General features: G+C 49.5%; 202 protein-coding genes, 1 pseudogene and 2 other annotated features (2 of these 205 only partly in view). Of the genes and pseudogenes, 134 read left to right on the top strand and 69 right to left on the bottom strand.

Annotated elements, in window-relative coordinates:
* Positions 1-906, top strand: the 3' portion of a protein-coding gene (locus B1728_RS23285; protein WP_179136160.1) for an ABC transporter substrate-binding protein. 405 nt of this gene lie to the left of the window's left edge; 906 of the gene's 1,311 nt are visible here — the last part of the coding sequence; its start codon lies beyond the left edge, outside the window; it ends in the stop codon at positions 904-906.
* Positions 907-1,231: 325 nt separating this feature from the next.
* On the opposite strand, the gene B1728_RS23280 is transcribed toward B1728_RS23285, so the two are convergent.
* The gene (locus B1728_RS23280) at positions 1,232-1,855 is read right to left on the bottom strand and encodes an SGNH/GDSL hydrolase family protein (RefSeq protein WP_079912799.1); all 624 of its coding nucleotides are present in this window, start codon (positions 1,853-1,855) and stop codon (positions 1,232-1,234) included.
* A gap of 20 nt (positions 1,856-1,875) precedes the next feature.
* Positions 1,876-3,279 (bottom strand): FAD-dependent oxidoreductase, encoded by a 1,404-nt coding sequence (locus B1728_RS23275; RefSeq protein WP_079912798.1) that lies wholly within the window; start codon positions 3,277-3,279, stop codon positions 1,876-1,878.
* A gap of 145 nt (positions 3,280-3,424) precedes the next feature.
* Here B1728_RS23275 and B1728_RS23270 point away from each other — a divergent pair, with 145 nt between their 5' ends.
* From B1728_RS23270 to B1728_RS37365, 15 genes and pseudogenes are all read left to right on the top strand, one after another.
* Positions 3,425-4,477: a LacI family DNA-binding transcriptional regulator gene (locus tag B1728_RS23270; protein ID WP_179136159.1), complete on the top strand. Its 1,053-nt coding sequence runs from the start codon at positions 3,425-3,427 to the stop codon at positions 4,475-4,477.
* Positions 4,478-4,570: 93 nt separating this feature from the next.
* Positions 4,571-6,187, top strand: coding sequence for a response regulator (locus B1728_RS23265; protein ID WP_079912796.1), 1,617 nt, complete (start codon positions 4,571-4,573; stop codon positions 6,185-6,187).
* 15 nt (positions 6,188-6,202) lie between these two features.
* Positions 6,203-8,062: a sensor histidine kinase gene (locus B1728_RS23260; RefSeq protein ID WP_079912795.1), complete on the top strand. Its 1,860-nt coding sequence runs from the start codon at positions 6,203-6,205 to the stop codon at positions 8,060-8,062.
* A 611-nt stretch (positions 8,063-8,673) separates the two neighbouring features.
* Positions 8,674-9,630 carry an ABC transporter permease gene (locus B1728_RS23255; protein WP_079912794.1) on the top strand — a complete coding sequence of 319 codons (957 nt, stop codon included), beginning with the start codon at positions 8,674-8,676 and terminating at the stop codon, positions 9,628-9,630.
* Between the two features lie 14 nt (positions 9,631-9,644).
* Positions 9,645-10,517, top strand: coding sequence for a carbohydrate ABC transporter permease (locus tag B1728_RS23250; protein ID WP_079912793.1), 873 nt, complete (start codon positions 9,645-9,647; stop codon positions 10,515-10,517).
* A 66-nt stretch (positions 10,518-10,583) separates the two neighbouring features.
* Positions 10,584-12,131, top strand: coding sequence for an extracellular solute-binding protein (locus tag B1728_RS23245; protein ID WP_079912792.1), 1,548 nt, complete (start codon positions 10,584-10,586; stop codon positions 12,129-12,131).
* A gap of 52 nt (positions 12,132-12,183) precedes the next feature.
* Entirely contained in the window at positions 12,184-13,179 is a 996-nt protein-coding gene (locus tag B1728_RS23240; RefSeq protein WP_079912791.1) for a glycoside hydrolase family 130 protein, read from the top strand.
* Positions 13,180-13,647: 468 nt separating this feature from the next.
* The gene (locus tag B1728_RS23235; protein ID WP_079912790.1) at positions 13,648-14,034 is read left to right on the top strand and encodes a glycerophosphodiester phosphodiesterase; all 387 of its coding nucleotides are present in this window, start codon (positions 13,648-13,650) and stop codon (positions 14,032-14,034) included.
* 357 nt (positions 14,035-14,391) lie between these two features.
* Positions 14,392-16,365 carry an ABC transporter substrate-binding protein gene (locus B1728_RS23230; RefSeq protein ID WP_079912789.1) on the top strand — a complete coding sequence of 658 codons (1,974 nt, stop codon included), beginning with the start codon at positions 14,392-14,394 and terminating at the stop codon, positions 16,363-16,365.
* 60 nt (positions 16,366-16,425) lie between these two features.
* Complete coding sequence (locus tag B1728_RS23225; protein ID WP_079912788.1) at positions 16,426-17,424, top strand: ABC transporter permease; 999 nt, start codon at positions 16,426-16,428, stop codon at positions 17,422-17,424.
* Positions 17,425-17,427: 3 nt separating this feature from the next.
* A complete protein-coding gene (locus B1728_RS23220) occupies positions 17,428-18,573 on the top strand; it encodes an ABC transporter permease (protein WP_079912787.1) in 1,146 nt (381 codons plus the stop codon).
* Between the two features lie 18 nt (positions 18,574-18,591).
* Positions 18,592-19,653: an ABC transporter ATP-binding protein gene (locus B1728_RS23215; protein ID WP_079912786.1), complete on the top strand. Its 1,062-nt coding sequence runs from the start codon at positions 18,592-18,594 to the stop codon at positions 19,651-19,653.
* Positions 19,628-20,656 (top strand): ABC transporter ATP-binding protein, encoded by a 1,029-nt coding sequence (locus tag B1728_RS23210; RefSeq protein ID WP_079912785.1) that lies wholly within the window; start codon positions 19,628-19,630, stop codon positions 20,654-20,656. The genes B1728_RS23215 and B1728_RS23210 overlap by 26 nt, the downstream gene beginning before the upstream one ends.
* A 4-nt stretch (positions 20,657-20,660) precedes the next feature.
* Positions 20,661-21,224: an HAD family hydrolase gene (locus B1728_RS23205; RefSeq protein ID WP_079912784.1), complete on the top strand. Its 564-nt coding sequence runs from the start codon at positions 20,661-20,663 to the stop codon at positions 21,222-21,224.
* 33 nt (positions 21,225-21,257) lie between these two features.
* Positions 21,258-21,431 (top strand): annotated as a pseudogene (locus tag B1728_RS37365) (hypothetical protein); the annotation flags it as partial.
* Between the two features lie 383 nt (positions 21,432-21,814).
* On the opposite strand, the gene B1728_RS23200 reads toward B1728_RS37365, so the two are convergent.
* Positions 21,815-22,231, bottom strand: coding sequence for an RNA polymerase sigma factor (locus B1728_RS23200; protein ID WP_079912783.1), 417 nt, complete (start codon positions 22,229-22,231; stop codon positions 21,815-21,817).
* Positions 22,232-22,455: 224 nt separating this feature from the next.
* On the opposite strand from B1728_RS23200, the gene B1728_RS23195 reads away from it, so the two are divergent.
* From B1728_RS23195 to B1728_RS23180, 4 genes are all read left to right on the top strand, one after another.
* Positions 22,456-22,815, top strand: coding sequence for an MmcQ/YjbR family DNA-binding protein (locus B1728_RS23195; RefSeq protein WP_079912782.1), 360 nt, complete (start codon positions 22,456-22,458; stop codon positions 22,813-22,815).
* Positions 22,816-23,107: 292 nt separating this feature from the next.
* A complete protein-coding gene (locus B1728_RS23190) occupies positions 23,108-23,548 on the top strand; it encodes a VOC family protein (protein ID WP_079912781.1) in 441 nt (146 codons plus the stop codon).
* A gap of 163 nt (positions 23,549-23,711) precedes the next feature.
* Positions 23,712-25,724, top strand: coding sequence for a S9 family peptidase (locus tag B1728_RS23185; RefSeq protein WP_079912780.1), 2,013 nt, complete (start codon positions 23,712-23,714; stop codon positions 25,722-25,724).
* 39 nt (positions 25,725-25,763) lie between these two features.
* Positions 25,764-26,165: a DUF7674 family protein gene (locus B1728_RS23180; RefSeq protein ID WP_079912779.1), complete on the top strand. Its 402-nt coding sequence runs from the start codon at positions 25,764-25,766 to the stop codon at positions 26,163-26,165.
* A 99-nt stretch (positions 26,166-26,264) separates the two neighbouring features.
* On the opposite strand, the gene B1728_RS23175 is transcribed toward B1728_RS23180, so the two are convergent.
* Both B1728_RS23175 and B1728_RS23170 read right to left on the bottom strand, forming a co-directional pair.
* Complete coding sequence (locus tag B1728_RS23175) at positions 26,265-27,293, bottom strand: DJ-1/PfpI family protein (protein ID WP_079912778.1); 1,029 nt, start codon at positions 27,291-27,293, stop codon at positions 26,265-26,267.
* Positions 27,265-27,945: a DUF2306 domain-containing protein gene (locus B1728_RS23170; protein WP_079912777.1), complete on the bottom strand. Its 681-nt coding sequence runs from the start codon at positions 27,943-27,945 to the stop codon at positions 27,265-27,267. Before B1728_RS23170 ends, B1728_RS23175 begins: the two co-directional genes overlap by 29 nt.
* A 262-nt stretch (positions 27,946-28,207) precedes the next feature.
* Between B1728_RS23170 and B1728_RS23165 the strand changes: the two genes are divergently transcribed.
* From B1728_RS23165 to B1728_RS23090, 16 genes are all read left to right on the top strand, one after another.
* Positions 28,208-28,903 (top strand): response regulator transcription factor, encoded by a 696-nt coding sequence (locus B1728_RS23165; RefSeq protein ID WP_079912861.1) that lies wholly within the window; start codon positions 28,208-28,210, stop codon positions 28,901-28,903.
* Complete coding sequence (locus tag B1728_RS23160; RefSeq protein ID WP_079912776.1) at positions 28,900-29,997, top strand: sensor histidine kinase; 1,098 nt, start codon at positions 28,900-28,902, stop codon at positions 29,995-29,997. The genes B1728_RS23165 and B1728_RS23160 overlap by 4 nt, the downstream gene beginning before the upstream one ends.
* Before the next feature lie 208 nt (positions 29,998-30,205).
* A complete protein-coding gene (locus B1728_RS23155) occupies positions 30,206-32,590 on the top strand; it encodes a helix-turn-helix domain-containing protein (RefSeq protein WP_079912775.1) in 2,385 nt (794 codons plus the stop codon).
* 245 nt (positions 32,591-32,835) lie between these two features.
* On the top strand, positions 32,836-34,449 hold the full coding sequence (locus B1728_RS23150) for a type 2 periplasmic-binding domain-containing protein (protein WP_079912774.1): 1,614 nt from the start codon (positions 32,836-32,838) through the stop codon (positions 34,447-34,449).
* Positions 34,450-34,534: 85 nt separating this feature from the next.
* Positions 34,535-35,467, top strand: a complete 933-nt coding sequence (locus B1728_RS23145) for an ABC transporter permease (RefSeq protein ID WP_079912773.1) — start codon at positions 34,535-34,537, stop codon at positions 35,465-35,467.
* Positions 35,468-35,478: 11 nt separating this feature from the next.
* Positions 35,479-36,354, top strand: a complete 876-nt coding sequence (locus tag B1728_RS23140; RefSeq protein ID WP_079912772.1) for a carbohydrate ABC transporter permease — start codon at positions 35,479-35,481, stop codon at positions 36,352-36,354.
* A 12-nt stretch (positions 36,355-36,366) separates the two neighbouring features.
* Positions 36,367-39,486, top strand: a complete 3,120-nt coding sequence (locus B1728_RS23135; RefSeq protein ID WP_079912771.1) for a glycosyl hydrolase family 95 catalytic domain-containing protein — start codon at positions 36,367-36,369, stop codon at positions 39,484-39,486.
* A gap of 198 nt (positions 39,487-39,684) precedes the next feature.
* Complete coding sequence (locus B1728_RS23130; RefSeq protein ID WP_079912770.1) at positions 39,685-42,486, top strand: discoidin domain-containing protein; 2,802 nt, start codon at positions 39,685-39,687, stop codon at positions 42,484-42,486.
* 244 nt (positions 42,487-42,730) lie between these two features.
* Positions 42,731-43,537, top strand: coding sequence for an AraC family transcriptional regulator (locus tag B1728_RS23125; protein ID WP_079912769.1), 807 nt, complete (start codon positions 42,731-42,733; stop codon positions 43,535-43,537).
* An 82-nt stretch (positions 43,538-43,619) separates the two neighbouring features.
* On the top strand, positions 43,620-44,588 hold the full coding sequence (locus B1728_RS23120; protein WP_079912768.1) for a proline dehydrogenase family protein: 969 nt from the start codon (positions 43,620-43,622) through the stop codon (positions 44,586-44,588).
* Between the two features lie 118 nt (positions 44,589-44,706).
* Positions 44,707-45,195, top strand: coding sequence for an NUDIX hydrolase (locus B1728_RS23115; RefSeq protein ID WP_256865475.1), 489 nt, complete (start codon positions 44,707-44,709; stop codon positions 45,193-45,195).
* A gap of 12 nt (positions 45,196-45,207) precedes the next feature.
* The gene (locus tag B1728_RS23110) at positions 45,208-45,387 is read left to right on the top strand and encodes an ATP-binding protein (RefSeq protein ID WP_079912766.1); all 180 of its coding nucleotides are present in this window, start codon (positions 45,208-45,210) and stop codon (positions 45,385-45,387) included.
* A gap of 169 nt (positions 45,388-45,556) precedes the next feature.
* The gene (gene ant(6) / locus B1728_RS23105) at positions 45,557-46,411 is read left to right on the top strand and encodes an aminoglycoside 6-adenylyltransferase (protein WP_079912765.1); all 855 of its coding nucleotides are present in this window, start codon (positions 45,557-45,559) and stop codon (positions 46,409-46,411) included.
* Between the two features lie 139 nt (positions 46,412-46,550).
* The gene (locus B1728_RS23100) at positions 46,551-47,225 is read left to right on the top strand and encodes a response regulator transcription factor (RefSeq protein ID WP_079912860.1); all 675 of its coding nucleotides are present in this window, start codon (positions 46,551-46,553) and stop codon (positions 47,223-47,225) included.
* Positions 47,210-48,319, top strand: a complete 1,110-nt coding sequence (locus tag B1728_RS23095) for a HAMP domain-containing sensor histidine kinase (RefSeq protein WP_079912764.1) — start codon at positions 47,210-47,212, stop codon at positions 48,317-48,319. The genes B1728_RS23100 and B1728_RS23095 overlap by 16 nt, the downstream gene beginning before the upstream one ends.
* Before the next feature lie 45 nt (positions 48,320-48,364).
* Positions 48,365-49,828: a serine hydrolase domain-containing protein gene (locus B1728_RS23090; protein WP_079912763.1), complete on the top strand. Its 1,464-nt coding sequence runs from the start codon at positions 48,365-48,367 to the stop codon at positions 49,826-49,828.
* A gap of 340 nt (positions 49,829-50,168) precedes the next feature.
* Here B1728_RS23090 and B1728_RS23085 read toward each other — a convergent pair whose 3' ends face one another.
* Complete coding sequence (locus tag B1728_RS23085) at positions 50,169-50,612, bottom strand: hypothetical protein (protein ID WP_079912762.1); 444 nt, start codon at positions 50,610-50,612, stop codon at positions 50,169-50,171.
* 340 nt (positions 50,613-50,952) lie between these two features.
* Here B1728_RS23085 and B1728_RS23080 point away from each other — a divergent pair, with 340 nt between their 5' ends.
* The 7 genes from B1728_RS23080 (at position 50,953) to B1728_RS23050 (ending at position 60,064) form a co-directional block, all read left to right on the top strand.
* Positions 50,953-51,360 carry a P-loop NTPase family protein gene (locus tag B1728_RS23080; protein ID WP_144027968.1) on the top strand — a complete coding sequence of 136 codons (408 nt, stop codon included), beginning with the start codon at positions 50,953-50,955 and terminating at the stop codon, positions 51,358-51,360.
* A gap of 65 nt (positions 51,361-51,425) precedes the next feature.
* Positions 51,426-51,675 (top strand) — a binding site (T-box leader).
* A 52-nt stretch (positions 51,676-51,727) separates the two neighbouring features.
* Positions 51,728-52,987, top strand: a complete 1,260-nt coding sequence (gene tyrS / locus B1728_RS23075) for a tyrosine--tRNA ligase (protein ID WP_079912760.1) — start codon at positions 51,728-51,730, stop codon at positions 52,985-52,987.
* Positions 52,988-53,277: 290 nt separating this feature from the next.
* Positions 53,278-54,222: a carbohydrate ABC transporter permease gene (locus tag B1728_RS23070; RefSeq protein WP_079912759.1), complete on the top strand. Its 945-nt coding sequence runs from the start codon at positions 53,278-53,280 to the stop codon at positions 54,220-54,222.
* A 21-nt stretch (positions 54,223-54,243) separates the two neighbouring features.
* Entirely contained in the window at positions 54,244-55,074 is an 831-nt protein-coding gene (locus B1728_RS23065) for a carbohydrate ABC transporter permease (protein WP_079912758.1), read from the top strand.
* Between the two features lie 128 nt (positions 55,075-55,202).
* The gene (locus B1728_RS23060) at positions 55,203-56,552 is read left to right on the top strand and encodes an ABC transporter substrate-binding protein (protein ID WP_079912757.1); all 1,350 of its coding nucleotides are present in this window, start codon (positions 55,203-55,205) and stop codon (positions 56,550-56,552) included.
* A 66-nt stretch (positions 56,553-56,618) separates the two neighbouring features.
* A complete protein-coding gene (locus tag B1728_RS23055) occupies positions 56,619-58,445 on the top strand; it encodes a cache domain-containing sensor histidine kinase (protein WP_079912756.1) in 1,827 nt (608 codons plus the stop codon).
* On the top strand, positions 58,445-60,064 hold the full coding sequence (locus B1728_RS23050; protein WP_079912755.1) for a helix-turn-helix domain-containing protein: 1,620 nt from the start codon (positions 58,445-58,447) through the stop codon (positions 60,062-60,064). The genes B1728_RS23055 and B1728_RS23050 overlap by 1 nt, the downstream gene beginning before the upstream one ends.
* 22 nt (positions 60,065-60,086) lie before the next feature.
* Here B1728_RS23050 and B1728_RS23045 read toward each other — a convergent pair whose 3' ends face one another.
* Complete coding sequence (locus B1728_RS23045) at positions 60,087-60,905, bottom strand: helix-turn-helix transcriptional regulator (RefSeq protein ID WP_079912754.1); 819 nt, start codon at positions 60,903-60,905, stop codon at positions 60,087-60,089.
* A gap of 112 nt (positions 60,906-61,017) precedes the next feature.
* Here B1728_RS23045 and B1728_RS23040 point away from each other — a divergent pair, with 112 nt between their 5' ends.
* The 6 genes from B1728_RS23040 to B1728_RS23015 all read left to right on the top strand — a co-directional run bounded on the left by B1728_RS23040 (position 61,018) and on the right by B1728_RS23015 (position 65,886).
* Positions 61,018-62,724 carry a glycoside hydrolase family 2 protein gene (locus tag B1728_RS23040; RefSeq protein WP_079912753.1) on the top strand — a complete coding sequence of 569 codons (1,707 nt, stop codon included), beginning with the start codon at positions 61,018-61,020 and terminating at the stop codon, positions 62,722-62,724.
* Between the two features lie 197 nt (positions 62,725-62,921).
* Positions 62,922-63,749, top strand: coding sequence for a sugar phosphate isomerase/epimerase family protein (locus B1728_RS23035; RefSeq protein WP_079912752.1), 828 nt, complete (start codon positions 62,922-62,924; stop codon positions 63,747-63,749).
* A gap of 192 nt (positions 63,750-63,941) precedes the next feature.
* Entirely contained in the window at positions 63,942-64,286 is a 345-nt protein-coding gene (locus tag B1728_RS23030; RefSeq protein WP_079912751.1) for an ArsR/SmtB family transcription factor, read from the top strand.
* Complete coding sequence (locus B1728_RS23025) at positions 64,286-64,786, top strand: SRPBCC family protein (RefSeq protein ID WP_079912750.1); 501 nt, start codon at positions 64,286-64,288, stop codon at positions 64,784-64,786. The genes B1728_RS23030 and B1728_RS23025 overlap by 1 nt, the downstream gene beginning before the upstream one ends.
* 201 nt (positions 64,787-64,987) lie before the next feature.
* Positions 64,988-65,506 carry a nucleoside-triphosphatase gene (locus tag B1728_RS23020; RefSeq protein WP_079912749.1) on the top strand — a complete coding sequence of 173 codons (519 nt, stop codon included), beginning with the start codon at positions 64,988-64,990 and terminating at the stop codon, positions 65,504-65,506.
* A gap of 107 nt (positions 65,507-65,613) precedes the next feature.
* Positions 65,614-65,886, top strand: coding sequence for a hypothetical protein (locus B1728_RS23015; RefSeq protein WP_079912748.1), 273 nt, complete (start codon positions 65,614-65,616; stop codon positions 65,884-65,886).
* 54 nt (positions 65,887-65,940) lie between these two features.
* Here B1728_RS23015 and B1728_RS23010 read toward each other — a convergent pair whose 3' ends face one another.
* Positions 65,941-66,342, bottom strand: a complete 402-nt coding sequence (locus B1728_RS23010) for a VOC family protein (RefSeq protein ID WP_079912747.1) — start codon at positions 66,340-66,342, stop codon at positions 65,941-65,943.
* A gap of 124 nt (positions 66,343-66,466) precedes the next feature.
* Here B1728_RS23010 and B1728_RS23005 point away from each other — a divergent pair, with 124 nt between their 5' ends.
* Both B1728_RS23005 and B1728_RS23000 read left to right on the top strand, forming a co-directional pair.
* A complete protein-coding gene (locus tag B1728_RS23005) occupies positions 66,467-67,447 on the top strand; it encodes an ADP-ribosylglycohydrolase family protein (protein WP_079912746.1) in 981 nt (326 codons plus the stop codon).
* A 38-nt stretch (positions 67,448-67,485) separates the two neighbouring features.
* A complete protein-coding gene (locus B1728_RS23000; RefSeq protein ID WP_079912859.1) occupies positions 67,486-67,677 on the top strand; it encodes a hypothetical protein in 192 nt (63 codons plus the stop codon).
* Positions 67,678-67,817: 140 nt separating this feature from the next.
* On the opposite strand, the gene B1728_RS22995 is transcribed toward B1728_RS23000, so the two are convergent.
* Together B1728_RS22995 and B1728_RS22990 are read right to left on the bottom strand one after the other, a co-directional pair.
* Positions 67,818-68,264, bottom strand: coding sequence for a GNAT family N-acetyltransferase (locus B1728_RS22995; protein ID WP_079912745.1), 447 nt, complete (start codon positions 68,262-68,264; stop codon positions 67,818-67,820).
* A gap of 82 nt (positions 68,265-68,346) precedes the next feature.
* The gene (locus B1728_RS22990; RefSeq protein WP_079912744.1) at positions 68,347-69,522 is read right to left on the bottom strand and encodes an NADH-dependent flavin oxidoreductase; all 1,176 of its coding nucleotides are present in this window, start codon (positions 69,520-69,522) and stop codon (positions 68,347-68,349) included.
* A gap of 252 nt (positions 69,523-69,774) precedes the next feature.
* On the opposite strand from B1728_RS22990, the gene B1728_RS22985 reads away from it, so the two are divergent.
* On the top strand, positions 69,775-70,287 hold the full coding sequence (locus tag B1728_RS22985; RefSeq protein ID WP_144027967.1) for a MerR family transcriptional regulator: 513 nt from the start codon (positions 69,775-69,777) through the stop codon (positions 70,285-70,287).
* Between the two features lie 100 nt (positions 70,288-70,387).
* On the opposite strand, the gene B1728_RS22980 is transcribed toward B1728_RS22985, so the two are convergent.
* The 3 genes from B1728_RS22980 to B1728_RS22970 form a co-directional block, all read right to left on the bottom strand.
* Positions 70,388-71,245: an SDR family NAD(P)-dependent oxidoreductase gene (locus tag B1728_RS22980; RefSeq protein ID WP_079912743.1), complete on the bottom strand. Its 858-nt coding sequence runs from the start codon at positions 71,243-71,245 to the stop codon at positions 70,388-70,390.
* 161 nt (positions 71,246-71,406) lie between these two features.
* Entirely contained in the window at positions 71,407-72,198 is a 792-nt protein-coding gene (gene mreC / locus B1728_RS22975; RefSeq protein ID WP_179136158.1) for a rod shape-determining protein MreC, read from the bottom strand.
* Positions 72,199-72,489: 291 nt separating this feature from the next.
* Entirely contained in the window at positions 72,490-73,527 is a 1,038-nt protein-coding gene (locus B1728_RS22970; RefSeq protein ID WP_079912741.1) for a LacI family DNA-binding transcriptional regulator, read from the bottom strand.
* A gap of 527 nt (positions 73,528-74,054) precedes the next feature.
* On the opposite strand from B1728_RS22970, the gene B1728_RS22965 reads away from it, so the two are divergent.
* The 11 genes from B1728_RS22965 (at position 74,055) to B1728_RS22915 (ending at position 86,280) form a co-directional block, all read left to right on the top strand.
* Complete coding sequence (locus B1728_RS22965) at positions 74,055-74,972, top strand: ABC transporter permease (RefSeq protein WP_079912857.1); 918 nt, start codon at positions 74,055-74,057, stop codon at positions 74,970-74,972.
* 17 nt (positions 74,973-74,989) lie between these two features.
* A complete protein-coding gene (locus B1728_RS22960; RefSeq protein ID WP_079912740.1) occupies positions 74,990-75,871 on the top strand; it encodes a carbohydrate ABC transporter permease in 882 nt (293 codons plus the stop codon).
* Between the two features lie 61 nt (positions 75,872-75,932).
* A complete protein-coding gene (locus B1728_RS22955) occupies positions 75,933-77,543 on the top strand; it encodes an ABC transporter substrate-binding protein (protein ID WP_079912739.1) in 1,611 nt (536 codons plus the stop codon).
* A 74-nt stretch (positions 77,544-77,617) separates the two neighbouring features.
* The gene (locus tag B1728_RS22950; protein ID WP_079912738.1) at positions 77,618-79,099 is read left to right on the top strand and encodes a glycoside hydrolase family 32 protein; all 1,482 of its coding nucleotides are present in this window, start codon (positions 77,618-77,620) and stop codon (positions 79,097-79,099) included.
* A 20-nt stretch (positions 79,100-79,119) separates the two neighbouring features.
* Positions 79,120-80,004 carry an ROK family protein gene (locus tag B1728_RS22945; protein ID WP_079912737.1) on the top strand — a complete coding sequence of 295 codons (885 nt, stop codon included), beginning with the start codon at positions 79,120-79,122 and terminating at the stop codon, positions 80,002-80,004.
* A 980-nt stretch (positions 80,005-80,984) separates the two neighbouring features.
* Positions 80,985-81,626, top strand: a complete 642-nt coding sequence (locus B1728_RS22940; RefSeq protein WP_079912736.1) for a class I SAM-dependent methyltransferase — start codon at positions 80,985-80,987, stop codon at positions 81,624-81,626.
* Positions 81,627-81,702: 76 nt separating this feature from the next.
* On the top strand, positions 81,703-82,206 hold the full coding sequence (locus B1728_RS22935; RefSeq protein ID WP_079912735.1) for a GNAT family N-acetyltransferase: 504 nt from the start codon (positions 81,703-81,705) through the stop codon (positions 82,204-82,206).
* A gap of 246 nt (positions 82,207-82,452) precedes the next feature.
* Complete coding sequence (locus B1728_RS22930; RefSeq protein ID WP_079912734.1) at positions 82,453-83,361, top strand: GNAT family N-acetyltransferase; 909 nt, start codon at positions 82,453-82,455, stop codon at positions 83,359-83,361.
* Between the two features lie 12 nt (positions 83,362-83,373).
* The gene (locus B1728_RS22925) at positions 83,374-83,643 is read left to right on the top strand and encodes a CD3324 family protein (RefSeq protein ID WP_079912733.1); all 270 of its coding nucleotides are present in this window, start codon (positions 83,374-83,376) and stop codon (positions 83,641-83,643) included.
* Positions 83,644-83,976: 333 nt separating this feature from the next.
* Entirely contained in the window at positions 83,977-84,807 is an 831-nt protein-coding gene (locus B1728_RS22920) for a protein kinase family protein (RefSeq protein WP_079912732.1), read from the top strand.
* Between the two features lie 399 nt (positions 84,808-85,206).
* A complete protein-coding gene (locus tag B1728_RS22915) occupies positions 85,207-86,280 on the top strand; it encodes a phosphotransferase enzyme family protein (RefSeq protein WP_179136157.1) in 1,074 nt (357 codons plus the stop codon).
* Between the two features lie 69 nt (positions 86,281-86,349).
* On the opposite strand, the gene B1728_RS22910 is transcribed toward B1728_RS22915, so the two are convergent.
* Positions 86,350-86,997 (bottom strand): YczE/YyaS/YitT family protein, encoded by a 648-nt coding sequence (locus B1728_RS22910; protein WP_079912731.1) that lies wholly within the window; start codon positions 86,995-86,997, stop codon positions 86,350-86,352.
* 114 nt (positions 86,998-87,111) lie between these two features.
* Between B1728_RS22910 and B1728_RS22905 the strand changes: the two genes are divergently transcribed.
* The 4 genes from B1728_RS22905 to B1728_RS22890 all read left to right on the top strand — a co-directional run bounded on the left by B1728_RS22905 (position 87,112) and on the right by B1728_RS22890 (position 89,411).
* Positions 87,112-87,564, top strand: coding sequence for a MarR family winged helix-turn-helix transcriptional regulator (locus tag B1728_RS22905; protein WP_079912730.1), 453 nt, complete (start codon positions 87,112-87,114; stop codon positions 87,562-87,564).
* A 27-nt stretch (positions 87,565-87,591) separates the two neighbouring features.
* Positions 87,592-88,110 carry a spermidine/spermine N(1)-acetyltransferase gene (gene paiA / locus B1728_RS22900; RefSeq protein ID WP_079912855.1) on the top strand — a complete coding sequence of 173 codons (519 nt, stop codon included), beginning with the start codon at positions 87,592-87,594 and terminating at the stop codon, positions 88,108-88,110.
* A 132-nt stretch (positions 88,111-88,242) separates the two neighbouring features.
* Positions 88,243-88,860 (top strand): FMN-binding negative transcriptional regulator, encoded by a 618-nt coding sequence (locus B1728_RS22895; RefSeq protein ID WP_079912729.1) that lies wholly within the window; start codon positions 88,243-88,245, stop codon positions 88,858-88,860.
* Positions 88,861-88,967: 107 nt separating this feature from the next.
* On the top strand, positions 88,968-89,411 hold the full coding sequence (locus B1728_RS22890) for a cell wall hydrolase (RefSeq protein ID WP_079912728.1): 444 nt from the start codon (positions 88,968-88,970) through the stop codon (positions 89,409-89,411).
* A 100-nt stretch (positions 89,412-89,511) separates the two neighbouring features.
* Here B1728_RS22890 and B1728_RS22885 read toward each other — a convergent pair whose 3' ends face one another.
* From B1728_RS22885 to B1728_RS22870, 4 genes are read right to left on the bottom strand one after another with little or no spacing between them, the layout of a single operon-like run.
* Complete coding sequence (locus B1728_RS22885; protein WP_079912727.1) at positions 89,512-89,877, bottom strand: YxeA family protein; 366 nt, start codon at positions 89,875-89,877, stop codon at positions 89,512-89,514.
* A gap of 18 nt (positions 89,878-89,895) precedes the next feature.
* Positions 89,896-90,627, bottom strand: a complete 732-nt coding sequence (locus B1728_RS22880; protein WP_079912726.1) for an ABC transporter permease — start codon at positions 90,625-90,627, stop codon at positions 89,896-89,898.
* Between the two features lie 12 nt (positions 90,628-90,639).
* Entirely contained in the window at positions 90,640-91,392 is a 753-nt protein-coding gene (locus tag B1728_RS22875) for an ABC transporter permease (RefSeq protein WP_079912725.1), read from the bottom strand.
* On the bottom strand, positions 91,389-92,306 hold the full coding sequence (locus tag B1728_RS22870) for an ABC transporter ATP-binding protein (protein ID WP_079912854.1): 918 nt from the start codon (positions 92,304-92,306) through the stop codon (positions 91,389-91,391). The genes B1728_RS22875 and B1728_RS22870 overlap by 4 nt, the downstream gene beginning before the upstream one ends.
* 167 nt (positions 92,307-92,473) lie before the next feature.
* Between B1728_RS22870 and B1728_RS22865 the strand changes: the two genes are divergently transcribed.
* The 13 genes from B1728_RS22865 (at position 92,474) to B1728_RS22800 (ending at position 107,388) form a co-directional block, all read left to right on the top strand.
* Positions 92,474-93,187, top strand: a complete 714-nt coding sequence (locus B1728_RS22865; protein ID WP_079912724.1) for a response regulator transcription factor — start codon at positions 92,474-92,476, stop codon at positions 93,185-93,187.
* Positions 93,188-94,600: a sensor histidine kinase gene (locus B1728_RS22860; RefSeq protein ID WP_079912723.1), complete on the top strand. Its 1,413-nt coding sequence runs from the start codon at positions 93,188-93,190 to the stop codon at positions 94,598-94,600. It abuts the gene before it with no gap.
* A 230-nt stretch (positions 94,601-94,830) separates the two neighbouring features.
* Complete coding sequence (locus B1728_RS22855; RefSeq protein ID WP_079912722.1) at positions 94,831-95,280, top strand: RrF2 family transcriptional regulator; 450 nt, start codon at positions 94,831-94,833, stop codon at positions 95,278-95,280.
* Positions 95,281-95,554: 274 nt separating this feature from the next.
* Positions 95,555-96,214 (top strand): nitroreductase family protein, encoded by a 660-nt coding sequence (locus B1728_RS22850; protein WP_079912721.1) that lies wholly within the window; start codon positions 95,555-95,557, stop codon positions 96,212-96,214.
* Positions 96,215-96,472: 258 nt separating this feature from the next.
* Positions 96,473-96,991, top strand: coding sequence for a hemerythrin domain-containing protein (locus tag B1728_RS22845; protein ID WP_079912720.1), 519 nt, complete (start codon positions 96,473-96,475; stop codon positions 96,989-96,991).
* A 19-nt stretch (positions 96,992-97,010) separates the two neighbouring features.
* Entirely contained in the window at positions 97,011-97,799 is a 789-nt protein-coding gene (locus B1728_RS22840) for a formate/nitrite transporter family protein (protein ID WP_079912719.1), read from the top strand.
* Between the two features lie 376 nt (positions 97,800-98,175).
* On the top strand, positions 98,176-98,721 hold the full coding sequence (locus B1728_RS22835; protein WP_483310991.1) for a DoxX family protein: 546 nt from the start codon (positions 98,176-98,178) through the stop codon (positions 98,719-98,721).
* Between the two features lie 40 nt (positions 98,722-98,761).
* A complete protein-coding gene (locus B1728_RS22830; RefSeq protein ID WP_179136156.1) occupies positions 98,762-99,307 on the top strand; it encodes a hemerythrin domain-containing protein in 546 nt (181 codons plus the stop codon).
* A 21-nt stretch (positions 99,308-99,328) separates the two neighbouring features.
* Positions 99,329-101,944 (top strand): bifunctional acetaldehyde-CoA/alcohol dehydrogenase, encoded by a 2,616-nt coding sequence (adhE, locus tag B1728_RS22825; protein ID WP_079912716.1) that lies wholly within the window; start codon positions 99,329-99,331, stop codon positions 101,942-101,944.
* Positions 101,945-102,002: 58 nt separating this feature from the next.
* Positions 102,003-104,279 carry a formate C-acetyltransferase gene (gene pflB / locus B1728_RS22820; RefSeq protein WP_079912715.1) on the top strand — a complete coding sequence of 759 codons (2,277 nt, stop codon included), beginning with the start codon at positions 102,003-102,005 and terminating at the stop codon, positions 104,277-104,279.
* 38 nt (positions 104,280-104,317) lie between these two features.
* Positions 104,318-105,106, top strand: coding sequence for a pyruvate formate-lyase-activating protein (gene pflA / locus B1728_RS22815; RefSeq protein ID WP_079912714.1), 789 nt, complete (start codon positions 104,318-104,320; stop codon positions 105,104-105,106).
* Positions 105,107-105,356: 250 nt separating this feature from the next.
* Positions 105,357-106,340 carry a hypothetical protein gene (locus B1728_RS22810; RefSeq protein ID WP_079912713.1) on the top strand — a complete coding sequence of 328 codons (984 nt, stop codon included), beginning with the start codon at positions 105,357-105,359 and terminating at the stop codon, positions 106,338-106,340.
* Positions 106,341-106,752: 412 nt separating this feature from the next.
* A complete protein-coding gene (locus tag B1728_RS22800) occupies positions 106,753-107,388 on the top strand; it encodes a hypothetical protein (RefSeq protein WP_079912711.1) in 636 nt (211 codons plus the stop codon).
* Between the two features lie 228 nt (positions 107,389-107,616).
* On the opposite strand, the gene B1728_RS22795 is transcribed toward B1728_RS22800, so the two are convergent.
* A complete protein-coding gene (locus tag B1728_RS22795) occupies positions 107,617-108,543 on the bottom strand; it encodes an AraC family transcriptional regulator (protein ID WP_079912710.1) in 927 nt (308 codons plus the stop codon).
* Positions 108,544-108,730: 187 nt separating this feature from the next.
* Here B1728_RS22795 and B1728_RS22790 point away from each other — a divergent pair, with 187 nt between their 5' ends.
* A complete protein-coding gene (locus B1728_RS22790) occupies positions 108,731-109,468 on the top strand; it encodes an SDR family oxidoreductase (RefSeq protein ID WP_079912709.1) in 738 nt (245 codons plus the stop codon).
* Positions 109,469-109,601: 133 nt separating this feature from the next.
* Here the strand turns inward: B1728_RS22790 and B1728_RS22785 are convergent, their stop codons facing one another.
* Both B1728_RS22785 and B1728_RS22780 read right to left on the bottom strand, forming a co-directional pair.
* A complete protein-coding gene (locus B1728_RS22785; protein WP_079912708.1) occupies positions 109,602-111,137 on the bottom strand; it encodes a leucine-rich repeat domain-containing protein in 1,536 nt (511 codons plus the stop codon).
* A gap of 194 nt (positions 111,138-111,331) precedes the next feature.
* The gene (locus tag B1728_RS22780; protein WP_079912707.1) at positions 111,332-113,326 is read right to left on the bottom strand and encodes a beta-galactosidase; all 1,995 of its coding nucleotides are present in this window, start codon (positions 113,324-113,326) and stop codon (positions 111,332-111,334) included.
* Between the two features lie 446 nt (positions 113,327-113,772).
* Between B1728_RS22780 and B1728_RS22775 the strand changes: the two genes are divergently transcribed.
* The 5 genes from B1728_RS22775 to B1728_RS22755 all read left to right on the top strand — a co-directional run bounded on the left by B1728_RS22775 (position 113,773) and on the right by B1728_RS22755 (position 122,831).
* On the top strand, positions 113,773-115,197 hold the full coding sequence (locus B1728_RS22775) for an AraC family transcriptional regulator (protein ID WP_079912706.1): 1,425 nt from the start codon (positions 113,773-113,775) through the stop codon (positions 115,195-115,197).
* A gap of 162 nt (positions 115,198-115,359) precedes the next feature.
* Positions 115,360-116,730 (top strand): ABC transporter substrate-binding protein, encoded by a 1,371-nt coding sequence (locus tag B1728_RS22770; protein ID WP_079912705.1) that lies wholly within the window; start codon positions 115,360-115,362, stop codon positions 116,728-116,730.
* A 432-nt stretch (positions 116,731-117,162) separates the two neighbouring features.
* Positions 117,163-119,478, top strand: a complete 2,316-nt coding sequence (locus B1728_RS22765) for a helix-turn-helix domain-containing protein (RefSeq protein ID WP_079912704.1) — start codon at positions 117,163-117,165, stop codon at positions 119,476-119,478.
* Between the two features lie 293 nt (positions 119,479-119,771).
* The gene (locus B1728_RS22760) at positions 119,772-121,295 is read left to right on the top strand and encodes an extracellular solute-binding protein (protein ID WP_079912703.1); all 1,524 of its coding nucleotides are present in this window, start codon (positions 119,772-119,774) and stop codon (positions 121,293-121,295) included.
* A 27-nt stretch (positions 121,296-121,322) separates the two neighbouring features.
* Complete coding sequence (locus tag B1728_RS22755; protein ID WP_079912702.1) at positions 121,323-122,831, top strand: extracellular solute-binding protein; 1,509 nt, start codon at positions 121,323-121,325, stop codon at positions 122,829-122,831.
* A 121-nt stretch (positions 122,832-122,952) separates the two neighbouring features.
* Here the strand turns inward: B1728_RS22755 and speE are convergent, their stop codons facing one another.
* From speE to B1728_RS22740, 3 genes are all read right to left on the bottom strand, one after another.
* Positions 122,953-123,834: a polyamine aminopropyltransferase gene (gene speE / locus B1728_RS22750; RefSeq protein ID WP_079912701.1), complete on the bottom strand. Its 882-nt coding sequence runs from the start codon at positions 123,832-123,834 to the stop codon at positions 122,953-122,955.
* 18 nt (positions 123,835-123,852) lie between these two features.
* Positions 123,853-125,109 carry an S-adenosylmethionine decarboxylase related protein gene (locus tag B1728_RS22745; RefSeq protein WP_079912700.1) on the bottom strand — a complete coding sequence of 419 codons (1,257 nt, stop codon included), beginning with the start codon at positions 125,107-125,109 and terminating at the stop codon, positions 123,853-123,855.
* Positions 125,110-125,307: 198 nt separating this feature from the next.
* Positions 125,308-125,499, bottom strand: coding sequence for a hypothetical protein (locus B1728_RS22740; RefSeq protein ID WP_079912699.1), 192 nt, complete (start codon positions 125,497-125,499; stop codon positions 125,308-125,310).
* 417 nt (positions 125,500-125,916) lie between these two features.
* Here B1728_RS22740 and B1728_RS22735 point away from each other — a divergent pair, with 417 nt between their 5' ends.
* The 4 genes from B1728_RS22735 to yunB all read left to right on the top strand — a co-directional run bounded on the left by B1728_RS22735 (position 125,917) and on the right by yunB (position 130,647).
* The gene (locus B1728_RS22735) at positions 125,917-127,545 is read left to right on the top strand and encodes a hypothetical protein (protein WP_079912698.1); all 1,629 of its coding nucleotides are present in this window, start codon (positions 125,917-125,919) and stop codon (positions 127,543-127,545) included.
* 101 nt (positions 127,546-127,646) lie between these two features.
* Entirely contained in the window at positions 127,647-128,465 is an 819-nt protein-coding gene (locus B1728_RS22730) for a sugar phosphate isomerase/epimerase family protein (protein ID WP_079912697.1), read from the top strand.
* A 6-nt stretch (positions 128,466-128,471) separates the two neighbouring features.
* Positions 128,472-129,536: a dienelactone hydrolase family protein gene (locus B1728_RS22725; RefSeq protein WP_256865469.1), complete on the top strand. Its 1,065-nt coding sequence runs from the start codon at positions 128,472-128,474 to the stop codon at positions 129,534-129,536.
* Positions 129,537-129,861: 325 nt separating this feature from the next.
* Entirely contained in the window at positions 129,862-130,647 is a 786-nt protein-coding gene (gene yunB / locus B1728_RS22720; RefSeq protein WP_256865468.1) for a sporulation protein YunB, read from the top strand.
* A gap of 102 nt (positions 130,648-130,749) precedes the next feature.
* On the opposite strand, the gene B1728_RS22715 is transcribed toward yunB, so the two are convergent.
* On the bottom strand, positions 130,750-131,787 hold the full coding sequence (locus tag B1728_RS22715; protein ID WP_079912696.1) for a M23 family metallopeptidase: 1,038 nt from the start codon (positions 131,785-131,787) through the stop codon (positions 130,750-130,752).
* A gap of 193 nt (positions 131,788-131,980) precedes the next feature.
* Here B1728_RS22715 and larC2 point away from each other — a divergent pair, with 193 nt between their 5' ends.
* Positions 131,981-132,454, top strand: coding sequence for a nickel pincer cofactor biosynthesis protein LarC2 (larC2, locus tag B1728_RS22710; protein WP_079912851.1), 474 nt, complete (start codon positions 131,981-131,983; stop codon positions 132,452-132,454).
* Positions 132,455-132,496: 42 nt separating this feature from the next.
* Here larC2 and larC read toward each other — a convergent pair whose 3' ends face one another.
* Together larC and larB are read right to left on the bottom strand one after the other, a co-directional pair.
* On the bottom strand, positions 132,497-133,564 hold the full coding sequence (larC, locus tag B1728_RS22705; RefSeq protein ID WP_079912695.1) for a nickel pincer cofactor biosynthesis protein LarC: 1,068 nt from the start codon (positions 133,562-133,564) through the stop codon (positions 132,497-132,499).
* Between the two features lie 3 nt (positions 133,565-133,567).
* On the bottom strand, positions 133,568-134,356 hold the full coding sequence (gene larB / locus B1728_RS22700) for a nickel pincer cofactor biosynthesis protein LarB (RefSeq protein ID WP_079912694.1): 789 nt from the start codon (positions 134,354-134,356) through the stop codon (positions 133,568-133,570).
* Positions 134,357-134,482: 126 nt separating this feature from the next.
* On the opposite strand from larB, the gene lipA reads away from it, so the two are divergent.
* Positions 134,483-135,391, top strand: a complete 909-nt coding sequence (gene lipA / locus B1728_RS22695) for a lipoyl synthase (RefSeq protein WP_256865467.1) — start codon at positions 134,483-134,485, stop codon at positions 135,389-135,391.
* A gap of 132 nt (positions 135,392-135,523) precedes the next feature.
* Positions 135,524-136,099 carry a YutD family protein gene (locus B1728_RS22690; protein ID WP_079912692.1) on the top strand — a complete coding sequence of 192 codons (576 nt, stop codon included), beginning with the start codon at positions 135,524-135,526 and terminating at the stop codon, positions 136,097-136,099.
* A gap of 69 nt (positions 136,100-136,168) precedes the next feature.
* Here the strand turns inward: B1728_RS22690 and B1728_RS22685 are convergent, their stop codons facing one another.
* From B1728_RS22685 to ylbJ, 4 genes are all read right to left on the bottom strand, one after another.
* Entirely contained in the window at positions 136,169-136,996 is an 828-nt protein-coding gene (locus B1728_RS22685) for an NAD kinase (RefSeq protein WP_079912691.1), read from the bottom strand.
* A gap of 137 nt (positions 136,997-137,133) precedes the next feature.
* Positions 137,134-137,811, bottom strand: a complete 678-nt coding sequence (locus B1728_RS22680; RefSeq protein ID WP_079912690.1) for a flagellar brake protein — start codon at positions 137,809-137,811, stop codon at positions 137,134-137,136.
* Positions 137,812-137,951: 140 nt separating this feature from the next.
* A complete protein-coding gene (glgP, locus tag B1728_RS22675) occupies positions 137,952-140,501 on the bottom strand; it encodes an alpha-glucan family phosphorylase (protein WP_079912689.1) in 2,550 nt (849 codons plus the stop codon).
* 52 nt (positions 140,502-140,553) lie between these two features.
* A complete protein-coding gene (gene ylbJ / locus B1728_RS22670; protein ID WP_079912688.1) occupies positions 140,554-141,795 on the bottom strand; it encodes a sporulation integral membrane protein YlbJ in 1,242 nt (413 codons plus the stop codon).
* 523 nt (positions 141,796-142,318) lie between these two features.
* Between ylbJ and B1728_RS22665 the strand changes: the two genes are divergently transcribed.
* Both B1728_RS22665 and B1728_RS22660 read left to right on the top strand, forming a co-directional pair.
* Positions 142,319-142,708 (top strand): globin domain-containing protein, encoded by a 390-nt coding sequence (locus B1728_RS22665; protein ID WP_079912687.1) that lies wholly within the window; start codon positions 142,319-142,321, stop codon positions 142,706-142,708.
* A gap of 75 nt (positions 142,709-142,783) precedes the next feature.
* Positions 142,784-143,512: a DUF2225 domain-containing protein gene (locus B1728_RS22660; protein ID WP_179136166.1), complete on the top strand. Its 729-nt coding sequence runs from the start codon at positions 142,784-142,786 to the stop codon at positions 143,510-143,512.
* A gap of 66 nt (positions 143,513-143,578) precedes the next feature.
* On the opposite strand, the gene B1728_RS22655 is transcribed toward B1728_RS22660, so the two are convergent.
* Genes B1728_RS22655 through B1728_RS22645 form a run of 3 tightly spaced genes read right to left on the bottom strand, consistent with a single transcriptional unit; the run spans position 143,579 to position 145,145 of the window.
* Positions 143,579-144,670 (bottom strand): diguanylate cyclase, encoded by a 1,092-nt coding sequence (locus B1728_RS22655; protein WP_079912685.1) that lies wholly within the window; start codon positions 144,668-144,670, stop codon positions 143,579-143,581.
* Between the two features lie 52 nt (positions 144,671-144,722).
* A complete protein-coding gene (locus B1728_RS22650) occupies positions 144,723-144,962 on the bottom strand; it encodes a hypothetical protein (protein WP_079912684.1) in 240 nt (79 codons plus the stop codon).
* A 3-nt stretch (positions 144,963-144,965) separates the two neighbouring features.
* Complete coding sequence (locus tag B1728_RS22645; RefSeq protein WP_079912683.1) at positions 144,966-145,145, bottom strand: YycC family protein; 180 nt, start codon at positions 145,143-145,145, stop codon at positions 144,966-144,968.
* A gap of 158 nt (positions 145,146-145,303) precedes the next feature.
* Here B1728_RS22645 and B1728_RS22640 point away from each other — a divergent pair, with 158 nt between their 5' ends.
* Positions 145,304-147,091 carry a M3 family oligoendopeptidase gene (locus B1728_RS22640; protein ID WP_079912682.1) on the top strand — a complete coding sequence of 596 codons (1,788 nt, stop codon included), beginning with the start codon at positions 145,304-145,306 and terminating at the stop codon, positions 147,089-147,091.
* Between the two features lie 105 nt (positions 147,092-147,196).
* On the opposite strand, the gene B1728_RS22635 is transcribed toward B1728_RS22640, so the two are convergent.
* A complete protein-coding gene (locus tag B1728_RS22635; protein WP_144027965.1) occupies positions 147,197-148,456 on the bottom strand; it encodes a methyl-accepting chemotaxis protein in 1,260 nt (419 codons plus the stop codon).
* Between the two features lie 225 nt (positions 148,457-148,681).
* On the opposite strand from B1728_RS22635, the gene B1728_RS22630 reads away from it, so the two are divergent.
* Both B1728_RS22630 and B1728_RS22625 read left to right on the top strand, forming a co-directional pair.
* The gene (locus B1728_RS22630; protein WP_079912681.1) at positions 148,682-149,074 is read left to right on the top strand and encodes a VOC family protein; all 393 of its coding nucleotides are present in this window, start codon (positions 148,682-148,684) and stop codon (positions 149,072-149,074) included.
* Between the two features lie 234 nt (positions 149,075-149,308).
* The gene (locus B1728_RS22625) at positions 149,309-149,704 is read left to right on the top strand and encodes an O-methyltransferase (protein ID WP_079912680.1); all 396 of its coding nucleotides are present in this window, start codon (positions 149,309-149,311) and stop codon (positions 149,702-149,704) included.
* Positions 149,705-149,907: 203 nt separating this feature from the next.
* Here the strand turns inward: B1728_RS22625 and B1728_RS22620 are convergent, their stop codons facing one another.
* Positions 149,908-150,135, bottom strand: coding sequence for an alpha/beta-type small acid-soluble spore protein (locus tag B1728_RS22620; RefSeq protein WP_079912679.1), 228 nt, complete (start codon positions 150,133-150,135; stop codon positions 149,908-149,910).
* A 184-nt stretch (positions 150,136-150,319) separates the two neighbouring features.
* On the opposite strand from B1728_RS22620, the gene B1728_RS22615 reads away from it, so the two are divergent.
* The gene (locus tag B1728_RS22615; RefSeq protein WP_079912678.1) at positions 150,320-150,808 is read left to right on the top strand and encodes a hypothetical protein; all 489 of its coding nucleotides are present in this window, start codon (positions 150,320-150,322) and stop codon (positions 150,806-150,808) included.
* Between the two features lie 82 nt (positions 150,809-150,890).
* Here B1728_RS22615 and B1728_RS22610 read toward each other — a convergent pair whose 3' ends face one another.
* Both B1728_RS22610 and B1728_RS35845 read right to left on the bottom strand, forming a co-directional pair.
* A complete protein-coding gene (locus B1728_RS22610) occupies positions 150,891-151,736 on the bottom strand; it encodes a helix-turn-helix domain-containing protein (protein ID WP_079912677.1) in 846 nt (281 codons plus the stop codon).
* Between the two features lie 100 nt (positions 151,737-151,836).
* Complete coding sequence (locus tag B1728_RS35845) at positions 151,837-152,064, bottom strand: hypothetical protein (RefSeq protein ID WP_144027964.1); 228 nt, start codon at positions 152,062-152,064, stop codon at positions 151,837-151,839.
* Positions 152,065-152,318: 254 nt separating this feature from the next.
* On the opposite strand from B1728_RS35845, the gene B1728_RS22600 reads away from it, so the two are divergent.
* Both B1728_RS22600 and B1728_RS22595 read left to right on the top strand, forming a co-directional pair.
* Complete coding sequence (locus B1728_RS22600) at positions 152,319-154,199, top strand: rhamnogalacturonan lyase (protein ID WP_179136154.1); 1,881 nt, start codon at positions 152,319-152,321, stop codon at positions 154,197-154,199.
* A 394-nt stretch (positions 154,200-154,593) separates the two neighbouring features.
* Complete coding sequence (locus B1728_RS22595) at positions 154,594-155,793, top strand: MFS transporter (protein ID WP_079912675.1); 1,200 nt, start codon at positions 154,594-154,596, stop codon at positions 155,791-155,793.
* A 312-nt stretch (positions 155,794-156,105) separates the two neighbouring features.
* On the opposite strand, the gene B1728_RS22590 is transcribed toward B1728_RS22595, so the two are convergent.
* Positions 156,106-156,549, bottom strand: coding sequence for an Lrp/AsnC family transcriptional regulator (locus B1728_RS22590; RefSeq protein WP_079912674.1), 444 nt, complete (start codon positions 156,547-156,549; stop codon positions 156,106-156,108).
* A gap of 170 nt (positions 156,550-156,719) precedes the next feature.
* On the opposite strand from B1728_RS22590, the gene B1728_RS22585 reads away from it, so the two are divergent.
* Together B1728_RS22585 and B1728_RS22580 are read left to right on the top strand one after the other, a co-directional pair.
* Complete coding sequence (locus tag B1728_RS22585) at positions 156,720-157,886, top strand: serine hydrolase domain-containing protein (RefSeq protein ID WP_079912673.1); 1,167 nt, start codon at positions 156,720-156,722, stop codon at positions 157,884-157,886.
* 504 nt (positions 157,887-158,390) lie between these two features.
* A complete protein-coding gene (locus B1728_RS22580; protein ID WP_079912672.1) occupies positions 158,391-159,221 on the top strand; it encodes an alkaline phosphatase family protein in 831 nt (276 codons plus the stop codon).
* 81 nt (positions 159,222-159,302) lie between these two features.
* On the opposite strand, the gene B1728_RS22575 is transcribed toward B1728_RS22580, so the two are convergent.
* The gene (locus B1728_RS22575; protein ID WP_079912671.1) at positions 159,303-160,088 is read right to left on the bottom strand and encodes an AraC family transcriptional regulator; all 786 of its coding nucleotides are present in this window, start codon (positions 160,086-160,088) and stop codon (positions 159,303-159,305) included.
* A 170-nt stretch (positions 160,089-160,258) separates the two neighbouring features.
* Here B1728_RS22575 and B1728_RS22570 point away from each other — a divergent pair, with 170 nt between their 5' ends.
* The gene (locus tag B1728_RS22570) at positions 160,259-161,569 is read left to right on the top strand and encodes an ABC transporter substrate-binding protein (RefSeq protein ID WP_079912670.1); all 1,311 of its coding nucleotides are present in this window, start codon (positions 160,259-160,261) and stop codon (positions 161,567-161,569) included.
* Between the two features lie 125 nt (positions 161,570-161,694).
* Here B1728_RS22570 and B1728_RS22565 read toward each other — a convergent pair whose 3' ends face one another.
* The 3 genes from B1728_RS22565 to B1728_RS22555 all read right to left on the bottom strand — a co-directional run bounded on the left by B1728_RS22565 (position 161,695) and on the right by B1728_RS22555 (position 165,260).
* Complete coding sequence (locus B1728_RS22565; protein ID WP_079912669.1) at positions 161,695-162,642, bottom strand: aldose 1-epimerase; 948 nt, start codon at positions 162,640-162,642, stop codon at positions 161,695-161,697.
* Between the two features lie 494 nt (positions 162,643-163,136).
* The gene (locus B1728_RS22560) at positions 163,137-164,096 is read right to left on the bottom strand and encodes a TIGR03943 family putative permease subunit (protein WP_079912668.1); all 960 of its coding nucleotides are present in this window, start codon (positions 164,094-164,096) and stop codon (positions 163,137-163,139) included.
* A gap of 15 nt (positions 164,097-164,111) precedes the next feature.
* A complete protein-coding gene (locus B1728_RS22555) occupies positions 164,112-165,260 on the bottom strand; it encodes a permease (protein WP_144027963.1) in 1,149 nt (382 codons plus the stop codon).
* 181 nt (positions 165,261-165,441) lie between these two features.
* Positions 165,442-165,714, top strand: a binding site (T-box leader).
* Positions 165,715-165,777: 63 nt separating this feature from the next.
* On the opposite strand from B1728_RS22555, the gene trpS reads away from it, so the two are divergent.
* Positions 165,778-166,758, top strand: a complete 981-nt coding sequence (gene trpS, locus B1728_RS22550; RefSeq protein ID WP_079912667.1) for a tryptophan--tRNA ligase — start codon at positions 165,778-165,780, stop codon at positions 166,756-166,758.
* On the opposite strand, the gene B1728_RS22545 is transcribed toward trpS, so the two are convergent.
* Complete coding sequence (locus B1728_RS22545; RefSeq protein ID WP_079912666.1) at positions 166,755-166,940, bottom strand: DUF5325 family protein; 186 nt, start codon at positions 166,938-166,940, stop codon at positions 166,755-166,757. The genes trpS and B1728_RS22545 overlap by 4 nt on opposite strands.
* Positions 166,941-167,090: 150 nt before the next feature.
* Between B1728_RS22545 and B1728_RS22540 the strand changes: the two genes are divergently transcribed.
* Positions 167,091-167,315 carry an alpha/beta-type small acid-soluble spore protein gene (locus B1728_RS22540; protein ID WP_079912665.1) on the top strand — a complete coding sequence of 75 codons (225 nt, stop codon included), beginning with the start codon at positions 167,091-167,093 and terminating at the stop codon, positions 167,313-167,315.
* Between the two features lie 226 nt (positions 167,316-167,541).
* Here the strand turns inward: B1728_RS22540 and B1728_RS22535 are convergent, their stop codons facing one another.
* Positions 167,542-168,522, bottom strand: a complete 981-nt coding sequence (locus B1728_RS22535) for a metal-dependent hydrolase (RefSeq protein WP_079912664.1) — start codon at positions 168,520-168,522, stop codon at positions 167,542-167,544.
* A 325-nt stretch (positions 168,523-168,847) separates the two neighbouring features.
* On the opposite strand from B1728_RS22535, the gene B1728_RS22530 reads away from it, so the two are divergent.
* The 4 genes from B1728_RS22530 to B1728_RS22515 all read left to right on the top strand — a co-directional run bounded on the left by B1728_RS22530 (position 168,848) and on the right by B1728_RS22515 (position 174,153).
* Positions 168,848-169,174, top strand: a complete 327-nt coding sequence (locus B1728_RS22530) for a hypothetical protein (protein WP_079912663.1) — start codon at positions 168,848-168,850, stop codon at positions 169,172-169,174.
* Positions 169,175-169,307: 133 nt separating this feature from the next.
* Positions 169,308-171,119, top strand: coding sequence for an ABC transporter ATP-binding protein (locus B1728_RS22525; RefSeq protein ID WP_079912847.1), 1,812 nt, complete (start codon positions 169,308-169,310; stop codon positions 171,117-171,119).
* On the top strand, positions 171,116-173,227 hold the full coding sequence (locus B1728_RS22520) for an ABC transporter ATP-binding protein (RefSeq protein ID WP_079912662.1): 2,112 nt from the start codon (positions 171,116-171,118) through the stop codon (positions 173,225-173,227). Before B1728_RS22525 ends, B1728_RS22520 begins: the two co-directional genes overlap by 4 nt.
* Before the next feature lie 221 nt (positions 173,228-173,448).
* On the top strand, positions 173,449-174,153 hold the full coding sequence (locus tag B1728_RS22515) for a L,D-transpeptidase family protein (RefSeq protein WP_079912661.1): 705 nt from the start codon (positions 173,449-173,451) through the stop codon (positions 174,151-174,153).
* Positions 174,154-174,390: 237 nt separating this feature from the next.
* Here the strand turns inward: B1728_RS22515 and B1728_RS22510 are convergent, their stop codons facing one another.
* From B1728_RS22510 to B1728_RS22480, 7 genes are all read right to left on the bottom strand, one after another.
* Complete coding sequence (locus B1728_RS22510) at positions 174,391-175,410, bottom strand: extracellular solute-binding protein (protein WP_079912660.1); 1,020 nt, start codon at positions 175,408-175,410, stop codon at positions 174,391-174,393.
* A 132-nt stretch (positions 175,411-175,542) separates the two neighbouring features.
* Positions 175,543-176,631, bottom strand: coding sequence for an ABC transporter ATP-binding protein (locus B1728_RS22505; protein WP_079912659.1), 1,089 nt, complete (start codon positions 176,629-176,631; stop codon positions 175,543-175,545).
* Positions 176,632-176,650: 19 nt separating this feature from the next.
* Positions 176,651-178,309: an ABC transporter permease gene (locus tag B1728_RS22500; RefSeq protein ID WP_079912658.1), complete on the bottom strand. Its 1,659-nt coding sequence runs from the start codon at positions 178,307-178,309 to the stop codon at positions 176,651-176,653.
* 109 nt (positions 178,310-178,418) lie between these two features.
* Positions 178,419-179,453: an ABC transporter substrate-binding protein gene (locus tag B1728_RS22495; RefSeq protein ID WP_079912657.1), complete on the bottom strand. Its 1,035-nt coding sequence runs from the start codon at positions 179,451-179,453 to the stop codon at positions 178,419-178,421.
* A gap of 25 nt (positions 179,454-179,478) precedes the next feature.
* Complete coding sequence (locus B1728_RS22490; protein WP_079912656.1) at positions 179,479-180,264, bottom strand: DUF3919 family protein; 786 nt, start codon at positions 180,262-180,264, stop codon at positions 179,479-179,481.
* Between the two features lie 43 nt (positions 180,265-180,307).
* Positions 180,308-181,750 (bottom strand): HAMP domain-containing sensor histidine kinase, encoded by a 1,443-nt coding sequence (locus tag B1728_RS22485; protein ID WP_079912655.1) that lies wholly within the window; start codon positions 181,748-181,750, stop codon positions 180,308-180,310.
* 3 nt (positions 181,751-181,753) lie between these two features.
* A complete protein-coding gene (locus B1728_RS22480) occupies positions 181,754-182,425 on the bottom strand; it encodes a response regulator transcription factor (RefSeq protein WP_079912654.1) in 672 nt (223 codons plus the stop codon).
* 246 nt (positions 182,426-182,671) lie between these two features.
* Between B1728_RS22480 and B1728_RS22475 the strand changes: the two genes are divergently transcribed.
* Positions 182,672-183,406 carry an SDR family NAD(P)-dependent oxidoreductase gene (locus tag B1728_RS22475; RefSeq protein WP_079912653.1) on the top strand — a complete coding sequence of 245 codons (735 nt, stop codon included), beginning with the start codon at positions 182,672-182,674 and terminating at the stop codon, positions 183,404-183,406.
* A gap of 67 nt (positions 183,407-183,473) precedes the next feature.
* A complete protein-coding gene (locus B1728_RS22470; protein ID WP_079912652.1) occupies positions 183,474-183,893 on the top strand; it encodes a MarR family winged helix-turn-helix transcriptional regulator in 420 nt (139 codons plus the stop codon).
* Between the two features lie 78 nt (positions 183,894-183,971).
* Here the strand turns inward: B1728_RS22470 and B1728_RS22465 are convergent, their stop codons facing one another.
* Positions 183,972-185,375 carry an NAD-dependent malic enzyme gene (locus tag B1728_RS22465; protein ID WP_079912651.1) on the bottom strand — a complete coding sequence of 468 codons (1,404 nt, stop codon included), beginning with the start codon at positions 185,373-185,375 and terminating at the stop codon, positions 183,972-183,974.
* 239 nt (positions 185,376-185,614) lie between these two features.
* Positions 185,615-186,487 (bottom strand): helix-turn-helix domain-containing protein, encoded by an 873-nt coding sequence (locus B1728_RS22455; protein WP_079912649.1) that lies wholly within the window; start codon positions 186,485-186,487, stop codon positions 185,615-185,617.
* Positions 186,488-186,670: 183 nt separating this feature from the next.
* On the opposite strand from B1728_RS22455, the gene B1728_RS22450 reads away from it, so the two are divergent.
* The 4 genes from B1728_RS22450 to B1728_RS22435 all read left to right on the top strand — a co-directional run bounded on the left by B1728_RS22450 (position 186,671) and on the right by B1728_RS22435 (position 190,852).
* Entirely contained in the window at positions 186,671-188,011 is a 1,341-nt protein-coding gene (locus tag B1728_RS22450) for a sulfatase family protein (RefSeq protein ID WP_079912648.1), read from the top strand.
* A gap of 309 nt (positions 188,012-188,320) precedes the next feature.
* Positions 188,321-188,881 carry an RNA polymerase sigma factor gene (locus B1728_RS22445; protein WP_256865466.1) on the top strand — a complete coding sequence of 187 codons (561 nt, stop codon included), beginning with the start codon at positions 188,321-188,323 and terminating at the stop codon, positions 188,879-188,881.
* Positions 188,868-190,091 carry a hypothetical protein gene (locus B1728_RS22440; protein WP_079912647.1) on the top strand — a complete coding sequence of 408 codons (1,224 nt, stop codon included), beginning with the start codon at positions 188,868-188,870 and terminating at the stop codon, positions 190,089-190,091. The genes B1728_RS22445 and B1728_RS22440 overlap by 14 nt, the downstream gene beginning before the upstream one ends.
* A 62-nt stretch (positions 190,092-190,153) precedes the next feature.
* Positions 190,154-190,852, top strand: coding sequence for a response regulator transcription factor (locus B1728_RS22435; RefSeq protein WP_079912646.1), 699 nt, complete (start codon positions 190,154-190,156; stop codon positions 190,850-190,852).
* 109 nt (positions 190,853-190,961) lie between these two features.
* Here the strand turns inward: B1728_RS22435 and B1728_RS22430 are convergent, their stop codons facing one another.
* Positions 190,962-192,647: a ribonuclease J gene (locus B1728_RS22430; RefSeq protein WP_144027962.1), complete on the bottom strand. Its 1,686-nt coding sequence runs from the start codon at positions 192,645-192,647 to the stop codon at positions 190,962-190,964.
* 169 nt (positions 192,648-192,816) lie between these two features.
* Here B1728_RS22430 and B1728_RS22425 point away from each other — a divergent pair, with 169 nt between their 5' ends.
* Together B1728_RS22425 and B1728_RS22420 are read left to right on the top strand one after the other, a co-directional pair.
* The gene (locus tag B1728_RS22425) at positions 192,817-193,716 is read left to right on the top strand and encodes a M15 family metallopeptidase (protein WP_079912644.1); all 900 of its coding nucleotides are present in this window, start codon (positions 192,817-192,819) and stop codon (positions 193,714-193,716) included.
* Between the two features lie 20 nt (positions 193,717-193,736).
* Complete coding sequence (locus B1728_RS22420; RefSeq protein WP_079912643.1) at positions 193,737-194,315, top strand: VanZ family protein; 579 nt, start codon at positions 193,737-193,739, stop codon at positions 194,313-194,315.
* Positions 194,316-194,372: 57 nt separating this feature from the next.
* Here B1728_RS22420 and B1728_RS22415 read toward each other — a convergent pair whose 3' ends face one another.
* Positions 194,373-195,386, bottom strand: a complete 1,014-nt coding sequence (locus tag B1728_RS22415; protein WP_079912642.1) for a LacI family DNA-binding transcriptional regulator — start codon at positions 195,384-195,386, stop codon at positions 194,373-194,375.
* A 441-nt stretch (positions 195,387-195,827) separates the two neighbouring features.
* Here B1728_RS22415 and B1728_RS22410 point away from each other — a divergent pair, with 441 nt between their 5' ends.
* From B1728_RS22410 to B1728_RS22385, 6 genes are all read left to right on the top strand, one after another.
* Positions 195,828-197,147: an ABC transporter substrate-binding protein gene (locus tag B1728_RS22410; protein ID WP_179136153.1), complete on the top strand. Its 1,320-nt coding sequence runs from the start codon at positions 195,828-195,830 to the stop codon at positions 197,145-197,147.
* A gap of 297 nt (positions 197,148-197,444) precedes the next feature.
* Positions 197,445-198,332, top strand: coding sequence for an NAD(P)-dependent oxidoreductase (locus B1728_RS22405; protein WP_144027961.1), 888 nt, complete (start codon positions 197,445-197,447; stop codon positions 198,330-198,332).
* A gap of 78 nt (positions 198,333-198,410) precedes the next feature.
* Entirely contained in the window at positions 198,411-198,917 is a 507-nt protein-coding gene (locus B1728_RS22400; protein WP_079912640.1) for a GNAT family N-acetyltransferase, read from the top strand.
* Positions 198,918-199,160: 243 nt separating this feature from the next.
* Complete coding sequence (locus B1728_RS22395) at positions 199,161-200,213, top strand: aliphatic sulfonate ABC transporter substrate-binding protein (protein ID WP_079912639.1); 1,053 nt, start codon at positions 199,161-199,163, stop codon at positions 200,211-200,213.
* A 174-nt stretch (positions 200,214-200,387) separates the two neighbouring features.
* Positions 200,388-201,161 carry an ABC transporter ATP-binding protein gene (locus B1728_RS22390; protein ID WP_079912638.1) on the top strand — a complete coding sequence of 258 codons (774 nt, stop codon included), beginning with the start codon at positions 200,388-200,390 and terminating at the stop codon, positions 201,159-201,161.
* A gap of 30 nt (positions 201,162-201,191) precedes the next feature.
* Positions 201,192-202,058 (top strand): ABC transporter permease, encoded by an 867-nt coding sequence (locus B1728_RS22385; protein WP_079912844.1) that lies wholly within the window; start codon positions 201,192-201,194, stop codon positions 202,056-202,058.
* A 313-nt stretch (positions 202,059-202,371) separates the two neighbouring features.
* Here the strand turns inward: B1728_RS22385 and B1728_RS22380 are convergent, their stop codons facing one another.
* The 7 genes from B1728_RS22380 to ssuE form a co-directional block, all read right to left on the bottom strand.
* Positions 202,372-202,932: an SMI1/KNR4 family protein gene (locus B1728_RS22380; RefSeq protein WP_079912637.1), complete on the bottom strand. Its 561-nt coding sequence runs from the start codon at positions 202,930-202,932 to the stop codon at positions 202,372-202,374.
* 29 nt (positions 202,933-202,961) lie between these two features.
* Positions 202,962-203,498 carry a 3'-5' exonuclease gene (locus B1728_RS22375; RefSeq protein WP_079912636.1) on the bottom strand — a complete coding sequence of 179 codons (537 nt, stop codon included), beginning with the start codon at positions 203,496-203,498 and terminating at the stop codon, positions 202,962-202,964.
* 147 nt (positions 203,499-203,645) lie between these two features.
* Positions 203,646-204,695, bottom strand: coding sequence for an aliphatic sulfonate ABC transporter substrate-binding protein (locus B1728_RS22370; RefSeq protein WP_079912635.1), 1,050 nt, complete (start codon positions 204,693-204,695; stop codon positions 203,646-203,648).
* A gap of 34 nt (positions 204,696-204,729) precedes the next feature.
* Complete coding sequence (locus tag B1728_RS22365) at positions 204,730-206,088, bottom strand: LLM class flavin-dependent oxidoreductase (protein WP_079912634.1); 1,359 nt, start codon at positions 206,086-206,088, stop codon at positions 204,730-204,732.
* Positions 206,089-206,149: 61 nt separating this feature from the next.
* Positions 206,150-207,499: an LLM class flavin-dependent oxidoreductase gene (locus B1728_RS22360; protein ID WP_079912633.1), complete on the bottom strand. Its 1,350-nt coding sequence runs from the start codon at positions 207,497-207,499 to the stop codon at positions 206,150-206,152.
* Positions 207,500-207,533: 34 nt separating this feature from the next.
* Positions 207,534-208,877: an LLM class flavin-dependent oxidoreductase gene (locus tag B1728_RS22355; RefSeq protein WP_079912632.1), complete on the bottom strand. Its 1,344-nt coding sequence runs from the start codon at positions 208,875-208,877 to the stop codon at positions 207,534-207,536.
* 143 nt (positions 208,878-209,020) lie between these two features.
* Positions 209,021-209,575 (bottom strand): NADPH-dependent FMN reductase, encoded by a 555-nt coding sequence (ssuE, locus tag B1728_RS22350; RefSeq protein ID WP_079912631.1) that lies wholly within the window; start codon positions 209,573-209,575, stop codon positions 209,021-209,023.
* A 360-nt stretch (positions 209,576-209,935) separates the two neighbouring features.
* Between ssuE and B1728_RS22345 the strand changes: the two genes are divergently transcribed.
* A complete protein-coding gene (locus B1728_RS22345; protein ID WP_179136152.1) occupies positions 209,936-211,177 on the top strand; it encodes an MFS transporter in 1,242 nt (413 codons plus the stop codon).
* Positions 211,178-211,313: 136 nt separating this feature from the next.
* On the opposite strand, the gene B1728_RS22340 is transcribed toward B1728_RS22345, so the two are convergent.
* Entirely contained in the window at positions 211,314-214,652 is a 3,339-nt protein-coding gene (locus tag B1728_RS22340) for an S-layer homology domain-containing protein (RefSeq protein ID WP_079912629.1), read from the bottom strand.
* A 686-nt stretch (positions 214,653-215,338) separates the two neighbouring features.
* Here B1728_RS22340 and B1728_RS22335 point away from each other — a divergent pair.
* Positions 215,339-216,172 (top strand): AraC family transcriptional regulator, encoded by an 834-nt coding sequence (locus tag B1728_RS22335; RefSeq protein ID WP_079912628.1) that lies wholly within the window; start codon positions 215,339-215,341, stop codon positions 216,170-216,172.
* Positions 216,173-216,302: 130 nt separating this feature from the next.
* On the opposite strand, the gene B1728_RS22330 is transcribed toward B1728_RS22335, so the two are convergent.
* The gene (locus B1728_RS22330; protein ID WP_079912627.1) at positions 216,303-217,502 is read right to left on the bottom strand and encodes an MFS transporter; all 1,200 of its coding nucleotides are present in this window, start codon (positions 217,500-217,502) and stop codon (positions 216,303-216,305) included.
* A gap of 207 nt (positions 217,503-217,709) precedes the next feature.
* Between B1728_RS22330 and B1728_RS22325 the strand changes: the two genes are divergently transcribed.
* Complete coding sequence (locus tag B1728_RS22325; RefSeq protein WP_079912626.1) at positions 217,710-218,042, top strand: winged helix-turn-helix transcriptional regulator; 333 nt, start codon at positions 217,710-217,712, stop codon at positions 218,040-218,042.
* A gap of 139 nt (positions 218,043-218,181) precedes the next feature.
* On the opposite strand, the gene B1728_RS22320 is transcribed toward B1728_RS22325, so the two are convergent.
* Positions 218,182-219,372: an alpha/beta hydrolase family protein gene (locus tag B1728_RS22320; protein WP_079912625.1), complete on the bottom strand. Its 1,191-nt coding sequence runs from the start codon at positions 219,370-219,372 to the stop codon at positions 218,182-218,184.
* A gap of 133 nt (positions 219,373-219,505) precedes the next feature.
* Here B1728_RS22320 and B1728_RS22315 point away from each other — a divergent pair, with 133 nt between their 5' ends.
* The gene (locus tag B1728_RS22315; RefSeq protein ID WP_079912624.1) at positions 219,506-220,057 is read left to right on the top strand and encodes a PadR family transcriptional regulator; all 552 of its coding nucleotides are present in this window, start codon (positions 219,506-219,508) and stop codon (positions 220,055-220,057) included.
* Positions 220,058-220,165: 108 nt separating this feature from the next.
* On the opposite strand, the gene B1728_RS22310 is transcribed toward B1728_RS22315, so the two are convergent.
* Positions 220,166-220,858 carry a metal-dependent hydrolase gene (locus tag B1728_RS22310; RefSeq protein WP_079912623.1) on the bottom strand — a complete coding sequence of 231 codons (693 nt, stop codon included), beginning with the start codon at positions 220,856-220,858 and terminating at the stop codon, positions 220,166-220,168.
* Positions 220,859-221,036: 178 nt separating this feature from the next.
* On the opposite strand from B1728_RS22310, the gene B1728_RS36385 reads away from it, so the two are divergent.
* Positions 221,037-221,201 (top strand): hypothetical protein, encoded by a 165-nt coding sequence (locus tag B1728_RS36385; RefSeq protein ID WP_179136151.1) that lies wholly within the window; start codon positions 221,037-221,039, stop codon positions 221,199-221,201.
* Positions 221,202-221,283: 82 nt separating this feature from the next.
* Complete coding sequence (locus B1728_RS22305; RefSeq protein ID WP_079912622.1) at positions 221,284-221,943, top strand: MgtC/SapB family protein; 660 nt, start codon at positions 221,284-221,286, stop codon at positions 221,941-221,943.
* Between the two features lie 94 nt (positions 221,944-222,037).
* On the opposite strand, the gene B1728_RS22300 is transcribed toward B1728_RS22305, so the two are convergent.
* Positions 222,038-223,417, bottom strand: coding sequence for a dipeptidase (locus B1728_RS22300; RefSeq protein ID WP_079912621.1), 1,380 nt, complete (start codon positions 223,415-223,417; stop codon positions 222,038-222,040).
* A gap of 279 nt (positions 223,418-223,696) precedes the next feature.
* Between B1728_RS22300 and B1728_RS22295 the strand changes: the two genes are divergently transcribed.
* Together B1728_RS22295 and B1728_RS22290 are read left to right on the top strand one after the other, a co-directional pair.
* The gene (locus B1728_RS22295; RefSeq protein WP_144027960.1) at positions 223,697-225,172 is read left to right on the top strand and encodes a glycoside hydrolase family 28 protein; all 1,476 of its coding nucleotides are present in this window, start codon (positions 223,697-223,699) and stop codon (positions 225,170-225,172) included.
* Positions 225,173-225,197: 25 nt separating this feature from the next.
* Positions 225,198-226,763 carry a glycoside hydrolase family 43 protein gene (locus tag B1728_RS22290; RefSeq protein ID WP_079912619.1) on the top strand — a complete coding sequence of 522 codons (1,566 nt, stop codon included), beginning with the start codon at positions 225,198-225,200 and terminating at the stop codon, positions 226,761-226,763.
* Positions 226,764-226,838: 75 nt separating this feature from the next.
* On the opposite strand, the gene B1728_RS22285 is transcribed toward B1728_RS22290, so the two are convergent.
* Positions 226,839-227,681: an AraC family transcriptional regulator gene (locus B1728_RS22285; protein WP_079912618.1), complete on the bottom strand. Its 843-nt coding sequence runs from the start codon at positions 227,679-227,681 to the stop codon at positions 226,839-226,841.
* Positions 227,682-227,832: 151 nt separating this feature from the next.
* On the opposite strand from B1728_RS22285, the gene B1728_RS22280 reads away from it, so the two are divergent.
* Entirely contained in the window at positions 227,833-230,181 is a 2,349-nt protein-coding gene (locus tag B1728_RS22280; RefSeq protein ID WP_079912617.1) for a helix-turn-helix domain-containing protein, read from the top strand.
* A gap of 62 nt (positions 230,182-230,243) precedes the next feature.
* Positions 230,244-230,686 carry the beginning of a glycoside hydrolase family 88/105 protein gene (locus B1728_RS22275; RefSeq protein ID WP_256865465.1) on the top strand. 685 nt of this gene lie beyond the right edge of the window, so the window shows 443 of its 1,128 coding nt (coding positions 1-443); its start codon is at positions 230,244-230,246; its stop codon lies beyond the right edge, outside the window.

The raw sequence follows: 230,686 nt of genomic DNA, 5'->3' as shown, positions 1-230,686 counted from the left end.
CGGTTGGACCCGATCGCCGTAGAATCGGTAAAATCGGCAAGCCGGCAAAATAACTTAATCGGGCTTCCATGGACGATGCACTTCAGCGGTCTCTATTATAACAAAGATATATTCGACAAATTCGGTGTTCCATATCCGAAGGACGGCATGACTTGGGAGGAAGTCAGAGAGTTGGCCCAAAAAGTGACGCGCATCGACGGCGGCGTGCAGTATCGGGGCTTGGAGCCGGATAAATCGACCCGCATGGCTTCCGTGCTGTCATACGGCTTTGTCGATCCGGTAACAGAGAAGCCGACTGTGAACAATGATAACTGGAAAAAAATATTCGAATTACTGAAAAGCATCTATGATATTCCCGGAAATAATACACCTCGTTTGGCTGGCGCCGGTACGGATCAGTTTATGAAAGAACGAACGCTCGCTATGTTCACTTCCGTTAATATGCTTCCGAATTTGAAGGATGCGCAGGATTTGAATTGGGATTTGGCTCAGTACCCGTCATTCAAAGAACGCCCCAACACCGGCATGCAGGTGGATGAGTGGATTCTTCACGTCACGGCGCAGAGCAAGTATAAAGATCAAGCGTTTCAAGTCATTTCCACGATTCTATCTGATGAGGTGCAGACGGAAGTAGCCCGCAATGCACGGCTGCCGGTATTGAAGTCAAGCAGCATAGAGCAGGAGTTCGGCAAAAACCTGCCTTATTTGCAAGGCAAGAATGTGAAAGCTGCCTTTAAAAGCAGCCCTGCAAAAGCACTTCCGGTAAGCAAATACGATTCATTCGCGGAAGGTTATATGTCCAATGCCATCATTCCTGTCGTCAAAGGGGAGAAGGATATTAACACAGCACTGAGGGAGGCGGAAGAACAAATATCAAAGAATATTGAAGCGAACCGGCAAAAATAAAAGCTGGAAATGGGAGTGAGGAACTCATCTATGAGTGAGAGGTATTACAAAGAGCCTCAGATCCAATGAAATAAGTAAAGTGCAGACTGCTGCGCGATGCTTGGTTTACCTCCTGCGAACATAGAGATATTTCCTATGTTCACAGGAGATTCATAGACCCGTTGAACCTACTTACTATGATGATACACAAACTTTTTTGACACCATCCTAACACGAGCGGCCTCAAGCAAATAGAGCATCCGTGGTGCTAAATCGTCTCCTGCGTGTCCGCTGAGCCGAATATCGCCCTGTGGATGCTCTAAATCGTGCCGCCGCATGAAGCGGCCTACAAGCCTGCCAAAAAAGGAATCGCCAATTCGGCGATTCGCCGGTGGCCCGCCTCGTTCGGATGCAGTCCGTCCGAAGTAAAGTACGGCAGCGTCAGCCGGTTCAGCCCGCTCAATTCATACAAATTCAGCACGGGCAGCGCATACTGCCGCCCAATCGCCACCACCGCATCCGCGTAATCGACAAGCTGATGCCCAGCCGCATTCACATAAAAAATATCATACCCGTCCTTATCCCGCTGCAGCGGCGTCCATAAGCTCAACCGGCAGCGCGGATTTTTCATCAATATATCCTCGATCAGTGTTGTATAAGCCCCATAGAACGTATACACATCTGCCTTACCAAGCTCGCCCAGCGGCTTATCGAGCCGAAAATCGTTCACGCCCGCAAAGATCGTCACGCAATCGAGATCCGCAGCGATCGTCCGTCCGACATGCGTCGTCGCACCGTAATCGCGGTCTCCTCCGGCGGTCATCGGACACCCGCCCACCGCGTAGTTGAATACCTCCGTGAACCCCAGCGCCGACTGGACGTGCGGCTGATAGCCGCCTGCCGCTGTAATACTGTCGCCCAGCGTCCCCCACGTGGCACCAAGCCACTTGCCCTGCAATGGCCTCTCCATCACACGCTACCACTCCATCCTTAATTGCATTCCGTTTCAAAAGTAACCGCATCGACTTCCACGCCGTCATTCGCCTGTCCTGGGCGCTCACCGAGGTAAGCACCTTGCTCGATCAGCTTGCGCTGGAGCTCGGGGATAGACACCTCGCGGAAGCCAACGCCCGCGGAGCCGGCCATTGCTGCGGCAATACCGGCGGCCTCGCCCATGGCGAAGCAGTTCGGCATGACGCGCAGTGAGCCCTGCACTGGGCGGTCGGACGAGACCGAGCGTCCGGCGACGATCAGGTTCGACTTGCCCTGCGGCAGCATGCAGCGGTAAGGAACCCCGTGCGACTCTCCCTTCGGCAAATGCTTGATCGTCATCGTGCTGCTGGCGTTCGCCAGATGAATGTCGATGAAGTACGAGTTGCGGGCGATATCGTCCTCGAACGTCCGCATCGACAGAAAATCCTCCACGACAAGCGTGTAGTCCCCTTGAATCCGGCGCGTCTCGCGGATGCCGACCTGATCGCCGGAATGCACGAGATGAATGTGCTCGAAACCAGGCACATATTTGCGCAGGAAGCGGATCTGCGTATCGATCAGCTGGCGGCCTTCGATGGCGGCGCGGGTAAGATCCTCCGCCTTCGTCCCATCAATGCCGAAAATATGGCCGAAGTTGAACCCGACGATAGAGTCGGTAATCCATGCCATACCGGAAATCCGCTTGCGGCCATCCGGTAAATCGCCGTTCTTCTGCGCCTCCGTAACGGTCCGCTCAAGCTGCCCGCGCTCACCGGTCTCCTCCAGAAACTGCTTGAACCGCGCCCGGTCCGCCCCGGTCACCACATAGCACATCGTGCCCGGCTGAAGCTCGCCCTGATCGCCTCCGACCTGGAACGGCACGCCGGCCAGCGCCGCCAAATCCGCATCGCCGGATGCGTCGATGTACAGCTTCGCCTGCACAACCGACCGTCCCGACTTGTTGCTGATGACCAGCCCGCTGATCCGGTCTCCTTCCAGCAGCACTTGGTCTGCCACCGTGTGGAATAGGATTTTGGCTCCGCTTGCGAGCACCTCCCGATCATATACGCGCTTCAGCGTCTCCACATCAATCGGCACCCAGTCGAGCAGGTCCTTATACCGGCTCATAAAATCTTCCCCAGCCTCGATCTTCATCTTCTCCAGCAAATCCAGACCGATACCGCGAATAACCGGCTTCTGGCCGTCGGTATAAGGGCAGAAGGCCGGCACAAGCGCCGCAGTGCCCATGCCGCCAAGATAACCGCGCTGCTCGATCAGCAGGGTGCTCGCTCCATTGCGGGCAGCGGCAATCGCTGCAGCAACGCCGGAGGCACCGCCACCAATAACGACAACATCCGGGGTGTAGCTTACTTCAAGATTTTGCGACGGAACTGTAACCGTCTTCTTAACCGTATTTGACATCAATATGCTCCTCTCAGAGTCCAAAAATGTACTGCAATATGGCTCTTTGCTTCTCATTATAGATACTGGGAAGGGGGGAACTAGTTTAATTTTAGTTTAATTAAAAACGATGTCATGCTACGATAGACACATACAGAATGGAGGTGTGGACCCGTTGCCTATCCGCAAGGAAGTGACGCTTACTACCATCGCCAAGGAGCTCGGATTAACCGTCCAGACCGTATCGAAGGCGTTCAAGGGCAAGCCCGGCATGTCTGAGGCGACACGGCAGCGTATCTTTCAAACCGCCGAGAAGCTCGGCTACTGTACACTCGACCAGATCCGCAGCCTCCGGCTCGATCATATTACCCCTTACCCGAACGATCGGCGGCGCTTCGTGCTGGTGCAAACCCAGGAATCCGTCCCATATAATCGCCTGCTGTTGCAGGGGCTGCAGGACCGGTTTTTCTCCTTCGGGTATCAAATTGAGCTGCTGATGCTGCCCAGAGATCTGAGGGAGCGGCAAATGGCCCAGTGGATCGAGGCAAGCGGCATGACGTACGCGGACGGGATTTTCATCGCGCCAAGCATCGACTCGGAAGCGTGGGAAACGAACCTGTTCCGGCTTCAGGTGCCGAAGATTTTGCTTAATTTCCCTCCCCCCGGCGTAAAAATTGACAGTGTCATTTGGGACGTTTACGACGCAGCCTACCAGTCCGTTGCGTATCTGCACAACCTTGGACACCGCCGCATTATGTACGTTGGCGACATTCATAAGCAGCGAGGCTACATTCTGCGCTGGCAGGCGTTCTGCTATGCGATGGACCGTTTTGGGGGCAGGGTGGATCCGGCCTTCCATTCCATCGGCGAGAGAACCGGCCCTGAATGGCAGGAGCAGCTGATGGAACTGATGGTTCACCACGCGCCTACCGCGGTCATCTGCGGGATTAACGACGAGGTGCCGGTTGTCTACGATGCCTGCGGGCGGCTTGGGTGGCGTGTACCGGAGCGGATCTCGCTAATCGGCTTCCTGAACGAGCAGTCCGATGACTCGGAGTTACCCCCGTTCACGAGGCCGCTGCTGCCGATTCACGAAACCGGCTACCGCGCAGCCGACCGGATGCTGTGGCGCATCGCGAACCCGGCGCTGCCGTTCGAGCATATTCGGATTCATTGCGACCTGCATCTCGGCAGCACGTCTTCCGAGCCATACAACTAAGGATTCAACCAGAAATCATAAGAATCTCCTATGCCCAAGGCCTCTTGTTTAAGAGATAATAAAGATTATTGCTAAGGTGGGAGGCTGACATCGATGTTCAAGCTGGTCATCGTTGACGATGAGCCGACAGTTCGGCATGGATTGAAAAATTATTTTGATTGGAGCATCTACGAAATCGAAGTGGTGGACGAAGCGGAGAACGGACTGGCGGCGCTTCAGGTTATTGAGCGGATCAAGCCGGATTTGGTGCTGACCGACGTCTGCATGCCCAAGATGAATGGCATCCAGCTGTCGAATATACTTAGCGAGCGTTACCCGCAGTTGAAGATCGTCTTCATCAGCGGGCATAATGATGCGGATTATTTAAAATCGGCGCTGCAGGTGAAAGCGGTCGATTATATATTTAAGCCCGTCAATGTCCACGAGCTTACAGCGGTGATGGAGCGCGTCGTCGACACGCTGCGGACGGAGGAGCAGGAGCGCAGGCTCTTTGTGGACATGCAGGTGAAGCTTACCCAGGGCATGCCGCTGCTGCGCGAAAAGTTCCTCATGTCGCTCATTCGCGACGGAGTTGCTTCGCCTCTTCGCATACGGGATCGGATCGATTTTCTGGGACTTCACCTGCCGTTTGAGGCTCCTTACTGGGTCATTGTGATCCGTTTCGATAATTCGGCGGACGTCGTGGAGTCCCGCTCCGAGCGGGACAAGCAGCTGCTGTCCTACTCCGTGCTCAATATCGTACAGGAGCTGATCGACCGGGAGATCGGGGGCTACGTCTTCGAGAACCGCATGGTCGAATTCGTAGGCATCCTTCGAATGAACGAGGGGGATGACCAGGAGTCACTTCTCTTTAAATTGGCAGAGGATGTGCAGGGTGCGCTCTATCAGTATTTGAAAATTAGCGTGACCATTGGCGTCGGAGAGCAGATTGCAAGCCTAGCCTCTTTGCCGCGTTCCTACGCTCAAGCCAGAGAAGCCGCCGATCAGCGGTGGCACCTTGGGAAGAACCAGATCATCTCCATGGACAATCTGGAGCAGAGCGATGACGGTGTCTATCGGTTCGACCCGGCTCAGGACGAGCGGATGATCTCCTCGCTGAAAGCGGCGGATGAGGACAAGCTGCTGGTCGGTCTTCAGGAAATCTATGATGCGTTAGCCCGAAAGCGTAGGGAGGGCTTCCAATACGGGCGCAACATCAGCCTGCAGCTGCTGCTTCTGGCAGGTCGGGTCCAGCTGGAACTCGGCGTGTCCCGGAAGGATGCGGAGGAAAAGGAGAGCCAGCTGATGGTTCAAGTATTCCAGCAGGAGACTTTGGGTGATCTCAAGCAGCTTGTCGAGCAGTATTTGCTCGAGGTGTGTGGACGGATTCGTGAGAAGCGAAGCGGCAAGTCGAAGAATGTGATCGAGCGCGTCCGAGCGTTGATTGATAAGCGGTACGCGGAGAATCTGCAGGTCTCGGATATTGCGAAGGAAGTTTTTTTATCCACTACGTACTTGTGCCTGCTGTTCAAGCAAGAGACAGGCGAGACGATAAACGAGTACTTAACCAAGGTTCGTGTAGAGCAGGCGAAGGCACTGCTGCGGGACCCAGCCAACAAGTTCTATGAAGTTTGTTATGCAGTCGGGTATTCGGATCCCAGTTATTTCAGCAAGCTGTTCAAGAAATATACCGGATTCACCCCGAGCTCGTATCGGGATGATGTGTTGTAAAGGCGGTGGAAGCAGATGAGGCGGTTCCTGTCGCGAAGCTGGAGATATGTGCTGATGCTCACCAAAAGCGTGGTGGCAGCAAGACGTTGGCTGATCGCTTATGTGGTGCTGATTCTGCTGCCGGCTTCTGTGCTGCTGTACTGGTACACCCAGAAATCCTCGCAAATTCTGGATGAAGAAGTGACGCAGACGATGCTGCAGACGCTGAAGCAGGCAGAAATTAACCTGAACAGCCGGTTCGATTCCATACGCGACACGTCCAATGCCATCCTGATGAATCCGAAGCTGCATACGTACCTGCGGGAATCGTCGTCCTATGCCGCTCAGCTGGATGCGATGAAGGAACTGGGCTACCTGATCGATAACGCCCAAGCGAATCCTGCGGTGCTGCGCGTCCGGTTGTTCGTCGATAGTTCGAAATACTTTTCCAACGAGCGAGTGAACTTCTTCCCGTGGGACAGCTTGCTGAACCGTTCATGGTACCCGGAGGTGGCAAACGCAGGCGGCCGAATGATCTGGACGGGAGCGTATGAGGAAACATATATCGATAAGGGCGACATCTATGTAGTATCGAATGCTCGGGTTTTGCGCGACCCCGACAGGTACGATGCGTTCTCGGGCGTACTCGTCATCGATGTGACGGTCAAGACGCTTGAGGATATTCTGTCGACGATCCAGCTGAACAATCAACAGCATGTGTATATGCTCGCTCCTGACGGCACCATTGTGCTGGACAAGGACCGGTCACTGCTTGGAACGAGGCTGAAGTCTGACGGTGTGGTGCAAGCCATGGCAGGCAAAGGGGAGGGCGTATCCCCCATCGTCAGAGATAAGGACCAAAGCTATGTCGTCTTCACGACTATTCGTTCCACCGGCTGGAAGCTGGTGGTCGAGGTGCCAAAAGCGGAGATCAGCTCGCGCGCCGTTGCACTTAACCAAGTATCGGGCATTGTCACTTTGCTGGGAGCTACGCTCTTGTTCCTGCTGTTGGTTTTTATTCTGATGGCTCTTGTCGTTCGAGGGTTGAACAACCGAATGCAGACCGTCATTAGAATGATCAAGCGGGAAGGCATCGAACGGCTGGACGAGCGGTCCGGGGCGGCTGACGGGGGCGGGGATCTCAATCTGCTGGAAAAAAGCGTCGACAACCTCATCCACAAGGTACATGACTTGATGGAGGAGACGTTCCGGTCGAGAGTGCAGGAGCGGGAAGCACAGCTGCGGGCGCTGCAGGCACAAATCAATCCGCATTTCTTTTACAATATGCTGGATACGATCAACTGGGTCGCCATCGGGCATAAAGCTCCCGAGATCAGCCAAATGATTGGCGGGCTGGCCCGTTATTTTCGCTTGAGCTTAAATAAAGGCCAGGATGTCGTCAGCGTCACCGATGAGCTGGAGCTGGCGAAGGTGTACCTGGAGCTCCAGCAGAGCCGGTTCCCGCGGAGCTTCGTGTTCCATATTCAGGTGGAAGACCTGCTGGAGCTCTATGTGATGCCGAAGCTGACCTTGCAGCCGATCGTGGAAAATGCGCTGCTGCACGGGATTCGGGAGTCGGAGCGTGAGTCCGGAGAAATCATCATCCGTGCAAGAATGGAGGGGGAGGATCTGGTGCTATCGGTGCAAGATGATGGCATCGGCATGGCACCTGAGCTTGCGAATCGTTTGCTCATGGAGCCGCGGCCTGATATGAGGGCGGACGGCACTGGCAGCTCCTACGGGTTGTATAATGTGAACGAGCGGATCAAGCTGTTCGCCGGCGAGGAGTACGGTTTGACGGTTCAGTCGGAGCCGGGCGCAGGAACGACAGTGACCGTCAGGTCCAAGGGAGTACGACAAGACAAACAAGGCCCAGCTGCTTCTGCTAGACCTTGAGCGGGATCGTTCAATCGGTTTCCTTAATCCAGGTGCGGTTTATGAAATCACGTCCGCGAACAGTAACCCCGTCGGCATACACCTGCAGGTACAGCCCTTGCGAGGTCCAGCTCGGTACGCTGAAGTAATCAATACTGAGGAGGCATTCGGGATAAAACCCAATGCCTTTTTCTTATAGCAGTTGCCGATAAGCCTGTACCGACTTTCAATGACATATAAGCAGCTCAAAAACTTGCAAAAGAAGAAAAAACAGGTTGCTTCGAAAATTCGGATCATCATATAAAAAATAATCCAGAGAGTCTGCTCCTGCATATCGCCGAAGGATCGGTCGGGATCGTTAAGTACTTCGATATCACAACTGTCGGTTCAATAACTGAATGGTGTTTTCAGCCAGCAGCCGGGATGAATATCCTTTGGAGCTTTTGTGCTGCTGCTCACTCCGCACCAACCTCTACATACGCACCTCACTACCCATCGCGCACCAACGTCGGCACTGAAACATCTCCCGGCCAAGACCATAAGAAACTACCAGAAACAAAAATATCACCATCTACAGCCTTCCTGACATCCTCCTTATAATAAACACATAACAACTTGGAGGTGAGTCGACGATGAGCGTGACTGATGTAAGCTTGAAGCGCAGAAAAGTGCGTACCACAGTCAAGAGCGATCGATGGAGGCTGATCCGGTCCAACTTGGATCTTTACTTGATCCTGCTCCCGGGGCTGCTGTTCTTGCTATTGTTCAAATATACCCCGATGTACGGCATTGTCATTGCATTCATGGATTTCAACATCTTCGACGGCGTGTCCGGCAGCAAGTGGGTGGGGCTCGACCAGTTCAACAAGCTGTTCCATTCGGAGGAGTTCTACCACGTCTTTATTAACACACTGATCATCAGCCTGTACAAAATCGTCCTGCTCTTCCCGATCCCGATCCTGATCGCGCTGTTTCTGAACGAGGTGAGGAAGGTATGGTTCAAGCGGACGGTGCAGACGGTCATTTTCCTTCCGCATTTCTTATCCTGGGTCATCATTTCCGGGCTGTTCGTGACGATTCTGTCGCCAAGCGGAGGCATGGTCAACAACGTCATACAATATTTCGGTGGAACGCCCATCTCTTTCTTCCTTGACAACAACGTGTTCCGGAGTGTCCTCGTCTTCACCGCCGGCTGGAAGGAATCCGGCTGGAACGCCATCATTTTCATCGCTGCAATCGCCGGTATCGAGCAGGAGCAGTACGAGGCGGCCTCCATCGACGGAGCGGGACGCATCCGGCAAATGCTCTACATTACACTACCGGGCATCCTGCCGACGATCATTCTTGTGCTGGTGCTGCGCCTTGGACATTTGCTGGAAGCCGGTACCGAGCAAATTTTAACGATGTACAACTCGGTTGTCTATGAATCGGGCGACGTCATCGGCACGTTCGTATACCGGCAAGGTCTTGGCCAGCAGGATTACAGCTTCAGCACAGCGGTCGGGCTGTTTAATTCCGTCGTCGGCTTCATCTTAATCATCCTGGGCAATGAGCTCAGCAAGAAGCTCATCAAACGAAGCATCTGGTAGGAGTGGATCGAACTATGCGTAAAAAAACTTTAGGTGACTGGTCACTAGACGCTTTCATTTATATCTTGCTGTTGATCTGCGGACTCATCACGCTGCTCCCGCTCGTTAACGTGCTGTCCAAGGCGCTGAGCGAGGAATCGGCTGTCATCTCCGGCCAGGTCGGGCTAATTCCTGTCGGATTTCAGCTGGAGACGATGAAGTATGTCGTATCCTCGGCTCAATTCTTGCATTCGATCTCCGTCTCGCTGTTCATCACAATCGTTGGGACACTGCTCTCGATCCTGCTCACGGCAATCACGGCGTATCCTTTGTCGAAGAGACATCTGCCCGGTATTTCCCTAATCCTGATTCTGTTCATCTTCACCATGATGTTCAACGGCGGGATCATCCCGAATTACTTGCTTATAAAGCAGCTTCATCTGGTGAACAGCCTGTGGTCCATCATTCTCCCGGCACTGATAAGTGTGTTCAATATGCTTGTGATCAAAAGCTACTACGAATCTTTACCCGAAGCGCTCGAGGAATCGGCCAAAATGGATGGTGCCCGCAACCTGACGATTTTGTTCCGGATCGTGCTGCCTCTTAGCGGTCCCGTGCTGGCAACGATCGCGCTGTTCTACGCCGTATACTTCTGGAACGACTACTTCAACCCGATGCTCTACATCACGAGCCCGAGCTTGAAGCCGCTGCAGCTGTACCTTCGTGACATCGTGCTCGATGCAGACAGCTCCTCGATGAGCAAGACGGCGGACGAGTTGATGAACGCTTCACCGGAAGGCATTCGGGCGGCCACCGTCATCGCTTCTATCATTCCGATGCTGCTGGTGTATCCGTATTTGCAGAAGCATTTTGTCAAAGGCGTGCTCATCGGCTCTGTGAAAGGTTGAGTTTGCGTTAATGCCCAAACCATAGGGGCTTAATGATATGCTAACATTATTAGGGGAGGTTTACGTATGCAGAAGAAATACAGAAAACTGACATTCCTATCACTCACCGCCTGCTTGTCGGTCACAGCTTTGGCCGCTTGCGGCAATAACACGGGCACAGGAGCCGATACTGGCTCCAAATCGTCGGCAGCTCCGGGTGCATCCGCCGGCCCCAAGCCGGAATTGAAAGCTCTGCAAATTTGGCAGAAGGACGATTACAACACATATCCCGTAGCCAAATTTTTGGAGCAGGCCACCGGCTACAAGGTGCAGTACGATATGCTTCCGCAGGATAAGCCGCAGGATAAGCTGAACATTCTGATCGCATCTGGCGAGCCTTATGATGTGGTAACAACGGCGGGTTCCACCGATTTTAAGGCACTTTATTCCGATTATGCCAAGAAAGGCGCGCTTGTTGACCTCGGTCCGATTCTTGATAAATACGGTCCAAATATTAAAGCTGCGGTCGATCCAGAAGCGCTGGAAGCGGCCAAGGTGGACGGCAAGCTGTATGCCATTCCGACCAAAAGCCTCTTCACCGTCAACACCAACTTGTTTATTCGCCAGGACTGGCTGGACAAGGTCGGGATGAAAGCGCCGACGACACTGGATGAGCTGGTGGCTGTGCTGAAGGCTTTTAAAGAGAAGGATCCCGGCAGCAATGGGGATAAAAACATTCCACTGACGGTTAGCGGTGAAGCATCTTTCATCGCTAACATTGTAGGCGCTTTCGGTATGCCAAACTTCTGGAACGATGTGAATGGCAAGCTGACGCCACGCGTCATGGACCCGGCTTACAAGGACTATGTCGCATTCGTCACCGACTTGTTCAAGCAAGGGCTGCTGGATAAGGAATATGCCGCTAACAAGGACGCTACCGCAAAAGAAAAATTCACCAGCGGCCGGGCAGGCATGATTATGATGAACTGGTCCGACGTACCGGCGATTATGGATGCCCTGACGAAGAACGTGCCTGCGGCCAAGGGCGGGTTTATCCCAGCACTGACAGGAAAGAACGGGCAAGTCGGCTTGTCCGCGACCAAGGGCTTCGACCGCATTACGTTCATTCCGAAAGCCTCGAAGCATCCGGAGGATGTGGTCAAGTGGATGAACGCCAAGCTGGAAAAGGACACCTTCAAGACGATGGCTATTGGGGAGGAGAACAAACACTATACGTTTAAGGATGGCAATTATACGCCGATTAACCCGATTTTTACTGATGAACGGAACCAGGCGAACAACTTCTTGACCGGTACGGACGACAAGAACTACCCGATCTACTGGCAAGCCCGCGTGCGCAAAGATATGCGCCTGTTTGACGCTTGGAACTTTATGAACCGGGTGCAGCCGGAGACGACCAAGGTCGCCGACTTGTTAGGCTATGCGCCTTACATGCCGGAGTTCTCCAAGAGCTTCCAATCGCTCAACACGATGGCGGGTGACTACACAACCAAGCTCATCTTCGGAGCGGAGCAGATCGGTAATCTCGACGTCTTCTTGGCCAAGTACAAGGCGGCCGGCGGCGATGCGAGCTACAAGGAAGTTAATGATTGGTACGCTAAGGTGAAGAAGTAATAGTCCACTGTTAGCTGGTTTTTCATACATTTTATTATGGAGGCATCATATCATGTCTATCGTCGGCTCTCTTCAATCCAGTCCGATCATTACCCGTCATCCGAACAATCCGATTCTGACGGCGGCGGACGTTCCTTACAATCCTGCGCTTGTGTTCAACGCAGGTGTAACCAAATATGAAGGGCGCTATGTCATGTTGTTCCGCAACGATTACGGCAATGTGGAAGAGCAGACACTGCTGCCAAGCAACACGACGAACATCGGGCTGGCGTTCAGCGAAGACGGCATTCATTGGGATGTGCAGAGCAAGCCTTGCTTCGGCATTGAGAGCGAGGAGATCATCCGCACGTACGACCCGCGCCTGACGGTCATCGATGGACGCTGCTATCTCTGCTTCGCGGTGGATACGAAGCACGGCGTACGCGGCGGGGTGGCGGTGACGGACGACTTTGTCAGCTTCGAGGTGCTGAGCATGTCGGCGCCGGACAACCGCAACATGGTGCTCTTCCCGGAGAAAATCGGTGGTAAATACGTGCGTCTGGAGCGCCCGTTCCCGGTGTACGGCAAGGCCGGCAAGGATAGCTTCGACATCTGGATTTCCGACTCGCCGGATTTGAAATATTGGGGCAACACGGAGCTGCTGCTCGGTCTGGAGAAGGTGCCTTTCGCCAATGACAAGATTGGCCCGGGCGCACCGCCGATCAAGACGTCGAAGGGCTGGCTGACAACGTTTCACTCGGTGGACATCGATCCGTCCCGCGGCAAGAACGGCTGGGAGCCGTTCTGGAAGAAGCGCTACTGTGCCGGTATCATGCTGCTTGATCTGAACAATCCGTACAAGATCGTCGGCATGAGCAGCGAGCCGCTGCTGGCCCCGGAAACGTTCTATGAGCGGGAAGGCTTCCGCAATGACGTCATTTTCCCTGGGGGTATGATTCTCGAGGACGACGGCGAGGTGAAAATCTACTACGGAGGCGCTGATACGGTGGAATGCCTGGCTACCGCTCATGTGGACGATCTGGTGAATTTGTGCTTGAGCAGTAAGTAATCGACCGGCCTCATACGTCATATAGCAGCCTGCCGGAGCCCGATAAGGGTTCCGGCGGTCCCAGCCGTTTGCATACCATGCATCATAGTGCCATGCACGAAAAAAATCAAAGAAAAACGAGCCTCTGGAATCGATCCTAAGGCTCGTTTCTCGTTTAGGAGGTCATTTTGTTTGACCCCAAGGAATTTGATTGTTAAAAGTGCTGCTGTATGCTCGCACTTGTTATGATCACACCGCGGGAGAAGTAGGCGTTAGGCTGGCAGATCAGTTACTTGCTTGAGGAATGATTGACCGATCAGGTCGAGACTTTGTCGTTAACGAACAGGGGGATGAGCGATTTATGAAATTCGGCATAATGTGAAAAAAGAGCGGCGCCGTTTCGCCAGGCAATGTTTAGAGCCGCGAAAGCGAGAGGTTAGGCGCTTAACCTTAGAGAGAAGGACAGCGCTATCTAAATCGAAAGGAGATTTGAATACGTCATTATTTCCGATAATAACCGCACATAGCGGGTGTATGGGGACAATAGACAATACAATAGAGTCGGTGGTGACCGGTATCCGGCTTAGGGTGGACGTCATAGAGGAGGACATTCGGGTTACACGGGATGGAGTGCCCATACTTGCCCATGATGATCATGTACATTCAGTCGATGGTACATGGCATAGCCTCTCCGAATTGACTTATGAAGAAATACAGGCATTATCCGTGGCTGTAGAGTGTGGCGGGACAGTGACAGTTATGAAGATCCATCGGCTGGAGGACATCTTGCCGCTTATCGCTGCTTCGGGTGTAAGGATGAATCATGACCTGAAGGTGGATGAAAGTATTGTACCGATCGCTGACTTGATACGTTGACACGGATTGTCACAATCCGTATATTTTTCCGGTTGCGAGCGGGAGAGATATATTTTCAAAGAATAGCATTATTTCTGGAGGGAAGAATATAATAATTGAAAGTACAAGGCTCTAAAGTGGCAGGATTTGAGTAAGCGCTTACGCGAAGTATGTTTCCAATTTAAGTGTGAATAGCTTTGAATGTGGTCCTACACAAGAGGAGTCGTTTGTCGTTCATTAACCGGTTTCATAGCAAGGGGAGGAGGGGACACGGACCGGCCAACAATCCGGCTGATGGGATTATGTTTACGTAAGTCATGCAAGCTTTCATGAAAAGCAGGGCTTGATTGGGTTGGATCCTTTGAAGGGGGTATTTGCATGGTGAAGCGATTATCCGTTTATGTCCTTATGCTAATCTTCATTCTCTTTGCAGCCGCTTGTGACGACAGCAATGATACAGCGAAGGCGCCAGCCGACAAGCCGCAGGTCACGGAACCGGCTAAGACGCCGACCAAAACGCCAGTTCTTTCTGTAAGCGCTTTAACCGAGTCTCCGGTGCTGGAGCAAGCGGTGAAGTCAGGAAGCCTGCCTTCGATCGACAAACGAATTCCTGCAAAGGAAGATGTGATGGTGGAAGGCGTCGTTGAGGAAATCGGCAAATATGGCGGGGAATGGCGCATGCCGTGGAAAGGGCCGAACGACCGATGGGCTATCGGAAAGCCGACGGAGGAAGCGTTGTTTCGTTTTAAATCAGACGGCAGCGGCGTCGAACCGAACGTAGCCAAAAGCTATGAGGTGAATGCGGATTCCACGGAATTTACGATTCATCTGCGTAAAGGTATGAAATGGTCCGATGGAGCTCCGTTTACGGTGGACGACGTCATTTTCTACTGGGAGCACATGCTTAAGAAAGAAACGTTCGGCAAGAAAATTTACGATGCCTATTATTCGGTTGACCCAATCACAGGGGAGAAAGCCCTCGCGGAAGTGACGAAGGTGGATGATTACACCTTTAAAGTGAAGCATAAATATCCGAGCGTACTGTTCTTGGAACGGGTAGCTATTGACAATAAGTGGTTTTTCGCCCCCGCTCACTTCCACAAGACGATTCTTCCCGAGTTTGTAGGCGAGGAAAAGGCGCTTGAAATTGCGAAGCAGTGGGGCTTTAAGGATGTTAAATCGTTCCTTGTTGAAACAGGGTACTACTTCTGGATCTACCCGCAGATTCCAACCCTTAGAGCATGGCATGCCAAAAACGATCCGAACAGCGACGTTTTCGTTATGGAGCGCAACCCGTATTATTGGAAGGTTGACGAGCAAGGCAAACAGCTTCCTTACATCGACCGGATCAATTTGAAAAAAATACAGGATCCTAACCAATCCCTGCTTGACTCCTTGGCGGGTAATTACGATTTGAACCAATTTACGTTTAAAGATTTCACGGTACTGAAGGAAAATGAGAAGCGCGGCGACTACCGTGTACTGCAGTGGACGAATACCGCGTGGTCGAGCACCGGCATTCAATTGAATCAGACGACGGAGGATCCGAAGTACCGCACCTTGTTCCAGGATATCCGGTTCCGGGAAGCGTTGTCCGTCGCCGTCGATCGCAATGAAATTTCCGAGATTATCACCAGCGGACTCGGTAAGCCGCAGCAGGCATCGGTTCCGAAGGGCTTGGTTGGCTACCAGGAGGGCTGGGAGAAGCAATGGGCGACCTATGACGTAGCCCAGGCTAACAAGCTGCTTGATGAAATCGGCTTAACGAAGCGGGATAGCCAGAAGTTCCGATTGTTCGCGGACGGCTCAGATTTGGCACTCACCTTCTATACCGATACAACCACAAATGCGCCTTTCATGGAACTAATCAAGAAATATTTCGAGGCGGTAGGCATCAAGACCGACCTGAAAATCGTCGATCAGGGTACCTTACAGGATCTGAAATACGGCAACAAGGTGCCGGCCTTCCCGAATACGGTGAACCTGGTCAACGTAGCGTATCGTCCGGACGAACTGGTTCCGCTTCGGGTACTGACCCCTTGGCTCGGTCATTACGGACTGTATACCCAATCGCAAGGGAAGGAAGGCGTGAAGCCGGAAGGGGACGTAGCCAAAATCCTGGAGAACTGGGATAAAGTGAAGGCAGCCAAAAATCAGGAGGAAATTTTGAAATACAGCAATGAAATCATCAAGCTGCACCAGAAAAATCAATGGGTGATCGGTTATACCGGCCCTACGCCGTCGCTGACTGTGGTGAAGAATAACCTGAGGAACGTTCCGAAGGAGCTGGTGGATATCGACGAATTCCGCAATCTGGGCCATGCGCATCCAGCGCAGTTCTTTTTTAAGTAATCGTCAGTGACCCAAGAGGGGGAGTGACTTCCCCCTTTTCTAAGAAAAGAGGGAGAACGGATGCTGCGATATATCGTACGAAGATGCCTGCTCATGATTCCTGTCGTATTTGTGATCTCCGTGATCGTTTTTTACATCATACAGCTTCCTCCGGGCGACTTCGTCTCGACTTATGCCGCCAAAATGGCAGCGGCAGGAGATGTCATGACAACGGAGGATATGGCGCGAATGAGAGCGCAATATGGTCTGGACCAGCCCTGGTTTATTCAATACTTTTACTGGGCCAAAAATATTATTCTGCACTTTGACTTCGGGTACTCCTACAATTTCAACAAGCCGGTGACGGCGGTCATCGGACAATATTTGCCCCTGACATTGATCGTTTCCTTGGTTACCATGGCCTTCACTTATCTAATTGCAATCCCTGTAGGCATTTACAGTGCTATTAAGCAATACACCGTAGGAGATTACATCTTCACGGCCATTGGGTTTCTCGGAATGGCAACGCCCCACTTCTTGCTGGCGGTTATTTTGATGTACCTCTCCTATGTGTATCTAGGCGATCCGATGCTCGGACTCTTCTCAGAAGAACATGCCAACAGCGCCTGGTCGGTTGCGAAGGTGCTCGACCTGCTCAAGCATATGGTCATCCCGATCATCGTCATCGGCATGGCAAGTACCGCCGAGCTTATGCGTGTCATGAGAGGACAGATGCTGGAGGAGATCAATAAGCCCAACGTGGTAACGGCCCGAGCCAAAGGCTTGCCGGAGATGAAGATTATACTGAAATATCCGACCCGTGCTGCGATCAATCCCATTATCAGCACCATCGGCTGGTCATTGACCCATATCTTTACCGGATCCACCATCACGGCGATTGTACTGAACCTTCCGCTGCAAGGACCCGTTATGTATAACGCATTGCTTGCACAAGACATGTATTTGGCAGGGACATGGTTGTTTTTCATGGCCATTTTGACCGTGTTCGGAACATTGATTTCGGATATTCTGCTTGCTTGGCTTGATCCGAAAATCCGGACGGAATATCGAGGTGCGTAGCGAATGAAAACGATACTCAAACATCCGACCCCGCTTTTCGGCAGACGCAAGGCGAAGGCTGCGACCGAGGAATATTACAGCTCACAGTGGCGCTTAATGTACAAGAAATTCAAGAAGCATAAGCTGGCTCGCGTGAGCTTGGTCTTCCTGCTGGTATTATACGTCGTTGCCCTATTCGCCCCATTTATCGCCCCGCAGGGGCTCCTGAGCTATGACAGCCAGTATATTAATACGGCACCTATGGCGGTAAGGTGGATTGATGCGGAAGGGAAGTTTCATCTGCAGCCGTTTGTGTACGGGCTTAAATCGAGCAGGGATCCGGTCACCCTCCGCAAAATATATGTGGACGATACGCAAGTCAAATACCCCGTCAGGCTGTTCGTAGAGGGAGAGAGCTACAAGCTGTGGGGGTTCATTCCCACGAATAAACATCTGTTCGGGGTGGATCCGCCCGGAAAGCTGTTCCTGTTCGGCACGGACGGCATGGGACGTGACCTGTTCTCCAGAATTGTGCTCGGCAGCCAAATTTCATTAAGCATTCCGCTGGTCGGCGTAACCATCAGCTTCATCCTGGGCATTGTGATCGGCGGCATATCCGGATACTTCGGCGGCCTGCTCGACTCCATTATCCAGAGACTAATCGAGATCATCCGCTCCTTTCCGACGCTTCCGCTCTGGATGGCGCTCTCTGCCGCCATTCCGCCCAGAATCCCGGTCGTTCAAATGTATTTTTATATCACGATCATCCTCGCATTTATCGACTGGACGGGGCTAGCCCGGGTTGTACGAAGCAAATTCATTTCCTTAAAGATTGAAGATTATGTTATGGCGGCCAAAATCTCCGGGGTACGCAATATGAAAATTATCCGGGTGCACCTGGTACCGGGCTTCATCAGTTACCTGGTCGTAGCCGCTACGTTAGCGATCCCGTCCATGATTCTGGGCGAAACCGCGATGAGCTTTCTGGGTCTCGGCATCCGTTCACCGGCCACAAGCTGGGGCGTGCTGCTGCAGGAGGCACAGCAAATTGAGAATGTCGCCTTATACCCTTGGAAGCTGATCCCGCTCGGCACGGTCATCCTTACGGTGCTTGCCTACAATTTCGTGGGCGACGGCTTGCGCGATGCCGCCGATCCTTATAAGAAATAATGGAAGTGAGGGAAACCTATGACGGCACATCAGACGGACCCCGGGTCGCCTCTGCTCACCGTTCAAGATCTGAAGATTCACATCCGTATGGATGCCGGCACACTGGCTGCTGTTGACGGTGTGGACTTTGAAATCAAGAAGGGAAAAACGTTAGGCTTGGTCGGAGAGTCGGGCTGCGGCAAAAGCTTGACCAGCAGGGCGATTATTGCTATCAATCCGAAGGAGTGTGAAACTTCCGGCAGCATTGTGTTCCACGGGGGTGCGGCCCCTTCGGCGAAGCCGGTCGATCTGCTGCAGATGGATCCGAAGGGAAGGCAAATTCGAGCGATACGCGGCAAGCGGATTTCTATGATTTTTCAGGAGCCGATGACCGCCTTCTCTCCGATGTACACCATCGGCAATCAGATTATGGAGGCCATTCTGACGCACCGCACGAAGAATAAGCGTGAGGCCAAGCAGATTGCCCTGGAGATGCTGCGCAAGGTAGGCATATCCGACGAGGAGAAGCGATTCGAGCAGTTTCCTCATGAATTCTCAGGTGGTATGCGGCAGCGGGCGATGATTGCGATGTCGCTGTCCTGCAATCCGGAGCTGCTCATCGCCGACGAACCGACGACGGCCCTTGACGTTACGATTCAAGCCCAAGTGCTCGAATTAATGAAGGAGCTGCAGAAGGAGTTCGGCATGGCGATACTGCTCGTTACCCATGATCTCGGGATCATCGCAGAGATGTGTGACGAGGTGGCGGTCATGTATTTAGGCAAAATAGTGGAGCAGGCCCCAGTGAAGGAAATTTTCAATAATCCGAAGCATCCGTATACCAAAGGACTGCTGCATTCCATGCCGAAGCTTGGACGCAAAAATAAACGACTGGAGTCGATTGAAGGCACGGTGCCGCTTGCCCTGAATATGCCGCAGATGTGCGGATTTTATGACCGGTGCAAGGACCGGATACCCGGTTTATGCGACAAGAAGGCTGTACCGTTAACCCAAATCGATGCCGATCATACCGTCCGTTGTTTCCTATATAACGAGCAGGGGGGGGAGGTACGCTATGCCCAAGACGATACTGCAGGTTAATCGGCTTACGAAGCATTTTGAAGGGAAAAAGAGCTTGTTCGGCTTTCGCAAGCATGCCCCCGTACGCGTCGTGTCGGATATTTCTTTTGAGCTTCGGGAAGGCGAGACGTTCAGCATCGTCGGTGAATCCGGCTGCGGCAAAACGACGCTGGGCCGATGTATCGTCCGCGGCATCGATGCGACGTCCGGCGAGGTGATCTATTATCCCGAGCAAGGAACGAAGCGCGACTTCCTTAAGCTGAAGGGCGAGGAATATAATAACTACCGCAAGGACATTCAGATGATTTTTCAGGATCCGTACTCCTCATTAAGTCCGAGAATGAGCGTTTTTAATATTATCAGCGAGCCCTTAACGGCCGACGGGAAACTGAGCAAGGCGGAGGTAAGGGAACGGGTTACGGAAATTGCTGAAAAAACAGGCTTAAACGTCAGCTATCTGGAACGTTATCCCCATGCGTTCTCCGGAGGACAGCGGCAGAGAATCGCCATTGCCCGGGCACTCGCCAGCCGGCCTAGGTTGGTCGTTTGCGATGAAGCGGTATCGGCGCTCGACGTGTCCATCCAAGCGCAAATCATTAACCTGCTTAAGGACTTGCAGGAGCAATACAAAATTACTTACATCTTTATTTCCCACGACCTCAGTGTCGTCGAGCATATTTCGGACCGCGTCGCCGTGATGCATCTGGGAAAAATCGTCGAGCTGGCACCGGCCAATTCGATTTTTGCAAGCCCGGGGCATCCGTATACGGAAGCTTTACTATCCGCTGTTCCTTTACCGGATCCGAACATCCGCAAGGAACGGATTATTTTGGAGGGAGAAGTGCCGAACCCTGCCAAACCGCCGAGCGGCTGCCATTTTCACCCGAGATGTCCCTACAAAACGGAGAAATGCGTCACCGACGAACCGGTCGTACGCGAGATTGCGGATCAGCACTACGTGTCCTGTCATTATGCGGGAGAACTTGCATTGAAAGGCGTAAATACTTACGAGAAGGTGGATTAGAAGCATGGAGCCTAAAAAAATCATTGTATTTCTCGACAGCGGAGACACGATCATTGATGAGGGCACGGAAATCCGGGACGAACATGACGTCGTGATCCGGGCGAACGTAATCCCGGGGGCGGATCTCATGGTCAGAACGCTTGCCGAACGCGGATATACCTTGGCCCTGGTGGCGGACGGGCTGGCCCAATCGTTTAAGAACATGTTCATCCAGAACGGGATTTATGATGAGTTCACGACGATGATTTATTCGGAAACGATTAAAGCCTCCAAACCGAGCCCGAGAATGTTCAAGGCTGCCATGGGGGCACTTGATTTGCAGGAGAGGGACCGGTCACGGATCGTCATGGTGGGGAACAACCTTAGCCGTGACATCAAGGGCGCCAACCAAATGGGGTTCACGAGCGTGTTCCTGGATTGGACGCCGAGATATCCCAAGCAGCCTGCCGATGAGAGTGAGCGGCCTGATTACACGATCCATATGCCGATGGAATTGATCGATCTTGTCGAACGATTAAATGAGAAATATGTGGAAGCGGAGCAAGGGAGGGGAAGCAGTGAGCGATAAACCTCGGAAAGCGGGATCATCGGCTTGGGGAGAATGGCCAACGGTCACATTCGGAATTTACTGAGCATAAACGGTATCGGAAGTACGAAAATCTTAAAAAAATGCATCGAAGCGGGAAATCCGACCCTGTCGGAAAAGCCGTTTACCCGCACGATGGAAGAGGCGGAGGAGCTTTTTGCATTATACCGCGAACGCCGCGTACCGTGCATGATCGGGTTTACTGACGGCGCGGGACTTCCTGTGCGATATCTACGCCAACAACCAGATGATGAACGGAAATGTTTTCTATGAGTTGATTTTGCTTCTCCTGTCCCTTAAACTTCATGATAGAGCGACCTCCTGGATGGGCTTTTTGAGGCTTTTGACCTCGTGCGTAACCCCATCGTACTGAGGCGCTCGTTTTTCGTTTTACAGGAATTCAAACGGGTACGCTACTTTTATACAACATGACGGCAGCTGGCCTACAACGGATGCCACTTCGCATCTAAAGGTAGGAGTGTTCAACATCCCGAATAGTTAGACGAAAGCTAATAATGCCAATAAGGTGAAACTGCATGGACAAAGCGGAAAGAAAATTTAGAATCGAACAATTAAAGATTCAACTGGGTTTTTATATTTGTTTTCCATTGGTTATGAAGTTCCAGGGAAGAGCAAGAGAAGACACCTTTGAAGTCGTCTGGCGTTCTAATAATCTTATTAAGAACTTCTAATCCGTATTTTTGCAGGATAAACTCACACAGAAGGTAGGAGAACTGGAATCCCTTCATTTTTTCAAAATCCCATGAATCGGTTTCTAGCTCTAAAAATGTGGGGATTTCCCCTTGCTTAATCATAGGCGAAACTGACGAATCTCCCCGAAAAGTATGCCAATTTTCCATTGCCTTAACAAACGTTAACTGAGAGACGTCCTCGGCTGTCTGGATATCAACCTTCAGGGAGAGATACCTTACGATTTTTTTGTTATATTCCTCATAGATTTGATCGAAATTGTCATTGGGCCCAGACACATGTGAACCTCCTTTGTTTTCACATAGGATTAGACACCTAAAACTTACAAATAGCCACAATAAACAAAAAAATTATTAGCCCTGATATCCGTCATTTGCGAAAGTATTTGATCGATGAAAAAAAGTTGGAGTCCACCATCCATCCGCATTCAGGTGAGCCCGTGAAAAAGAGACGTTCCCTGCGTGCGTTAGGAAGTTGATTTTGGTAATATTCCATCGTGCCCATGAATCATGAACAAATCATTGAGATAGGACTCAGCTACTACGGTACAAGCCTGCGGTATCCCTTCGATCCGCACATGCCGGTTCTGTATGTTCGTAACAAAATGTTCGCTCTGCTTGGCAATCAACAGGGCAAGGAGAGCGTTAACCTGAAGACGTCACCAGAGGAAGCTTGGCTGCAGCGCGAAAGCTATCCCGGGTCGGTCATTCCCGGATACCACATGAACAAGAAGCATTGGAATACGGTCATCCTGGACGGCTCGGTTCCTGATGATGTCATTGTAACGATGCTTAGGGAATCTTACCAGCTCGTCGTCGCCAAGCTTCCGAACTCGGAACGGCAAGGACTTATCGGAATGTAGTTATAATTGAAACCATAGAGGAGGGGCTTGCTTCAAGCAAAGCTCCCTTTTTTTCTTTTATGTTTGACCTAATCCAAGCGAATCCTATTATGGTAAATGGGAACGCAGGTATTGCCATTGGGATTAGTAAGAAATCCCTAGTCCATCATTTGATTGTTTGAAGGCCCAAATAAAGGCTGAAGCTCAATGATACCGATATTAAAAAACGTAACATGATTTATTAAAGGAAAATATTGGGTGCCACTCGAATATTGATAGATGAGTCGATTCAAAAACCGAGAGGAGAATCAAAGTGAGTGAACAAACCGTTGAAAAAAGAACCCAGCCTTTCATTATGGATTTAATGACACTGTATCTTCCGGCAAAAAATCCATACCTTACTGCAAAATGGTACGTTGACGTTTTCGGATTCGACCCTAATGCCTCGAAGCATTCCCCCCTCCAACCCAATACGGATTTAGTCGTACTTCATACCGCAACTGGCTTAACGCTGTTTTTTATTCAGTCGGAAGATCAATTATCATTGAGCTTTAATAACAAAGATGGGTATAATCACGCGGTTCTCCTCTTTAGGGTCAAAAACTCAGAAATAGAAGACATTTATAGGCGAATGAAAGAACTCGGCGTAGAGATAGCTTCGGATGGAATTAACGATCGCGGCGGATGCGGCAGGGAAATAGCATTTTACGACCCGGATGGACGGAAAATAGAGCTAAACACGTATGGCACCTAAAAGTAATGCTAAGGGAAACGATAAATCAATAAGACGTAGCTCGGTTGCCGGCATGAATCAGCAGCCGCGTATTACTTTTACCGCTTATACGGTAGCCGCAATTTCCTTAACATTTTTCTTACTGAGTGTCGGATAGTGGACGCATAAAAGGGAGGTAGCTCTAGTGAATAACGAGGGCTTGTCATGGATAGATGGGCTTCTTACAATGCACTATTACCAATATCTCGAGCTTATTATTTCACCCTGCGATACGGAACTGCTTGTTGTCTTTGGGAATAGCGATATGCCGCATGAAGAGTACGCACTGGATGAGCGAAATCGATCCATATGGAAACTGGATTTACATGGCGAGGCTTATCAATTAACAGGGCATGAAGAGCAGGATTCACATAGCCCGTGTTACTCTCCGGACGGAAAAACCATTGCCTATCTTTCTAAGAAGTCTGGTAAGAAAGAAATATGGCTGATGGACAGACAGGGGGAGAACAAGCGTCAATTAACATGTTCCAATTTCGAAGGCCCGGATCCTTTTCATGGTACTATGTTGAGCTGGTCGCCGGATCATAGACATATATTGTATTCGGTTTTGCCGAATGGAAGCAGGTATGGTCAAAATGTCGTTCAACGACGAATGGGTTATAATCATGACAAGATTGAAGTTATTTCTGAACCGTCCGATGAAATAATCCTTTTGCAAAAGAGATTAAAAGATCTAGTATCGACCCTATATAGAGTAGATATAGAATCCGGCCAAACGGAGCCGATATTTACTTCAAAAGGCACTGCAAACAAGCTTCTTGGCTGGTTTGATGATAAGGTCATACTCATTAAGCACGGAAATGTTCTAAAGCAAGTTCACATTGAGAGTAAAGAGGTCAGTGAAGTATATTCGGGAAGAGCGGATCTTGTCAAATTACTAAATTCCGGTGGGCTCCTGTTTGCCAACCTATCTTCCGGGAATGAAGTTGAAATCGCGTCGTTACTTGATGGAAAGGTGATTCCAAAAGAGAAAGTAAGTCTGCCTGGCAATAGTAGACTTCATTGTTGGTCGCATGACGGATCAAAGCTTTATGTTTCCTCGCAGCAGGGCGTATCCAACATACTATACTCAGTGGATGTCGATGAGTTATCCATCTGCCCAATTACTGCCCAGAACCATGTTGTTTACAGTTATTACCATCCGTCGGGACCGGTAAGCTTAAACAATCAAATAGGTGTCGTGTTTCCCTATAGTGCTCCGAAAGAACCTGCTGAGCTTCATATTGCGGAAGCGGGTTCCATTCAGAAAATTAGTAATTTTAACGGGATCCATCTGCCTCTAAACCTCCCTGACGTTAGGGTTATCAAATATCCAAGTGAAGGCTGGGAAATAGAAGGCATTCTTGTTCTGCCGAGGGATTATCAGCCTGGACACAAATACCCGGCTTTAATTTATTTGCACGGAGGCCCGGAATTCTATGTAGAGGCAAGCTTTACAGAACTTCTTTCCGCGCGCGCTCAAAGTGCTGCCCACTTTCTGGCGGCTAACGGATATGCCGTTTTATTGCCTAATTTCCGCGGCAGTGAAGGATACGGGGATGAGTATAAAAATCAGCTTGGCAGCTACCAGATGATGAGAACTCCTTACCAAGATGTTATGGAGGCAGTAAAATACCTTATACAAGAAAATATCGCCGATCCTGACAAACTGGGTATTTACGGTACCAGCTTTGGTGCAAATCTAACTGCTTGGACGATATCCCAAACTAACTGTTTTAAAGGTGCAGTCAGCATTATCGGTGTCTATGATAATCTGCATCATGACCGCAGCAACGGCCAGGCCTTTCATGCCCATCCACGATATAAAAATCGATTGGGGAATGCGGATCCAAATGCCATGTGGACAACACCCGATGTATACAAAGAGTTAGACTCTATCGAGCATATCTCTTCCATAAAGACACCGTTATTGCTTATGGAAACAAGTGCGGAACGAAAATATGGTCAAAATGCAAAACTACTGTTTAACGGCTTGAGATTTTACGATGTAGAATCCTATTTGGTATACTATCCCCAAGCTTTCCATTCCGGCGGCTGGAACGATGAGTATAAGAAGGATTACATGCTTCGATTAGTTGCCTGGTTTGATTATTGTTTAAAGGGGATTTCTTTGCCAGAATGGTTTAAGAATAATTAATTTAGCCTGGTTCTTGCTGGTGAGTTGAGGAGTGAGCTTTTGAGCGTATGGAGAAAAAAAGCTGCCGAGTTATTCGATATTCCATTCGGGGCTAATCAACACCGAACCATTTATGATGTGTTTCAGACTCTTTTACAATTGGTAAAAGAAGCCCATCAGCTTGGTGATGAAGAACTGCTGAAGAAAATATATGAATATGCCGGGTGGTGTTCCGGTCAGCGAGCCAAACATTTATGGAATGCGGCTGGCGTATCCTTTTATGAGCATCTTGTAGATGATAAACTTACCTGCCAAGCAATTCCTTATCGGATAACGCCGGAGATCTTTTCAAAAGTGAAAAGCCTCTTTAAGTGGAGAATGAAGGACGATAAAGCTTATCAAGAATTAGTTGAAGAGTTTAATAGGGTAAATGGAACAAGCATTGAATATAAAGCTGAGTAATGCATTAGAATGAACCACACGGTATGGAACCACAATTATGATAAGCAATCAAGTATAAACAAAGAGCAGCGTGCCCGAGGCAGCTGCTCCTGCTTTTTTTCAATATGTCCTTCGAATCCCCTGAACCTTCGAAGAGGGCAGCATGCCGGCTTTGGCCAGCCCGGACAGTTGGTCCCCCTCTACGGTAACGTCAAATTTCAAATGAAGGCGCATCGGTTTTTTTATGCTAAGGGACCATGTCATATGGCTGTTCTGAATACGCAGGTCTGTCAGCTCCGTTAGTTCATCCCCTTGTTGAAACGTGCCTTGAACTGCTCCATTAACCTCGGTGAGTGTCATGACGATCGAAAATTTGCCGACAGGGGTGGAGATGGTCAAATCCCATGTTCCGGTAACGGTATCATCGGAGACGCTCTCCGCTGTATTTAACCTCACGGAGGGCGACTTTTCTTCTCCTGAATCGCTTGATTTCATGAAGTTCATCGGCTCCAGCCCTGCTTCGGTCCAAACCGTCCCTCTGCGTTCGTATTCGAACAGCTTCTCTACCGCGTGAGCGACACGCGGGCCCCATTCGCGCTCCACCAAATACAAAGCCACATCAAGGCCCGATGTAACCCCTCCGCCAGTGACGAGCCGCCCGTCGACGACGACCCGGGCAGGTACAGGCTTGGCCCCCATTGCACCGAACGCTTCCATCCCCAGAACATGGGTAACAGCGTAACGCCCCTCTAACAGTCCATCCATAGCGAGCAGCATAGCTCCCCCGCATACGGTAGAGACGGTCATGCTCTCATTGTTCATCGCTTGCCTAAGCAGCGGCATGAGCCCGCTCTCCTTGGCCTGAAGCAGCTGCGTCACAACCGCATCCGGACCCGCATCCTCCGGTCCAACCTTGCCCATGGCGCCTGGAACCAACAGGATACCGCCGCAATTCGGATCAATGAACCCACTAGCCGGCAGTCCGGGACCTTTCATGCCGCTTGGGACGATTCTGGCGCCTTCTGCGCTGACGAAGTTCACATTCAAATGACTCCCGCTAAGCATGCCTGCAGCCATGAACACTTCATATGGACCGATGGCATCCATGAGATCAAAGCCGTCAAACAAGACGATTTGGATATTCGGCATTCGTATTCTCTCCCTTGGTGATTGTAATGGAATTCTTCCCGTTGATTCTAATCACAGCTTCTGCTGCTGCCAGCAAAAGCAGGATGCTCGCCAAGACACTGCACGTATAGGCTTTCTCGTAGCCCCAACCAAGCCAATCGGAAAATACGATCAGGCACAGGTGGATGGAGAGGTTCGTAAAGCAAAAGGCGTAGCTTCGTATCATCCAATTGCGATGCTCGGCTATCCTTTTTCGTTTAATGGAGACAAAAGCCATCAGAGTGACGGCAAACCAAGCTATGTTCCACAGATTGAACATGACACTGACGGTTTTCCCGCCTGTAGAATAAGGTGCCATATAGCCGGAGGTCAGCAAGACGGCAAGCACGCTGAACAAATACATGTACCCCGTCCATCGATGTACCTTTCGGTAATGCCGAAGCAGCTGATTGGAGAAATTAAGGGCGCCTGCCAATAAAGCAGCGGAAGCGAACAGGATGTGGACATCCAATACTGTGAGCCACGCCGGCATAGGAACGGTGCGCTTGAGAACGCTCTTGTGTGAAAGGAATTCCGCCGCACCAGGATCCCATACAAATCGATTCAAGATGGCCCAGAGGATCGATGCGACGGCCATCGCGATCATAACTCGATAAATGCTTTTGCTATTCATTCAACTTCAGTCCCCTCTGCGGCAAGCGGCTATGACAAGTCATCTTCCCATGTGTCACATGAATCGTCCCCTTTGTATGCTGGATTTGCTGATGTCTGTAAGCATAACCCAAACCTGTTGCAAGACACGGGCTAAAACCATCACAAAACCATCACAAACCGGTCTCGAATGAATCATCACATGGGCTGCCGCAGGGGAAAGTGATATACTGTCAATGTGAAAAGGCTGCATTATGCCGAAAACCGAAAAGGTTGTGATTTCCATGAATCAGCAGAAAACCATTATGGTCGTTGACGATGATATCCGTATCGTGGAGCTTATGAGGGACTTTTTGATAAACGACGGGTTTCATGTTAAGACAGCAAAGGATGCGGATACCGCGCTGGCCTTATTCCATCGGCATCCGGCAGATTGCCTGATCGTGGACGTCATGATGCCTGGGCAGGATGGCTTCGAACTATGCAGGAAAATCCGCGAAACCAGCAATGTACCGATCCTGTTTCTAAGCGCACGTGACGACGATATCCATAAGATCCGGGGGCTCGGTATCGGCGGCGACGACTACATTGTGAAGACGGCCTCTCCCGTCGAAGTGATTGCGCGGGTCAAGGCGGTTTTGCGCCGGGCGGGCAATTCCGGGCAGGCCGCCGCCGAGAAGATTATTAATTACGGCAAGCTTCAGCTGAATTTGACTACCCGGGAGGTTTACGTGAGCGGAGACAAGGTATCTCTCACCCCCAAAGAATATGAAGTATTCCGTTTGTTTGCCGAGCATCCTAGACAAGTGTTTACATACGAACAGCTATTGGACCGGTTTTGGGACGGGATAGGGGATAAACATACCGTCCGGGTGCTTATGGCAAGATTACGTGAAAAAATTGAGGCTGAGCCCAACCAACCGCAGTATGTCACGAATGTGTGGGGAATCGGCTACCGGTTTGAGGGGAATCCGCTATGAAGGCGTTCAAGGTTCGTACGGTGTTGTTCTTTTCGTTGTTTATCATCTTAACCCTTGCCTGGCTTACTTACGTTATCGTTTATTTCGCCGAAACCAGGTCGATACAAATCGGTGCGGCGGATAGGGGACCAAGCCGGGTCGGGATTTGGATGGCGTCGTCTGTCGGCTTGCTGCTTGCGGCTTTAGTGTTCGGCTACGGATTTCGCCGCTGGATTATTAAACCGTTGGAATCGATGGGAAGGGCGGCAAGGCAAATTGCGGAGGGAGATTTGGATATCACGCTGCCGCCTTCGGGAGTTCGTGAGATTACTGAAGTCCGCCAAGGCTTTGACATCATGGTGGCCGGGCTGCGTGAATCCGTTCAACGGCAAACAGCTCTTGAGGAGGAAAGGCGGTTTTTCATCGGCGCTATTGCACATGACTTGCGAACACCGCTGTTCGCCCTCAAAGGGTATTTGGACGGATTGGAGCTGAACATCGCCTCGAGCCCGGAGCAAATGAACCATTATGTGAAGGTATGCAAGGAGAAATCCAATCAGCTGGATCGCCTGGTCTCCGATCTTCTCGCCTTTGCCAAAACGGAGTACATGGAAACCGTACAACAGGAAGAACCAATCGAGATCATCGATATTCTGCAGAAATCGGTTGATACCTTGCGTCATTTATCTGAGTCCAAAAGGATTTCCATTCAATTGGACCATCCGCCTGCAGGCTCAGGACAAGGAAGCTTTATTGGGGATGCTTATCTCCTGGAACGGGCCTTCAACAACCTGCTGGATAATGCGGTCAGGCATACGCCAAACCATGGTGTCATTTATGTGGGATGCTCTTATGATCGGGATAGAGCCACGATAACCATCCGGGATTCGGGCCCCGGGATTCCGGAAGCCGATCTAGGTCGTATATTCGATCCCTTGTACCGAGGCGAGTCGTCACGAAACCGGGAATCCGGCGGGACCGGTCTCGGGTTAACGATAGCGAAGCGCATCTTCAGGGCTCACGGCGGGGAGTTGATGGCAGGCAACCATCCGCAAGGGGGAGCGGTGGTTACAGGATGGATTCCCGCACAGCGGGATAGCTTGCACACAGCGTGAATTTGCATGATTGTTATCCCCAGAAAGTGCTGGTATAATTTGATTATTTCATATGGAGCATGAATCCAATGAAGAGGATCAATCACTTAGAAGCTAGAACAAATGATGGTAATTCAAGTGCGTTTAAGCGGCAGTTGACGGAGGTATTATTATCGCTGCCGCAGTCAGTCAAATAGCGGGACAATTTCAGGATTGGACGTGAACGGCTTTGAATCTACGGCTTCATTTACGTTTGTTCGGCAATCGCCGGAATGCGCTCAAGACACTCATCATCTCCAATCTTTTCATCCTTCTCATACCGATGGCCATGGGGCTGTTTCTATACGCCAAGGTCGAGCAAAGTCTCGAAAAGAGTACCAATCGATCCAACGAGGCGATGCTGGAGCAGCTCAGGCTTCTTCTGGATAATCAATGGTCCGAGGTGGACATTCTGACCCGCCAAGTCGTATTTGATCCTAAGCTGGATTATATGCTCAAAATTCCCGGCCAGGCGAGCATCGCGGACGAGTACCAGTTCGTAGAGTTTATGCGTGACAAAATGACTCGCTACCGCAGCATGACAAGCAGCTTTATTTTTGATTCCTTCGTCTATTTTGCGAGGAGCGATAAAATAGTCAAGGCGGACCTGCTCACCGATTCCTACACCTTTTATTCTACCAACTACACGTTTAAGGATCAGCCGTACGAGCAGTGGCGGCATGAGTTTCTGTCCAGCCAGCACAAGGTGTCCTACTTGCCGGTAACCTCTCTGGCCCGCGGACTGAACCCGCTGGCTAGTATCGATAATATCCCTAAAGACGTCATCGTATATGTGAAAACGCTTCCTGTCAGCTCGCCGTCCGATAATCTCGGGAATTTCGTAATTCTGATCGATGTCGATCAGATCAAGAAGATGTTCGCGCAGCTCGAATCGGCCAGTAACAGCATCATCTATATTATCGACAACGACGGCCGGACGATTATGAGCACTAGCGCGACGCCGCTGCCGGCCGAGCTGTTGAAGCGAATGGAGCATGCGGACGCTCCCTTCACCTACCGGATCGGGGGTGTAGATCAGATGGTATCGTTCGTCTCTTCACAGAAAGCGGATTTCCGCTATGTGTCGGTGACGCCAGCCGATGTGTTTATGCAGCAGGTTAACCAAATTCAGCAATGGTCTCTTGGTCTGTTCGTCTTTTGTCTGGCTGCAGGTCTGCTTGCCGTTTTCTCGGGGGTGTACCGAAGCTATAAGCCGCTGCAAAAAACAGTGAATGCGATCATAAGCGGCAAGCATTTAAGCGGGCGGCCTTCCTCCGACGAGTATGAGTTTATTCGCCAGGCTATCGAAGGGTCGATTCACGAAGAAAAGCATTTGCGAAACACGCTGACGAAGCAAACGCCGGTTATCCGTGCGAATTACTTATCCCGGCTAATGCACGGTTATATGGATGTGGACGTGTCTGCGGGGAATGAAGACTCGCTGCAGTTTATGGATCTGAAGTTTATCAGCGACCGGTTCGCTGTCGTGCTGGTTCAGATAGAGGACATTCCTCTGTCTTCGGAAGAGGATGAACAGCAATGGGCGCTGGCGAGGTTTATCGTATCCAATATCGCCGTTGATCTGATAGATTCTCCTCACAAAGGATTTCCCGTCGAGCTTGACCGGGACCGGATCGCCCTTCTCGTCAATCTGGAGACAGAGCGGGGGGAAAAGGCGGACACCGATATTCGCGATATCGTCCAGGCCCTCTACGAGCTGCTTGCGCAAAGGTTCCGAATCGGGATTACCGCTGCCGCAGGAGGGATTCATCAAGGACCCAAGGCGATTCGGGATTCTTTTCCGGAAGCGCTTGCAGCCCTGGATTACCGGCTGATCTTGGGCAAGAATGCGATTATCCACTTCCAGGATATTGCTGGAACAAAACAGCAGTATTATTATCCGCTTGAAATTGAAATCCAGCTGACCAACTTTGTGCGCAGCGGCGATACCGATAATGTCGGGAAGCTGCTCGATAAAATTTACTCGATGAACTTCGAATCAAGCCGCTTCACGCCGGAGCTGGGGAAATGCTTGTTTTTCAACGTCATAAGCACGCTGCTGAAAATAGTGAACTCGACGAATACGAATCAGCTGGAGGTGCTTGGTACTGATTTCGACCCGATCAAAGCGGTGTTCAGCCATTCGACAGCGGAAGGGATGCAGCTGGAAACGAAGGAGCTGTACGAAACGCTTACCCGCTCGTTCAACGTCGATCGATCCGATCACCGTACGCAGCTGCTGCAGGATATGGTCGACTTCGTCGATCGACATCTCAAAGACCCGAGCCTTGGACTTGCGATGGTTGCGGACCATTTTCGAATGACGCCTCAATACATGTCGACGTTCTTCAAGAAAAATCAGGGTCAAAATCTGCTCGACTACATTACGAACAAAAGAATCAAGGCCTCGAAGAGGCTGATGGAACAGAAGGACCTGACGATCGCGCAAATCGCGCAGATGGTTGGTTATAATAACGATGTCGTCTATATCCGCGCGTTCAAGAAGCTGGAAGGGGTTACGCCCGGGAAATACCGGGAAACCATTGCGACGGACATGACCGGCACAGAACCATAGGGGCAGTCTCAGGGAGACTGTCTTTTTTCATCCCGAAGCAGCAGGTCTAAGTACACTGACGATTTTTCATGCAGGACTGATTTGTTTTCACATACCTTGCTTTTCTTACGAAAATACAACGCAGGTGAAAAGGAGAAAGTAGGCAAACCCGGGCTTCCGAACTTACACTGGGAACCGGAAGCTGAAACGGCGAGTATTGGTTTCCGCCCGAATGAACCACGAACGAATCCAAGGGAGGCAAGAGAATGAACAAACAAATAAAACGGGCAAGCGCTGCCGTGGCGATTTCTGCAATGGCCATTTCGGCCGCCGCATGCAGCGGATCAAACGGGGCTCCTGCCGCAGCTCCACAGGACGGCAAAGATACGCAGCCGGCGAAGCTGACTCATTTGACCTATTGGGTAGCCAACCATCCTGCAGCTGCGGCGCAGATGAAGACGTATGCCGACATGGAGATGTATAAGGAGCTGGAGAAAGTAACCGGAGTAAAGGTCGAGTTCCAGCATCCGCCGCTCGATACCGCTCAGGCGAAGGAGCAGTTTAATCTGATGATTGCCTCGAATCAGCTGCCGGATGTCATCGAATATGGATGGAATGATTATCCGGGCGGACCCGAAAAGGCGATTCAGGATAACAAGATTATCAAGCTGAACGATCTGATCGATAAGTATGCGCCGAACCTGAAGAAGCTGCTTGCCGATCATCCGGATTGGAAGAAGCAGATCACGACGGATAACGGCAGCCTCTATGCGTTCCCGTTCCTTCGCGGAGACGATAAGGTCAGAGTCTTTTTCGGGCCTGCGATTCGCCAGGACTGGCTCGACAAGGTCGGAATGAAGATGCCAACGACGATCGATGAATGGTATACCGTTTTGAAAGCGTTTAAGGAGAAGGACCCGAACGGCAACGGGAAAGCCGACGAAATCCCCATTTACCTCGATAAAGACTTGTTTAACACCGATGCTCCTTTCCTCGGCGCATGGGGCATTAATAACAGCTTCTACCAGGATAACGGCAAAGTGAAGTTCGGCCCTATCCAGCCGGAATTTAAGGATTTTCTCATTACAATGAACAAATGGTATAAGGAAGGGCTGCTGGATAAAGATTTTGCGGCTCCGAACGCCAAACTGCTTGATAACAAGATGACAACGAACCTGCTCGGAGCAACGGCGGCCTTTAACGGCGGAGGCATCGGCAAGTATGCCGGTCTGATGAAGGATAAGGACCCGAGCTTTAATCTTGCCGCCGCTCCTTACCCGGTCTTGAAGGCCGGTGAGAAAGCGATTTGGGGGCAGAAGGATTTTGCCTTCAATGGTATCGGCGCAGCTATTACGACAAGCGATAAGAATCCGATCGAAACAGTAAAATGGCTGGATTATGCATACGGCGAAAAGGGCGAATTGCTGTTCAACTACGGTATTGATGGCCAGAGCTACACGATGCAAAACGGCAAAGCCGTATTAAAGCCGGAATTGCTGAACCCGACGAACGGCATCAGCTCTCAGCAAGCCATCGCCAAGTATACCCGTGCGACGTGGAGTGCGCCGTTCGTCCTGAACGATAATTTCCAATTGCAATATCTCGCGCTGCCGCAGCAGAAGGACGCGCTGTCTATCTGGTCGAAAGCGACCGCTGAGCGCAAGATGCCAATCGTCACCCCGACGCAGGACGAGAGCAGCAAGTTCGCCTCTATCATGACGGATATCAACACGTACAAGGATGAAATGCTGTTGAAATTCATTATGGGTGTGGAGCCTATCACGAATTTCGACCAGTATGTCAAAAAAATCCAAAGCATGGGCATCGATGACGCCACAAAAATTCAGCAAACGGCGCTGGAACGCTTCAATAAGCGCTAGACCGGGGACAGGTGTGGGGAGGGTCTATAATGACTGCTCCCCGAGCTCTATACAGCATCCCCGGATAGAAAGGTAGGGACAAACGATGTCGAGAAGCTCCGGCAGCCCGACTGCACTGCAAACGATACGCGCCGATTGGAGGCGGCATTGGACCATCTATTTGATGGCGCTTCCCGTCATCGCTTACTATGTCATATTTCATTATGGGCCGATGTACGGTCTGCAAATCGCCTTCAAGGACTTCCAGCCGGCAAAAGGAATATGGGGAAGCCCATGGGTCGGCTTTAAACATTTTGAAAGCTTCTTCAATGGAATCTACTTCGGCCGGTTGATCAAGAACACGATTCTGATCAACATCTATGAGCTGCTGTTCGGCTTTCCGGCGGCGATTGTGCTGGCTCTGCTGCTGAATGAAATCCGCAACAGCGTATTTAAGCGGTTCGTGCAAACGGTCTCCTATTTGCCCCACTTCATATCGATCGTTGTGGTGGCCGGGATGATGATTGATTTTCTAAGCCGCACCGGCCTTATTAACCAAATTCTTGGCACCTTCGGCATCGAGCCGGTCGACTTTCTGAAGGAAGCCGGCTGGTTCCGGTTTCTATTCGTGTCTTCCGGCATTTGGCAGGGCGTTGGCTGGGGCTCGATTATTTATCTGGCCGCTATCGCCGCCATTGACCCGACCCTATATGAAGCGGCACGGATGGACGGTGCGGGACGCTGGAAGCAGACGCTGCATGTGACGATTCCCGGCATTATGCCGACGATTGCCATCTTGTTTATTTTGCAGATGGGCAACATGCTGTCGGTCGGCAGTGAAAAGGTGCTGCTGCTCTATAACCCCCTCACATACTCGACGGCGGATGTCATATCGACGTATGTGTACCGCAAAGGGGTGCTGGAGGCGAGCTACAGCTTTACCGCAGCCGTCGGTCTGTTCAACTCGGTCGTCAGCTTCATTCTGATCGTGGCGGCCAACAGCGTCACCAAGCGGCTCAGCGAGAACAAACTTTGGTAAGGAGAACGCATATGAAACCAACTGCGGGGGAACGAGCCTTCGGCTATTTGAACACGCTCCTGATGCTCGGTCTGTGCATCGTTACGCTCTATCCGTTCTTATACGTGTTATTCGCCTCATTCAGCGAAGCGACGTCTTTTTTGCAAAATCGCGGGCTGCTGCTGGGTCCGGCAGGCTTCGATCTTGGGGCTTATAAAGCGGTGTTCAGCAACCCGATGATCATCAAGGGCTATGAAAACACGCTGCTATATGTGGTCATAGGAACGGCCATCAACCTTGTTATGACGGCGATCGGCGCCTATGTGCTGTCCAGGCCGGGCTTGTACTTCAAGCATATTCTCATGTTCTTCATCGTTGTAACGATGGTCTTTAACGGAGGTTTAATTCCGAGTTATTTGCTGGTCAATCAGCTCGGGATGATGAACACGATGTGGGCGCTTCTGATTCCCGGTGCCATCAACACGTTCAACATGATCATTATGCGAACCTCGTTCCAGGGCGTTCCGGTCAGTCTGGAGGAGTCGGCTCGAATGGACGGCGCCGGTGATTGGACGATTTTATTCCGCATCGTCATTCCGCTGTCGATGCCCGTCATCGCCGTGATGATTTTGTGGTATGCGGTGGGCCACTGGAACTCTTATTTCAGCGCGCTCGTTTATTTGCGGAATAGCGAGAAGTACCCGCTGCAGCTCGTGCTTCGCGATATCTTGATCGCCAACAGCACCGATTCGATGATGACCGGTTCGGCCAGCGACGATAAATATGCTATCGGGGAAACGATCAAATACGCGACGATCATCGTTTCGACGCTGCCGATCATTTGTTTGTATCCGTTCCTGCAAAAGTATTTCGTGAAAGGCGTCATGATCGGGGCGATCAAAGGGTAGGAGGAACCTAGTGTGACAACGGTTACGTTCGACAATGCGCCGAGCGGGTGGAACGAGGCTTTGCCTCTCGGCAACGGGCATTTTGGCGGCATGCTCTATTTCGAGGAGCAGCGGCTTACGATCGCGCTCAATCATTATGAGGTGTATTACCGTAAGCTCCATCGATACAGCAAGAAGTATTTGCAGGAGGAAGTCCCCGATTTTAGCCAGCAGTACGGCCGTACCTTCGACGAGCTCAAGCAGAGAGCGGAGGAAATGTACCGCAATCCGGATAAGGAACCGATGTATCTGTATGGCGACGCCTTGTCTGACAACAGCATGTACCGAAAATACGGCAAGCCGCCCGGTGGTACTTCCCATTATCCGACGGGGGAGCTCCATTTGCATCCGTCCATGGAGTTGGAGGAGCCGGATTCATACTCCTTGCAGCTCGATGTAGAGAGGGCGGCGGTGCACCTGCACATCGAGAAGGAAGGCCGAAGGCTTGACGCGAATACGATTGTGGCCCAGAGCGGGGATTATGTCGTGACGGAAATCAGGCAGACGTCCGGCTCCTTATTAGACTCGATCGTTTTGACAGTCCCGGCAAGACGCTATGTGGATATGGGTGTGACTTATCATCAGTTTGATGAGTCAATATTTTACTATATAGGCTCCTTTTACCCTGATGGGGAGGACAAGGAGCGGCATCGCCCGTTTTCGTTCATCGTCATGACGAAGCTGGTCGGAGCGAAGGGGAGTATGGAGGGGCCTTACGATGGCGCCCGCATACGGCTCCGCGATGCGGGGGAATGCCTGACGCTCCTTACGACGGTGGTGACGGAGCAGCAGACGGACGACCTGCTGCATACCGCTTTGCAGAGGCTGCATATGTCCGCCGATCAGGTTGCGGATATAACAGCGCATCATCGGGAGCATTGGCGAAGCTTTTGGCAGCGTTCATCTGTGACGCTGCCCGACAAGCTGCTTCAGGATTTATGGCATATCAATCTGTATGCCATCGCCTGCAGCAGCGGCAAGGAGGGCTTGATGCCCGAGCAAGCCTGCGGACTCAACGGCTTGTGGGACATCAAGCAGCCGGCCAAATGGGGCAGCATGTGGTACTGGGACGTCAACATTCAGGCGGCCTTCTGGCCGTTGTATACAGCGAATCATCTGGAGATTGCAGAAGTTTTCAACGAAGGGCTGCTTTCCTACGCCCATCAAGCCGAGAGGATGGCGGCGCAATTTTACGGACTGGACGGCATCGCCGGGGATTACCCGCACGCGCTGTATTTCAGTATTTGGCCGTGGTGTGCGCAGTTTGTGTGGGATTATTACCGGTTCGGCATGGATGAGGACTTTTTGCGGGAGAAGGCGTATCCGCTGCTGCAGCGGATTGCGCGGTTCTTCGAAGGATATTTGCAGTATGATGCCGGCAAAGGGCTGTATGAGGTGTATCCGGATATTTCACCGGAGCAGGGGCCGCTGACGCGAAACTCGACGTGCACGCTGGCATCGGTCAAGTATTTGCTTCAAATCGCCGCAGAGGCGAACGAACGGCTTGGCGAGGCTGAGGAGGATCGGAACCGATGGAAGGAGATCGTAAGCCGGCTCGCCCCATACCCATGCGGGGTGTCCGCACGTTACGGCGATGTGCTGCGCGATTCCGAATGGGCGCCGGTCGACCTCCATCTGAGGCATCCGTCGCTGTTGATGCCGATTTATCCGATCGGAGAACTCAATCGGCACAGTGAAGCCACTCTCCGGCAGAGGGCGGCAAACACGCTTCGCTATGCCGAGGAGCAAACGGAATTCGGCATGTTCCAGTTCGGCTGGCTGTCCTGTGCCGCCTCCCGGCTGGGTAAGGGAGATACGGCGCTGCGGCTGCTGTATGAGCAGGGTATCGACCTGTCGCTTCGATGCAACGGATTGTTCGCGGAAGAGACGGAGCGGTGGATGAATTACTGCAACATTACGAATGAGCCGCTGTACCATCCGCACATGATGGAGGCTTCCGGTGAGATCGTCGCCGCCGTGAACGAAATGCTGCTGCAAAGCTACGACGGCGTGATCGAGGTGTTTCCGGCGGTTCCGAAAGGAGAGATTGAGCCGGAGCGGACAGTTGGCTTGTACGATCACCATGCCGGAGAGAGAACGCGCCATTACGGGAAATGGAGCGATTGCGAGTTCCGGGGACTGCTTGCCGTAGGCGGGTTCGAAGTCAGCGCCAGGATGCAGGACGGCCGAACAGCCTGGATTGTCATTCGAAGCCGGGCAGGCGGCAGCGTTAGGCTTCGCAGCCCGTTCGCCAAGGAGGAGAACATCGTCGTCGCAAAGGCTGCCGGGACGAAGAGGATGGTAGTGGATCATGTCCATACAGACGGGCATCTGCATTTCGATACAGTACAAGGCGGCCAGTACATCATCTATTCACAGGCCGATGCATTCCCATCCGATTGGACAGCTTGGGTTATGAAGGTGACTGAGAATACCGACGATAGAGGCTGCCGTCCGCGAGTTCACGAAGCCCACACGCAGCGGAGAGTGTTTCTCGGCAAAGACCGGGACACCCATCACTACCGGCTGCTCGACCATTTCACGTTCGACTATTATGCCGGAAATCATCGGGAGTCGAGGCTGGCTGCCTATCGGCTCGATTTCGGAGTCGAGCCGGAGTCTCTGGCCAAAGACTATAACAGGGCGTTACCCCGCCAGGTTCATGTGGAGGGGGTACTCGGTCAAACGTTTCGCAAATTGACGCCGGATACCGTCTTTACGCCTCGCAGCGGAATAGGCTGGGAGAGCGCAGATAAGGTCACGGCGATAGACCAGGGAGAGCCGGACTTGCTTCGCCGGGATTTCGTCGGCGGGATGGAGGAAGCGGCATTGATCATCGAGCTGCCGAAGGGAACGTACGATCTGCTGATTGTGTCCGGGGACGCAGCGGCACCGTCTTGTACAGTACTTGAAATCCCGGGGCAATGGCTATGGAGGACGGAAAAAGTTCTGAAGGCTGGCGAATACGCGACGGATATCATTCCGCTCATTCAGAAAAAGGACGGGTACGTGACCTTCCGATTCCGAGCATGTGAGGGCTTCCCGTGGAGAGTGAACGTGATGGTGATTAATAAAAATTACACTTACTTGTAATTGGAGACATGGAAAGGGGGGATGTGGAGCTTCAAAGCGCCGGGGAATATCCGGTTTCATCCGTGAGCTTTTAAAAACAGAACAACCCGGACAACCAGAAGAACTTGCACATCAAGGAGGTGGCATTAAAGCAGACACCGAGAGTGGAACGGAAGGAAGCCAAGGGTTATCCCAAATCCTATATCAGGAGGTAATAGCATGCGCATGAATAAATCCGTGAAGCTGGCAGCTCGAATGGGAATTCCGGCACTTCTGATGGTTCAAGCATTGGGAGGGGGACCCGCTGCTTATGCCGGGACGGAAACATTCCCGACCTATGTGCAACATACGGCTGTTCCCAGTCTCACTTCAGGCAAGGCGGATATAGCCGGCTCTGCGTTCGTTGACCAGGACGGAGATTTTCATTGGATGTATTCGGTTTCCAACTATGAGCAGTCGGATAGCGGAGGCTCCTGGATCAAGTACAATACCAATACGGATTTAGGCACATTGAATACTAACTGGGGCAATGCCACCACTTATAATTCATACTGGAACAGGCCAGGGACCATCAATTACAAGATCGACCAAACCTACGGCATTCCAACGCCTTATCAGGATGATCACAACGATGGAATCGGCGTCTGGATTGATCCGGACACAGGGTACTGGTATGCTTTGACCAACGATGAATATCAATTTAATCCGTTTGCGGCGGGCAGCCCGACAAACAATGAAAGAATTGCCACAGGTGTCCATAACAACCGTATTCTGGCCACTTACTCTACAGATAAGGGAGCTACCTGGAAGCTGATTGGACAGGTTGCCACATCACCGTGGAACGACGCTAATGAAGCGGCTACCGCAAGTAATTTTCCGGGTTCGACTTGGTCTTATGGCGTCGCCGGCACCCGTTTTTTTGTTGACAATGTCAACGGATATTTCTATGTGCTTTACAACAATCACATCAACTGGAAACCGGGCTATTCCAACATCCTTACCTGGTTCAGCCTCGCCCGCTCGCCGATCAGCGCCAGGATGGCCGAAGGCTCATGGGATGTATGGTATAACGGGACATGGACCCGGTCTGCGCTGAAGGGCTATGCGGGATGGATCGGCAGTCCAATGGGCGCCGGGAGCGATCATAATCTCACGGTTAACTATACGCCCGCGACGGATAGTCTTACTTTGACCGGCACAGGAATGGACGGCTCCGCTTTAAGCATCAGCTATGAGAAAATTCCGGGCAGCGGGGACTTTACCTTCAAGGACGCTGCGGGCAGTACGTATACGGCGAACACGGTCAACGGTACGATAAAAAATGCTAGCGGTACTAGCGTTCCGTCGGTTTCTTATTCCGACCCGGCGCTGGATGCTACGATAACCGTGTATATCGATAACAGTCAGGTTTGGATCAAGCAAGAAAACAATTCAACCGGGTATTTGGCATCCGTTAAACCTGGCGGAGGTACCCCGATATTTAAAAATACAGCAACCCAAAGACTGTTTGTTCCGGTCAATACGCAATACGAAAATGCCTTTTCCTACAATGCCTACAGCGGCAAATATCGCTCCGTCGGCTATGATGGATACGTGTACGAGACCGATGATTTAGGAGCGCCGGACACCTTCAAGGTTGTAGGTAAACTGCCGGCGACCGTAGGCAGCTATTTGTCCCAAATCGATACGGGCAGTCTGACGAATCAGCAAGTTAGCGGTTATTCCTTCAGGACGATCTCTGATCTGTCCGGCAAACAAATCAATTATTCCACGGCCGACCCGGGTGCCGGACAAACTTCCTATTCGGCTTACAATCCGCCGAAGGATGCCAATGGAGCCGCTATTTCGCCGTCTGCAGCCTATACGATTTCCATTGGCGGAGCTGCGCTTAAGGACGGTACAGCGGATCAGTGGCTGTTCGTCCCTGTCCCCGATGAATTCGATTCTACCAAACCTAGCGGTTTTTACCGGATCCAGAATGCAGCTACCGGAAAGGTGCTTAAGGTGTTCGGAGCGACGCCAGCAGCAACGCGGGCTCTGGGAGCATCCGTGGTTACAGGAGCGGCAGATGCCAATGCGAATCCGAGCGCTAATGGCGGTAACGGAGCTGCGAGCGGCAGTGATCAATGGTATCTTTTGCCTGTCGGGAATGCTGCTCCGGCCTACCTTACTCCTTCCTCTTCTTCATCAACGATTGCCGCAGCAACGAACACAAGCTTAAGCAGAATTACCAAATATCGGCTGGTGAACAGAGCAAGCGCTCTGGGTGTTGAGTTCTCCTCAGGTCAAGCTGCTCTGCAGAGCATTAAGTTCGGCGCGAACAATCCTCAGGTTATGACGATTACCCCGGCGGCCTCGAATCCCAATCTGCCGTCAGTGCCAACCGGTTTGACCGCGGCAGCAACAGGCGCGTCTCAGATCAACGTCAGCTGGAACGGCTCTACAGGGGCAGCAGGCTATGACCTTTTGGTTGACGGCGTGACGGTAAGTAACGTAAACAGCCCTTATGCCCATACAGGACTTGCAGCCGGCTCAACCCACTCCTACCAGGTTAGGGCCAAAAACAGCCAGGGGTCGAGCTCATGGAGCTCGCCGGTGAGTGCGACGACTCCAACTGGCATTGTATCCCAAGGCAAGACCGTAACGGCAAGCTCGGTACAAACAGGAAATGACGCAAGCAACGCCAATGACGGGAATACGAGCTCGACCCGATGGGCGGCCGTCACGAACACTTATCCGCAATGGTGGAAGGTAGACCTCGGCAGCAGCATGAATCTAACCAGGCTCGAAAGCTACTGGTACAACAGCTCGACTTATCCTAGATACTATAAGTACAAGATTGAAGGCAGCAATGACGATGTAACGTATACGACCATTCTGGACAGGACGAATAATACGACGCAAGGCTTGACGACAGATACTTTTAACGCAACGTATAGATATATCCGGATTACCGTAACGGGATCTAGCTACACCGGGGGAAGCGCGTCCTGCTATGAATTCAAAGTATATGGATTATAAGAGGCGCAGCATGGTTTTGCAATTGTACTATCCCGTTTGATGTCAGGAATCTGATTTATAAAACAACGGCAGGCTAAGACGTTTTCCAGTCCTAGTCCGCCGTTATTTTCATTTTGCCTTCATTTTTCTTATCATAATTGAATATGAAGCTTACTGGAAGCAGCCATTATGATAGTATATTAGGATAAAAGATGCATGAGCCAAGAGCCCCGCTTTAAGGGTCATTTCAATTCGGAGGTTGTATATGACGGATGTGATTTTTTACCGGGATGAGGCGCTGCCTTTTGTGGAAGCGAAGCAATGCCGCAGGAGCGATCTGGCGTATCAGAAGCATTTTCACGAGGAGTATTCCATTGGTCTCATTGATGAAGGAGAAACGCAGGCATGGTGTGACGGCGTCTTGCGGCTTGTAGAGACAGGGAGAATGATCAGCTTTCCGCCCCACATGCTGCACGCCTGCCATCCGGCGGATGATACGACATGGAAATACAAGATGCTGTTTATAAAACCGGAATGGTTCGCTGCTCTGGAGCTGCCTGACGCGGATCTTCTTCAGTTCCCGTTCCTGCTAGAAGCCGGGAAGAATGAAATTTGCAGCAAGCTGCTTAATCGCGTGGTGGAGACAATGAGCCGAAGGGCTTCTCCGCTCGAGATCGAAGCGGCGTTAATCGAGCTGGTGTGCGCATTATTAGACAAGCACGCTTCCGATCTGACACACGAATCCTGCGGCATGCTGGAGCAGAAATACGTCAACCGGGCCAAGGAATATATTCAAGCGCATTATACGGATAAAATTACGCTTGAAATGCTGGAACGCGCAGCCGGGGTCAGCCGGTATCATCTTATTCGCTTGTTTAAGAAAAGCACTCACCTGCCACCGCATGCATACCAAAATCTGCTGCGTATCAATCACGCCAAGCGGGAATTGAAACATGGACGGCCCATTGCCGATATTGCCGCGGATACCGGCTTTTATGACCAGAGCCATTTTGGAAAGGCTTTTGCCAAAATCGTAGGTACGACACCCCAAGCCTATGCGGTGTCGTCCTAGATCGGCGCAATTTTTTACAATCCGCCCTTCTGTCTTGTCTGTACACTATTTCTGTATAACAAGACGAGGGAGTGTCTAGTAAATGACAACGACGAATTTGGAACAACAGTTTGCCGAAGCGATGAAATCCATTGCCCGCCGACACGATTTGAAGTCTTACGTCGAGAAAACGCCGGCTATTTACTGGCTGCTGCAGCGTGCGGCAGCAAAGTATGTAGCTGGGGAGAAGCGGGAGGAGGGGCTGGAGGCCGGACAACGGCTGATGGAAAAAGGATATGCCGTCTCGCTCGAATATATCGGTGAAAATACAGCAGATGTTCAAGCCTGCGAAGCGGCAGCACTCGAGCTGTCGCGGCTCATTCAATCATTGGAGGAGCGGAAGCTGCCGGCTCGTGTATCGTTCGATCTTTCCCACATTGGCTTGTCTATAGACAGCGAGCTAGCGTATAAGCAGCTGGTGACATTAGCCTCACAAGCTCAACAGGCCGGCATCGAACTGTTTATAAGCATGGAGGAATCGGGCAAGACCGATTCGATCCTGCAGATTTATGAAAAGGCGGCGGCCGTTCATGGCAATATCGGCATCACGCTTCAGGCGCAATTGAACCGGACGCCTCAGGACTTGATCGGGCTGCAGTCTATCCCTGGCCGGGTCCGTATCGTGAAGGGGGCGTACCAGGAGCCGGAACAGCTCTCGATCCCGCGTTCGTCCGCTCTCAACGAGCGATATTTGCTGCTTGTAGAGCAGGCTGTACGCCAAGGCCACCGCGTGTCGATTGCAACCCATGACGAGGCTGTCATAAAGGAGATCATGCTGCGGGAATGGCTTCATGAGCCGGGGGTTGAGTTCGAGATGCTATACGGCATTCGGCCGGATTTGAGCAGCCAACTGAAACAGGCAGGCTATCCTGTGCGTATTTATTTGACCTATGGTCATGAGTGGTATTTGTACCTATGTCATCGGATTGCCGAATATCCTCCCAATCTGTTTCAGGCGATTCTAGATATTACGGGTTCCGGTGAAATAGATTCTGCGAAGGATTATGAGTAAAACGTGAGAAAAAGTCTATATTTTCGTTTGGAATTTATTTACTATTAGATTACGTAGGAAAATATCAGAAAAACCAACTGTTTTTTCTCGAGAAAAGGAGTGAATGTTGTTGTTTTATGTGAACACCCGTGCCATAGTCGAGCGTGAACGCGATGGAAAAACCGAAATTCTAATCCAGACACGAAATAAGCCGAATGAACCGAAACAGCTGGAGCTGCCGGGAGGCAGGGTGGAAAAGTTTGAGCCGTTGTTAACCGCATTACGCCGGGAAGTGAAAGAAGAAACCGGTTTGGATGTCACTTGGATTGAAGGGGAAGATACGCGAATCGATACGGACGGAATCAATCCTGATATTGTGGTGGAATGTGTTAAGCCATTTGCTGCGTATCAAACGATTAAAGGAGGAATCGATTCGGTTGGTTATTACTTTATTTGTAAGGCTGAGGGCGAATTGCTCGAAGAAGGCGACCATGCGCAAAAAGCGAGATGGATCACAGTAGAGGAACTGGCCGAGCGGATCTACAACGATCCGCTTCAGTTTATTAACATCGATTGTGCGGCTATCGAATTCTATTTGAAACACCGTATGAATGTCCTGCCCAATTAGCATTGAGTCAAGATGATGAGGGCTGCATTAGGGATACAGCTCAGGCAAGTTCCCAGACCTCGTCCCAGCGGCGGGACCGGTCTCGGGCTTGCGATCGCGCGGCAAAACATCCTTGCACACGGGGGAAAGATTGAGGTGCAAAGCGTGGCAGGCAAGGGCTCGGTGTTTACCATTTACTTGCCGATGTGCTAGGCTGGATGGTTCATTTTTTGATAGAAAGAGGGAGGATATGACTTATGAAAATGCTGCTGGATAAATTATAACGTTTCCCATGGAGAACATCTGATGTCCTTCGAATTCGTGGACCGCCGTCCCGCATTTTTACATTTTGAACCCAAAAATAGGGGAGGTTTGATTCAAGATGAGAAGTGAGCAGGAAATGATGAAAATGCTTTTGGATTTTGCTATGAAGGATGATAGAATTCGATTGGTCACTTTGGAAGGATCACGTACCAACAAAAATATTCCCCCTGATCCATTTCAAGATTATGACATTTCTTACTTTGTAACCGAGATGGATTCCTTCAAAGAGAATGATCGGTGGCTCGATAGGTTTGGGAATCGTATCATGATGCAAAAGCCTGAGGATATGGAGCTTTTTCCATCAGAGCTGGGCAGTTGGTTTTCCTATTTAATTCATTTTGAAGACGGGAATAAAGTAGACCTGACCCTCATTCCAATCCACGAATGGGAGGATTATTTGACTAATAGCGACGGTTTGGTTGAGGTCTTGCTTGATAAGGATTATCGAATCCAGCAGGAAGTAATCGCCGATGACCGTCAATATTGGATTAAAAGGCCGACAGCAAGGGAATTTGATGATTGCTGCAATGAGTTCTGGATGGTATCCACTTACGTAGTAAAAGGGCTAGCGAGAAAGGAAATCCTTTTTGCCATTGATCATTTGCATGAGGTAGCCCGGCCTAATTTGTTGAGAATGATGGCTTGGCATATCGGATCGGAGTATGGCTATACTTTTAGCGTGGGGAAGAACTATAAATTTATAGACCGGTATCTTCCGAAGGAAGATTGGGACAGCCTCCTGTCAACCTATTCCGGGAATCGATATCAAGAAATGTGGAGGTCACTATTCACTTGTTACGAGTTATTCAGAAAATATTCCAAAGCAGTATCGGAAAGTCTCGGATATAAGTATCCGGATTACGATGAAGCTATTACTAAGTATACGGACAACATTTATTCCACATTGAAGTGAGCAATGCTTATGGACCGCCCTCTTAACGGGCGGTTTTTTTCTGGCGATCACGGCGCTTCCGCAGCATCTCTTGGGATACCCAACGATTTTTGATATGCTGGTTATAGATAATTTGGAAATGGGAAAGCAGGGAAGGGATATGAATAAGATTCTGATCATTGATGATGAGGCCGATCTTCGGAAGCTGCTGAAAGATTATTTTGAAATGAACGGGTATTTCGTGATGACGGCGAAGAACGGCAATGACGCGCTGCGGCAAATTGAAAATCAGCCGGACCTTGTTTTACTCGATATCCATATGCCTGAGCTTGACGGTCTTGAATTGTGCAGAAAAATCCGGCATTTTGTATCCTGTCCTATCTTATTTCTAACGGCCCGAGTGGAGGATGCGGATAAAATTGCAGGGTTCCAGGCCGGAGGGGACGATTATATTCTAAAGCCGTTCAGCATTATGGAGCTTGGCGCGAGAGTAGAAGCTCATTTACGCAGGGAAAGGCGAAGTCACAATAAAATGTCGATAAGGTTTAGTGAAGAGCTGGTCATCGATTATTCGGCACGAGCCCTGTACCTTCATGACCAAAAAATTCCTTTTGCCAAAAAGGAATTCGATATCATTGAGCTGCTTTCTTCCTATCCCGGTATGGTGTTTGATAAAGAACGCATCTATGAAAAGCTATGGGGTTTGAATGACGAAGGCGACAGCTCCGTGATAGCCGAGCATATCAGGCGAATACGTATGAAATTGAAAGAGCATGGCTGCGACAACATGATAGAAACCGTCTGGGGAGTAGGGTACAAATGGCGAAAATCCTGAGCTGGCTGCAGCTGAAGCGAATGACCTTATTGCAATCCTTCATCATGTTGTGCACGCTTATGCTTGTTATCGATATGGCCGTCATCGTATTGGAGTTTAAGTGGGCGGAAACCATACGGATGCAGCTTGCCGATGATGCTGCCGTGAACGATTGGGTACTGCCATCCCTCGTCGGGGTAGTGCTGTTAACTGTTGCGGCCTCTATTGTTCTAATGGCCAGTCTCTTTTATAGATTCAAACTGAAACGTCCGCTAGAGCTATTGATGAACGCTTCGGAGAAAATGTCGGCCAATGATTTAGGGTTTCATATTTCCTATGACGGTAAGGATGAGATGGGGGAGTTATGCCGTGTATTTGAAACCATGCGCGGACAATTGGAAACCAATTACAAAACGCTTTGGCGGTCCGTTGAGGAACGCAAGCAGCTTAACGCTATTTTTGCCCACGACTTGAGGACGCCCCTATCCGTGTTGAAAGGATATTCCGAATTCGTGACCACCTACCTGCCTCAAAATAAGATCCCCGAGGACAAGCTTCTGGACATGCTGCAAACCATGAAAGTCCATATTATGCGTCTAGAAAGCTACACGGAGGCGATGAATTCCATTCAGAAGCTTGAGGATATGCCGGTACATAGCCGTGTGATTGAAATGGATCATTTGGTATCCTTGCTGAATGGCAGCGCCAGACAAATTAGCGAACCATGCAATAAGATGTTTGACTCTTCTATGGCTGCGGATACGAACGAAATAGCTGTGGATGTCCATCTGGTGATGCAGGTTTTTGAGAATTTGGTGGCTAATGCAGCGCGTTATGCTTCGCGTAAGGTGAGCATTCATTATAGCCTTTGCAAGGGCTTTTTTACGATAACTGTTATGGATGACGGCCCCGGCTTCTCTGACGAAGCGCTTCAGAAGGCCATGCTCCCTTTTTACCGCGGTGAAGTATGGGATGCGAATGATCATCATGGACTGGGACTTTATATTTGTAAAGTACTGTGTGAAAAGCACGGAGGAGGTCTGCATATCGAAAACGGCTCCCATGGCGGCGGGGTCGTAAGAGCAAGTTTCTTTGCGGAATTGATAAATAGTTGAAAATTATCACATACCATTTCCTTATCAATGATAAGGAGTGTAACTATGATCATTACGTACAAGAAAATAGGTCTATGCTTGAGTTGTTTATTGCTGGTGCTGTCATTCCTGACTAAGCCTGTCTCCGCAATGGAAATCCGAAACAAAGCTGAAATACAGCAAGAAATGAACGACTTCGTCGTAAAAAATATGAAAGCCAATCATATTCAGGGTGCAGCTCTTGCCGTAGCCAATAATGATGAGGTGTTCTATGCCCAAGGTTACGGTACATTTTCAGATGGCCGCGAGATCACCGGCAATACCTCTTTTCCCATTGCTTCATTGAGTAAATCCTTTACTGCACTGGCTGTCCTGCAGCTGGCGGATAAAGGACTTATCGATCTTGATGCACCGTTCATCTCGTATTTTCCCGAGCTTTCACCAAGTGACGAACAGGTTCGTGATATGACGGTGCGACATTTGCTTAATCAAACAAGCGGTCTGAATGACAAAGTGAATCCGGACATGACGAATGTCCATCCCTATCGGTCGCTGCAAGACATTAAGCATTCGCTGAATACGGTTAAGCTTGCCCATGCTCCTGGAACTGCCTACAGCTACCACAACCCCAATTATCAATATTTGGCTCTTCTGGTGGAGAAAGTGAGCGGTCAGAGCTTCTCCGCTTATTTGAACAATCATCTATCTGAACCTCTGGGAATGAACCATACCTTCAACGTCAGCACGACACAACAAATCAATGAGAATCCCGCCATTCCTCGGGGACATTATCTTGTATTCGGCTATCCTGTAAGCCAAGCCGAGCCCTTATGGTTTGTTGACGGCCCCGCCGGTATGGTTTCAACTGCAGAAGATATGGCAAAATGGATGCTTGCTCAATACAGCGGCCGTCTTCTTTCCCCAGAGCTGTTGAAGCAATACCACGCAGCCGGACAGATCGGCCCTTACGGAATGGGATGGCTCGCAGAAGAGGATGAACACGGGGCCAGGACGATTTCCCATAGCGGAATTTTCTGGACCTATAAAGCGGAAGAAACCATATATTTGGACGAGCAGCTGGGCATCACGATGATGTTTGACTCCGGCTTAAACGCTTTTACCGATTATCACGCTTTTATCGATGGCATCGCAGCGATTGTGAAGGGCAAACAAGCGGAAGCCTCTCCTTTTAGCAGCGGGACCATGGAGGCGTTTATGATTTTTCTGGTGATTGCGACGATTCTGTGGGCCGTGTATAGACAATCCCGTATCCGCAGGAGCCGAAAGAGCATCACTACCGTAAGGCTGATTCTTTTATCCGTCGGAAGACTGTTCCCGATCTTCCTTCTATTGTTTCTGTCACCATTGACAACATTGATCGGTGCCGGGCGAGTTGTGCCTTGGTTTGGATTATGGACCACCATGTCATCTCTGATGATATGGCTTATTGTACTATCCCTGGCCAATGTAATGAGCATGATAGGCAGTTTAAGAATGTATTACCAAGCTAGGAAAAGAAGCAGCTATTAAGGGGGGCACGATGAAGCGTGGGTTTGTGGGGGGTTGACTGCCAACAAAACACACACTTCTGTGTACATGACTACAAGCAAAATCTGTTCAGAAACACAGAAAAGGCTCTAAAGTCCATTTTCTTTTTCTTTATCGACTAAACCCCCTTCGATAAAACAAGAAAAGTGGAAAATTAGTGCCTTTCTGTTTGTTAGACTGTGAACGATACTTCCCACAAAATATAGGAATTTGTATATATCACATTTATGAACCTCAGTCCCGGTCTAAGCTTTTGTCCATTGACACAAAATAGCCTTCAATGATTTATCTAAAAAGGCTTTCCTCAAACATAAATCATAGACTACGCTAATATACCCCTACGTTCCCAAATAGAACGTAGCCCTTTCAAAAGTCCCCCAATCACTACAGTGGATAATGGTAAGGACAGTACTGCATAAACGGGACCCCATGTTAAATAGCCTGCAATATTCACACTTGTCATACCGTTAATCATTGAACTGCTCCAAATAGCCCCGATCGTACCCATATACAATACATTAACAAAACCGATTATGGCGCATATCAACCAGAACTTGGCTCTGCCTACATTTTTAAAGGCCAAGAAATAGCCAGAAACGCCAAAAGTAACTGAAAAGGGAACCCATGTTGTTTTAAAAAACCAGGACCATCCACTAACCGAGCTTCCGCCAGCAAAAGAATTTGAAAAGAGCGCTATAAGGATGCTGCTAATAAAACTGAAGACAAAGCCATAAGTAAAGCCGATGAAAAAACAACGAGACCTCATAAATGTATCCCTCCCTTTGCTTCTTACCGATTTATATACTATATATTGATTAATCATATTATACAAATATGGGTTAATTATACTCTTGTTAAAAAATCCTTCTCACGCCCATTGGACTCCCACAGTCCAAGGCTTCCGCCGTTTTTATTAACAAGTAAGTCTAAAACGAGCTCTGTACATTAAATATAAGAACACCCATAATTACCCAATTATGGTATGATCATATCACACAACAAAGGAGGGGATTGGGATAAAAATACATATTATTGGCGGTGCAGGAAGCGGCAAATCCTATATATCGGCATTGCTAGGTCAAAAACTCCAGATACCGTATTACGAATTGGACGAAATCTATTGGGATAATGAAGCGGAGGTATATGGGGTAAAAGCTTCGGCAGAGGAGCGGGATCAAAAGCTAAGAGATATGGTCGCCCAAGACTCGTGGATCATAGAAGGGGCCTACAGATCATGGGTAGCCCCAAGCTTTTCAGCAGCGGATAAGATTGTTGTTCTTATGCCTCCTTTGTCGGTTCAAGAAGCAAGAATATGGAAGAGATATGAAGAACGTATCTCAGGGGCTGTTATAAGCAAAAAGCGTGAGACTCTCGAGGGTACGCTGAACCTTATCGAGTGGAACAAAGAATACAATCTAGTGAAGCTGCCCCATTTTATCGAGACATGTGAATACAAAGACAAGATCATTACTGTAAAAGACAACTTGGACGTTTTAGAGTTATTTTCAAAGTAGGAAGGATCAATATAACGATTGACATTATTGCCACTATATGGTTAAATGTAACAAATCGAATAGCAGATAAAGCAATGATGGATGGTTGAACACCTAGTAAGAAAGATGAACGAATGTCTACAGAGAGCCGGTGGATGGTGTGAACCGGTGCAGTTATCTTTCTGAATTACAATCCGGAGCTGGAATGGTGAAAATGATGGAATCATGAGTAAGCATTTCTCGGCATGTTGATGCCGTTATGTTAAATAAGTGAAAGAAGCTTATTCAGCTTCTTTAATTAGGGTGGTACCGCGAGACAGCCTTCTCGTCCCTTTTCGGGATATTGAGGGTTGTCTTTTTATTTTATTCATGGAATGGAGGAACATAGATGGAAACAATCCATCATCTTTCTGACGAACAAAAACAAGAGGTCGAACGACAGCTGAGCATTATACGAAGAGGAACAGTTGAAATCATACCGGAGGATGCTCTGATACAAAAAATTGCAAATTCAGTCCTTACAGGCAAGCCTCTTAAGGTGAAGCTAGGGCTGGATCCATCAGCACCGGATATACATATTGGCCATACCGTAGTACTACACAAACTGAGACAATTCCAGGATCTAGGCCATGAAGTGCAGCTGATTATAGGTGATTTTACTGGAAGAATCGGAGATCCTACGGGGAAATCTGAGACAAGAAAACAGCTGTCTGAGGAGGATGTAAAACGAAATGCAGCAACCTACGAAAAGCAAGTCTATAAAATACTTGATCCGCTAAAGACCAAATTTCATTTTAACTCATCGTGGCTCGGAAAAATGAATTTTCAAGAAGTACTGCAGGTAGCCGCTAAAGTTACTGTTGCACGAATGTTAGAACGCGATGACTTTGCAAAGCGATACTCCAATAACCAGCCCATTCATATCCACGAGTTCTTTTATCCACTCATGCAGGGGTGCGATTCGTTGTCACTTGAAAGCGATATTGAGATTGGCGGTACGGACCAAACCTTTAATATCTTGATGGGAAGAACGTTGCAAGGAGCTTTTGGTTTTAAAGATAGCCAAGTGGCCATCTTGATGCCTTTGCTGGAAGGAATCGATGGAGTGCAGAAAATGAGCAAAAGTCTTAGCAACTACATCGGAATAGACGATTCACCCAATGAAATGTTTGGTAAGACCATGTCAATCCCAGACGATATCATGATTAAATACTTTGAATTAAGTACAGGCATAACAAACGAGGAGCTTCTGAAGCTTCGGCAAGGGTTGAAAGATGGGGAAATACATCCTCGCGATGCTAAAGTTCGACTGGCTAGAGAATATGTTCGTTTGTATCACGGCGACCAAGAAGCCGACGAAGCGGAGCAGCATTTTATCACAGTATTTCAGAAGCGGTCCATTCCTGAAAATATAGATGAATTGTATTTGAGAAAAGATCAACTCCAGGATGGTAATATTTCAATTACCAAGCTGCTTGTTACGCTCGGACTTGCTTCCTCAAACAGCGAGGCAAGACGTAATGTTATTCAGGGGGCGGTAAAAATAAATGGAATTAAGCTGCTTGAACCTAGCGAACAAGTGGAGATTCATAGCGGCGACATCATTCAGGCAGGTAAAAGGAAATTCGTTAAAATTGTGGTCGGCTGATAGAGAATGAAGACGATAAGGCGGGAAAAGATGCACCCAGAACCGGATAGATGTCACTATCCACTTGGAAGATAAAGAATATGATACAAGAAGTATAATAAATAAATCATTGCCACAACGCGACTAACGGTCGCGCTGTGGTTTTTTTTGTTGGAGCCAATGTGTGGTTCAATTACCTCAGCTATCTGGACAGAGTGGTTAAATCTTTGCTTCAACAAGTTAATTTTGTTGCTTACGGTCCCTGTCCCTGCAAGGTAGACTATAGAAAAATACTACATGGGGTGAAATTCATGTCTACCGAAACACATACGCAATACGCCTCGAGCCCGCCGGTCAGCCATAGCAGGAGGAAACGTTCGACGCAGTGGCGGGAGGATTTGGCGGGGGTCGCTTTCGTCAGTCCGATGCTCATCGGGCTTTTCACACTGACACTGTTTCCGATTATTGCCTCGTTTTTTCTCAGCTTCACGAACTGGAATTTCGTTGCGGGCTTCTCCAAAATGAAGCTTGTCGGTTTCGATAATTTTATCAAGCTGTTCAAGGACAGTGTGTTCATCATGTCGCTTGAGAACAATCTGATTCTCATCATTGTCGTGCCGGTGACGCTCATCTGCTCGTTATTGCTCGCCGTTATTATTGATAAGAAGGTATTTTTCAAAGACCTGTTCAAAATCATTTATTTCATTCCGTACATTTCCAGTATCGTAGCCGTTGCCATCGTATTCCAGGTGCTGTTCCATCCAAGCTACGGTCCGATCAACCAAATGTTAATGTCCTTCGGCGTGGCCAATCCTCCCAAGTGGATCGCCGATCCCGACGTTGCGCTGTACTGCGTTATGGGGCTGATGGTATGGGTCAATATCGGCTATAACATGATTATTTTCCTGGCGGGCTTGCAATCAATTCCGAAGGATTTGTATGAAGCTGCCGATATCGACGGCGCCTCCAAATGGAAGCAATTTTACCGCATTACAGTCCCGCTGCTGTCGCCAACGACGTTTTTCCTGTTGGTAACCGGCATTATCGGGTCGTTCAAAGTTTTCGATATTATCGCTGTGCTGACGAATGGCGGACCTGCGAATTCCACTACCGTGGTCGTATACCGCTTGTACGAGGCAGCCTTCATCAACCTGCAGTCCGGTTACGCATCCGCAATGGCTATTGTTCTCCTGTTTTTTGTCCTCGTGGTGACATGGATACAATGGATCGGCCAGCGGAGATGGGTCAATTACTAATAGAAAAAGGACGGAAACGCAATGGATAAATGGAATACGGTTAAAAAAGCGATTTATACGGTACTCATGTTTGCCTTCGGATTGATGTTCATGTCACCCTTTCTCTGGATGATCTCTTCTTCCATGAAGCCGGAGCTGGATGTATTTACGTTCCCGATCGAGTGGATCCCCCGGCACTGGAATGCAATAGAAAATTATACGACCGTATGGACAACAACGAACTTCCCTTTGTATTATTGGAACTCGATAAAGGTTACTGTAACAACTACAGCTATATCCGTTCTGTTATCGTCCATGGCCGCTTATGCATTCAGCAAAATCAAATTTCGCGGCAGGCATGTCCTGTTTCTTATCGTGCTGGCTATCTATATGATCCCGAATCAGGCGATCCTGGTACCGCAATTTCTGCTGCTGCGTTCGTTGAACCTGTATGATACGCATTTGGGTCTCATTTTGCTCGGATCATTCAGCGTGCTTGGAACGTTCATGCTTCGCCAGTTTTATCTGGGGGTTCACGATGAATTTATCGAATCGGCCAAAATCGACGGCGCTGGCCATTTCCGTATCTTCTTCTCCGTATGTACGCCGCTCGTTCGCCCGGCCATCGCCACTTATGCGATTCTGCGCTTTATATGGACGTGGAATGATTATCAAAATCCGCTGATCTTTTTGAAAACAAAGGAATTGTTCACGATTCAGGTTGGAATACGCTCCTTCGCCACGCTGAACGGGGATCTGTACTCTCTCATTATGGCAGGTACGGTATCGGCGATTGTGCCGCTCTTGATCATCTTTATCTTCGGGCAAAAGCAGGTTATCGAGGGAATTGCCGTGGGCGGAGTCAAAGGATAGTACCCATCAGGTCAAAAAACGACTTGAATTGGTTAAAATATTGACTCAACGGAGCCGGGAGCATTTGATATGATCGGTCATGTAAAGGGTTACAATCACACAGATTCCACAATGGAGGGGTTCGCAATATGAAAAAATCTTTACTAGCGCTTAGCGGATTACTGCTGGCTACAACTGCGCTTGCCGGCTGCGGCGGCGGTCAGGAGAAGGCGACTGCACCTGCGGCGGAAGGCGATAAAGGAAAGGATGCCGCCAAAGCGCCCGTGACCATCAAGGTACAGGGCTGGTATACCGAAGCACAGGGCAACTGGAATAAAACAGTGGAGGCGTACAATAAAACGCATCCTAATGTGAAGGTCGTCTACGAAAGTATGTCTGAAAAAGGCGATTCCCAGGAAGGGATGAAAAAGCTCGACCTGCTGGCTGCTTCCGGCGATCAGATGGACGTTATCATGTATTCTAGCGCATCCGATTTTGCGCAGCGCGTCGGTGCGGGCATTTTGGAGCCGCTGGACGAATATTTGAAGAAGGGCAACGTCAACGTCAAGGAAGAATACAAGATTGATCCGGCTATTAACGGCAAATATTACGCGCTTCCGGGCAAAATGATTGAATGGTTCGTCATGCTGAACAAGGATAAGCTTGACGAAGCGAAGCTTCCGGTACCGACCGAGTGGACGTGGAATGATTACGCTGAATATGCGAAAAAGCTGACCAAGGGCGACGGCCCGTCCAAGCAGTACGGCTCCTACTTCCATAACTGGAAGGACTACGCGCAGCTCGCACAAAACAATGACGTGAATAACCCGTATATCGTCAAAGACGACGGCTCGGAAAACATCGACAATCCAAAGGTTCGTTTCTCCCTGGATTTGCGCAACCGGATGGAAAACATCGACAAAACCTCGGTACCTTACTTTGACGTCATCTCGCAAAAGCTGAACTACCGTGACGTATTCTATGCCGGAAAATCGGCCATGCTTGCTACCGGGAACTGGATGGTAGGCGAGCTTGCGCTGAACGGCAAATTCAAAACCGTCTTTGCACCTTATCCGAAGGCTGACGCCAAGGACCCGAATGGATATACCGAGGTTGGGGCGGACTTCATGGGCGTAGCGGCGAACTCCAAGCATAAGCAGGAAGCGTATGATTTCGTCAGATGGTATACGACCGAAGGCATTGGTATCCAAGGCCTGTTTTTCTCAGGCTGGAAAAAAGCGGATATCGCGCAAAATGTTGATGCGATTCTAAAAACCGGCAAGCCGGAGGTAGCTTCGCTGATCGATAAAGAATCGCTCTTGAACACGCTGAAGGTTAATAAGGCGACGAAGCTGGTCATCCCTCCTACTTACTCGCTTCAGCAGGAAAAAGAATTCTTATCGCAGGTTGAGCTCTATTTGACAGGCAAGCAGGATTTGGATAAGACGATCTCCACCGCGAAAGCGAAGATGGAAGAGATCAAAAAGAGCAATAAATAACTAGCTGGAAGCTAGTCGCAACTAGAGGAGACTGCGGTCTCCTTTTTTGCGACCCGGTGTGATATCATGAATCTTGCTTACAGTGCAGACGAAAGGCAGGGATGGCAGGTGCCAGGCTGGATACGCTCATTATCTCTTCGCAACAAGCTGGTGCTGACGATCTTGATTTGCCTCGTGCTGCCTTCGGTCGTTTCCATGAACGTATCGAACCTGCTGACGCGTGAAGTCGTCCGTAGCCAGGTGACCGATAATTCACAGGAAACGATGCGGCTGGTGAACCAGTTCGTATCGGCACAGCTAAAGAACATGCTGTACGTGATGAACTTCGTCCAGTTCGATGAAGAGCTTCAGGTGTCCGTGCGGGAGCTGGGCCGAAGCGAGGAGCACACACAGGGCGATGTTTTGGCTTATAAGCAAAAAATTTCGAAACGGCTGGATACGGTATTGAACTCGCTCGGGCACATGAATGTGACCGTCCTGCTGCCCAATAAACAATACGTTGCTTCCTACACGACCTTTACCTTTGATCCGAGCAGTTTGTTTTATAAAAGCTGGTTCGGTGAGTTGGACAAAGTATCCGGCTATAACGCGATGTGGGTCGGTGCAGAGCCGAACTACGACCCAGAGGCGAAGAAGCCTTATTTATTGACGGCAGCCAAACCGCTTCGCATGAATTCGCTAACCTATGGGTATGTCGTCGTCAGTCTGGAAATGGATTCGATCCAGCGGCTGTTCGATCAATATCAAGCGAATGATTCGATGATGATTATAGATGGCGCGGGGAAGATCGTGATCGATAAGGATTCATCGAAGATCGGTCAGCCTTTTCCATATTTTGCCGAGCTTCCTTCGGACAACCAAGTCTCTTTCCTGAAGGTGGACGGCGAGGAATATATACTGCTTCAGGATCAGATTACTCCTGTATGGAAGCTGGTCGGCATGAGCCCTTATAAGAAAGCGGCACAAAGAATCGAATCGATCCGCCGGAGCGATTTTATGATCCAGCTGGGTTCTCTGGTACTGTTCGCCATCCTGCTGTTGTATATGGTTCGAGCTTTGACGAAACCGATTGCAAGACTGGTCCGGACGGTCGCACGGATTGAGTCCGGCCAGCTGAGAGAGCGGTCGAACTTGAGCGGAGCGGACGAGATCGGCAGGCTTGGTTACGTTTTCGACCGAATGCTGGATAGGATCGAGCAGACGCTGGAGGACAACCGTAGAGAGCAGGAGCTGAAGCGGAAGGCGGAGCTTGCGATGCTGCAGGCGCAAATCAATCCGCATTTTTTGTTCAATGTGCTAAACTCCATTCGGCTAAAAATTATGATGAAGGGGGACGAGGATAATGCGGAGCTGATCAGTTCCTTATCTTCGCTCCTCCGAATGACGATCCATCGAAATAACGAGTACATTCCGCTCCATGAAGAGATCGAAATTATCGAGCACTACATCCGGCTGCTCAATTCGCGTCATGGTGACCGGGTGCAGCTTCACGTTCAAGCCGCCTCCGATTCCTTGATGCAGGAGGTGCCGAGGTTTATTTTGCAGCCGTTGATTGAGAACGCATACCTTCACGGCTTGAAGAGCAAATCAGGCGAAATTACGATCGCTTCCCGGATTTGTCCGGATGGACGGCTTCAGGTGGAGGTTATCGATTCCGGAGTCGGCATGTCGAAGGAGCAGCTGGAGGCGCTGCAAGCGCAGCTTGAATCCGCCCCTCACGCATCCCAAACCGGCCGGCGGGGCTCTACACTCTCCGGGATCGGGCTCACCAATGTGTTTGAACGGTTAAAGATGATGTACGGCCAGCAATTCGATTTTGAGATTAACAACAGGTCGGGGCAAGGCACGCAAATTGTGCTGCGTTTTCCGGGTTCAGGGAAGGATAATGGATAATGTACACCTTATGTATTGTTGACGATGATATTCCTGTATTGGAATTTTTGACCGCTTCCATGCCCTGGGAGCAGCTGGGGTTTCAATTAATCGGGACGTACCATGATCCGCTGGAAGCGTTGAACGCAGGACAACAGAACAGGCCCGATGCGATTATAAGCGATATAGGAATGCCGGGGATGGATGGGCTGGAGCTTATCCGCCGATTGCGGGAAGGTCATCCCGGACTTAAGGTGGTGATTCTGTCCTGCCACGACGAATTTCCGTATGCACAGGCAGCGGTAAAGCTTGGTGTCAGCGAGTACGTGCTGAAGGAAACGATGAACGTACGGATCATTACCGAGGTACTGGAGCGGCTGAAGGAGCAGCTGGACGCGGAGTCGAGCCAGCGTTCCAAAAGCCGGATGCTGGAGCGGGAGCTGGAACAAAACCGCAGTGCCTCCAAGCGCAGCTTCATTCGCGGCATCGTCAACGAGCCGCTGCTGGATCCCGGGGAATGGAGACGGAAGGCGGAGGAATTCGGTATTCGGCTGGAGCAGCAGTCCGTACTTCCTGTGTTCGGCTATGTAAACCGGATGAAGGAAGCGGGGGATCGGTACCAATCGAAGGACTTATTCGCCTATACTATCGAAAATATTATTCAGGAAATGCTGAACGACCGCAAGGAAATCGCTCTGTTTACGTACGATACCGGAGAGGTCATCCTGCTGTTCCCGTATTATTCGCAGCTGCATATCCAAAACGTTCAGAAAGTCGAACAGAAGCTGAGGGACATCCAATCCAGCCTGCAGCATTTTGCCAAGGTTTCGTTTTCCTTTTTGACCGGCAGCCCGGTGAAGGAGGTCCGTTCCCTCAAGGATCAGCTCCAGCGCATGACCGGAACGAGAAACGCACGGTTTTATTTGCCGGAGTCATCGGTCATCCAGCTCGACCATGTCAGCGACAGGTTCGGCCAAGGGGATTTGCTGCTGACACAGTACATGACGGCGCTCGAGGAGCTGCGGCGCACGGTGTTCGAGCAGCAAACCGATCGGATCGCGGCGTTCGTTGCCAAATGGATCGACTTTGTGCAGTACCACCGGTTTCACCCGATGGAGTTGAAGGAGTGGCTGTTAAAAATGATCCTCGACGTGCGGATGCGGCTCAAGTCGCTCCAGCATTACCAATCCTCCTTCTCGTCGGAGCTGCTTCACCATGACATGCTGGAGTTCACGTCCTTGCGTGAGGTGGAGGCATGGCTGAGAACGTACTTGCAGCAAGCGGTGGAATGGGCGGGCAGAGTCTATGAGGAGTCGCATAACCGCGAAATCGCGGAATGCCAGCGCTATGTTTATAATCATTTGGACCGAAAAATATCGCTTGAGGAAGCGGCGGCTCATTTGCACTTGCATCCAAGCTATTTAAGCCGGCTGTTTAAAAGGGAGACCGGAGAAAATTTCGTTGAATACGTGACCCGGATGCGGATGGAAAAAGCGAAGGAACTGCTTGTGATGACAGACAAGACGATAGAGGAAATTGCCGAGCTGCTCGGCTATGATAATAAAAATTATTTCGGCAAGCTGTTCAAGGCCCAGACAGGCGTAGTTCCGAACGCCTATCGATCGAGCCGAAAAGGGTAGAGGCCAAGCTTCCAAAGCGCAATTACTTATACAAAGCTCTGAACCGGGCCGGCGAAACCTCATTCCATAACCGGAACATTTTACTGAAATGAAATTCATCGGCAAAGCCGCAGGCAGCCGCGATCGCTTTCAGCGGCTCCTCTGTCAGCAGCAGCAGTGTTTTGGCTTTCTCATTGCGAATCCGGTTCAAATATTCCTTGGGGGAAAAGCCTGTGTACTGCACGAACATTTTGCGCAGCTGCGACACCGAGATATGGAAGCTCCGAGCCAGCTCCTCCATCTTGAGAGGGCGGTTGTAGCAGGTCTCTATCCAAAGCTTGGCCTGCTCGAAGGCGTTCCTATACGGATCTGCCTGGGCATTCGCAGCTTGTATGGAGTGAATAAGCCTTGAAAGCACATACTGAAACTCCGCCTGTCTTTCATTCGGATCCCTGCTCTGGAGCGACCATAGCTGCTTGAATTGCTCGTGAACCCAAATCGCCTGTTCATGGGAAAACTGCCTGATAAACGGTAGGGAAAGCGTGTCCAGGTACACAGGCTTCTGCCAGGCTTGCTGCTCATAGGATACGTCCAAGGCATCGAATAAAAGCATGCGGATATATAGAGGCTGGTGCGCGGACGACGACATCGCTAGTGTCAATCCGGGCTTCAGATACAGCAGGGTCCCGGCCTTCACCTGGATGGGCTTTTCCTCCGGCGTGTGCGAGAATTCGCCTTCCCCGCTCATAATCCAATACAGCGAATGAACATCTACCGTATTCCGAATATCCTTCCAGCCTGGAACAGGCAGCTTCTCATAAGCAAGACGCTGATGATAAATTCTGTGTGTATGATGTTCCATCCTGATCCCACCTGTATGGCGATTTTGACAAATGCTTATCTCTTTTGTCCATAGCTGACGCTGCTTCCTTCATGATACACTTTTCGAAAAAAGCAGGAAAGGGGCTTTTCCTTTGATACGTACTTTTCGCCAGCACATCCTTCGTAAAACCCGTCTGCTGGACGGCTTATGGGACTTTGTCACTGATCCCGGCAATGTCGGCCAAACAGAAGCGTGGTACAACAATTACCCATCCGGTTCCCGCAAGCTTGTGGTTCCCTCCTGCTGGAATAATGAGTTAGGCTTGTTCGATTATATCGGTGCCGCATGGTATCGTACTTATTTTGACATAACACAGGAAAGCAGCATCCGGTTAGTGTTCGAGGGTATTCTGCATCATGCCGATATTTATGTTGATGGCCAGCACGTCGGCAGCCATTTTGGCGGCTATACGCAGTTCAGCTTGGTGCTTCCGCATCTGGCTCAAGGACGGCATGAGCTTATTGTTCGTGCAGACAGCACATTGGATTGGCAAACCCTGCCTACCGATGTGGCGGATTGGTATTCCTACGGCGGAATTATTCGTTCCGTAGAGCTTCAAGAGCTGCCCGACGTCTACATCGAATCATTGAAAATGGATTATCAGCTGACAAACGACCAAGCGGATATTTCCCTTCAGGTGCAGCTGCAATCATTAAGCAGCGAAGACAGCGAGATCGTCGTTAACGCCTCTACGGAAGGACTGGCTTTCCCGGCTGCTATAGTAAGCTTGTCTGCAGGACAGTCTGCGCAGGTAACGCTTCGAGGAAGCCTAGACAATGTCCGCAAATGGGACGTCGGCCGTCCGGAATTATATCTGTTCACCGTACAGGCAGGCGAAGACGATTACATCGACCGTACCGGCTTCCGAACCGTTGAGGTGAGTGACGGCCAAATTCTTTTAAACGGCAAAAAGCTGTATCTGCAAGGCGTGAACCGCCACGAAGAGCATCCGGAATGGGGCTTTGCTTTCCCGCCCAAGCTCATGCTGAAGGATCTTGCGATTTTGCAGGATTTGGGCTGTAACATCGTTCGTGGCTCGCATTATCCGCAAAGCCAGTTCTGGATCGATCTGCTGGATGAGCACGGGATGCTTTTGTGGAGCGAAATTCCGATGTGGGGCTGTTTTATGAGCACGGAAACGCTGGCCAGCCCTCTGTTTGCAGAGCGCGGCGTCCGCATGCTGGATGAAATGATTACGCGTGACTATCATCATCCTTCCATCATTTTCTGGGGGGCTCATAACGAGATTGATACTCGAACCCAAGAGGCGCTTGAGCTTACCAAGAAATTTGTGGGCAAAATCCGCAGTATGGATCAAAGCCGCCTGGTTACTTACGCCACCATGCATCCGGAAGAAGATATCGTCTTGTCTTATTTCGATGTCATCGGAATCAACAAATACTACGGCTGGTACCAAGGGAGCGTCGACGGCTTCCGCGACATGCTGCAGAGCTATTACCGTAATGCCGAAGCACAAGGCGCTGGAGGGAAGCCTCTCATCATGAGCGAGTTTGGTGCGGCCGGTATATTCGGAGACACGGGCTGGGAGCCCCGCTTGTTCAGCGAGGATTATCAGGCGGATGTCGTGCAGCAGGCGCTTGAGATTTTCCGCGAGGATTCTCGCATTGTAGGTACTCTTATTTGGCATTTTGCCGATATCCGCGTCGATGTACGAAGCGACCGCCCTTACTTCCGTGATCGCGCAAGGAGCTTTAACAATAAAGGACTGCTGAACGAATATCGCAAGCCTAAGCTGGCTTATCGTCTGGTCAAGGAGATTTATCGAAGGGATCAATAGTGATCGATGGCAAGGCAGTCAGAGCGAAGGGAATTGCCGGTACATTGTATCCTATCCATATGGACAAAACGCTGATGTATTGGGGAGAAAAGTTTCCGAATGCCTTATTGTAAGGCAGGGCAACGTCCTGTATAATTTTCCCATTGGGCAGCTTCGATGAATGCATCATCCAATATGAAGCTGCAGGAGGCGAGACGATGTCTTATTTATCCGTAAGTACATGGAGTCTGCACAGGCTGCTCGGTCCGCTCAGATGGACGCAGTGGGATCAGGAGACCGGCAGTCATATTACCCGCGAGCAGGATCAGCCGCAAGTCTTATCCTTGGTTGAACTGCCTGCCGAGGCCAGCTCCAGGGGATACAGTGCCGTCGAGGTGTGTCATTTTCATTTTCCTTCCACCGAGCCGGACTATTTGCAGGAGCTGCGGCAGCAATTTGAAGCATCGGGCATTTCCTTCGACACGCTTCTTCTGGATTACGGCGATTTGTCTTCAGCCGATGAGAAGCGCCGCATGGCCGATTACCGTCTGGTGCAGCATTGGATCGAAGCAGCGGCACAGGCCGGAGCAAAGCGAATACGGGTTATTGCCGGGGATTCTCCGGCATACGATGAGGAGGCCCTGCAACGCGCGGCAGCACGGTTGTCCGAGCTGCAGGAATATGCTTCCGTCCGTGGGGTCCAGGTTGTCACGGAAAATTTCCGCCCATTGACCTCCACTGGAGCTAACTGTTTGCGGCTTCTGGAAAAGGGACATCATTCGTTCCGGATGATTACGGATTTCGGCAATTTCACGGGACAGGCCAAATATGACGAAATCTCAATGACGCTGCCCTACAGCGTATCCGTACATGCCAAGGCCCATTATGATGATGCCGGTATCCCTGATGAACCGGAATTCCGCAGCTGTCTGGAGCAGCTGAAGGCGACCGGTTATAACGGAGCCGTAGTACTGATCTATGACGGCCCCGGCGATATGTGGGAAGGGCTGGAAAGAATACGGCGAATAGTAGAGCCTTATTTGTAGCAAACTTTTCAGATTTGTTAGCAGTATCATGTTCCAAACTTATGAAATGCTCCCGAGTCTCTTCACCAAAGGTTCGGGGGCATTTTCTTTTTTTAACAACGAAATAGCTAAAGAACCAATCGGAAGTTGACGACCTCTGGGCTTCTGAAGCAAGCTTCCAGTAAACTGTAACAGAATTCATCGGGAGGGCCAATGAATACTACAACCATGAATGCGCTCGCAGAACCCAACCGATTGCAGATCATCGAACTGTTGCGTGAAGGTCCGCTTACGGTCGGGGAAATTGCGGATCGGTTGCACCTTCGGCAACCCCAGGCATCCAAACATCTGAAAATCTTGAATGATGCCCATCTTGTCGAAGTACGGGCGGACGCCAACCGGCGAATCTACAGATTGCGCCCGGAACCCTTAAAGGAAATGGATGAATGGCTCGAATCGTTTCGCAGCATGTGGGAAGAACGTCTTGACCGTCTATCCGACTATCTCAATCATTTAGAAAGTACTAGTTCATCCCAAAATCCCAAGGAGGAAGTCTAATGAACAGCCAACAAGGACTTTTATTGAAACGCGAGTTTAATGCTCCTCGAGAATTGGTATTTAAGGTGTGGACCGATCCGGCACACTTTGGAAACTGGTGGGGACCTAAGAGGTTCTCTCTTGAAGTGGTAACAATGGATGTTCGTCCAGGCGGTATGTTTCTTGGCTGCCAGAAGTCTCCAGATGGGCAGCACGCAATGTGGGGCAAGTTCGTTTACCAGGAAGTGCAGGAGCCGGTGAAACTGGTATGGGTCCAATCCTTTTCCGACGAAGAAGGTAACACGGTTCGCGCTCCGTTTAATCCGAACTGGCCGCTTGAGATTCTGAATATTTTAACGCTGGAAGAATACGAGGGAAAGACGGTTTTAACGCTGCAGGGCGGTCCGATCAATGCCTCTGCTGAGGAACAGGAAGCATTTGACGCTATGGCACAGATGGTTTCACAAGGGTTCGAAGGCACGTTTGAGCAACTGGCCAATTACCTGGCTAGTCAACTGTAAGTCGATACATCGGTGAGACGGAAGCCTCGGGGAAATTACTCCGCGGCTTTTTCATTTGCCTCTAGCTTTCGGCGAACGTGTTGGACCGCCCCTGAGATGATAGGTTTGTCCACGGCAAATTTGAGGGAAGAACAGGATAACTTAACATTTTCCGCGAATAGTTTCATATCTGGATATTTTAGGGAGTGATGATTTGGAAACTTGTTTTTTATTAACCGGGAAACCTCGTGCGGGAAAATCAACAGCTATAAAACGAATCATTCAAAAAGTGGGTCCGGAATATTTTGGTGGTTTTATACTGAAGAAATACATAACCTTACAAATCGTACCGGATTTAATTGCGTGACGCTTAACGGCGAGAATGCATGTATTGCAAATGTTGATAGCGAAAGTTCGATAAGAATAGGGAGATATGGCGTTGACGTAGAAGCTTTCGAGAATGTCGCCTTAAAGGCAGTGAAGCTATCGTTAGAAACAAAGAGGATTACAGTTATTGACGAGATCGGGTTCATGCAAATGCTGTCCGCCCCTTTTGAAAAAATGATCCATGAAGTTATTTCGAGTTCGCAGCATATTATTATAGGAACCATTTGTGCAGATAGTCATCCAAGCATTAATAAGATAAAGAAACTGTCCGGGATAAAACTTTATCATTTGAATGAAGAAAACCGTGAGTTGATAACAAAAACAGTGGCAAATGATATTCTTAAGTTTTTATAACGCATTAGGTAAAATGTGCGCAAGGAGGAGTTTTATGGGTTCGCGGTTGACAGAAGCAAGATTCAGACCCGGCCTTTTTACAAAGATGGTATTCAGATTTTAGCAAAATGAATACAAAGCTGCTTTGTCATTATAATATGGGATACCTTAAAGATTGGCTGGAAATGGATTCTCTCCCGAGAGATATAGACGATATAACTCAAACCGACCTACAGAAATTTATTGAAGTAATGTACGGGGATTTTGAAATTATAGAAGAAAATAAAGACTGCAGACTGGAAGTATATCATTTTGATGACATTATCGAGTACATAAACTTATCAAAAATTAAGGCTATTGCCGTCATTGAAGAGATCACATCTGAATTCCAGTCAAAATAAAGCGGGGTGCAAAAAAACACCGGTCCCCTGCTTAAGGTTACCGGCGTTTCCATATCAGCGTTTCGGCATTTTGCTCTGATCCATGTACAGCAGGTTCCAGCGGTGTCCGTCCAGGTCGGCGAATCCTGCGCCGTACATCCAGCCGTCCGTTTCACTCGGCTTGCTAAAGATGCTTCCTCCGGCAGCCTCTACTTTTTGAATAAAGGCATCTACTTCTTCTCTGCTTTCAGCGCCAATGGAAAAAATGACCTCTGCACTATGGGAAGTATCTGCGGTTTTTGCACCTGTAAAGTCCTCAAACGCCGCATTCGGGAAGAGCAGAATCGTTGTTTGGCCTATGGCAAGCTTGGCTCTCTCGTTACCAAAGCTCACCGCATGGAATCCAATCTCATTGAAAAAGGCAGTCGACCTCTCAACATCTTTGACCGGCAGGTTAATCCAAATCTCCTGTGACATGGCTGTAGCCTCCTGGAATATATTTTCAACTACTACTCCTACTATACTCTACTTCAGGCAGCAGAAGAGAATCTAAATTGAACATGCAACTAAATTCAAATTACAAACGAAACGGGTGAAAACAATGGCACCGAATTATACTGCACTACAAAGGATTACCGCATGTTTTAAAGGGATCGCAACGGGCGATGCGATTGGAAAACAAACTGAATCCTTACAATATGAAGAGATTCGTGAATGGTTCCCCAATGGCATTAATGGATTTGAAGGTGAAGTTGGAGTGGTCATGCCGAGATATAAAGGAAAGCACTATGACTATAGATTTGGAGAAACAACTGACGATACGGAGCAAACTCTCGCGATTGCCAAAGTGATTGTAGAAGGACTGCCGATTACTCATACCGCTGTCGGTAAGCAACTTATGCTATGTAAAAAGTCTAATCGCCTTACATTGGCACTTGGAAGATTTCAGGAGCAGGGGGATCCAAACCGCGTAACTTTTGAAGGTAATGGTTGTGGGGCAGCTATGCGTGTCGCACCTGTAGGGGCTTTATATTCATCAGCTAAAATACAAGATCTCCTTTCTTCTGTGTTTGAAGCGTCCATCCCAACACACGGCGGGAGAATAGCGATAAGTGGCGCAAGTGCAGTAGCAGCTGCAGTTTCCGCAGCAATTGATAATAAATCCCCGGAAGAAGTTCTTCAACATTCTGTTTTAGCTGCGAGAAATTCGGAGAAATATCGGCCTGAAGGCTCAGAGGATCCTATATGTATTGCTGATTTAATTTTGCAGATATTCGATGATCTTGCTAGCGAGAAAGACATCTCCCTAGATCGGATCAAAGAAAAATACATGCCTTGGAAAACCCCATATATTGTAGCCCTGGCAATAAACTTTGCTGTGCTTACAAAGTCTGCGGATAAAACAATTTTATTGGCTTCTAACTTAGGCGGGGATACCGACTCTGTGGCTTCAATGGGGGCCGGAATAGCTGCTGCCATGTTTCCTGAAACATTAAACAATAGCTGGTACACCTCTGTTGAGAAAGTAAATGGAGGGGAGATAGTAGCATTAGCACCTATTATTGCAGCTCTTAGGACGTAGAAATGATGATTACATTTAAAGCAAAGAAAGGGTTCCATATGAAAGAATATTTTATTAGGTTGATTTTCGGGCTGTTAGCTATCGGAATTGTCCTAGGTATAGCTTATATTTTTAATATCGACTGGCTGCAAGAAGGAAAACCTGAACGCAACATTTTTAAACTACTAATAGTATTTGTTGGAGGTTGGGGTGGCTGGTATCTATACAAAGCAATTAATAAGGAAAAGTAATGAAGAATTTTCGTACCCTATTCCTTATTGAAGTAACGGGTACGATAGTGGGAGCTTGCAACGGAGCAAGCTCCTCTTCGTTCATTAAAGTCACTGGCAATTTAGGTAAAAAAGATCTCAATCTAAGTGAGTTCAAATGCTTATATAATTGAGTAGTTAACCCAATCCCCCTGCATGGCTCCCATCTTATCAAAAAACTGTTGAGCTCGTATATTATCCGTTGCCGTTATCCAAGACATATGAGTAAATTGATGCTCTTTTGTGTACTTGTGACATTCTAAAAACAGTTGTGATTCCACTTCTGTATCCCGTAATTGCTCAATTACAAAGAGGTCGTTCATGACAGTGTATTTATCTGCTTTCATGGTGCTGAGAGTAAAATATAATGTGGCAAAACCAACTAACTTCCCATCTTGTAATGCGACAAACTGTACACCTTCCTGTCTCTCTAGAAGCTTTTGAATCAACTGATGAAGTTTTTCAGTGGTAGGTCGAGGCTTCTTATAAAAACCAACAATGTATTCATACATTAACTCGGTCAAGCTGTTCAAATCATCAAGTTCAGCATATCTTATGACAAGTGACATAATGAAACCCTCCTAGTCAGTATTGCATAAATATACAATATTACGAAACAATATACAATATAATGTTGGTATAATAACGTCATTAAACTATCGGGTATGTTAGCTTATTGCCGTGAAAGGGGGAAGTTCGTATGATGCCATTAGAGATAGGGAACCATCCTGGGGTATTAATAATTTTCAACCATAATGGATCAGCAATCCCCAATTTTTCTTGATCATCTAAAGTTAACTCAGTACGAATTTCGTTTTCCTTACCTAGCGTTATTTTTTCTACCCAATCTGGGTCGATAATCAGTTCTCGTCCAAGTGCAATAAATGGAAGTCCCGATTGTAACGCTCTTAGTGCCTCGTCAGGGGTGCGGATCGAACCTACACCGATAACGGAAACTCTTTGCCCGACGAGCTCGTAAATTAGTTCCATTCTAGAGCGATGGTCCTCTACTCCACGCCTAGGCATAGACCAAAAGTCCATTAAAGAGATATGCAAATAATCCAAATTTTTATTTGCGAGGACATCCAACAATTTAAGTGTATCGTCCATTGTAATACCGGGTGTCCATTCTTCTTCTGGCGATAACCGATATCCCACGAGAAACGGCTGTTTGGCATACTTAGCCACTACTTTTTGGACTTCATCTACAACAGCGAGCGGAAACGCCATACGTTTGTCTATATTTCCTCCCCAACGATCATTGCGTTGGTTTGTGTACGGTGAGAAAAATTGTTGAATAAGAAATCGATTTGCCCCGTGAATCTCTACCCCGTCGAAACCAGCCTCGATTGCCCTCCGAGTGCTAGCGCCAAACGCATGAATGATCTCCCCAATTTCCTGCTCTTCAAGTGCTCGGGGGATTATGCTCGACCCTTCTTTAGGAACTGCACTCGCACTTACAATATCACCGACCGGTGTCAATTCCGGCGAACTTTCGCGGCCGCCATGAAAGATTTGCAGAATGGCTTTTGCCCCACGTTTCTTTATTGTTGTTGCCAGGCGTTGTAAACTCGGGATCTTATCATCATGATCAGCCGCCAATTCGCCGCCAAATACCCTGCTATTTGATGTGACTATTGCACTCCCCGTTATAACCATTCCAACACCGTTCGAACGTCTTTCGTAATAGGCGAGTAATTCATCAGAAATCGTACCGTCTTGCTGAGAATAAGATATCGTCATTGGCGCATGAACAATGCGGTTCTTTACTTCGATACCATTCTTGAAATGAAACGACTCCATTAAAGGTCGATATTTAGGGTTCATAGATGCCCGCTCCTTTAGTAGAATTTATTGGAATTATTGCATTGGGTTCACTCATTTGAATTATGTACATCTCCTCCTTTATATGGTCGGGATTTTCTCTATGCCAGACCATAATAAAAGTTGGTGTCGAATCCAAGTCAAGGGGAGATAACAAAGGAGTTGCCCAAGGATAAGAGTTGGGAGAGCAAATTTGACTTGGAGTCGGCTCCAAGATGTATAATACTCAAGAATGCAATTCGGGAGGGGACGCAAATGGCAGAACAAACGTTTACGATCAAGCAAGCCGCTGAGCAAACTGGAATTTCCGAGGACACGATCCGTTTTTACGAAAAAATCGTGCTGCTTCCTCCGGCTGAACGAAAGGAAAACGGGCATCGCGTCTATCGAAAAGAGGATATCAACAGGATCAAGCTGATATCCTGTCTCAAAAAGACGGGAATGCCGCTAGAGGCTATGCGGCCATTTTTGGCGGCTTCGGTCGACAGCGTTTCCGCGGAATACCCCGAACTGGTGGATCAATTAAGAAGTCACCGTGAAACTATCGTAAATCAAATTTCCTCACTTCAGCAGATCGTTGATTTTATTGACATAAAGCTGAAAGAAGGGAGACCCCGTAAGGAATGCTCAGATCAAAGCCAAGACGAAGCTTTAGAAGAACACAAGGAGAAAGAAAAGATAAAGCCCATTTCCGTCATGGAGATGAGTTATTTTTCCGCATATGCGAAAACGGATAAGTTACCAACTGGTAGACTGACGGAAGATTAAGCTAGCGGGGCACGATAGCTTAATAAACAACTAAGACGCGCCGGCCGGTATCAATCGGCAGGCGCGTTACGCTAATGGGAAAATCAATACAACCGTAAGGTTAAAAATTACGTTGTAAAAATTCGTGTTTGTAAATCGCATGAATCCTTTCCAAAACGTTTTGCGCTTGGTCTTTAAATTTTAATTCTGTTACCTGACCTTTCAGCAAAAACACTCCGGTCTCATTGCGGTGTTCCCCGAGAGCACCTTCATACAGCTTGTTGGCGCCGTGGGTCGGCGGGGAGAAAAACAGCTTCATCAACGGCTTAACCAATAGGGGCAGGCCAGATTTTTTCCCTTTTCTTAGCGTATTATTGCTACCCGGGTCAACACTGCGGATTTTAATGTCGTCCTCGGCAAGCTTCGGCGCGATGGCTTGAGTCCACAGCGAAAGGGCTAGCTTCGAGGTGGCGTAAGGACCAATTAGCTTGCGGAAGATTTTGGGGTGCTCTAGAATTTCGATATTAAATTCCTTCGTGAATTTTAACGCTGAAGATGAGGTGTTGATCACCGTTTTTAAGCGACCGTTTGTTATGAGTTCCTTCAATTCCATCAGAATGATATATGGAACGACCGTCTGCAGTTCGTAATGCTTTTCACGCCCTTGTTTCGAATAGCTCAGCTCGGGAAAGGTCCCGCCGGCGTTGTTGAACAAAATATCGATCCTCTGTTCATTGTTTTTGATCTCTTCAAAAGTTCTTCTCAAGCTGGCGTAATCGGTAAGATCAGCTGTTTTATAAATTCGAAGCCATCCGCCATGGATGGCTTTTTGAATACTCATATCGTCAGCCGGGAAGTCGGAACGGTTCAAAGCAACCACCTGCCAATCCTCCGAAAGCAATTTCTTGGTTAATTCTAATCCGATCCCGGAGCTTGCACCCGTAATCAATGCGATATTTTCACTTTGGTTCTTGTTCATTGTATGCCTCCTCCAGATAACGAGGTATTTCACCTGCTAGCACACATTCTATAAGCTGGAGTCGACTCCAAGTCAAGATACTAAAACAAAATTGTATGGTTCGGCTATTCCTGTCATTACTGTGACTTAATGCACAACTCTTCAGAGGTTGATCCCTGATATTAACTACGTCTTTCTACGATAAATACATAGGAGATTTGACTAGGATTAAATTCAAGTTTTATTCTAGCTTCCCTAGTTAATGTTGAGGAATTACTTATTGAGTCTATTGTTCCTACTCTAATCCCTTCAGGGAACACTCCTCCAAGTCCACTAGTAATTACAGTGTTGCCAGCCTCGATCTTGCTATTCTCTTCTATCTTTTTCATGACAAAGTATTGTTCTTCGTTACCAGTATCTAATTTTTCATTAATGAATTCCGTAATAATACCTGTTGTTTGATCATTTTCTTTTAGCTTAACAGATATTGCTTTTGAAGTTTGTTCATTCCCTAAATTTGTTATGAGAGCTACAACGGAACTATGCTCTTGCACATCACTTATTAAACCAATTAATCCGGACTGAGTAATGACAGCCATATCTTTTTTTATTCCATCATTTGCGCCAAGATCAATATTAAGTGAGGTTGCGATTATTCCATCATGTGAAACGGTAGAGCATGACGCATATTGCAATATAAAATCTGTTTCTTCCTCGAACCTTTTTTTGAAAGCTAATGCTTCATTCAGTACAATATTTTGATATTCAGCGTTATTTAGCTCGGTCTTGACTAAGGCTTGGAAAACAAGAGCATTTCTCTTTAATATGTCATTCTCTTTTCGAGTGATTGCTATTTCGTTAGAAGTTGATTTAATCAGAGAAATAAATTCTAACAGCTCCTTTTTATAAGAAATTAATAGGAAAGAAATTACTGCTATGAAACATACACAAAGAAATATCCATTTTTTGGCCAACAATGAATCACACCTTCTTGCTATCTGGGTAGCTAAACTTCTACCAGTTATTGTAAACCAAATCTAATATACAGACAACTTTTGCGGGATCTAACCGGTAAAAACTGGATGATCTCATAATACGACGACGGTACTCTAGCTCAATAAATAAAGCAGCAGCCCAGGATTTAAAATCCAAGGCTGCTGCTGTTGTTGCCTCTGAAGAAGCATAAATGGTTGCTGCGGGACCATAACATGTGTATCCGTCGGGTACTTCAGTTAACACTATGCTGATCACATCTGAAAGGTTTATTAACGGATATGAGGTGTAGATTCTCTGATAATCGGTTTGGTATAGATGTGTGTGACTTGATAAGGCTGCTTCGGGTTATGAATGCGAGATAGGAGCATTTCGGCCGCCTTGATGCCCATCTCGTTGCTATAAATATGTACCGTCGTGAGATGGGGTTCAACGATGCTGGATTCCGGCGCGTTATCGAAACCGCAAATGACGATGTCGTTCGGAATGGACCGTTTGTTCTTGAGCGCCTTCATGAAGGAAACAGCGATATAATCGTTGGCACATACGAAAGCGGAAGGCAGCTCGTTTATATTCGACAGTTTATCGTCGGCCCACGCCGGGCTTGAGAAGAATTGCCGGTCGTCATCGAGAATGCACTTCGAGCGATCGAGCTGAATGCCATATTCCGTCAGGGCGCGGTTAAAGCCAGCCCAGCGCTCATTAAAACTTTTACAGTGATTATAATCCCCGATAAACCCTAGCGTAGTATAACCGGCATCAATTAACTTTTTCGTGAGTTGATAGGTGCTGTGTTCGTTCTCCATAAGCAATACATCGGCTTGAAATTCCGGGTAACAGACATGTGCAGAACAATCAATAAAAATGGTCGGAATATCAAGACTTGTAATCAGCTTACTATATTCCAAGTTGAATAATTCGATACAAATGATGCCGTCCACGTTGGAAGTATCGAAATTGTTCGGAAGGGACAAGGACTCCTTTTCATTGTCTCTAATAATGTGGATGGATAAATTGTAGCCCTCCGCGCTGATGTGTTTCTCCAGGCCGCTAATCAATGTCGATCCAAAGTGGAACGTGTCAGGCAGGTTCTCGGTTAATAATGCAATGTTCCCGGAGTTCCTTGATAGGAGGTTGTCTGTCTCCATAAAAGCAAATTGCTTATATTTTAACTCGATCGCTTTTTTTATCACTTTGTTTCGGGTTTCATCGGGTATATTGTTCGATCCATTCAAGGCTTTGGAAGCTGTATTCCTGGAAATCCCCAAAGCATCTGCGATGTCCTGAATGGTTACCTTTTCCTTAGCCATGTATGTCATTTCACCTCAGTCATCATGTTCATAAGATTTCCCACGAATTGTGCAAGATTTGTCATTTGTCCAACTACCTATAATGTATAATAGTTTGCTTGAAATAGCAATATCGTTTTTACAAATGCACAATTTGAATGCGTTTTTAGCAAATGTAAAGTATGCAAAATAAACATGGCGCGGTCGATTTTCATGTAAAAAAGTCAAGGAGAGCTTAATGAAGTAGTGAATAGTGCATGTTTACTACAACGCTTCTCATATAAATCGTCTGAAATTATAATTATGTAAAATTTTAATCTAATTTATGAACAAATTATTATTACAAATGCACAATAATAATTTTACAAAATGTATTGACGGAAGATGGCTGCTCTGATAAATTGTAAATGCAGCAGGACATACACAGAAATAAAAACCTTTTACTTTTACCCTTTAACTATGCCCTTACTGCATTAAAATGTAAACTTTGTATAGGAACGGAGGTAAAGGCATTGCATAACGCGATAGAAATCGACCGCAGCAGAGTAATGAAGAAACGCAAGAGTTCCTTGCTTACGGACGTAAAGAAGCACTACTTTCTATATCTGCTGCTTTCGCCGGCTGTGATTTTGACCCTTATTTTTAAATACGGTCCGATGTATGGTGCGGTCATCGCCTTTAAAGATTTCAGCCCAATCAAAGGGATTCTGGGAAGCAAGTGGGCAGGTCTGCACAACTTCGAGAAGTTCTTGTCCTCTCCCAATTTCGAAGTCATTTTTATGAATACGCTTAAATTGAGTTTCTTCGGATTGATTCTGAGCTTTCCAGTGCCTATTTTACTCGCCTTGATGCTAAATCAGATTCGCCGTGCGAGAGTCAAAAAGAACATTCAGTTGTTCTTGTATGCGCCGAATTTTATATCTGTTGTCGTAGTGGTCGGGATGCTGTTTATTTTCTTGTCCCCGACGGGGCCGATGAATCAGTTCTTCGCTTGGGTGACAGGAGAGCCGATCATGTTCATGTCTCGACCGGAGTACTTCCGCTGGATCTACATTTTATCCGATATTTGGACGGGGGCCGGCTGGGCATCCATTATTTATGTCGCAGCGCTTGCTAACGTCGATCCTGAGCTGCATCATGCTGCCAACCTCGATGGTGCGAATCTGCTTCAAAGAATACGACATATCGATCTGCCCGCAATTCGTCCCATTATGGCCATCGTATTTATTCTTGCAGCCGGCGGCATTATGTCCATTGGATTCGAGAAAGCTTATCTGATGCAGACGGCCATGAACTTGCCAACATCGGAAATTATCCCGACGTATGTGTACAAAATCGGGTTGCAGAAAGGCGACTATGCTTATTCAGCTGCCGTAGGATTATTTAATTCAGTCATTAATGTCGTCCTGCTCGTCACCGTTAACTTCATCGTGAAGAAGCTGAATGAGGGCGAAGGCCTTTACTAAGAAAGGAGCATCAAGTCATGCCCATTAAACATTCCGGATTCGACCGTTTCCTGCTCACGTTGAACATGATCTTCCTGTCGCTCGCGGTACTGATCGTTGTCATTCCTTTGATATATGTCTTGACCGCATCCTTTATGGATCCATCCGTGCTCCTTAGTCAAGGGATATCATTCCATCTATCTGACTGGTCCTTGGAAGGCTATAAGAAGATTCTATCGAATCCGGCTATGATTCGAGGTTTTGGCAATGCCGTTTTATATTCCGTTTCATTTGCGGCATGTACCGTCCTCATCTCGATCTTTGCGGGGTATGCGTTGTCCGATGACAGACTCCGGGGAAAAGGATTTTTCATGACGCTGTTTATTATCACCATGTTTTTTAGCGGCGGACTTATCCCTACATATTTGCTTGTGAAAAATCTTGGACTGCTGAATACGGTATGGGCGATCATCATTCCGGGCGCTGTGAATGTATGGAACATCATTCTCTCGAGAACGTTTTTCAAAGGCGTGCCGAATGAACTCAAGGAAGCTGCGAATGTCGATGGCGCTTCGGAGATGCGAATCTTCTTCCGTGTCGTCTTGCCGCTCTCCAAACCGATTATTTTTGTACTCGCGCTTTATGCCTTTGTCGGGCAGTGGAATTCCTACTTTGATGCGATGATTTATCTAGACAATCCCAATCTTCATCCGCTGCAGCTCGTCCTGCGCTCCATCCTCATTCAGAATCAAGTGGACCCGGGGATGATCAGCGATCAGCTCGCGATGGCGGAGTTGAAGCGATTGTCGGAAATTATCAAGTATGCGGCGATCGTCGTCTCTAGTTTACCGCTCATCATTATGTATCCGTTCTTCCAGAAGTACTTTGAAAAAGGGGTTATGGTTGGTTCCCTGAAATAGGGAACAGGCTGCCCATAGATGAAGTGGCTATCATTCAACTCTAATTTGGAGGTCATCTGAGATGAAAAGACTAAAGAAATTAAAACTTTCGACGAAAGCGGCTTCTACTTCTGTCCTTGCTTCATTGATGATCCTTACGGCTTGCAATGGCAGTGGAGGAGAGACTGCGGCGAGTAAAGAGCAGGATCCGAACGGCAAAGTAACGCTGAACTTCATTACACAGAGCTCTCCGCTCGCTCCAGCGGATCCGAATGACAAGCTGATTAATAAACGGCTTGAAGAAAAGACGAATGTGCATATTCAGTGGAAAAATTTCACAAAGGACGTATTTGTAGAGAAAAGAAACCTGGCTGTAGCTAGCGGCGATCTTCCCGATGCCATTTTCAATGCGGATTACAGTGATTATGAATTGCTCAAACTGGCGAAGGACGGAGCGATCATTCCACTGAATGATCTTATCGAGAAGCACATGCCGAATTTCAAAAAAGTGTTGGAAGAAGCGCCAGAATACAAGAGCATGATTACGGCGCCAGACGGCAATATTTATGCCTTCCCGTGGATTGAGGAGCTCGGTAACGGCAAAGAAAGAATCCAGGCCGTAGACAGCATGCCTTGGATCAATGTGGAATGGCTTAAGAAGCTGGGACTTAAGATGCCTACAACAACGAAGGAATTAAAGGAAGTATTAATTGCATTCAAGACCAAAGATCCGAATGGCAACGGGAAGGCGGACGAAATTCCGTTGTCCTTCATTAATAAGCCGGGCGCGGAAGATTTGGCGTTCCTCTTCGGCTCGTTCGGACTGGGCGAGAACCCTGACCACGCAGTCGTTAGCAATGAGGGGAAAGTGATCTTCACGCCGGCACAAAAAGATTACAAAGAAGCGGTATCTTTTATTCACGAGCTGTATCAAGAAGGACTCATTGACGTGGAAGCCTATACGCAGGACTGGAGTACCTACCTTGCCAAAGGAAAGGATCAGAAATACGGACTTTACTTCTCCTGGGATAAGGCGAACATCAGCGGTGCGAATGATCATTACGAAGTAATGCCGCCGCTTGCAGGACCTAATGGCGAAGTGAATGTAACAAGAACGAATGCGCTTGGCCTTGCGAGAGGCAAGATGGTGATTACGAGCGCCAATAAAAATGTAGAAACGACAGCGAAGTGGGTGGACCAGCTGTATGATCCGATTCAATCGGTTCAGAACAACTGGGGAACATATGGAGACGACAAGCAGCAGAACATCTTCGAATTCGATGAAGCGAAGGGGATGCTGAAACATTTGCCGCTGAATGGTGCGGCTCCTGTAGAACTGCGCGAGAAGACAAGTATTGGCGGACCGCTCGCGATCCTGGATTCGTATTATGGGAAATACACGACCATGCCGGATGACGCCAAAGGCAGAATGGATATTATCAAGAACATTATGGCTCCGAAGATGAAGGCTGAGAACGTTATGCCAAGCGTATTCAATTCCATAGATGAGCTCGATCGCTTGACGACCATTGAAACCGATCTGTTTGCCTACGTGCTTCGCATGCGTACGGAATGGTACCAGAACGGCAAGATCGATGAACAATGGGATGCCTATTTGAAAGAACTGGACCGCTTGGGCTTGCAGGAATGGCTGAAAATCAAGCAGGGCGGTTATGACAGAGTAACCAAATAATGATCGATCCATACAGAGAGAAGGACCTTGAGTTCAAATTCAAGACCTCATAAAGAGTAGAGGAGAAAACAACCATGACTACGATGACTAAGCAAAATTATCGAGGCGTATATCATTTTTCACCGAAGGAAAATTGGATGAACGATCCGAACGGGATGGTGTATTTCGAAGGAGAATATCATTTGTTCTACCAGCACCATCCGAGCGGAATGACCTGGGGACCGATGCACTGGGGCCATGCGGTGAGCAAGGATCTTGTGACCTGGGAGGAGCTGCCGATTGCGCTAGCACCTGATGAACAAGGCATGATTTTTTCGGGCAGCGCTGTGGTCGATTGGAACAATACGACGGGGTTCTTCGAAGGTCAGCCAGGCCTTGTCGCGATTTTTACGCACCACAAGGAAATGCCGGACGGAAAGCCAGCCATTCAGCGTCAAAGTCTGGCCTACAGTACGGATCGCGGCAGAACCTGGACGAAATACGAGGGGAATCCCGTGCTTGAGCATGCTACATACGTTGATTTCCGCGACCCTAAAGTATTCTGGCATCAAGCAACGAACAGGTGGGTGATGATTATTGCTTGTGGGCAGACGGTATGCCTGTATCATTCTCCTGATTTGATCCATTGGACCCTTGCCAGCGAATTCGGCGAAGGGATCGGATCGCATGACGGGGTATGGGAGTGCCCGGACCTGTTCCCGCTCGCGATCGATGGGGATCCTGCTAACACGAAATGGGTCATGCTGGTGAGCATTGGCGCGGATCCCGCTTTTGTGGAAGGCTCAAGAACGCAGTATTTTACGGGTGACTTCGATGGGGAAGTGTTCACGCCGGATGAAGCTTCTAGGCGAGTTCGTTGGTTGGATCTTGGCAGAGATAATTATGCGGGCGTATCCTGGTCCGATGTGCCTGCGGAAGATGGAAGACGGCTATTTATCGGTTGGATGAGCAACTGGATGTACGCAAACCAGACGCCAACTGAAGGCTTTCGCGGTGCGATGACGATCGTACGAGAGCTTTCTCTCGAATTAAGACACGGGGACATCGTTCTTGTACAGAAGCCTGCCAGGGAAATGGAATCCGCCCGCATACAGGTGCTTTCGATGAAAGAGGAGACGGTTCATGAAATCAATACGCGCCTTTCGGAGATTCGCTTGGAATCGTATGAGCTGGTGGCGGCGTTCCCGCGCGGGAAGTCTGCTGGATTTAAGGTAAGAGTAGGTGCGGATACAGAAACCGTGATTGGAGTGAATGGTGAAACCGAGGAGCTTTATGTCGATCGAACGGCGTCGGGTCTGCACGAATTCCATGAGCATTTCTTAGGACATCATACAGCCAAGCTGAACGTGCAAAACGGGCTCTATGAACTCCGCATTTACGTGGACCGTTCTTCCGTAGAAGTGTTCGGTCAAGGCGGCCAGGCCGTCATTACGGATCTGATCTTCCCTGGACCGGAATGTACCGGACTTGCCGTGTTCACAGAAGAAGATCAAAACCTGCGGATGTCCCTGGATATCTATGAGGTTAAGCCTTCTGCGGAACAAGCCAGGAAATAGCCATCGAGAGGAGTCATGATATGCGGATAGGTGCAATCGAAGCCGGAGGAACGAAGTTCGTATGCGGGATCGGGAATTCGCAGGGGGAAATCGAAGATCAGATTAGCTTCCCGACCGAACGTCCAGAACTGACGCTGCCGAAAGTAATTCAATATTTTCAAGACACGAAGGTCGAAGCTATCGGCATCGGATCGTTCGGGCCGATCGATTTACGCCCAGATAGCAAGACGTATGGTTACGTGACCACAACGCCTAAGCCGGGGTGGAGCAACTTCGATATGCTGGGCACGCTTAGAGAAGCCTTCCGGGTTCCATTCGGTTGGGATACGGACGTCAACGCAGCGGCACTCGGCGAGGTGACCTGGGGCGCTGCCCAAGGGCTGTCCAGCTGCATATATTACACCATCGGCACCGGTGTTGGCGTTGGCGTCTATGCAGAAGGCCGCCTGATTCATGGCCTTGTTCATCCGGAAGGAGGGCATATTCTGATGAGACGCCATCCTGACGATCCTTTTGCAGGCGGATGTCCCTATCATGGGGATTGCCTGGAAGGCATGGCAGCAGGTCCTGCGATTGAAGCAAGGTGGGGGGTAAAAGGGCACGAGCTACCTATAGATCATATCGCATGGGAGATCGAGGCGTTCTATATTGCGCAGAGTATCACAAGTGCGATCTTATTTAACTCTCCTCAGCGAATCATTCTTGGCGGAGGTGTGATGCAGCAATCCCAGTTGTTCCCTCTTATTCGGAAGGCTGTGCAAGCGAATTTGAATGGTTATGTAAATTCAAGCGCCATCCTGGAGCACATCGATGATTATATCGTGCCGCCCGGACTGGGTCAGCAAGCTGGACTATGCGGCGCTTTGGCACTGGGACTTGCTGCTAGGGAGCGGGCTTTAGCTTAGAATAGAGAAATGGTATGGCGGCCGGTTGCGTTAAGGATTCGGCTGCCTTCTTCTTGTTTGATTCTAGTTATGCGGAAGGGGTGGACCGACTGATCAGTGAGGTCGAAGAGCAAGGGAATCAGGATGTATAAGAAGCAGCGAAGCTAGAAGTCATAACCATGAAAGTGGCTATGACTTCTTTTGATTTTTTTAGAGAGAATTGTTAGCGGAACTGGATCGTCAAGGATTGTTGGTGAACCTGCGATGAGACTCTCATTCGGAGACTTGGTTTAGCTTGCGTAGAAGCAAAGCCCAAAAGGCACTGGGTAGCCCTGATCTTGTTGAATAACCATCCGCTGATTGTCATGAAAATGCCGAAAAAAACGTTTGCGGCAGCCGGTCGTTCTGTCGGCATACAATAAGGTGTGGAGCTAGCTAAAAGAAGAATGAAGGGTTAGTCATGTTTCTTATTAGCCGGGAAACCTTGAGTAGGACAATCAATAGCGATAAAGCGAATTATACAAAAATTGGTCCTGAGTATTTTGATGGTTTCTACAGAACTACGCAACTCTACAAATCGTACAGGAATTAATTGCATCTCCATTTGCGGTAAGACTGAGCGAATTGCAAGTGTTGATAATGAAGTACAATTCGAATAGGGAGATACGGAGTTGAAATCGATGCTTTTGAAAACATTACTTTAAACTACGTGGAGTTATCGTTAAATACAAGACGGAACCAGCTTTTGCCCAAGTATTTGGATTAGTTGGTGACCCTTACGATAAACTTCCTGTTCTTAGAACTAAATTAGGCATATACATGAAACGGATACGATAGTGCAGGAGCTGCTTCAACTCGGCTCCTTTTTTCTTTATTCAAGTAGCGGGCAAAGGGAGCTTATTTCAACCGGTAAGCGTAAAAAACGGCCCTTTATTAAACAAATATGGTAAAATTGGGTCGTTATTAAATTAATAATCATAATCAATCATTGGAGGAAACAAATGACCCAAGATCAATGGAAGAATTACCATGAGGCTGCAAATCAATCACGAATAAGAACATTCCCTAATTTAATGAGATATCAAAAGATGATGGTACCTGGAAAGGTCATGGATCTTGGAATGGGTGTGGGCTTGTCTGCTTTATACTTTGCTAAATTCGGGTTCGAAGTGGAAGGGTATGATTTATCAGATGCCGCAATTTCTGCGGCTAGCAAGCGGGCCGAACAAGAAAACATTAAACTTGTGATCGAACAAAAAGATATTAGAGAAGTACATATAGCAGAAGAGCAGTACTCATTAATCATCCTTGCGAATGTCCTCCAATTTTTTAACGATAATGATATCATAGGGATTTTAAAGCGTGCAAAACAAGGCTTAACGAAAGGCGGATTACTATATTTAAGTACTTTTTCAACTGAAGAGCCGACATATAAAATTGCTATACAGAAAGCCGAAAAAATTAGTGACCGCACGTTTTTTTATAGTAAGAATGACAGATATATTCACTTCTTTACTAGGGATGAAATAGAAGAAATATTTATTGATTACAAAAAAATACTTTTACTAGAAGGCATCCAACTTGATATTGGTCATGGAGAACCTCACTACCATGGATCGATAGAAGCTATATTCCAGAAATAGTCCTTCGATACTTAGGCGCTCGTTATCCCGAAGGGTCCTGAGGGGGGCTCTCGGCAAAAATGATGGAGGGAAATAAATGATTGTAATCAGAATAATAGCCCCTGAAGATGCCGAGTCGTTTTGGGATTTAAGACTAAATGCTCTAAAAAACAACCCAGAAGCATTCTCTGCAAATTATGAGGATTCTGTTACTGCGACTCTCGAATCAGTTAGATCACGTATTCAAGTGTCAGATGACAACTTCATTGTGGGCGCATTTAGTAATAATACTGTTATCGGAATGGTTGGTTTTGTTAGGGAGCGCACCAAAAAATTAAACCATAAAGGCAATATCTGGGGGACCTATGTCGCTCAGGAATTTAGAGGACGAGGCATTGGTCGTAAACTGATGGAAGAAACAATAATTCGAGCAAAAAAGTTAGAGGGATTAACTCAAATAAACCTCGGCGTAATCACATTTAATGAAGCTGCAAAAAGAATGTATGAATCACTCGGATTTAAGTCATATGGAATTGAAGTTAAATCTATGAAGCATGTTGGAAAATACTTTGATGAAGAATTGATGACCTATCATTTTTAAGCTAAACAGGTGCGTTCAATCAATTTCATCTAAGAGCAGTTTGCCGCCGGCAACCGCATTATGTGTTAGTGGGCAGATTATCTTTCGTCCTTATCATTTAGAAGTTTAAACGACAAATTAGTGGGCGAAACAGCCTTCATCAGCCGGAACAACCTCGTTTGTCTTTTTTTCTACCCTGATTTCAATATTTCCTTTGTTGGTGTTTGCTGGAATAATATAGTTAAATCATATGGAGGTGATTGATGAATGTCAGACGATATAAAGGTGAGGAAAGTAACTCCAGACGATGATTTTCCACAAATAAGAGAACTTATCCTGTCTACCAAAAAGAGATTTTACAACGACCCTCGGTTAAGTGTGATTTGTGCAGAAGAGCTTAAAGATTCATATACCAATTCGAATTTGGGGTTCGTTGCGGAGAAAAATGGCCGGATGGTCGGCTTTATGGGGCTTACACTGGGTACATCTAGTCCAAACGGCTATCTAGAATACGGTGTAGCGGAAAATCAAACGGAAGCGCTGAAACAAATGATTCAATCTTGCTGCAATGCGATTCAACTAAAGAAAGGCAACAAGCTGTATTACTTTGCAACAATGCCATTTGGCCAAGTCAGAAATCAGGAAATCACTTTATTGGAACAGCATGGCTTTATTTCGGACGAATATTCGCAAATTTCTACACATTTCCACTTGCCGGATTGGAAAGAACCTGAAAATCTCAACACGGACGGAATTGTTCCTCTTGCAAATGCCAAAAAGGACGATATCATTACCATGCTTATTGAGGATGGCGAAGAGCTGCAGGCAGAGCAGTTCAGCAAACAATATTCAAATCTATCATCGGAGGCCGTCCTACTCTCAATGTTCAATTCCTACGGTCAGATAGCCGGATTTGCCTACTACAAAGTAAAAGCGCTCAATCCGTCCAATAATGATCTCAGCGCTGTCGCATTCGGTATACACTTCAGAGCTAACGTAAGTAAAGCTGATAAAAAACGGCTTATTCAAGCTGCACTTTTGTCTATGCGCCAACTCAATATCATTCATGTCAATTCCATGGTAACACTGAAAAAGTTCGATAATTTTGTATTGATGGTCAGAGAAGGTTTTGACGATTATATGGCCAACACTTTGCGATTAAAGTTAACGATTTAGGCGGATTTGACAATGAAAAAATATGTTAACGCCCAAAACGTATTGCCGGAGGAACTAGTTAAAGAGATTCAAAAATATGTGAATGGAAAGTACATCTACATCCCTCAAACGACGAGAAAAGAATGGGGCTGTTCGTCAGGAATACGCGAGGAGTTAAATACGCGGAATAATGAAATTTTTCAGAAGTATACGGAAGGGGTTAAAATATCTCAACTTGCTGAAATATACAGCCTGAGCGAGGATCGGATAAAGAGCATTATTTACGAGAGACGGATGGAGTAACAAATAAATACTGCGACTGCCCACGACTTCAGTTGAGGAGCAGCTGCTATCGAATTATCATATGGAACTATTGCATTTATAAAACCGATGTGGGCATGGAACCATGGGTTTCGAACAACCCTTAATAGAATAAGTCATTACGCTAACGGGGAGTTCAATGCATCAAGGAGCAGTTTGCCGCCGCGGCAGCTGCTCTTTCTGCTAATTCAATCTGCATTTAACAATCTTAATGCTCATCGAATAGTAGCTACTCTAATGCTGAGAACAGTCTTTCAGAAAAAGTAATGATAAGAGCTGGAATGGTAAGGGATGGTATTCTATGGGAGGTAGTATATGATAACTAAAATTATCGATGGGGTCACATTTGAGTTGAAAGAAGAATTTGATTTTAAATTTTTATCTGAGTACGGCAAAGTCTTTGCTGTATTCGACAGGCAAGATTCTGGATATTTATGTTTTGGTATCCTAAATGATAACAAGAAGCTTTTCGTAAAGGTGGCAGGCGCAGCTACTGTATTAAGCAGTGTAAGTACGGACATGGCTATTACTCGGCTTAAATCAACCGTTTCTGTCTACCAAGATCTAAGTCACCCGAGTCTCATCGAAATAATCGATCACAAGGAGATCAAAAATGGTTACCTAACGGTATTTGAGTGGTTTGACGGAGATTGTATGGGGAAGCAATATAATTCGTTTGAGAAATTCTTGGCCCTGCCATTAGAAAAGAAATTCAGTGTTTATAATGAAATATTATTATTTCATATTCATGTAAACAAAAGAGGATACATTGCTTTAGATTTTTACGATGGTTGCATCATGTATGATTTTATATCAGAAGAGACCAGAATTTGTGATATAGAATTTTACGCAAAAAGACCAGTGATAAATACAATGGGGCGTATGTGGGGGTCAAGTCGCTACATGTCTCCAGAGGAGTTTCAACTAGGTGAAGAGATTGATGAAAGGTCAAATGTATTCCAAATGGGGGCAACAGCCTTCCAGTTGCTTGGTGGCGGAAAAGAAAGAAGCTTTGATGAGTGGCAAGCAAATGAAAAATTATTCACGATTGCATTGAAAGCTGTTAGTACACAAAAAGATGATCGCTATCAATCGATCGATGAATACTTCGAGGCGTGGAATAACGCTGTAACGGGTAATAGTTGATTAAGCGAGATTAAAAAGAATGCCATTATAGACAGCGCGGCAAACCGTATTACGGTAATTCATTACGCTAACGTTTACGTTAGTTTGGTACAAACGAGGGGCAGTTGAGTGGATTGGCGTTATGCGAGCGATCATGATATCTTAATAAACTTAAACGGGATGCGATTGAGTTTTGAAGATCAGGACGTGAAAATTTTGCAAACTTTATAATCATCAGTTCCCTTCTTTCGGGATAAAGTTGGAATCAATCCTTCGCCAAGTACAATGCAGCAGGGTTGATTTTTTATTTTTGCTATTGCGACTTTGGTTATATAGAAAGTTTCCTTGGAAATGAATGGGAACCCCTCGGTAAAATAGAAAGTGAAAAACTAACTACAGATAGCACCGAAAGGAGATAGGATGACTCATAACGAGGCTGTTAAAATATGCGATGCATATTTACTTCCATTTATATCGGAGCTGTACGGGTTGGAGGGCTATGAAATCAGGCCGGTTAAGGCACATGCCGGAGGACGGAATGTCGTTTATCGCTGCGAGAAAGAGGGCGCTGATGGCAAAATTATTAGAATCACCTACTTGAATGACAGGAGCCGGGGAGAATTGCTCGGCGAAGTGGAATATATCCGATATTTATTCGAGCATGGCGGTAGTGTCTCGAGTGTAGTCAGCTCCCGAAAGGGGAATCTGCTGGAAGAGATATCTCATAATAACCACACCTTCTTTGTCTGCCTGTTTGAAAAGGCTAAGGGAAAAAGGCTTGTAGAAAATCATTATCGGTACCGGGAAGGAGTCCCTATTACCGAATATTATTATAACTGTGGTAAAGTTCTGGGGAAGCTGCACCAATTGTCGAAAAGCTATGCTCCCGTCCATCGCCGTTATAGTTTTTTTGATAAGTACAATGTCGAGTATATCGATAAACTAATCCCCGGCTCCTTATCTCTGCTTAAGGAGAAGCTGGCAGAGCTCCTTAAAACCTTGGAAGGGCTGGACAGGAGCCCGGAATCTTTCGGTATGATCCATTTTGATTACAATGATGGGAATTATACGATAGATTTTGCTACAGGGCAAATCACTGTATACGATTTCGATAATGCTTGCTACGGTTGGTATATGTATGATCTGGCAGATCTATGGAGAAGCGGCATGGGCTGGATACGATCTGAACCTGACGCCGATAAACGCAAAAAGTTTATGGATGATTACTTTAAAACAGCCCTCGAGGGGTACAGATCCGAGACCCAGATCGAAAACTCGATGCTGGATCAATTGCCCTTATTTATCCAGGTGACCATCATGGAACATATTGTAGATGCATTAGAGGGTATGCGGAACAACGGTGAAGAGCTGACGTGTGATGAGGAACTGTCCTATTGCATAAAATGCCTGGAAGACGATGTCCCGTATCTAGGATTTTTCCATGAGATGTATTCGTATGAAGAACCCTTCGAGTGTGAGGAACGAGATATTTGATCGTTTTTTGGGGATGCCCTGAATCAAAGCGGCATTCCCCATAAAGCAATAGGATGTACAAGCCGTTGATCAATTCGTTGAACGGTTACGAGCCTTATCATAATCGGGCAGCGTACTAGAGTGTATTACTATGCGGTCTAAAATTTTTTTAGTCAATGGCATAAAGTAATTAAGCAGTAGCCCCCCTAAGCAAACGGTTAGTAAAGTACCAATACCAATCGGTCCATGGAAAATCATTGCCATGACCAAGAATACGACGTAAATGAAGGTTCTCGAAAAAAATAAATTAGTTCTAGTGAGTTCTTGTATTATTAATGTTAATCGGTCAATGGGAATCGGCGCAAAATTAGTGTGTAAATAGGTGGAGGTTCCCAAGCCTATAACAACTAAACCGATGCCGAAGCAAAGGATTTTGCTGTACCATTGTTCAGGAGCTATTACATCGTGCAATAAAAAAAGCCACATATCAATGCCAACCCCCGTTATCAATGCTGTCAGCATCCCCAAAACTTCCGGTCTTTGTCTTTTTAACAGCGAATTACAGCATATCAGTATCAAAGCAGTTATGATTTCCCAGCTCCCTACCGTAAGCCCCACTTTTATGGATAATCCCACCAAAAGCGCATCAAAAGGTGAAGTTCCAAGGTCTGATTGTATAGTGAAAGAAATACCAAGGGTCAATATTAATATTCCTACGACATAAAAAACATATTTCACTTTCCTCGACCTCTTTTAGGTTTATTTATGTTGCAAATACAACAAATTTAAGTTAAATTTACTATATATCGTTTTTATTGCATTTGCAACAAAAATTCTTCTAAGGAGATCATTATGAAGGAAGTCCTGCGTGAAATAGGAATGATTGCAAGGGCATTAGATTCAATCAGCAATATAGAATTTAAAGAATATGACCTTACAAAAGGGCAGTATTTGTACCTTGTCCGAATATGTGAAAACCCGGGAATCATTCAAGAAAAATTAGCGGAGATGATCAAAGTAGATCGGACGACCGCGGCTCGTGCCATACAAAAGCTTGAACTGAATGGCTTTATCGAAAAGAAAGAGGATGAACATAACAAAAAAATAAAAAAGCTCTTCCCAACAGATAAAGGGAACGAGGTGTATCCTTTTATCAAAAGAGAGCATGATCATTCGAATAGTGTCGCATTAGCTGGATTTTCCGAGAAAGAAGCAGAAACCATTTATCATCTTCTTCAAAGAGTTAGAAAAAATATAGAAATCGATTGGGAATTTGTGAAAAAGGGAAACAAGAGAAATTATTGATTCTGTAAAAAGGAGCTGTCTATGAAAATGACTGTAACCATAAAAAAATGCGGCCGTGAAGATCTACAAACACTCCAAGAAGTAAGTATCGAAACCTTCAACGACACATTTAAAGATCAGAATTCGCCTGAAAATATGAACGCCTATTTGGAAAGAGTATTTAACACTACCCAGTTGGAAAAGGAATTGTCCAATATCTATTCGGAATTTTATTTCGTCTTTTTCGATGAAGAGCTTGCCGGATATTTAAAGGTTAATATGAATGATGCCCAATCCGAGCCAATGGGTGATGAGTCGTTAGAAGTGGAAAGGATTTATATAAGACAATCATTTCAAAGAAAAGGGCTTGGAAAATATTTAATAAACCAAGCGATGGAAATAGCCAGAGGACACAAAAAAAAGAGAATCTGGCTGGGAGTTTGGGAAAAGAACGAGAATGCCATTGACTTTTATAACAAAATGGGTTTTGTTCAAACTGGAGCTCACTCATTTTATTTGGGCGATGAAGAACAGATTGATTTTATTTTGACCATGACGATGATATGATAAAGAGCATTGACGAATTGGTGCAGTGAAAAACATTAATAATGGATCTTCTGCTAGTCCACTAATTTGTTTATTGTTGGTTTATCTTTTTAAAAACATTTATACATTAGATGTATGAAGGGAGAAAACCATATGTATATACCGGAGCAATTCAAAATCACGGATCATTCTATTGCCTACAAGATTATGAGGGAAAATAGTTTTGCAACTTTATTTTCTCAACATGAAGGAACACCCTACGCCACTCATTTGCCGCTGATTCTCGATAAGGATCATAAGTACCTATACGGTCATTTTGCCCGTCCAAATCCTCAATGGAGAGACATTAGGGATCAAAATGTGTTAGCGGTATTTCATGGTCCCCATTGTTATATCTCTCCCTCTTGGTATGAGACGAATAAGGCCGTTCCGACATGGAATTATGTGACTGTTCATGTGTATGGGAAGGTCGAATTTATTGAGGACGAAAATGAGTTAATGGAGTCCTTGCATGAGATGGTATTGAAATACGAAGCCCCTGACAGCTCCTACAGGCTGCAGGATATAGACCCCGGCTTTCTAAGCGGTATGAATAAGGGAGTGCAAGGCTTTAAAATGAAAATAGACACAATAGAAGGGAAAGCGAAGTTAAGTCAAAATCATTCCATTCAACGGCAGGAATTGGTTATTCAACAGCTAGAGAAGATACCGAATACAGACGAGCAGCAAATTTCCTCTCTAATGAGACAAAATCTTAGATCATTAAGCTAAGGGGTATGACGGATTCCGACAAGCCTTAACAAAAAGACAGCAAAACGGTCATACATTCGTGTCACCTACAATATGATGAGTCTAGAACAATCTGAAGAGGTGAGCCGATGGCAGTCGTAAAAGCCAGGCAAAGAGATATTGATATGTTGGCAAGGTTACTTCGAGCCGAAGCTGTGGGCGAAGGTGAAATGGGCATGCTTCTTGTCGGAAATGTTGGCATTAACCGAATAAGGGCGAATTGCTCCGATTTTAAAGGAATCCGGACTATTCCTCAGATGATCAACCAGCCGCATGCGTTTGAGGCGCTGCTTCATGGAATGTATTATCAAAGCGCAAGAGAGCAGGAGCGCCGTCTCGCGCGGCGGGCTGTGAATGGGGAGCGGTTTTGGCCGGCTAAATTCTCCCTCTGGTATTTTCGTCCGGGAACAGCGGAAGCTCCCGAGCCATGTCCGGATACATGGTATAATCAGCCGCTTGTAGGAAGATACAGGCTGCACTGCTTTTTTGAACCTACTGGGGAAGAATGCGAAAATATTTATAATACGTATTAAATTAAGGTTTAACAAGCTGCAGCAATTGCCCTCCATATCGAGCGCAGCTACAGTAGAGCACAAGAAAGCGGATGCCATATACACTGGCATCCGCTTTTGGTTAGTGGGCAGCTTGAATATTTCGATACTTTTGTTGAACCGCCTCCGGCAGCTCCTCGAAGGTCACCTCTTCCCAGTATGTGACGCCCCGTAATAAAGTGTGATATAACCGAACATAAGCTTCGTTTCTCAGCTGCTTTCCGGCCGAAAACTCCATCTCCTTTCCTTTTCCTTTCTCTGTGTATACTGTCAGCTTATACTCATAACGTCCGTTCATATTTTGTACGCCGGGACCCGATACCATCGTATAGTAGATGGTTTTGCCAGCTGGGTTTTCGGGTGTCAATTTGTCGGGAGTAAAGAAGAACATCCATAAAGATACGACAATCAAGAGCATAATTCCCAGCGTCAGTAATAGTTTTTTCATTCTGCTATTCCTCCTTAATCAGGATGTAACCATATCTTTGTTCTTCATCCGGCGAATAGACCATGACGCAAAAACAAGAATGTAGGCCAAGGTCATTAACCAAAACAGGGTGTTTTGTATGCCGGTCAGCTTATCTTGGCTCAACACGCTCATGCCGATGGTAAGCAGGGAGAACGGGTAACCTATGCCCAGCTTCGCAACATACAGGCCAAGACCGATTAATGCCGCGCACAGACTTATTCCGATAGGCGTAGCGAAGCTGCGGATCTGCAGTGAAAGACCCAATTGCAACGCGATGATGGAGAGGGAAGCATACCAACCGCGCAACGTCCAGTCTATAGTCTCTACAGGCAGTGACCCGGACAAGGAAAGCAGAGTACCTGCAAGCCAGTACAGACCTAAGAATAACGCTTGCGCGAATAAGATAAATAGGCTAACGGTAATCCATTTGGCAAGATACACGCTTGCGACGGATACCGGAGAGGTCAGTACCAGATTCCAATTCCGGTTCAGATGCTCCAGTCTGCATACATAAGAACAGCAGATAGCAATCAGGACGGGCAGGAAAAATTCTGCGTAAAACAGGCTGACTTGAGTCCACAGGCTGTACCACCCATTGTTCAGGACATCCCGGTTCAAATAGTAATTTGCACATCCAATCAGCAGGCTTAGGATAGGGAGAAGAGCGAGTATAAGACTCATCCTGGAATGCCGCAGCTTGAGCCACTCGGCGGAAAGGCTTCGTATCATTTGTGTTCCTCCTCAGTATTCCTGCCGGTTAGCATGAGTGTTTCCGGCGATATAGAACAGAATGGCCATGAGCAGAGCCGCCAACGCGAGCCCGGAAACCAAAGGCTGTTCCATATAGGTGCCCGAAGCCTCGGCGTACCGGTAAGTAACCGGACTCAGATCCAAATAATAAGACCAGATAAACCAATGTCTGGCAGCGGCAGGGAACAGCCCGGCGGTCATTCCGATAAAGCCTCCTAACATTCCAAGGCAAAGTGCAAAGGTCTGGTTTCTCACAACCCAAGAAATCCACTGTTGAAGAGCCGTGACGGCAAGAGTGGCCAGCATAGTCCCCCCTACGAACCGGATTAGCAGGTCGATAGGAAAGCCGCCGGGAAAACCCTTAATCAAACCGAACACAAGTATGAATACGGTCTGTGCAAGAATGCCATACAGGAGCAAACTATTGGCGCAAACATACTTCGCTGCATAGAGATGTCCGCGGCTCACATTGGCGGCCGCAAGCATTGTCCAAGTGCCTCCTTTATGCTCCATATCACAAATCCGGGAGGCAACAATAGCTGAGATTATCGGCATAAAAAGCCCATTCATGGACGAGATGCTAAAAAAGACAGATTCCCATACAGCATGCTCCTGATTACGGGCTATAGACACGCTGGTAGCCATAAGGACCCACAGCAGCTCTGCGGCAAGAAAAAGTATAATCATGACCCCAATCTTTTTGCGGCGGATTTTGAAGTATTCCAGTCCTACTGCTTTGATCACAAGCTGCGCTCCTTTCCCGTCAGGTCAAGGAAAATATCCTCCAGACTTTTTTTTCGTTCCTCGATTCGAATGACCGGAATGTCGTGTGAAACAAGCAATTTGTTGATATCCGCCACGTCTGTGTCCCCAAGATAACCGAGCTCGAGCTGACTGCCGCTGTGGAGCGGGCTATGACCTTGGGCGAGAAGGAGCCTTTCGGCTTTGCTGTTGTTCCCGGTTTTTAGCAGGATGGCGGGCCTGCCTTGTTCCTGCAGACTTGCCATTTTGCCCTGAAATAACAGATTTCCTTCACTGATGATGCCTACGGAGGTCGCGATCTGTTCGATTTCCGAGAGCAGGTGGCTGGAGAGCAAGATCGTCATCCCATAGCGTGCGGGCAGTGATTTGATGAGCTCCCGGATTTCACCGATGCCTGCAGGGTCAAGACCATTCGTCGGCTCATCCAGGATCAGCAGCTTGGGGAAGGCAAGCAGGGCCATTGCGATTCCAAGCCGCTGTTTCATTCCGAGCGAATACTGCTCCGTTTTCTTGTCTTTGTGATTGTCCAACCGTACGATACGAAGCGCCTCATCTACGTTTCGATCCGATACGCTCCGCAGACGCTGCATGATCCTCATATTTTCAAGACCTGTCAGATGTCCATAGTAAGAGGGCGACTCGATCAGCGAGCCGGTACGCTCGAGAATGTAGGGACGGTTCCTGTTCAGGCTTTTTCCGAAAATATGGATGTTCCCCTCCGACGGCTTGATAAGTCCGAGAAGCATCTTTAGTGTAGTTGTCTTCCCGGCGCCGTTGGGCCCGAGAAACCCGTAGATTTCCCCTTCCTCAACATGAAGATCAACCTTATTTACACGGTTCATCCGCCCATAGGTTTTGGTCAATTTGTGCGTTTGCACAATGGCCGAATCACTCATATGAAAGCTCAGCTCCATTCCCGTCTTTGGTGTACTTTTCTTGGTATTCACTGTAATCGGTCCGCCTTTCTGCAATCTAAAGAGAACCTTACGTCCACCTTAAATCGATTCAGAAAACAAACAGATCACCCTTCGGTTCAGGTATAATGAAAGTCGGGTGACGGAGAATGGAGAATGTCAAAGACAAGAAAATTTTAATCGTTGACGATGAACCGGAAATCAGAATGATGATGGAACGGTTTTTAAGAAAAGAGGGCTTTTTTCGCATTTATCTGGCCGCTGACAGCGCATCGGCTCTGGCGAGCTGCCAAACGGACAAGCCGGATATAGCGATTCTTGATGTCATGCTGCCGGATGGAGATGGATTTTCCCTTTTGTCCTCCATTAGACAGTTCTCGGAAATGCCCGTCCTTTTTCTTTCCGCGCGGGGGGAGGATGAGGATCGTTTGCTTGGACTAGGTTTAGGGGCGGATGACTACATGGTGAAACCGTTCCTGCCGCGCGAGCTGGTGCTGCGTTTGACGGCGATTTTGAAGCGGGTTTATTCCTCCCCTGTGACGGAGTATCTTTGCAGCTTTCGATTAGGAGAAAGGGTCATTCATATGGATAGTGCGATCGTGCAGATAGATCAGGAAGAACTGCCATTGACAGCCAAGGAGCATGCCATTCTTCTGAAGCTGTATGAGAGCCGGAACCGAATCGTCACGAGTGATGCCTTATGTCAAGCCGTCTGGGGAGATGACAGCTACGGCTACGAAAATACATTGATGGTTCATATCAGGCGGTTACGCGAAAAAATCGAGAAGGATCCATCCAATCCCATCTATCTGCTTACTGTCAGAGGACTGGGATATAAGCTGTTGGCGAAGGAGAACACCTAAGTGGACGGTATTATACGCGTGCTGCGCCGCTATGTCGCTTCGACCATCATCCTCTCGATATTCCTCCTCATTTTCAATTTCATATTGCTAAGCGTGCTGATTTTCAGGGAAATTAACCAGCGGCCGGCTCCGGAGGATGTAGTTAAAGTAGTTGCCGAAAGCCTGGAGTTGCAGGAAGGAAGCTATACCTTGGGTGAGCATGCTGCCGAGTTTCTCCAACGATATGAGGCGTGGGCCATGCTGCTCGGTAATGATGGCCGAATGAAATGGAATGCTTATTTGCCCGATGATGTACCGCAAGCCTACAACCTGGTCGATGTAGCCAAGTTCTCACGGTATTATCTTATGGATTATCCCGTTTATCTTTGGGAGCATAAGGATGGTCTTGTTGTGGCGGGCTATCCTAAGAGCAGCTATGGGAAGTATCAATTGAATTTTGTTTCCGACTGGGTAAGGTCACTGCCTATTCGGATTGTGTGGCTGCTCCTTCTTAATGCAGCGGTGGCTTTGCTTGTATCTATCGTTATGGGAACACTTCTAATAAGAAGGATTCGCCCCCTTGTTGCAGGGGTTCATCGTCTTGCTGAGGAACAAGAGGTCCGCTTGGATACCAAAGGGATATTTGGTGATCTGGCCCGCAGTATGAATTCCGCGTCAGATATTGTTCAGAAAAAAACAGCGGCGTTGAAGGCACGGGATGAGGCGCGCTCCAACTGGATCGCCGGTATTTCCCATGATATCCGGACCCCGCTCTCGATGGTTCTAGGCTATGCAAGTGAAATGGAGGATAATCGGGATTTGCCGGAGGAGCAGAGGCATCATGCCGGGATCATCCGGCGTCAGGGGGAGAAGCTGCGCTCGCTTGTAAGCGACCTGAACCTGGTCTCTATGCTTGAGTATGAAATGCAGCCTTTGCATTTGAAAAACATCCGCTTATCTGTGCTGGCAAGACACGTTGTCGCAGATTTTTTGAATAATGGCTTGGAAGAACGGTATGAAATTGAATTACTGCTGGCGGACGAAGCGGTTCAAGTCCATGGGGATGAAAGATTACTGCTGCGGGCCATCAGCAATCTTGTCCATAATAGTGTGCGGCATAATCCGCAGGGCTGCCGGATCAAGCTGGAAACCTCTTTGTCCAGGGACGGCTCCAAGTATCGCTTTATCGTAAAGGATAATGGAGCGGGAATTCCCCAGGAGCAGTTGGCGGTTATTACGGAGTTGCCCTATTCGTTAAAAAGAAAGAGATCTGTTCAACAAGGCCATGGTCTGGGACTTCCCATGGCGGCGAGGATTGTGCAAGCACATTCAGGCCGTCTTATTCTTGAAAGTGAAGCGGACCAAAGAGGTTTAACCGTATTGATGGAATTTCCTGTACACTCTGTTCATGGGGCACAAGCGGATCCGCTGTAAGACTGGAAGCAGCAAGAAACAGGTTCAACCTACGACGTGGCTGCCGGCACAAATCGGCAGCCAAACGTTGGTCAGCCATTTGGTAACGATTATGCTATTTTTGCCAAGCTCCTCTTTAAGGGAATGCTTAGATGACGCAGGTTTAAGGATTGGTAATTGCGGGATGTCCGGGAATTCGGTACAATGATTCATAGCTATAAATAATATGAGATATGAGGGGGGAGCCTAAGGTGAAGCCGGAATATTGTACTACGTCGCAGCACCCGAAATGGTTCGGCCTCGCTGTTCAAGCACTAATCATTATGTCTAAGGAGAACGTTAATACAGCTTGCCCGAGCATCGAGCTTGCCAAATACCTTCAGTCTGAGCCTTCTTTGCTGCGCCGTATTCTTGCCGTTCTTGCCAAGGAAGGTTTTATCGGAACCCGGGAAGGCCGCGCCGGCGGGTACCACTTACAGAAACCACCGGAGTCCATTCGTTTGGTAGATATCTATGATGTATTTCGTACAGGCAGCAAGCTGTGCTTTGGTATTACTGAAACAGCGGGCACGCATCCATTTGGCTGCAGCATGAAATCCGTGCTTGAGGAAATCACTAATGAAATGGATGAAAGCATGCGCGGAGTTTTGAGCAAGTACACGATAGCGGATATTGCCAATCAATTGGAAACAAAAACTTAACATGAGCCTAGGCAATAAGACAGTTGACAACGGCCAGCACAGAGTCTATACTGTGCAATATAATCAACAGTTTAATGCTGAAGCATGATGCATATTTTTTTGGGATATACTGTGCTTTATTCCACACAGTTTCCTGATATGAATTTATGCACTCATTCTTCCAGCTGCTCAGGTCATTGTTTTTTTGCTGCAGCTGTCAATCGCTGATAAGCATTAGCTAGCGTTTGAAGCTGTGCTACATCATAAACAGCAGTTAATTTAAGGAGGATTTCATATGTCAACTTCAACTCAAACCGGGACCAATTCCCCGCTATTCACAGATGTTATTCGCGAACGCCGTTCTGTACGTCACTATGACAAATCGGTCCGTTTGTCCCACGAGCAAATTAAGGAGCTGCTGAAGGAAGCAACGCTTGCACCTTCCTCCTCCAATGTTCAGCCTTGGCGTTTCCTCGTTATCGAAACGGAAGAGCTGAAGGAGAAGCTGCTTCCGATCGCTTTTAACCAGTCTCAGGTTACTGAAGCGGCAGCGGTAATCGCTGTATTGGGAGATACGGAAGGCTATAAAAAAGCCGACGAAATTTACGGTGAAGCAGTAAAACGCGGCTTTATGCCGGAAGATACGGCCAAATCCTTCGCGGAAAGAACCGTGAGCATGTACGGCGCGCTTCCGAAAGAGATTTTGAATAAAATCATTTACACTGACGGCGGTATTGTTTCCCAGCAGCTGATGCTGGTTGCACGCGCTCATGGCTACGATACGGTTCCAATGGGCGGCTACGACGCGGCCAAACTTAAGGAAGCCTTCAACATCAGTGACCGGTACCTTCCGATCATGCTGATAGCGCTCGGCAAAGCCGCAAAACCAGGCCATCCGACGACACGCTTGCCGATTGAGGAGATTACCTTCTTTAACGAAATGCCCGCAAACTAATGAGTAACGACCTTCGAACCGGTACGATCATGTACGGGACCTCGAAGGTCTTTTTTTCCTATTCTATAAAAATGCTTACATCTATCTGTTTACCTAGAAAATAAGTCAGAATCAGGAACACGAAAATAAACCTTTTCACGAAGCAATATAAGAAACTGCCTTGTATTGTGATTGTTTTCACATACAATTCACTTACATTCCGTTAAACTTGGAGCTACATAAGACATTATAAGGCTTAAGCCAAACGGAGGGGTACCTATGAGACAGCAGGACAATATGAGCAAGAGCTTTACGACGATCGGGCATCCGCTGTACGAATTTAACGAAGCGGTTCAGCGCTTGAGAGAAGAGCACGCCATGCTCGAGGAAGGCTTAAGCGAACTCTGCGCTGCAGCCAAGAAGATAGGCGGGGAGGAACAAGTCGCCGATTGGACCGGCACGCTCCGTGAATTGAGGGCAAAGGCTGAAGCGTTTCAGCAAGAGCTGGAGGCCCACAGCCAATGGGAGGAGAAGAAGATGTTTCCGATGATTGCCTGGTATTTCGGAGAGGAGCTGGATCAATTTCCGCTGATGGAACAGGAGCATGAGCTGGCCGAGCAATGCATCAAAGCCTTCTTCAAAGCCGTAGACAGAGTCCATCATGCCGTGCGCCGCCCGGAGGCACAGGATATAGCGGCTTATTTGCTGCAGGCCAGCTCGATATTAAAGCATCATTTTCGCAAGGAAGAGGAGATCATCGAGGCGCTGGAAGACCGTTCGAACAGGTTCGGCTATTAGGCGGCTGGGAGGGATTTCTATGGGCTTCGCCCAACCGGATCAAATCGCGCTGCGTACTGTGCAGGCTGGCGTGAAGAAAGCGAATCTTCCTCTGTCCGCCCAGCTTCCGCTCGGGTTCGCCGCCGGCGCATTCATCTCACTTGGTTTTCTTCTTGCGATCCGCGTAAGCGCGGGCCTGCCTCCCGAATGGGAGGGCTTCCGAAGCTTTCTCGGGGCCGCCGTTTTTCCGTTAGGCTTGATATTGTGTCTGGTAGCCGGCGGGGAGCTGCTGACAGGCAACATGATGGCCCTGCCCTTCGCCTGCATGGCGGGAAAAGCTTCTTTCCGGCGAGTGGCTGCCAACTGGCTGGTCATTACGCTGAGTAACTTCGCTGGCGCGATCTTCGTTGCCTATGTGTTTGGCCACCTCGCCGGGATGATGGAGCATGGGCCGTATTTGGCCTACATGACTGGATTAACGCATGCGAAGCTGGAGGAACCCTTCCTGACCGCGATGATCTCGGGGATCGGCTGCAATTGGCTTGTCTCCCTGGCTGTCTGGATCGCTTACGGCTCGGATGACGGTGCAGGCTTGGTTGCTGGCGTCTGGTTTCCGGTCATGGCGTTTGTAGCGCTTGGCTTCCAGCATGTGGTCGCTAATATGTTTCTCATTCCTGCGGCCATCTTTGCGGGGGAGGCGACCTGGCAGGAGTTTGTGGCTAATTTTGTTCCTGTTTTTATTGGGAATGCGTTAGGAGGCTGCTTGTTTGTGGCAGGAATTTATCATGTGGCATATAAGCGGAAGCTGCAACAAAAAGGAGAAAGGTAGCCAGCCGATACCTGACTTGCTCGTTCCTTTGACCGGCACCTGCAAGGCAAATCGCTTCATTCGGAAGAACGTAATTCTGCGGATAAAAAAAGTGATAGTTGTGATTTTTTTCACATACAAACCACCGGTGATTTGGTAAATTATAGCCATGGGGAGGACAAAGAAGCCCGCAACCATAGAAGCGACAAAGCATTAGGCTTCAGATCTTTCCTGGATGAAAAAAACAAAGTAGAAAGGGAGAAAACCGCTATGAAGAGAACCTCCATCGGATTCCATCGATCTCCAGTGGGAAAGGATTTTTTTAAATAAGTTTGTGAAAATAATCACTATCCAGTTTTTCAACTATTTTCATATTAAAACATAGGAGAGGATTATCATGTTGAAATGGGTAAGGGAAAACGTTTATGCGGCCGGTATCTTCCTTATTCTTAGGGTGTATCTCGGATGGCAGTGGATGACGGCGGGTTGGCACAAGCTAACCGGAGGGTTTGACGCTACCGGGTTTATGAAGGGGGCCGTCACGAAGCCGATCGTCGATAAGGCGACCAATGAGCTGGTTTATCCGACCTTTACAGCGTTTTTGGAGCATTTTGCACTGCCGCACGCTGCATGGTTTAACATCATCATACCAATCGGTGAATTCTTGGTAGGTCTCGGTTTAATTCTCGGTGCGCTGACGACAGCGGCTGCATTCTTCGGTATGTTGATGAACTTCATGTTCTTGTTCGCGGGTACCGTAAGCACGAACCCTTGGCTGATCCTGCTCGGCGGCCTGGTGTTTATTGCAGAAACCAATGCCGGCCGATTCGGAGTCGACTACTATCTGCTGCCTCTGATCCGCAAAGCGATTCAAAAGCTGAAGCATGGGGGATATAAAGGTCCTACCACCACCGGCGGCAAGCCTAAGGCGCTGCATGTTTAATCTAAATCACAACAGGAAGCAATTCTGGGAGGTCATGATCATGAACATGAAAATGTCTAATGAGACGCAAGCCGATTTGGGCACCGCACATGAAACGGAGCTGTCCGAGGCGCTGGACCGATTGAAGCGGGAGCATGACGATTTATTGCACGGATTGAACGAGCTTTATGCTCAGGCAAGGCAGGTTGAACGGGAGGCTGACCATGAACGGACGCTTCCCCTCCTGCTTCAGCTGCGGCTTAGAGTGCAAGCCTTCTCGGAGGAGCTGGAGCGTCATTCGGAATGGGAAGAGCATGAGCTGTACCCGTTCCTGAACGATTATTTTCATCGCAAGCATGTACCTTCTATCGTGCCTTCGCTATGGATGCTGGAGAAGGACCATGAGCTGGCATCCGACAACCTGAATGCCTTCTTGAAAGCCGTTCATGTGATCGAGAACAACCCTGAGGCTATGCTGCCCAGCCAAGCGACTGCTTATTTGATTCATGCTTGCCGCATGCTTCAAGAGCATTTGCGTCAGGAGGAGCAGATTGTGTTCCCAATGACGGAACAAATTTTGACGGATATGGATTATTTGTTTTCTTAATACGGAAATGGAGGCGGAACTATGGCAATCAGAGAAAAGCAAGCAGTACCCGAAAGCGCGGTATCTGCACAAGAGGAAGTAAACGGACTAGTCCAAAAAGCCAGGAAGGCATTACAGGCCATGCTGCAGCTGAACCAGGAGCAGGTGGACGCGGTGGTGCAGCAGATGGCGCTGGCCGGTCTGGATAAGCATATGTCACTCGCCAAGCAAGCGGTTGAAGAAACGGGCCGAGGCGTCTATGAGGATAAAATTACGAAAAACCTGTTCGCTACCGAGTACATTTACCACAGCATCAAATACGACAAGACCGTTGGCGTCATCGAAGATAATCCTTATGAACAATACCAGAAGGTGGCCGAACCGGTAGGGATCATCGCCGGTGTCACGCCAGTGACGAATCCGACGTCAACCACCATGTTTAAGGCGCTGATTGCCATGAAGACCCGCAATCCGATCATCTTCGCCTTCCACCCGTCAGCTCAGCGCAGCAGCGAGGCTGCAGCGCGGACCGTGATGGAAGCGGCTGTTAAGGCAGGCGCACCCGAAGGCTGCATCCAGTGGATAGAGCATCCGTCTGTGGAAGCGACGAATCTCTTGATGAACCATCCCGATGTAGCGCTGGTGCTGGCTACAGGCGGAGCTTCCATGGTCAAGGCGGCATACAGCACGGGCAAACCGGCGCTTGGCGTCGGACCGGGCAACGTGCCGTGCTTTATCGAGAAGACGGCCAATTTGAAGCAGGCCGTGACCGACTTGATTTTGTCTAAAACATTTGACAACGGTATGATCTGCGCGTCCGAACAGGCCGTCATCATCGAAGAGGCAATTTACGCTCAGACGAAGCAGTTAATGAGCGATATGGGCTGCTATTTCTTGAACAAAGAAGAGACAGAGGCCGTTTCGAGGCTGGTTATCAACCCGGAGAAATGCGCGGACAATGCCGTCATCGTCGGCCAGTCCGCCGTGAAAATCGCCGGCATGGCAGGCATCACGGTACCGGCGGATACGAAAGTGCTTGTTGCCGAGCTCGCAGGCGTCGGCGAGGCCTACCCGCTATCCGCCGAGAAGCTGAGCCCGGTTCTGGCATGCTACAAGGTAAAGAACGCCGCTCAGGGCATCGCCCGGGCCGCCGAAGTGATCGCCTACGGCGGTATGGGGCACTCCTCCGTCATTCATTCCAATGACGAGTCGGTGATTGCGGAATTCTCCGCAGCGCTGCAAACCGGACGCATCATTGTCAATGCGCCTTCGACGCACGGCGCGATTGGAGATATCTACAACACGAACCTGCCGTCCCTTACGCTCGGTTGCGGCTCCTACGGCCGTAATTCGACGACAGCGAACGTCACCGCGGTCAATTTGCTCAACATTAAGCGGGTGGCGCACCGTACGGTCAATATGCAGTGGTTCAAAATCCCGCCGAAGGTTTATTTCGAGAAGGGCGCAACGCAGTATTTGGAGAAAATGCCGGATATCTCGCGCATTCTGATTGTGACTGACCCCATGATGGTGAAGCTCGGATACGTCGAGCGTGTCGAATATTATTTGCGCAAGCGGAAATCGCCCGTCTCCATTGAGATTTTTGCCGATGTGGAGCCTGACCCGTCCGTCGATACGGTTGAACGCGGCACAAGGCTGATGGAATCGTTTCAGCCGGATTGCGTCATTGCCCTTGGCGGCGGTTCCCCGATGGATGCGGCAAAGGCAATGTGGCTGTTCTATGAATATCCGGATACGAGCTTCCAGTCGCTGAAGCAGAAGTTCCTGGATATCCGCAAGCGGGTATACAAATATCCGCGTCTCGGCCGCAAAGCGAAGTTCGTCGCAATTCCGACGACCTCGGGTACGGGCTCGGAGGTGACCTCCTTTGCGGTCATTACCGACAAGCGGGCAGGCCATACCAAATATCCGCTGGCCGATTACGAGCTGACGCCGGATGTAGCGATTATCGACCCGGACTATGTATACAGCCTGCCGAAAACAGCGGTAGCCGATACAGGCATGGATGTGCTCACCCATGCGATTGAAGCTTACGTGTCCGTCATGGCTAACGATTATACCGACGGCCTTGCTATCAAAGCGATCCAGCTCGTGTTCCAATACCTGGAGCCTTCGTTCGCTACGGCAGACCCGCTGGCCAGGGAAAAGATGCACAATGCTTCGACGATTGCGGGGATGGCCTTTGCCAATGCCTTCCTGGGCATTAACCACAGTCTTGCCCACAAATGGGGCGGAGAGTTCCACACGGCGCACGGGAGGACGAATGCGATTCTAATGCCTCATGTTATCCGTTATAACGCGCAGAAGCCGACGAAATACGCATCGTTCCCGAAATACGGTCACTTTGTAGCCGATCAGCGCTACGCCGAAATCGCCCGCATTCTGGGTTTGCCTGCCCGTACGACGGAAGAGGGTGTGAACAGCTTAATTGAGGCGATCCGCAAGCTCAATAAGGCACTCGGCATCCCGGCCTCCTTCTCGGAGCTCGGCATCGATCCGCAAGTATTTGAGGCCAAGGCCGACGAGCTGGCCGATCGCGCCTTCGAGGATCAATGCACGACCGCGAACCCGCGAATGCCGCTCGTCACCGAGCTAGCGGAGCTGTACCGCAAGGCGTTTTACGGAAAATTTGAATAAGAAGCCCGACCTTATTCCATTCGATCTATAAGTTGACACTATCTTGGAGGTGCCTGTCATGGTAATGAAAGAAACGGATTTGCAGCAGCAGAAGCAGCAATCATGGGAAGCGTATTATGAAGGGTTTCGTCCCGGCAAATGGCGGACGCATATCGATGTGAAGGATTTTATCGACCGGAATCTGACTCCTTATAGCGGAGACGAATCCTTTCTTGCTGGTCCGACTGAGGCGACCGTCTCCCTATGGCAGCGGATCCGCGAGCTGATGAAGCAGGAGATAGCGGGCGGAGGCGTATTGGATGTGGACGTGAACACGGTATCGACCATTACGTCCCATGCGCCGGGCTATATCGATAAAGAGAAGGAACAGATCGTCGGACTGCAGACGGACGCGCCATTCAAGCGCTCCGTGCAGCCGTTCGGCGGCATCCGGATGGTGGTTGATGCTTGTGAAGCGTATGGATTCCAGCTGCCGCAAGAGATCGTCCGGCTGTTCACCGAAATCCGCAAGACGCATAACCAGGGCGTATTTGACGCTTATACGACCGAGATGCGCACGGCGCGGAAGGCGGGCATCATTACCGGCCTTCCGGATGCCTATGGACGCGGCCGAATCATCGGAGATTACCGCCGAGTCGCATTGTATGGCGTCGATCGGTTGATTGAAGCGAAGCAAGAGGAGCTGCGGCAGCTCGAGGTCGACGCAATGACCGAAGAGGTCATCCGCGTCCGGGAGGAGCTATCCGAGCAAATCGCGGCGCTGGGTGAGCTAAAGCGGATGGCCACCTCCTACGGCTGCGACATTTCCCGCCCGGCCGTAACGGCCAAAGAAGCGGTGCAGTGGCTGTACTTCGCTTACCTTGGAGCGATTAAGGAGCAGAACGGGGCCGCGATGAGTCTCGGCCGCGTATCCAGCTTCCTCGATATCTATATCGAGCGTGACCTGAGGGAAGGCAGGCTGACGGAAGAAGCGGCGCAGGAGCTGATGGATCACTTTGTCATGAAGCTCCGAATCGTGAAGTTCCTGCGTACACCGGACTACAACGAGCTGTTCAGCGGCGATCCGACCTGGGTGACAGAGTCTGTCGGAGGCATGGCGCTGGACGGAACGACACGCGTCACGCGCAGCTCGTTCCGCATCCTGCATACGCTGTATAACCTTGGTCCTGCACCGGAACCGAACTTGACGGTGCTGTGGTCGACCCGTCTGCCGGAGGCATTCAAGGCCTACTGTGCCAAAGTGTCCATAGAGACAAGCTCGATTCAATATGAGAACGACGATCTCATGCTGCCGCAGTTCGGCGACGATTACGGCATTGCCTGCTGCGTATCGGCGATGCGAATCGGCAAGCAGATGCAGTTCTTCGGCGCGCGAGCCAACCTTGCCAAAGCGCTGCTCTATGCGATCAATGGCGGAGTGGACGAGAAGCTGGGCATCCAGGTGGGTCCGGCCATAGCGCCGATTCGGAGCGAAACGCTCACGTACGACGAGGTTATGCCGAAGTACGATATGGTGCTGGAATGGCTGGCCAAGCTCTACATCAACACGCTGAATGTGATTCACTACATGCATGATAAGTACTGCTACGAGCGGCTGGAGATGGCGCTTCACGATAGAGATATTTTGCGTACCATGGCATGCGGTATCGCCGGTCTGTCTGTCGTAGCCGACAGCTTGAGCGCGCTGAAATACGCCACAGTCCGGCCGATTCGCAACGAGCAGGGCATAGCGGTCGATTTCGAAATCGAAGGCGACTATCCGCAGTACGGCAACAACGACGAACGGGTCGACCGCATCGCCGTAGAGCTGACGGAAGCATTCCTTGCGAAGCTGCGCAAGCATAAGACCTACCGCAATGCGATGACGACGATGTCCGTGTTGACCATCACCTCGAACGTCGTCTACGGGAAGAAAACCGGCAGCACGCCGGATGGCCGCAAAGCGGGTGAACCGTTCGCTCCGGGAGCCAATCCGATGCACGGGCGCGACCGCAAAGGCGCTCTGGCGTCGCTTGCTTCGGTAGCCAAGATTCCTTATGAGAGCTGCCTCGACGGCATCTCTAATACATTCTCGATCATACCGAAGGCGCTCGGCAAAGAGCAGGAGGCGAGAGTGAACAACCTGGTCAGCATGCTGGACGGTTACTCTGCAACCGGCGGGCATCACCTGAACGTCAATGTATTCGACCGGGAGCATCTGCTTGATGCCATGGAGCATCCGGAGAATTATCCGCAGCTGACCATCCGCGTCTCCGGTTACGCGGTCAACTTCGTCAAGCTGACACGGGAGCAGCAGCTCGACGTCATCCACCGGACGTTTCACGGATCGATTTAACCACGATTCTAAAGCGTTCAAGGAAAGGAGCTTATCGTATGAACGGCAGCCTTCACACCAATCTTGATCACACTGGAACCGTCCACGCTCATACCGGACGTATTCATTCCATTGAAACGTTCGGAACCGTCGACGGCCCGGGCATACGCTTCGTGCTGTTCATGCAGGGCTGCGCGCTGCAGTGCCAATACTGCCATAACCCGGATACATGGGACTCCGGCAAAGGGCGCAACGTCCAGGTAGACGATATCCTGAGCGAGCTCGAGCCCTATCTGGAATACTATCGGCGCTCTGGAGGGGGAATCACGGTCACCGGAGGGGAGCCGACCTTGCAAGCTCCGTTCGTTACCGCCTTGTTCACCGAAATCAAACGGCGATGGGGCCTGCATACAGCCCTCGATTCCTCCGGCTTCTGTGAGCCTGATCATGTCCGGGAGCTGCTGGATGTGACCGATTTGGTGCTGCTCGATTTAAAGCACATTGACCCGGTGAAGCACACGACGCTGACGAGCCAATCCAACGAACGGATGCTGCGCTTTGCCAGGCTGTTATCCGAGCAGGGCAAGCCAGTCTGGATACGCCATGTACTCGTACCTGGCATAACGGATGGCGGAGACGATCTGATGAAGCTCGGCGCTTTCATCGGAGAACTGACCAACGTCGAGAAGCTGGAGCTGCTGCCTTATCACCGGATGGGGGTATATAAATGGCAGCAGTTGAATAAGCCATACCCGCTCGAAGGGGTAGCGGAACCGACCGAGAGGGAGGTGGAGCGGGCCAGGCAGCTGATCGGGTTGGGGATGGCTCAATCCGCAGGTTCGGCCTAAGAGATCTGTACCTAATAATACCAATACGGGGCTGCCGACATCGGCAGCCTTTATTACCTTGATGAAATTCCTAACGAAAAATTGGAACTAAACGAGGACGAGGCTCGCATTTGACCAGCGACTCGTTTTCTTTTTATGCAGCTGGAACGATTTGATTAATTTTTGGTAAATTTCGAAATACATAAAAACCTAGTTTTAATTGGAGCGTCTTAACTTGTAGCAGCTTTAAACCGAAGGAGGCTTTATATATATGGGTAAAGTAAGGTCTGGGAAAGGGATCATGGCGGTTATTGTATCGTTCGGGTTGCTATTCAGCTACACTACCGAGCTTAAGGGTGCACCTCCTCCTAATTCCCCGGCTTTTCAAAAGCAGGGTCGATCAATGCTTCCCCCGGTGATTTCATTGTTGGAAACTACGTATCTGTATCCGGAGCCGGACGAATCGGTTGAGCCTTGGGCGGCACTTACTCCACAAGATGTGAGCACAGTTGAAGTGGACATGGACCCTTCTTATCTTGAGGCGGATCCGCAAGGGAAGGTGTGGATTAAGATCAAGACCACATGGCTTGGCGATCTATGGGTCCATCTTGACAAGGAAAAGGTCGGTATATTGAAGCCTGTGGATACCTATCTCGCTTTGTTATGGGATGCGCGGCTCTACACCGAGCCGACCAGATCCGCAATGACCGAGGCTGTATTATCTCCGCAAACCGTGCATGCGAATGCGGTATTTGAATCCCCATTCGCTATGTATTCTTCATCCTACCGCATCGAAACTTCTTGGCTAGGAGACCAGTGGATTGTAGCTAATCCTCATTATCTCCGTGTCGAAGTGCTGAATTCGGAGCTTGATCTGCCTACCGAAACCTTATATATGGATGAGTATGATACGGGGAACCGGCTGCAGCGGCCATCCGATGCCAGATTTATTCCAGCGCAAAAAGTATTTGCCATGGAAAAGACCGACAACGGAGTATACCATGTGCGCGGCCAAAACGGCAGCATCTTTTGGGTAAACCCGCAATTTGCACAGCCCGTAGGTGTAAAGAAAATAGATGAAACCTTAGAGCTGACAAAAAATACGGAACAGCATCTGTTTCCAACCATGCCATTTCCCGCCTTTGGACTTATTAGCCCGCAAAAGGTAAAGGCTTTCGAGCAATGGGACGATCCGCAAGGCAATCGGTGGTACCGAATTCACAGTTGGAGCGGTGAGATGTGGATACAACCCTGATCCTTAAGCTAAACGAGGATTAGCGAGAAAATACCAGCATATGGTATTATCTATATTGTTCTATATGGTTTTAGGAGGTACAAAGTGTTGCTGAAAATAATAAATAATATTTTTCAGTTCATTATAATTGGTATTTCCTCCTATATTTTGATGACAAAAAGCTTGAACTGATACCCTATTTAATGTTATTTCTAGCGTTGTCGTTATTGGCTTCGGGATTATCCGAAGTTATAAGCAACGGAAAAAGAACTTGGGGTTATACAACCATCATTGTATCTTTATTTATCTTTTTTGTTAGTTTACAAAGTTTTATATTGAAGTAAGGGTTATTACTCCTATTTAACATGCGACGCGGCTGCCGGCATAACATCAACGGTCATGTCGCGCTACTATAGTCAAAGGCGGGATAAAGATGTTGAATGAGTTAGAACAATTACCAGAACCGGCAAGCTTAAAAAAGCTAATGGCCGTTCAAGCAGCTTTAAATACGATTCTTTGTGAGACGGAATGGCTTCGTTATCATAGCTTTGTTCAGGAATGGGATGAAGGAGTTTCTATGGCCAAAATACGTAATGGGGTAGGGGACCACCTTATCATGCTGTTTTCCTCCGATGGCTGTATCATAAAGGGGTTTGACCATGAATCCCAGCTAAGTCCCTATGCGCAAGATGAACATAAGGTATGGCCGGGCATCTATGATAACGTTCCGAACGAATTACTCTCTCTATTAGAGCATGAAGGAATTGAAAAAGAAGATGTGACTTTTTGTATATGGCGTAAAAATAGTGATCCAACCTGGCAGAAAGGAAAGGTTAAGCTGCCGAATGGAGCAGATGATGGCTCTTCATTTTTGTTAGGAACGATTTACCAGACACCGGAAGATTTCGTACAATTTGCGGAAGATTATTTTGAACTGGAGCTGCCCATAGAGGTTGTTGAACAAATTTATGAGGGTATCCCCGTTACTGTCGAGATGATACAAAGGCTGAACCCTGAATGTGCTGCAGAGGAAGTTTATCGGGAGTTGGAATCATTGGGATTTATATAAAAACCGGATAAGCAATTAAGCTGCCCGGCAATATCAGCAAGAAAGCCACAAATATAAAATGACACTTCCTTAATGCTCGAGGGCATTAAGGAAGCTGACTCACCAGTAGTAGTTTTCATCAAGAACGTAAGACTGTAATATCCCACCTCTAATTTAGTACCTACCTCTTTTTGTTGGGAATCGTCAGGATTGTTATTACCACCCTTGACTTCCCGCCACTCAAATTTTTCAGCCCAACATATTAGACCTTGTAATGGAACCGCGAAGCTCCTGAACATCCAGCATCGGCGGACGTCCGTACATACGAGCATACTCCCGGCTGAACTGGGACGGGCTCTCGTAGCCTACGCGGAAGGCTGCATCGGAAGCCTGCAAGGTTTCCGTCAGCATGAGGCGCCGGGCTTCCTGCAAACGGACCGTTTTCTGGTATTGCAGCGGACTCATCGCCGTGACGAGCTTGAAATGCTTATGAAACGCCGACGTGCTCATATTTACGGATTTTGCAAGCTGCTCGACCAAGAGCGGGCGATCGTATTCCCGGTTAATCAACTGAATCGCTTGAGCAATACTGTGAGAATGGCTGCCGATAATCGCGAATTGGCGGAGAAGGTCGCCTTGTTCGCCTTGAAGCACCCGGTACACAATTTCCCGGATGATGAGCGGCGCCAGAATCGGGACGTCCTCGGGATCGTTTAGCAGCTGCATGAGCCGCAAGATGGCATCGAGTAATGCAGTTGATGTTTGATTCACGGTGATGCCGCGCGAGGCTTCAGCAGGGACGTTGGCGGGTTGGTTCGTCTCTTTCACGATATCCAGAATGACGTCGGCGTCGAAGCTCAGCTTCAAGCTCAGATACGGGACCTCGGGCGAAGCTTCGATAATTCTCCCGATAATCGGCAGCTCGACGGAAGTGACCAGATATGTCGATGGATCATACCGGTAAGTCTCATCGGCTAATGAGGCTGTCTTCGCCCCTTGCGCCACGACGCATATGGATGGCTTATATATGGATTCCAGCGGTTCTGACAACTGTGTGGCATGCATCAGCGACAAAGAAGGCACAGACGTCCGATGTATGCCGCTAGACGGAGCATGACGGCGGATCAAGAGCGCCAATTGCTGCAAGGCCAGCTCCTTGCGCAGGGATTCATCCATGGTTGTAAGTTCCTTTCCAAAAGGGATTTATGTTTATTTACATCATAACGGGATAAAAGAGAAATAGGCAAGGATTGAATAGGGATGTTCTAACGGGGGAAAACAAATATTCCCTATAATAAGCTTACAAGGTCGGACACGGCGTAAAACCGAACGGCCGCAATGAAAAATAAAGGAGAGAATGAAAATGAATTTGAATGGAAAAGTAGCTATCGTCACTGGGGCATCACGGGGTATCGGGCGTCAGGTCGCCATCCAATTGGCACGATCCGGAGCGAAGGTGGTTGTCAATTATACCTCGAATCAAGAAAAAGCGAATGAGGTTGTAAAGACGATTGAGCAATCCGGCGGTGAAGCGGCCGCGATCCGTGCCGATGTAAGTAAAGTGAAAGAAGTGGAAAGCCTCTTCTTGGAAACGATCGAGCGATTTGGACGATTGGACATATTGGTCAATAATGCCGGCATCATGGAACGTATGCCTATCTCCGATGTGACGGAGGAAATGTTTGATCAAAATTTTGCGGTCAACGTAAAAGGCACTTATTTTGCTTGCCAGCAAGCCATGAAGCATATGGCAAAGGGCGGCACGATCATCAACTTCTCGACCTCTGTAGCTGGCGCTATGCTTCCAGAGTATAGCATCTACGCTGCAACGAAAGGGGCGGTTGAACAGTTGACCCGTCAATTGGCCAAGGAGTTTGGCCCCAAAGATATCGTCATCAATTGCATTGCGCCCGGGCAAGTAGCAACCGAGTTGTTCTTGAACGGCAAATCGCCGGAGCTGGTTGATTCGTACCGCCGAATGAACGCGTTCGGACGGCTTGGAGAGCCTGAGGACATTGCCAACGCGGTCGAGCTGCTTGTCAGCGACAAGGCTCGTTGGATTACAGGACAGACGATTCGTTCAAACGGCGGGTTCAATTAAATCTATGAAAAAGCAAACAACGGGAGCTAGCCAACGGCATGCTCCCGTATTTTTTGGTGCGTCTATTGGGACCGAGACCTATGGGATACTATACTAGCACTGCGAACCATCACATCCCGCATCGCCCCCAGGTCTAATAATCTCTAACCGCGTCGAAGGCAGCATAAAGCTCCTCGATATCAACACTCGCCCCGGCCATTGCCAGCCTGCCGGCTGCCGAATTCAGCAGCTCTGATAATACTGCGTATATTTCTTCCCTTTCTACGGTTTCGATAAAGCCCTGACGGCGGTCCATTCGATTAAAGGCCTCCGCATATTGTCGGACGATGGCATTCAATTGGGCTTGTACTTCCGAAGCCTCGGATTCATCAAGAGCCTGGCGGATCAAAGCATGAATCTCGGCCGATGTCTTTTTGTACAAAGCGGCCGCTTTTTTGGCATTCGCCGATGTGATATGTTCGCGGCCGTCCCAATCCCGAAACGGGTTATCCAAATTCTCAGCCAGCCACTCCGGTTTGCGCGGCTTCGTAATGGAGAGATCCAATCCGTTAGCGACCTCTTTTTTGAAGCGGGCTTTAATGGACTTGGCTGCATCTGCAGGTAAGCTCGACATCCAGAGCCATGTCAATTGAGGAAGCTGCTCCGGATGAGGAAACTCCTCCGGCGTAAATCCGAACAGGTCGGAGGTGCTGAAGGTTTGCAGCTTGGGCAGAGCGGCTATGCTGCCTATATTGGCTATGACCCCGGGCTTACCCCATAGACGGAGCTCCTGAAGCATGGGATAGCTTTGAATGACAGGAAGCAGGTCCAATTCGGTAATACCCGTAAGATGCAACCCCTTCAATCGATCCAGTCCGCAATGAAGCGGAGGCTTAGAAGTGAATGAAGCATGAATCCATCTTCCTTGGTCCTCGGCTATGATCTGCAGCTTGGGCGATATCGGTCCCCATAGAGATAGTGTGGACAGCTCCGGGTTTAGAACCAATCTTTCGAGTCCTCCTGCGTAGACGGATAGCCGCTGCAGGTGCGTATCACGCAAATCGAGAGAGGTACAGCTATGTTCTCCCAATTGGAGCTCTATAACAAAAGGATGATGTCTTAAATAAGGGAGCAGCCCATCATAAAGGCGGCTGGCTTGAATTTGGGTCAGACAAGGGAGCTTGCTAAGCTCGCTCATGTCCGTCAAGTTATCAAGAATGGATTCATGGATTCTGCTGGTGGAACGCCGGACTTGATGTCCTTCCAGCTCAACAATGGTATCCTCCCGGGACGCAGCTTTAAATTGCTCTCGAAGCCGTTCCGGGATTTGCTCCCATTGGCGCTGCCGATAAACGCTTCCTCCCGTAGACCATCCGCTGTAGCTGTTAGGTTCTTCCGTAATCAGTGGAGGAATAGTTCCCGCGAAAAGGTAATTTTTCGGTACATTGGCATCCACATAGCTATGATCCAGACGGTTGTCCCAAAACAAATAATTGCAGCGAAGCGGCCGCATTGCCTGCAGCTCGGTTTCGCTCGGCAGGCTTTCCCCGGTCCAATCAAGCTCCACTATGGAAATGAGACCTTGGGAACGGCTGGATGAGCTTTCTTTAAGCCCGGTGACCTGACATGCGGCATATTGCTGAAGCTTATCGACATAGACGCAATAGATGTCGCCTATAGCAGGTTTCATGAGGAGTGCTCCTTTCCGGTCGCGAAGGGTAGGTTATTGGATAAGTATACCAAATCCCCGCAGAGTCGAGCATCCTGAAATCGGCAATACCCGGTACGGTATCTACTGTATCACTAGAGTTAAGTTCTATTATTGGGAACAAATAAAGCTGGCTCACCCTAGGTGTGAACCAGCCTTTTGCATGTCATGTAAAATTATTGCCGGGGAAATTGTACAATCCGATATTCGAAAGCTCCCAGTTCCAGCGTACCCGGCTGGATGATGTCCTGTGTCAACGCATCTGTAGCTTGTACAGGAATTGTAACCGTTCCTCCATTACCATTCATATTGACAACGACCCACAGATCGTGAGTGTCTGTATGTCTCGGTGCCACAATGGTGCCAGGGGTCACATCGGTTCTCAGCGTGACGCCGGCTTCTGCCGCATAGTGATCGATGAGCTTGCGCAGCAGAAGGTCGCCTTCCTCCCCTGTCGGCATGGAGCCGAGCATAACGATTCTGCCTTTGCCGCAGCGGTGCTCGGTAATAAAGGCTTTGCCCGGTGTCAGCCCTTGCTCCAGAAGGCCTACGGCGCTAGCGCCCTTCGGTTCGAATACCGAGCTCCACATGCTCAGCGGTGCGGACACGCCGAAGGCGCTGCCGAGCGTCGTGGTGCCTTCCATCGGATACGTAAACAGTGTCTCCACTCCTGCCAATTGCTCCAGCTCCAGGCTCAGCGCAGCATCGGTATGTACCGTGTGGTTTTCGGTTCTACCTCCTGTCAGCGGTCCGATAACCCAGATGCCGCCGCGCTCCACAAGCGCCTTGGCACGTTCCCTGTAGTCCGACGAGACATAATGGAGGAACGGAGTGAAGAGCAGCTTGTAGCCGTCGAGGTCGGCTCCTTCCGGGGTCAGATCACGGTGGATTCCCATGTCAACGAAACGCTCGTAGAACGAAGTCACCAAACCGCGATGGTTCAGCTTGCGGTGAGGCTCCGTCTTGAGGAACGCTTTGGAACGGTCTGAATACGTGATTGCAACCTCGGCTTGGGTAGGGTGCGATGCAACTATGACAGGCTCAATCCGCTTGCGGGCCTGCTCCACCTCCAATACGCTCTGGTAGCCTACCGTCGGCTTGCCCCAGGCGCTAATGACCGAGCCGTGAGGCTGCTCGCAGCCTGCCCGCTGCTGGCGCCACAGCCAGTAGCAGAAGGCCTCCGCGCCAAGCGCATAAGCGGCCACCGCTTCAGAACGCAAGTAGCCGTTCGGATGGGGCTTGGCATAGCTTTCCAGAGAAGCGCTGAACGAGGTGCTCGTTTCCATAATCCAGAAATCTTTGCCCTGCTTGAAGTTGCGGAACAGATCGCAGTTGATCAAATACCCGGGCATATTATCGAAATTTGCATACGTATCGAACGAGGCAAAATCCAGATTTTTAAACAGACGCTCGTTATCTACATGAAAGGCTACACTGCTGTTATGAGTGATAGGCGCTTTCGAATAGTTGCGGATAATGGCCGCCTGCTCGTCCGAAAACTCGGCGATTTTTTCGTAGGAGAACAGCTGATACATCGTTCTTAAGGAAGAATTGTGCAGAAAAGGCGCGGCTCCGGGCTGCGGCACCTGATCGAAGCGGTGATAATATTCGCTCCAAATGTCCGTACCCCAAGCCTCATTCAGCCTCTCGACCGTGCCATAACGGTCCTGGAGCCATTGATGCCACAAGTCTTTGCAGGTTTCACACATACATTCGGCTACATGAGCCTTGAACTCGTTATCGATCTGCCAGCCGATGACTCCCGGTAGCGGGCCAATCGCTTTGGCGATATGCTCCGTGATGATGGCCGCTCTTTTTCTGAAATAAGCGTTGTTGGTGCAAGCATGCTGTCTGGAGCCATGGCCCATCACCGTGCCGTTCTCATCGACATACATCCGCTCCGGATGCCCGTGGGTGAACCAAATCGGCGGCGTCGGAGTCGGGGTGCACATGACAGTTTGAATGCCGTTGGCGTGCAGCTGATTGATTACATCGACGAAGAAGCTGATATCGATGTTATCCTCCTCAGGCTCCATTCGGGACCAGGCGAACTCCCCGATCCGTGCTACATTAATACCTGCTTCCTTCATAAGCTGAATATCCTGAGCGATTACGTCGGAACTCCACAATTCCGGATAAAAAGCGGCTCCATGGTACAATCGTTTTTCCATTTTTTTCATCTCTCCAGCCCTCAATAAATAACTCGCATTACACGATTTTATTCATCTTATAAGAATACGGGCGGCCCTTCAATTGCAGATTCTTGATAACCCCTCCCAATTTCCTTACACATTATTGATTTGTTTGCACTTTCTTGAAAATCAGAGGTTTAGCAGGGGTTATTCCGTCATTTCTTCCGTTACATGCGATATGCCGCTTTGATGAATTGCAGGTATGGCGAGAATAAGTTAAATCCGGCTGATGGTATGACATCCGAATTGGGCTAGAATGAAGCTAAACGGTATGAAGAAAGCAGCTGTTTCCCGAGGAGGTTGATTCTTTGCTTCATGCAAGCAGGCTCTTTTACAAATGCCTTAGTCTTTGTTTTATTTGCAGCACAACATTGGCTATCGCGGAATTGTTGACAGGGAAAGATTCATTCTGGAGATCAAGCATATTGATCTCAGGCTGCTTGGCATCGATGATGATGGGACTTCTTTTTATGCAGAAGCGCATGAATGAGAAGGTGCCCTGCACACGGAAGCAAGAGGAAGGCAAACCCGATACCGTAATGGCGGAGCAGCTGCGGTATTTGACGGACATGAAACAACGGCTGGAGCAGCAATTGGACGACCAGGCAGCGCAGCTGAACCGGTATTTTTTGAAGCAGCTGTTTCTTGGGGGCTACACGCAGCCGGAGCTGCAAACCCGTCTTGCCGCCATCGGCGGTGCTCCTGACCGGCAGAATCCGCTGGCTGTAATGACGTATCGTATCGAGTCGCTGGAGCATACCCGTTTTTCAGAGAATGATAGGGAGCTGCTCTTATTCGCTATCCGTAATGTGATAGAGGAGCTGATTCCTTCATCCTCTCGTCTGACGCCGGTCTCCATCGAAGAGAAGATCGTGCTTTTGGCCGCGGGCCGGGATCAGGATCATGCGGCATTCAGGGCCATGTTAGACACCTGGGTCGACAGGGTCCGGACGGCGGTATCCGAGTATTTATCACTTACTATCAGCGTCGGGGTCAGCTCGGTCTTTGTCGACCGGATGTATATCCCGGCAGCTTACCAAGAAAGTCTGGAAGCATTTAAATACCGGATATGGACACATTCCCAACCGGTTTATTACTATGAGCATACTTTGTCGGAGTCCGCGGGCGGTTACCCGCTCCCTCATGAATTGGAGCAGGAGTGGCTGGAAGCCGTTAAGCATTGTGAGATCGAAAGAGCGGATAACCTGCTTCATCAGGTTGTTAAGGAAATGGTTCGCAATGCAGGCGGCCCGCAAATGCTGGAGCTGTCGATGGTCCGTTTGCTGTTTGCTTTTATGGAGCATATGCGGCAATGGGGGATTTTGTATGACGTTTGGCAGAACAGCCGGACATCCTTGATTCAGCAAGTCATAAAGCTTCAATCCGAAGCGGAGATAGAATGTTGGTTTAAGCAAGTCCTGATGGACCCATGTCTGACTACACTAGAGGGAAACATGAAATCCTACAAAAAAAATCTGCTCGATCAGATCGTAACCATGATTCGCGAGGAATACGATACCGATCTGTCGCTTGAAACCGTAGCTGCCAGGCTGCATTACAATCCCAATTATTTAAGCGGCTTGTTTAATAAAGAAATGAACATTACGTTCAGCGAATATTTGGCTAAACAGCGGCATGAGATGGCCCGGAAATGGCTGATTGAAACCGGTCTGCCGGTCAAGGAAATCGCGTATAAGCTGCAGTATAAAAACTCTCAGAATTTCATTCGTTCCTTCCGCAAAGGGCAAGGGATGACACCAGGCGAATTCCGAATGAAATACGGGAGAAAGCCGCTGTTCGAAGAGATGGGCTATCTTGCGGAACGAACCAGTGAGCCTGTGTTCGAATAGTCTGGTTGAACTCCTTGCATGATCATAGGCCTCATAAAATAATCACCAGATCAGCTTGCACCATCAGGTATAGATAAGCTGATAGACCGTAATCCTCCTCTCTCTTATTCTGATGTTGAAGGTTCAGATGGAGCTTCAAGAACAAGATCAGGAGGGGTTCATATGAACGCGGGGAAGGATAGAGCGAGAAGAAGAACGACCTTATCTATTCTATGGCTGGCGATGCTATCCTTGATGGTTTCTGCCTGCGGAGGAGGCGGGACAACCGGAAGTGCGACAGGAAACGGCGGCACGGACGGCGGCAATAAGGAGGCGAAGACCCCATCGCTGGCGCCGGAGAAAGCCGATTTGACGATTACGTCCAGCGGTGCGCTGAGCGAAGAGTCCTTTGAAGCGAACTACGGGAAATATTTGAAAGCGAAATTCCCTAACTACACGTTCAAATATATCAAGAAGGGCACCGGCAGCCTGATAACAGACCTGATCACGGCGGGAACGCCAATCGATATCATTTACGAAAGCTCCGGCAACATCTTTGACGGACTGATCAATCCCGGGCTGGCCATGGACATTACGGATAAAATCAAACAGCACAATATCGACCTGAGCCGGTTTGATCAGGGCCCCATCGATGTTATGCGCCAGCTGGCCAAAGGCGGAATCTATGGACTGCCTGTCAACGATATGACGATGGTGACCTTTTATAATAAGGACATATTCGATCGTTTCGGGGAAGCTTACCCGAAGGACGGGATGACCTGGGAAGAAACGCTGGAAATAGCCAAGAGATTAACAAGGATGGATAACGGTAAGACGTATTTGGGCTTAGTTGTATCCCCGCTGCATTATATCCGCCTTAACCAGCTTTCTGTCGGTGCGGTAGATCCGAAGACAGAGAAATCTCTGGCTCAAGACGAGCGTTGGAAACGAATCTATCAGGGGATTTATAAGGCCGAAGGCGATATGCCGGACTATAAAAAATACGTTGCCTCCAACTCGAACAAAATGCCTTATAAAAACGAATTCTATAAAGAAAAGAACCTGGCGATGTTCGTCTATTTATCCGACCTGTATTCGGCCAATACGAACGAGCTCGATCAAATGAACTGGGGGATGGTATCCTCCCCTGTGTTCAAGGATGCCCCGCGAACGGGACCGCAATCGTACCCGACCTTCTGGAATATCGCCTCTATTTCCAAGCAGCAGGACGCAGCTATGGAGGTCATCAAATATTTGACATCGGATGAATTCCAAATGATTGTATCCAAGCGCGGCGAAATGACCTCGTTGAAAAACGAACAAGTTCGCAAGGCTATGGGGGAGGATTTGAAGGGGAAAAACATTCACTTCCAATCGACTTATTTCCTGACACCGGCCGCAAGCTCACCGCGCAGTCCGCTGGAGCCGCTGGCCCAGAAGCCCCTGGAAGCAGCCATCGCCGAGGTCGCTACCGATGCTGCCGATTTGAACTCAGCCCTGCGCAAGGCGGAAGAAACGGCCAATAAAGCGATTGAGGCGGAGAAGAAAAAATAAGCTCATTGCCAAGACATATAGAGCGTTTCGGAACGATATTTCCGGGCGCTTTTTTGCCGTTTGGTTATAAAGTTAAATTCGGACTATGGATTGTAATGGGACGGTATCCCAAGATAGAAAGAGAAATGCATAAAGAGATTTTTATCCTGATAGATTCGTTGTATGATAGAAGAGGAGACGCTTTTGTCGATTGCAGTGCCCTATGCATTGCTGTATAATGAACCGAGAATTCTAAAGCAGTTTAATATAGAAAACAATGATGAAAAAAAAGTGGCTTTAGTCTCATGAACATCGAATATTTCCTAGTTCTGGAGTTGTAATACGGGAGTCATGCCCTTGTATTGCATTCCATCGTTCTTTTAAAGATAAAGCGGTTTCATCAAGGAATAGCAGCTGGAGCCGCCAGATTGCTTAACAGGAGGGAATCGTCAAATGCCGAAATATTTGGTGCGTTTGATCAGTTTTACTTTCATAGTCGCGGCGATTCCTGTGATTTCCATTGGCCTTATTTCTTATTTCATAGCTTCAGGCGATATAGAAGATAAAGTCAAGGACGGGAACATGCAGGTATTGCTGCAAACACAGATGAGGGTCGAGCAAGTATTAAAAACGCTGGAGCTTACTTCCCTTCAATTTGTCAATTCGCCGTTAGTCGCTTCGTCCGTCAATGAAAGCTTGAGCTATGATGACTTCGCCAAGCTCCGGGATTTATCCAAAGGATTATACAACCTGCAGACGTTTACAAGCGTCAAAGAGGCTTATTTGATTAATTTCAATATGGATTGGATGGTCAGCTTCTCCACCTTCCGCCGCTTCAGCACTTATCCTGACCGGGATGTGATGACCTCCTACGCCAAGTACCCGAACAGCCTGTTTTGGATTACCCAAAGTCCGAAATCGCAGGACAAGCCTGTTGACGAGGAAGGAAATACTCAGGAAGCGTCTTCACCGCCGGTGATCCGGATGGTATATAAAATTCCGGTCATTCCGATGACGACCCAGCCCAAAGGACTTCTTGTCGTAGAAATTTTGAACAGCCAGTTCAAGAACCTTTTGATGAATAACAAGAAGCTGGGCGATGTCTATGTGCTGGACCGGGAGGGTCATAATTTCCTGCTGGAGGATAACGAGGTCGATAACAGCCAGGGGATTCAGACACTGGTTGCCGACAGAATCCGCGAAACCCAGGAGGATTCCGGCTTTTTTAACGCTTATGTTAACGACCAGGAGCTCGGCATTACGTATCGCTCCTCTCCTTATAACGGATGGACTTATATATCAGCTGTTTCCATTCAGGATATAACGAAGCAGTCGAAGAAAATTGCATGGGTTACCTTTATCGCATGCACGGTTATTTTTGTCCTGGTCGGCATTCTTGCTTTTTATGGAAGCAGACGCATGTACTCTCCTATCAAAAGGTTGTTTGAGTTCACCAAGCAGGTCGAGGTAGAGGAAAGCGGGCCAAAGGACGAATTCAGCCGGATCGAGGAACGGTTCCGAACGCTATTCAGCACGGAGAAGCAGCTGCAGCAGCAGGTGAGGGGCCAGTTCAGCCAATTAAAGGAGTTTCTTGTACTGAAGCTGTTCACGGGGCAAATCTCGGACAGCGACTTTGCCTACCGGTCGCAAAAATTCGGTTTTCCTACGGAATGGAGCTGTCTCGGCGTTCTGACGGTGCAGATCGATACGCTGCAGGAGAGCCGATACCGGGATCATGATAAGGAGCTATTGCTGTTTGCGATTAACAATATGGTCGGAGAGCTCATTCCACAGCAGGATAGATTCAGCCCGGTGCTGCTGGATCAATCCCAAGTAACCTTGCTTGTGTGCCGGTCCGACAATGAGGCCGAACGCAAGGCGTATTTTTTCCAAACGGCTGAGATGATCAAACAAAAAATCCATGAGTTTTTGCAGCTGCCTGTCAGCATTGGAATAAGCCGCCCGTTTGACAAGGTGACGGAATCGGTCCTCGCTTATGGGGAATGTCTGGAGGCGTTAAAATGCAGAATCAGCCTGGGGCAGGAAATCATTGTCCATTACGAGGATATTGACGCCGGCCGGAAAGAGCTGGAGATCACGGTCTATACCCAATTGAAGCTTCTGGAGGATCAGATGATCAACTCGCTGAAGCTGGGTGAGCTGGACCGGGTCGATATGGTGTTCGAGAAATATATTGCGGCCATCGTAGAGAAGGACATTCATTTCAACGAATATCCCGCGTTAATGATGCAGCTCATCTCCAAGGCATACCAGCTGGTGCAGGAGCAGGGAGGCGCCGTGAAAAAGGTGCTCGGCAGCAAAGCGACCATGGACCATTTCCTCAAGCTCAATACGCTGGAGGATATTATGAAATGGTTCAAGACGGAGCTGTTTGAGCCGATCGTCGGATTCCTGAACCATCAAGCCGAATCGCAATATGTGAACATCGCCAATCAAATGGTGAAGCTGGTGCATGAACGGTTCGACCAGGATATTTCCCTTGAAGCGTGCGCTTCGATCTTGAATTTTCATCCGGTTTATTTAAGCAGGGTGTTCAAGAAGGAGATGGGCATCAACTTCAGCGAATATTTGGCGGACTATCGGATGAACATGGCCAAGACGTGGCTGGAAAATACGAGCTTGAAGATCTCGGAGATAGCGGAAAAGCTGAATTATACGAATACGACCGCCTTCATCCGGACGTTCCGCAAAATCGTCGGCATGACGCCGGGACAATACCGCGAGCAGTACAATAAAGACAATTCTTGATGGGTAGAATCAATGGAGAGGGCTGGCCCTGCAGTGCATCGATGATGACAAGGGACAGCCTTTTTCCCACAATAGGCTTGGGGGCTGCCCAAATTACCTTAAGCAGCTTCTAGACGAAGGCCCTACATACCGCTAAATCAATCCAATTCGCGGGTTTCAATAGCGGCTGGAGGGGCATACCCCACCGTAGTATATTGTCAATAGTTCAAGCACTACAGATTTCTCGACAAACTCACCCCCACATTAGGGGTTATTTTAACCACTGTACGAATGTTAAATGGAGGTCCATGGTAATGAAGAGCAGGAATCGGACGGTATCTTGGTTGGCTCTGCTGATGGTCATTGGATTGACGGCAGGATGCAGCGGCGGCAATACGGGAGCAACGGATTTGCCGAAGAAAGAGACCGACAGTAATGCTCCCTTTACGATCACAATGGCGACGGCGCAGGTTGGAGATGTCCCTGACAAAGATAATGAAGTGAAGCTGGCTCTGGAGCAATATACGAATACCAAATTGGATATTCAATGGATACCGACAGCCGCTTATGATGACAAAGTCAATATCATGATGGCATCCAATGAAATGCCGATGATGCTCAGGGTCAAATATATCCCTACAGCGATCAGTGCCATGAGGTCCGGTCTGTTCTGGGAGATCGGTCCTTACTTGAAGGATTATAAAAATTTGTCTGCGCTGGATGCCCAATTTTATGAAAATATCACGGTAGACGGGAAATTGTACGGCCTTCCTATTTATCGGGATATCGCACGAAGTGCCGTCATTTACCGCAAGGATTGGCTGGATACGCTGGGATTGAAGCCTCCGACGACGCCGGAGGAATGGTACAACGTTTTCAAAGCGGTAGCCACAGGAGACCCGGACAAGGACGGCAAGTCGGATACGTACGGCATGATCCTGCCCAAAAAATACAACGACGGTTCGGCGGCCGTCACAACCCGCATCGCAACTAGCTTCGGCGCTCCGAATAAATGGGGTGTCGACGCGAACGGCAAATTTACTCCGGAGTTTATGACCAAGGAGTTTATGGATATGCTGCGGCTGTTCAGAAGAGCTTACAGTGAAAAGCTCATTAATCAGGATTTTGCTATACTCGACGATGCCGAGGTGGAGAAGGCTTATGACACAGGGAAAGGCGCGATTCGGGTTGCCGTCTCCTCCAACGCCAAGAGCATGCAGGATCGCCTCGTAAAGAACAATCCCAATGGGCAGTTTGACGTTATGCCGCCGACAGGTCCTTCAGGGGTTCGGGTAGCGGGAGAAGTAGGCAACAACGGGCTCTACGTCATTCCGAAGTCAGCGGTCAAAACGGAAGCCGATTTGAAGCGCATTCTGGCTTTTGCCGATAAGCTGCTGGATGAACCGATGTCCACCTTGCAGCTGCGCGGGGTGGAGAACAAGCATTTCGTCAAAACCGGCGACGGCAAGACGGAGATGAAGGATTTTACGGCATTCCAGAAGGAAGTGAAGCCTTACCGCGACATCCTGTTTAATTATGAAGGCTATAACGTGCTTCCTCTGAAGGACACCGAGCTTGGGGAGAAGGGAGCCAAAATCTCCAAGGACAATTTGAAGTGGGCTGTTCCTAACCCTGCTCTAAGCCTGGACTCAGCGACCTATAACGAGAAAGGGAAAGAGCTTGAGCTGTTGATGATGGATGCGGAAACCAAGTATATCATGGGCAAGATAGATGATGCGGGGTTTCAGGCGGAAATCGATAAATGGCGCAAGGCGGGCGGAGATCTGATGATCAAGGAGTATGAAGAGGCCTATGCTGCAGCGAAGGGCAAGTCATAATGAATGAGGCCGGCGGGAGGGGCGTGATTGAAACTGAAACGAAGGACAGCTGTATTCAGCGCAGCGGTGTTAACGACCGGGATTTTATCCGGATGCGGAGATAGCGGTACCAGCCGCGGGAGCAACAAATCTGCTGAGCTCCCATTCAACATTTCCATGGCATTAATGCAGGTCGGGGATCTTCCTGACAAGGGCAATGAGGTCGAGCTGGCTATCGAAAAGTATACGAATACGAAGCTGGATATTCAATGGATTCCGCAATCCGCCTTCGATGATAAGGTAAACGTCATGATCGCGGCTAATGAAATGCCCAAAATCATGAAGCTCAATTATGTTCCGACGACCATCAGCGCCATTCAATCCGGCTTGTTCTGGGAGATCGGCCCTTTTCTCAAAGACTACGGCAATTTATCGGCACAAAATCCGCAGTATTACGAAAATATCTCTGTAGAAGGCAGGATTTACGGAATTCCCAACTTTCGCGATATCGGGCGGGCAGGGATCGTATACCGCAAGGACTGGTTCGACACCCTGGGGCTAAAGCTTCCGACGACCATCGACGAATGGTATAACGTGCTGAAGGTGCTGACGCTGAACGACCCGGACCAGAACGGCAAGCAGGATACTTATGGAACCGTGCTGTTCAAAAAATATAACGAAGGCACTCAGCCTGTACTGACCCGTATTGCGGTAACTCAAGGCGCTCCCAACCGGTGGGGAGTGGAGAATGGGAAGTTCATCCCCGAATTTATGACCAAGGAATATTACGACGTAATGAAAATGTTCCGTAAGCTCTATGAGGAAAAATTAATAAACCAGGACTTTGCGGTGTTCGACGATTCGGAAGCGATCAAGCTGATGGATTCCGGTAAAGTCGGCATGAAGCTGAACGGGGTGTATAACAACGGGAAAAGCTATCAGGATAAGTTGGCGAAGACCGTTCCGGCAGGAGAGTATGATGTGGCTCCTTTTACAGGTCCTGGGGGCATACGTCTGGCGGGAGAACCGGGTAACTTCGGCTTTCTGGCTATACCAAAATCTTCAGTGAAAACCGAGGAGGAACTGAAGAAGGTGCTCGCGTTCCTGGACAAGCTGATGGATCCGGAACTGTCGACATTGCAGCTGCGAGGACTGGAAGGCAGACATTACAAGATAGTGGAAGGCGGGAAAACCGTGTTTACCAATTTGAGCGCGTATCAAAGAGAAGTGAAACCGTACCGGGACAATCTCGTCAATATCGAGGGGTATCATGTGGCAGAACAGAAGGATACGCCGCTGGGTGAAAAAGGAACCCGAATGACTCGCGAGAACATCCGATATGCGATTCCGAATCCTGCGTTAACGCTGACCTCCGCAACAGTATCGGAACGCGGCAAGGAGCTGGACCAAATGATTTGGGATGCGCAGACCCGATACATTATGGGCAAAATCGATGATGCTGGATGGAAGGCAGAAGTCGATAAATGGCTTCAAGCCGGCGGGGAACAAATCATCAGGGAGTATGAATCCGCGTATGCCAACGCTGCTAAGAAGTAAGCTTGCCCCCCTTTCAATGCGGCCGTAATGGTTCGATGACTTAAATCGCTTCTCAAAGAAAAGAGCCGCCCGGACATTTATCCGTTACGGCTCTCTGCAGGAAGCCGACCAGGTTTTCGCGTTACTCGTTCAAAAGTCTCTTTATATAATTGGGCAAAATGAACGAAGCCCGGAACAGGTCGGGATTTATATATTTCGAATGAGTCCACTGAAGCCTGCTCAAATCAGCTTGAAGCGGGCTCCATTTCTTGGATGCAAGCACGAAACACCAGATTCCGCCCGGAAAGGTAGGGACAGTACAAGTATAGGGAAGGACAATAGGGAACAGTCTTTGCAAGTTTTTTACAGTCCCTTTAAGGATATGGGAGGAGTAGTAAGGGGACCCGGCTTGAAAGACGGCTATGCCTTCTTTCGTCAGGCTGTCGTGCACGTATTGATAAAAGGGAGGCTTATACAGACTTGTTGCGGGGCCATACGGATCTGACCGGTCTATCAGAAGGATATCGTAGACATTGGTTTGTTCCTGAATCCATTTATATCCGTCTCGGTATATAAGATGTACTCGCCCGTCTGCATTGTCTTTAGAATCTTGTGTCATCCAGATTTTGCAAGCATCGACAACCCTTTGGTCAATTTCTACCACGTCGATACGTTTCACACTTTCATAACGCATAGCTTCGCGAGCAGGACCGCAGTCTCCGCCTCCGATCATAGCTACATTTTCAGGCATCGGACAGGTGGCCAGCGCGATATGGGAAATCATCTCATTATAGATGAAACCGTCTTTCGATGTAATTTGCGGTGTGCCGTCGAGGATCAGCATCCTGCCAAAAGAACGGGTGTCTGCAATGCTTATTTCTTGATAGGAGGACTGCTCGTAGTGCAGGAGCCGATCAATCTTATATCCTACCTCCATACCCAGCTCCGGAATATCATCCCAAAGCCACAGCTCGTCATTTTCCTCCTTCTGATAACCGGTTAATGAACGTTTTTTGTTCGCCATGACGGAGTAAGCACCACCTTATGGATTCATCTTTATCAATCTTTTCAGCAGTAGGCCATCAGTCCCCTTGTTTTCGCCGGTAACAAAGTGATTCATGTAGCGTGAAAGGTATCGGCCATAGCCTGTATCCGTCTGAAGCAGGAGCTTGTCGACATAATGAACGCCATTGGGTATGTCGTCAAGCAGCATGGTGGCTAGTGCTCCGTATATCCCGCATGCGACCTGAAAATAGGTGGCATTTGTTTTATAGCTCGCATAAATGGTCTTGTTGTCCATCACATTATACATATAGCGTTCCTTATCTTTATAGACAAGCAGCACGCCGACCAAATCCTCGCCTTCCAGCGCGCCGACCGCAGGGTCCAATACTTTATGATTCCAATTCCAAATATCGTCAACCTGATCAAGATGAGTACGAATAGCATTCGTGGTCAAATCATTGACACGATAGATAAAGCCGGTCTCCATATCGAACGCTTGGCCCAAAGTAAGCACCTCTTCGTGGGGCATCAAGCAGCCATGGAACTTTTTGGATCCGAGAGTGACCTCGAACTCAAGAGCATATACATCGTCATATATAAATAGAGGCATGCCGTCCCTTACGAACATCGGATAGTTCAAAATTGCTTCGTCTAGAAAGCACTCGGGAGACCATGTCGAATAAATGGTATGAGGGGTAATCAAGGAAGGATCGAGGTACATGGAATTATCCTGCTCGACGATGTAACAGGCCAGCGGACGCTCCCCGGGAGCTTGCTCCATCAGCTGCAGCGCCATCCATTGTACGACGCCGGGGTTCATGCCGGAGCACACAATGGCCTTGGTATTGGTAAATCGGTTCCTATGCTTTTCGAAATACAAGTAGCGTTCCAGCAGGGTAAACCCTTCAAGCTTCTCATTCTCGTCAACCGAGGTATTCTCTAATGCGGTATTAATGTAGCTGATCCCCAATTCATTGCAGCATTCCAGCATATCAACCGTATCGGCCCAGGAGACGTCAATGACAACGGTCGTTTGTGTATCAATCAAATGCTGCCGCAGCAAGTCACCCCGTTGAAGATCAAGCTGATGCAAAGTGACGGAAGGATATAAATGAGGGATCCATTGCTTGTAGTAATTCAGGTCCCGCTGCTTCTTATCTATGAAATGTAATTTGCTGCTGCGGATCATGGAATGGATAGGATCATCACTTGTTACGTACGCCTTGTCTAATATGGACAGAATGGATTTGGCCACACCCCCGGCGCTTCCCAATATGCTTATAATGGTTTGCATAATCTATCAACTCCTTTCTTTTCTATATTGTATTCATAGAATGAAAGGAGGAACTGATTCAATAATACACAGTCAACCGCATAATTTTTATCTATGGAAAGGTAAATGATAGAATGGAAGAGAGTCTGATTGGATTATTGGATGAAGCAGTAAAGGTGCGAAGTATGCGATGGTTCTAATCGATGGTAAGAATCGCTTCTATGAGGTCCCGCTCTTTTTATTACACAGTTTGTCAGAATGATTGATTCTATCTTTGCGTAAATCACGGTACTCTTCAATGTACGTTACTTTGGGGTTACGGCGTTTGCTACGGGAGCGGAAATAGCCGGGTAAATACAATACGGCAGACAGCAATGCAAGAAACATCAATACAGCAATATCTGGATTCATAAGGAACACCTTCCCAGGTTTGGAATGGAACCGCTATATGATCGAGTCCATTGTAACACAGGAATTGTTTATAATGGAAATGCATAATAAATATAATTCCTTATGCATATATAGAATAAGATTTGTTGTAATGGTATGGAGCTAGAGATCCGAATAGACCTTTTTTCCTCCATTGAGAGTGTGGCTAAACACAGGGCCGCGTCGAAAAAAGTGATCTAATGATTATTCCTCCGTCGGGGATTTAGCTAGAAAAAAAGCTTGTTTCCCAGTACAATTGAACGACAGGCAGCGAAGGCGCAGCAGTCATAGAGCAAAGACTCTTGGCTGCTGCGCATATTTTCGTCCTGCCAACGTATTAGTTAAGGGTATGTATGCATGGTGATCAGGTAAATCAGCAATGAGGAGGCGGATATTAAAATGAAAGAGCATGCAAAACAGACGGCGTTAAGGTATGTCCGTGCCGTACAGCAATATGCCGACTTCATGATGGATAAAGCTCGTGACCGGTATGGTGCCGAAGCAACTCCGCTCTTTGCCGATGGAATTCACTCGGAAACCTATGAGCCGGTGCAATGGCTGTCGGGAGGCGAGACATGGATAGTATCCAATCTGGCCAATCAGCAAAACTGGCTTAGGACGTTGGACGGACTCAGTGAATTGACAGGAGATTCGCGTTACCGAAATGCAGCTGAAAGCGCTGTCCGTTATGCGTTCGACCATCTCCGTTATGGCCGTCTGATGTGCTGGGGAGGCCACATGGCGTTTGATCTGCAGAGCAAACTGCAGGTATTTGCAGCGGACAAGGGACCGCAGCACGAATTGAAATGCCATTACCCCTACTATGAGCTGATGAACCGTGTAGACCCGGAAGAGACAGCATCGTATATCGAGGCCTTGTGGGAAGGGCATGTTGCCGACTGGAGCAATCTTGAATTCAGCCGGCATGGTCAACCTGTAGAGGAGAACGGGCATACGCGGGAGGCTTCTTCTGTTTGGGAACATGAATATGACAACAATTCCCCCGTATTTTTTACGGGTAAGGGTTTAACGTTCATTAATGCGGGAAGCGATCTATATTATGCTGCTGCCTTGCTGCATCGCTTTAGCGGTGATGAAAGGCCGCTGGCTTGGGCTAAACGGCTAGCCTATCGGTATGTAGAAACCAGGAACCCCCAGACGGGTCTCGGCGGCTACCAGTTCAGCATTTCGGTACTGCCCGGTGTGCGGGGAGACCGCGCGATCGACCAATTCGGGGAACAGCTGAAGGAGCATGCCCCGATCGAGGCTACGTTAACTACAGCCAACCAAGCGCACACCATCATTGGGGAGGCCGCCTTGTGCCGGATGTCCTTGGCGGAGGCTCTAGGGGATGCAGGCCGGGATTTTCTGGACTGGGCTGTTCAAGATTTGGCGGCCTATGGCCAACACGCCTATGACCCTTCGGACAATACTGTTCACCCCATGCTAACCAACGGCACGAGATTGACGGGATTGGTGATGGAGAAGTCCGGTTACTATGGGCGGGAAGGACAGCAGCTCCAGGCTCACAAGGCCGATTACCTGCTGCTCTGGTCTTATGTAACGGGTTATCGCCTGTCCGGCCGCGAAGAGCTGTGGACCGTTGCGAGAAGCATGGCAAAGGGCCTCGGCTTTGGCGATATCGGAGAATCCGCACGAGCGTTGCCTTTCCTGAATATGGAGACAGCTTGTACCCATCCTCATGGAATCTTCGTCATGCTGGAGCTGTTAAAGACGACACATCAGCGTAAATTTTTACAGCTTGCGCAAAGAATCGGCGACCGCCTGCTGCTGCACCGCAGTCACAGAGGCTTGTTCATGGCAAGTGCAGATCATGAGTATGCCAAGCTGGACGCATTGGAGCCGTTGGCACTTCTTCATCTTGCGGCCGAGCTTCAGGGAGTGCGCGGCCGAATGCCGGTGTATTGCGGAGGCAGACCCTTCTTTGCCGCAGCCTATGACGGGCAGGGACATATGACGGATAATACCTTCTTGTATGCCAGAGTGAAGAACCGGGCCGTGCAATAAAGGAATGACCCGGCGGCGTGCCTTTTCTTTTGTACTTTAAAGCAGCGCCTGAAACTGGTATCATGATAAGAGGATACATAGAAAAAGGAGATGACTGGAAAATGTCAGTAGGCATTTTAGCACACAATGTAGGAACGCTTCCTTACGCGGAACTGGCGGCCAAGGTCGCCTCGTATCAATATAAATATGTACAGCTTGCCTTATCCAAAGCCATTTCGGACGTGGATTGCAGCTTGGGCAAGCTGAGTCCCGGATTGGCCAACAGCATCGCTGAGGCCTTCGATCGAAACGGAGTGAAGATTCCGGTGCTGGGCTGCTATGTCAGCTTGATCGAGCTGGATGATACCGCATTCAGACATAATGTGGACCGGTTCAAGGAGCATCTGCGCATGGCCAAGCATTTCGGTACGGCGATCGTGGCTACGGAAACCGGCGTCCCTGATACGGATCAATACGACCGTTACGCCAAACGGCTTCGGTCCGCCGTGGAGGAGCTTGTGGAGGAAGCGGAGAAGTGGGGCGCCTTCATCGGCCTGGAGGCCGCAAATCGCCACTTGATCGGCTCTGCTCCACAATTGGCCGAGCTGATCGACGAGATTCCGTCGTCCAATATCGGAGTTGTTATCGATCCGGTAAACCTAATGACCCAAGAGAACTTCGAGCGTCAGCATGAGGTCATGCAGGAAGCATTCCGGCTTTTGGGCAATCGTGTCGTCAGCGTTCATGCCAAGGATATGAGGCTGAATGCTTCCGGGAAGCTAGAGACCGTAGCTGCAGGCAGAGGGATGCTGGATTACGGCATGTTCATGGATCTGGTTCGTCAGCATAAACCGCTGGTACATATGACGCTGGAAGGCGTAGATATGGATAGCATGGATTTCTCCCGTGACTATGTGCTTCGTCACCGGGCGGGGGTATAAGCATCCATGACGATGGACAAAGCCGCTCCGGCAACCTCGAGGCCGAATGCCTTCTTGAATCGGTTGTATGCAGAGAATACAGGCCGCCATGTGTCCTTTTTCGGAACGGGAGCAGCACGTGAGCATCGAAGACCGTTCATGAGGGAGAAGCTGAAGGAACTGCTTGGCCCATTGCCAGGGCAGTTCGCGGAGCTTCAGCCCGTCGTGCTGGAAACGGCGGATTGCGGAGAGTATACCCGGGAACGGGTAGCGTTCTCGACGTACGACGATTTAACGATGCTTGCCTATGTTCTGGTGCCCAAGGGAGAGACCGTCAATGGCGGGGGCAGGCGGCCCGCCGTGCTGGCTGTTCACGGACATGGCTTCGGCAGCAAGGAAGTGGTCGGGCTGACGCCGGATGGCAGGGATAACACGGGGAATCCGAATCTGTACAAGCATTTTGCAATCTCCCTTGTGCAAAGGGGCTTTGTCGTCATTGCCCCGGAGCTGCTCGGCTTTGGCGACCGCCGAATGGAGCAGGACGCTGCTCTGGAGCCTGGCGCCAACTCCTGCTTCAGACTGGCTTCGTCGCTCATGATGATGGGCCAATCGTTAGCGGGCGTCCGGGTCTATGAGCTGCTTCGAACGCTGGATTACGCCCAATCCAGAGAAGACATCGATCCTGAACGTATCGGATGCATGGGAATGTCGGGGGGTGGAATGGTGACGGCATTGGCGTCGGCCATCGATGAAAGGATCGGAGCTACCGTCATCAGCGGCTATGCGAATAGGTTCAGGACCAGCATTATGGACCGCAATCACTGTCTGGACAACTATGTCCCGGGCATGCTGGAATACGGAGAGATGCCGGAGTGGATCGGTTTGATTGCCCCAAGGCCGCTTTTTATTGAATCGGGGACCGGAGACACTGTATTTCCTATCAAGGGCTCGCATGAAGCTATAGAAGCACTGCAGAAGATATACGACGATGCAGGCGCTGCGGCCCATTTCGGGTATGAGATTTTTGAAGGGAAGCATGAAATATCCGGAGCACGATCTTATGATTGGCTGGAATCGATTCTGGGGCTTTAGCTGCTGTCATTTTACTGAGCTTGAACCAAGGTCTTGCCGTTATGTTAACGGCCGGGCCTTTTTTTCATCAGAATTAGTAAGATCCCCGAGGTCATCGCTAATATGCTCCACAAAGTACCTAAATCAGTATCGAAGCCAAGAAAAGGAATGGTTCCCCAAGCTGGAGCATGAATTGACGTTGAACATCAACATACATAACTGCGGGAATCCGAAGTGATTGTACTGAACTCTTCTTTTTTTCCGCCGTAATGCATAAGCTTTAACGTACATGCCCTGGATGTCTGATTCATGGCGACAAGCTCTGCGTACGTTAGGGGGATGCCGGATGCTGGTGCTTAGACGAAGATGGAGAAGCAGTCCTACGGGCACAAAAAAGCTTAAACGCAATATGCTGCTGCTTCTTCTCATTATCGTGTTATTGACGGTGCAGTCGTTCGTATATATCGAGAAAAACTTGAGGCCGCCCTTGGTCAACCTGGCAAAGGTCAGAATCAAGCAAATGGCTACGCAGGCGATTAATAAAGCCATTTCGGACCGGATTGCGCGAGGAACAAACTTTGAACAGCTTATTGACTGGCGCACGGACAAGAACGGCAAGACCACCGGCTTCATGCTGAATTACGCGGAGCATATGCGGATCACGGCGGAGACGATTGAGACCGTGCAGGGCCAGCTTTCCCAGCTTCAGGCGATTCCGGAGCATATCCCGCTCGGGCAGGCGATGAACAGCTCGATTATCGCTTCCTTCGGTCCCAACATCCCTGTAAGGCTTGTCCCTGCAGGCAATGTAAAGGTGGATTTGAATACAAGATACCAGAATGCCGGTATTAATATGATCCTCGTGGAGGTTTATATTCATATTACCGCGGAAGTCAGCGTCATAATACCTTTTGATTCGGAGCCGGAGGTCGTTGAGACGGAGGTGCCGGTCTCGTATGCGCTGATTGTGGGTGATGTACCGACGTATTATTTTGATGGAAAAGGCAACTCAACCGGTGCCAACACGCCTCCGCCTAATCTGTCATTACCGCGGATCAACGCTCAGCAATCGAAGAACGGTGCGGAATCCGGGGCTCATGGGAGCTCCTCTGCCGAAGGCCTGCCCAAATAATAATCAAACCGACCTCTCATTTTGCGGGGTCGGTTTTTTTCGGCTACTGTGGAAAAAAAGACCGCCATTCTGCACTTCTGCAAGAAAGAGGGTCTTGTAAGCTCATTTCTTTTTCCGCATGCGTTCCTCGCGCTCCCACTTCCGTAAATGCGGATACGGGTCAAAAGACCATTCGGTCAAGCCGTTATCGCGGTACATGCCGTAATGCAAATGCGGCGGAAACTTGCCGGACGTACCGGGTTTGCCGTATCCGGAGCTGCCAACCCATCCGATAACTTGACCGGGGGCGACGATATCCCCTTTTTTGACTTCCTTGTTAAAACCGGACAAATGCGCGTAGTAATGGTAGACATTATTTAGATCCCGGATTCCTACCCGCCATCCTCCATAGGGGTTCCAGCCCATTTCCTCAATGAACCCGTAAGCCGCGCTGCGGACAGGAACGCCGTATCCTGCAAACAAGTCGGTTCCTTCGTGGATCCGGTATCCGCCCCAGCCGCGGCTGGCCCCCCATGTGCTGCGATAGGAATAGTCCGCATTGGGAGGGAGAACAAACGCATGTTCATGCAGATCCAGCGTGTCATACTTGCTGTAAATTTTAGCAAACTCCTGGATTCGATCTACGCTCCGTGTATTTTGATAATATTCCCACAGTCCGATACGAAGATCTTCTTCAACCGAGCCATGCTTCAGCAGAAGACTTGCCATGGAATAGAGGAGGTCCTGGTCATTTTTTCGATCTGCTTTCCCGTCTCCGGAGCCGTCCCTGCCAATTCCGTTAAACAGAGCGATAGTCCCTTCATTCGTATCCTCGTGATCCGGGTTCATCATGCCGCACCATTGAAGCTCAGTAAAATGAATTCCTATGAGTCCGCTGCTGCTATGGGGCCGTTTGCGGGCTAAATTGATCGTACGTTCATATTGATCGATAGCCGCCAGGTAGTACCATGGAATACCGGTCACAGCACTCATTTTGTCAAATAAATCTTTGCGGTCGGCAAAAACCGCCTTCATATTATTGCTGTCCTTTCCCGGTTTGGGAGCTTTGGCTGCCGGGGCTGCCGCTGATGGAGCCGTTCCAAGGAACAAACTGCTGCACAAAGCTACTATGAGGATAGGATTCATCCATCTCGCTGCCATAAGCGTTTAACCTCCACAATTGGTCGTATGACTTTACAGTCCATTCATCAGTTAGTCATAGGATGTGACGATTCTAAGCATTTTATCCAAGAGAAGGGTGAAGCTGGCGGGGAACAAATTATTTTCAGCGGACACAATTTTTGTTATAATGATGGAATTTATAAGCATCTACATAGGTTTTGGAGGGATGAGCGTGGGGTTTCAACATAGGGATGAACATATAGATGACGGAATGCTGCTACTTCAGGCCAATATCGACGACATGAATCCCGAGCTGTGCTCCTATATCGGTGAGCTGCTTTTTGAAGCGGGTGCTAATGATGTATATTGGATACCGATTATCATGAAAAAAGGCCGTCCTGGCGTGATGCTTAACGTCTTGACGGATGAGAAGCAGCTGGATCGGCTGGAAGAGGTTATTTTTCGCGAGACGACAACCATTGGGCTGCGGTATATGAGGGCGTCCTGCCATCGTTTAGGCAGAGAATTCAGGCAAGTGACAACGCCATGGGGGCCAATTCATGTAAAAGTCGGCTATCATAAAGGACAAATGGTTCAGTTCGCGCCGGAATTCAAGGAGTGCGAGCTCGCGGCAAGGACGCATAGCGTACCGCTAAAGCAAGTGTATGATGAGGTCAGGCGTCAATTTTTGAATCAGGAAAAATAGAGAAAAAATAAACCGCCCAATCGGGCGGTTTGGATTTTACAATTATTGTTTCACGCAGGAGGAGTTAACTCCGCAGTCCCCTTGCGTTGAATGCTCATGCTCGGGTAACAGCCCGTGATCGTGGTGATGATCATCGGAGTGGCCATGGTCATGATCGTGTGAATGTCCATGGTCATGATCATGGTGATGGTGATCGTGAGAATGCTTATGGTCGTGATCATGGTGATGATGATCGTGAGAATGCCCATGGTCGTGATCGTGGTGATGATGATCGTGAGAATGCCCGTGATCATGGTCATGATGATGATGGTGATGATCATGCTCGTGATGATGCTCGGCGACAGGCTGAATGCTTTCGATTTGGAATTTATGCACGAACGGGTCGGCCTTCCCGATAACAACCCGGAGCACATTCGGCTGGTTCGGTAAATCGCGGGTTCCCGCGCCATAACCGATAGACTCGACGATCATTGGGGGATAGCCCTTCGCGAATTCATCCACCAGCCCCGAAATGATTCCGGCGCCTGTCGGCGTAGTCATTTCTACAGAATAGGAGGTCGGGGCGATTGGAAGCCCCCGCATCATTTCGAGAGTAGCCGGGGCGGGAACCGGATAAATTCCGTGATCGCAGCGCACCGTACCCGATCCCAAGGGAACAGGGGACGAGTAAATTTTCTCCACATCCAGGGAGTCCATAGCTAGAGCAACTCCGATCACATCCACGATGGAGTCCATAGCACCTACCTCATGGAAGTGTACTCTTTCGACAGGAATATCGTGAATTTTCGCTTCGGCGACGCCGATTTTTTCAAATATGGCCAAGCTCAGCTTAACAACCCGCTCATTAAAGCCGGCGTTAAGGATATGCCTTACAATCTCGGAATAATGGCGGTGATGGGACGGAGCCGTTTCAGGATCCAGGACGACATCCATCTTCAGAGCGGAGATGCCTTTTTTATTGACACGCTTCCAATCCAGAGTAAACGGTTCAATATCCAGCTTACGCAGCTCGTCCTCGATATAATCGCGGTCTGCGCCGGCATCCACCAAGGCTGCCAAGGTCATGTCGCCGCTGATACCGGAGAAACAATCCAAATAGGCAATTTTCATCGTTTAATCCCTCTTTATACTAATTTTATGTATCAGAGCCGCGTTATAGCCGGCCCCGAAGCCGTTATCGATGTTGACGACCGAAACACCGGAGGAGCAGGAGTTCAACATGGCCAGCAGTGCGGCCAGTCCCTGAAAGCTGGCGCCGTACCCGACACTTGTCGGCACTGCAATGACCGGCTTGGAGACCAGACCTCCAACCACGCTGGTCAAGGCACCTTCCATACCCGCGGCAACGACGATGGCGGTTGCGTCGCGGATGACATCCAGCCTGCGGAACAGACGGTGAATTCCGGCTACTCCCACATCGAATATGCGCTCTACGCGGCATCCCATAATCTCTGCAGTCAATGCCGCTTCTTCGGCGACCGGAAGATCGGATGTTCCCGCACAGACGACAGCAATGTAGCCCTTGCCTTCAGGCTTGCGGGCCGCTTCCGAGCCGTACCAGGTCAATACGCGGGCTGTCGGGTTGTAGGTTACGCCGTTAAGCTTGCTTTGAACATAATCCGCCTTATCCTGGCTGATTCTTGTGGCAAGCACGCGATCCGACTGCTGCATCAAGCGTTCAAAAATAACAGCAACTTGCTCCGCCGTCTTGCCTTCACCGTAAATAACCTCCGGAAAGCCTGTTCGTCTCTCGCGGTCCAGATCCAGCGTAGCAAAGCCCAGATCGTCGACACGACCGTTTGGAGAGGACTGATTCATGATTTCATCCAGATGCCGTTGTGCTTCAGAGACATCAAGATCACCGGAACGTACAAGCTTGAGTATCGATTCAACATTTATCATAAAAAACGCATTCCCCCGGATATGATTTGAACTGAAATAGCTGGCATAATGTCTCTCTTAGTGTATCACAAATAAAATGGAAAGTGGATTGTTCTGACGTTCGTTGATATAATAGCTTCAAAGAGATTGGACAATGAACTAGAAAGCAGGGACAGAACCATGTCTACTCGTCAAATAGAGCGTAAACCGGACTGGCTTAAAATTAAGCTGACGACCGGAGATAATTTTAAAGAACTAAAAAATATGATGCGCGGCAAAACGCTGCACACGGTGTGTGAAGAAGCGAAGTGCCCGAATATTCATGAATGCTGGGCTAACCGTACGGCGACCTTTATGATTCTGGGGGACATCTGTACACGGGCATGCCGGTTTTGTGCGGTGAAGACAGGTCTTCCGACCGAGCTGGATCTTCAGGAACCGGAACGGGTTGCCGAAGCGGTTGAGCAGATGGGTCTTCAGCATGCCGTCGTCACTTCCGTTGCAAGGGATGATTTGGCGGACGGCGGAGCTTCAATATTTGCGGCTACGATTGCGGCCATTCGCAAGCGCTCTCCTCTGTGCAGCGTAGAGGTGCTCATTCCCGACTTTTTGGGCAGCGAATCCTCTCTTCGTACGGTTCTGGAAGCCAAGCCGGATATTTTGAATCATAATATCGAGACGGTGGAGAGGCTTTCCGATAAAGTTCGTGCACGGGCAAAATACCGCCGGTCATTGGAGCTGCTTCAGCGGTCCAAGCATATGGCGCCGCAAATTCCTACCAAATCGAGCATTATGCTGGGTGTCGGCGAGGAATGGGATGAAATTTTGCAGACGATGGACGATCTTAGAGAGGTTCAATGCGATATTATGACGATTGGTCAATATTTGCAGCCGTCGCTGAATCATTTGCCGGTTACCAAATATTATCCTCCGGAGCAATTCGCAGAATTGAAGGAAGAGGGAATGAAGAGGGGCTTCAGCCATGTCGAGTCGGGTCCGATGGTGCGCAGCTCTTACCATGCGCATGAGCAAGTGAAATCCGCTCGGCAGGCGTAAACCGTACGGCTGCCCCGGACGAACCCGGTCATCATTATTACTTTATCTATCCGGGGACAACGGCGAAGGGAATGATCATCTGCCTGAACAGCTTGCAGTTTTTCACCGGACTCTTAGGAGGGACCCAATTTAGTGATCCATATAGCCAATAAAACGTACGAAGTGGTAGTTGACCATAAAAACGGCTGGAAGCCGGATGCATTCCGCGATCGTTACAGCGAGGTGCTGGAGCGATATGATTTTATTGTCGGTGACTGGGGCTACAACCAGCTGCGTCTGCGCGGTTTCTTTAAGGATACGCATCCGAAGGCAACCAAAGAGACCTCTATAGCAACCTTGCAGGATTATCTGAATGAGTACTGCAATTTTGGCTGTGCTTATTTTATTATCGAGAAAATCCCGAATAAGCACCAAGCGAACCAGCCTCAGGAGTCCGCGGAGCAGTCGGAGCCGGATTTGCAAGAGAGTACGGCCTCTGAACAGCCTCATAATACCGAGCCTAAAGAGCCTGCATCGAACCGGGAGCCGCAAAAGGAGGTTCAACAGCCTCAACAACCCCAGAATCATCATCCGCAGTCTCGACGGAACCAGCATCCGAACCAACAGAGCAAAGATGCAAACCATAATCATCATTCAAGACCGCGTAACCATCATAACAAGCAAGGTAATCCATCCAAGCAAGGCCAGCAGCATGTAAAGCAGCAGTAAAAAGAGAGCCAGTCCGTCAGGATTGGCTCTTTTTGTATGCAGCAAGAGAAAAAAGCCCTGACCAATAGGTCAAGGCTTTCTTTCCTGGATCGGCTCGTATCCGATAAACGCTTCACGTACACGGCTCCAGAAGGGAAACGGGCGGAAACGCGCAAATTTCACTTTTTTTCCGGCGGCGACCATACTGCGAATCGAGATAATATCGTTTCTCTGCATAATGACGTGATCAAGCGAGAGCAGGATTGTTTGATGGCTCCGCGGATAAATGTCGCAGTGATGATGCTTGGGCAGCAGGATCGGAGATCCCAGCGTCCGGAAAACCCTGTTGTTAATAGATGCGATCTCGGCTATCTGGATGGCATCCAGCGACGGATGTACGATGGCTCCGCCCAAGCTTTTGTTATAAGCCGTGCTGCCGGGCGGCGTCGAAATACAAATACCGTCTCCCCGGAACGTCTCGAACGGCTCGTCGTTAATATGAAGCTCGGCCATCAGGGTCACATCTACTCCCTTTAACGTAAATTCGTTAAGGGCTAATTGCGTTTCAATCCCTTGAGCGGTTGTAATTTGAATCTCAACGAGCGGGTATTTGACGACACGAAGGTCGTTGAGTCTGGAGCTCTCGATCATCATATCGGCAAGCAGCTCCACTTCATCGGGCTTCCAATCGGCAAAAAAACCGAGCCGGCCTGTATGGATGCCGACGAACGCGATGGTTTCCAGTTGGTCCTTGTATTGATGGAACGCATGGAGCATCGTTCCGTCTCCGCCGATAGACAGCACGACATCAGGCGTCTCCTCGTCATGGATCAATCCATGCGGTTCTACGAGCCTGTGGAAGGTTTGCATTAATTGGAAGGACACTTCATCGCCGCGATGTACTACGTTATATTTCAAATGAATATCCTCCTAAGGGTTTTCTATAAGAAAACCTAACTTCGAAAGCATAGACTTGGGTTTTCTGAAGGAAAACCTAACTTCGAAAGCATGGGCTGGGTTTTCCGAAGGAAAACCGCCCTCATTAGCATACCATGTTAGTCCTCGGATCGCGAGCAGTATTCATCGATCTGATGGGTCAAGCTCTCCGGCACATCGCGGAATTCAACGGCAATACGGTATGAATCATTGCTGAAATTCGTCACACGGACAATTTCACCGTTAATGACAAATTTGTTCGGATGATCGGGCAGTACGAAGCTAAGCTCCAGGAACAACGGATAAAAAATTCTCGTATTCGTAATAAACGAAAGCCCGCCCGCGGAAATATCCTGAATTTGCCCGGAGAAAGCGATCCCTTGATGGGTCGATGCTTTGCGGACTCCAATAATACGGCAAGTAAGGGGCGTCCGTACCGGGAGATGGATACGTTGGAACCGGCGATTTTGAAACGTGCTTAAATCCTGAGGTGCTGATAGCGTTAAGGAACAAACGTTACGTTTGGTTTCGACGTGAAGCAGATCGACAAAGGCGTAATAAAGAATACCCCGTTCACGGAACGAGAATTCGATAAAGCACACGTGGTGCAATTTTTCCAATGGATTCATCGAGTGAAATTCCATCGTGGCAACCAGCTGCTGTTCATCGACCTTTTGCAGAACGAAGCTGTCTTCATAGCAGAACGGCATGCCTTCTTTGGTCTCACCGACAATGATAAGATTGCAGCTCATACGCGGTACAATCATTTCGAAAGATAAAGCTTGGTTCCAATTCATAGGATCACCATTATGTAATAGTAGTAAACATTACTTCCATAATAATCAATATTGACAGATAACACAATGCCGGATGAACCGGAAAAGGCAAATCGCCCCCAACTAAAGACCTAAATGGTCTTTAATAGGGGGCGATTCGTTCACAAAGTTGTCACCAAAGGTACTTCGAAGGAGGTAGCGAAATTAGGGCTTACCGGGTGAACCCGAACGGAGAAATGAGCTCTATGGCGCAGATGAGAGGGGATAACGGCCCTGTATTGAACGGTTCGTTCCTCTAGTTCTTTGGTCGGCTCCATAGCCACTACGACCTGGTGCCATCCGTCCGGACGTTCCTCGTAGTATACGAGCTCCACACGGGTATCCTTATACCACACAGGACCAAACCTTATGGTAGCGGTAACTTCCTTCAACTGTTGGCGGGAATCGGTTAACGGGGACTTGGCTTCCGCTGTCTTATTCACGTTATCGTTCACTTCCAGGATGCGGACATAATGCCAGTTGGCAAAAATAAACTGCTTGAAATCCGCTACTTTGGTCGCCATATCGTAATCCTCGGCCAAGAAGGCCAGTGTCCTTTTTAACGAAGGGATGTACGTATGATTCGTATAATCCATCACCATCCGGTCCGTATTGTAGACAGGAGCCAGAGTTTGGATGGAGCGCTTCATCCGGGCCACCCACTGATGAGGGAGCTTTCCCTGATTGTAATAGAGGGGGACGATTTCCTGCTCCAGCTTCCGGTAGATCGATTCCGTATTTTCCCGTTCCTGGGTTTGCCAATCGGCATCATTATTGGCATCGATGCTCCAGCCGTTGCTGCCGTCGTAGCCTTCTTCCCACCAGCCGTCCAGCACGCTGAAGTTAATAACGCCGTTCAGGGCGGCTTTCTGCCCGCTGGTCCCGCTCGCTTCATAAGGTCTGCGAGGATTGTTCAGCCACACGTCAACGCCTTGAACCAAATAACGGGCCAAGTTCATATCGTAATTTTCCAAAAGGACGATTTTCCCGCGGAACCGGTCCATTTGAGATACGCGATAAATTTCTTTGATCATTTCCTGACCGGGGTGATCGGCAGGATGGGCTTTGCCTGCGAACAAAAGCTGAACGGGACGATCCGGATCATTGATCAAGCGATCCAAACGGTCCAAGTCATTAAAGATCAGATTCGCTCTTTTGTAGGTAGCGAACCTGCGGGCAAATCCAATGGTCAGCACCTGCGGGTTCAGGAGGCAGCGTACTTCCTCAACCTTATCGGCAGGCAGGTCGTTGCGTCTCCGCTGCTCCCGAAGGTTGGCCCTGGCCAGGCGAATCAGCTTCTCCTTCAGGTGCATATGAACTTCCCATAAGGATTCCGAAGGAATCAAATCAAGGGATCGCCATAAATCGGTATTCGTCTGGTTTCGAAGCCAGGTTCCCGGCATGAAGCGGCTGTACAGCTCCTTAAGCTCAGGCGCCAGCCACGTGCTCAAATGCACACCGTTCGTGATGTGCCCTATAGGCACTTCCTTTTCACCGATATTGCCGTGAAAAGAGCGGAACATATTTCTGGATACCTGACCATGGAGCTTGCTGACTCCGTTGCGGAGAGCCGCCGTATTCAAGGCCAAATGCGTCATGTTGAACAGGGGCTTCGAACTCTCCAGCCCAAGCTTCATCCAGGCATGCTTATGCTCCTTCCAACGGGAAAATAAAAAGCTGAAATAATAATCCACCATAGGCAGAGGAAATGCATCATGCCCGGCTGGAACCGGTGTATGCGTAGTAAAGACGGAGCTCGCGCGAATGACTTCAACCGCCACATGAAAAGGAATTCCGGCCTCGAGCTGCTCCTGAATTCGTTCTATAGCCTGGAAAGCGGCATGCCCTTCATTAATGTGATACACCGCGGTAGGCACCTTGAGCGCCCTCAGTACCTTCACGCCGCCCATTCCGAGCAAGATCTCCTGCGCGATGCGGACATCCTGATTGCCTCCGTACAGCTGACCAGTCAGATCCCGGTCCCATGGACTGTTGCCTTCGATATCCGCATCAAGCAAATAGTTTATATTCCGGCCGACAAGCACCTGCCATACCTGCAGCTTGACTATTCGATCCGCAAGAGGGACCTCAATCATCAGCGTCTCCCCATGGTCGTTCAGCACTGGGAGAATGGGGAGCTTGGAGAAATCGTAGGATAGCGCATCCGATTGTTGTCTGCCTTCCGCATCGATTTTTTGATTAAAATACCCTTTCTTGTACAGCAATCCGATACCCACAAGAGGAATCCCCAGATCACTTGCGGATTTGCAGTGGTCTCCGGCCAATACACCGAGGCCGCCCGAGTAGATAGGAAGCGATTCATGGAAGCCGAATTCGGCGGATAAGTACGCAATCTTATAGGAAACGAAATCAGGATACGTCTTCTGGAACCAGGTCTGTTCGTGGCAATAGTCATCCCATTGCTGAATAACCCGATCATAATGATGGATAAAGTCCTCATCATGAATCAACGCTTCCCATACCTCCGGCTCGGTTTCCATGAGCAAACGAACGGGATTATGCACGAATTGGTCCCAACGATTCCGGTCTATTCGGGCAAACAGCTCAAGCGCCTCGGAATTCCAGCTAAACCACAGGTTGTAGGCTATCTCCGGCAATCGCTCTATGGCTTTGGGCAGCTTCAAATCCGCATAAGGAAATTTCGTATTCATGAGAACCACCATCCTTTACGTTCGTACGTCTTTAGACGGTCTTATTATCTTGTTATATCAATCTCTTCATACATTGCTTAACCACATAGTACAAGCACAATAACACGGCAAGCGCAAGCATGACGCTGACAAAAGTCAAGAGTCCCCACGGCAGCGTAAACTGCCATAAAGTAGTCAAAGGGGAAGTGACGTCCATGTCGGGAACCATAGCTGCCAAGGTGCTGCGGGTCGATTGCATCGGCTCCCATAGCAGGAATACGGCGGTAAAAGCCATAAGGCCATGAGCCAGTCGGGACAAGCAAAAGGGAAGATATCTTAAATCTGTCCGCTGAAGCAGGCTGACCACTTGGGCATGCACGGACAACCCGGCCCAGGATAGAACGAAGGCTGCGATCGCGACCTTATAAACGAGCGGAATTTGCGCACCGGCTCCTCCGGCCGCTTTGGCGCCTAGCGTAACCTCGAAAAATCCGTTTGCAACCGCCTGGGAGAGCGCAAGCGGAACGTCAAACTGTTGAAGCACCGCATTAATCCCTATGTAGAAAATGTTCATGATATGCGCGGAAGCCAGCACTTCCATAACAGCGGAGAAGAAGACAACCAGTCCGCCGACGACGAAAATAAGCGAGAGGGAAGAGGTGACAGCCTGCTTAAGCATCTCTCCTAAAGGCCGGCCATCCTTCATCCTGGCGGTGTGCATCGCATTGAACGCGCGGAGCCATATAGGCTGTGACGAGGTACTGTCCGTTTGAGGGCCAGGCTGTAAGGCGGGAATAGGCGATTTGCTGCCGTGATAACGCATCATAATGCCAAGCAGCATCGCCGTTCCATAGTGTGCCGTGGCGAGAATGCCGGCTAGTCCCGCATCGTGAAAGAAGCCGATGGATACGGCTCCGATCAAGAAGATAGGGTCCGAGGAGGTGGTGAAGGAAACCAGCCTCTCGCCTTCCTCGCGGTTGACCAGCTTCTGGTCCCACAGCTGCGAGGTAAGCCTTGCGCCTATCGGGTAGCCTGCCGCGAATCCCATTGCCACGACAAAGCCCCCGATGCCGGGAATTCTAAAGACAGGCCGCATTAACGGGTCCAGCAGCGTGCCAAAGAAATGAACGATGCCTACCCCGAGCATCATTTCGGCTATGACAAAAAAGGGAAATAAGGCCGGGAACAGAACGTCCCACCAGATGGCTACCCCTTTGATAGACGCTCGAAACACCTCGGACGGGAACAGGAGCATCAGGCACATCAGAGACAGCATCATCAGCGAAATGAGCGTTATCGAGCCATATTTTTTCATGGGTAGATCCTCCTAAGAGTTTTTGCGCCAGCAAAAACTGGCATCGGAAGCATAAGCTAAGAGTTTTTGCGCCAGCAAAAACTGGCATCGGAAGCATAAGCTAAGAGTTTTTGCGCCAGCAAATCGACTCCGAAATTGTACAACCATCATTTACTTATATGAATGATCTTGGGGAGACATGCCTCCGGGAAGCGGGGACAAACTGTCAGAAAAATATGATATTTTACTGTAGAATGGCTGGATTTAACGTTGATTTATGGTACAATAGTACCAATATGAGAATGAGGAGTTGGTCAAATGACAGGTGTGATTGCTGGAATTCTCGTATGTGCGTTCGTATATGTCATTAGGGAAACCTTAATGACCTCCGGTGAAGAGGATTTGGAAAGCTGATGCCCTTCGGATATTGCGGTTTCTTCTAAGTCTGGATGCTAATCGCGTGGAGCATTAGCATCTTTTTTTGTTATATAGAAGGAACAAGGGATAGATCCATTTTATAAAAAAGAGCAGGTGAGAAGACGAGATGTCCGGTCAGCAGGATTCGCAGAACATCACGCCTTATGAGGCATTGGGAGGGGCAGCGACGTTTCGCCGTATCGTAGAGGAATTTTATCCTCTGGTACAAGCTCATCCGTTAATCGGTCCCTTATTTCCGGAAAATATAGATCCGGTAATGGAAAAGCAATATATGTTTTTGACGCAGTTTTTTGGAGGTCCATCCCTCTATTCAGATGTACATGGACACCCGATGATGCGTGCGCGTCATATGCCGTTCGAAATTACAACCCGGCATGCGGATGCATGGCTTGGCTGCATGAAGCAGGCGCTCACCAAAGTAGGGCTTGCTCCTGAGCTTCAGGAGTTTGTGCTCGAAAGGCTGAAGGGGCCTGCTTATCATTTCGTGAACAGCTGATCGGGTCGTTTTGTTTCGGGTTCGATTAAAGTCATGACTTGCGGATGGTTTGGCAGCCATCCGCTTATTGCGCCAATGGATAAACTACATGACAAAGGAAGTGGACTTGTGGTCGAGCCTTTATTTCAGGTGAAGGTCGAATGCGCGTACTGCGAAGCAACCTTCGAGACGTCAAGAGTAAGGCCGAGCTTCAAGAAAGCGAAGCAGACGGATACGGATTTTTGCATTCATTATAAAGATATCAACCCCGATTACTATGTCGTCAGGGTATGTCCATCCTGCGGCTACGCCAGCACGGAGAATACATCCCCGCACTTTTTGCCGGCTCAGAGAGAGCTGTTCAAGACCAAGGTGGCGGAGCAGTGGTCAATGAAGGATTACGGGCAGGAGCGAAGCTGGGAAGACGCGCTGTATACTTATAAGCTGGCCCTGCTTTGCGCCCAGATTAAGAACGAAAAGGGGCGCGTCATCGCGGGCCTGCTGCACCATATTGCCTGGCTGTACCGTTACAAGCAGGATACGGAGCAGGAGCAGCGGTTCCTTCAGTTCGCGCTGGACGCCTATACGAGCGTGTATGAAACAGAAGGTGCGGAGCTTAATAACGCCCGTCTCATGTATTTGATGGGGGATTTGAACCGCAGGCTCAAAAACTATAATGAAGCGGTCAAATGGTTCGGCCGGGTCATCAACGATAAACGCATCATGGATGCCGCTATGATCAGAGCCTCCCGCGAACAGTGGGCGACTACCCGTGAGGAGATGCTGGCGGAGAGGCTGGAGCTCCCTCAGGAAATGATGGAGTAGAAGCAAGGCAGCTTACATACGGAAAATAAATAACGCATAGTGCTCATTCAGGGATCGAATGAAGCATTATGCGTTATTTGTTGCCAGGGAAGGTTCGGGTGCATAGAACGTATAGCGGTTTTTTCCTCTGTTCTTGGATTGGTAGAGGGCTTCATCCGCTTCGGATATGATGCGCAGCAGATCCTTGTTAGCACTGTCGGAAACGGAAATGCCAATGGAGATGGTAACCGGAAGGGCGCTCTTCGCTTGGTAGGAATGCTCTGCAACCGCTTTACACAGCCTGTGCGCATAGTGCTCCAACCGCGAAATATCTACGGAGTGGCTCATGATAATGAATTCTTCTCCACCGTACCGTGCTACATAATCGCGTTCATCGATCAGGGAGCTGAGAAGCTGCCCAACTTCGCGCAGCAGCTGGTCTCCCTGTAAATGACCGAACGTATCGTTGTAGCGCTTGAAATTATCAATATCGACCATCATGATGGAAAGCGGTCTCTGCTCGAAGGTATTCCGGGCAATGCTCATGAAGCTCCGCAAATTAGGCAGTCCGGTCAGGCCGTCCTGATTGGCTAGAAGCTCGAAGCGGCGCTGCAAGATCTGGGACCGGTTGTCATCGTTATACATCACGATCAGAACTTGAATCGCCAGAATGGACAGCACCAGCATAATTGCATGCGACAGCAGGAGGCCGGCGCTCAGCTCGTGCCGTAAATAATATTCGAGACCCAGCCGGATTGCAGCGAGCAGGAAGCAGATCTTCAGGCCGTCTTGAAACGAAATCATGGCGTAGCCGCTATCCTGATCCTTCTTATAGAACAGCGAGCTGATGACGGCGGGCAGAATTAAATCCTGCATGGTTCTGACGACAGCAAGCGGTTCATCCATATGAAAGATGTATAACGAAGGCAGGATGGCGGACAGCAGCGATACCACCGGTCCGAACCGCAAGCCGGCCATAACGATAGGAGCAAACCGTAAATCGGTTAACAGGCTGTCATTAGGCAGCGGCTGCAGCATTGTAATAATCGAGGCTATCCCCGTCAATAGAGAGGCGATGAACGTTGTATAGCGTTCGATAAGGATCCGGTTCTTCAATTTTAAAGCCACATAGTTGAGAGCAATCAAGGTGCAGGCGTGCGTAAAGGAAATGTAGTACATGCTTCTTATTCCACTCCTGATCAGAGTCAGCGTACGCTGCACGAACCTTCCGTCAGCGCAAGTTTCGTAAAGGCTGATTGGCTAGCAAATAATCTTGATCGGCACCTATAATCGTGATCTTGTTATGACAGCATCGGAATACCAGGAGCTTCTTGGCTCCATCCATAATCTCCTGTAAATCTTTTTTCTTGAAGGGAAGTAGTACGTTAGACTCATTGCAAAAAGGGCACTCATGGACGTAAATATCCTGCCGGATCTGCTCGTAGGGCCATGTGTTATGAAATGGAATCATTGCTTAAGGCTCCTGTTTCGTATTGCCGCCATCGGTTTCTTCCTTGCTGGAAGCGCTTTTAGCAAGCTCTGCAAGCTTCTGCATTAAAATATGCTGGGGCATATGCATAAGATGCTCCAAAGGAACGTTAAGCTGTTTTGCCAGTTTTTGCGCTGTTTCGGGCGAGATCTGTAATGGTTTCATGTTGCCGTTCACTCCTGTCAATAGATCTATAGTCACCATTTAAACACACCCGCGATAACAATTCAACCAAAATATGGTGGATTTGCTATTTTGGGTTCCGCATTTTTTATGGTTTAATATGTATTGTATCTAATTTTTAGGAAAGGTGCGATGTTTGCATGAAAACACCATTGCAGCAGACATGGAATTTGGAGCGTTTTTTCCCTGGCGGAAGCGGCTCCTCGGCGTTTCATGCTTTTTTGGAAGCACTTGAGAAGGATTTGAAGTCATTATCGGTTATCCTCGATGGGTTCAAGACACCGCAAACCGCCGATGCCACCGTGTTCATACCGGTTATCGATTTACTGCAATCCATATTAAAAAAAATCAGGGAAGCGGATTCCTTCGTCGGCTGCTTGGCCGCTGAGAATCAAGCTGATAAAAAGGCCATCATACTGGCTGGCAAGATCAAGACGTTATCGGCATCCTATGCAACGGAGCTGACCCGATTTGATCAATTATTAACGGAGATCAACGATGATGTCTGGGCGAAGCTGGTGGCAGCTCCAGAGCTTCAGAGCATCGCTTTTCCTTTGACCGAGCGCCGCTCTCAAGCGGCTGACAAGCTGCCTCCCGAGCAGGAAGCACTTGTGAACGATCTGGCGATTGACGGCTACCACGGATGGGGTGAAGCCTATAATACGACCGTCAGCAAATTCCGAATCCCTTGGGAGGAGGACGGTGAGACGATCGAGCTGTCGGCAGGGCAAGCGGCTAACCGTATGCACAGTGCGGACCGGTCCGTTCGGAAGCGCTTGTTCCAGCTGTGGGAGCAGCAATGGGGGGAGCACGCCGATTACTGTGCGGATGCTCTGAATCACCTGGCCGGATTCCGTTTAAAGCTTTACGAGCGCCGCGGCTGGGATACGATACATAAGGAGCCTTTATCGATCAACCGGATGTCGAAGGAAACTCTTGATGCGATGTGGGGAGTCATTGAACGGAGCAAAGGCATCTTCGTTCAATACTTGGAACGCAAGGCGAAGCTGCTCGGAGTCGAGAAGCTGAGCTGGTATGATGTAGAGGCTCCTGTCGGCGAAGGAAGCAAGCATTTCACCTATGATGAAGGAGCCCAATTGATTGTCGATCAGTTCCGCCGCTTCAGTCCCAAGATGGCCGATTTTTCCGTTATGGCCTTTGAGAAGGGCTGGATTGAAGCAGAGGACCGTCCCGGCAAAAGACCCGGCGGGTTCTGCACCTCGTTCCCGATAGCGGAGGAAACGCGAATTTTTATGACCTATTCAGGAACAGCGTCCAATGTAGCCACTCTTGCCCACGAGCTGGGTCATGGCTATCATCAGCATGTAATGAATGACCTTCCGGCATTGGCGCAGGAATATGCCATGAACGTGGCGGAAACCGCATCGACCTTCGCGGAAATGGTTGTGGCCGATGCAGCTGTCAAAGGTGCGGCGACGGAGGAAGAACGTCTTACGCTGCTCGAAGACAAGATCCAGCGCTCGGTAGCGTTCTATATGAATATTCATGCGCGCTTTCTGTTTGAAACCCGGTTCTATGAAGAACGGGCCAAGGGCATTGTCAGCGTAGAGCGCCTTAATGAGCTTATGATCGAAGCTCAGAAGGAAGGGTACAGCCATGCTCTGGAGGAATATCATCCGCATTTCTGGGCTTCCAAGCTTCATTTCTATATTACGGAGGTACCATTCTATAACTTCCCGTATACGTTCGGCTACATGTTCAGCTCCGGGATTTACGCCGAAGCGCTGCGCCAAGGAGAGTCCTTCGAAGATAAATATATTGCGATGCTGCGCGACACCGGCAGTATGACGGTGGAGGAGCTGGCGCAGAAGCATCTGGGCGTCGACCTCCGGCAGCCGGATTTCTGGCAGCGGGCGATGGATTTATCGGTTGAGGATGTCAAAGCATTCATGAGCCTGACGGAGTAAGCGGGCAGTGGTTCAAGCTACATAGGCTTCTCAACACCAATACCGGGGTGCTGCGCACCCCGGCTTTCCTGTTACCACCGTTAGTCAGTAAACGTATGCGGCGGCCTATAGCTTAAAGATTTGCATCGTTTGCTGCAATTGGGTTGCCAGCTTCGTCATCTGTTCGGATTGGGCAACCATAACCTGCACTTCGTTGATTTGCTCGTTCATCGAGGCGGATACCTGCTCGGTGCCTGCGGCGGATTGCTGGGTGATGGCCGAAATGCTCTCCATCGTGGCGGAGATGCGTTGTGCGCTGCCGAGCATCTGATCGCTTTCTCGGGCGAAGGAGGCGATTTGCTCCGAGATGAATTTGACACTGTGTACAATGTCCGCGAAAACGGTTTCAGTTTCAGTGATCAATTGAGTCTGCTGATGGACGATTTGCTCGTTTTCCGCCATATGGACCAGCGCTTGTCGGATGCCTTCCTCAATGCCCTTAACCAGCTGGAATACTTCCTTGGTAGAGACGGTTGATTCCTCTGCAAGCTTGCGGACCTCCTGGGCCACAACGGCAAAGCCCTTTCCATGCTCGCCGGCACGCGCCGCTTCAATAGAGGCGTTTAACGAGAGCAGATTCGTCTGCTCGGCGATATCAGAGATCGTCCGGGTCATTTGTGAAATCCCGTTGGCCAATTGCGCCAGCTGATCGATGGTTTGCGATACGTTGGATGTAGCGGTTACGTTGCGTTTCATGCCCTCGCTCTGTGTTTCGACGGCCTTCATACCTTTTTCGACGAGGGATAGCATCTGTCCGGAGCGGGAATCCATCTCTTTGGTGGATGCGGTATAGGTGGTTACCTTTTGCTCAATATCCTTGGTCGCTACAGAGATATCCGATATTTCTTCCGAGATTTGATTGGCGCCGGAGGCAAGCTCGTTGGAAGAAAGAGCGACTTGCTCAAGAACAGAGCGTAAATTTTCGTTCTTAAGGAAAATGTCGCGGCTCGAATCGAAGACATGCTTCGACATATCGCCTGTATTCTGCAGAATTTCGCGGAGTTTGTCCATCATCTTGTTGAAGGCAGTGCCGAGCTCGCCCAAAGCGTCATTGCTTTGAATCTGGATTTTTTGGGAGAAGTCCCCTTTGGAGACGTTGATAGCAACACGTGAAATCGTAGTTATTGGCTCTGTAAGCGTTCTCTCAAACCAGCTTATAAAAGGAAAGGTTAACGCAATCATAAGAACGAGAAATGAAATGCCCGCGATCAGATGCTCCGAGTTTTGAATAATGACGATCAGCAAGGCGATGGAGTAGATGGCGACTAGCGTGTAGCAGCCGAACTGCAGTTTCTTTTTAAATGATAGGCCTTGAATCCAGTTCATCAGCATGTCCCCTTCAGGAATGAAATGTTAAAATCTTACTATGAAGAATTATATCACCCAATAGTACCATGGTCTATACCCTTTGTCCTAGCAATAACGGAGAATGTAGGACGAATGGAGCGCATAGGAACAGGCTGCATTTGATAATTTCGGGAATATGCCAAAAGTCATAAAAGTACTACAATAGAGGAAGCCCTATACAGTTACAGGTTGGAGGAATGAAACATGATGACTATTGAAGGAATACACCACGTCAGCGTATGCGTACGGGATTTGGAGAGGTCAAAGGCTTTCTATAAGAACATTATCGGGCTTCAGGAGATCGAGCGCCCTCCGTTTGATTTTCCCGGTGCATGGTACTCACTTGGGTCTGGCGGGCAGCAGCTGCATCTTATTGTTCATAACGGCGAAACCTTAAGAGAAGGGGAAATTCATACGCGGGACGGTCATTTTGCTATTCGAGTGCGCAGCTATAAAGAGGCCATCCACTGGCTGAATCAGAATGGCATACCGCATGAAGCGAGGCCTTATCCCAAAGCGGGCTTCCCTCAGATTTATGTGCTCGATCCCGATAGAAATATCATTGAAATCAATGCAGAAATTTGCGATGAGGCTTAACCAAACGAACCAAAAATTCAACGCCAAGAGGGATAGAATAGACGAAATGGGCAGACAATCGCAGACTGGCGGTTGTCTGTTTTTGTAGGATTTTGTTGAACGATGGGAAGTTTTCTGAAAATTGTTATTTATTGTTGATAAACGTATAATTTTTACATATAATAGGGCTACAGCCCTAGAAAAACATGAAGATTTTGTAAGTGTACTACAAACGAACTAGATAGGAGGATGTTGATGATTTTAGAAAATGTGCCTTTAGCCAGACAGCTGGACTTTGTATTCCGCGAGATTAGGGATGAACTGGCACATCTGACTTCGGGGACGGTATTCGTACAAATCCGTAACAATGTTATTGGCAAATTTGGAGTAAGGGCTTTCCCTGCAGAGAGCAGAGGGAACCAGCTGGAAGTCATGGACTCAGGCTTATCGGAGGTTCATGTGCAATCGTTTCGCCAAACGGCGCTGGAATCATTGAAGTTGAAACGATGGACCCACGGGGAGATTTTATTCGAATTTGCCATGAAGAAGAACACGCTGTGCACGAGCATTGCCTTTGAATCGAATTACAATATGGCAAGCATTTTTGCCGATGCGGAGAAAAAACGGAAGCTGCAATACCAGAATGTATGATCTATATTACAAAAAAACCGTTGATGGCTTGAATCAGCACTTATTTCTTTTTTCATTCTTATTATTTTCTTAATTATTTATCACAGGATTGAGCTTTGCTTAAAATGGTTTCCCTGCCGACAGGTCGGCGGGGTTTTTCATTTGGTACAAGAAAAGGGGCAGCTCGTAGGAGTCGCCCCTGGCGTAAGTATGGAAGTGAATCATTATCTTGTAAACTTGCCTGCCAATTGCTGCTCAGCGATTTGAACAAGACGACGAGTGATGTGGCCCCCGATTGCACCCGTATCACGGGTTGCCATGAAACCAAAATAACCGTCTTGAGGAATTTGAATTCCCAATTCTTGTGCCACTTCGTACTTCAATTGGTCTAAAGCTTGGTTCGCTTGAGGTACAACTAGTTGGTTACTGCTGCGGGATTGTCCTTGTGCCATTGTAATCACCTCCGTTCACTAGGTAGTATGTACCAAAAGTGAAATTATACGCATGAAATAATTGGAAATTATTAACACGGCTTCAACAAGCTTTGCCGACTTCTATACAAGCTTGCTGTGTTTTTTTATAATGAAGAGAATAAAGCAAGGGCATTATGGATTGGCAGCGAGAGGAGAGAAGCTTATGTTTCAATTGCGTTATTCGGGATGGTCATGGGACTCTGAACTACAAATCATCCAAGCGGACGTCAAGCTGGAAATCGACGGGGAGCTGCTTATTGACGAGCCTTTGTGCGTGGATGTCGGACTGCCCGCCATGCTGCTGAGCACACGGTCTGATGTGGAGCCTTATCGTTGGTCGGCGCCCGACCTTTGGCAGCGGATTCCATTCTTTTGCTGCGGATGCGGCGATCCGGAATGCAGGGCGTATTCTTACAGGGTGAGACATCTGGACGGAGGCTTGCTGGAATTGACAGAGCTGGAGGAGAAAGAACAGGGGCCGTCCAGGGAGCTTGGAACATACACCGTGCAAGCGTCTCAGTACGAAGAGCAGGTTGTGTCTATAGCGAAGGCTTATTTGACCTTCATAGAAGGCTTGGACTATCGTCCATTGTTTGCCGATACGGTCGAGGTAGTGAAGCGGCTGTTGGCGGAGCTTGAACAAAAGCAGTAAAAAGGCGGCATTCGTCTTGTCGAGAGCTGGCCCAGCGAGATGAATGCGGTCACCCTGAGACTCCTCATCGTGGCGGAAGGAGTTAAAGCGATTTTACTTTCTTCCTGAAGGCAGCCGGCGGACAGCCGTAAAATGAAGTGAATTGGCGTGTAAAATAAAACGGGTTGTTGAATCCTACCTCTGCGGCGATTTCCGCTATAGATAGAGGAGTATGCTCCAGCCTTTTTTTGGCATGCTGCAAACGGATTTTAATGAGCATTTCCATGACGGACTCGCCGGTCTGATTCTTGAACAAATGGGCAAAACGGGATGGGGATAAATTTACGTGAGAGGCTAATGAAGCAACGGTATAAGGCTTGTAATAATGATTGGACAGCAGGTCGAGAGCTTCCTGAATGCGGGGGTCGATATGCTGCAGCTTGTCGGCGCGGCTGCTTGCAATGAGCAGGAGCACTTGCTCCAATGCGTTGATGGCAAGGCGTTCAGACAACGGTCCGGTTTCCAGCGTGTATTGAACCAGGTTGGAGAAGGCTGAAGAAAGGCGCACGTTCATGAGTTCAGAGTCAATTCGGATGCGTTTGATCCCTTTGATGGGTTCGGGCAGCTGCAATAGAGGCATCCACGGTTCGCAGGGAATAAAGTGGCACCAGAAGAACTGCCAAATCTCATTTTCCGCGGTTGCATAGTAATGGGGCGTTCCCGGTATGATGATGCTGACTTCCCCTTCCGCACACTCGCATGACTCTTTTCCATTATAAAAGATTCCTTTCCCCGAGCACGTATACGTTAAGTAAAAATCATTCGTCCCTTTGGAACGTTTTACTTTGTAGCCATAAGAGCGCTCATAGCGGTCCGCAATCAAGATACCGGGAATGGTCGTTAAATTCTCATTAGCAGTATCGTGCAAAAAACTAGCCAAATCCATCATGTTCCCCCCTTTTACGTGTATATTATAATGAACACAAAGGCGAATCAATAGATTCAAAAAAAATCGGATCAAAAAAGTGAATCCGTTTACAAGGAAGACGTTAGACAGTAAATTGAGTGAGCGGACTGCCTGCTGCAGCTGCTTCGCCGCTTCTCATTAAGCTTGCACTGTAGGGAAAAAGGGAGAACAAACCGTGGTCCGGGTGGCGTGAAACCCATAATTGGATGAGCCTGTAGAGCTTGTTGTAGTAATAACCGGCAACGATTTGGCGAATATCGCTAGTGAACATTTTGGAAACGCTATCATTTCTGGGATGACCGAATATCACGATAAATCTATCTCCTCGAAAAAAGATAGCCAATCTGTTTCCAATGTGCTTAACGGTGATATGAATACAGCCTTATCGAAGGCGGAAAAGGGGGACGATAAACGAACTGAAAATGGGGAGGCGAAGAACCCAAATTCGCGGCAGCCCTGCCGCACTATTTCACTGGGGGGTGAGATGATGAGCCCGATCAAAGATACGTCCTGAAAGCTTGCGAAGTCAATTTTTCCTTCAGAAAACTTTTAGGAGGGTATACAATGCTAAAAACAGTAAAACGCAGGCTCAAAAAATCCGGCATGGTGCTGCTGAGCTGCATGCTGGCAAGCTCTTTCCTGCTCCCTCTGCAATCCTTCGTCAGTCCCGGGCAAGCTTCAGCCGCGGGGGTTGCCAGACAAATGGAGAAGCTGGATAGAGGGCTGGTCGCCGTCAAGACGGGCACGGGGGTGTTCGTAAGCTGGCGGCTGCTCGGTACGGAAGCAAGCAGCACTTCCTTCAACTTATACCGCAACGGAACGAAGCTCAACAGCTCTCCCATCACATCCAGCACGAATTACCAGGACACTGGAGGAACGGCAAGCTCCACTTACTATGTCCGGGCTGTGGTGGGAGGAGTAGAACAGACGGCATCGCCGACCGTCAGCGTGTGGGGGACCAATTACTTGACTGTGCCTCTGCAGAAGCCTGCCGGAGGGACAACCCCTGACGGTGTAGCGTACACATACAGCGCCAACGATGCTACGGCGGCCGACCTGGATGGGGACGGGCAGTATGAAATCATTTTGAAGTGGGACCCCTCCAATTCCAAGGATAACTCACAGGACGGGTATACCGGCGAAGTGTTCGTCGATGCATACAAATTGAACGGAACCCGTCTCTGGAGAATCGGCATGGGCAAAAATATTCGTGCCGGAGCCCATTATACGCAGATCATGGCTTACGATATGGATGGTGACGGCAAGGCCGAGGTGGCCATGAAAACGGCGGATGGTACGACAGACGGAACCGGGGTAGTCATTGGCAGCGCCACTGCGGATTACCGCAATTCGGCGGGACGGATCTTGTCTGGCCCCGAGTATTTAACCATTTTCCAGGGCACGAACGGCAAGGCGCTCGTCACGGCCAATTATGATCCTCCACGCGGTACAGTAAGCGATTGGGGTGACAACTACGGTAACCGTGTCGACCGTTTCCTCGCCTGCATCGCTTATTTGGACGGGCAAAAGCCCAGCCTGGTCATGGCACGGGGCTACTACACACGCTCGGTACTGGTAGCCTATAACTGGAGGGGCGGTCAGCTTACCAAGCTGTGGACCTTCGATTCGAACGCGTCAGGCAATTCCGCTTATGCCGGTCAAGGTAATCATAACCTGAGCGTAGCTGATGTGGATGGGGACGGCAAGGATGAGATCATCTACGGCGCCATGGCTGTGGACGACAATGGAGGCAGGCTGTACTCGACCGGATTAGGCCATGGCGACGCCATGCATCTGGGCGATCTGGACCCTAACCGTCCGGGCCTGGAGGTGTTCCAGGTTCATGAGAGTACCTCTGCCGCATACGGATTGGAATACCGCGATGCCAAAACAGGGCAGACCATCTGGGGCGTCTATGCGGGCAAAGACGTAGGCCGAGGCATGTCTGCCGACATTGATCCACGCTACCCCGGTGAAGAAGTGTGGGCTAACGGCGGTCTGTATACCAGCACGGGGACCAAAATCGGCACGACGCTGCCTTCCTCCACAAACTTCGGTATATGGTGGGATGGAGATTTACAGCGGGAGCTGCTGGATGATATCCGGATTGACAAGTGGAACTACAGCAGTTCTACGACGACGAATTTATTGACTGCAACGGGAACGGCCTCCAACAACAGCACCAAAGCGACACCGACTCTGCAGGCGGATCTGCTGGGCGATTGGCGCGAGGAAGTTGTGTGGAGAACGACGGACAGCACGGCGCTCAGAATTTATACGACAACGGATGTGACCAGCACCCGGTTGTATACGTTGATGCATGATCCGGTATACCGGCTCGGCATTGCATGGCAAAACGTAGGCTACAATCAGCCTCCCCATACCAGCTACTTCCTTGGCAACGGGATGAGTACCCCGGCACAGCCGAATATGTACACACCATAATAACCTGTAAAAAGTGCGAATTTGGCGTTTCTGCCGAGTTTGCGCTTTTTTTAGTGTAAAAAGAAAATAAACCATCAGACTAAGAACGACATTAAGCTATCGGGAGAATAGCTGGTTCCGTATTTTTACAATTCGTTCAACTTCACGACTCCTTTATTTCTAGAGCGCTAGAGCGGCAGCAGGATCTCCACCACACGTCTCAAGCTGCGGCATCTGACGATGCTGCCTTTTTGCCTTTAAAATCATGGAATTTCTATAAAAATAAAAGTATTTTCCTTTTCATTCGCTTCATCCTCCTTTAATCATCCATGTAAAAAAATGTTTTATTTATATATGCTTATACGAAAGCCAAAGCTTTTTTAAGCGGCAAAAAATAAATAAAGGAGATTTTTTCGTGAACTCAAACACTGCTCTTATAAGCAAAGGCGGAGCAAATGTGCCGTCTTCCAAACGTCTTCCGTGGGTCGGGCTGCTGGCCTTAGCCATGGCGGGATTCATCTGCATTCTTACGGAAGGCCTGCCTGCTGGATTACTGCCGCAAATTGCACTGGATCTTGGGGTCACAGAAGCTCTTGCTGGACAATTGGTCACTCTCTATGCGGTTGGATCTCTTCTGGCCGCCATTCCTTTAACAACAGCTACCCGCGAGTGGAGACGCCGGCCGCTTCTGCTGCTGTGCATCATCGGCTTTCTTATTTTTAACACCATCACCGCGTTATCTTCCGTTTATGTACTGACGCTTGTCGCACGTTTCTTCGCAGGTGTCTCGGCGGGTGTACTGTGGGGGATGACGGCCGGTTATGCGCGGCGCATGGTGCCTGATTCGTTGAAAGGAAGAGCGATGGCCGTAGCCATGGTTGGCACCCCGCTGGCATTGGCGCTGGGCGTTCCGCTTGGTACATTTTTCGGCACATATACAGGGTGGCGTTTCATTTTCGGAGCTGTATCATTACTGACTGCAGCCCTTATTGGCTGGGTGCTCTGGAAGGTGCCGGATTATGCCGGAGAGCCTGCCGGTGATCAGCTCCCTTTGCACAAGGTTTTCTTGATTCCCGGTGTACGGCCGATTCTGTTCGTCGTTTTGGCATGGGTACTAGCTCATAATATTTTGTACACTTATATTGCACCGTATCTTGCGGAAACCGCGTTTGCTCAGCGAGTGGATTTGGTTCTTCTTATTTTCGGAATTACCTCGGTTGTCGGCATTTGGGTGATAGGCATGCTGATTGACCGTTTTCTAAGAATACTGGTTTTAATCAGTATCACGGGATTTGCTTTGGCCTCTGCAGCTTTGGGAATCGGAATGCATCAGCCTGCCATCATCATTCTTGGCGTTACGGCGTGGGGGCTTACGTTTGGCGGGGCAGCCACTTTACTGCAAACAGCAATAGCACAAGCTGGGGGAAATAGCGCAGATATAGCCCAATCGATGCTGGTCACCGCGTGGAATGTGGCAATCGGCGGAGGAGGGATTATCGGCGGGTTTCTTCTCGAACTGCTTGGAGCCGGATTCCTCCCGGGCTCATTAATCATCCTGCTGCTTCCCTCCTTGCTTGCAGCTTGGCTAGCTAAAAAGCATGGCTTTCCTTCCTAAAGGAGTCACGAGTATGTGTAGCATAAGCAAAAAAAGAATCCGCTGCAAAGGCGGATTTAGGCTGTCGAGAAACCTAATAGAGCTTGAACTATTGCCAATATACTCCGATGGGGTATCCCCCTCCAGCCGCTGTTGAAACCCGTGAATTAGATTATATTTAGTGGTATTTTCACGGGTTTCAAAGGCGGACGTAAACTCCTCCGAGGCATACCCCACCTCCATATGTAGCATAGTTCACGCAAAACAGGGTTTCTCGACAAACTCAATCCGCTGCAAAGGCGGATTCTTTTTTTGAGATTTTAGAATTACATCTTATGCGAGCAAATTCGTTTCTCCAATGAGATTTTTATAAGCGATCGGTGAAGACATTACGATCAGAGTCGTGTAGGTTCCGTATTGGTCGCACCGGTTTTCAAACTCCTCTAGCTCCTGGGTTGTTTCCGTGAGGACCTTCAATAAATAATTATGCTCTCCGCTTATCCGATAACATTCCGTGACCTCCGGTGATGAACGACAAAAATCAAGGAAAGGATAGCAATTCCGGGTCCGAACAAGCATATAGGCTGTGCATTGCTTACCCACTTTTTGTGAAGAAATGATGGTTCGGTATTCCTCGATAACCCCCTTTTCTTCCATGCGTTTCACACGTTCAGTTACGGCTGGCTGAGACAGTCCCACCAGCTTTCCTAAATCTGTCATGGATAATCTCGCCTGGTTCTGCAATTGGAGCAGGATGTTTTTATCGATTTCGTCCAAGAAAATCGTCCCCTTTAATTTAAAAGTTATTTCTTTTAAATACCTTTATAATCATCGAAAACTTCTTTATTTAACTTGTTTGTTTAATGTAAGGCGGCGGAAATTATTTATATAATAAACACACTTGCTATAAATAATCAAGTAAATTACAGCAGGAGAGGATGAGAAGCATGATAAAGACAGACCTGGAATTCGTGCATAAAAGCGTCAATGAGGTAATTGACCGCACACTTGAGGAAAAAAGGATCGTGGGTACCGTCGTCCAAATTGCATTAGGAGGAAACCTCGTTTACAGCAGGCCTGCTGGTTGGGCCGACCGCGAGCAGAAGCGGCCGATGCAGGAAAATGCATTGTTTAGATATGCTTCGGTAACCAAGCCGATCGTGTCAACGGCAGCCTTAGTATTAATTTCACAAGGGAGATTGCAGGTAAACGATCTGGTGGAAAAATGGTTGCCCGCCTTTCGTCCCAAACTGCCAAACGGACAGGATGCCTCCATGACCGTTCACCATCTGATGACGCATACCGCCGGCTTAACCTACCGTTTCTTCCAAGAAGAAAAGGGAACTTATGAGCTTGCCGGGGTATCGGACGGCATGGATCTGGCGGGAATTACACTTGAAGAGAATCTGCAAAGACTCGCTTCCGTCCCGCTTTTATATGAGCCGGGGAAAATGTGGAGGTATTCCATAGCAACAGACGTGCTCGGAGCGGTCATCGAAAAGGTTACTGGAATGCCGCTAAGTGAAGCCGTACGGATGCTTGTAACTCAGCCGCTTTCCATGACGGACACGGATTTCAAGGCCGTGGACACGGACAGATTGGCCACGGCTTACGCAGACAGCGCTGGAGAGCCTCGGCGCTTACAAGATTCGGATACCATTCCTTTCGTGGAGGGGACGGCAGGATTCCTCCTTTCACCCAACAGGTTTACCGATAAGACAGCTTATCCTTCCGGGGGAGCCGGTATGATTGGCAGCGCAGGAGACTTTCTTAAACTGCTGGAAGCTTTGCGGCAGGGAGGAGATCCGATTCTGCCGAAGGCTCTTGTCACAGAAATGACAACCAATCAAATTGGTAACCTTGTGATGCCCTATTGGCCGGGGAGAGGCTTTGGACTTGGTTTCACTTTGCTTAAAGACCCAGTAGCTGCCAATACACCTGAATCACCGGGAACGTGGCGGATGGGCGGCACCTATGGTCACTCCTGGTTTGTTGATCCGAGTGAGGAGCTTAGTGTTGTAGCGTTCACCAATACGGCGCTTGAAGGAATGTCAGGCAGGTTTACAACGGAGCTGTGCGAATCTGTCTACAGGGGTATTCGAGAAGTTAAGTAATGAGCAAGAACGTTGTCTTGAACAAATATTTGAAGTATGCAGACTCTGGATGGATATGAGATTACACTAACTAAGTAATTTGAGAGGAAAACTTACCATACAGTACAAACGGTCGTTAAACTAAACGGAGAACGACAGCAATAAACCAGCCGCAGTCTAGGACTTTATATTTCCGGTCCAGGGCTGCGGCTGGTTTTATATTGAAGTCAGTCTAATACTTATTTTTCGGAGCCTAACGGTGTTGTAATTCAGACTTCTGCGCAGGTTCAACAAATCCAGTCAAAAACTAATATATTCTTTGGACATTCAGCGAATCAGAACATGGTACCGAAAAAAAGAACTTCCCAATACATGAGTGAGTTATTTTGTGTGGTTTGTTGTGTTTAATTGCACTTGGTGTTGACTATTAGTGAAAACCTTATACAATGGAGGTGCAGGTATTCATATATTGGAGCAATATCCACTTTCACACGTAAGGGGAGAGGAACATTGGGTGATCAACACATGAAATCAAACAATAGAATTATTGTGATCGGGTGGGACGGTGCAGGAAGCTTTGTCCAGCAAACGTCAACGCCCGTATTGGACCGATGGATGGCGAGGGGGGCTTCCACCTTTACAGCTCAGACCGTATCACCGACGATCAGCGCACAGTGCTGGGGCTCGCTGCTGCATGGGGTTACCCCGGTCAAGCACGGACTGACTAACGAAACGGCGGCCGCCTCTAGATATCCCTCCGATTCGCCTTATCCTTCGTTCTTCAGGATGGCACACGAGGCTTATCCCGATCGCAAGCTGGCGGCCTTTACCTGCTGGCAGCCGATTATGGACGGAATTATCGAGGAGGGCATCGGAGTACATAAAGTGTCTTTGCCGGACAAGGAGCTGGCAGAGGCTGCGGCTGATTATATAAGAAGCAACCCGGATTTATATTTATTATTCATACAGTTCGATTATCCCGATTACGCAGGACACAAGTTCGGCTATGGTACACCGGATTATTTGGAGGCTATAACGGAGACGGACCGGTTCACCGGTATTTTGCTCGATGCGGTGGAAGGGGCAGGCTGGGCGGAGGATAGCCTCGTTGTGATCACGACGGATCACGGAGGCGGCGGAGTCAATCCCAAGGGCCATGGCAGCGATGATCCGTTGGATAAAACGGTGTTCTGGACTTGCTCGGGCCCGGGGATTGAAGCCGGCTCCAAGGTACCTCCAGAGCTGGGGCTTATGGATACGGCTGCCGTCGTATGCAGGGCCATGGGGCTCGAACAGCCGCAGGAATGGGAAGCGAAGGTACCCAAAGGCTGGCTGATGAGAATGGGAAGGGGGTAACCTCGCCGGAAGATCACGATGGAGCGGCAAGCGGCTGGCTTCATCGTGAAGGTTTGCAAGGATGGCAGCGCAGCCGCCTATTTACCGGAAGGACTTTTCAAGCTTGCGGAAATGGGACGGGGACAGCCCGAATTTGCTTTTGAATACCCGATGAAAGTACGTATAGCTTCCAAATCCGCAGCTCTCCGCGATGCTTTCCATCGACATCCCGGTATGTCTCATGCGCTCCAAAGCTGTAGCCAGACGATATTCCAAAGCGTATTCCACCATAGTTTTGCCATAGCATTCCTTAAAAAAATGAGAGGCCCGCGAAACACTTAAGCAGGCATGCCGGGCGACATCCTCCACTTTGAAGGCTTGGTGGGCATGCTCCTCGATGTATTGCTTCATTTTTAAGGCGGTTACGGCTCTGCTGTAGGATGCACTGGTATCTGTGACGGCTCGGTCAATGGATAGGCAGAGTACCCGAAGCAAATAGTCGGTTAATTCCTGGTTCTCTTCGTTCAAACGCCGCGTTTCCTTAATAATCTGCCTCCATGGGTGAAGGACGGCTTCGCCGATTTTGATGCGGGACTTGATCGGCTTGGGGTAACGGCTCCACCATTCATCCATCCACTCCCCCTGACAGAACAGGTAGTAATCCCCGCTGCCGTTCGTTGTATCAACCTCAAGCTGATAAGAAGACCCGGGTTTCAGCAGAATGAGGTCCCCCGGTTCCATCTTGACATCTTCCCCCTCAATCTCCGCCCTGCTTGTTCCCTCCGTTTGAAGGCGAAGCAGATAGCTGTCCAAACCGAATCGCTTATCCCCTCGTTTCACCCTCTGAAGATGATAAGAATACCCGCATAAAAGGACTGTTTTTTCCATTGGCTCCCCCATACAACGAAATGACACGATAGTTCATGTTTTAATTATATTGATCATTCCAATGGTTGGCAATGTAGGTTAGCATGAGGAGGTCAGCCGATAATTTCATCCAGGCAATATATGGTGTTGATTCCTTGAAAAATGGACAAAATGGGGGGCTCTGAATAAGAATGAGGAACAAAGTTCGAGGATGTACAGGGTTAGGTTTGGTCATGGTTTTGCTGCTTTCCGGATGCGGAGGCAATGAGTCGAAAAATTCAGGTAATAGCCAAAATGTGTATAATAATGAGCCGGTTACCTTAACCTTTTATAATCATAATGCTGGGATATTAAGCGACGCCGATTTGGAATCGCTCGTGACGAAGCCGGTTAAGGCGAAATACCCGAACATCGACGTGCAACTAGTATCAGGCAGCTCTTTAGATAAGCTCATTACGGCGGACCAGCTGCCTGATGTCATTTTAACGAGCAATTATTATTTACATGATTTGCTGAAGCAAAATCTGGGTATTGATCTGAACGACCGAATCAAGCAGCAAAATGTCGATTTCAACGTGCTGGAGCCGGAAGCGGTCAATTTGCTCAAAAAGTTCGGTCCTAAAGGCGAGATCTATGGCATACCTTACGCCATGAATTATGGGGTTATGGCTTACAACAAAGATATTTTCGATAAATTTGCGGTTCCTTATCCTAAGGATAACATGACTTGGAACGAAGTGATTGAGCTTGCGCGCAAAGTAACCCGATTCGAGCAGGGGACTCAGTATGTCGGTCTGGATATGGGAGATCCGCAGGTGCTGAGCCGCGCCTATTCGCTTCCGGTCGTCGATGAGAAGCAGGAGAAGACGGTACTTACCGGTGATCCTTATAAAAAAGTGTTCGGCTTATACGACCAGCTGTATCAAATTCCGGGAATCGTTGACGGCAATAAAAAGTATACGTACGGCATCGATTATTTCCTGAAGGATCAGAAGCTGGCTATGTACCCGTATTGGATCGCCAACTTAACGACCCGGCTGCCGCAGCTGAAGGAGGCGAGTAAGGATTTCAACTGGGATATCGTATCGTTCCCTTCCTTTGACGATAAGCCCGGACTTGGACGGGAAATTGATTTCCATATGGCGATGATCACTCCAACCAGCAAAAATAAAGACGCTGCCTTTGCGGCCATTCAAACTTTGATCAACGAAGACGTGCAAAAGTCGATGAATAAAGGGATTCGACTTACGATTCTAAAGGATGCTAATTTGAAAAAGCAGTTCTCGAGCGACACCAAGCTGTATGAGGGGAAAAATTTGGCCGGTATTTTCGCCGCGAAGCCAGCTCCTCTTCCGGAAGCTACCCAATATGATACCAAAATGTATTCCTTCCTGAAGGAAGCCGCCAAGTCCATGGTGACTGAGAACAAGGACATCAATACCGTCTTGAGAGAGGCGGGGGAAAAAGGGGATAAATATATTATCGAGGTAGGGAAGCAGTGACGTTGTGTTGAAAAAAGAGACGGTGCCTTAAGCAGGATTCTGCTTCCAGGTCACCGTCTCTTTATCTACAACATCAGCATTTATAAATTGCGGTTTCGCCGCGAGGCTCCGATTTGTGGAGGCGTCTATTTATAAATGACTTCGAGAGTCACTTCTAGCTCCAGGGCTGCCCCAGGCTCGATCCCGCGCAAGCCGGTGATGTCGGCAGGGAGGTCGATATTCGGCGCATTCGTAACCCATGTGTAAGGCTCCAGACAGATGAAATCATGAGCTTCCCCTTTGGTATAAATGACCCATTGCTTGAACAGCTCGGAGCCGCTGTAGCGAATCTCTACATTTTCCTTGGACAGGACGGCCAGACAAGGATTGTCGCCGATCTGGAAGACCGTATCCAGGTTATGGCCTTGTAGTGCTGCACCTTCACGCAGCGTCTCATATTGTCCCAGCGGGGTAATTTCACCGGTAGGGAGGTTCGCTTCATCAAGCTGCCAGATGCCGCTGACAGGCAAGGTCAGCTTCCACTTGTCCGGTTCTCCGTCCAGCAAGAACCACGTATGAAGCCCATAGCCGAACGGGGCAGGCGTCGAGCCGGTGTTGCGAACCTTCAAAACCTGGTTCAGCCGGCTGCCTTCCAGTACATAGGTTACCTCCAGCTCCAATGGATGCGGATACTGCCGTTGAACGTTGGCGTCATCGGCCAGGCGGATCGTTGAGGTGATGAACAGGCCTCCATCTTTGCTCCCGGAATCAGCTACCGTCCAAGACTGGCTGCGGAGCATGCCGTGAATATGATTGCCGGTCACATGATTGACATCGAATTGATACGATTGTCCTTGAAATTGAAAGCGCCCTTCCCGAATGCGGTTCGGCGGCATCAGGATCGGCGTCCCGAATTGGACCGGCTGCTGCTCCAATTCCGCAGGCGAAGCCGGGACGCGAAGTATTTCGCGGTCGAGAGTTTTGTCCCAGATGCTGTATACGTTGTTGCCGAGCGCAGGGCAGATCGAGACGATCAGCTTGTCGTTCTCCAGGGTGTAGGCCGGTGTTCCTTGCCAGTCTATTTGCTTGATCATGGGGATAACTCCTTTTTGGTTTAAGAATGAAAGGCGGTATGTATCGCTAAGCTTTGCTTATGCTTTATTGTATCAAAGCAGGTCCGGTCTGTCATGATGCAATGCTTCGACCCAGAGAAGCGAGGGGCTGTGCTCTTAGCACATGCGACGCATGTGGCTGACCAACGTCAGGTGCCGCGCTAACATAGGAGCTATAACGCGGATGACACCGCGTTACTACTAGCTCCCTACACAAGCAAAAACCGAGCCAATAAGCTCGGATCAGGTTGTGAGACCTGTTTCTGCGTGAAATATGCAAATATGGAGGTGGGGTGTGCCTCGGAGGAGTTTACGTCCGCCTTTGAAACCCGTGAAAATACCACTAAATCTAATCACCTTTCGCGGGTTTCAACAGCGGCTGTAGGGGCATACCCGACCGGAATATTTGACTACATTTCAAGCTCCAGTCTCAACAGACTGAGCCGAGCTCACAAAGCCCGGTTTTTTGCTTCCCATCATGTTCCAAATTCAAAATTCGGATAAACATACTGCGATTTGGACGGCTCGGCTTTGGCGATTTTTTCAACCTTGAGCAGCATAATGTCCATATCGTTATATTTTGTTTTTTGAATGGTCCCAGTGACCGTAACCCAGGAATCATCGGCGAACGAGGCCGCCCGATCGTATTCGACGAGGACACCGAACGGTGCAGCGTCGGCGGAGCAGCAGGAGACGGAGAAGCGGCCGACGACGAACTGGTTCGATTTCATTTCCTCCTGCCGGTAGACAAAGCCGGTGAGTTCCATCTTTTTGCCGATAAAACGATCCATATACAAATCGACCGTAGTCAAGGTCTCCAGGTACAGCTCTTCCTTAACCCGAATGAGATCGGACTTGTAAATTTGCTTGGCGAATTTGGCATATTGCGCCGTAAATTTATCCGACGGGAACAGATCGTCCATATTCGTAGATGCCGCGGCTTCCGATTTGGGGCTTGCCGGCGCTGCGGGAGATGCCGCTTCGGATGAGCCCGAACCCGATGGGGAAGCCGGAGGAACGGGAGCCGAGCTGACGGCGTCCTTCTTGACGCTGCTGGAGCTGCTGAGGTTCATCCCTTTTTTGGCGGCAAGACTGCTTCCCATTGACGTATCCGGCAGCAGGAAGCCGAACAACAACGGGACGGCGAACAGGCCGTAAATGGCTGTGTTTTTGAGAAAGGACGAAGAGGGAGTATGGTCATGGCCGCAGTCGCACTCGGCGGCGTTCCTCCTCCATAAGGAGCTGATGCCGAGGTACACTTGATAAATGGCAATGGCGTATAAGCCTAAGGCAGACCATTTGACATAATCAATCATCCGGGGGGCTATGTAGTACAGAATGTTATCCGTTTTGACCAGATAGACGATGTACATGGCGAACCCGAACAGGATCGCGGATTTAATAAGGTGATGCAGACTTAACAATCGCGGACTCACAGGGTCACGCTCCTTTTAGGTCAAAAATATTCGTTCGAATACCAAAGAGCATACAAGCACAACAACAATGATAAGGGCGGATAGCTTCAGCACGAATTTCGTTTTAAAAGCGGACAGCAGCATCAGCATGCTCTTAATGTCCAGCATTGGACCGAACACAAGGAAGGTCAAGAGCGAGCCCGCAGAGAAGGTCGTCGCAAAGGAGGAAGCTACAAAAGCGTCCGAGGTCGAGCACAAGGACAGGACGAAGGCCAGACCCATCATAAATAAATGGGATTGAAAGTCTCCCTGACCTATGGACATGAGACTTTCACGCGAAACGACCGTCTGTATCGCGGCCGTGATCATGGCGCCGAGGATCAAATATTTGCCCATATCGAAAAATTCATCCGACGCGTGGCCGAGCACGCCGAACAATCGGCCCGTGATGCCGGTATGGGAATGGGCATGTGAGTGCGAGTGAGTATGACGATGTCCGTTAGGTTCATGATCGTGCTGGTGATCGTGGTTATGGGCAGTATGATCATGGTTATGTACGTTATGTTCGTGATGATGGTGGACGTCATGTCCGTGTGTATGCGGCCCATGATGATGTCCTCCCGCGGCTGCGGACAGACTGCCGCGAAGCGGATCGCTTTTAATAAACCTGTACACGATCAGCCCGAGTGCGAGAGCGACGATAAAGGCAAGCCCCATGCGGGAATACGCGATTTCCGGACGGCTGCGGAACGCCATGTAGGTGGAGGCGTAGACGACGGGATTAATGATCGGCCCCACCAGAATAAAGACAACAGCTACATAGACGGGCATTCCTTTTTTCATCAGACGCCGGATTACAGGGATCATTCCGCATTCGCATAAGGGAAAAATGATGCCGACCACGCACGCAAACAGGATGCCGAGGACCGGGTTTTTGGGCACCAGGCGCCGTATGGTCTGCTCGGAGACGAACATTTGCAGGAGGGCTGAGACCAGCACGCCAAGCAGAACGAAAGGGAACGCCTCCAGGATGATGCTCAAGAACAGCGTTTTGAAGCTTTGCATTTCGGCGCTGTGAAAAAAGCTGAGATCCGGCGGCTGCTTCTGGGTATAAATAAGCAGAAGCATGATAATGCATAGCAGGGCAAGGATATTGGTGCCCCAGCGCATGAGCGTCGTTTGCAATGGACATTTCTCCCTTTCTAATTCGTAATAATTATTATTATTATATAATATGCGGGACGAGTGGTATATAGGACAGGCGAAACGGAAAAATTGTCATGAAAATAACGTGCAGACGCCGGAGGATTGACACAGGAGGAACGTTTGTTTATGATAACAAGAAGCAAACTGTTCAACATAACAGGTACAAGCAATGACAGGAGCAAGTAGACGACAACGAGTCTTTCAGAGAGCCGGTGGCCGCTGTGAACCGGTAGATAGCTGGCGTTGAATGGGTCCTTGAGCTGACGGTTGAACGACTCGGAAGTAGAGAACAAGCGTAGGATAGCTTGGCGCTCCGGGTCCTAGGCTGGTCCGGGTACTCTCCGTTACAAGAGATTAAGGCTTGATGAAATAGAAGCATAACATGTCTATCATCAGGCAAATTAGGGTGGCACCACGGTCCTTCGTCCCTTGCGGCGGAAGGGCCTTTTTTGCGTGGTAAACATGGGTAACCAAGAATCACAAGGAGGAAATGAAGATGAAAAGAGTATTATCCGGCATGCAGCCGAGCGGTTTGCCCACCTTGGGCAACTATATCGGAGCGATGAAAAATTACGTGGAGCTTCAGCATACACACGACTGTTACTTTATGGTAGTGGATTTGCATGCGATAACGGTTCCGCAGGATCCCGCGGCGCTTCGCGAGCAATCGGAAGCCGTTGCCGCCCTGTACATCGCAGCGGGCATAGATCCGGCCAAAGCAACTGTATTCTTGCAATCGCAGGTGCATCAGCACGCGGAGCTCGGATGGTTGATGACGACGCTCACGTATATGGGCGAGCTGGAGAGAATGACGCAGTTTAAGGATAAAGCGGCCGGCAAAGATTCCGTAGGAGCGGGCTTGTTCACCTATCCTTCCCTGATGGCAGCAGACATTTTGCTGTACAACGCCGACCTGGTGCCTGTAGGCGATGACCAGAAGCAGCATCTGGAGCTGACCCGTGACCTGGCTCACCGCTTCAATCAACGCTACGGAGATACGTTCACCATTCCGGAGCCTTACATTCCGAAGGTTGGAGCACGGATCATGTCCCTGGACGATGCATCGAAGAAAATGAGCAAGAGCAGCGCGAACCAAGGCAGCTTTATCGCTATGCTCGATGCGCCGGATGTCATCCGCAAAAAAATAAGCCGAGCCGTAACCGACTCGGGCCGTGAAGTGAAATTCGATCCTCAGAACAAGCCTGAGGTTAGTAATCTGATGAGTATCTATGCTCAATGCTCTAACAAGTCTATTGCGGAGATCGAAGCCCAGTACGAAGGACAAGGCTATGGACCGTTCAAAAAAGAACTGGCCGAGCAGGTTGTCGCCCATCTGGAGCCGATTCAGCAAAAATATTACGATATCCGCAAATCCGGCGAGATTCGTCAAATTTTACGCCAAGGGGCAGAACGCGCCTCGGTGGAAGCGGAGAAAATCTTGAATACCGTAAAAGAAAAAATGGGCTTCATCCTCTAGCCTTCGTTGCCGTTGCGTCTTCTCATTCTCGCTTTGACGACAAAGCCGAAGCCGATAAAGCCTACGGACAGGACCGTGAAGAGGATAACGAGCCATATGTTCCCGAGACTCAGTCCAAGACTGATGCAGGCCAGAAGCAAGGCTCCTACGATGGCGAAGAAGAGAGCTAGTCCTTTGTTCATGCGGAAAGCACCGCCTTTCTCAAGAGTATTTGAAAATCAAAAACATTTTTCAAAATGAGTGAATAGTTTTTGGTGTACGTCACATAATAACTTTGCAAGCTTGCAAATACATCAAAGATATCATTCAGATTGAAAGGAGTGCTGATCATCATGGCACAAGGACAATCCCGCAGCAGCAACCAACTAGTCGTACCTCAAGCGAACCAAGCTTTAGACCAACTGAAGTTCGAAGTAGCGCAAGAGTTGGGTATTCAAATCCCACAAGACGGGTACTATGGTTACATGGCAACTCGTGACACAGGCGCGATCGGTGGTCACATCACTCGTCGTCTGGTACAAATCGCCGAGCAATCGCTGGCAGGTCAATTCCGTTAATCGAGAATGGTTTGCTTCGAAACAACGTATCATCATAGAAGCTCAAGGAGAAATCCTTGGGCTTTTTTGTCGATGAATTTTGTTGCTTGTGGAACAATTGCCGAATGCAGCCTGACTAAGCTTAGTGGGAGAAAAGAAAAAGGGCTGTCGCAGCAGCCCTGTCGAACGTTAACGAATCTGGCAGGTCGAGAGAAGCAAGTACGCCCCAGCTTCTTTCTTGTGCCGCTTACGTATTGACCCGCAATTTTTTCTCCAGTCTGGAATCGCTCAGCCAGCCCACATAGGAATCGAGAAATTGAAATTCCTTGTCCATGGTGACTACGGCGACGAAAGGATATTGTCTCCGGTGCCGGTATCTCACGTCGATCCATCTCACTTCATATCCCCAGTCGTGATGCCTCAATTCTGCACAAGCGAAGGAGGAAAAGTACAGGAAGGATGCGATATCCTTATGCTTTTTGGAAGCTTCGACGGCGGGATGCGCCGCGCATGATGTCGTGTCTATCCATTTAATCTGATTATGCTTGTATTCTCCCAGAACGAAGTGACCGTTAACTTTTTTCTTGACGATTTGCCATACGTACAAATGAAAGGTCGGGATCAGGTAATAGCGGTCCCCTTTCTCGTAACGGGAATCCTTCTCATACAAGTGAGACTCCAAGTAATGATGATACCACGATCGCCAAATATAATACACAGCCAAAGCAGCGTATAAAATTGGAAAAATCACTTCCGGACGGGCCAAATGGACCGACCACATGAAGATGGCGATAAGGTGGGAAATGAAAATAACCGGATCAAAAATATGAATGATGTTCCATGAAATCCATTTTTCCGAGAAGGGCCTTATGGCCTGGGTGCCGTACGTATTGAACAAGTCGGTGAATACGTGGAAAGCTACGGCGATGAATACCCACATAGCGACGTGCCATACAGGCAGATCCCTGAATCCGAGCATAAGCCCCAAGGTTATGAGCGCCGTCCAAATCAGCAGCGCGGGGAGCGAGTGAGAACGCCCGCGGTGATTTTTGATATAAACGGCATTGCCTTTGAGACGAAGCAGCGTATCTGCATCCGGCGCTTGGGATCCAAGTACGGTTCCAATTAGTACGGCAGTGGAAACGGTAGGGTCCGCTGCAACGATAGGGTCGACGTAAGCCAATCCGGCTAGTCCGAATCCTATCACTAGGTGTGTTCCGCTGTCCATGATGTTTGTCTCCTCCTAAGGGCTTTCCGAAGGAAAGCCTGCATCGTAAGCAATGACCTGGGCTTTCTGTTAGAAAGCCTGCATCGTAAGCAATGACCTGAGCTTTCCGAAGGAAAGCTTGCATCGTAAGCATCGTAAGCATCGTAAGCATACACTGAGCTTTTCGAAGAAATCCAGATTCTTATAGGCTTGGGCTTCTTGTTGGATGCCCGTTACTATTAGGGCCGCTTCACCCGTTTTGTTATTAAACTTGAGCTGCACGGGCGCGCAGGCATATTATTAGTGTATCATTTTATTGGTCAAAATAAAGCAACGAGGTGAAAAAATGTCTAAAGTATTTGTGGAATATCAAATCTTACCCGCTTACAGGTCAAATTATTCAGAGTGGGTGACGGAAGTTCGGGCACTTTACGAAAATGTGGAGTTCTTTGAAGGGAGCGATCAACCGGGCTTGTTCGTCGAATTATGGAACGACATGTCGAAGGAGCAGTACCAGCTGCTGAAGCAGGTCAGACAAGGGCAGGCAGAAGAGCGGGAAGCGACAGCCTCCGATCGCAATCCTTTTGACAGTACCAACTGGTCCCGGCTCGGGGAGTGGGTTAAGGGAGGTATTGAGAAGGTCCATATTTGGCATTTTGAAAAAGTAAAATAGTCCATACTTTGAAGCAAGTAAATCCATGGTAACTTGTGAGCAATCGCGGTAATCTTAACATTAGCTTAGGAATAAGGCTCGATTTTGACTACAAGAGATAGGCATAATGGGGGATACCGCGGGGGGAAAACGGATGGAGAGGCGTAATATTTTTTGGGATCATGTGAAGAGGAACCGATGGCCTTACCTAATGGGGTTTGCATTATTGTCCATATCGAGCTTGCTGCAGCTGCTGATACCTCAACTGCTGGGGCAATTTACCGACAAGCTGCAAAGTTCGACATTAAGCTACAGTGAGGCGATCAAGTTCGCTTTGTGGATGATTGCCGTCGGTCTGGGAATCGCTTTCTTTCGTTCGACAAGCCGGATTTACTTGTTTCGTTTGTCCCGTATGCTGGAAATGCGGGTGAGAGGGGAGCTATTCAAGCATTGGGAGAAGCTATCTGCTCAATATTTCAACAACCAGAGAATCGGAGACCTAATGTCGCATGCGATCAGCGACGTGGGGGTGGTTCGAGAGGTTACGATGCAGGGCTACTTCAACATTATGGAATCCATGATGCTGATTCTAATCTCGATCATTGCCATGGTCACGTCCGTTAATCCGCTGCTGACACTGCTTACCATGCTGCCGCTGCCGTTGTTAAGTCTGCTGGCTTATAAGTTTAACAAGCGGATCCAGCAGCAATCGGTGGACATGCAGAGAGCCATATCGGATTTAACGAGCCGGGTACAGGAATTCACAGCGGGTATTCGAGTTGTGAAAGCGTTTGTACAGGAGCGGGAAGAAAGCAAGCTGTTCACGCAGGATAATCAGCATGCGGTAGATATGAACCGCCGGTTTGTCAAATCCAACTCGCTGTTCGGGGCGCTAAGCTCGGGCATTGTAGGCTTCAGCTTTCTCGTATCGGTCGTGCTGGGCGGTGTTATGGTGCTTAAAAACATCATTACGCTAGGGGAATTCGTCGCTTTCAATACGTACTTATCGCTTTTGATGGGGCCGATTGAAAATCTGGGCAAGGTCGTCAACTTGATGCAGCGCGGGAAAGCATCAGAGCTGCGTCTGCTTGAAATATTTAATACGCAGCCGGAAGTCGTCGACGATATGTCGGCTAATCAGGGAATTAAGGACATCGACGGAGACATCGAGATCCGTAATCTCACGTTTTCATACCCGGAGGCGGGGCAGCCTACGCTCAAGAATATATCCTTGAAGGTGAAGAAGGGAAGCAGCCTTGCGATCGTCGGACGAGTCGGCAGCGGTAAAAGCACGCTCGTCCACCTATTGGTCCGGCTGTACAACCCGCCCAAAGGAACGGTGTTTATTGACGGGAATGATATCCATGAAATTCCGCTGCAAACGCTCCGCAGCCAAATCGGCATCGTTCCGCAGGATCAATTCTTGTTCTCATCCACGATTCGCGACAATATCGGGTTCGACCCGAAGCCGTATACGGATGAGCAGGTCATCGAAGCGTCCAAGGTGGCGCAGGTATACGATAATATCGTGGAATTCCCGGAGCAGTTCGATACGGCACTTGGCGAACGCGGGATCTCCCTGTCAGGGGGCCAGCGGCAGCGTGTGAGCATTGCCCGGGCAATTATCAAAAAGCCTTCTATCCTTATATTCGATGATAGCTTGTCTGCGGTGGATACGATCACGGAGGATCTCATCCTTGAGGGGCTGAAGTCCGTGATGAACAAGCGGACGACGATCATTATCGGCCACCGGATTTCTTCCGTACAGGCAGCGGATCAGATCGTTGTGATGGACGAAGGTGAAATCGTAGAGTCCGGAACCCATGAGAAGCTGCTTCGCATTAACGGCATTTATGCGGATATGTATCATAAACAGCTTCTGGATCAAGAAGCCGAACGGCAAGAGGGACAGGAGAATGAAGGGATTCATGGCAGCGGTCTTTACCAGAGGGGGGCAGGGGCATGAATATTCATAAGGAGAAAGACGTCAAAAACTTCAAAGACAGCCAGCTGCTGACCCGGCTGATGTCCTATGCTCTGCCTTATTGGAAAATGATTCTGCTGTGCATTGCGCTCTCGTTTCTGATCGTGGTTGCTGATTTGGCCAGACCTTATTTAATGAAGATAGCCATCGACGGTCATATCAACGGCTTGCACAAGCCGATGCTTGCGGTGGAGAAGAGCCAGGCCGAGAAGCTTGAACCGCTGGGCGGTGGTCAGGCAGCTTGGGATAACCGGGTGTATGTCCGGCTGGACCCGGATGCGGCTGCCAAGGCCGTTATCCCGGATGGAGCGGAGAAGAAGCAGATCGTAAGCTTGGAAGGCCGTGAGTATATGATCTCCGGATGGCTGCCGGCCCAGCAGACGGAAGTGAAGCTGGAGCAGGAGGGCAGCCCGGCGCGTTTTGTTGCAGGCGGTCAGGTTTATGAAGCGGTCCCGCTTGAAGATAAGGTTCTGGATCTATTTAAAAAGCAGGACTACAGCGGTTTTACAACCCTAGGGATATTATTTCTTCTTACGGTAGTTACCGGCTCCATTCTGAATTACCTGCAGAGCAATCTGCTTCAGTACACAGGGCAGACGATTATTTTTAATATCCGGCAGCAGCTGTTCAATCATTTGAGCCGGATGTCGATGTCCTATTTTGACCGGAATCCGGTAGGACGGCTTGTCGTCAGGGTCACTCAGGATACGGAATCCTTGAATCAGCTGTACTCTCAGGTCGTCGTCAACCTGGTGAAGGATGTCATCTTTTTGCTCGGAACGATCGTCATTATGATGCAGATGAGCATGAAGCTCGCTCTGCTGTCGTTTGCGGTCATTCCTTTCCTGGCGGTGCTGACGTTCTGGTACCGTTCCGTCATTCGGGAAGCGCAGCGAACCGCTAGAGTCATCTTGTCGCGCCTGAACTCGTTCCTGGCCGAAAATTTATCCGGAATTCGCATCACACAGTTATTTACCCGCGAGGAGCGGCAATGGGAGCAGTTCGATCATCATAATACAGGGTATTACCGCGCCGGGATGCGGGGGACGATCATCAACTCGATTTTCCAGCCGGCTATCGGATTTCTGGGGAATGTGGCGATTGCCCTTCTGCTATGGTACGGTGGCGCAAGTGTTATTGAAGGCGGAATTACCTTCGGTATCGTCTATGCCTTCACGCATTATGTACGGCAGTTTTTCCAGCCGCTCATGAGCCTTGCGGAGAAATATAATCAGATCCAGACGGCGATGGTAGGGGCGGAGAGAATCTTCGATATGCTGGACGAGAAGCCTTCTATCGTGGATGCGCCAGTTACCCAAAGCTTGCCGAAGCCAATCCGCGGCGAAATTACGTTCGATCACGTATGGTTTGCCTACAATGGGGAGGATTGGGTTCTCAAGGACGTAAGCTTTACCATTCAGCCCGGTCAGACGATCGCCTTCGTCGGTGCCACAGGTGCCGGCAAAAGCTCGATTATTCAGCTAATTAACCGTTTCTATGACATTCAAAAAGGAAGCATCCGTTTGGATGGGATCGATATTCGAGATATACCGCTCGATGAGCTGCGCCGCAGCATCAGTATCGTGCAGCAGGACGTCTTCCTGTTCACCGGCGACATCGCTTCGAATATCCGATTGAACAACAAGGACATTACGGACGAGCAGATCAGGGAGGCTGCCCAAATGGTGCACATGGATGAATATATCCGTGAGCTGCCGCAAGGCTACAAGACTCCCCTTGGAGAGCGCGGAGTCAATCTCTCGCTGGGTCAGAGGCAGCTGCTGTCCTTCGCCCGCGCGATTGCTTTCCGCCCGGAAATTCTTATACTTGATGAAGCGACATCCAACATCGATACCGAGACGGAAATCGTCGTGCAGGACGCGCTGCATAACATTTCTGCCGGCAGAACTACGTTAATCGTCGCCCATCGTTTGTCCACCATCCAGCATGCCGACCAAATCGTCGTCATGCACAAAGGCAAAGTGCGCGAGATCGGCAACCATTATCAGCTGCTGGCGCAGCGCGGTTATTATTACCGCTTATACGAGCTGCAGTATAAGGATCAGAAGCCGATGCCTGCTGCGAAATAATGGATGGAGCTGCTCCTTACGGTTGCTGTTTTTCTAATCAAAAAAGAACGCCGCTGATACAGTTGCGTTCTTTTTTTAAATCCTGTTGATAGTTCTCTTCGCAAAGCACTTGAATAGTTTTTTATATGCCTGGGTATTCCGAGAAAAGAGAATAAATTATTGTATCCGTTGCAAACTTAAACTGACAAAATGAAAATGGGACAAGTGGTGACAACGGAGATATGAAGAGCTGCCTACCTGCTATTTCGGCTAAGACCATTGTACTTGCAATATTTATTTTGATCTTTAGCAATGGAGCCTGTTTCCGGTCCGTTCATGCCGATCCGTCGCTGCCTATTGTAGCGGATGAGGGGGTCTATTCGATTGAGGTCTTTCCGCGGGAGCACCGGCTCGTTGTACGGAAGCATGGAATGGTCATCAAGACCTATCCGGTTGCGGTCGGAAATCCGTCGACACCGACACCCGTAGGTGAATACAAGGTGGTGTACAAAGGGAAGGACTGGGGCCCTTCGTTCGGTCCGCGGTGGCTCGGGTTAAATGTGCCCTGGGGCAATTACGGTATTCATGGCACCAACAAGCCCTATTCCATTGGTCAGCACTTGAGTCACGGCTGTATCCGGATGGGTAACAGCAGTGTTATTGAATTGTACGATCTGATTCCTCTCGGAACAAAGGTTACGATATACGGACATGTGTTAGGGGATCCGGGACATAATCCGAGGGAGCTTGCGGAAGGCGATGTCGGAGGAGATGTGCAGTTAATCCAGTCGCGCTTGAAGAGCGCCGGATATTTTAACGGAGCCTGCAATGGCAAGTTTCGTTCAGATACGACAGCCGCTCTGAAAAAGTTTCAGAAAGACCGCCATTTGATTCAGCATGGAGTCGTTTCGGGAAAAGTGTATGAGGAGCTCGGTCTGTTGGAGTAACTACGCTCCAGAGTATCGGGGTACCGCACAGAGTACCTGAATCAGCTTCGAAGAAAGCCCCGCTATGCGGGGTCAGTCTGTTGAGAAACCTGAAATTGTGAAAAATTGCTTCAGTACCCCGTAGCCTGGCCACACTATGTGTTTTTTTATTATTATAGATTATAATTTCGGGGCTCCCCGCAAAGTACCTGAATCGGCTTCGAAGCCAAGGCCTCACTTTGTGGGGATATTTTCTGGCTACTCCTGCAATGCCGCACGCCATTGGCCGATCAGACGTTCACGGACATTGGCGGCTATATCGAATCGGTAGGAGGGGTATAAGTTTTCCAGCTTTACAGACGCGAGCAAAGGGTTAGCAGGAATATCGGGCGTTACAGGGAACGAGAAGGCCGTATTCATATAGTCTGCCTGCACCTCCCGGGACAGCATGAAATCGACCAGCTGCTTCGCGGCGGCAAGGTTATTACCGCCCTTCAGGATGGAGATGCCTCCGATCTCCCAGCCTGCCTGGTGCGGGATGGAGGAGAGGATGTCATATCCCGAGTTTTTGAACCGCAGCTGGTCGCCCAGGAAGCTGACGACAGCCGCAACCTCGCCTTCAGCAAGCCGCTGGGCGCTGGTAATCCCGGCGAAGGTGGTGGAATTGCTTTGTTTTTTCAGCTTCTGCATCAGCTCGATCGCTTCAGGTTCACCGCGCTGCTGAGCAAGCGAGGCGAGAAGCGTATAGCCGGTCCCGGAGGTCTCCGGGTCGGGAATTTGGATCTTGCCTTCGAGCTCCGGACGAAGGAGATCTTCGTACTGTTCCGGCAGAGGAAGGGAGGCAAGCTTGGGATCGTGCTGCCAGACCGTCTGGTTGACGCCGATGGCAAGAGCACCCATGTACATGCCTGTCCAATAACCGTCGCTATCCTTATATTTGGACGGAATGCTGTCTATGGCTGGAGAGAGGTAGCGTAAGGATTTGTTCTTGTTCTTAAGCTGCTCATGCAGGTCGGCAGGGCCTCCGAGGACGACGTCGATTCCCGTCTTCCCCATAGCAATGAGACGATAGCTTGCCTCACCGCTGGACATGCGGATGAGCTCATAGGGCTGATCCGTCTTCTTCTTAAACTTCTCGAGCAGGATACGCCCCTCGTCCTCCTGGAAGACGACGTACACCTTAAGAGGCTGGTTGCTCTTTTTTTCGCCGAAGAACATGAACCCGGCAAAGGCCAATACCCCCGCCGCAAGCAAAATAAGCCATTCTTTTGTTCTCATGTTGTCTCTCTCCCCTCATCCGAACAGCCAAAAAAGGAAACGAAGGTTTCCTTTTTTTCATCATTTATTAAATTTCAAGGCTCCCTGCAAAATACCAGAATCAGCTTTATGTTTTTTCGGTTTCACCCTATATTATGAACCGGTTTTGATCAAATGTATTTTATCGGCGGCGGCGCTGATCGTGACATTGCCTTCAAATCGGGTCTGACCGATATCGTAGACGTCCACGATCCATTCCTTCCTCGTATCGTCAAGAATAAAATAACGCTCCTTCTCGCCAAGAAACATCGAGGACTTCACGAAGCCGCTGACGATAAAATCCGTATCGCTGACGGCGGCATTGATGCGCATCGATTCAGGGCGAATGCTGAGCAATACCTGCTCCCCCGGCTGCACTTGTTCCTCGCTGTTCGCCGTGCAGGTTCTCGCTTTATCTTTGATCATATACTCCACCGTAGCTTGCCCTCCGGCTGTATGGCGTACTACCGCATCTGCGAAATTGGTCGTCCCTATGAAATCGGCGACATAAGGAGTGCGCGGCTTATAGTAAATTTCGTGAGGGGTGCCGTATTGGTCGATGGCTCCTTTGTTGAAGACGACGATATAATCTGACATCGACAAGGCTTCCAGCTGATCATGAGTCACGTAGATGACCGTCAATCCAAGCTCCTGCTGGATCGTGCGCAGCTCCACGCGAACCTCCTCGCGAAGCTTGGCGTCCAGGTTGGAGAGCGGCTCGTCAAGCAGAATGATCGGGGAGTTCATGACCAGCGCCCGCGCCATCGCGACGCGCTGCTGCTGGCCCCCGGACATTTGGTGCGGGTAGCGCTCCTCGAGGCCTGTCAGCTTGACTTTGGCGAGCGCTTCCTTGACGCGCTCTTCTACTTCCGCCTCGGGACGCTTCTGAATATCCAGACCGTAAGCGACATTATCGAATACGGTCATATGAGGGAAGAGAGCGTATTCCTGAAATACCATCGGCGTGCCTCGCTTATACGGCGGAAGATCGTTGACAAGCTTGCCGTCGATAAGGATCTCTCCCTCATCAATCGTATAAAATCCTGCGATGGAACGGAGCAGCGTAGTTTTGCCGCAGCCGCTCGGTCCAAGGAACGTGATGAATTTGCCGCGCTCAATCTTCAGATCAATCTGCTTGAGGACGTGATTATCGCCAAACACTTTATTGACATTTCTTAAATCCAGTAATACTTGCGAGCTCATGCGCCTCACTCCTGACGGGTTAGAAATCGAATATTTTGACCTTCGAACGGAAAATAAGCTTCATGATACCGAGTGTTAACAGTGTCGCTCCCATTAGGCCGACAGCCACGGCGGCCGCCCAATAGTAGGTTCCGGTCTCCGCATAATTGAAGATGGAGACGGCGGCGACGACCCATTTGGGGGTAATCAGGAACACGATGGTGCTCAAGGTATTCATATTTTTCATAAAAGCGTAGACAAAGTTGGCGACCACCGTCTTCTGCAGCATCGGGAAGACAATCGTCGTCAGTGTCCGTCTGCTATCCGCTCCCAGATTCGTAGCGGCTTCCTCAATCGATTTGTCCACCTGCTTGAATGCGGCAGTTAACCCGCGGTAGCCGACCGGCATTTGCTTCAGCAGCATGGCGACAATAATCAGCACGGCGGAGCCTTGAAGCACGATAGGTCCCGAGCTGAACGCAACGATCAGAGCCAAGCCGACGAAGGTCCCCGGAAGGGCAATCGGCAGAACCGCGACGAAATCGAGCGCTCTTTTACCCGGAAACGGCTTGCGTACGATAACATAAGCCAGCACGAGGGCGAAGGCGACGGCCAGAAACGAGCTGACCAGCGACAGCACAAGGCTGTTCATAACGGCAGGTGAGGACGGATTGAATACGATTTTCATAATATGGTCGAGCGTAAAGGTGTTATCCCGCCCGAAGTTGTTGGTGAAAGCAAACAAAATCGTAATGGCGAACATCGACAGGATGAAGACCGACATGATGCTGTTGAAGGTAAACAAGGCGATGTCGGTTTTACGGGAAGTCGTAACCCGGTTAAGACCCGAGACAGGCTTGCCCGTAATGGTAGAATAAGAGCCTTTGGCCAGCAGCTTGTTCTGAATGGCGAAAACGAGCAGGGCAGGGATAACCAGAATGATCCCCATGACCGAGGCAAGTCCCGGTTCGTTATTAATAATTTCTCCGTAGATTTCAACAGCCAGGAGCGAATAATTGCCCCCGATCAGCTTCGGATTCCCGAAATCTGCAAAGCAGTTGATCGCAACGAGAAGGAACGCGTTGATGATTCCCGGCAGCGCCAGCTTCATCGTAATGGTACGAAACAGGTAGAAGCCGCGGGCGCCCAGATTTTGAGCGGCGATTTCCAGATTCGGTGAGATCGCCCGGAGTACGCCGGTAATGGTCATGTAAGCAAGCGGGAAGTAGGAGATCGTCTGCACGATCCAGAGTCCCGGAAGACCGTAGAGGTCAAGCTCCACGCCGAACCATGATTTCATCCATTGAGATACCATGCCGCCCCGTCCGAACAGCAGCAGGAAAGCAAGCCCGGTCATGACCGATGGAGCAAGAATGGGGAGAAAGGCAATGAACCGGAAAAACTTTTTCCCCCGGATGTTGCTGTAATGAATCGAATAAGCATATATAAATCCACACACCGTTGCAGTCAGAGCAGACAAGGTAGAGCTGACGACCGTGTTAAACAGGGCTGTACCGTACCGGCTCTTGCTGAAAAAGGTTCCCCAGCTGTCAGCGCCTGGCAGTGCAACGACATAGAGGAGCGGGTACACGACAAAGAGGCACAGCACGGCAAAGCTGATCAGAACGAGAATCAGGGAAGAAGGATCTCGGGCCAGCCGGCCGACGGATGCGCTCATGCCCGTTTTTTCTGTTATCATAGGGGCTACGACCACCTTCCGAATACGTTGTAGGTTAAAAACGGGGAGTCTGCCGTGAACAAGCTGTGGCGAAAGACTCCCCTGTGTGTCCCGAAAAATACCTCTATCGTTACTTCAAGTCTTTCAAAGCGTCCTGCAGCTCTTTGCGCTGTTCGGCAGCCTTCCATAAGCTGTAGGATGTATTGTACTTCGTTGTTTTGATATCAATGCCGTTCTTCGGAACGGGAACGCCCGGCTTCACGGATACCGCCATTGCGGATTCGCTGTACAGCATGCCCGGCTCATTGGTCAGCATGTAGTCCATTAATTTTTTGGCATTGGCAGTGTTCGGTCCGCCCTTCACGATGGCCAGGCCGCCTACCTCATAGCCTGCTGCTTCAGGAACGATACTGACGATCGGATTTCCCTGGTTTTTGATCTTCAGTTGATCGCCTAGGAAGGTGACTCCGATGGTGTATTCGCCTTTGGCGGCTTTTTGGATCGGCTCGATGCCGGATTTCGGTCTTTCCTTCAAATTAGGGAGTAGCTGCGCCACATATTTCAGCATTTCATCCTTGCCCCATACCTGGGCCAGAGAAGCTACGGCTGTGTACGCCGTTCCGGAGGTCGCAGGGTCGGACATGCCGATCTCGCCTTTAAACTTAGGGTCGAGCAAATCCTTGAACGTTTGCGGATAAGGGGACGTACCGTATTTCTCTTTCCAGCGCTGCTCGTTGATGCCGATGGCAACCGGGTTCAAATAAAATCCGGTCCAGAACCCGTCTTTATCCTTCATGTTATCAGGTATGTCCTTCGCGTTCGGGGAGATGTAGCTCTCCAGCGCGCCGGCTTTCTTAAGCACCTCGTGCGAATCGGCAGGTCCGCCCATCAGGAAGTCCGCCTGCGGCTTGCCCATTTCATTCTGCACGCGCGTTACCGCTTCGCCGCTCGGCAGCCGGAGCACTTCGTAATCAATGCCGGTTTCCGCCTTGAACTTATCCAGAATCTTACGTGCTTCTTCTTCCTGGAAAATCGAGTACACTGTAATTTTGCCCTTGGCCTTATCGCCGAACATGCCCGATTTGTACAGGAAAAATCCGGCTATCAGGACAATGACAGCCACCGAAGCGAATATCACGGAACTATTGCTTTTCTTTCTAGCCATTTCTACCAACCATCCCCTCTGTTCATTAGGAGGCTTCTTTTAGCTTGAAATAGGCTTTATGGTTCGTCTCGTCGAGCAGATCAAAGACAATGAAGTAAGCGTTATCATACCGGTCGATATGCAGCCAATGCTTGCGGTTCTTCTCCTCTTCGGCAAGCTGCACGACAAAGTGGGAGCCCGGCGGTTTATCGGAGAAATCAAAATGGCTGAAGTCGATAAGCCGCACGGCGGTTCGCATTTGCTTTGTCAGAACAGCCCGTTCCTCTTGGGATAGCGGAGTCAGGGAGCCGTTCTCCAGCCGGAAAACCTCATGCCCCGCATTGTCGATCGCTCCTCCAACCGTATCTGCAGTGAGCGTTTTGTCGATCAGCATATTCTGCAGCTTGCGGATCTCCGCGCTGACATCGAGCGAGTTAACCGAGTCGGAGCCGAAGAGAAACCCGCTCGTTCCGATCTGGAACGACATATCCTCCTGGTCGAGATAGGCGACAGAGCCCGTCAGCAGCATACGGGAAGCGTTTGCGCGATTTTCCTGCCGGCCGGAGCTAAGCAAGCGGGCAAACGATTCCTTCCACGTGATCAGCTCTTTGGGGTCTTCTATGGAAATCGTGCCTATCCCCGGGTAAGTAATGTTCATCCTCATCGGGACGCCGTCGAACATATCGCGGCCGTTCAGCTCCCTCGGGATGATTCTTACTTCATCCATGCCAATGCGGAATACATAAGCGAAGATGCCAATGAGCGTACAGCCGATAACGACTTGCAACAAGATGAGACGCAACCATGAAAGCCCTTTCTTCTCCTCTTGCATGTAGAATACTCTCCTTTTATCTCAAAAAAATCGTAGGTTTGTATCAATTTTGTAACAAAACAGGGGCGGGCAATAGGCGTGTCTGAAAATGCAGCTGTACGATGGTGCCCTCTCCAGGACAGCTGCGGACATCGATGCTTCCGCCCTGCAGCTCCATCAGCTGCTTGCACAGGAGCAAGCCAAGCCCATGGGAATGCCTTGTGACCGGCCGCGGCTCCTTTTGCTCGGCAGGAAGAAACAGAGCGTGTACCTCCTGCTCGGTCATCCCTCGTCCATTGTCTGCGATACGGATGATGCAGCTGCCGGCTTCGTTGTCCGATTCGAGCTCTATGGACAGCTGCGTACATTCACTGTGCTTGATGGCGTTGTCGATCAGATTGAAGAGCACCTGCTGGGTGCGTTTGGGATCAAAATACGCCGGACAGGCTTCAGACGCAAGAGTCGTTCCGATCATTGATTTTTGCAGGGTAGGCTCCACGATACGCAGACTGTCTGTAAGGACTACGGCCAGATCGGCATGCTCAAGCTGTATTCTCCAAGCCTCGTCCCCTTTAAGGGAGGATTGGAGCAGATCTTCGACCATCTGCAGCAGACGGGTGCTTTCTTTGCGAATGTACACGTTGCAGTTACGGATATCGTCGACCCGATCGAGCTTGTCTATCAAATCGGAAAAACCGATAATCGAGGTCAGGGGCGTCTTCAATTCGTGCGTCACATTGTCGTAAAACGTTTTTTGCTTGCCTTGCTCGTAATGCAGCAGCTCGATATGCTCCTGAAGCGCCTGCGACATCTGATTGAAGTCGTTGGCAAGCTCTCTCACCTCATCATGGCTGCGAACGACGATCTTGCGGCTGAAATCTCCGACGGCGACCCGTTTTAACGCCTGCTGCAGCGCATGAAGAGGCTTCATGATGAAGAGCGAGAAGGAATAACTGGCCAGCAGAGCAATAAGCAGGCAGCCAAGAGCTACTCCAATAAACCAGCTGCGCATTTCCGTCAAGGTTTGATCGTGCTGCTTCAGATCAAGCAGGTAACGGAAGCCGCCGACGATATTGCTTCCGTAACTAAAAGGGGATGCATAAATTAACAGCTTCATCCCCTCCACCTCCGTAATGACCGATGCGGTCTGTCCTTCCAGCGCGGCATCGATGTCGCTCCGCTTGATCAGATCCTCCCGGTTGCCGCTGTCCCCGACGATCGTTCCTTCAGAATCGAACAGCTGCACCTGAAAGTTGCTGTTGGCTGCCAGATGCGATGCGATCAAAGGAGCGTAGGCGCCTGAAAACAGCTGCTCAATGCTGATTTTTTTGTCGTTCACGATTTTGAGCGCTTCGATCCGGTGAAGGGAGTAGTACTGGCTCAAGGTCTGCGTATCCCTCTCGATCATGCTTTTGCTCAAGGTGTAATTGATGACGACATACATGGCGGCGAGCAGCATGATAATCGTAATCATATGCTGAATGAAAAATTTATTCCGCAATCTCATAGTCTAGGCCTCCAGCTTATAGCCCGTCCCGTGAACCGTGGCGAGGATATGCTCATGAGGCTTCAGCTTCTCCCTGAGGCGATTCACGAGCATATCCACGGCGCGCGTCTGACCGTAGTAATCATATCCCCAGACTTGATCGAGCAGATGCTCCCGGGAGAACACCTTCTTCGGATTTTTGCACAGCAGCCACATGAGCTCGAATTCCTTGCTCGTCGTCTTCACAAGCTTGCCGGCTACCTTAAGGGTGCGCTCGGCACGGTCGATCTCCAATACGCCAATCTGCAGTAAATCAGACGATGGATTTGTATCCGCTTTCATCCGACGCATGACGGCGCGAATGCGAAGCACCAGCTCCCGCGTTTCAAAGGGCTTCGTCAAATAGTCATCGGCTCCCAACTGGAAGCCTAATATTTTATCATTCATTTCGTTCTTGGCCGTAAGCACGATAACCGGAATATCCTTGTAAGCAAGACGCAGCTGCTTCAGCAGCTCGAATCCGGATTGGTCGGGCAGCATCAAATCCAGCAAAATCAGGTCGATAGAGCTTGAGGACAGCTCGCGAAGCCCTTCGCTGACCGTACCCGCAACGATAGGGCGGAAGCCTTCGACCTCAAGGCTCAGCTTCAGCAGCATTTGGATGCTGGAGTCATCTTCGATGATTAATATGTTCACATCCTGGCTTCCTTTCCGTAGACGATAATAGTACTTATTCTACACGAGTCCTTTGTGTTGTAAAGCTTGGATGTGTGGAAAAACGTGGGGAACGGTGCTTTGAAGTAACAACTGAATAGGAACTACCAAGTTCCTCCGTTGCGCTGAGGTCATTATTCTGATACTATCAAGATATAAATAATTAGATGTCTAATAATTAGTTGTTTAAATACCGTTAACAATCCAAATACGTTAGGAGAATGAAATATGGGAAGATTAAATAATAAAGTAGCGATCATTACAGGCGGCGCTTCGGGTATCGGAGAAAGCATGGGTGAGCTGTTTGCGCAAGAAGGTGCCATTGTTATTGCCGCAGATATTAATGAGGCAGCACTTGAGAAAGCAAGTCAGAAACACAATATTTACGGAATGAAATTGAATGTTGCTTCGGATGAGGATTGGCAGGCGCTGGCCAAGGAGGTCTACGATCGCTTTGGCAAAATTGATATTCTTGTCAACAATGCAGGCATCTCATCTGAGAAGCCATTTGAGGAAATCAATGCTGAGGATTGGCAGAAAATGCTCTCGATAAATGGCTTTGGCCCGTTCGCAGGGATGAAGCATGTTGCTCCTTACATGGCGGCCCAAAAGAAAGGTTCTATCATCAATATTTCTTCTTACACCGCCTTGATAGGTCAAGGCTTTAATCACTATTCGGCATCGAAGGGCGCAGTTCGCGCATTATCCAAAGCTGCCGCTACAACCTTTGGCCGTCAAGGCATTCGGGTGAATGCTCTATTCCCCGGGATCATTGAAACGCCAATGACGCAAGCTTTAAGCACCTCAAAGGATCTGCTGAGCCGATTAATCCAGGCAACACCTTTGCAGCGGTTAGGACAAGCTATCGATATTGCCCAAGCCGCATTGTTCCTTGCTTCAGATGAATCTTCGTATATTACAGGCTCAGAAATAGTCATTGATGGTGGATACTCGGCTCAATAACGTGTAAGATAATGGCAGCTCTTCATTTTTTAATGGGGGCTGTCGTTTATATTCCCAGGAGGATGGTATGGAAGAGCAGACCCTTTTCGAGCTTATACACAACATGGATCAGTTTACCAACCAATTGATTGTCCAATGGAACAAAACTTTCAGTGAGGACCTTGGTATTTCTCATGTTCTGGTGCTCAGCCATTTAAAGAAACATGGCAAGAGCCGGCCTTCGGATATTGCAAAGCAATTAGGCTTTACCCCTCCAACGCTTAGTTATTTATCCGAAAAGCTTGTCGCTAAGAAATTAGCTGTCCGAATAACGGATGAGTCTGATCGCCGAATTGTTTATTTGGGCATTACCGACAAAGGGACGGAGGTTCTTAACAGAGCCACCCTGGAGGGGCAAAGACTGCGTACCGATTTGTTTAAAAAACTAACCGAGCAGGAGCGGAGCCAGCTGGCCAACCTGTATAAAAAGCTGAATAGCGAAGATTAGATTAAGCTCAAGTCAATAAGAAAAAATATAAAATGATGCCCCTACGCATTCAACGAAGGGGCTCTTTGCGCATTCAATTTACCTGAAATCCGGCGGAATTCTGCGGGCCACCCCGGTCAGGATAGCGGCCTCGATAATGCCTTTGCGGACGTTGGTGACAACACGCTCGTTGAATATACTTGGGATAATGTAATGCTTGTTCAGCTCCGCTTCCGTCACGACGGAAGCGATGGCGCGCGCCGCCGCGAGCTTCATCGGCTCGTTGATGGTTTTGGCCCGGCAGTCCAGCGCACCGCGGAAAATACCGGGGAATACCAGCACATTGTTGATCTGGTTGGGATAATCGCTTCGCCCTGTAGCAAATACGGCTGCATGAGGCAGCGCTTCCTCCGGATCAATCTCCGGCTTAGGGTTCGCCATGGCGAATACGATGCTGTCCGAAGCCATAGTCTGAATATCTTGTGCGCCGAGAATTCCGCCTCTGGATACCCCGATGAACACATCCGCTCCCTTGAGTACGTCCTTGAGCGTTCCATCCTTGGCTTCAACCTGCGGCTGCTCGGCTAGCCACTGCCACATGGGGTGATCGTAAGCTCCTCCCCGAACAATGGCTCCCTCCCGATCGACGGGAACAAGACGGGTTACACCGGATCCGAGCAGCATTTTGCAAATAGACACGCCGGCGGCCCCGATCCCGTTAACGACGACGCGTATTTGATCCATACGTTTGCCGACGACCTTAAGAGCATTCAATAGACCGGCAACGACCACTACTGCGGTTCCATGCTGATCGTCGTGGAAGACGGGGATGTCGAGCTCTTCTCCCAATCTTCTTTCGATTTCAAAGCAGCGCGGCGAGCTGATATCCTCCAGATTAATGCCGCCGAAGATCGGGCTGATCGCTTTAATGGTCCGGATAATTTCCTCCGTATCCTTCGTATCGAGACAAATCGGGAACGCATCCACGTTAGCGAGCTGCTTGAACAGCATCGCCTTGCCCTCCATGACGGGAGCCGCAGCGTGAGGCCCGATATCCCCCAGACCCAGCACGGCCGTACCGTCCGTGATAACGGCTACCGTATTCCGCTTAATCGTGAGCGAGAACGCCTTTTTCGGATTTTCATGAATGGCGGTGCACACCTTGGCTACACCCGGGGTGTAGACACGCGACAGGTCCTCGCGGTTTTTGATGGGCAGCGTAGGCTGGGTCGTGATTTTGCCTCCCAGATGAACCAGGAACGTCCGGTCCGAGACGTTGATGAGCTTGATGCCTTCAAGCTTAGATAACGCTTCGATCACGCGGGCTTCGTTGGACTCGGCTACATCGACCGTAATATCGCGTATCGAGGATTCTTTTCCTGCCCGAATGACGTCGATAGAGCTAATGTCTCCCGACGCTTTGCTGATGGCCGAAGCGACATCGCCGAAGGTGGTGGTCTCGTGGATCAGCTCCACGCGTATGACTATGCTGGTATGTGACATTTCTCTCATCCAATCCCTGTTATGTATTCATGCTGTCATAAGCAGTATCCGATTGCCGGCATAGGAAAAGTGTTGGAAGGCATACCGGAACATCCGGCTCCTAATCGGCTGATTTCGGAAAAGGTTCCGAATATTAGGCTTCCCCAAAAGGGACTAATAAAAATCGGAAGAAACCATTTTGCCTTTCCCCAAATAAAAAAGCAGATGCTTGGCAGCGGGAATTCCGCTATCCAAGCTATCTACCGGTTTTCTTGAAGACGGGTTGTTCTAACTGAAGACGGAGAATAGCCCCGGTATTGCTTGAACTGCTTGGAGAACGCATAGGGGTCGGGATAATCAAGCAGGACCGACAGCTGTTTGACAGTCTGGTCGGAATGCTTCAGCAGGTATTCCGCATAGTCCATTCTTGTTCGAATCTGATATTCCTTAACAGACATACCGAAGGCCTGCCGGAACAAGGCGGATACATATTTGGGAGACAGGCAGGCAACCTCGGCCATTTGACTAAGACTAAGGCGTTCCGCCGGCTGCTCATCCATGACTTGCTTCAATCGAAGCAAGCCGGGATGCAGCGATAGGGGCTGGTTCGGCGCCTTCAGCTCCTGCAGCATGCCGGCCAGCGTTTCGGCAACGGCCGAATGGCACAGGGTGTCCTTGATGACGGAGGCTGGAAGCTGGTTGTACGTATGCACCTTTTCAAAAAGCTGCTGCATGGCAAAAGCGTTGCCCGGAGAAAAATGCAGATAGAAGGGCTCGGCGTTATACGCAATTAGCTGCTCCTCTGCCGGGGAGTATAACTGGAAGCGGGTGGGGATAATCCGAAAAGGGATGTCTTGATTCCGGAACGCCCGATGCCGTACCTGGTTCGAAATGAAAAGCACATGGTTGTGGGATAAATCGACCGCCGTATCCTCGACGATATAGGTTCCGGAACCGGAAACGACGTACAGCATATGAAATTCGTTCAGCACCCGTTCGCGAATCATCCAATCGGTCTTCACGCTTACGTTGTAGCTGGCCAAAATGCGAAAGATATAAGGGGAGGCAAGCAAATCGCCGAGCAGCCGTTCGAGCCCCTGGATAGCCTTAGAAGGAGTATGCCTATTTGACATGATGGACCTCCGTCATTCTGATGATACAACCATCATAGAGGCTGGGAATACAGGCCGTCAATGAAGAAGGGAAAATATTCTGGTAGGCGAATTTGACATGACGGTTCAGCGAATCTGACATGGGACTTTGGACGATATTCCTGTACCCTATTCCTAGTAAAGGAAAAGCTTAGGGGGAATACGATGTCCAAGCCGAATATTCTGTTTATCATTTCGGACGATCACCGTCATCAGTCGCTTCATTGTGCCGGGGACAAGTCCGTACGCACGCCGAATTTGGATGCCCTTGCATCCAAGGGCACCCGTTTTGAGCAGACGCATACGATGGGCGGAAAGAGTGCAGCGGTATGCATGCCCTCCAGAGCCAGCCTCCTTGCCGGGGCGAGCGTCTTCCGCTGCGTCAAGGAGAATGCGCTGGATCCGGGGTATGTGTTGTGGCCCGAAGCGCTGCGTCAAGCCGGTTATTACAGTTATGCCATCGGCAAATGGCATAACGGCGCCGAGGCGTTCTACCGCTGCTTTGCCGGGGGGAGCCGCATCTTTTTCGGCGGGATGAACAGTCATTATGCAGTACCGCTGAAAGAATACCATCCTGGGGAAAAAGACGCTCCAGGCGAAACATACACCTTGAACGAGCATTCCACGGATATTTTTACGGAAGCGGCGGTTCAATTTTTGGATGAATACGACCGCAGCGAGCCTTTTGCGTTGTATTTGGCCTATACGGCTCCTCATGATCCCCGGACGGCTCCGCCGGAATTTCGCTCGTTATATCATGACGAGGACCTCCCATTGCCTCCGAATGTGCTTCCGGAGCACCCGTTCGATAACGGGGAGATGTCGGTAAGGGATGAAAAGCTGGAGGCTTGGCCCAGAACCCCCGAAGCGGTTCGCAGACATCTAGGCGATTACTATGCGATGATCACCCATATGGATGACGGAATCGGGAAGGTGCTGCGCAAGCTAGAGGAACGGGGCCTAATGGAGAACACGATCGTGGTTTACACGGCCGATCACGGTCTTGCTATAGGGCAGCACGGTCTAATGGGCAAGCAAAATATGTATGATCACAGCATTCGCATCCCGCTGATCATGCAGGGGCCAGGAATCCCGCAAAGTCGCATCGTCCCGGACGTGCATCTCCAGATGGATTTTTACCGGACGCTTTGTGAGCTGACCGGAACGGAGGTTCCGGCAACAGTGGAAGGCTTGTCCTTGCTGCCCGCTATGCACGAGAAGGCTTCCTCGCAGCCGATCCGTCCCACCGTGTTCACAGCGTATAAGGACCTTCAAAGAATGGTGAAGGATGAGCGGTGGAAGCTGATTTATTACATTTCACCGGTTTCTGATCGTAAGGTTCGGGTACAGCTGTTCGACTTGAACAAGGATCCGTGGGAAACCGACGATGTATCGGGAGATCCGGTAAATCGTGGGAAAATCATCGAGCTGCATCGAGAGCTGACCGAATGGCAGAGATGGGCAGGCGATTCCCTGGAGGTACCGTTTTATCCGGAAGAAGCTTGAGCAGCTGAAGCCTGTCCCGAATGAAACCTATATGAAACCATATGATGTAATGGATTTACCTCAAGGTCCTGCTTCCCGCAAGCAGGGCCTTTTTGTGACATATGCTTTGAAGCATGACCCCCACAGCTTAACAGGAATTTAATAGGCAGAAATGGTAACTTTTCATGCTCTTCCATCGTCTAATTCATATTGCCGGTAATTGCTGCTAACGGCAGCAATACGGAAGTTGTACATAAGAGATTCAGAAAGCATTCATAAGGATTTTGAACTTATTAAGAGGGTGGCTCGTCCATAATTGAGGTGGCAGTATTGGAATCGGAAGCGAATTTGGAATATTTGAGATATTTATCGGCAAGCTCCGATAAGAAGGCGATATTGGAAGAGCTGATGGTCGCCTACGGCAAAGATGTTTGGAACTATGCCTTCAGCATGACGCGCAAGTGGGATCAAGCCGACGACATCACGCAGGAAGTATTTATCAAGGTATACCGCAATTTATATACATTTCGTCAAGAGTCATCTGTGAAAACATGGATTTTGACCATTACCCGCAATATGACAGTGGATTATCGGCGGTCGGCCTTTTACCGCAAAGTCACCTTGATGGATTACATAGCTCCTTCGAGCACGCAGCCGGCCACCGAACAAACGGTTATTGAGCAAATGACGGTTAACGATATGTGGAGGATGGTGCTGAAGCTGCCGGTCAAGTACCGCGAGGTGCTGCTGCTTTACGCACACTACCAGCTGTCGATGAAGGAGATTGCACAAATCCTGGGAGTGACAGAAGGAACGGTCAAGTCGCGATTATTCCACGCCCGCAAAAAAATGGCCAAACAAAAGGAGAATCAAAGCAATGGAGCCGATTGACGACGAGTTGAAGCAGGGGATGGCTGAAGGGCCATTCATCCGGCACGGTTTTTCGGAGGCGTTAAAGAAACGGATTGGGGAGCGCATCGACGAGCAGGATCGCAAAAAGAAGAAGAAGTGGATGCCTTGGAGTGCCGGTTTGTGCACGGCTCTTGCTGCCATAGCCGTTTTTCTTTCTTTCCATTGGTATAGCCCGTTTAATGAGCATGCACCCGAAACCGCATGGAACGAATCGCCGGCATCCAAGCCCGCCATACCGTTATGGAATACGACGATCAAGGCGGACCCGGTCCGTTCCGCCGTCTTGATCGGCTTAAGAAAGGATCACCCGGCTTCCGGGGGGAGTCCGGAATACAGCACGTACCGTACGCTGCTGCTGGCTGAGGAGCAGGGAGAGCTTCGGAAATCGGCAGAGGGCAGCGGCATTCTGATGCCTTACAAAACGGAGTTTTTGAGAATCGTTCCGCAGCGCTTGGAGAGCGCCGGCTCAGTCTACCAGAAGCTGTCCGTTGCTGTTGCAACGGAGAAAAACGTCGCTTCGGTGTTTGAAGCCAATCCTGCTCAGCAGCAGGTGAGGCTGTCGGAGAAGCTGCTTTTCGCCGGGAACCGGTATGTATCCGTCTCCCAAACGATGCAGCAGGACAAGGGGAAGGACGCGCCGCGCGATTACGTTTGGGTCAAGGATGTGGAGGATCTAACCAAAACGAAGCTGCCAGCTCAACCATTACCGGAGAATGAACCCCATGTTTCCTTGAGCAAGCTTTACGGTTACGCGCTGGCCCCGGATTTGCAGGATGAGAAGGGTGATAGCTGGGCGATTGCACGAAAGGAGGGGCAGTGGGTACCGCAGGTTGCCTCCTATCAGGCATCTCCCCTTGGGCTCAACCCGGTCAAACCGCAGCTTAAGGAGGTCGAGTTGAAGCTGCCCGATTCCGTCGTTTCCTACGATAAGCTGTCAGCCAGCTGGAGCGATATACGGCGTACCGTATCCGATGCCATAGACGCCTTTTCTTCGCCTAACGGGGAATTGGTGGGTATTGTCACCGCAAAGAATATTATCATGTATCCCTTTAAGGACCAACTGATTCCGGCGCCGCTGTTGTCCGTCAATCTGGATGCGGATGAGACCATTGTCATGATACAATGGGCTGTAGACGAGCCTTTCATTGACATATGGAAGAAGCGGGTCAGCCTGCTGCTTGGGAAATGATTTTATAACCCAATGGGGAACAATGATAGCTAGATAGATGATTTCTTACGGGAGTAGATTAGATGAAACGAATTACGATACTGGTAGCGGATGACGAGGCCGAGATTGCGGATCTGATTGCGCTGCATCTGGAGAAAGAGGGATACCAGATCATTAAGGTTCCGGATGGGAAAGAGGCCCTGCGCGTCATTCAAACCCAGCCGATCGACTTGGCCATTCTGGACATTATGATGCCCAAAATGGACGGATACGAGGTTACCCGTCTCATACGGGAGCAATATCATATGCCCATCATTTTTTTGAGTGCAAAAACGTCGGATATGGATAAAATAACGGGGCTTGTGATGGGGGCCGACGACTATATGATCAAGCCCTTCAATCCCATGGAGCTGGTTGCTCGAGTGAATGCCCAGCTTCGCCGGTATATGCAGCTGAACCGCCATTCCACCGATAACGAAGCCGTACTCGAGTCCGGCGGCTTGAGCATCTACCCCGATCAGCGGAAGGTGGTGCTGTACGGGGAGGTTATCGAGCTGACGCCTAAAGAGTTTGATATATTGCATTTGCTTGCCAGCCACCCCAAAAAAGTGTTCAGCGCGGATCATATTTTTCAGCAGGTATGGGGAGAAGCCTATTATGAGAGCGGCAATAACACGGTCATGGTTCATATTCGAACCCTGCGGAAAAAGATCGGGGACGACACCAATAAACATAAGCTGATCAAAACAGTATGGGGCGTTGGCTATACCTTCAATCCTTAAATCCACAGTACTCTATTTTTACACAGAAGCGCAGCGTACGGCCTGCTTAGGGGCAAGCCGTACGCTGCGCTTTCTTGAAGTAAGAGCTACCTCCCGAAGCGGGATTTACTTAAATTTCCATAATGATCGGCAAAATCATCGGTCTTCGGCCTGTGTTTTCGTATAAATAGCGTCCCAAAGCGTCCTTAACGCTGATTTTTAGCGAGCTCCATTGGTAAATGTTCTCGGCCTGCAATTTATTGATCGTTTCGGTTACAATGCGGTTGGCTTGATCGAGCAGAGCCTCTGATTGGCGAACATAGACGAAGCCGCGGGAGATGATATCCGGGCCGGATAAAATATGGCCCTCGGCTTTGCTTAGCGTGATGACGACGACAAGAATGCCGTCTTCCGAGAGATGCTTGCGGTCGCGCAGCACGATGTTGCCGACATCGCCGATCCCCCATCCGTCCACGAACGTGTTGCCTGCCGATACTTTTCTTGTTTGGGACGCGGTTTGATCTTGAATATCCACAACATCTCCGTTATGGAGGATGAAGATATTTTCCTTCTTGACCCCGACCGCTTCGGCTAACAGCCGATGCTGGTACAGCATGCGGTATTCCCCGTGGATCGGAATGAAATAAGTCGGCTTCATCAAGGTAAGCATCAGCTTAAGCTCTTCCTGGCTGGCATGTCCCGAAACGTGCATGCCCGTTACGGAGCCGGAGCCGTAAATGACATTGGCGCCGAGACGAAATAAATTGTCGACGATTTGCGCTACATTCCTCTCATTCCCCGGAATCGGGGTCGCCGATAAGATGACGGTATCCCCCGGCAATATTTTGATTTGCCGATGGGTAGAGGAGGCCAGCCGGGCCAGTGCGGCCATAGGCTCTCCTTGACTTCCCGTACACAGGATGGCGACCCGCTCGGCTTCCAGCCCTGCCACCTCTCCTGCTTCTACGAGCATGCCTTCGGGAATCTTTAGGTACCCCAGCTCCGAAGCGATTTTGACCACATTCACCATGCTCCGTCCGAGGACCGTCAGCTTGCGGTTGGTCATCGCAGCCGCATCGACAATTTGCTGGAGCCGGTGAACGTTCGAAGCAAAGGTAGAGATGACTACTTTTTGCCGCGCTTTGGTGAAGGCTTCCTCTATCGATTCTCCTACTTTACGTTCGGACGGAGTGAATCCCGGGCGTTCGGAATTCGTGCTTTCGGATAATAAAACAAGGACGCCGTTCTTGCCGATCTCCGCCATCTTGTGAATATCCGGGTATTGCTCATTGACGGGGGTCAGGTCGAACTTGAAATCACCCGTATGTACCACCGTCCCCTCCGGTGTCTGGAAGGCGATACCCAGGCAGTCGGGTATGCTGTGGTTGGTTTTGAAGAACGTCGCGCGGATGGACCCAAGCTCTACTTCCGAGTTCGAGGTAATTTCTATTAATTCCGTGTCGGCCAGCAGACCGGCTTCTTTCAGCTTGATTTCAATGAGCCCTATCGTCAGCCGCGTGGCATAGATAGGCATATTGCATTGCTTCAATATATAGGGGATTCCGCCGATATGATCCTCATGTCCATGGGTAACAATCAAAGCACGTACTTTGTCTTTATGTTCGATCAGATAACTGATGTCGGGGATAATCAGATCAATCCCCAGCAGGCTCTCGTCAGGGAATTTGGAGCCGCAGTCAATGACGACCATGTCGTCCTCATACTGTATTACATACATGTTCTTACCGATTTCATTCACGCCTCCAAGGGCGAAAATGGACAATTTCTTCTCGCTGCTCAACAAAGTTCCCCCCATCCGTGATTCCAGCCGTTTTCATGCATAGAGTGAGCCAAGCCGGGTTCTTGTATTCGTGGCAATTAGTGGTGCGCCGCATCATATTTAAGAAAAATTTTAGATAAAGCCTAATTCTTTTTAAACGTTTTCCTCTATCCTAAATGGATATCAACGAAGGGGGAATATGGAGATGAAGAAGTGGGTGTTTCTGTTTGTCATTGTGGCGCTGCTAGGTTACGAGGCTTTGCAGCATACCAGGGAGAATGCTAATGGAAGCCCGGGGAATGCGGAAATTCCGGTCCAAGTATCTGAAGATGCTTCGAGGCAGAGGAGCGAGGGCAAGCAGGGGGAGTCATCCAAGCAAGTAACGATATCCGTAGCCAAGGATCAAGTATATAAAGGAAAGCTGGTTCTAGTGAATAAAAAGAATGCCGTACGTTCGGAAGGAGAGCAGACGGATATAGTTCGGTTATACGAGCATAAAGAGCTGATCCGCGGCTTCGCTCTATTAGATAATACGATTCGGCTGTCCCGGGAAGTGGCGAAAGAGTTCGGCGAAATGATGGAGGCCGCCAATAAAGACGGCGTGAATCATTTTATGATCAGCAGCGGCTATCGGGAGGAGAAGGAGCAGGACAGGCTGTTCCGGGAGATGGGCTCTGACTATGCTTTACCGGCAGGCTACAGCGAGCATAATCTCGGGTTATCGCTGGATATTGGATCGACCCAGAAGGAGATGAATCAGGCGCCGGAGGGCAAGTGGCTGCTCAAGGAGGCATGGAAGTACGGATTTATCCTCCGCTATCCGAAGGACAAGACTGCCATTACAGGCATTCAGTATGAACCGTGGCATTTTCGCTATGTAGGCATGCCCCACAGCGCCATCATGAAGGAGAACAATATGACCCTGGAGGAGTACTTGGATTACTTGAAGGAGCAGAAGACTATTACGGCCCATACGGAAGGCAACACCTATGAAATCCGTTATTATCCTTACTCCAAAAATATGAAGATTACGATCCCTGCAAACCGGAGATACGATATTACGGGCAATAATTCGGACGGCGTGATACTCACTTTATATTTGTAAGCAGGAAGCGAGGGGTATAGATGAAATCGTTCCATCCAGGCAAAAATATAGTACTGCCGGCCGTATTTGCCGTTTATTTGTATCTGTTGGCCAAGGCTATTTTATTCAAGCTCGGCCCGCTGGAGCTCGATTATCTGATCGACCGGTTCAAGCATAATTGGGAGAATCCGCGGGATATTATAAAGCGTTATGAAGCGTCCGGGAACATCATTCCCTTCAAAGAGATTGCACAGGATTTGAAACAGCCTATCGATTTCCTGCAGTTTCCGCCGGATAATTTGATCGGTAATATCGAAGTCTTTATTCCGTTTGGCCTAATGGCCCCGCTGTTTTTCCGCCGCTGCTGCCGTTCGTGGGTAGGGATGCTGATGACCTCCTTGTTATGGAGTGGAAGCTTTGAGATGATACAGCTGCTGCTATCGATCGGAACCTTCGATGTCGATGATATGATCCTGAATGTAACAGGAGGAATGATAGGTTATACGGTATTCCGCTTATGCAAACTAAGCCGAAAGCCCAAGGAAGCGCAGGCGGCTAAAGCCAAAAGCAAATCTCCGCTCCGCAGGCAGCCTAACGGCCAGGGCGAGGGTGCGGGCTGACCGTGTAGAACAGTGTCTAACTATGCAAGCCCGGCTGTTATACACCCGGATGTTCGCTTACGTCTGCGGCAGGCTCAGCGAAGAATCGCGGACAATAAGCTGGGACTCCAGAATGATAACCCGGTTGTCCGTCACTTCACCGTTCTCGAGCTGATGAATCAATCTCTCGACGATAGCGCCGCCCATCTTCATCTTCGGCTGGTTCACTGTGCTGAGCTGAGGAGTGATGTACCGGCTGATGCGATTGTTGTCCACGCCGATGACGGCGAGCTGTTGCGGAATCTTGATTCCGAGTTCACCACATGCCTGATACACACCAAGCGCCATTTCGTCGTTCGCGGCATAGATAGCGGTGAAGCTGACCTTCTTCTCTATTAATCTCTTTAACGCCTCGTATCCGCCCTGCTTGTTAAAGTTCCCGTTCTCGATCCATTCGGGACGGAATGGAATATGATGCTCGCGCAGGCCCTTCAAGTAGCCCTCCAGTCTCTCATAGCTGTCGATGGCATCCGCATAGCCGCTGAGAAACGCGATTTCCCGATGCCCTTGCTCTACCAGATGGTTCACGACTTCCTTCGAAAATTTCACATTGTCCGTATAGACGCACGGAACCTTATCGTGATGAATATATCTGCCGACGATGCCTATGGAATAATCCATATCGGCCCAATGGCAAATCTCCTCATCCGACATCATCGGGGTTACCAGGATCATGCAGTCTACGGTTTTATTCATGAGCAGATTGATAAATTCCAGCTCTTTTTCCTTGTTGTTCGACGTATCGCAGATAATAACCTTATATTTCATGGCATAAGCCTGATTTTCGATGCCCTTGATCACTTCTGCATAATAGGAGTTATTAATTTCCGGAACGATAACGCCGATAGCCATCGTTTTCTGGGAACGAAGATTTTTGGCGGCGGCATTCGGTTGGTAACCGAGCTCATGAATCACCTTCATGACCCTGTCCTTCGTCTTGGAGGTAACATTGCTGTTATTATTTAGAACCCGGGATACCGTAGCGGGGGAGACGCCGGCTTTGGCGGCCACATCGACGATTTTTATGTCCATTCTCATCTACCTTATACAGATTTTTATTCTGTGAAGACTATAACCTATAAAGAAATCGATTGCAATACTCATCATTTCATAGAATAGGAAGGAGTCGATTGTTGGATTAAGCTGAACGAACCGGATATAGTTGGAAATTTATTCAAAAATAGTGTTCAGTCAAATCCAGTATTATAAAATCGATTTCAGTTCATTCAAACAGAGACTCCATTAGAGTTTATTTTTATAAACCGGATAAAATTCAATAAAAATCGTGCTTTATCATTTTTTGTTTGACAATATTTCCAGCTGCTGAGTATAATACATCATGAAATCGATTTCAGCACTTACAGCTTTATTGCATTAACCTCTTAGTGCAGGCGGGTACCCATCATATCTATTCATTGAAGCTTCATCAATATGAAAGCGGTTTATTGGATCGTAAAAAGGGAGGGTCATACCATGAAAAAGGTAACAATGGCAGTGGCAGGAACGCTTCTGCTCGGGTCGATATTGTCCGGATGCTCCAGTACCAAGCAGGAGCCGGCGTCGTCAACCGGTGATGCAGGGGCTGCGGCGAATATGAAGCCGGTGGACTTATATTTTTATCATAACGGGAATCTTTCCGAAGAGCAGTTTCAAAAACAATATGGAGATTACATAAAGCAAAAGCTGCCGAATGTTACGGTGAAATTCGTGCCCAAAGACAAGACGGTCAGCTTGGCTGAGATGATTACGAGCGGGACGACGAAGGTGGATATCTTCATCGATTCGATAGGACAAATCGGGTTGAAGGGCTCCCTTCTGGATATCGGGCTGAACCAGGATTTATCCGATCTGGTGAAAAAGCATAATGTAGATCTAAGCCGGTTTGAGCCGTCGACGATTGATGCTATCAAGGTCATGGGCGGTCTATATGGCCTGCCGATCAGCAACAGTACGCTGGTGTTGATGTACAATAAGGATATTTTTGATAAATTCGGGGTGGAATACCCTAAAGACGGAATGAGTTGGGATGATTTGGCGGCTCTATCGCAAAAGCTGACCCGAAGCGATAACGGCGTCAACTACGTCGGTTATACGACATCGATCAATCACTTTTTAAGACTGAACCCGCTGTCTCTTGCCAATGTCGATGCCTCCTCCAAAAAAGCGACGCTGGAAACGGATGCATGGAAAAAGCTAGTTCAGGAAACCTTGATGAAGCCGATGCAATCCGAAGGCTACGGCCCAGTGCTTGAGGATTTGAAGAAGCAATGGTACAAGATTCCGTACATTGACGAGTTCTCCAAGGCCCGGAATGTCGCTATGTTCAGCTTCATGTACGGGGATTACGACTGGACCCGCGAGATGAATTGGGACGTGACGGCACTGCCTACCTTCAAGGATGCTCCGAAAGTCGGCAGTCAATCCTATCCGACTTATATGTTTATCACTTCGACCAGCGAGCATAAGGATGAGGCGATGGAGGTCGTGAAGCTGTTTATCAGCGATGAGTACCAGACGCAATTTTCCAAGTCAGGCGGCATTACGATTCTGAAGAACGATGCGATCAAGCAGGTGTTCGGCCAGGACACGACCATGAAGGATAAGAATATCAAGAATGCCGTATTCAGCAACACCTTCGCGCCGGCGGCGGCCAAAACCCGATACGATACGTTTGTAGAGGATGCCATTCGGGGTCAAATTACCGATCTCTTGTTAGGCAAAACCGATGTGAATACCGTACTTCGAAACGGTCAGGAGCAGGTTAACAAGAAGATTGAATCCGAGACCAAGTAACGTGATAGCAGGAGCACCACCGATGATGACCAGGGACTTACTGGCTTATCTTGCGGGAGTGCCCTGCTTTTTATTTCGCGCAGCCATTGATCAGTCCGGCATGGTTATTGATTAGGTCATAGCTCCTTAAGTTGACAACGCTTTGCAGCAATGTTAGGTTGGAAACAGGCATTCTTCAAGCATTTCATGATTGGTTTTGTCGACCGTACCGATGGAGACATTGTTTCTTTCTGCAGTGGGAGAGGGATGTCTTTTCTCTATATGATCTGAATCTCGAATGGAAAAGGGGACCTTAGCTTGGAAAGAACAGCGCAAAATACGGTTGTCGGTTTTATTGGCACAGGAGTGATGGGCAAAAGCATGGCGGGCCATCTGATGAACAAGGGCTATAAGCTCCATGTATACAGCCGGACGAAGGAAAAGGCTGAATCCTTGGTCGCCCAAGGGGCCGAGTGGCATCAGACGCCTTCCTCGCTGGCACCTTTATGCGACGTGATCATTACGATGGTCGGTTATCCTCATGACGTCGAAGAGGTCAGCCTCGGTGAGCAGGGAGTTATTCCTCATGCCAAGCCGGGAACTATTGTTATAGATATGACCACCTCCAGTCCTTCTTTGGCAAAGCGCATTGAGGCGGAAGCGCTGAAGCGGGGGATTCTTGCACTAGACGCTCCTGTCTCGGGAGGAGATGTCGGGGCAAGAGAAGCGCGGCTCTCCATTATGGTTGGCGGAAGCAAGGAGGCCTTCGATCAGGCGCTGCCTGTGCTGGAAGCAATGGGTACGCAGATCGTTCACCAAGGACCTGCCGGTTCCGGGCAGTTTACGAAAATGTGCAATCAAATCGCCATTGCCTCCAATATGATGGGCGTATGTGAAGCCCTGATCTATGCACAAAAAGCGGGACTCGATCCTTCTACCGTGTTGAAAAGCATCCAATCGGGAGCGGCGGGAAGCTTCTCCCTGAGCAATCTCGCTCCGAGAATGCTTAACGGGGACTATGCCCCCGGCTTTTATGTGAAGCATTTTATTAAGGACATGCAGATTGCGTTGGACTCCGCGAAGGAGATGAAGCTGGAGCTTCCGGGATTGGCGCAGGCCCGTGCATTGTACGAACAGTTGGCTCAGATGGGCGAAGAGGATAGCGGTACCCAGGCCTTGTTCAAGGTATATCAGCAGCAGCTGTAAAGCATGGAGAGAACTCAGGGGCGGGAAGCGGGACAAGCTTCTTACGAGCTCTATGGCAGGATACAAAGAGGTGATCTTATGGAACCTGTTTTTACCCAATTAAAGACGGAGGAAGAAGTTACGGACTTGGCTCGACTGGCAGCGGAAATTTGGAATGAATATTTTATAACCATCATATCCCGGGAACAAATCGATTATATGGTGCAAAAATTTCAATCCTACCCTGCCCTGACCGATCAATTGAAGCATCAAGGCTACGAATATTACTTTATGAAGCTGAACGGCTCCAACATTGGCTATATGGGAGTAAAGCAAGAAGAGGGCAAGCTGTTTTTAAGTAAATTGTATATCCTGAAGGAGCATCGCGGCAGAGGGTTTGCAAGCCGGGCCATGGAATTTTTGGTCGAGCTGTGCCGCAAAAGAGGCTTGAGCGCGATATGGCTCACCGTCAACCGCTATAATGATGCGACGATTGCGGTGTACGAGAAGAAGGGCTTTAAAAAGCTGCGCACCCAGGTTGCGGATATCGGAAACGGGTTTGTGATGGACGATTACATTATGGAGAAAGAAATCCGTCCGGTTTAATTAATAAGGGTGACCTGCGAGAGGGCTGTTGCGGAACAGCGGCTCTCTTGCAGGTTTTGTTTTTATTTTAAATTCCCAGTTGACACATTGGAATTAGTGGCATTATGATATAGGAAGATCACTGACGTAAATCTTCATATCCTTTTTGCCGATCGGAAAACCGAAGGCCTTATTGTTAATTCACAAAGGAGCAGTAAGGTTTTTTTGCGTTAATCATGAGATGGATCGGAAAGAGGAGTACTTATGAGAATAGTAAAATGGGTGTCTTTTGTTGTGACAGTTATATGGGGATTGATGCTGCTTGCAGGCTGCGGCAGCTCGCAGGGCGCAGATCATAACGGCAAGACCGGCAACAGCGCAGGGCCCGCCGGAGCAAGCTCCAAGGAGCCTTTGGTCGTCAATATCGGCATTCAGCAAAGCATATGGCCGATCCTGCTTGCCAAGCAGAAGGGCTGGTTCGAGGAGGAATTCGCCAAGGCCGGCGCCAAGGTCAATTGGGTGGAATTCCAAAGCGGTCCTTCCTATTTTGAAGCGATTGCCTCCAATCGGCTGGATTTCGGGAGGGTTGGCGACCTGCCGGTGATTTCCGGCCAAGCGGCCGATGTACCGTTCAAGGAAATCGCTGCGGCCAGCTTCGGCTCCAAAGGAAATGCCATTCTGGTGAAAAAGGATAGTCCGATCAAAACGATTCAGGACTTGAAAGGGAAGAAAATCGCGTTTGCCAAGGCCAGCTCGGCCCAGACGGTTGTCTACAAAGCGCTGGAGAAGGCTAATCTGAAGCCGGCCGATGTGCAAATCATATCGCTTCAGCCGGATGAAGCCCAGCCTGCCTTTGAAACCGGCTCCGTCGATGCCTGGGCCATCTGGGAACCGTTCATGTCCACACAGAAGGTGCTGAATGGAGCACGGGTATTGGTGGACGGAACGGCTTTGGATGCCAAAGGCGCAGGCTTTCAGATCGTACGCACCAAGTTTGCCGAGGAACACCCTGATCTGGTGACACTGTATCTGAAGGTGGAGGAAAAGACGCAGCAATGGCAAAAGCAGCATCTGGAAGAGGCGATAGACGTCTACGCCCAGCTGAAGAAGGTTGACCGTGAAATTATTCGGCAGGTCATTGAGAATACGGAGCCTACCAATATGCCGATTACAGATGAAATCATCAAAATTCAGCAGGAAACGGCCAACTCCATCTATGAGCAGGGGGCCATTAAGAAGAAAATCGATACGTCCAAGGTCGTAGACAATCAATATATTACTAAAGCGTTAGAGCAGTATAAGGCTGAACAGAAATAGCTGTACCAAGAGGCCGACCTTCAGCTTGTGTCAAAAGGCTGGCTCATGGTTAAGCAGCAGTCAACCGGAACACCGGAGACTTCCTGAAGCTGTCGCAGGTCCGTTCGCGGACCCGGGCGGCTATGGCGGGGAGTCTCTTTTTTGTATAAGTTAAGTCCCGGGAGGAGATTATGAATGACCCATACGCTCGAAATTCACGGACTATCTAAACAATTCGCCACTCCGCAAGGCCCCGTCCAAGCGCTGAATCAGATTGAGCTTCATGTGAAGCAAGGCGAATTCATCACAGTCATCGGCCCCAGCGGCTGCGGCAAAAGCACTTTATTGAAAATTATAGCGGGTCTGGATACGGCCTATACGGGGACGGTGCTGCTGGAGAACCGTCCTGTGGACCGCCCGAGCATTGATAAAGGCTTTATTTTTCAAGAGCACCGCTTGTTCCCTTGGCTAACCGTCGAGAAAAATATTGCGGCCGATCTGCGGCTTAGCGATCCGGAGGTCCGGCGGCAGGTGGATGAGCTGATTGAGATTGTCCGCCTCCGTGGGTTCGAGAAGGCTTATCCGCGGGAGCTGTCGGGAGGGATGTCCCAGCGGGTAGCCATCGCCAGAGCGCTGCTGCGCAAGCCTAAGGTGCTGCTGCTCGATGAGCCCTTTGGTGCACTGGACGCATTTACGAGAAGCCACTTGCAGGAGGTCCTGCTTGATATTTGGCAGCAGAACAAGACGACGATGATTCTCGTCACGCATGATATCGACGAAGCGGTCTTTCTCGCTAACCGGGTCGTTATCATGAATGCCCGGCCTGGCACCATTCGCAAGATTATTCCTGTGGATCTTCCTTTTCCAAGAAAGAAGACGACATCGTCCTTCCAGGAAATGCGTCATAAGGTACTGAATGAGTTTGAGCGCGTGGATGAGCTGGAGCTGGTAGACAGCTCGGGCATTTAACAAACATTCGTAGAAGGGGTGAGTGCAATGATGCATTCGACAGGGACGATAACCGGCCCAGCCGGTGCCGAAGCGATTGGAGGCCAGCAGGAGCAAGTAAAGGGGAAGGATACGGCGGCAAGGCGAAAGCGAAACGACAAATGGGCGATCGTCATTCGAGGGTTGATTTTGCCGGTTTCCGTATTAATCATATGGCAAATCGCGGGCAGCCTGGAGCTGATCTCCAAGACGCTGCTTCCGACTCCGTTAGCCATACTCCAGGCTTTTATCGATCTGATCTCCTCCGGAGAGCTGTTCAAGCATTTACAAATCAGTGTGTACCGCGCTGCGGTAGGCTTTTTGCTGGGGGGCGGTTTGGGACTGCTGCTCGGGTTAGTGAGCGGCCTGTTCCGGAGAGCGGAAGAAACGCTGGACCCTACGGTTCAGATGCTTCGCATGATTCCGCACTTGGCCATTACTCCGCTGTTCATCCTCTGGTTCGGTTTCGGGGAGCTGTCCAAAGTGCTGTTGATTGCTAAAGGCGCCTTTTTCCCTTTATATGTAAATACGTTTCTCGGAATCCGCAGCGCCGATTCGAAGCTGTTCGATGTAGCCCGCATCCTCGAATTCAGCCGGTGGAATCAAATCACACGCCTCGTGATTCCGGCTGCGATGCCGAATCTGCTGCTTGGCTTAAGGCTATCTCTCGGCGTTGCCTGGTTAGGGCTGGTCGTTGCCGAGCTGATGGGGTCAAGTGAAGGGATCGGGTACCTGATTATGGATGCCCGTCAATTTTCCCAGACACAGATCGTGTTTGTCGGAATCATCATATTCGCTATCGTGGGCAAATTGACCGATTCCTTGGTCCGGCTGCTGGAGAAGAAGCTGCTCAAGTGGCGCGACAGTTATAATGGTTAATTCAATAACGTAGAGCTGGGGAAGCGGAAGTGCTTTCCCTCTTGTATTATTAACCAACTACTGGGATCATGTTGTTGAAAAACCCTACCATACAGAAAAATGCGAAAGGTGGTAAGTGGGGTATCTCCTGTAGGAGCGATAGCGTTCGCCTTTGTTCTCGTGAAATTCCCGCTATAGAGCAAATTTAATCAAAGTTTCCTGAGAACAACAGCGACCGGAAGGGGATACCCCACTGGGGGATCGAAGCAATTTTTCAGATTTTCAGATTTTCCAACAGACTCGCCCCACTTGTGGGGTTATTTCGTTTGGGGCTCTACGCCCAGCGCCGATCCATCTCTTCATCCATCGAGGTTCTTCCCGAGCAGAGCTCGAGAAAGGATTCGGCGACAAGAACGCATCCTTCATAATCGAGATACCCGGAATGCGCGACAAGGATCGGATACTCGTTATTGTTCATTTCTTCCCGCATATCAAAAAGATAGTGATTCCCGCAGCCATCCATGGCAAAAGAAACGGCATGCTTCATGTATTCGGGCAGCTCGTAAGCCAGATTGTATTCCCGAAGCTGATCCGTGCCAAAAAACTGAAAGAACCTGTCGCCGTTCTGAAATTCCCCGCCATTGGAATAGCGCAAGAAATCAAGATAGCTGGCAGGAAACGTCTTCTGCGGCAGCTTCCATAAAGCAGGATCAAATGGCTTGTACTGATCGTACAGCTCATGTCCTGCAGGAAACGGATTTCGTTGTCTGCCCGCAATCTCGGCCATCTCTTGCTCGGATAACGCCGCATTCCAGGCTGTAACAAAACGGTCAAGCTCATTCTCGTCAGCTGGCGGTCTTCTGACATGCTCCAGTTCAAATACATGGTTCCACAAAGATGCTCATCCTCCTGTTTCCGATAGACTCAGCTAAACTCCAGCTTATCAAATAACCGGACAAAAATCTTCGCAATATTTCTGGCGTCATCGATCCCCCGGTGATGTTGGCCCTCCATAGGCAAATGCAGCATTTGAAGTGCCCTCTCCATACCGGCGCCCCGATCACGGCCGATCATTTTACCGTGCTGATGCTTGATGCTGATGTGATGCTTCAGCCAATCCGTGCTTAGACTGTGCAGCTTACAGTCTTTAATTAGCTGATTCTTATCATAGAGACCCCAGGAGCAGAGGTAAAAGGGCCCCGGACCGATCCAATCCTGGAACGCGCGGACACCTTGGGGAAAATAAGGAGCTGCTTGAACATCCTCTTGGGTAATAGAGGTTAGTGTTTTACAGAAATCAGATAACCAGGGGTTCAGCACAGGCTTGATGAAGGTTTGGAATTCATCTATCCGTTGAAGCTGCTGATTGAGCTTGACCGCTCCAATCTCAATAATTTCATTCGGCTTGCTTCGGTCGTTTTCCCAGCAGGTGGCCTCTAAATCAAAAATAATGTAGTTCATGTCCTAATCATCCATTCTTTTAAAGGTAGTTAGGAATGATAGTACAATAAAGCTGTCTAAAGGTCAGTGTAATTTTTGATTATAACCTATGTATCGGGGAAAAAGAAAAAGAGCCAACGATGGCCCTTTTTTCAAGAAGGAGGTCGCCTATTTTTTATCCTTCAGCTCCTTCAAAGCCTGCTCCACGAATTTGCCCTCCAGCACTTGGCTCGTTTCGAGCTTTTTATTGATGGCTCCTGCCGAATATAGGAAGTCGGCCTGCTCCTGATGCGCTTTGGCGAATTCTGGAGTGATGGGGGAAAGAAGAGGTTCGGTGTTTTTTAATACGGTGCTGATGATTTCCTTGTCCAGCTTCTGGGATTTGGACAGCTCCTCAGTCACTTCCTCGTTATGCTCCACATAATATTTGCGGACCTCCTCATAGGTTTTAAGGAAAAGAACGGTGAGGTCCGGATGATCTTTGGTAAATTTGGTTCGGGCAATCAGGAAGCCGGGGGCGTTAATATTCAAATCCTGGCCGGTCACCAGTATTCTGGCCCCGGTCTGAAATACGGCCGTCGTAGCATATGGCTCCCAGATCGACCAGGCATCGATCGCGCCGGAGTCCAGAGCGGGTCTTGCTTCATCGGGCTGCAGCTGAATCACCTTGACGTCGTCGCCCTTAAGACCAATTTTATCGATGGCCAGATAAAGGAAGTTATAGGCGCTGCTGCCTTTGGCCACACCGATTTTTTTGCCTTTCAGATCCTTCAGCTCTTTGATCGGACTGTTCTTGGGAACGACAATCATATTGCCTTTCTTGCCGTCGCTGGTTACGGCGATAGCCTTGAAGTCGATGCCTCCGACCTGTCCGGAGACTACGGGGGTCCCTCCGACGGAGCCGAAATCGAGCCGGCCGGCGGCCAGCGCTTCGAAGTGCGGGGGACCACTTGCAAATTCATTCCATTTGACCTCGGCCCCAACGGCGGCAAAAGCTTTTTCGAAGGCTCCCTTATCCCTTGCATAGGGAAGAATGCCCGTCTTTCCCTGGACTCCGATATTAACGACGATCTTTTCCTTGGATTTCTCCACAGAACCTGCTTGGGCAGCGGAGGCGGTATCCGTAGAGGCCGTCTTGCCGCAGCCGGTTAACACCACGGAAAATACAATGATACTTGTCAGGATGGATAATATCGTCTTCTTTTTCCTCGCTGCCATAATGAAAACCCCCTTGTAATTTAACGGTCTGCTATTAATTGGCTTGCTGCTGCGGCCTTAATTGATACCGGTTGCCTGGAACGGCCAGCCCTAAATGATCGCGAAGTGTCGTTCCGCTGTATTCTGTCCGATACAAACCGCGCTGCTGCAGGATCGGAATGACCCGATCCACGAATTCGTCCAGCCCTCCGGGCAAATAAGGAGGCATAATATTAAACCCGTCGCAGCCGCCGTGGGTAAACCAGTTTTCCAGAAAGTCGGCAATCTGCTCCGGCGTCCCATGGATGGTTTTGTGACCGCGCGCCCCGGTAACTCTGGCCACGAGCTGCCGGATGGTCAGCTTGTCGCGGCGGGCCATATCGACCAGCAGCTGATAGCGGCTTTTGCCCCCGTTAATGTTTACCGCATCGGGCAGGTCGGGCACAGGCCCGTCGAGAGGGTAGGCGGACAGATCCACCCGTAGCGTTCGGGAAACCATGGCCAAGCCGACTTCGGGAAGCACGAGCTCCTGCAGATGGGCTTCCTTCTCCTTTGCTTCTTGTTCGGTAGCTCCGATAACCGGCAGGATACCGGGTAATATTTTCAATTGATCTCGGGAACGGCCATACTGCTTGAGCCTTCCCTTCAGACTGCTGTAGAAGGACTGCGCCTCCTCCAGCGTCTGCCATGCCGTGAATACGACCTCAGCCGTTTTTGCCGCAAAATCCTGGCCCGTCTCGGAGGAACCGGCTTGAACGAGCACGGGTCTACCTTGGGGAGTACGAGGAATCGAAAGAGGGCCTCGTACCGAGAAAAATTTCCCTTGATGGCGGATCGCATGGATTTTATCAGGATCGGCAAAGACTCCGGATGACTTATCGATAAGTAGCGCGCCGTCCTCCCAGCTGTCCCACAGCGACGTGACGACCTCGACGAATTCTTGTGCGCGTTCGTAGCGGATGGAATGGTCCAGGTGATGGTCCTGGCCGAAGTTCTGGCTTGTAATTTCCATACTCGTCGTCACGGCATTCCAGGCCGCTCGCCCGCGGCTCAAATGATCAAGGGAAGCGAATTTTCTGGCAACGTGGTAAGGCTCGCTGTAGGTGGTGGAGACGGTTCCGGCCAAGCCGATATGGGAAGTGACGGAAGCAAGCGTGGATAGCAGCGTGAGGGGCTCGGCCCGGACGGGGACGGTATGCTGAACGGAGGCTTCATGCTGCTCAGGCAGCGCAGGGATGTCCTCGATAAAAATCATATCGAACTTGCCCCGTTCTGCCGTTTGCGCAAATCGTTTATAAAATTCAAAGGTAAACAGTCCCAGTGAATCCGTCAGCGGATATCTCCAGGCAGCAATATGATGCCCTACACCGTAAAGGAAGGCTCCCAGGTGGAGCAGGCGTTTTGTTTCTCCCATAGTCGATCACTCCTCGGTCAAAATACGTTACATGCAGGTGCCAAAATGTTGTACTAGAAGCTCAAATAGATGAGGATGCCGAAGGCCGGCTGAATTTGCTTGCGGGACGCTTCAGGCCGAGGTGATCACGAAGCGTGGTTCCGGTATATTCCGTGCGAAACAATCCGCGGTTTTGCAGCTCGGGGATGACCAGCTCAACAAAGTCCTCCAAGCCTCCAGGCAAATAAGGCGGCATAATATTGAAGCCGTCAGAGGCGCGCTCGTTGAACCATAGCTCCAATTGATCGGCAATTTGAACGGGGGTGCCATAGATCGTCCGGTGCCCGCGCGCTCCGGTGACACGATAGATCAGCTGGCGGATGGAAAGGCCGTCCCGTTTGGCCATATCGGACACGAGCTTGAATCGGCTTTTGCCGCCGTTGATGGCTTCGAGCTCGGGCAGTTCCGGAAGTGGGCCGTCCAGCGGGTAATCCCGCAGATCGACATTCAGGGACCCGGAGAGCATCGATAAGCCGACAGACGGCAGCACCAGCTGCTGCAGCAGCTGCTCCTTCTCCCGGGCTTCCGCTTCCGTTGCTCCGATAACAGGGAAGATGCCGGGCATGATCTTGAGCTCATCCGCCGTGCGTCCATACTTAGCAAGAAGTGATTTGACATTGCGATAAAAGAGCTGCGCCTCCTCTAATGTTTGCCATGCAGTAAAAATCACCTCAGCGGTTTCGGCTGCGAGCTGCTGGCCTGTCTCCGAAGAGCCGGCCTGGATAATCACGGGCCGCCCTTGGGGCGGTCTAGGGGCATTCAGCGGACCTCTGACCCTGAAATGCTCTCCCAGATGGTCGATCCGGTGAACTTTGTCGGGGTTGGCGAATTGTCCGTTCTGCCGGTCAAACAGGATAGCATCATCCTCCCAGCTATCCCACAAGGAGGTGGCAACCTGGATAAATTCTCTGGCCCGTTCATAGCGGACGGCATGGTCCGGATGCTTCTCCTTGCTGAAATTGGCAGCCTCTTCGTTGCGGCTGGACGTAACGACATTCCAGGCTGCCCGCCCTCCGCTCAGATGATCGAGAGTAGCGAATTCACGGGCCAGGTTATAAGGCTCATGGTAGGTCGTCGATACGGTAGCCGCCAACCCGATTCGTTCGGTGACCCCGGCAAGATAAGAGAGAAGGGTAATGGGCTCCGGGCGAACCGAAGCGGTATGGGAGGGGGAGCTGCCGAGCAATGCCAATGAATCCGCCAGGAAAAGCATATCGAACTTGCCGCGTTCTGCTGTCTGAGCAAAGCGCTCATAAAATGCCGGGTCCATGATACCGTGTGCTTCCGTATCCGGATAACGCCAGGCGGCGACATGGTGCCCGACACCGAACAAAAAGGCGCCTAAATGCATTTGTCTAGCTTTTACACTCATAAGTATCTCCCTTCCTTAAGACCCGGATCGGTGATTATTGAAGTTGTGGCTGAGCAGTGAATGAAGGATGCGGATGAGGCAAGCCGTAATGCTCGCGAAGCGTACGCCCCTTGTACTCGGTACGGAACAATCCGCGACGTTGGAGCTCCGGTACGACAAGATCGATGAAATCGTCCAGGCCGCCCTTCATAACTTGGGGCATGATGTTAAAGCCGTCGGCAGCCCCTTCTGTAAACCAGACCTCCAGCTCATCGGCAATTTGCTTGGCCGTACCGGCAATGGTGCGATGACCGCGTCCTCCGGCAAGCCTCAGGAGCAGCTGGCGCAGGGTCAGATTCTCGGTGCGCGCAAGCTCGATAATGAGCTGCGCCCGGCTTTGATGCCCTCGTGCCAGCACGGTTTCGGGAATTTCAGGCAGCGGTTCGTCCAGAGGATAGGCCGTCAAATCGAAGCCTACCCGGTTGGACAGCTGGAGCAGACTGTATTTCGGATTGGTCAGCTCATGGAGCATCGCTTCTTTTTCCTTGGCCTCCGACTCGGTTTCCCCGATAATGGGGCAGATCCCGGGTAAAATGATCACGTGCTCGGGATTGCGGCCTTGTTGACGGACGCGGGCTTTCACATCCGAATAGAAGGCTTGAGCATCAGTGAGTGTCTGCTGAGCGGTGAAAATGGCGTCGGCGACGGCCGAGGCAAAATGGCGTCCGTCCTCCGAGGAGCCTGCCTGAACAAGGACGGGCCGTCCTTGCGGCGAGCGAGGCACATTGAGCGGGCCTTGAACGGAAAAGTGCCGCCCTTTGTGGTGAAGCTCATGCACCTTGCTGCTGTCTGCATAAGTACCGGACGCTTGGTCGAGCACGAGCGCATCGTCTTCCCAGCTATCCCATAGGCGGGAGGCTACCTCGACGAATTCTGCCGCCCGTTCGTATCGCTCCGCATGGCCGGGAATTCGGTCGAAGCTGAAGTTTCTCGCTTCCTCGTCGGTTCCGGAGGTGATGATATTCCATCCGGCACGCCCTGAGCTTAAATGGTCGATCGTAGCAAAGCGGCGGGCGACATTGAAGGGCTCGTTGAAGCTGGTGGATACGGTGGCGATGAGGCCTATGCGTTTGGTAACTACGGAGAGGGCTGTGAGCAGCGTAAGCGGCTCAAGTCCCGTCAACGCTCCATAGGCAACGCCTTTCTTGGAGACGGAATAACGATCCGCCATAAATAGCGAATCGAATTTCGCCTGCTCCGCTTTTTGAGCCAGCCGTTGATAATGCTCGAATTGCATCAGCTGCTTCGCGTTCGTATCCGGATGTCTCCATGCACCCTCATGGTGCCCGGCGGGGACAAGGAATAAATTAAGATGCATTTCTCTTTGGGTTGTCGTCATAATTGGTTCCCCCTCGTCTGATGAAATAATAAAAGACTTCCGGACCTGTCGAACCTCGATAGGGCGACAGCTGGAAGCCTTTGGTTATCCAATCGGCTTATGGACGGTATGGATGATATTGATATTTACCAGTGTTTTAAGCATCAAGCGATGGGACTGAACGATAGACGATGTCGTATCTCCTGAACGAATTCGCCGATCGAAGCCGTTAGGCGCTGCTCCAGCTCATCGGCCAGTCCAAAGGTACCGTCTTCACGGCGCTCTACCTGGGTATCGAGCGCATACACGCCAGACAGTTGGAGCTTTGCACCCAATGCGGCAAGAACCGGTTTGAGGGCATAATCCAGCGCAAGCAGATGGGCGATCGTACCGCCTATGGCAACGGGAAGAATGATTTTCCCCTCCAGTCCCTTCTGCGGAATTAAGTCCAGGAAGGTCTTCGTTACACCTGTGTAGGACGCCTTGTAAATGGGGGTTGCGACAATGACGGCGGCTGCGTTGGCTATAATTTCATTGGCCTTGACAATAGCAGGGCTTTGGAAATTCGTAAATATCAGATCCTCCGGCGGAAGACTTCGAACCTCAATCCAATCCAGCTCCAGTCCTTCCGCAAGCAGAGACGATTCAATGCTGCGAAGTACACCGTTCAGCCGGGAGCTGGCAGACGGGCTTCCAGAGATAACAGCTATTTTTGCCATGGAATAACACTCCTTCGGTTAGGGGAATAAAAAAGACTCCTGCCCCATAGATAGGGGAAGGAGTCTCCAGTTGACCGGTAGACCAATTTAAAACCGACTAAATACATATGAATAATTATATTTAGGATGGTACCACTGTATTGGATGTTCGTCAAGGGTGGATTTCAGAAATATCTAATCGGAAGCATTAGGCTTCCGGCTATTTTCTGTGACCTGAGAAAAAGCAAGATAGTACATGTTTCACAGCATGGAAATCCATGGTTTCTTTCGTTCTTTGGGAGTAATCTAACAATAGTCCTTATGGCTAGTGCATTCCAGAGGGTTGTTGCACAATTTACTAGTAAAGAAGGTCTATCCGGGATGGAAGCATGGAAGCGCAATTTGTTCATTTTATGGTTCGGTACTTTTTTCAGCTCCGTCGGGATCGGAATGATTATTCCATTTTTGCCGCTGTATGTTCAGGAGCTCGGCATTCACGATGTGAAGCAGGCCGCTCTATGGGCCGCCATGATTTTTGGGGTCAATCATTTGATGATCGCCATCGTATCTCCCTTTTGGGGGAAATTCTCGGATAAGTACGGCCAGAGAGTAACCATGATCCGATCGGGCTTCGGGCTCGCAATCATTATCGCAGCGATGGGGCTGGTTCATACCCCGATGCAATTGCTGCTGCTTAGAGCTCTTTTTGGCACTATGGGAGGGTTCTCGACGTGTGCGGTCGCTCTGATGGCTATTGAGACGCCTAAGGAGCAAGTAGGCAAAGCATTAGGCACGCTTCAGACCGGCCAGGTTTCCGGGCAGCTGCTGGGCCCTCTGCTTGGCGGTGTGATGGCCGAATGGCTGGGAATGAGGAATTCGTTCTTTTTCACAGGCTTTTTCATTTTTATTGCAGCCGTATTCGTTTTGTTCGGTGTCAAGGAGACGCGAAAGTATGCCAAATTCCATTTTCGCGATTTGAAATGGAAGGCATCGGGGGAGAAGAAGCCAGAGAGAACGAGCTTGAAAGAGGTCATGAAGCACAAGCCGGCGATATTAACGTTATTCATTTCGACCTTTCTTATCGCTGCAAGCTTTCAAAGTATCAGTCCTATTATCACGCTCTATGTGAAGAGCATGCATATCGAGAACCATGTTGAAATCATGGCGGGGCTTATTTTTGCTTCGAGCGCTTTGGGGACGATGATTGCCGCTCCTATTCTGGGAAGGCTCGGGGATCGGCACGGGCACTTTATTGTATTGCTATGCTCGCTGCTCATGATTTCGGTGTTGTATATTCCACAGGCGCAAATATCCAATCCGTGGATTTTAATGGGGGCGCGGTTTTTATCCGGGCTATGCGTAGGCGGCTTGATTCCTTCGATCAGCTCGCTGCTGCGGAGCCTGACTCCGTCTACGATTCAGGGAAGCGTCTTTTCCTATAATGCAAGCGCCAATTCGTTAGGCAACGTCCTGGGTTCTCTGTTCGGAGGCGTCGTCGCCAGCAACATGGGGATACCGGTCGTATTTTATATTATCTCGGGAGTCTTTTTCCTGCACTTTATCATGCTGGTCCTTCAAACCAAGCGGATTACAGAATCTCGCAAAACGGCGGAATCAGCGTAAAATTTAATGAGAAGCGTCCTGTTCGTAAAGAACAGGACGCTTTTTTTGATGCACTATTTGGCGATACAACCAACCTTGTTTGAGTAGATGAGTTTTTTTGTCTTATTTTACAAATATTGCAAAATGAATCTCTGTATTAATGCTCCGGATCCGGATACACATCCACCGATTGCGATTTGTTTCCGCTAAACACAGTGGCCGTGAAGGAGATGATTCGGCTTCCGCCTGGACCTGGCTCGTAGACATAAACTCCTGTACCTGCTTTGGTGTCGACATCGATGCGGAGCACACCTGGGTTAGCAGGATCGGACCATTTGGCGTTGCTGATTGCAAATTTTGTGCCATAGAAGTCGGCGGAACGGTAGACGCCGTAGTTTTTGTACTCGGTGTAGCCGTATTGGTCCTTAAGCTTCAAATCGCCGAATGTCTTTTTGCGTTGAGTTTGACCATTCACTGCAGAATCCCCAGAGTGGAGAGACAGATTGTTTAGCAAGGATAGCCAGACTTCTTTGGCCTTGCCGTTTTCCCCGGCTGTCAGGGAGGCTGTCGTCGGATATTCCTTTTTGACTTGAATTTTGGTTAGGGAAGCAATGCGAGTACCTGTAACATTTGAAGGGAGGAAGGTGACTGCTACATCTGCTGTTCCTTCTTTGGTCCCCATAATGCCATAAGCGTCAAAATTAAATGAATCGACTTTGATTTTTGCAATAGGGACAGCTGCTCCTCCACTTATACTAATTTGCTGAATCAGGTTGTTAGGCAGCGCTACATTTTCATTCGAATTATTGGTAGCCGACAATTCGATTTTTCCAGCGAAGTAACCTTTTAAAACGTCAATATCGGTTGCAGGCGCTTTAACGATAGGTAGTGTGAATGGAGCCAGACTTGCTGACGGATTGCTTGCAAACGTGTTAAAGTCAAGCTCATCAGTTGCCACAAGCCCATTGGCAAATGCTTTAAGCGAGTATTTTAATTTATCAGCTTCCTTGGCTTGAAGGAGATCAACGGTGCGTGTAACGGTTGAAACTTCTGAACGGGTGGTACTATTTTTAGCATCTACTTTATACAGCTTGGCTGTCATTTGATAGGTTGCCTCGTTAGTGTCACCTGGAATCGGTGTAAAGGTAAGATCGGTGTCTCTGATGGCTTTGATGCTTGTGCTTGGAGCGCTGTAGCCTTCGGCACGTGTGTCATCACCCTTAAACGTAAGCTGGCTTGTATATTTGGATGATGCTTCGTCTGCAGCCAGCACCCATGTTGGCGTACCGGTGAAGGAGCCCTTGGAGAAGTAGACTGCATTAGTAACTGTCCCGCCAGTGCGCTTCAAGCTAAGATCCACTTCATAGCCAGAATAGTCTTTGTCAAAATCCTCTCCATACTGGTCTTTGAATTTAAGCTTCATTTTATTTTCCACAAGCATATTGTTAGTGGATACGCCAAAGGACGTCATCGAAGGAAGCATCTTTGGTTTTGGCTCGGACGAAACGTAGACTTGCTCCGGGTGTCTCTTTTCCGATACCGTTGTGTTAAAGCTTGCTTTCTGATCCGAATTGCCGACAACAACTTCAATACTCAAGGTTCCGGCTTTGCGCGTATCTTCGTCGGCCACCTTAAGCCCGCCGATTCTAATCTTGCCCTTAGCTACACCTTCGGTGGCGATTCTCGAGTCTATATCGACTCTTGCTGTGCCGGTGCTATAAACCCGGATATCGTCAACAAACTGAAGGACATCATCCGTGCTGAGCACATTCCCTGATTTATCTTTAACCTCAATAGGCAGGTAGGCATCGTCGTCGCCCCATGCGAGCGTAGTAGCGCTAAGCTTGCCGAAGCTGATGTCATAAGGAACATTTAATGGGGTTACGACAATTTTTGTCGTCGCTGTCTGGCCTGATGCATTCGCTGTTACAGCCAGGGTCATTTCTTGGTCTGCTGATTTTGATCTGGAGTCGATATGAGCCGTGTTAATTTTCAAATCCGGTCTATCGTCATTGTCTTCATCCTCGAAAAAGCCGAAGCCTTTATCCACCCGAACACTGTCTTCCGAAATCGTACCGGACTCAAGTGCATCAGCTCCTGTAACATAGGTGATGGTTTCCTTGCGTAAAGTTGGAAGATCCGTTACCAGAAAGCCGTATTGATCGTAGGCTTTGTACTCGAGAGTTGCGGAATCGCCGGCCTCCAGCTTTTTCTTGGTACCCTTCAAAATGAGTTTGCCTAATTCGATTTTGGCGACGGATTGTCTATCCCCGACCCGGTAGTTTTTAGTGGCATGCACTGCTTTGTCCGGATCCGAAATCGTAAAGATTATATTATCGTTACGGTCGAAGGAATCGTCGATTTTAATGCTGAATGTTTGATCTTTGGGTGAAGATTGAACGGTCAAATCTGGGCTGGTTCGAATATCGAAGCGCGAAGCAGGCTGATCGGACTGCTCGTTGTACTGGTTGACCGCCTTGAAGGAAACGGTGATTTTGTTCCCTTGGGCGATCGTATCGGACGCCGAGATGAAATCAATCGTAGTGATGGTTTCCTTCTGAACGGTGACGTCGGCCTTGCCCTTGTCTACGGTTAATCCTCCGTCTTTTACCGCTTCCAGCTTCACGGTGTAGGTGCCTTCATTCATGGTGCTTTCCGTTACAATAGCGAATTGGTGTTTGGTCTCGCTCCATTTTACAGCTGCGGGAACGGCTGTCGAACCACGGCTTACCGTCGCATTTAGCTTGGCCGTATCGGCGATTGCACCGTTCAGCGTAACCGTAATCGTCTTGGCGCCGGTAACCTCCGCTTTCTCTATTGAAACCTTCGTCACTGTTTCAATCTTGGAGGCCGCACTCAGCTTGCGGGCCTCATAGGCTGAGAGGACCAGCAAATCGCGGGTAGCAGGAGAGCTGCCTTCGAATTTTCCGCCGGGTCCGTTAGACATCAGCTTGTTCTCCAGAGCCAGAGCAACATAGCTTTTGGCCCAATCCGATACGGTATCGTCCTGAACGCCTTTGGTCTCTTTTAGTTTGGCGTCGAGCTTCAAGCCCTTGATCAGAAAAGCCGCCAGCTGCTCCTTGGTAACTTGTCCGCCGGGGTTAAACAGCCCGTCTCCGACTCCGTCGGTAATACCGGCTTTGGAAATAGCCTCTATGTAGGGCAATGCATATCCGTTTGACGGATCATCTGATAACACATCGGTGAAGCTTGAGGTTTTTAACGTCATGTCCGTTTTTAACTGAAAGATCTGTGCAGCGACCTTGGCAAATTGGGCGCGTGTCATTTTGTCCTTCAGACCGAACAAGCCATCCTGCACTCCATCAAATATGCCTGCTTTCAGCATCTCATCGAATTTGGCCTTCGAAGCGGCATCGAGGTCTTTCAAATCGCTGAACGAAGAAGAATCCTTGGGAGCGTCTGCTGCTCCTGCGATACCGGGTACCATCGCGAAAACCATGGATAATGAGATGACGGTTGAAATAATACGTTTCATTGCTGCCCCTCCATAACATGTTTTTGTTGTATTGAACCCACTCGTACCACAAAAATGTTCTCTCTTTATTTGTTTTTTTACATTTGAAGCTATTTATAATAAAGTGCATGCGGTGCATTAGAAATGTCACATGCATCTTATTTTTTTTTTTTTGAACAAATACATATATTTCCTTGATCATCCATAGTGTTAGCGCTTACAATGAAAAAAAGCTAAATGGGAGTCATCTCATCGCTGCTGGAATAAATGGCTTTGGTTCCGTTATGTCGGATGGCAATGATGAGCTCGCATGCTCTCGCTCCTTAGGTATTTGGATTCACATCGGGCAAGAGATCATGTAGTGTGGGGTATCCAGTAGGTCCTTCGATAGAAGGGACAGAGTAGTTTAGTATTAGTTTTTGAATATGCGAAAGTAGAATTAAGTCGAAAAAAGTAAAGCGCTTGCAAAAATATCATGCTTGTAAACCTATAATCTAAGCAGGAAAGTCATAGCGATAACGCGTTATAAAATTTACATATTATCCCATTATTGTAGGGTTACTTTCATTTTATTTCTCTTGGAGTTTAAATATTTAAATTGATTATCCTTTTGACATGTATCATAATAACATCTAGTATTTTATGGAATCAATCAGACTATTTTGTGATAATATAACAATATTAAACTGTTATTGGGAGAAGTGAACATGAATCTGATCCGGAAAATATGGAATACGCCGACGGAAGTAGACGTGCATTTGCCTCTCTATATAGCGTCTATCGGGGGATGGAAGAACCAGCCGGAGGTATTGAGAAAAAATGGCCTTCCAACATTTCAGTGGGTTCAATGCGTGGACGGCAAAGGGGTGCTTAAGCTCGCAGACAAGGAAATAACCGTATCCAAGGGGCAGGGGATGCTGCTGTTTCCATCGGTGCCGCATCATTATTATCCTGTAGAGTCTCCATGGTCGGTTCAATGGGTTGAATTCCAAGGCCGATTGACCAAGGATATTTTGAGAACGCTTCATTTTCATGAATCTACCGTGCTGGATATTAAACAACCGGATCAACTATTAGGCCGGATTCAGGAGATCTATGCCCTTTTCAGCGCCAAGAGGATGCCTCCCAGCCACGACTGCTCCCAGGCGGTATATGGTCTGCTGCTCGATCTGCACCGTTATTCATCCCAATTTGAGTGCCATGAATCGTCAGATGAATATTATGAAATGATCCAGCCGGCATTGAGCTACATTGAACAGCATTATAACAGAACTATCACGCTGCAGGATCTGGCGGATCAGCTGGGGGTTTCGATGCCTTATACCTGCGTATTGTTTCAGCAGACGTTGGGGACAAGGCCGATTGAATATCTTAACCGAATTCGCATTCAGAAGGCCAAGGAGCTGCTGTCACAGGCAGAGAATCTGGAGGTTAAGAGCATAGCGGAAATGGTCGGGTTCGACCATCCCAGCTATTTTATTAAAATATTCAAGAGGAGCGAGGGGCTGACACCCACCGCTTTTCGCAAGCTATGCCAGTAACAGTGCAGCCAGTCGAAAAAGGGCGAACAACGTCGTATGAAAACGACATGATGCAGACTTGGATGTCGAAATATGTTGAGTGGGGGGGAGGTGTCCCCGCCCTCCAACCGACAATATGATGTCGGCGGCTTCATCCCCTTTCTATTGTATGAGGCAGCACGGATTCGTGACTTGCCGGTTTATTTTTTTTGCTCAAGGCAAAGGAGAGGGCGGCTATAGCTAAAGCGATGATTGCAATACAGCTTGCAAGCCAAGGATGATACAACACGGTGGAGACGGTATGGACTACCAATCCGCCGACACCCGCACCGACCGCTACGCCTAGGTGGAGGATCGAGGTATTGAAGCCAAGGACCAGATTGGACGATAGTGGAGCTTGTTGAATAAAGTACGTTTGAATCGCCGGTACAAGCATGGATAATGCAAGCATCCAAATCAGGATGAGGCTGATTCCTGACATCCATGAAGAATGGAGCGCTTGAAGCAGCGCGAGTGACACAATGATTGCCGTCAGGCAGATGGATATTATCCGTTTGGTGCCCCACCGATCGACGCTGCTTCCTCCGACCCGGGAGCCAATAACACCGGATACTCCCAAAGCGAATAACATGAGCCCCAGAGAAGCAGATGGTAGATGGAGAATATCGAGTAAAAACGGCGTTAAATAAGTATTCATAAGTGAGCAGCTCGTAGTCATGAACAGGGACAGGAATAATCCGCTCGCAATAACGGGGTTTCTAAGCACTCGGAATTGGTGCCCGAATGATGCCGGGGCATCCCCCTCGATGCGGGGAAGAAGCCAAAGCATGCCGAGCATGACCAGCAGGCTAACTCCGGCGAGCCAGGCGAAAATGGCCTGCCAGCTCCACCATTTGGCAATGACGACTCCTAACGGGACTCCCAGGACCATTGCACTGCTGATTCCGAGGGCGATCATGCCGATAGCGCTGCCCGTCTTTTCCGGGGGAACCAGCTTGGCGACGGAGCCGAAAGCAATGACAGTGTAAACTCCTGCACTAAGTCCAATAACAATCCGCGAACCAAGCAAAAAGCCGTATCCGGGACTCATAAAGGAGCATAGGCAGCCAATAGAGAATAAGGCCAGGGAAACTAACAGGGCTATTTTGCGCTGGATGCGGTTGGTCAATGCAACGATAACGGGTGTTCCTATGGCAAAGGAAAGGGAGAACACCGTAATAAGCTGTCCGGCCAAGGCAACGGAAACGCCGAGGTCATCGGCTATGGCCGGTAAAATGCCTGCGACGATCAACTCGGAGGTCCCTGTCACGAAGGCGCCTATGGAAAGAAGATATAAGGATAAGCGATTCATATTGTCCATCCTTTCGGTACTTATTTATGGGATGCTGTGGCAGCATAAGCGGCATGGCTAGCACATGTCTGCTTGATGATTCGGAATTTCATGACGATTCCTTGATTGACATTATAAGGAGAGCAATATAATAATGAAAGAAGGCAAAATATTTGGATATTGTCCTGTTATCTGGATCAACTAACTTTAAGTAAGTGAGGTGCAGGGATGGAAAGTGCACATGACAACGAACCGGCAGGCTCCAACATTTGTGAGGTGCTTCGGATTCTCGGCGCCAAGTGGGCCTTTCTCGTTATTGCCGAGCTGTATAAGGGGCCAAGGCGGTTTAAGCAGCTGCAAAGGGATATCGCCATAGTGAAAACCCAATCCTTGACGGATACACTGCGACATTTGGAGCAGACCGGAGTGGTGCGCCGTGAAGTGTTTCCGACAGTACCGGTCACGGTGGAGTATTCTTTGACGGAGAAGGGAATTGATTTCCAGACGGCACTGAAGGAAATGGACAAGTGGGTAATGAAATGGGGCAATCAACAGCCATAAATAAATAGCGGCCGCATCTGTATGAGGATCGGCCGAAGGAATAGGAAGAGCTCCTGCGTGAAGGCAGGAGCTCTTTGGCATATATCATCACCGGAGTACATCCGGGTATGGCCGGGGCAAGCCCGACGTTCGGAGCGGATTAACGGATATGAAGCACTTCATCCAGCCATTGGAATATCCGATGGTTGAACAGCTGCAGCGCCCCGAAATGGCAATGCTCTTCAGCGCCTTCCTCCGCCGTAAATTTCATATACGTTTTCGGGCAGGTAAGCGCATGATAGAGCCTCTCGGGCTGCCCGGCAAAGAAATGATCGGCCTCCGCTTCACATACCAGCGTAGGACAAACAATCTGCTCCGCAACGCCCTCCAGCGAGCAAGGCTCCGTTTTTTCAACTAGCTCCAGCAAGGAATCCGCCTGAAATGTAAACATGCCGTTGTCCACCGCCCACCTTACTCCGGTATGCCGCTTCATCACTTCGGTTATGACCTCCTCGTAATGGGCCGGGGATACATCGTCCCTGCCTTTCATAAATGGCCGTGCCATCTCGCTGAACCGGAAGGTATAGAGGCCGTCGTTGGCGATGCATGCGGCAAGCCGATGTTCATACGCCGCAGCGCGCGGGGCAAGGTAGCCTCCGAAGCTGATGCCCATCAGGGCAAGCTGATGCGGATTTACATCAGGCCGGGTAATCAGGTAATCGACGACCGGCGTAACGACCTTCTCCCAATCGTGACGAAACGGAAGCTGCTGAAGCCGGATGGCCGAGCCTTGACCGGGACCTTCGAACGTAAGGCAGTTATAACCGCGCTGGATGGCCGCTGCCGCCCCTCCAAGATACAACTCCTCTCCGGTAGAATCGTACCCGCCATGAATCAAGAGAGTCGGACGGGGCGTATCGGACCCATCTACCTTATAGAAGTAACCGGTCAGGTGGGTTCCTTCATAGGGAATGAGCACTTCCTCCACCGGAGCATCCATAAGACGAGCGGCCTGCCGGAATGTGTCCCTGCTGTTCCCCCATGCTGCCAAAATACGGGGATCCTGACGGTCACCATGCAAGAAGAATTCGGCGGTACGATAATAGTTGGAAGCACGGAGATAAGCCTCACAGGCGCTTACCCGCTGTCCGTCTGCGAGAGCGGCATCTGCCAAAGCATGAATTCGTTCTGCGGTGGCGTTCCACTCCTTGTACCAGCTCTCAAAATCTCTTTCTTGAATGCGGTAGGCAGTGAGCAGGCATTCGCCGATATCGGCTCCTCCATAGGGGGCGTAGCTCAGGGTTCTCAACAGTTCAAATGAAAAGGTCTGGTCATTAAAAATAAGCTTCATATCCACATCGCTCCTTAGAGATGGCGGTTGTTCGCAACCGCGTAATAGGTTAATATTAACTTATAACATATGTTTTAATATGTCAATGATAACCTATGTTAAAAATAACTTATTTTTTGAGGAGGTCATTTTAATGAGCACCATTCAATATGTACTCTTAAGCTTATTGGCGCGTGAGCCGTTAAGCGGGTATGATATGAAGCAGCAAATGCACAGCAGGATTAATAACTTTTACAAAATGAACAACAATCAGCTGTACCCGACGTTAGCCAAGCTGGAAGCGGAAGGGGCCGTGCAGCTGCAAGCCCATGAGAAGGAATCCTATCGGCCGGCTCGGAAGGTGTATAAGATTACGGAGGCGGGCCTGGAACGTCTGAAGGCGTGGGTTATGGAACCGAGCGAGCTTGGAGATTGGGATGAATTTTTGCTGAAGCAGTACAACTCCTGGCTGGTGCCGTCAGAGCATCTCATTCCGCAGCTCGAAGCCAAAAGGCAAGAGCATGAAAAGCGTCAGGAGGAGCTGTCCAAGAGAGCCGCTTCATTCCGGGAAGGGGAAGGTGAGCTATCTAGCGGCCATCCGTTGTTCTCAACAGTCGCGGTTATCGAAATGGGAATAGGCTTCGAGCGCAGCTACGCGGAGTGGTGCGGCAAAATGATCGGCTGGTTAAAGGAGAACCGGATCTAACCGTCAGCTGTAGTTAGAATGAGGATCGGCTGCATAGGAAAAAGCCTGCTGACGCATTCGGAGGAATGCGATTAGCAGGCTTTTGGGCATGAGCCGGATCATCCGGAATTATAAAGTAATATGCTCGCCGGGGTGCATGAGGGTTCCTTGAATGCCGCGGCTTTGGAGCAGCTCCAGGAATGCAGCGCCGTCCTGGCGGATGAGCTCGAACGTATTGTAGTGCACGGGAACGACCTGCTTGGCCTGCAGCCATTCGGCTGCGACGGCGGCATCCTCCGGTCCCATCGTAAACAGGTCTCCGATAGGCAGGAATGCCAGATCAATGTCGTTGCGCTCTCCGATCAGCTTCATATCCAGGAACAGATTTGTATCTCCCGCATGCAGAATGGTGCGGCCGTTCCAGCGAATAATGAAGCCGGCCGGCATACCGGCATATATAATTTGCTTGGCGTTATGGTCGATAATGCCTGAGCTGTGGAAGGCTTGAACCATTTGCAGCTCTGCGAAGCCAAGCGAGAGCCGGCCCCCGATATTCATATCCCGGGTCTTCACACCCTGCCAGCTCATATAGGTAGCCAGCTCATGGATAGCGATCAGCGTAGCGTCGTTGGCTTTCGCGATTTCAACGGCGTTTTGAATATGGTCTGCGTGAGCATGGGTCAGCAGGACGTGCTGGACACGTATCGATTCGGGCTTGACGATAGCCGACGGATTGTCCGTAAGGAACGGATCGATAATCAGTGAATGCTCGCCGTCAGACAATTGAACGCAGGAATGGCCGTGATATTCCACCTTTAACATAAATGACACCTCTTCCTTTAGCATTTGGTTAGCTGATTTCATTATAAAGGACGGGCCAACGTCATTCAAACCGGCTCGATAGGGACGTTAATTCGGAATCGCAGGGACAGAGCCCCCGGCCGATTTTTTAAGCGGCAAAACGGCTGGGATGTATTATACTTCAGGGAATTTGACCAACATGAGAAAGACGGCCTTCTTTCCAGCGGAAGAAGAGCTGGCTACCCGCAATAATAATAAAAAGGCTGCAGGCATCCTGGAAAAGCGCGAGTCAAGCTGCTTTATCCGGAGACGATCTCCTAAGGATGTATCGAAGCAAGCCCAAGGGACAAAGGGGAGCTTATAAGGCACTGGTGCCGTTCCGGTAAGATTATTGGGACGAGATATGGGTAATTCTTAAGAGATGAAAAGAAGAGGAAGGTGAGCCGATGGAATACGAGTATTTGGTGCGTGTCATTGTCGCCGGCATTTGCGGGGCATTTATAGGCTATGAACGTATGAATCGGATGAAGGAGGCGGGAGTTCGGACTCACTTCGTTGTGGCTATCGGGTCCTCTCTCATGATGTGCATCTCGAAGTATGGCTTTCAGGATCAAATAGGGTGGCCCAATCTTGGGCTGGACCCTTCACGTATTGCCGCACAAATCGTCAGTGGCGTAGGGTTTCTTGGTGCCGGGATGATCTTTATGCATAAGCATACGGTCAAGGGATTAACGACAGCGGCGGGAATTTGGGCTACAGCCGGGATCGGGATGGCCATCGGCTCCGGCATGTTTCTGATGGGAATAGGCACGACGGTCATTATAATATTGGCGCAAATTATTTTGCACCGGCGGTTTCCTTGGCTGGCTTCGCCCAAGACGGAGCAGGTGACCATGCAAATTTCGAATCTGCCCGGCTGTATGGAAGGCATTCAGCAAATGCTGAAGCAGAAACAGATCGCAGTACTGAGCCTGCAGGTGGAGGAGCATTCGGATGAAATGATTCACCTGGTCATGCTGGTTCGGCTTCCAGGCGGCTACGGAGTGGAGGATTTCCTGACCTTTATCCAGGAAAACCGGATCGTGAAGTCGATAGAAATTCACTAGGACGGCGCAGCACTACCTTACTCTGTATACAAGAATCCTCCAGCTAACAACAAAGCCGTCCTTGCGGATTAAGCAAAGACGGCTTCTTATTGCGCTACTTGTCCTGAATGCCATGCAGCTCCTGCCAATAACGGCACAAGGTGGCGATGCCTTTGTCAAAGTTTTCCAGATGAAAATGCTCGTTAGGCCCGTGCATATTTTCCCCCGGAAGGCCGAAATCCATCATAACGACAGGGGCTCCCAGCACCTTGGAGAAGACTTCGACGATAGGGATGGAGCCGCCGCTGCGAATATAGACCGGCGTCTTGCCGAAGCCGTCCTCATACGCTCGGGCAGCCGCTTGGATATACGGGTGCTCCGGTGAGATGTAGAACGGTTTGCCGCGATGGGTCTGCTGTACCTTCACTGTGACTCCGGCAGGCTTATACTTCTCGATATGAGCTTCAATCCGCTTCATCACCTGATCGGGCTCCTGGTTGTCGACAAGCCTGCAGGAGATCTTGGCACTGGCAGTCGAAGGGACGATAGGCTTGAGCCCTTCTCCTTGATACCCGCCATAGATGCCGTTAATTTCAAGCGTCGGCCTGGCGGTTGTCCGCTCAAGGAACGAGTAGCCTTCCTCCCCGGTCAGCTCAGGTACGGCAAGCTCGTTTGCCTGCTTGGCATCGTCAAAATGAAGCTCCCGGAATGCGGCGCGTTCCGTATCGGATAACTCATTGACTCCGTCGTAAAAGCCTTCAATGGCGATATGGCCATTCTCCGAGCGCATGGAGGAGAGCAGCTGAACGAGAGCGGTTGCTGGATTCGCGACCCCCCCGCCGTACAAGCCGGAATGAAGATCGTTCTTCGGCCCCTGGATGTCGATCTGGAAGCCGCACAACCCGCGAAGACCGTAGCAAATCGAAGGGATGCCTACATCGTGCATCGGTCCATCGGAGATGACGATGGCATCGGCTTGCAGCCGTTCTGCCTGCTGCTCCAGAAAGGCGGGGAGACTGGGGCTTGCAATCTCTTCTTCCCCTTCGATGCAAAATTTCACATTGACCGGAAGCTTGCCGATCGTTTGCAAATAAGCCTCCACGGTTTTGACATGGGTGTAGAGCTGCGCCTTATCATCCGTGGCTCCCCGTCCGTATAGCTTGCCGTCACGAATGACAGGCTCAAAAGGAGGTGTGTCCCACTGGTCCAGCGGATCGGCCGGCTGCACATCGTAATGTCCATAAATAAGGGCGGTTGGCTGTCCCGGAGCATGAAGCCAATCCGCGTAAACGACAGGGTGACCGGCAGTAGACAGCACCTCTACATGTTCGAGTCCGGCTTTACGCAGCGCTTCCGCCAGCCATTCGGCGGCCCGGATCATGTCCGGCTTATGCTCCGTGCTGGCGCTGATGCTCGGAATGCGGACGAATTCCTTTATCTCCTCCAAATGACGGTCTCGATGCTCAGCCAAATAAGCTTGCAATGCAGGTTCCATAATCGGTTCACCTCATAAGTTATTTTAGTGAAACAGGTGTGCGATCCTCTCGAACACAAGGCAAGAGGATGTTTATTCCAATATATCATAGTTTCTTGCGGAGTCCGAATCGGGGAGCCGTCTCTCCATAAGGTTCGATTCTTCAAGAGTGCAAGAATTGTTAAGTTGCTTCATTCTGAGCATGTATTGTGTAGAACGCGCCGGGGGATTGCATTACAATGATATTGCATGCAGCAAGTCGGATCCGGCCTTATTTGGAATGGAAAAAGGAGCTTCATAATGACTGAGCAACAGATCGTTGAAACGGGCGATGCGGCTTTTCGTTCAGAGGATGTCCGTGTACCCATATTCCCTGAATGGACCTGTTCCGTTACCGACTACGGAGCAATAGGCGACGGGATAGTTAAGAATACAGATGCTTTTAATGAAGCCGTGACGGCCTGTGCCGCCGCAGGCGGGGGTACGGTCATCATTCCCAAGGGAATTTGGCTGACCGGACCGATAAGGCTGAAGAGCAAGGTACGGCTGCACGCTGAGGATGGAGCGCTGATTATTTTCAGCCGAGATTTTGATGATTACCCTCTGATTCCGAGCAATTACGAGGGGCTGCAGGCTGTACGTGCCATGCCTCCTTTATATGGAGAGAATTTAACCGACATAGCCATCACGGGCGCTGGAATTTTCGACGGATCCGGCGATGCCTGGAGATGCGTGAAGAAGCATAAAATGACCGAACGGCAATGGAAGCAAATCGTCTCCTCGGGGGGCGTCGTTGACGCCAATAATTTGTGGTGGCCTACCCGGGAGGCAAGCGAAGGCAGACAGGCAACCGAGGCTTTACAGGCGGAGGGCATAATGGATATTGCCGCCTATGAACCGTACAAGGTGTATCTGCGGCCGGTTCTGGTCGGGCTGACGAACTGCCGAGGCGTTTTGCTGGATGGACCGACCTTCCAGAACTCGGGCAGCTGGTGTCTGCATCCGCGGTTATGCGAGCATGTGACGATCCGCAATGTAACCGTGCGCAATCCTTGGCATTCGGTGAATGGGGACGGTCTTGATCTGGAATCTTGCCGTTACGCTAATATTCATAACAGCTCCTTTGATGTCGGCGATGACGCGATCTGTCTGAAATCAGGCAAGAATGAGCAGGGCCGGCGCACAGGGGTACCGACGGAATATGTAACCATTCGCAACTGCACCGTTTACCACGGACATGGGGGCTTTACAGTAGGCAGCGAAATGTCCGGAGGCGTCCGGCATGTGGAGGTATCGGATTGCACGTTTATCGGAACGGATAACGGGCTCCGGTTCAAGAGCACGCGGGGACGCGGCGGTGTTGTAGAGAACATAACCATATCGAATATTTGGATGAAGGACATCATCAAGGATGCCATCGTATTCGATATGTATTATGAAATCAAGCAGGAATACGCCGATATGGCTCCGGTAACGGAGGAAACTCCATGCTTCCGCAACATTTCGATTTCCGATACTTACTGTTCAGGGGCCGATAAAGGAATCTTCCTTCGCGGGCTTCCGGAAATGCTTCTGCAAAATTTGCGGTTCGATCGGGTGAACGTTGTTGCGAATGAAGGAATTACTTGCATTGATGCCGAGGGCGTGCTGTTCCGCGACGTGCGGGTAACGTCCAGGCCGGGAATGGAGTTTAAGGAACATAACAGCCGGGGCATCCAGTTTATCGATGCGGAAGGTAACGTAAGCAACGGTCCCCGTTCGGTATTTGCGGGATAACATCTAACTAAAGGAGATTGGAAACATGAACGTAAGCAGTCAACAAAAACCGGTATGGTATGCCGATTTAGGTGACGGCACCTACCGCAATCCGATCATTTATGCGGATTATTCGGACCCGGATGTGATTCGTGTCGGGGAAGATTTCTACATGACCGCATCCAGCTTTAACAGCACTCCAGGGCTGCCGATCCTGCATTCGAAGGATTTGGTCAACTGGACGCTGATTGGCCATGCAATCCAGGAGCTGCCGCCGGAATTCGATAGCGTCCGCCATGGAGACGGCGTCTGGGCGCCAAGCATTCGTTACCATGACGGCAAGTTTTGGATTTATTTCGGAGCGCCGGATGAAGGCATCTTCATGACGACCGCTACGGATCCTGCAGGCCCATGGACTCCTCTCCACCTGGTGAAGGAAGTCAAAGGATATATCGATACTTGCCCGCTGTGGGATGAAGATGGCCAAGCTTACCTGGTGCATGCGTTTGCCAAAAGCCGCTGCGGCATCAAGAGCAAGCTGCAGGTATGCCGGATGAGCCCAGACGGCAAGTCTCTGCTTGACGAAGGCACTCTAATCTTTGACGGGACGGAAGATCATCCGACAATTGAGGGTCCCAAGTTCTACAAGCGGAACGGATACTATTATATCTTTGCACCGGCCGGCGGCGTAGCGGTAGGCTGGCAAACCATTCTGCGTTCCAAAAACATCTTTGGACCGTATGAGGATAAAATCGTGCTTCATCAGGGGGATTCCATCGTGAACGGCCCTCACCAAGGCGGCTATGTGGAGCTGGAATCCGGCGAGTCCTGGTTCATTCACTTCCAGGATCGGGACGCTTACGGACGTATTGTCCACCTTCAGCCGATGACCTGGGAGAACGATTGGCCGGCTATGGGGATCGACACCAATGGAGACGGAATCGGCGAGCCTGTACTCGTACACAAGAAGCCGAATGTGGGACGAGAATATCCGTTTGCCGTACCGGACATGAGCGATGAATTCGAGAAGCCTTCGTTAGGTCTTCAGTGGCAGTGGCAGGCGAATAACCGGAAGGAATGGTATTCGCTGGATGCGCGCGAAAGCCATCTGAGATTACATGCTCAGCCTCTTCCGGCAGGAACATCTACCTTCTACGATCTGCCAAGCATTCTTTGCCAGAAGCTCCCTGCTCCTGAATTTACAGCGACCGCCAAGCTGGAATTCGCACCGGGCAGCGCACAAGAGCGTGCGGGTTTGACCGCGTTCGGTCACGAGTACCGCTACCTTGCGTTAGAGTCGGCTGAGGAAGGGCTTCAGCTTGTCTTTGTGAAGGGCCAGGGCAATAAAGAAGGCTCCTCCGAGGAAACAGCGGAGAAGCTTGCGTTACCGTCCACTGCGAAGACGGTTTACTTGAGAGTGAAGGTTGTGCTTGAAGCACAATGCACATTCGAATACAGCCTGGACGGAAGTAGCTTTACGCCGGTAGGCGATGTATTCAAGGCGGTAGAGGGCCACTGGGTAGGCGCTAAGCTGGGCTTGTTCTGCCTGAGCCAAGGGCAGGCTGCCGACGCAAGGGGCTATGCGGATTTCGATTGGTTCCGAATCGAATAGAGAAGGTTAACGGGACTGGTGGCTGCCGGTCCCGTCCCCTTCTTAACTATACGCCTGTGGAGGGACAGCGGATTCTTACTTCTCCGAACGCGTCTTGGTTTCCGGAGAGGCCTGGATCATTTTTTTGTACGTCATCGGCGCCATCCCGGTTACCTGTTTAAACGTCCGGTTGAAGTGCGTGATACTGGAGTACCCGACCTGCTCGGCAACCTCGATCATTTTGCCGTGATCCTCCCTTAATATTCTTTGAGCCTCGCGGATTCTCAGCGTATTGATGTATTCGGGAAAATGAAATCCCGTAGTACGCTTGAACAAACGGCTGAAATAGTAGGGGCTTATAAAAAAGCGGGAGGATACGCTTTCCAGAGTAAGCGGTTTCCTGTAATGCTCGTTGCAATACCCGATAATTTCGGTCATTTTGCCGTCCATCGGCTTCGGAGTGATTTGATCGGACTCCATGCATATTCGTGACGTATAAAGAAGCAGCTGCACTAGCAGCGCCTCGAAAAATTCGGCCCGGCCAGGGAGCATGGTATCCATGTACTCTTTTTTCATTTGAAAAAGCAGGTTTTCTATATAGCTTTGCTGTTGATTATTAAAGGATATCACCTTGCTGCTTGAACGAAACGGGGATAGCAGCAGATTCAGCTGATCCGGCTGAAACCGGCTCAAAAAACGGTCTGTGAAGTAAAGAACCGCGCGGTCATGTCCGGCCCCGCCTTCTAGGGTTTTATGGATATCGTTCTTATTGACGAAGACAACGGAGCCTTTGGTTACGTGATATATATGATTTTCTAAATAGTAGTAGCGTTCTCCGCCGAACAAATAATAGATCTCATAAAAGTCGTGATAATGGTACATGTCCATCGCCGAATTCTCGGCTTGCTTGGAAAAATGGATTTCAAAATCCGTCTTCAACGCGGGTTCCCCCCTCTTCGCCTAGCATAGCAAGACAAGGCATGAAGTGCAAGGGAAAGTGCGGCGCGTCCTAATTCTAATTAGGATATCGTTGATCGGGCGGTACTTCACTCGGTATCGTGGTATAACATGCGGGAAGGGGGATAAGGTCATGTCCAAATTTTTAGTGCGGTTGTTAAGCTTCAGCCTCCTGCTGGGAGCGCTTCCAACGGTGTTTATCGGCTTGGTATCTTATTATTTGGCGACGCAGGATATTGAAAAAAAGGTCAGTGAAGCCAACATGCAGCTGCTGCTTCAAACCCAAATGAGGGTTGAGCAAACGTTGAAATCGCTGGAAATGTCTGCAACCCAGCTGGCAAACTCCTCTATGATTCAGTCGGCTATGGACACGTCTCTCGATGGAGAAGATTTCGTGCAGGTCCGAGAGCTAACGGCTGAGCTGACCAATCTGCAATCGACCGCCGTTATCAAGCAAGCCTACATTGTGAATGTGGAAAAGGATTGGGTCGTTAACCTGGGTGTGATGAAGAAGCTGAGCACGTACGAAAATAAAAGTGAGATCTATAACTATGCCGCCCATCCCGCCAGCATGTTTTGGAGCACGATGAAATGGACCGCCCCTTCAGGCGGGCAGCTGGAGGCGGGTGCTTCTTCCAAAGCTGCCGGTGCCGTCCGCAGCCCTGCGTCCGATACGATCAGCCTCGTGGAAAAAATACCGCTGCTTCCCAGAACGAACACGCCGAGAGGGCTTCTGGTCGTTCAAATAGCGGCAGCGGATATTCGGGCTATGCTGACCCCCAATCACGGCTCCTCAAGCAGCTCGAATTATATTTTGGATTCGTCGGGGCAAGCCTTCCTGGCATCCTCCGATTCCACGGCGGCTTATGCCGACATCAACCGAATCGTGCAGGAGAGGAGCGGCAGTGCGCGGGAGCAGCAGGGCTCCTTCAACGCCAGGATGAACGGCAGGGAGGTTGCTGTGCTATACCGTTCCTCCGGGTATAACGGATGGACCTATGTCTCCGTTGCTTCGATCGCCGAAATGACGAAGGATACGAAGAAAACGGCGGTTCTTACAGCCGCTGCTTGTTCGTTTATTTTTATCGTTGTATTGATCATTGGTTATTTCGGAAGCCGAAGAATGTATTCCCCGATTCGCAGCCTGCTGGAGCTGACGCAAAGAATCGAGCCCGAGGCTTCCCGGGAAGGCATAAAAAGGGATGAGCTGCAGTACATCAAGGAAAGCATTGAAACGCTTGCCGTCTCCCGAAGCCGGTTGGAAGAACAGATGCAGGGCCAATCCGGGCATCTGAAGGAGTTTTTTGTGCTGAAGCTGTTTACAGGGCAAATCCATGACGGCGACCGGATGTATCGTTCCGGGCTTTATGGATTCCCCAAAGATTGGAAACGATTAGGAGTGCTGACCCTGCAAATCGATCATTTGCAGGATACGAGGTATCAGGAACAGGATCGCGAGCTGCTGCTTTTTGCCATTAACAATATTGTGGGAGAATTGCTGCCTGTGGAGACGCGGTTCAGCCCGATACTGCTCGGAACCTCCCAGGTCACCTTATTGGCGTCGGCAGTCGATGACCCGGAGCAGGTGAAGGCTTATTTTTATCAGACTGCTGAATTGATTAAAGCCAAGGTGGAGCTCTATTTGCAGCTTCAGGTCAGCATCGGGATCAGCAGGGCATTCAGCCAGCTGAACGATACGGTGAAAGCCTATGGGGAGAGCATGGCCGCACTGAAATGCCGGATTCATCTGGGCCCTGATATCATCGCCCATTATGAGGACATCGAGCATAACGAAGCAGTGGAGTCGAAGGTCTACTCTCATCTGAAGCTGATGGAGGATCAGCTGGCTCAAGCTTTGCAGGAGGTGAAGCTGGAGAAGGCGATCTACATTTTCAACCAATATTTGTCTTCCGTACTGAATAAGGACGGTTTTATGAACGAGCATCATCTTCTGCTCATTCAGCTCATGTCGCGCATATTGCACATTGTTCAGGACCAAGGGGTCTCCCTGAGGAAAATACTGGAGGGGGAAGGCGCTGTGGAGCAGCTCCTGAAGCTGCAAACCCGCGAGGAAATCGCTCTTTGGTTCCAAACCAAGCTGTTTGTCCCGATCATTACGATGCTCTCCGAGAAGGCGGACACCCAGTACGTGAACATTGCGGACCGCATCGTCAAAATGATTCACGATCTGTATGACGCCGAAATATCGTTGGAATCGTGCGCCGAGACGCTGAATTTTCATCCGGTTTATTTAAGCCGCGTGTTCAAAAAGGAGATGGGCGTTTCGTTCAGCGACTATTTATCCGATTACCGGATGAGTATGGCTAAGGTCATGCTCGAAACAACGACGATGAAAATATCGGAAATCGGCGAAAAGCTTCAATATAAAAATATTAGCGCCTTTATCCGCAATTTCCGGAAAACCTACGGAACGACACCGGGACAGTACAGGGAAATGCTCGATAGGGAGCAGTCCTCATAACGGGTTGAATCCTGTAGTACCGGTAACCATTTGACCTATAAAATAGAAAGGTGGAACAAGCTATGTTATGGAATAAACAAGGGATTGCCGATCCTCTGGAGTGGGCCGGACAGTTCATGCTTCGCTATAAGAAGCCGGACGGGGGAGGATTCTTGACCAAGCGGTGGCATTATGAAAATGGCTGTTTTCTTAGAGCCATGGAGGCCTGCTATGACATAACCGGTGATGAGCAGTATCTTCATTACATCCGTGAAATGATGGATTTATTCGTACAGCAGGACGGTACGATTCTGAATTATAAGGTGGAAGACTACAATCTGGATCAGGTCAATCAAGGAAAGCTGTTGTTTCTTCTGCTGAAAACGACGGGAGAAGAGAATTACCGTCAAGCGATCGAGCTGCTAATGTCCCAGCTGAAGTCTCATCCGCGTACGGAAGAAGGAGGCTTCTGGCACAAGAAAGGCTACACCTCCCAAATGTGGCTGGATGGACTTTATATGGCCTC

It is taken from the genome of Paenibacillus sp. 32352 (assembly GCF_002042965.1).
Classification (GTDB): Bacteria; Bacillota; Bacilli; order Paenibacillales; family NBRC-103111; genus Paenibacillus_S; species Paenibacillus_S vulneris.
This window is presented reverse-complemented; position numbering and strand designations above follow the sequence as displayed.

Excerpts from the sequence above, each read along its gene's own strand:
- B1728_RS23280 (WP_079912799.1), bottom strand. The coding sequence starts at position 1,855 with ATGGAGAGGCCATTGCAGGGCAAGTGGCTTGGTGCCACGTGGGGGACG.
- B1728_RS23275 (WP_079912798.1), bottom strand. The coding sequence starts at position 3,279 with ATGTCAAATACGGTTAAGAAGACGGTTACAGTTCCGTCGCAAAATCTT.
- B1728_RS23265 (WP_079912796.1), top strand. The coding sequence starts at position 4,571 with ATGTTCAAGCTGGTCATCGTTGACGATGAGCCGACAGTTCGGCATGGA.
- B1728_RS23260 (WP_079912795.1), top strand. The coding sequence starts at position 6,203 with ATGAGGCGGTTCCTGTCGCGAAGCTGGAGATATGTGCTGATGCTCACC.
- B1728_RS23255 (WP_079912794.1), top strand. The coding sequence starts at position 8,674 with ATGAGCGTGACTGATGTAAGCTTGAAGCGCAGAAAAGTGCGTACCACA.
- B1728_RS23250 (WP_079912793.1), top strand. The coding sequence starts at position 9,645 with ATGCGTAAAAAAACTTTAGGTGACTGGTCACTAGACGCTTTCATTTAT.
- B1728_RS23245 (WP_079912792.1), top strand. The coding sequence starts at position 10,584 with ATGCAGAAGAAATACAGAAAACTGACATTCCTATCACTCACCGCCTGC.
- B1728_RS23240 (WP_079912791.1), top strand. The coding sequence starts at position 12,184 with ATGTCTATCGTCGGCTCTCTTCAATCCAGTCCGATCATTACCCGTCAT.
- B1728_RS23230 (WP_079912789.1), top strand. The coding sequence starts at position 14,392 with ATGGTGAAGCGATTATCCGTTTATGTCCTTATGCTAATCTTCATTCTC.
- B1728_RS23225 (WP_079912788.1), top strand. The coding sequence starts at position 16,426 with ATGCTGCGATATATCGTACGAAGATGCCTGCTCATGATTCCTGTCGTA.
- B1728_RS23220 (WP_079912787.1), top strand. The coding sequence starts at position 17,428 with ATGAAAACGATACTCAAACATCCGACCCCGCTTTTCGGCAGACGCAAG.
- B1728_RS23215 (WP_079912786.1), top strand. The coding sequence starts at position 18,592 with ATGACGGCACATCAGACGGACCCCGGGTCGCCTCTGCTCACCGTTCAA.
- B1728_RS23210 (WP_079912785.1), top strand. The coding sequence starts at position 19,628 with ATGCCCAAGACGATACTGCAGGTTAATCGGCTTACGAAGCATTTTGAA.
- B1728_RS23205 (WP_079912784.1), top strand. The coding sequence starts at position 20,661 with ATGGAGCCTAAAAAAATCATTGTATTTCTCGACAGCGGAGACACGATC.
- B1728_RS23195 (WP_079912782.1), top strand. The coding sequence starts at position 22,456 with ATGAATCATGAACAAATCATTGAGATAGGACTCAGCTACTACGGTACA.
- B1728_RS23175 (WP_079912778.1), bottom strand. The coding sequence starts at position 27,293 with ATGCCGAATATCCAAATCGTCTTGTTTGACGGCTTTGATCTCATGGAT.
- B1728_RS23170 (WP_079912777.1), bottom strand. The coding sequence starts at position 27,945 with ATGAATAGCAAAAGCATTTATCGAGTTATGATCGCGATGGCCGTCGCA.
- B1728_RS23165 (WP_079912861.1), top strand. The coding sequence starts at position 28,208 with ATGAATCAGCAGAAAACCATTATGGTCGTTGACGATGATATCCGTATC.
- B1728_RS23160 (WP_079912776.1), top strand. The coding sequence starts at position 28,900 with ATGAAGGCGTTCAAGGTTCGTACGGTGTTGTTCTTTTCGTTGTTTATC.
- B1728_RS23150 (WP_079912774.1), top strand. The coding sequence starts at position 32,836 with ATGAACAAACAAATAAAACGGGCAAGCGCTGCCGTGGCGATTTCTGCA.
- B1728_RS23145 (WP_079912773.1), top strand. The coding sequence starts at position 34,535 with ATGTCGAGAAGCTCCGGCAGCCCGACTGCACTGCAAACGATACGCGCC.
- B1728_RS23140 (WP_079912772.1), top strand. The coding sequence starts at position 35,479 with ATGAAACCAACTGCGGGGGAACGAGCCTTCGGCTATTTGAACACGCTC.
- B1728_RS23130 (WP_079912770.1), top strand. The coding sequence starts at position 39,685 with ATGCGCATGAATAAATCCGTGAAGCTGGCAGCTCGAATGGGAATTCCG.
- B1728_RS23125 (WP_079912769.1), top strand. The coding sequence starts at position 42,731 with ATGACGGATGTGATTTTTTACCGGGATGAGGCGCTGCCTTTTGTGGAA.
- B1728_RS23120 (WP_079912768.1), top strand. The coding sequence starts at position 43,620 with ATGACAACGACGAATTTGGAACAACAGTTTGCCGAAGCGATGAAATCC.
- B1728_RS23110 (WP_079912766.1), top strand. The coding sequence starts at position 45,208 with ATGATGAGGGCTGCATTAGGGATACAGCTCAGGCAAGTTCCCAGACCT.
- B1728_RS23100 (WP_079912860.1), top strand. The coding sequence starts at position 46,551 with ATGAATAAGATTCTGATCATTGATGATGAGGCCGATCTTCGGAAGCTG.
- B1728_RS23095 (WP_079912764.1), top strand. The coding sequence starts at position 47,210 with ATGGCGAAAATCCTGAGCTGGCTGCAGCTGAAGCGAATGACCTTATTG.
- B1728_RS23090 (WP_079912763.1), top strand. The coding sequence starts at position 48,365 with ATGATCATTACGTACAAGAAAATAGGTCTATGCTTGAGTTGTTTATTG.
- B1728_RS23085 (WP_079912762.1), bottom strand. The coding sequence starts at position 50,612 with ATGAGGTCTCGTTGTTTTTTCATCGGCTTTACTTATGGCTTTGTCTTC.
- tyrS (WP_079912760.1), top strand. The coding sequence starts at position 51,728 with ATGGAAACAATCCATCATCTTTCTGACGAACAAAAACAAGAGGTCGAA.
- B1728_RS23070 (WP_079912759.1), top strand. The coding sequence starts at position 53,278 with ATGTCTACCGAAACACATACGCAATACGCCTCGAGCCCGCCGGTCAGC.
- B1728_RS23065 (WP_079912758.1), top strand. The coding sequence starts at position 54,244 with ATGGATAAATGGAATACGGTTAAAAAAGCGATTTATACGGTACTCATG.
- B1728_RS23060 (WP_079912757.1), top strand. The coding sequence starts at position 55,203 with ATGAAAAAATCTTTACTAGCGCTTAGCGGATTACTGCTGGCTACAACT.
- B1728_RS23055 (WP_079912756.1), top strand. The coding sequence starts at position 56,619 with ATGAATCTTGCTTACAGTGCAGACGAAAGGCAGGGATGGCAGGTGCCA.
- B1728_RS23050 (WP_079912755.1), top strand. The coding sequence starts at position 58,445 with ATGTACACCTTATGTATTGTTGACGATGATATTCCTGTATTGGAATTT.
- B1728_RS23045 (WP_079912754.1), bottom strand. The coding sequence starts at position 60,905 with ATGGAACATCATACACACAGAATTTATCATCAGCGTCTTGCTTATGAG.
- B1728_RS23035 (WP_079912752.1), top strand. The coding sequence starts at position 62,922 with ATGTCTTATTTATCCGTAAGTACATGGAGTCTGCACAGGCTGCTCGGT.
- B1728_RS23030 (WP_079912751.1), top strand. The coding sequence starts at position 63,942 with ATGAATACTACAACCATGAATGCGCTCGCAGAACCCAACCGATTGCAG.
- B1728_RS23025 (WP_079912750.1), top strand. The coding sequence starts at position 64,286 with ATGAACAGCCAACAAGGACTTTTATTGAAACGCGAGTTTAATGCTCCT.
- B1728_RS23015 (WP_079912748.1), top strand. The coding sequence starts at position 65,614 with ATGAATACAAAGCTGCTTTGTCATTATAATATGGGATACCTTAAAGAT.
- B1728_RS23010 (WP_079912747.1), bottom strand. The coding sequence starts at position 66,342 with ATGTCACAGGAGATTTGGATTAACCTGCCGGTCAAAGATGTTGAGAGG.
- B1728_RS23005 (WP_079912746.1), top strand. The coding sequence starts at position 66,467 with ATGGCACCGAATTATACTGCACTACAAAGGATTACCGCATGTTTTAAA.
- B1728_RS23000 (WP_079912859.1), top strand. The coding sequence starts at position 67,486 with ATGAAAGAATATTTTATTAGGTTGATTTTCGGGCTGTTAGCTATCGGA.
- B1728_RS22995 (WP_079912745.1), bottom strand. The coding sequence starts at position 68,264 with ATGTCACTTGTCATAAGATATGCTGAACTTGATGATTTGAACAGCTTG.
- B1728_RS22990 (WP_079912744.1), bottom strand. The coding sequence starts at position 69,522 with ATGAACCCTAAATATCGACCTTTAATGGAGTCGTTTCATTTCAAGAAT.
- B1728_RS22985 (WP_144027967.1), top strand. The coding sequence starts at position 69,775 with ATGGCAGAACAAACGTTTACGATCAAGCAAGCCGCTGAGCAAACTGGA.
- B1728_RS22980 (WP_079912743.1), bottom strand. The coding sequence starts at position 71,245 with ATGAACAAGAACCAAAGTGAAAATATCGCATTGATTACGGGTGCAAGC.
- B1728_RS22970 (WP_079912741.1), bottom strand. The coding sequence starts at position 73,527 with ATGGCTAAGGAAAAGGTAACCATTCAGGACATCGCAGATGCTTTGGGG.
- B1728_RS22965 (WP_079912857.1), top strand. The coding sequence starts at position 74,055 with ATGAAGAAACGCAAGAGTTCCTTGCTTACGGACGTAAAGAAGCACTAC.
- B1728_RS22960 (WP_079912740.1), top strand. The coding sequence starts at position 74,990 with ATGCCCATTAAACATTCCGGATTCGACCGTTTCCTGCTCACGTTGAAC.
- B1728_RS22955 (WP_079912739.1), top strand. The coding sequence starts at position 75,933 with ATGAAAAGACTAAAGAAATTAAAACTTTCGACGAAAGCGGCTTCTACT.
- B1728_RS22950 (WP_079912738.1), top strand. The coding sequence starts at position 77,618 with ATGACTACGATGACTAAGCAAAATTATCGAGGCGTATATCATTTTTCA.
- B1728_RS22945 (WP_079912737.1), top strand. The coding sequence starts at position 79,120 with ATGCGGATAGGTGCAATCGAAGCCGGAGGAACGAAGTTCGTATGCGGG.
- B1728_RS22940 (WP_079912736.1), top strand. The coding sequence starts at position 80,985 with ATGACCCAAGATCAATGGAAGAATTACCATGAGGCTGCAAATCAATCA.
- B1728_RS22935 (WP_079912735.1), top strand. The coding sequence starts at position 81,703 with ATGATTGTAATCAGAATAATAGCCCCTGAAGATGCCGAGTCGTTTTGG.
- B1728_RS22930 (WP_079912734.1), top strand. The coding sequence starts at position 82,453 with ATGTCAGACGATATAAAGGTGAGGAAAGTAACTCCAGACGATGATTTT.
- B1728_RS22925 (WP_079912733.1), top strand. The coding sequence starts at position 83,374 with ATGAAAAAATATGTTAACGCCCAAAACGTATTGCCGGAGGAACTAGTT.
- B1728_RS22920 (WP_079912732.1), top strand. The coding sequence starts at position 83,977 with ATGATAACTAAAATTATCGATGGGGTCACATTTGAGTTGAAAGAAGAA.
- B1728_RS22915 (WP_179136157.1), top strand. The coding sequence starts at position 85,207 with ATGACTCATAACGAGGCTGTTAAAATATGCGATGCATATTTACTTCCA.
- B1728_RS22905 (WP_079912730.1), top strand. The coding sequence starts at position 87,112 with ATGAAGGAAGTCCTGCGTGAAATAGGAATGATTGCAAGGGCATTAGAT.
- paiA (WP_079912855.1), top strand. The coding sequence starts at position 87,592 with ATGACTGTAACCATAAAAAAATGCGGCCGTGAAGATCTACAAACACTC.
- B1728_RS22895 (WP_079912729.1), top strand. The coding sequence starts at position 88,243 with ATGTATATACCGGAGCAATTCAAAATCACGGATCATTCTATTGCCTAC.
- B1728_RS22890 (WP_079912728.1), top strand. The coding sequence starts at position 88,968 with ATGGCAGTCGTAAAAGCCAGGCAAAGAGATATTGATATGTTGGCAAGG.
- B1728_RS22885 (WP_079912727.1), bottom strand. The coding sequence starts at position 89,877 with ATGAAAAAACTATTACTGACGCTGGGAATTATGCTCTTGATTGTCGTA.
- B1728_RS22880 (WP_079912726.1), bottom strand. The coding sequence starts at position 90,627 with ATGATACGAAGCCTTTCCGCCGAGTGGCTCAAGCTGCGGCATTCCAGG.
- B1728_RS22870 (WP_079912854.1), bottom strand. The coding sequence starts at position 92,306 with ATGAGTGATTCGGCCATTGTGCAAACGCACAAATTGACCAAAACCTAT.
- B1728_RS22865 (WP_079912724.1), top strand. The coding sequence starts at position 92,474 with ATGGAGAATGTCAAAGACAAGAAAATTTTAATCGTTGACGATGAACCG.
- B1728_RS22850 (WP_079912721.1), top strand. The coding sequence starts at position 95,555 with ATGTCAACTTCAACTCAAACCGGGACCAATTCCCCGCTATTCACAGAT.
- B1728_RS22845 (WP_079912720.1), top strand. The coding sequence starts at position 96,473 with ATGAGACAGCAGGACAATATGAGCAAGAGCTTTACGACGATCGGGCAT.
- B1728_RS22840 (WP_079912719.1), top strand. The coding sequence starts at position 97,011 with ATGGGCTTCGCCCAACCGGATCAAATCGCGCTGCGTACTGTGCAGGCT.
- B1728_RS22835 (WP_483310991.1), top strand. The coding sequence starts at position 98,176 with ATGTTGAAATGGGTAAGGGAAAACGTTTATGCGGCCGGTATCTTCCTT.
- B1728_RS22830 (WP_179136156.1), top strand. The coding sequence starts at position 98,762 with ATGAACATGAAAATGTCTAATGAGACGCAAGCCGATTTGGGCACCGCA.
- adhE (WP_079912716.1), top strand. The coding sequence starts at position 99,329 with ATGGCAATCAGAGAAAAGCAAGCAGTACCCGAAAGCGCGGTATCTGCA.
- pflB (WP_079912715.1), top strand. The coding sequence starts at position 102,003 with ATGGTAATGAAAGAAACGGATTTGCAGCAGCAGAAGCAGCAATCATGG.
- pflA (WP_079912714.1), top strand. The coding sequence starts at position 104,318 with ATGAACGGCAGCCTTCACACCAATCTTGATCACACTGGAACCGTCCAC.
- B1728_RS22810 (WP_079912713.1), top strand. The coding sequence starts at position 105,357 with ATGGGTAAAGTAAGGTCTGGGAAAGGGATCATGGCGGTTATTGTATCG.
- B1728_RS22800 (WP_079912711.1), top strand. The coding sequence starts at position 106,753 with ATGTTGAATGAGTTAGAACAATTACCAGAACCGGCAAGCTTAAAAAAG.
- B1728_RS22795 (WP_079912710.1), bottom strand. The coding sequence starts at position 108,543 with ATGGATGAATCCCTGCGCAAGGAGCTGGCCTTGCAGCAATTGGCGCTC.
- B1728_RS22790 (WP_079912709.1), top strand. The coding sequence starts at position 108,731 with ATGAATTTGAATGGAAAAGTAGCTATCGTCACTGGGGCATCACGGGGT.
- B1728_RS22785 (WP_079912708.1), bottom strand. The coding sequence starts at position 111,137 with ATGAAACCTGCTATAGGCGACATCTATTGCGTCTATGTCGATAAGCTT.
- B1728_RS22780 (WP_079912707.1), bottom strand. The coding sequence starts at position 113,326 with ATGGAAAAACGATTGTACCATGGAGCCGCTTTTTATCCGGAATTGTGG.
- B1728_RS22770 (WP_079912705.1), top strand. The coding sequence starts at position 115,360 with ATGAACGCGGGGAAGGATAGAGCGAGAAGAAGAACGACCTTATCTATT.
- B1728_RS22765 (WP_079912704.1), top strand. The coding sequence starts at position 117,163 with ATGCCGAAATATTTGGTGCGTTTGATCAGTTTTACTTTCATAGTCGCG.
- B1728_RS22760 (WP_079912703.1), top strand. The coding sequence starts at position 119,772 with ATGAAGAGCAGGAATCGGACGGTATCTTGGTTGGCTCTGCTGATGGTC.
- speE (WP_079912701.1), bottom strand. The coding sequence starts at position 123,834 with ATGGCGAACAAAAAACGTTCATTAACCGGTTATCAGAAGGAGGAAAAT.
- B1728_RS22745 (WP_079912700.1), bottom strand. The coding sequence starts at position 125,109 with ATGCAAACCATTATAAGCATATTGGGAAGCGCCGGGGGTGTGGCCAAA.
- B1728_RS22740 (WP_079912699.1), bottom strand. The coding sequence starts at position 125,499 with ATGAATCCAGATATTGCTGTATTGATGTTTCTTGCATTGCTGTCTGCC.
- B1728_RS22735 (WP_079912698.1), top strand. The coding sequence starts at position 125,917 with ATGAAAGAGCATGCAAAACAGACGGCGTTAAGGTATGTCCGTGCCGTA.
- B1728_RS22730 (WP_079912697.1), top strand. The coding sequence starts at position 127,647 with ATGTCAGTAGGCATTTTAGCACACAATGTAGGAACGCTTCCTTACGCG.
- B1728_RS22725 (WP_256865469.1), top strand. The coding sequence starts at position 128,472 with ATGACGATGGACAAAGCCGCTCCGGCAACCTCGAGGCCGAATGCCTTC.
- yunB (WP_256865468.1), top strand. The coding sequence starts at position 129,862 with ATGCTGGTGCTTAGACGAAGATGGAGAAGCAGTCCTACGGGCACAAAA.
- B1728_RS22715 (WP_079912696.1), bottom strand. The coding sequence starts at position 131,787 with ATGGCAGCGAGATGGATGAATCCTATCCTCATAGTAGCTTTGTGCAGC.
- larC (WP_079912695.1), bottom strand. The coding sequence starts at position 133,564 with ATGAAAATTGCCTATTTGGATTGTTTCTCCGGTATCAGCGGCGACATG.
- larB (WP_079912694.1), bottom strand. The coding sequence starts at position 134,356 with ATGATAAATGTTGAATCGATACTCAAGCTTGTACGTTCCGGTGATCTT.
- B1728_RS22680 (WP_079912690.1), bottom strand. The coding sequence starts at position 137,811 with ATGAATTGGAACCAAGCTTTATCTTTCGAAATGATTGTACCGCGTATG.
- glgP (WP_079912689.1), bottom strand. The coding sequence starts at position 140,501 with ATGAATACGAAATTTCCTTATGCGGATTTGAAGCTGCCCAAAGCCATA.
- ylbJ (WP_079912688.1), bottom strand. The coding sequence starts at position 141,795 with ATGAAAAAATATGGCTCGATAACGCTCATTTCGCTGATGATGCTGTCT.
- B1728_RS22665 (WP_079912687.1), top strand. The coding sequence starts at position 142,319 with ATGTCCGGTCAGCAGGATTCGCAGAACATCACGCCTTATGAGGCATTG.
- B1728_RS22660 (WP_179136166.1), top strand. The coding sequence starts at position 142,784 with ATGGATAAACTACATGACAAAGGAAGTGGACTTGTGGTCGAGCCTTTA.
- B1728_RS22655 (WP_079912685.1), bottom strand. The coding sequence starts at position 144,670 with ATGTACTACATTTCCTTTACGCACGCCTGCACCTTGATTGCTCTCAAC.
- B1728_RS22650 (WP_079912684.1), bottom strand. The coding sequence starts at position 144,962 with ATGATTCCATTTCATAACACATGGCCCTACGAGCAGATCCGGCAGGAT.
- B1728_RS22645 (WP_079912683.1), bottom strand. The coding sequence starts at position 145,145 with ATGAAACCATTACAGATCTCGCCCGAAACAGCGCAAAAACTGGCAAAA.
- B1728_RS22640 (WP_079912682.1), top strand. The coding sequence starts at position 145,304 with ATGAAAACACCATTGCAGCAGACATGGAATTTGGAGCGTTTTTTCCCT.
- B1728_RS22635 (WP_144027965.1), bottom strand. The coding sequence starts at position 148,456 with ATGAACTGGATTCAAGGCCTATCATTTAAAAAGAAACTGCAGTTCGGC.
- B1728_RS22630 (WP_079912681.1), top strand. The coding sequence starts at position 148,682 with ATGATGACTATTGAAGGAATACACCACGTCAGCGTATGCGTACGGGAT.
- B1728_RS22625 (WP_079912680.1), top strand. The coding sequence starts at position 149,309 with ATGATTTTAGAAAATGTGCCTTTAGCCAGACAGCTGGACTTTGTATTC.
- B1728_RS22620 (WP_079912679.1), bottom strand. The coding sequence starts at position 150,135 with ATGGCACAAGGACAATCCCGCAGCAGTAACCAACTAGTTGTACCTCAA.
- B1728_RS22615 (WP_079912678.1), top strand. The coding sequence starts at position 150,320 with ATGTTTCAATTGCGTTATTCGGGATGGTCATGGGACTCTGAACTACAA.
- B1728_RS22610 (WP_079912677.1), bottom strand. The coding sequence starts at position 151,736 with ATGATGGATTTGGCTAGTTTTTTGCACGATACTGCTAATGAGAATTTA.
- B1728_RS22600 (WP_179136154.1), top strand. The coding sequence starts at position 152,319 with ATGCTAAAAACAGTAAAACGCAGGCTCAAAAAATCCGGCATGGTGCTG.
- B1728_RS22585 (WP_079912673.1), top strand. The coding sequence starts at position 156,720 with ATGATAAAGACAGACCTGGAATTCGTGCATAAAAGCGTCAATGAGGTA.
- B1728_RS22580 (WP_079912672.1), top strand. The coding sequence starts at position 158,391 with ATGAAATCAAACAATAGAATTATTGTGATCGGGTGGGACGGTGCAGGA.
- B1728_RS22575 (WP_079912671.1), bottom strand. The coding sequence starts at position 160,088 with ATGGAAAAAACAGTCCTTTTATGCGGGTATTCTTATCATCTTCAGAGG.
- B1728_RS22570 (WP_079912670.1), top strand. The coding sequence starts at position 160,259 with ATGAGGAACAAAGTTCGAGGATGTACAGGGTTAGGTTTGGTCATGGTT.
- B1728_RS22565 (WP_079912669.1), bottom strand. The coding sequence starts at position 162,642 with ATGATCAAGCAAATAGACTGGCAAGGAACACCGGCCTACACCCTGGAG.
- trpS (WP_079912667.1), top strand. The coding sequence starts at position 165,778 with ATGAAAAGAGTATTATCCGGCATGCAGCCGAGCGGTTTGCCCACCTTG.
- B1728_RS22545 (WP_079912666.1), bottom strand. The coding sequence starts at position 166,940 with ATGAACAAAGGACTAGCTCTCTTCTTCGCCATCGTAGGAGCCTTGCTT.
- B1728_RS22540 (WP_079912665.1), top strand. The coding sequence starts at position 167,091 with ATGGCACAAGGACAATCCCGCAGCAGCAACCAACTAGTCGTACCTCAA.
- B1728_RS22535 (WP_079912664.1), bottom strand. The coding sequence starts at position 168,522 with ATGGACAGCGGAACACACCTAGTGATAGGATTCGGACTAGCCGGATTG.
- B1728_RS22530 (WP_079912663.1), top strand. The coding sequence starts at position 168,848 with ATGTCTAAAGTATTTGTGGAATATCAAATCTTACCCGCTTACAGGTCA.
- B1728_RS22525 (WP_079912847.1), top strand. The coding sequence starts at position 169,308 with ATGGAGAGGCGTAATATTTTTTGGGATCATGTGAAGAGGAACCGATGG.
- B1728_RS22520 (WP_079912662.1), top strand. The coding sequence starts at position 171,116 with ATGAATATTCATAAGGAGAAAGACGTCAAAAACTTCAAAGACAGCCAG.
- B1728_RS22515 (WP_079912661.1), top strand. The coding sequence starts at position 173,449 with ATGAAGAGCTGCCTACCTGCTATTTCGGCTAAGACCATTGTACTTGCA.
- B1728_RS22510 (WP_079912660.1), bottom strand. The coding sequence starts at position 175,410 with ATGAGAACAAAAGAATGGCTTATTTTGCTTGCGGCGGGGGTATTGGCC.
- B1728_RS22505 (WP_079912659.1), bottom strand. The coding sequence starts at position 176,631 with ATGAGCTCGCAAGTATTACTGGATTTAAGAAATGTCAATAAAGTGTTT.
- B1728_RS22500 (WP_079912658.1), bottom strand. The coding sequence starts at position 178,309 with ATGATAACAGAAAAAACGGGCATGAGCGCATCCGTCGGCCGGCTGGCC.
- B1728_RS22495 (WP_079912657.1), bottom strand. The coding sequence starts at position 179,453 with ATGGCTAGAAAGAAAAGCAATAGTTCCGTGATATTCGCTTCGGTGGCT.
- B1728_RS22490 (WP_079912656.1), bottom strand. The coding sequence starts at position 180,264 with ATGCAAGAGGAGAAGAAAGGGCTTTCATGGTTGCGTCTCATCTTGTTG.
- B1728_RS22485 (WP_079912655.1), bottom strand. The coding sequence starts at position 181,750 with ATGAGATTGCGGAATAAATTTTTCATTCAGCATATGATTACGATTATC.
- B1728_RS22475 (WP_079912653.1), top strand. The coding sequence starts at position 182,672 with ATGGGAAGATTAAATAATAAAGTAGCGATCATTACAGGCGGCGCTTCG.
- B1728_RS22470 (WP_079912652.1), top strand. The coding sequence starts at position 183,474 with ATGGAAGAGCAGACCCTTTTCGAGCTTATACACAACATGGATCAGTTT.
- B1728_RS22465 (WP_079912651.1), bottom strand. The coding sequence starts at position 185,375 with ATGTCACATACCAGCATAGTCATACGCGTGGAGCTGATCCACGAGACC.
- B1728_RS22455 (WP_079912649.1), bottom strand. The coding sequence starts at position 186,487 with ATGTCAAATAGGCATACTCCTTCTAAGGCTATCCAGGGGCTCGAACGG.
- B1728_RS22450 (WP_079912648.1), top strand. The coding sequence starts at position 186,671 with ATGTCCAAGCCGAATATTCTGTTTATCATTTCGGACGATCACCGTCAT.
- B1728_RS22440 (WP_079912647.1), top strand. The coding sequence starts at position 188,868 with ATGGAGCCGATTGACGACGAGTTGAAGCAGGGGATGGCTGAAGGGCCA.
- B1728_RS22435 (WP_079912646.1), top strand. The coding sequence starts at position 190,154 with ATGAAACGAATTACGATACTGGTAGCGGATGACGAGGCCGAGATTGCG.
- B1728_RS22430 (WP_144027962.1), bottom strand. The coding sequence starts at position 192,647 with ATGGGGGGAACTTTGTTGAGCAGCGAGAAGAAATTGTCCATTTTCGCC.
- B1728_RS22425 (WP_079912644.1), top strand. The coding sequence starts at position 192,817 with ATGAAGAAGTGGGTGTTTCTGTTTGTCATTGTGGCGCTGCTAGGTTAC.
- B1728_RS22420 (WP_079912643.1), top strand. The coding sequence starts at position 193,737 with ATGAAATCGTTCCATCCAGGCAAAAATATAGTACTGCCGGCCGTATTT.
- B1728_RS22415 (WP_079912642.1), bottom strand. The coding sequence starts at position 195,386 with ATGGACATAAAAATCGTCGATGTGGCCGCCAAAGCCGGCGTCTCCCCC.
- B1728_RS22410 (WP_179136153.1), top strand. The coding sequence starts at position 195,828 with ATGAAAAAGGTAACAATGGCAGTGGCAGGAACGCTTCTGCTCGGGTCG.
- B1728_RS22400 (WP_079912640.1), top strand. The coding sequence starts at position 198,411 with ATGGAACCTGTTTTTACCCAATTAAAGACGGAGGAAGAAGTTACGGAC.
- B1728_RS22395 (WP_079912639.1), top strand. The coding sequence starts at position 199,161 with ATGAGAATAGTAAAATGGGTGTCTTTTGTTGTGACAGTTATATGGGGA.
- B1728_RS22390 (WP_079912638.1), top strand. The coding sequence starts at position 200,388 with ATGACCCATACGCTCGAAATTCACGGACTATCTAAACAATTCGCCACT.
- B1728_RS22385 (WP_079912844.1), top strand. The coding sequence starts at position 201,192 with ATGCATTCGACAGGGACGATAACCGGCCCAGCCGGTGCCGAAGCGATT.
- B1728_RS22375 (WP_079912636.1), bottom strand. The coding sequence starts at position 203,498 with ATGAACTACATTATTTTTGATTTAGAGGCCACCTGCTGGGAAAACGAC.
- B1728_RS22370 (WP_079912635.1), bottom strand. The coding sequence starts at position 204,695 with ATGGCAGCGAGGAAAAAGAAGACGATATTATCCATCCTGACAAGTATC.
- B1728_RS22365 (WP_079912634.1), bottom strand. The coding sequence starts at position 206,088 with ATGGGAGAAACAAAACGCCTGCTCCACCTGGGAGCCTTCCTTTACGGT.
- B1728_RS22360 (WP_079912633.1), bottom strand. The coding sequence starts at position 207,499 with ATGAGTGTAAAAGCTAGACAAATGCATTTAGGCGCCTTTTTGTTCGGT.
- B1728_RS22355 (WP_079912632.1), bottom strand. The coding sequence starts at position 208,877 with ATGACGACAACCCAAAGAGAAATGCATCTTAATTTATTCCTTGTCCCC.
- ssuE (WP_079912631.1), bottom strand. The coding sequence starts at position 209,575 with ATGGCAAAAATAGCTGTTATCTCTGGAAGCCCGTCTGCCAGCTCCCGG.
- B1728_RS22345 (WP_179136152.1), top strand. The coding sequence starts at position 209,936 with ATGGAAGCATGGAAGCGCAATTTGTTCATTTTATGGTTCGGTACTTTT.
- B1728_RS22340 (WP_079912629.1), bottom strand. The coding sequence starts at position 214,652 with ATGAAACGTATTATTTCAACCGTCATCTCATTATCCATGGTTTTCGCG.
- B1728_RS22335 (WP_079912628.1), top strand. The coding sequence starts at position 215,339 with ATGAATCTGATCCGGAAAATATGGAATACGCCGACGGAAGTAGACGTG.
- B1728_RS22330 (WP_079912627.1), bottom strand. The coding sequence starts at position 217,502 with ATGAATCGCTTATCCTTATATCTTCTTTCCATAGGCGCCTTCGTGACA.
- B1728_RS22325 (WP_079912626.1), top strand. The coding sequence starts at position 217,710 with ATGGAAAGTGCACATGACAACGAACCGGCAGGCTCCAACATTTGTGAG.
- B1728_RS22320 (WP_079912625.1), bottom strand. The coding sequence starts at position 219,372 with ATGAAGCTTATTTTTAATGACCAGACCTTTTCATTTGAACTGTTGAGA.
- B1728_RS22315 (WP_079912624.1), top strand. The coding sequence starts at position 219,506 with ATGAGCACCATTCAATATGTACTCTTAAGCTTATTGGCGCGTGAGCCG.
- B1728_RS22310 (WP_079912623.1), bottom strand. The coding sequence starts at position 220,858 with ATGTTAAAGGTGGAATATCACGGCCATTCCTGCGTTCAATTGTCTGAC.
- B1728_RS36385 (WP_179136151.1), top strand. The coding sequence starts at position 221,037 with ATGAGAAAGACGGCCTTCTTTCCAGCGGAAGAAGAGCTGGCTACCCGC.
- B1728_RS22305 (WP_079912622.1), top strand. The coding sequence starts at position 221,284 with ATGGAATACGAGTATTTGGTGCGTGTCATTGTCGCCGGCATTTGCGGG.
- B1728_RS22300 (WP_079912621.1), bottom strand. The coding sequence starts at position 223,417 with ATGGAACCTGCATTGCAAGCTTATTTGGCTGAGCATCGAGACCGTCAT.
- B1728_RS22295 (WP_144027960.1), top strand. The coding sequence starts at position 223,697 with ATGACTGAGCAACAGATCGTTGAAACGGGCGATGCGGCTTTTCGTTCA.
- B1728_RS22290 (WP_079912619.1), top strand. The coding sequence starts at position 225,198 with ATGAACGTAAGCAGTCAACAAAAACCGGTATGGTATGCCGATTTAGGT.
- B1728_RS22280 (WP_079912617.1), top strand. The coding sequence starts at position 227,833 with ATGTCCAAATTTTTAGTGCGGTTGTTAAGCTTCAGCCTCCTGCTGGGA.